The 176,483-nt window shown below is 36.3% G+C and carries 164 protein-coding genes, 2 tRNA genes, 1 riboswitch and 1 other annotated feature (1 of these 168 only partly in view); of the genes, 153 read left to right on the forward strand and 13 right to left on the reverse strand.

The genetic code is table 11. The features are described from left to right. Positions 1 to 85, reverse strand: the beginning of a protein-coding gene (locus WMO42_RS08890; RefSeq protein WP_055176826.1) for an MATE family efflux transporter. Its footprint begins 1,283 nt before the window's first position; 85 of the gene's 1,368 nt are visible here — the first part of the coding sequence; it begins with the start codon at positions 83 to 85; the stop codon falls past the left edge of the window. 267 nt (positions 86 to 352) lie between these two features. Between WMO42_RS08890 and WMO42_RS08895 the strand changes: the two genes are divergently transcribed. Then, positions 353 to 1,315 carry a D-2-hydroxyacid dehydrogenase gene (locus tag WMO42_RS08895; protein ID WP_055176829.1) on the forward strand — a complete coding sequence of 321 codons (963 nt, stop codon included), beginning with the start codon at positions 353 to 355 and terminating at the stop codon, positions 1,313 to 1,315. A gap of 43 nt (positions 1,316 to 1,358) precedes the next feature. Further along, complete coding sequence (locus WMO42_RS08900; protein ID WP_055176832.1) at positions 1,359 to 2,027, forward strand: DUF4867 family protein; 669 nt, start codon at positions 1,359 to 1,361, stop codon at positions 2,025 to 2,027. On the opposite strand, the gene WMO42_RS08905 is transcribed toward WMO42_RS08900, so the two are convergent. The 3 genes from WMO42_RS08905 to WMO42_RS08915 form a co-directional block, all read right to left on the reverse strand. Continuing rightward, complete coding sequence (locus WMO42_RS08905; RefSeq protein ID WP_055176835.1) at positions 2,024 to 2,296, reverse strand: hypothetical protein; 273 nt, start codon at positions 2,294 to 2,296, stop codon at positions 2,024 to 2,026. The two genes, WMO42_RS08900 and WMO42_RS08905, sit on opposite strands and share 4 nt — an antisense overlap. A gap of 101 nt (positions 2,297 to 2,397) precedes the next feature. Then, positions 2,398 to 3,030: a DUF4230 domain-containing protein gene (locus WMO42_RS08910; RefSeq protein ID WP_055176839.1), complete on the reverse strand. Its 633-nt coding sequence runs from the start codon at positions 3,028 to 3,030 to the stop codon at positions 2,398 to 2,400. A gap of 278 nt (positions 3,031 to 3,308) precedes the next feature. Beyond that, the gene (locus WMO42_RS08915) at positions 3,309 to 4,535 is read right to left on the reverse strand and encodes a 6-phosphofructokinase (protein WP_090140972.1); all 1,227 of its coding nucleotides are present in this window, start codon (positions 4,533 to 4,535) and stop codon (positions 3,309 to 3,311) included. A gap of 532 nt (positions 4,536 to 5,067) precedes the next feature. On the opposite strand from WMO42_RS08915, the gene WMO42_RS08920 reads away from it, so the two are divergent. From WMO42_RS08920 to WMO42_RS08985, 14 genes are all read left to right on the forward strand, one after another. Next, positions 5,068 to 5,628, forward strand: a complete 561-nt coding sequence (locus tag WMO42_RS08920; protein ID WP_022502347.1) for a flavin reductase family protein — start codon at positions 5,068 to 5,070, stop codon at positions 5,626 to 5,628. 234 nt (positions 5,629 to 5,862) lie between these two features. Continuing rightward, positions 5,863 to 7,392: a peptidoglycan DD-metalloendopeptidase family protein gene (locus tag WMO42_RS08925; RefSeq protein ID WP_349192075.1), complete on the forward strand. Its 1,530-nt coding sequence runs from the start codon at positions 5,863 to 5,865 to the stop codon at positions 7,390 to 7,392. Between the two features lie 261 nt (positions 7,393 to 7,653). After that, on the forward strand, positions 7,654 to 8,946 hold the full coding sequence (locus WMO42_RS08930) for a UDP-N-acetylglucosamine 1-carboxyvinyltransferase (protein ID WP_022502349.1): 1,293 nt from the start codon (positions 7,654 to 7,656) through the stop codon (positions 8,944 to 8,946). Positions 8,947 to 9,173: 227 nt separating this feature from the next. Beyond that, positions 9,174 to 10,682, forward strand: coding sequence for a HAMP domain-containing sensor histidine kinase (locus WMO42_RS08935; protein ID WP_055176845.1), 1,509 nt, complete (start codon positions 9,174 to 9,176; stop codon positions 10,680 to 10,682). A gap of 29 nt (positions 10,683 to 10,711) precedes the next feature. Then, positions 10,712 to 11,401, forward strand: coding sequence for a response regulator transcription factor (locus WMO42_RS08940; protein WP_022502351.1), 690 nt, complete (start codon positions 10,712 to 10,714; stop codon positions 11,399 to 11,401). Positions 11,402 to 11,507: 106 nt separating this feature from the next. Then, entirely contained in the window at positions 11,508 to 11,897 is a 390-nt protein-coding gene (locus WMO42_RS08945; protein ID WP_022502352.1) for a hypothetical protein, read from the forward strand. Positions 11,898 to 11,917: 20 nt separating this feature from the next. Further along, complete coding sequence (locus tag WMO42_RS08950) at positions 11,918 to 12,577, forward strand: RNA pseudouridine synthase (protein ID WP_055176849.1); 660 nt, start codon at positions 11,918 to 11,920, stop codon at positions 12,575 to 12,577. A 134-nt stretch (positions 12,578 to 12,711) separates the two neighbouring features. Continuing rightward, positions 12,712 to 13,812 (forward strand): AI-2E family transporter, encoded by a 1,101-nt coding sequence (locus tag WMO42_RS08955; protein ID WP_349172207.1) that lies wholly within the window; start codon positions 12,712 to 12,714, stop codon positions 13,810 to 13,812. A 198-nt stretch (positions 13,813 to 14,010) separates the two neighbouring features. Next, complete coding sequence (gene proS, locus WMO42_RS08960; protein WP_022502355.1) at positions 14,011 to 15,450, forward strand: proline--tRNA ligase; 1,440 nt, start codon at positions 14,011 to 14,013, stop codon at positions 15,448 to 15,450. A gap of 532 nt (positions 15,451 to 15,982) precedes the next feature. Beyond that, complete coding sequence (gene ppdK, locus WMO42_RS08965; RefSeq protein ID WP_349192079.1) at positions 15,983 to 18,868, forward strand: pyruvate, phosphate dikinase; 2,886 nt, start codon at positions 15,983 to 15,985, stop codon at positions 18,866 to 18,868. 267 nt (positions 18,869 to 19,135) lie between these two features. Then, positions 19,136 to 19,699 (forward strand): TetR/AcrR family transcriptional regulator C-terminal domain-containing protein, encoded by a 564-nt coding sequence (locus WMO42_RS08970; RefSeq protein WP_349192081.1) that lies wholly within the window; start codon positions 19,136 to 19,138, stop codon positions 19,697 to 19,699. Positions 19,700 to 19,853: 154 nt separating this feature from the next. After that, positions 19,854 to 20,402 carry a DUF308 domain-containing protein gene (locus tag WMO42_RS08975; RefSeq protein ID WP_022502358.1) on the forward strand — a complete coding sequence of 183 codons (549 nt, stop codon included), beginning with the start codon at positions 19,854 to 19,856 and terminating at the stop codon, positions 20,400 to 20,402. 114 nt (positions 20,403 to 20,516) lie between these two features. Continuing rightward, positions 20,517 to 21,914, forward strand: a complete 1,398-nt coding sequence (locus WMO42_RS08980; protein ID WP_349192083.1) for a radical SAM protein — start codon at positions 20,517 to 20,519, stop codon at positions 21,912 to 21,914. Positions 21,915 to 21,948: 34 nt separating this feature from the next. Further along, a complete protein-coding gene (locus WMO42_RS08985) occupies positions 21,949 to 23,937 on the forward strand; it encodes an oleate hydratase (protein ID WP_349172205.1) in 1,989 nt (662 codons plus the stop codon). Between the two features lie 219 nt (positions 23,938 to 24,156). On the opposite strand, the gene WMO42_RS08990 is transcribed toward WMO42_RS08985, so the two are convergent. After that, a complete protein-coding gene (locus WMO42_RS08990) occupies positions 24,157 to 25,413 on the reverse strand; it encodes a CCA tRNA nucleotidyltransferase (protein ID WP_349192084.1) in 1,257 nt (418 codons plus the stop codon). Between the two features lie 208 nt (positions 25,414 to 25,621). Between WMO42_RS08990 and WMO42_RS08995 the strand changes: the two genes are divergently transcribed. The 27 genes from WMO42_RS08995 (at position 25,622) to WMO42_RS09125 (ending at position 58,213) form a co-directional block, all read left to right on the forward strand. After that, complete coding sequence (locus tag WMO42_RS08995) at positions 25,622 to 26,671, forward strand: spore coat protein I (protein ID WP_022502362.1); 1,050 nt, start codon at positions 25,622 to 25,624, stop codon at positions 26,669 to 26,671. Positions 26,672 to 26,719: 48 nt separating this feature from the next. Further along, positions 26,720 to 28,162, forward strand: a complete 1,443-nt coding sequence (locus tag WMO42_RS09000) for a PEGA domain-containing protein (RefSeq protein WP_116444226.1) — start codon at positions 26,720 to 26,722, stop codon at positions 28,160 to 28,162. Positions 28,163 to 28,213: 51 nt separating this feature from the next. After that, positions 28,214 to 29,404, forward strand: coding sequence for a DegT/DnrJ/EryC1/StrS aminotransferase family protein (locus WMO42_RS09005; protein ID WP_055177312.1), 1,191 nt, complete (start codon positions 28,214 to 28,216; stop codon positions 29,402 to 29,404). Positions 29,405 to 29,437: 33 nt separating this feature from the next. Further along, complete coding sequence (locus tag WMO42_RS09010; RefSeq protein WP_022502365.1) at positions 29,438 to 30,160, forward strand: sugar transferase; 723 nt, start codon at positions 29,438 to 29,440, stop codon at positions 30,158 to 30,160. Positions 30,161 to 30,163: 3 nt separating this feature from the next. Further along, a complete protein-coding gene (locus tag WMO42_RS09015; RefSeq protein WP_349192086.1) occupies positions 30,164 to 31,240 on the forward strand; it encodes a glycosyltransferase family 2 protein in 1,077 nt (358 codons plus the stop codon). Positions 31,241 to 31,242: 2 nt separating this feature from the next. Beyond that, positions 31,243 to 33,126 carry a nucleoside-diphosphate sugar epimerase/dehydratase gene (locus tag WMO42_RS09020; RefSeq protein ID WP_022502367.1) on the forward strand — a complete coding sequence of 628 codons (1,884 nt, stop codon included), beginning with the start codon at positions 31,243 to 31,245 and terminating at the stop codon, positions 33,124 to 33,126. Between the two features lie 22 nt (positions 33,127 to 33,148). Beyond that, a complete protein-coding gene (locus WMO42_RS09025) occupies positions 33,149 to 34,237 on the forward strand; it encodes a glycosyltransferase family 1 protein (RefSeq protein WP_022502368.1) in 1,089 nt (362 codons plus the stop codon). A gap of 11 nt (positions 34,238 to 34,248) precedes the next feature. Continuing rightward, positions 34,249 to 35,334, forward strand: coding sequence for a glycosyltransferase family 1 protein (locus tag WMO42_RS09030; RefSeq protein WP_022502369.1), 1,086 nt, complete (start codon positions 34,249 to 34,251; stop codon positions 35,332 to 35,334). A 95-nt stretch (positions 35,335 to 35,429) separates the two neighbouring features. Next, positions 35,430 to 36,368: a dTDP-4-dehydrorhamnose reductase gene (gene rfbD, locus WMO42_RS09035; RefSeq protein ID WP_055176861.1), complete on the forward strand. Its 939-nt coding sequence runs from the start codon at positions 35,430 to 35,432 to the stop codon at positions 36,366 to 36,368. A gap of 91 nt (positions 36,369 to 36,459) precedes the next feature. Continuing rightward, entirely contained in the window at positions 36,460 to 37,653 is a 1,194-nt protein-coding gene (locus WMO42_RS09040) for a hypothetical protein (RefSeq protein ID WP_022502371.1), read from the forward strand. 15 nt (positions 37,654 to 37,668) lie between these two features. Next, on the forward strand, positions 37,669 to 38,565 hold the full coding sequence (locus WMO42_RS09045; RefSeq protein WP_022502372.1) for a hypothetical protein: 897 nt from the start codon (positions 37,669 to 37,671) through the stop codon (positions 38,563 to 38,565). Positions 38,566 to 38,658: 93 nt separating this feature from the next. Beyond that, positions 38,659 to 38,740: transfer RNA gene (locus WMO42_RS09050), tRNA-Tyr, on the forward strand. Positions 38,741 to 38,823: 83 nt separating this feature from the next. Then, a tRNA-Leu gene (locus WMO42_RS09055) sits at positions 38,824 to 38,910 on the forward strand. Between the two features lie 194 nt (positions 38,911 to 39,104). Beyond that, positions 39,105 to 39,845, forward strand: coding sequence for a glycosyltransferase family 2 protein (locus WMO42_RS09060; protein ID WP_349192089.1), 741 nt, complete (start codon positions 39,105 to 39,107; stop codon positions 39,843 to 39,845). 77 nt (positions 39,846 to 39,922) lie between these two features. Next, complete coding sequence (locus WMO42_RS09065; RefSeq protein WP_349153796.1) at positions 39,923 to 40,069, forward strand: hypothetical protein; 147 nt, start codon at positions 39,923 to 39,925, stop codon at positions 40,067 to 40,069. A 111-nt stretch (positions 40,070 to 40,180) separates the two neighbouring features. Further along, the gene (locus WMO42_RS09070) at positions 40,181 to 40,657 is read left to right on the forward strand and encodes a TspO/MBR family protein (RefSeq protein WP_349192091.1); all 477 of its coding nucleotides are present in this window, start codon (positions 40,181 to 40,183) and stop codon (positions 40,655 to 40,657) included. A gap of 256 nt (positions 40,658 to 40,913) precedes the next feature. Further along, positions 40,914 to 42,032, forward strand: a complete 1,119-nt coding sequence (locus tag WMO42_RS09075; RefSeq protein ID WP_022502375.1) for a hypothetical protein — start codon at positions 40,914 to 40,916, stop codon at positions 42,030 to 42,032. A gap of 44 nt (positions 42,033 to 42,076) precedes the next feature. After that, positions 42,077 to 43,648 carry an MBOAT family O-acyltransferase gene (locus WMO42_RS09080; RefSeq protein ID WP_055176871.1) on the forward strand — a complete coding sequence of 524 codons (1,572 nt, stop codon included), beginning with the start codon at positions 42,077 to 42,079 and terminating at the stop codon, positions 43,646 to 43,648. A 226-nt stretch (positions 43,649 to 43,874) separates the two neighbouring features. After that, entirely contained in the window at positions 43,875 to 45,560 is a 1,686-nt protein-coding gene (locus tag WMO42_RS09085; protein ID WP_349192092.1) for a hypothetical protein, read from the forward strand. A gap of 39 nt (positions 45,561 to 45,599) precedes the next feature. Then, positions 45,600 to 47,972 carry a type I phosphomannose isomerase catalytic subunit gene (locus tag WMO42_RS09090; protein ID WP_349192093.1) on the forward strand — a complete coding sequence of 791 codons (2,373 nt, stop codon included), beginning with the start codon at positions 45,600 to 45,602 and terminating at the stop codon, positions 47,970 to 47,972. A gap of 23 nt (positions 47,973 to 47,995) precedes the next feature. Further along, positions 47,996 to 50,902 (forward strand): YfhO family protein, encoded by a 2,907-nt coding sequence (locus WMO42_RS09095; protein ID WP_349192095.1) that lies wholly within the window; start codon positions 47,996 to 47,998, stop codon positions 50,900 to 50,902. 21 nt (positions 50,903 to 50,923) lie between these two features. Next, positions 50,924 to 52,225, forward strand: coding sequence for a hypothetical protein (locus WMO42_RS09100; RefSeq protein ID WP_055176880.1), 1,302 nt, complete (start codon positions 50,924 to 50,926; stop codon positions 52,223 to 52,225). Between the two features lie 108 nt (positions 52,226 to 52,333). Continuing rightward, positions 52,334 to 53,074, forward strand: coding sequence for a polyprenol monophosphomannose synthase (locus WMO42_RS09105; RefSeq protein ID WP_022502381.1), 741 nt, complete (start codon positions 52,334 to 52,336; stop codon positions 53,072 to 53,074). A gap of 25 nt (positions 53,075 to 53,099) precedes the next feature. Then, the gene (gene glmM, locus WMO42_RS09110) at positions 53,100 to 54,455 is read left to right on the forward strand and encodes a phosphoglucosamine mutase (RefSeq protein ID WP_022502382.1); all 1,356 of its coding nucleotides are present in this window, start codon (positions 53,100 to 53,102) and stop codon (positions 54,453 to 54,455) included. Positions 54,456 to 54,508: 53 nt separating this feature from the next. Then, positions 54,509 to 54,985 carry a protease complex subunit PrcB family protein gene (locus tag WMO42_RS09115; protein WP_349192097.1) on the forward strand — a complete coding sequence of 159 codons (477 nt, stop codon included), beginning with the start codon at positions 54,509 to 54,511 and terminating at the stop codon, positions 54,983 to 54,985. 151 nt (positions 54,986 to 55,136) lie between these two features. Continuing rightward, complete coding sequence (locus tag WMO42_RS09120) at positions 55,137 to 56,726, forward strand: DUF3794 domain-containing protein (protein ID WP_055176890.1); 1,590 nt, start codon at positions 55,137 to 55,139, stop codon at positions 56,724 to 56,726. A gap of 86 nt (positions 56,727 to 56,812) precedes the next feature. Continuing rightward, positions 56,813 to 58,213, forward strand: a complete 1,401-nt coding sequence (locus WMO42_RS09125; protein ID WP_349192099.1) for a LuxR family transcriptional regulator — start codon at positions 56,813 to 56,815, stop codon at positions 58,211 to 58,213. A 115-nt stretch (positions 58,214 to 58,328) separates the two neighbouring features. On the opposite strand, the gene WMO42_RS09130 is transcribed toward WMO42_RS09125, so the two are convergent. Beyond that, complete coding sequence (locus WMO42_RS09130) at positions 58,329 to 58,937, reverse strand: hypothetical protein (RefSeq protein WP_055176896.1); 609 nt, start codon at positions 58,935 to 58,937, stop codon at positions 58,329 to 58,331. A gap of 124 nt (positions 58,938 to 59,061) precedes the next feature. Further along, a complete protein-coding gene (locus WMO42_RS09135; RefSeq protein ID WP_055176898.1) occupies positions 59,062 to 59,889 on the reverse strand; it encodes a helix-turn-helix domain-containing protein in 828 nt (275 codons plus the stop codon). Positions 59,890 to 60,070: 181 nt separating this feature from the next. Here WMO42_RS09135 and WMO42_RS09140 point away from each other — a divergent pair, with 181 nt between their 5' ends. From WMO42_RS09140 to eno, 9 genes are all read left to right on the forward strand, one after another. Next, positions 60,071 to 61,540 carry an MATE family efflux transporter gene (locus WMO42_RS09140; protein WP_082421656.1) on the forward strand — a complete coding sequence of 490 codons (1,470 nt, stop codon included), beginning with the start codon at positions 60,071 to 60,073 and terminating at the stop codon, positions 61,538 to 61,540. A gap of 234 nt (positions 61,541 to 61,774) precedes the next feature. After that, positions 61,775 to 62,638, forward strand: coding sequence for a 4-(cytidine 5'-diphospho)-2-C-methyl-D-erythritol kinase (gene ispE / locus WMO42_RS09145; protein ID WP_022502389.1), 864 nt, complete (start codon positions 61,775 to 61,777; stop codon positions 62,636 to 62,638). A gap of 23 nt (positions 62,639 to 62,661) precedes the next feature. Beyond that, complete coding sequence (locus WMO42_RS09150; RefSeq protein ID WP_022502390.1) at positions 62,662 to 63,330, forward strand: GntR family transcriptional regulator; 669 nt, start codon at positions 62,662 to 62,664, stop codon at positions 63,328 to 63,330. Between the two features lie 593 nt (positions 63,331 to 63,923). Next, the gene (spoIIR, locus tag WMO42_RS09155) at positions 63,924 to 64,562 is read left to right on the forward strand and encodes a stage II sporulation protein R (RefSeq protein ID WP_022502391.1); all 639 of its coding nucleotides are present in this window, start codon (positions 63,924 to 63,926) and stop codon (positions 64,560 to 64,562) included. 208 nt (positions 64,563 to 64,770) lie between these two features. After that, a complete protein-coding gene (locus tag WMO42_RS09160) occupies positions 64,771 to 65,220 on the forward strand; it encodes a DUF1934 domain-containing protein (protein ID WP_022502392.1) in 450 nt (149 codons plus the stop codon). A 439-nt stretch (positions 65,221 to 65,659) separates the two neighbouring features. Next, positions 65,660 to 67,417, forward strand: coding sequence for a threonine--tRNA ligase (gene thrS, locus WMO42_RS09165; protein ID WP_022502393.1), 1,758 nt, complete (start codon positions 65,660 to 65,662; stop codon positions 67,415 to 67,417). A 306-nt stretch (positions 67,418 to 67,723) separates the two neighbouring features. Continuing rightward, on the forward strand, positions 67,724 to 68,179 hold the full coding sequence (locus tag WMO42_RS09170) for a low molecular weight protein-tyrosine-phosphatase (RefSeq protein ID WP_349192102.1): 456 nt from the start codon (positions 67,724 to 67,726) through the stop codon (positions 68,177 to 68,179). A gap of 63 nt (positions 68,180 to 68,242) precedes the next feature. Next, on the forward strand, positions 68,243 to 68,497 hold the full coding sequence (gene spoIIID / locus WMO42_RS09175; RefSeq protein WP_022502395.1) for a sporulation transcriptional regulator SpoIIID: 255 nt from the start codon (positions 68,243 to 68,245) through the stop codon (positions 68,495 to 68,497). A 374-nt stretch (positions 68,498 to 68,871) separates the two neighbouring features. Beyond that, the gene (eno, locus tag WMO42_RS09180) at positions 68,872 to 70,194 is read left to right on the forward strand and encodes a phosphopyruvate hydratase (protein WP_349192171.1); all 1,323 of its coding nucleotides are present in this window, start codon (positions 68,872 to 68,874) and stop codon (positions 70,192 to 70,194) included. A 405-nt stretch (positions 70,195 to 70,599) separates the two neighbouring features. Here the strand turns inward: eno and WMO42_RS09185 are convergent, their stop codons facing one another. Beyond that, the gene (locus WMO42_RS09185) at positions 70,600 to 71,742 is read right to left on the reverse strand and encodes an HD-GYP domain-containing protein (protein WP_349192103.1); all 1,143 of its coding nucleotides are present in this window, start codon (positions 71,740 to 71,742) and stop codon (positions 70,600 to 70,602) included. A 157-nt stretch (positions 71,743 to 71,899) separates the two neighbouring features. After that, positions 71,900 to 71,998, forward strand: a riboswitch (SAM riboswitch). A 142-nt stretch (positions 71,999 to 72,140) separates the two neighbouring features. On the opposite strand from WMO42_RS09185, the gene metK reads away from it, so the two are divergent. The 23 genes from metK (at position 72,141) to WMO42_RS09300 (ending at position 95,748) form a co-directional block, all read left to right on the forward strand. Beyond that, positions 72,141 to 73,322, forward strand: a complete 1,182-nt coding sequence (metK, locus tag WMO42_RS09190) for a methionine adenosyltransferase (protein ID WP_055306895.1) — start codon at positions 72,141 to 72,143, stop codon at positions 73,320 to 73,322. A gap of 511 nt (positions 73,323 to 73,833) precedes the next feature. Next, the gene (locus WMO42_RS09195; RefSeq protein ID WP_022502399.1) at positions 73,834 to 74,826 is read left to right on the forward strand and encodes a rod shape-determining protein; all 993 of its coding nucleotides are present in this window, start codon (positions 73,834 to 73,836) and stop codon (positions 74,824 to 74,826) included. A 21-nt stretch (positions 74,827 to 74,847) separates the two neighbouring features. After that, on the forward strand, positions 74,848 to 75,621 hold the full coding sequence (flgF, locus tag WMO42_RS09200; RefSeq protein ID WP_022502400.1) for a flagellar basal-body rod protein FlgF: 774 nt from the start codon (positions 74,848 to 74,850) through the stop codon (positions 75,619 to 75,621). A 20-nt stretch (positions 75,622 to 75,641) separates the two neighbouring features. Continuing rightward, positions 75,642 to 76,457 (forward strand): flagellar hook-basal body protein, encoded by an 816-nt coding sequence (locus WMO42_RS09205; RefSeq protein ID WP_022502401.1) that lies wholly within the window; start codon positions 75,642 to 75,644, stop codon positions 76,455 to 76,457. A gap of 43 nt (positions 76,458 to 76,500) precedes the next feature. Beyond that, complete coding sequence (locus WMO42_RS09210) at positions 76,501 to 76,908, forward strand: hypothetical protein (RefSeq protein ID WP_055176931.1); 408 nt, start codon at positions 76,501 to 76,503, stop codon at positions 76,906 to 76,908. An 83-nt stretch (positions 76,909 to 76,991) separates the two neighbouring features. Then, positions 76,992 to 79,256, forward strand: coding sequence for an ATP-dependent RecD-like DNA helicase (locus WMO42_RS09215; RefSeq protein ID WP_349192106.1), 2,265 nt, complete (start codon positions 76,992 to 76,994; stop codon positions 79,254 to 79,256). A 34-nt stretch (positions 79,257 to 79,290) separates the two neighbouring features. Then, positions 79,291 to 79,995, forward strand: coding sequence for a ComF family protein (locus tag WMO42_RS09220; RefSeq protein WP_349172195.1), 705 nt, complete (start codon positions 79,291 to 79,293; stop codon positions 79,993 to 79,995). Positions 79,996 to 80,023: 28 nt separating this feature from the next. Beyond that, the gene (locus WMO42_RS09225) at positions 80,024 to 80,446 is read left to right on the forward strand and encodes a hypothetical protein (protein WP_022502405.1); all 423 of its coding nucleotides are present in this window, start codon (positions 80,024 to 80,026) and stop codon (positions 80,444 to 80,446) included. Positions 80,447 to 80,559: 113 nt separating this feature from the next. Continuing rightward, positions 80,560 to 80,910, forward strand: coding sequence for a flagellar biosynthesis anti-sigma factor FlgM (gene flgM / locus WMO42_RS09230; protein WP_318295684.1), 351 nt, complete (start codon positions 80,560 to 80,562; stop codon positions 80,908 to 80,910). 12 nt (positions 80,911 to 80,922) lie between these two features. Continuing rightward, positions 80,923 to 81,435 (forward strand): flagellar protein FlgN, encoded by a 513-nt coding sequence (locus WMO42_RS09235; protein WP_349153786.1) that lies wholly within the window; start codon positions 80,923 to 80,925, stop codon positions 81,433 to 81,435. Between the two features lie 164 nt (positions 81,436 to 81,599). Continuing rightward, entirely contained in the window at positions 81,600 to 83,534 is a 1,935-nt protein-coding gene (gene flgK, locus WMO42_RS09240; RefSeq protein WP_349192108.1) for a flagellar hook-associated protein FlgK, read from the forward strand. A gap of 95 nt (positions 83,535 to 83,629) precedes the next feature. Further along, positions 83,630 to 85,204: a flagellar hook-associated protein FlgK gene (gene flgK / locus WMO42_RS09245; protein ID WP_055176955.1), complete on the forward strand. Its 1,575-nt coding sequence runs from the start codon at positions 83,630 to 83,632 to the stop codon at positions 85,202 to 85,204. Positions 85,205 to 85,245: 41 nt separating this feature from the next. Further along, a complete protein-coding gene (locus WMO42_RS09250; RefSeq protein ID WP_055306889.1) occupies positions 85,246 to 86,856 on the forward strand; it encodes a flagellin in 1,611 nt (536 codons plus the stop codon). A gap of 38 nt (positions 86,857 to 86,894) precedes the next feature. Further along, on the forward strand, positions 86,895 to 87,353 hold the full coding sequence (locus WMO42_RS09255) for a flagellar assembly protein FliW (RefSeq protein ID WP_055306888.1): 459 nt from the start codon (positions 86,895 to 86,897) through the stop codon (positions 87,351 to 87,353). Between the two features lies 1 nt (position 87,354). Then, the gene (csrA, locus tag WMO42_RS09260) at positions 87,355 to 87,579 is read left to right on the forward strand and encodes a carbon storage regulator CsrA (protein WP_022502412.1); all 225 of its coding nucleotides are present in this window, start codon (positions 87,355 to 87,357) and stop codon (positions 87,577 to 87,579) included. A 226-nt stretch (positions 87,580 to 87,805) separates the two neighbouring features. Beyond that, positions 87,806 to 88,243 (forward strand): flagellar protein FlaG, encoded by a 438-nt coding sequence (locus tag WMO42_RS09265; protein ID WP_055176960.1) that lies wholly within the window; start codon positions 87,806 to 87,808, stop codon positions 88,241 to 88,243. Between the two features lie 11 nt (positions 88,244 to 88,254). Continuing rightward, positions 88,255 to 90,399 (forward strand): flagellar filament capping protein FliD, encoded by a 2,145-nt coding sequence (fliD, locus tag WMO42_RS09270; protein ID WP_116444214.1) that lies wholly within the window; start codon positions 88,255 to 88,257, stop codon positions 90,397 to 90,399. Positions 90,400 to 90,486: 87 nt separating this feature from the next. After that, positions 90,487 to 90,864 (forward strand): flagellar export chaperone FliS, encoded by a 378-nt coding sequence (fliS, locus tag WMO42_RS09275; protein WP_055306886.1) that lies wholly within the window; start codon positions 90,487 to 90,489, stop codon positions 90,862 to 90,864. Positions 90,865 to 90,933: 69 nt separating this feature from the next. After that, positions 90,934 to 91,410 (forward strand): flagellar export chaperone FlgN, encoded by a 477-nt coding sequence (gene flgN, locus WMO42_RS09280; protein ID WP_116444213.1) that lies wholly within the window; start codon positions 90,934 to 90,936, stop codon positions 91,408 to 91,410. 206 nt (positions 91,411 to 91,616) lie between these two features. Beyond that, a complete protein-coding gene (locus tag WMO42_RS09285) occupies positions 91,617 to 92,429 on the forward strand; it encodes a flagellin (protein ID WP_349192112.1) in 813 nt (270 codons plus the stop codon). A gap of 215 nt (positions 92,430 to 92,644) precedes the next feature. Continuing rightward, positions 92,645 to 93,457: a flagellin gene (locus WMO42_RS09290; protein WP_349192113.1), complete on the forward strand. Its 813-nt coding sequence runs from the start codon at positions 92,645 to 92,647 to the stop codon at positions 93,455 to 93,457. 71 nt (positions 93,458 to 93,528) lie between these two features. Beyond that, entirely contained in the window at positions 93,529 to 94,674 is a 1,146-nt protein-coding gene (locus WMO42_RS09295) for a DUF3880 domain-containing protein (RefSeq protein WP_349192115.1), read from the forward strand. 15 nt (positions 94,675 to 94,689) lie between these two features. Next, positions 94,690 to 95,748, forward strand: a complete 1,059-nt coding sequence (locus WMO42_RS09300; protein ID WP_349192116.1) for a glycosyltransferase — start codon at positions 94,690 to 94,692, stop codon at positions 95,746 to 95,748. Here WMO42_RS09300 and WMO42_RS09305 read toward each other — a convergent pair. Further along, on the reverse strand, positions 95,745 to 96,716 hold the full coding sequence (locus WMO42_RS09305) for a glycosyltransferase family 2 protein (RefSeq protein WP_349192117.1): 972 nt from the start codon (positions 96,714 to 96,716) through the stop codon (positions 95,745 to 95,747). The two genes, WMO42_RS09300 and WMO42_RS09305, sit on opposite strands and share 4 nt — an antisense overlap. A 250-nt stretch (positions 96,717 to 96,966) precedes the next feature. Here WMO42_RS09305 and WMO42_RS09310 point away from each other — a divergent pair, with 250 nt between their 5' ends. The 21 genes from WMO42_RS09310 to WMO42_RS09410 all read left to right on the forward strand — a co-directional run bounded on the left by WMO42_RS09310 (position 96,967) and on the right by WMO42_RS09410 (position 120,349). Further along, positions 96,967 to 97,980 (forward strand): glycosyltransferase family 2 protein, encoded by a 1,014-nt coding sequence (locus WMO42_RS09310; RefSeq protein ID WP_055176981.1) that lies wholly within the window; start codon positions 96,967 to 96,969, stop codon positions 97,978 to 97,980. Between the two features lie 12 nt (positions 97,981 to 97,992). Continuing rightward, positions 97,993 to 98,898, forward strand: coding sequence for a LicD family protein (locus tag WMO42_RS09315; RefSeq protein WP_349192119.1), 906 nt, complete (start codon positions 97,993 to 97,995; stop codon positions 98,896 to 98,898). Between the two features lie 79 nt (positions 98,899 to 98,977). Beyond that, positions 98,978 to 100,330, forward strand: coding sequence for a Gfo/Idh/MocA family oxidoreductase (locus tag WMO42_RS09320; protein ID WP_349192121.1), 1,353 nt, complete (start codon positions 98,978 to 98,980; stop codon positions 100,328 to 100,330). Between the two features lie 45 nt (positions 100,331 to 100,375). Next, a complete protein-coding gene (locus WMO42_RS09325; RefSeq protein WP_349192122.1) occupies positions 100,376 to 101,119 on the forward strand; it encodes a class I SAM-dependent methyltransferase in 744 nt (247 codons plus the stop codon). Positions 101,120 to 101,132: 13 nt separating this feature from the next. After that, on the forward strand, positions 101,133 to 101,978 hold the full coding sequence (locus tag WMO42_RS09330; protein ID WP_349192124.1) for a LicD family protein: 846 nt from the start codon (positions 101,133 to 101,135) through the stop codon (positions 101,976 to 101,978). Further along, the gene (locus tag WMO42_RS09335) at positions 101,972 to 103,039 is read left to right on the forward strand and encodes an aminotransferase class V-fold PLP-dependent enzyme (protein WP_349192125.1); all 1,068 of its coding nucleotides are present in this window, start codon (positions 101,972 to 101,974) and stop codon (positions 103,037 to 103,039) included. The genes WMO42_RS09330 and WMO42_RS09335 overlap by 7 nt, the downstream gene beginning before the upstream one ends. A gap of 42 nt (positions 103,040 to 103,081) precedes the next feature. After that, positions 103,082 to 103,996: a LicD family protein gene (locus WMO42_RS09340; RefSeq protein WP_349153773.1), complete on the forward strand. Its 915-nt coding sequence runs from the start codon at positions 103,082 to 103,084 to the stop codon at positions 103,994 to 103,996. Between the two features lie 48 nt (positions 103,997 to 104,044). Continuing rightward, entirely contained in the window at positions 104,045 to 105,559 is a 1,515-nt protein-coding gene (locus WMO42_RS09345; RefSeq protein WP_349153772.1) for a hypothetical protein, read from the forward strand. 21 nt (positions 105,560 to 105,580) lie between these two features. Continuing rightward, positions 105,581 to 106,459, forward strand: a complete 879-nt coding sequence (locus WMO42_RS09350; protein ID WP_349153771.1) for a LicD family protein — start codon at positions 105,581 to 105,583, stop codon at positions 106,457 to 106,459. Positions 106,460 to 106,473: 14 nt separating this feature from the next. Then, the gene (locus tag WMO42_RS09355; protein WP_349192127.1) at positions 106,474 to 107,706 is read left to right on the forward strand and encodes a 6-hydroxymethylpterin diphosphokinase MptE-like protein; all 1,233 of its coding nucleotides are present in this window, start codon (positions 106,474 to 106,476) and stop codon (positions 107,704 to 107,706) included. A 17-nt stretch (positions 107,707 to 107,723) separates the two neighbouring features. Continuing rightward, positions 107,724 to 108,392 carry an acylneuraminate cytidylyltransferase family protein gene (locus WMO42_RS09360; RefSeq protein WP_349153769.1) on the forward strand — a complete coding sequence of 223 codons (669 nt, stop codon included), beginning with the start codon at positions 107,724 to 107,726 and terminating at the stop codon, positions 108,390 to 108,392. A gap of 5 nt (positions 108,393 to 108,397) precedes the next feature. Continuing rightward, a complete protein-coding gene (locus WMO42_RS09365) occupies positions 108,398 to 110,005 on the forward strand; it encodes an aldolase catalytic domain-containing protein (RefSeq protein ID WP_349192129.1) in 1,608 nt (535 codons plus the stop codon). 17 nt (positions 110,006 to 110,022) lie between these two features. Continuing rightward, positions 110,023 to 110,853 (forward strand): TylF/MycF/NovP-related O-methyltransferase, encoded by an 831-nt coding sequence (locus WMO42_RS09370; protein ID WP_349192130.1) that lies wholly within the window; start codon positions 110,023 to 110,025, stop codon positions 110,851 to 110,853. A gap of 29 nt (positions 110,854 to 110,882) precedes the next feature. Next, on the forward strand, positions 110,883 to 111,356 hold the full coding sequence (locus tag WMO42_RS09375; protein ID WP_349192131.1) for an HAD-IIIA family hydrolase: 474 nt from the start codon (positions 110,883 to 110,885) through the stop codon (positions 111,354 to 111,356). Next, a complete protein-coding gene (locus WMO42_RS09380) occupies positions 111,332 to 112,255 on the forward strand; it encodes a class I SAM-dependent methyltransferase (protein WP_349192132.1) in 924 nt (307 codons plus the stop codon). The genes WMO42_RS09375 and WMO42_RS09380 overlap by 25 nt, the downstream gene beginning before the upstream one ends. 29 nt (positions 112,256 to 112,284) lie before the next feature. Further along, on the forward strand, positions 112,285 to 113,319 hold the full coding sequence (locus WMO42_RS09385; RefSeq protein WP_349192135.1) for a DUF1796 family putative cysteine peptidase: 1,035 nt from the start codon (positions 112,285 to 112,287) through the stop codon (positions 113,317 to 113,319). 176 nt (positions 113,320 to 113,495) lie between these two features. Then, on the forward strand, positions 113,496 to 113,843 hold the full coding sequence (locus WMO42_RS09390; RefSeq protein ID WP_349192137.1) for a hypothetical protein: 348 nt from the start codon (positions 113,496 to 113,498) through the stop codon (positions 113,841 to 113,843). A gap of 224 nt (positions 113,844 to 114,067) precedes the next feature. Next, positions 114,068 to 115,150 carry a hypothetical protein gene (locus tag WMO42_RS09395; protein ID WP_349192139.1) on the forward strand — a complete coding sequence of 361 codons (1,083 nt, stop codon included), beginning with the start codon at positions 114,068 to 114,070 and terminating at the stop codon, positions 115,148 to 115,150. A gap of 33 nt (positions 115,151 to 115,183) precedes the next feature. After that, entirely contained in the window at positions 115,184 to 117,508 is a 2,325-nt protein-coding gene (locus WMO42_RS09400) for a hypothetical protein (RefSeq protein ID WP_349192141.1), read from the forward strand. A 95-nt stretch (positions 117,509 to 117,603) separates the two neighbouring features. After that, the gene (locus WMO42_RS09405) at positions 117,604 to 118,716 is read left to right on the forward strand and encodes a glycosyltransferase (RefSeq protein ID WP_349192143.1); all 1,113 of its coding nucleotides are present in this window, start codon (positions 117,604 to 117,606) and stop codon (positions 118,714 to 118,716) included. A gap of 34 nt (positions 118,717 to 118,750) precedes the next feature. Beyond that, the gene (locus WMO42_RS09410; protein ID WP_349192144.1) at positions 118,751 to 120,349 is read left to right on the forward strand and encodes an AAA family ATPase; all 1,599 of its coding nucleotides are present in this window, start codon (positions 118,751 to 118,753) and stop codon (positions 120,347 to 120,349) included. Positions 120,350 to 120,362: 13 nt separating this feature from the next. On the opposite strand, the gene WMO42_RS09415 is transcribed toward WMO42_RS09410, so the two are convergent. Further along, on the reverse strand, positions 120,363 to 121,541 hold the full coding sequence (locus tag WMO42_RS09415; RefSeq protein WP_349192145.1) for a glycosyltransferase: 1,179 nt from the start codon (positions 121,539 to 121,541) through the stop codon (positions 120,363 to 120,365). A gap of 157 nt (positions 121,542 to 121,698) precedes the next feature. On the opposite strand from WMO42_RS09415, the gene WMO42_RS09420 reads away from it, so the two are divergent. Continuing rightward, positions 121,699 to 123,579 (forward strand): glycosyltransferase, encoded by a 1,881-nt coding sequence (locus WMO42_RS09420; protein ID WP_349192146.1) that lies wholly within the window; start codon positions 121,699 to 121,701, stop codon positions 123,577 to 123,579. Between the two features lie 15 nt (positions 123,580 to 123,594). On the opposite strand, the gene WMO42_RS09425 is transcribed toward WMO42_RS09420, so the two are convergent. Then, entirely contained in the window at positions 123,595 to 124,761 is a 1,167-nt protein-coding gene (locus WMO42_RS09425) for a DUF3880 domain-containing protein (RefSeq protein WP_349192147.1), read from the reverse strand. Positions 124,762 to 125,162: 401 nt separating this feature from the next. On the opposite strand from WMO42_RS09425, the gene WMO42_RS09430 reads away from it, so the two are divergent. The 3 genes from WMO42_RS09430 (at position 125,163) to WMO42_RS09440 (ending at position 128,228) form a co-directional block, all read left to right on the forward strand. Then, positions 125,163 to 126,302, forward strand: coding sequence for a glycosyltransferase (locus WMO42_RS09430; RefSeq protein WP_349192149.1), 1,140 nt, complete (start codon positions 125,163 to 125,165; stop codon positions 126,300 to 126,302). A 102-nt stretch (positions 126,303 to 126,404) separates the two neighbouring features. Next, entirely contained in the window at positions 126,405 to 127,799 is a 1,395-nt protein-coding gene (locus WMO42_RS09435) for an AMP-binding protein (RefSeq protein ID WP_349192150.1), read from the forward strand. Between the two features lie 75 nt (positions 127,800 to 127,874). Further along, a complete protein-coding gene (locus WMO42_RS09440; RefSeq protein ID WP_349192152.1) occupies positions 127,875 to 128,228 on the forward strand; it encodes a hypothetical protein in 354 nt (117 codons plus the stop codon). Between the two features lie 248 nt (positions 128,229 to 128,476). On the opposite strand, the gene WMO42_RS09445 is transcribed toward WMO42_RS09440, so the two are convergent. Continuing rightward, a complete protein-coding gene (locus WMO42_RS09445) occupies positions 128,477 to 129,757 on the reverse strand; it encodes a hypothetical protein (protein WP_349192153.1) in 1,281 nt (426 codons plus the stop codon). A gap of 416 nt (positions 129,758 to 130,173) precedes the next feature. On the opposite strand from WMO42_RS09445, the gene rpmG reads away from it, so the two are divergent. The 16 genes from rpmG to WMO42_RS09525 all read left to right on the forward strand — a co-directional run bounded on the left by rpmG (position 130,174) and on the right by WMO42_RS09525 (position 150,604). Continuing rightward, entirely contained in the window at positions 130,174 to 130,323 is a 150-nt protein-coding gene (gene rpmG / locus WMO42_RS09450) for a 50S ribosomal protein L33 (protein WP_012738549.1), read from the forward strand. A gap of 22 nt (positions 130,324 to 130,345) precedes the next feature. Continuing rightward, positions 130,346 to 130,549, forward strand: a complete 204-nt coding sequence (gene secE, locus WMO42_RS09455) for a preprotein translocase subunit SecE (RefSeq protein ID WP_022205588.1) — start codon at positions 130,346 to 130,348, stop codon at positions 130,547 to 130,549. A gap of 15 nt (positions 130,550 to 130,564) precedes the next feature. Next, on the forward strand, positions 130,565 to 131,098 hold the full coding sequence (gene nusG, locus WMO42_RS09460; protein WP_022501279.1) for a transcription termination/antitermination protein NusG: 534 nt from the start codon (positions 130,565 to 130,567) through the stop codon (positions 131,096 to 131,098). Between the two features lie 71 nt (positions 131,099 to 131,169). Beyond that, positions 131,170 to 131,595, forward strand: a complete 426-nt coding sequence (rplK, locus tag WMO42_RS09465; RefSeq protein ID WP_022501278.1) for a 50S ribosomal protein L11 — start codon at positions 131,170 to 131,172, stop codon at positions 131,593 to 131,595. A 182-nt stretch (positions 131,596 to 131,777) separates the two neighbouring features. Continuing rightward, entirely contained in the window at positions 131,778 to 132,473 is a 696-nt protein-coding gene (gene rplA, locus WMO42_RS09470) for a 50S ribosomal protein L1 (protein WP_022501277.1), read from the forward strand. A 231-nt stretch (positions 132,474 to 132,704) separates the two neighbouring features. Continuing rightward, positions 132,705 to 132,853: a sequence feature (ribosomal protein L10 leader region), on the forward strand. A gap of 112 nt (positions 132,854 to 132,965) precedes the next feature. Continuing rightward, complete coding sequence (gene rplJ / locus WMO42_RS09475; RefSeq protein ID WP_022501276.1) at positions 132,966 to 133,460, forward strand: 50S ribosomal protein L10; 495 nt, start codon at positions 132,966 to 132,968, stop codon at positions 133,458 to 133,460. 90 nt (positions 133,461 to 133,550) lie between these two features. Then, positions 133,551 to 133,925, forward strand: coding sequence for a 50S ribosomal protein L7/L12 (gene rplL, locus WMO42_RS09480; RefSeq protein WP_090140417.1), 375 nt, complete (start codon positions 133,551 to 133,553; stop codon positions 133,923 to 133,925). 291 nt (positions 133,926 to 134,216) lie between these two features. Then, positions 134,217 to 138,197 carry a DNA-directed RNA polymerase subunit beta gene (locus WMO42_RS09485; protein WP_349192154.1) on the forward strand — a complete coding sequence of 1,327 codons (3,981 nt, stop codon included), beginning with the start codon at positions 134,217 to 134,219 and terminating at the stop codon, positions 138,195 to 138,197. Positions 138,198 to 138,214: 17 nt separating this feature from the next. Next, a complete protein-coding gene (gene rpoC, locus WMO42_RS09490) occupies positions 138,215 to 141,919 on the forward strand; it encodes a DNA-directed RNA polymerase subunit beta' (protein WP_090140421.1) in 3,705 nt (1,234 codons plus the stop codon). Positions 141,920 to 142,224: 305 nt separating this feature from the next. After that, positions 142,225 to 142,644 (forward strand): 30S ribosomal protein S12, encoded by a 420-nt coding sequence (gene rpsL / locus WMO42_RS09495; RefSeq protein WP_022501573.1) that lies wholly within the window; start codon positions 142,225 to 142,227, stop codon positions 142,642 to 142,644. 280 nt (positions 142,645 to 142,924) lie between these two features. After that, a complete protein-coding gene (gene rpsG / locus WMO42_RS09500) occupies positions 142,925 to 143,395 on the forward strand; it encodes a 30S ribosomal protein S7 (protein WP_055177101.1) in 471 nt (156 codons plus the stop codon). A gap of 24 nt (positions 143,396 to 143,419) precedes the next feature. After that, complete coding sequence (gene fusA, locus WMO42_RS09505; RefSeq protein ID WP_055177104.1) at positions 143,420 to 145,582, forward strand: elongation factor G; 2,163 nt, start codon at positions 143,420 to 143,422, stop codon at positions 145,580 to 145,582. Between the two features lie 310 nt (positions 145,583 to 145,892). Next, complete coding sequence (gene tuf / locus WMO42_RS09510; RefSeq protein ID WP_055177107.1) at positions 145,893 to 147,086, forward strand: elongation factor Tu; 1,194 nt, start codon at positions 145,893 to 145,895, stop codon at positions 147,084 to 147,086. A 646-nt stretch (positions 147,087 to 147,732) separates the two neighbouring features. After that, positions 147,733 to 148,212 (forward strand): heme-binding protein, encoded by a 480-nt coding sequence (locus WMO42_RS09515; RefSeq protein ID WP_022501269.1) that lies wholly within the window; start codon positions 147,733 to 147,735, stop codon positions 148,210 to 148,212. Between the two features lie 41 nt (positions 148,213 to 148,253). Continuing rightward, entirely contained in the window at positions 148,254 to 149,375 is a 1,122-nt protein-coding gene (locus tag WMO42_RS09520; RefSeq protein ID WP_349192156.1) for a Gfo/Idh/MocA family oxidoreductase, read from the forward strand. A gap of 68 nt (positions 149,376 to 149,443) precedes the next feature. Beyond that, complete coding sequence (locus tag WMO42_RS09525) at positions 149,444 to 150,604, forward strand: Gfo/Idh/MocA family oxidoreductase (protein ID WP_349172168.1); 1,161 nt, start codon at positions 149,444 to 149,446, stop codon at positions 150,602 to 150,604. A gap of 79 nt (positions 150,605 to 150,683) precedes the next feature. Here the strand turns inward: WMO42_RS09525 and WMO42_RS09530 are convergent, their stop codons facing one another. Continuing rightward, complete coding sequence (locus WMO42_RS09530; RefSeq protein ID WP_055177116.1) at positions 150,684 to 151,583, reverse strand: class I SAM-dependent methyltransferase; 900 nt, start codon at positions 151,581 to 151,583, stop codon at positions 150,684 to 150,686. A gap of 328 nt (positions 151,584 to 151,911) precedes the next feature. On the opposite strand from WMO42_RS09530, the gene WMO42_RS09535 reads away from it, so the two are divergent. The 37 genes from WMO42_RS09535 (at position 151,912) to WMO42_RS09715 (ending at position 176,230) form a co-directional block, all read left to right on the forward strand. Continuing rightward, a complete protein-coding gene (locus WMO42_RS09535) occupies positions 151,912 to 154,101 on the forward strand; it encodes a SulP family inorganic anion transporter (protein WP_349192159.1) in 2,190 nt (729 codons plus the stop codon). Between the two features lie 39 nt (positions 154,102 to 154,140). Next, positions 154,141 to 156,057: an ABC-F family ATP-binding cassette domain-containing protein gene (locus WMO42_RS09540; RefSeq protein ID WP_349192161.1), complete on the forward strand. Its 1,917-nt coding sequence runs from the start codon at positions 154,141 to 154,143 to the stop codon at positions 156,055 to 156,057. Between the two features lie 444 nt (positions 156,058 to 156,501). Continuing rightward, entirely contained in the window at positions 156,502 to 156,816 is a 315-nt protein-coding gene (gene rpsJ / locus WMO42_RS09545) for a 30S ribosomal protein S10 (protein ID WP_022203557.1), read from the forward strand. Between the two features lie 282 nt (positions 156,817 to 157,098). Then, positions 157,099 to 157,734 (forward strand): 50S ribosomal protein L3, encoded by a 636-nt coding sequence (gene rplC / locus WMO42_RS09550; protein ID WP_055177126.1) that lies wholly within the window; start codon positions 157,099 to 157,101, stop codon positions 157,732 to 157,734. Between the two features lie 28 nt (positions 157,735 to 157,762). Then, positions 157,763 to 158,383, forward strand: a complete 621-nt coding sequence (rplD, locus tag WMO42_RS09555; protein ID WP_055306849.1) for a 50S ribosomal protein L4 — start codon at positions 157,763 to 157,765, stop codon at positions 158,381 to 158,383. Then, complete coding sequence (rplW, locus tag WMO42_RS09560) at positions 158,383 to 158,682, forward strand: 50S ribosomal protein L23 (RefSeq protein WP_055177131.1); 300 nt, start codon at positions 158,383 to 158,385, stop codon at positions 158,680 to 158,682. The genes rplD and rplW overlap by 1 nt, the downstream gene beginning before the upstream one ends. A gap of 62 nt (positions 158,683 to 158,744) precedes the next feature. After that, positions 158,745 to 159,587, forward strand: a complete 843-nt coding sequence (gene rplB / locus WMO42_RS09565; protein ID WP_055177134.1) for a 50S ribosomal protein L2 — start codon at positions 158,745 to 158,747, stop codon at positions 159,585 to 159,587. 63 nt (positions 159,588 to 159,650) lie between these two features. Continuing rightward, positions 159,651 to 159,926 (forward strand): 30S ribosomal protein S19, encoded by a 276-nt coding sequence (rpsS, locus tag WMO42_RS09570; protein ID WP_055177138.1) that lies wholly within the window; start codon positions 159,651 to 159,653, stop codon positions 159,924 to 159,926. Between the two features lie 29 nt (positions 159,927 to 159,955). Next, positions 159,956 to 160,342, forward strand: a complete 387-nt coding sequence (gene rplV / locus WMO42_RS09575; protein ID WP_055177141.1) for a 50S ribosomal protein L22 — start codon at positions 159,956 to 159,958, stop codon at positions 160,340 to 160,342. A 32-nt stretch (positions 160,343 to 160,374) separates the two neighbouring features. Beyond that, positions 160,375 to 161,034, forward strand: a complete 660-nt coding sequence (gene rpsC / locus WMO42_RS09580; protein ID WP_055177144.1) for a 30S ribosomal protein S3 — start codon at positions 160,375 to 160,377, stop codon at positions 161,032 to 161,034. Beyond that, positions 161,034 to 161,471 (forward strand): 50S ribosomal protein L16, encoded by a 438-nt coding sequence (rplP, locus tag WMO42_RS09585; protein ID WP_055177147.1) that lies wholly within the window; start codon positions 161,034 to 161,036, stop codon positions 161,469 to 161,471. Before rpsC ends, rplP begins: the two co-directional genes overlap by 1 nt. Further along, a complete protein-coding gene (gene rpmC / locus WMO42_RS09590) occupies positions 161,461 to 161,661 on the forward strand; it encodes a 50S ribosomal protein L29 (RefSeq protein ID WP_012738580.1) in 201 nt (66 codons plus the stop codon). Before rplP ends, rpmC begins: the two co-directional genes overlap by 11 nt. A 47-nt stretch (positions 161,662 to 161,708) precedes the next feature. After that, on the forward strand, positions 161,709 to 161,966 hold the full coding sequence (gene rpsQ, locus WMO42_RS09595; RefSeq protein WP_022501133.1) for a 30S ribosomal protein S17: 258 nt from the start codon (positions 161,709 to 161,711) through the stop codon (positions 161,964 to 161,966). Positions 161,967 to 162,014: 48 nt separating this feature from the next. Then, positions 162,015 to 162,383 carry a 50S ribosomal protein L14 gene (gene rplN / locus WMO42_RS09600; protein WP_022501132.1) on the forward strand — a complete coding sequence of 123 codons (369 nt, stop codon included), beginning with the start codon at positions 162,015 to 162,017 and terminating at the stop codon, positions 162,381 to 162,383. Between the two features lie 11 nt (positions 162,384 to 162,394). Then, positions 162,395 to 162,709, forward strand: coding sequence for a 50S ribosomal protein L24 (rplX, locus tag WMO42_RS09605; RefSeq protein WP_022204434.1), 315 nt, complete (start codon positions 162,395 to 162,397; stop codon positions 162,707 to 162,709). A 21-nt stretch (positions 162,710 to 162,730) separates the two neighbouring features. After that, on the forward strand, positions 162,731 to 163,270 hold the full coding sequence (rplE, locus tag WMO42_RS09610) for a 50S ribosomal protein L5 (protein WP_022204433.1): 540 nt from the start codon (positions 162,731 to 162,733) through the stop codon (positions 163,268 to 163,270). Between the two features lie 19 nt (positions 163,271 to 163,289). Further along, positions 163,290 to 163,475, forward strand: a complete 186-nt coding sequence (locus tag WMO42_RS09615) for a type Z 30S ribosomal protein S14 (protein ID WP_012738585.1) — start codon at positions 163,290 to 163,292, stop codon at positions 163,473 to 163,475. Positions 163,476 to 163,648: 173 nt separating this feature from the next. Next, positions 163,649 to 164,044 (forward strand): 30S ribosomal protein S8, encoded by a 396-nt coding sequence (gene rpsH / locus WMO42_RS09620; protein WP_022204432.1) that lies wholly within the window; start codon positions 163,649 to 163,651, stop codon positions 164,042 to 164,044. A gap of 82 nt (positions 164,045 to 164,126) precedes the next feature. Further along, the gene (gene rplF, locus WMO42_RS09625) at positions 164,127 to 164,669 is read left to right on the forward strand and encodes a 50S ribosomal protein L6 (protein ID WP_022501131.1); all 543 of its coding nucleotides are present in this window, start codon (positions 164,127 to 164,129) and stop codon (positions 164,667 to 164,669) included. Between the two features lie 19 nt (positions 164,670 to 164,688). Beyond that, positions 164,689 to 165,057, forward strand: coding sequence for a 50S ribosomal protein L18 (gene rplR / locus WMO42_RS09630; RefSeq protein WP_022204430.1), 369 nt, complete (start codon positions 164,689 to 164,691; stop codon positions 165,055 to 165,057). A 22-nt stretch (positions 165,058 to 165,079) separates the two neighbouring features. Beyond that, positions 165,080 to 165,589 (forward strand): 30S ribosomal protein S5, encoded by a 510-nt coding sequence (gene rpsE / locus WMO42_RS09635; protein ID WP_022501130.1) that lies wholly within the window; start codon positions 165,080 to 165,082, stop codon positions 165,587 to 165,589. A 48-nt stretch (positions 165,590 to 165,637) separates the two neighbouring features. Further along, positions 165,638 to 165,823 carry a 50S ribosomal protein L30 gene (rpmD, locus tag WMO42_RS09640; protein ID WP_022204428.1) on the forward strand — a complete coding sequence of 62 codons (186 nt, stop codon included), beginning with the start codon at positions 165,638 to 165,640 and terminating at the stop codon, positions 165,821 to 165,823. A gap of 28 nt (positions 165,824 to 165,851) precedes the next feature. After that, the gene (gene rplO / locus WMO42_RS09645; RefSeq protein ID WP_022501129.1) at positions 165,852 to 166,292 is read left to right on the forward strand and encodes a 50S ribosomal protein L15; all 441 of its coding nucleotides are present in this window, start codon (positions 165,852 to 165,854) and stop codon (positions 166,290 to 166,292) included. A 1-nt stretch (position 166,293) separates the two neighbouring features. Next, positions 166,294 to 167,613, forward strand: coding sequence for a preprotein translocase subunit SecY (secY, locus tag WMO42_RS09650; protein WP_022501128.1), 1,320 nt, complete (start codon positions 166,294 to 166,296; stop codon positions 167,611 to 167,613). A 78-nt stretch (positions 167,614 to 167,691) separates the two neighbouring features. Beyond that, positions 167,692 to 168,336 (forward strand): adenylate kinase, encoded by a 645-nt coding sequence (locus tag WMO42_RS09655; protein ID WP_022501127.1) that lies wholly within the window; start codon positions 167,692 to 167,694, stop codon positions 168,334 to 168,336. 7 nt (positions 168,337 to 168,343) lie between these two features. Beyond that, positions 168,344 to 169,099: a type I methionyl aminopeptidase gene (gene map, locus WMO42_RS09660; protein ID WP_055177153.1), complete on the forward strand. Its 756-nt coding sequence runs from the start codon at positions 168,344 to 168,346 to the stop codon at positions 169,097 to 169,099. Positions 169,100 to 169,119: 20 nt separating this feature from the next. Then, positions 169,120 to 169,383, forward strand: a complete 264-nt coding sequence (locus WMO42_RS09665) for a KOW domain-containing RNA-binding protein (protein WP_022501125.1) — start codon at positions 169,120 to 169,122, stop codon at positions 169,381 to 169,383. 33 nt (positions 169,384 to 169,416) lie between these two features. Further along, complete coding sequence (gene infA, locus WMO42_RS09670; RefSeq protein ID WP_012738595.1) at positions 169,417 to 169,635, forward strand: translation initiation factor IF-1; 219 nt, start codon at positions 169,417 to 169,419, stop codon at positions 169,633 to 169,635. Between the two features lie 136 nt (positions 169,636 to 169,771). After that, positions 169,772 to 169,885, forward strand: a complete 114-nt coding sequence (gene rpmJ, locus WMO42_RS09675) for a 50S ribosomal protein L36 (RefSeq protein WP_082421663.1) — start codon at positions 169,772 to 169,774, stop codon at positions 169,883 to 169,885. Between the two features lie 306 nt (positions 169,886 to 170,191). Continuing rightward, a complete protein-coding gene (rpsM, locus tag WMO42_RS09680) occupies positions 170,192 to 170,566 on the forward strand; it encodes a 30S ribosomal protein S13 (RefSeq protein ID WP_022204422.1) in 375 nt (124 codons plus the stop codon). Positions 170,567 to 170,605: 39 nt separating this feature from the next. Beyond that, positions 170,606 to 171,001 carry a 30S ribosomal protein S11 gene (gene rpsK, locus WMO42_RS09685; protein ID WP_022432687.1) on the forward strand — a complete coding sequence of 132 codons (396 nt, stop codon included), beginning with the start codon at positions 170,606 to 170,608 and terminating at the stop codon, positions 170,999 to 171,001. A 20-nt stretch (positions 171,002 to 171,021) separates the two neighbouring features. Beyond that, positions 171,022 to 171,615, forward strand: coding sequence for a 30S ribosomal protein S4 (gene rpsD, locus WMO42_RS09690; protein ID WP_022501124.1), 594 nt, complete (start codon positions 171,022 to 171,024; stop codon positions 171,613 to 171,615). Between the two features lie 150 nt (positions 171,616 to 171,765). Beyond that, on the forward strand, positions 171,766 to 172,734 hold the full coding sequence (locus WMO42_RS09695; protein ID WP_022501123.1) for a DNA-directed RNA polymerase subunit alpha: 969 nt from the start codon (positions 171,766 to 171,768) through the stop codon (positions 172,732 to 172,734). Positions 172,735 to 172,827: 93 nt separating this feature from the next. Then, on the forward strand, positions 172,828 to 173,364 hold the full coding sequence (locus tag WMO42_RS09700) for a L17 family ribosomal protein (protein ID WP_022501122.1): 537 nt from the start codon (positions 172,828 to 172,830) through the stop codon (positions 173,362 to 173,364). Positions 173,365 to 173,628: 264 nt separating this feature from the next. After that, on the forward strand, positions 173,629 to 174,483 hold the full coding sequence (locus WMO42_RS09705; RefSeq protein ID WP_349192169.1) for an energy-coupling factor transporter ATPase: 855 nt from the start codon (positions 173,629 to 173,631) through the stop codon (positions 174,481 to 174,483). Between the two features lie 50 nt (positions 174,484 to 174,533). Continuing rightward, complete coding sequence (locus tag WMO42_RS09710) at positions 174,534 to 175,394, forward strand: energy-coupling factor transporter ATPase (RefSeq protein WP_116444198.1); 861 nt, start codon at positions 174,534 to 174,536, stop codon at positions 175,392 to 175,394. A 32-nt stretch (positions 175,395 to 175,426) separates the two neighbouring features. After that, on the forward strand, positions 175,427 to 176,230 hold the full coding sequence (locus WMO42_RS09715) for an energy-coupling factor transporter transmembrane component T (RefSeq protein WP_055177156.1): 804 nt from the start codon (positions 175,427 to 175,429) through the stop codon (positions 176,228 to 176,230). Positions 176,231 to 176,483: the final 253 nt, after the last annotated feature.

Raw genomic sequence — 176,483 nt, forward strand, 5'->3', positions numbered from 1 at the left:
TTAAAATCTGTGCCACAAGCATAGGTATAGCCGCATTTAAAATATTATTGGTTATAGTTCCATTTTCAAAATCAATACGTTTCATATATTTCACTTTCTCCATTTGTGATTAAAAAGTTATTAATAAAGATTATATATTTAATATTACATATATAAAATGTTATTCCTTAAAACGATTGCAAGTATATCACTTTGATATTGTAAACACAAATTAAAACTTATGTAAAATTAAACGATAACATTTACAATTGAATTATAAATTACAGAGAAGTATAATTGAAATGTCAGAAAATGAAGCCGTGAAAAGTTATGTTTTATAGGCATACAAAGGCAGAATGGAGGTATTATTATTATGAAAATTCTTATGCTTGATTCGTCTACATACGGAGAAGATGTTAATGTAGACAAGTTCTATGGTCTTGGTGAGGTTAAGAGCTACCAGACAAGTACAAGGCAGGAGGCACTTGAAAGAACTGCCGGGTTTAATCCGGACGTTGTTATTATCAATAAGATTGTTGCAGACAAGGAATTTATAGATTGTGCACCAGCTTTAAAGATGATAGCAGAAACAGCAACGGGTTATAATAATATTGATATTAATTATGCTAAGGAAAAGAATATAAGAGTAGCTAATGTTGCGGGATATTCAACAGACTCAGTTGTACAGCATACATTTGCATTGGGACTGTATCTTATAGAGAAGATGAATTATTATGACAACTATGTTAAATCAGGTGAGTATGCAGAATGTCCGATTTTTTCACATTTTTCCAATGTATTCCACGAACTTTCAGGAAAGACATGGGGCATAGTTGGTCTTGGAACTATAGGAAAAGGTGTTGCAAAGATAGCCTCAGATTTCGGATGTAAGGTTATATATTATTCAGCAAGTGGAAAGACACAGGATGTGCCTTATGAGAGAGAAGAGTTTGACGAATTCTTGAAAAAATCAGACATAATATCTATTCATGCACCACTTAATGATAAGACCAATAATCTTTTTAATAAAGAAGCATTTGATAAGATGAAGACAAGTACAGTGCTTTTAAATCTTGGACGAGGTCCTATCGTTAATGATGCAGATTTAACAGAGGCGCTTGAACAGGGAAAGATTGCTGCGGCAGGACTTGATGTACTTGGAAAAGAGCCTATAGAAAAGGATAACCCGCTTCTTAGGATTAAGGATAGTACAAAGCTTGTGATTACACCACATGTAGCGTGGGGCACAGTAGAAGCAAGAACAAGACTTATGGACGAAGTATATGAGAATATTGCAGCTTTCACTAAGGGTGAAGCAAGAAATGCGGTAGTGTAAGTGTAGAAGAAATGGCAGTATAATAAGCGGAATGGAGAAGAGTATGCAGATTTTATCAGTTAATGATGATGAATTTAAGAAATATGGACGTGTAGTTGATAATGTGGATTTTACAGAGCTTATACAGGAATTAAAAAGAACTCCAATACCATCAGGTGTTGTATATGAACCAGCAGTAAAGGAGCTTGAAGCACTTCCTATAAGGCTTGACATTTCCTCAGTTGTATATGGTGAAATGCCAATTCAGATAGGTTACTGTAATGGACATAATTCAAAGCTTAATGCACTTGAGTATCACAGGGATTCAGAGATTAATATTGCGGCTACGGATATGATTCTTATGCTGGGACTGCTGACAGATGTTAACGATGATTATACATATGACACAGCTAATGTAAAAGCTTTCAGGGTTCCAGCAGGAACGGCTGTTGAAGTGTATTCTACAACACTTCATTATGCGCCTTGCGGCATAGATGGTAAGGGATTTCAGGTTGCAGTCGTGCTTCCAAAGGGAACTAACTATCCATTAAAGTCAAAGCATATAAGAATAGATAATAAAACAGCCAGCACCTCAAATGAGAATACTGGCAGTAGTAATATCAATGAAGATGCACTTCTTGCGGCTACTAATAAGTGGCTTATAGGCCACGCCGAAGGCGGTCTTGATGATAGTGCATATATTGGACTTAAGGGTGAGAATATTGAGATTTAATCTTCTTCAATAACCTGAACTTCCATATAAGCAAAGTCAATTGAATCAATAAAATTATCTTTAGTAAATCTTACTTTAGAGTGGCGCTGGAAGTCTGCTATATTAGAGTCAAGCCATATAGGCTCGCTCAGATCGAATGTATAGCAGGCTTCTTTTATGCCATCAAATATCTTTTTGGTTCTGTTAATATCTATATCAGAATTAGCATAGACCATATCTTTCATAAGATGATTGGACTCATCGAAAAGTTTACACCATAATCGAAACATATATTTTCTCCGTTCTTACATTAATATAGGCTGGTAATCTGTGGCTGTATTATATGTCTGTGTCGCAGCTGAATTTTAGCTGCGAGTCGTAACTTGTTGTATTACTCACTAGCACGCTCTGAGAATATTATGTTATATTCATTTGAAGGGTATACCTGACTAATAAATGAAGTAAGAATAGTCTTAGCGTTATCAAGTGCCCTGTCGTACAAGCCGCTGTTTATTGCGTCTGATAAAGCATTTTCTCTTAGCTGGATTAAAGAGTCGTTATGCTCAGTAAGTGTTATAGGAGAGAAAATGTTGTTCTCCTCGTGTAGTACTTTGAAGGAGTCAAGGTCAATGTCAGCCGATAAAGTCTTAACTTCAGGAATGTCTACATATATGTTATGGCTTGTATCGTCAGTGTCGCCGAGCTGCCATTTGACATCGCTGAAATTAATTCCAGCCTTGATAGTTGTATTATATGTATATATGTATTTGGATTGTGTCAAAGGTATGCTTACATTAAACAGCTTAAGGTCTTTGGTTTCAACCCTTACAGTAGTGGTTGTTACTGACTGGGTTGCAAGCTCACCGATATTTTCAAAGCCGATTTCTGTAATCTTTTCATCAGAAACGTAATTGCTTTTAGCTTCTTTTCTTGTGTATACAAGCACAGCACATAATAATATGATGATTATTACAGCGATTATAAATTTAATATCGAGTACCTTTTGTAACTTATTGCGGGACATAGTAATCCTCCATAGTAGTAGTTTTATAATAGCGTTGTTGCATATATATTAATCATATTAATGCGATTTTATCATAATGTAATAAACAGGTCAAAAATATTTTTGTCTTATAGGTTAATAAAGTGCTGGAATTTTAAAAATGGAATTCTGTTATGTGCAATTTGATATATAATAAAGAAACCTGATGCTTACGCACCAGGCTTCTAATATGTGATACATATAATAAAGATTAGCAGAAGACCGGCATATAAAAGAGGGAAGCCAGTCTGTTTGGACTACTAGTCCATATTAACATTAAGATGTCTAGGAAGACCATCAACCATAATTGGTGAAAGTTCAGCCTGAATTAATGGTCTGATATAGTGAATAAGGTCTTCTGTGACAAAATCATCTTCAGTAATCCACTCAAGTGGAACTTTCTTCTCGATGTTGGCAATCTGGTGTACATCGTGTGTTTCTGTAATGCACATATATGGATCATCAGAAACTCTCTTAAGTACAACAACTTTACCAGTCTCGCCTTCAAATGCAGCCTTAACAGCAGCACCACCAACGTTGAATGCTTCTGTGATATCTGTACGAGATGTCATATGAGCTGCACAACGCTGTAATGTTGATAATTCAATAGCTCTTGTCTTGATACCAAGTTCAGAACCGACTTTGTTAGCAAGGAACTTAGCAGAACCAGCTAACTGCTTGTGACCGAAAGCATCAACGAATTCAACGTGGTCAGAAAGTTCAAATACATATCTTCCGTCCATAACTTTAATACCTTCAGAAACGGCGATTACCATTGAACGTCCCTTAGAAGCGATTTCTTTAACTCTTTCAAGGAAGTGGTCAATATCAAATACCTTTTCTGGAAGATAAATGAGGTCTACGCCTTCACAATCCTCGCCTCTTGCAAGAGCAGAAGCGGCTGTAAGCCAACCAGCATTACGTCCCATAATCTCAACGATAGTTACTGTTGGATAGTCATATACAAGACCATCGCGGATAATCTCTTTCATAGTAGCGGCTATGAATTTAGCAGCACTACCAAATCCAGGAGTGTGGTCAGTAACTGCAAGGTCATTATCGATTGTCTTAGGAACACCCATAAACTTGATATCACTGCCTACAAGAAGAGCGTAGTCAGAAAGCTTCTTGATAGTGTCCATTGAATCGTTACCACCTATGTAGAAGAAGTATGAAATGTTGAGTTCTTTAAGTATTTCAAAAATCTTCTCGTAAGTATCTCTGTCATCAGATATTTCTGGGAGCTTATAACGACATAAACCTAAATAAGAAGAAGGTGTTCTCTTTAAAAGGTCGATATCGATATCAGTCTTAATCTTCTCTGAGAGATCTACATACTGCTTGTCAAGCAGACCCTTGATGCCGTGAAGCATACCATATACTTTGTTAGCTCCTCTATCTTTTGCTGTCTTGAATACACCTGCAAGACTTGAATTGATTACGGAAGTTGGTCCACCAGACTGTCCTACGATAACATTACCTAACATAAATGTCCTCCGAAAATTATTATAATAATAAAGATGTAAACAGACCTAAATTCCCTCTAGACTTAAATCTGTCATAAATATTTTATTAAATTAATATTAACATAATTAAAGCAATCATACAACTTAAAAAAGATAATTAATTTAATAAATTCTTCCCACCAAAACAGGAAACTTTCAAAATATTTATAATATGATATAATGAGCGCAAAAGAAAAGGAAGCGGCTGCGAAGCAGACATTTACTTTTCTTGCGCCATTAACGAACGAACAGCCATGCGAAGCAGGGCGGGATAGCGCGTAGCGCGGGTTCGTGAGTGTACGGGTTAAGAAAGAGTAAATTATGATATAATATGACTACTTCGTAGTCACTTAGAAGTTTCTTTGAAACTTCGGATGCGTTGAAGAACAACGCAGGGCGAACGCCCGACAGTCAAGGGAAGCGAAGCTTTCCAAGACGCACCCGGCGAGGCAAATTGGCAAAAAGAAAAAAGCAAAAGGAAGAAAACCAGAAGAAACGAAAGGACAATTGAAAGATGAGCAAACAGACATGGAAACCCGGCAATATGTTATACCCAGTACCAGCAGTAATGGTTAGCTGTCGAAGAGAGGGTGAGAAGCCTAACATAATTACTGTTGCGTGGGCAGGAACAATATGTTCTGACCCTGCTATGGTGTCAATATCAGTGAGAAAGGAAAGATACAGCCATGATATTATAAAAGATTCAGGCGAATTTGTGGTCAATCTCACAACAAGAAAGTTATGCTATGCAACTGATTACTGCGGTGTTAAATCTGGAAGAAATACGGATAAATTCGCAGATATGCACCTTACACCACAGCAATCGGTTAAGATAGCTGCACCGGCAATAAAGGAAAGCCCTGTTAATATTGAATGTAAGGTTAAGGATATTATAGAACTTGGAAGCCACGATATGTTTATAGCGGAAGTTGTAGCTGTAAATGTAGATGAGAAGCTTCTTGACAGCAAGGGTGCATTAAGGCTTCAGGATGCTGACCTTATAGCATATTCACACGGACAGTATTACACACTGGGAGATAATATAGGCAAGTTTGGATACTCAGTTAAGAAGTAAAGGGTTTATTGCGTAGCACGGAACAATTTGTAGGTATCAAAGTCTGGGGCTTTTGACCCCGGCATCATAATAATGAACAGTTCATTATTATTTCACTATTTATAAGAAGTGTAAGACTTTACAAATAAGCATATGCGTGGTAGTATAAAATTTGTTACGAAAATGTTACAGAAATATTACGTCATTATATTATACGAATAATGACATTAAATATACTATTTGTTGGAGGAATGTATGACACGCATAACGAGATATGGTAGGGAGATGAGAACTACCTTTATCGCGACAATGTTTATTGCATGCCTTGTAATAGTGATAGGTATTCCATTTGTATCAAAGCAGATGTTTGATAATGAGGTGGGATATTACAGTATTTCTATTCAGGGTAATTATATTGGCGCTGCTAATACAGAAGACGAAGTCAATGTTGCACTGGCTGATGCAAGATTACAGCTCTGCAAAGAATTTGCAGATTATATATATATGGACTGCGATGTTAAGATAACAAAGCAGAGAAGAGCGATAGCGAAACGTATGACTACCAAGCAGTTACAGAATGCAATATACAGTTCATTATTTGACTGTATCGTTGATGTTGAAACACAGCTTGCTTATACTGTAAGGGTTGATGATAATATGGTAACTCTTGCTACTAAAGAAGAAGTTGAGGAGTTATTCAGAAAGATTATACAGCCATACAATGTAGCTGATGAGTTTGAACCTGTCATAAAGGCTGGAACATCGATTGATGAACAGTACACAATTGCTATCAATAAGAATGAGGAAGAGTCAGTTCAGGATACACAGATAGTTGCTTCATTCTTTGAAGATAATAATTCGGAAAATGGAACTAACAAGAAATCGCCTGACCAGCTTATGGGAATTGATTTTGCGGAAAATGTATCTGTTAACGCAGTAAGCGGGGATAAGGCAGATGTAGTGTCTGTACAGGAAGCTTATGACATTTTAACAAGAGAGAATAAATCCCAGGTATCTTATATAATAAAGGAAGGCGATACTCTTGAACAGATTGCCAAAGATTATCAGATGACTTTGGATGATCTGCTTAAGCTTAATGACATAGCTTCACAAAATGTGGTTGTTGTACCAGGCGATGAGCTTGTGGTAACAGTACCGGATACGCAGATAACAGTGCTTACAACCAAGCAGCTCTCGTATGATGAGGACTACAAGGCGGAAGTGAGTTATATTGACGATAATAATAATTCAAGAGGGACTAATACAATTCTTGATGAGGGAACGTCAGGAAAAAGAACGGTGGTTGCTAATGTCACATATGCTAATGGCAGGGAAGTGGCAAGAGATATTGTAAAAGAGAATATAACAGAGGAGTCAAAGCCTGGGAAGATTGCAGTGGGAACCCTTACACAGACTGATTATATTAAGCCGGTGGCAGGAACTTTTGTTTCGGGTTATGGAACTGGAGAAGATACAGTTAATTACGGCGTTGACTGGACGTGTAGTGAAGGCATAACAGTTGTTGCAGCAAGAGCTGGTAAAGTTACAAGAGCAGGCTGGTATGGTGGATATGGTTACTGTGTTGATATACAGCATGAAGATGGAAGCCTGACAAGGTATGCTAATAACAGCAGATTTACTGTCAGTGTTGGAGAGCAGGTAAGTCAGGGCCAGCAGATAGCGTTAAGTGGAAGCACAGGCGATGTGACAAGTCCACGTCTGCATTTTGAAATATGGATTGATGGCACAAGGGTTAATCCTCTTAATTATGTTAATAAGAACTAGAATAAAACGTACAAAGGGTGTGGATATTTTCCATACCCTTTTTAAATCATAATAAAATGCGGATAAGACAGATTGACATAATGATATGGTGTGATATAATCATAAGGATATTGAAATATTTGAACATATACCTTAATATATTTAAGGATAACGATAGAGTAATACCATAATTGTAACGGTATAGAATATGAGATTATGGTTAAGATATTTAGAGATTAGTAACTTTTTATGAATTAGTAAGTAGTGACAGAGGTGCGAATTATGGAACAGTATGTTGTCAAGGGAGGAGTGCCACTTCGTGGAGAGGTGTCCATAGGTGGAGCAAAGAATGCCGCACTTGGTATTCTGGCAGCAGCAATTATGACGGATGAGACCGTAACAATAGAGAATGTGCCTAATGTAAGAGACACAAGAGTGCTATTACAGGCAATAGAGGGCATAGGTGCAAAGGTTAAATATATATATAACAACACAGTTCAGATTAACGGGGGTTCAATAAGCGATCTTAATGTTGAATACGAATATATCAGAAAGATAAGAGCTTCTTATTATTTACTTGGGGCACTTCTTGGAAAGTATAAGGAGTCCAATGTGGCACTTCCGGGTGGCTGTAATATAGGAAGCAGACCAATAGACCAGCATTTAAAGGGCTTTAAGGCTCTTGGAGCAAAGGTAAATATTGACCACGGAGTTGTAAGTGCGAAGGCAGAAAATCTGGTTGGAGGTCATATTTATTTTGATGTTGTAACAGTTGGAGCAACAATTAATCTTATGATGGCATCATGTATGGCTGAGGGAGAGACAATTCTGGAGAATGCGGCAAAAGAGCCACATATTGTAGATGTAGCGAACTTTCTTAATGCTATGGGTGCTAATATTAAAGGTGCAGGAACAGATGTTATAAGAATTAAGGGCGTGAACAGGCTTCACGGCTGCACATATTCAATAATACCTGACCAGATTGAAGCTGGTACATTTATGATGGCAGCAGCAGCCACAAGAGGAGATATTGTTATTAAAGATGTAATTCCAAAGCATCTTGAGTCAATAACGGCAAAGCTTCTTGAGATGGGCTGTAAGCTTGTTGAGGGCGATGACTGGATAAGAGTTATAGCTGAGGGTGAAGTGGGAAGCACTAATGTAAAGACACTTCCGTATCCTGGTTTTCCTACAGATATGCAGCCTCAGATAGCAGTAGCACTTGCACTTGCCAAGGGTTCCAGTATGGTTACAGAAAGTATATTTGAGAACAGATTCAAGTATGTTGATGAACTTAACAGAATGGGTGCTAAGATAAAGGTTGAAGGTAATACAGCATATATAGAAGGTGTGGAGAAGTTCACATCGGCTCAGTTATCTGCACCTGATTTAAGAGCCGGAGCGGCTCTTGTTATTGCTGCACTTGCGGCTGACGGAATTTCACAGATAGATGATATTGAATATATTCAGAGAGGTTATGAGGATTTTGAAGGTAAGCTCTCAGCACTTGGTGCAATTATTGCTAAAGTGGATTCAGAAAGAGAACTTCAGAAGTTCAAATTAAAGATTGGCTGATAATAATGGACTGCGGATATTTTTATGATATCTGTAGTTCATTTTATTTTTATATTTTTAATACTTTGTTATAATAATAGTGTGCTAATTTGTGGTATTATTATAAAGTGATTAATATATTTATATAATGATGTCCGATTTATAATAATAATGTTAAGATGTTATAACATTTGGATATTTAATATATAATATTTAGAGAGAATACATATTTATAGCAAGAGGAATATATGAAATTAAGAGATAAGTTAAAGATTTCATTCTGCGTAATGATAATACTTCCGGTTATTATGCTGTGTGTGTTTGTCGTAGGAATTTTCAAAATGCAGTCAGACAGCATATGCAAGACATATAATGTTGAAGGTGATACGGTGTTATTATATTTTTATTCGCCTATGACGTTGTTTGGAAGCATAACCGATGATGTGTATGAGCAGGTAAGAGAACAGGCAGAGACCGAACCAGAGAAGTTTAATAACAGAATATATCTAGAGGAGCTTAATGATACATTAAAAGAAAAGTTATCAAAGCTTGTTGTAAGAAAGAATAATAATGTTATATACAATTCGACAGGGTTAAGTTCAACAGAGCTTATTAATATACTTCCAGAGTATGAGATAGATGGAAGTAATATTGTAGATGTTGCAACATATAAAGGTGGAAGCTATCACAGCCTTATAAAGCAGGTTGATTTTACAGATGATTTCGGGAATACATATAGTGTATCAATACTAACTTCTGTTAAACAGAGTGTTCCACAGATAAGACATATGATTGTTGAGCTTATAGTAGTTATAATACTTATTCTTGCAATTACGAGCCTTATTCTTAATCTGTGGATATATAGTTCGATTATTAAGCCGGTTAATAAGCTTAAGCTTGCGACAGATAATATTAAAGAAGGTAATTTTGATTTTGAGATGCCCAAAGTACCTGATAATGAGATTGGAGATGTGTGCAAGGACTTTGAGGAAATGCGTCTTATATTAAAGAAGTCGTCAGAGGACAAGCTCCAGTCGGATAAAGAAGAGAAGGAACTTATAAGAAACATTTCCCACGACCTAAAGACACCTCTTACAGCAATCAAAGGATATGTAGAGGGCTTAAGGGATGGAATTGCAGATACACCTGAGAAGCAGGCAAAGTATGTTAAGACAATTGCTAATAAGGTTAATGATATGGATAAGCTAATAGATGAGCTTACTATATATTCAAGGCTTGATGCTAACAGGGTATTGTATACATTTGTTAAATTTGATGTGTCAGAATATTTTGATGACTGCTGTGATGAGATAGGAACAGAGCTTGATGCGGCAGGCATAGAGCTTAATTACAGAAATCATATTAAAGAGCCGGTCATAATTGCCGCTGACCCAGAGCAGTTAAAGAGAGTTATCAATAATATTATCAGCAACTCAGTTAAGTATATGGCTGAGGGGCGCAAGGGAAAGATAGATATAGATTTGTATGATGAGAGTGATTATGTACACATCATCATTGCAGATAATGGCAAGGGAATAGCTGGAAAAGATGTTTCGCATATATTTGAAAGGTTCTATAGAACTGATGAGTCGCGTAACTCGAAACAAGGAGGAAGCGGCATAGGTCTTGCGATTGTAAAGAAGATTGTCGAGGACCACAAAGGAAAGATATGGGCAGAGAGTGTTGAAGGAGAAGGCACTACAATGCATTTGAATTTACTCAAATATAATGTGCAGAACCCACAGCCTAAAGAATAACAGATTATAGAAAGATGAGGAATGAGATTATGAGCAAAGTATTAATAGTAGAAGACGAGGAAGCAATTGCAGATATTGAAAAGGATTATCTTGAATTAAGTGGATTTGAAGTAACAATATGCAAAGATGGTACAAGCGGACTTGCAGAAGCACTTGACGGAGAATATGACATCTGCATACTTGATGTTATGCTTCCGGGAATTGACGGATTTGAGATATGCAAGAAGGTAAGAGAGACTAAGAATATACCTATTATAATGGTATCAGCCAAGAAAGAAGATATTGATAAGATAAGAGGTCTTGGTGTAGGTGCTGATGATTATATGACTAAGCCATTTAGTCCAAGTGAACTTGTGGCAAGAGTTAAGGCTCACCTTTCAAGATATGAAAGACTTATTAACAGCTCGCAGCCAGAGAATGATATAATTGAAATACGTGGTATCAAGATTGATAAGACTGCAAGAAGAGTATTTGTTAATGGTGAGGAGAAGATATTTACAACAAAGGAATTCGATCTTCTTACATTCCTTGCTGAGCATCCTAATCATGTATATACTAAAGAAGAATTATTTAAGGAAATATGGGATATGGATTCTATCGGTGATATAGCTACAGTTACAGTTCATATTAAGAAGATAAGAGAAAAGATTGAGCTTGATACAAGCAAGCCACAGTATATTGAAACAATATGGGGTGTTGGCTACAGATTTAAGTTATAATCAGTTAATGGGAGCCGTCAGGATGGATAACTCCCTGCGTTATGTAAGGAGTATTAACCATAAATTATCACATAAGTATATCATAATATAGAAAGAAGTGTTGAATATGATTATTGAGAAAGATTATTTTGATGCTGAGGAAGTTGATATTGCTAATGCAATGAATGATAAGTCAAGAGCACCTATAAGAAAGATACGTCTTGCAACAACTGATAGTAATAAGTATTATGCAAAGGCAATTCTTGTTGGAGATCAGGAAAATATTCTGTCGGGTGAAATAGTATTCAGACCGGATTCACAGGTTTCCAAGGAAGGTCTTGCTTTCAGTAAAGTCATTATAAAGGAAACAGCTGACGTTGAGGAATATTTTAAAAATCTTATCAGATTTGAAGGCTATAGAATTATAAGTGAGAAAGCTGACAGTGAGAATTTCAGGGCTGGATATGATGAATTATGTATGCAGGCTAATAAACTGTTATTTATGAAAAGTGAATAAACGGAAAGAGAATAGTTAAGATGTTAAATGTCATATATGAGGATAAAGATAAAATAATAGTTAATAAACCGGCAGGGCAGCTTTCGCAGAGTGCCAGAGGCTTTGATATGGATCTGGTAAGCGAAGTGCTTACATATAGAAAGAATAAGGGTGAGGAAGCCTATGCGGCAATTATTAACAGGCTTGACAGACCAGTATCAGGTCTTGTGCTTATAGCAAAGAACAAGAAAGAAGCGGCAAGGCTTTCAGCACTTATGCAAAGGGAATCTTTATGCAAGCAGTATCTGGTACTTGTATGTGGCAGACCTCATAGTGATACAGGCACATTTACAGATTATCTTTTAAAAAATGGCAAAGATAACACATCAAAGGTGGTATCAAAGGAACAGGCAGGAGCAAAAAAGGCTGTGCTTGAGTATAGCCTTATTGACTATGACGAGGAAAGAAATGTTTCACGCCTTTTGATTAATCTTATAACAGGACGACATCATCAGATACGTGTCCAGTTATCATCAAGGAATCTGCCCGTTGTTGGCGATGGCAAATATGGTGGAAACCCAGCGGTTAAGAAAGCAGAGGAGTACCATATTAAAAGGGGCTGTATAGCATTATGTGCTAAGAGCCTTACAGTTGATGGAAAGGTGTATGAAATTGAGCCTGAATTTTCAGGAGGAAAATAGAAAGACTAAAAACAGAGATTGGACAGCTCAGGAAAACAAGCAATCAATATAGAATTTTTTCAAGTATAATTTGTCGGTAATGTGGAATTATTTCATATATAGATGATGAATTATTACGGAGGAGATTGTATATTTTGCGTGATGAAAAGAGTGGTAAGACCAGAATAAAATTTCTTTTTGGAATAGCTGTTATAGTGGCGGCTGTATATATAAGCTTTAAGTATCTGATTGTGTATGTATGGCCATTTGTTATAGGTGTGTTTATAGCAGTTATACTTGAGAAGAAGGTAATATATCTGTCAGATAAGCTATACATAGGACTAGATAAGCTTTTAGTATGGAACAAAAGAATAACAATTAAGAAAAAGAAGTGTCAGGGGATTGCTGCAACGATTATTGTATCATTGATATTTGTTGTACTGCTGGCACTTTTTAGTTTTATAATTTTTAAGGGTGTAGATGAGTTCAGCAGGCTGTTAAGAAACCTTGATTATAACCTGATTGCGGTAAAGCAGCTCACAGCCAGAATGTGTTTTGATGCAGATGCATTTCTGGGACTGGAAGGAGGCTGTTGTCTTGAGTCACTTATTGCGTGTGGACATAAACTTATGAGCATAATGCCTGAGAAGATAATATTGATATCTGCTCCAGTTGTAAAAAATATTGTTATTATTGTGGGTGGAATTGTTGTATGCTTCATAGCAGTTATATATCTTGTGTCTGATTTGCAGAAGTTCAGGGATAATATAAGACAAGTAGTATTCTATGAAGAAATCCGTATGATATGGAAAGAAGTAAGAAGGCTTATAAATATTTATTTCAAAGTGCAGCTAAGAATTATGCTGATTAACTCTGGGTTATGTATGCTGGCATTTGCGATACTTAAGAATCCATACGCTATTGTGCTGGGAATTATTATAGGGATAATTGATGCACTTCCTGTATTCGGAACGGGTACTGTGCTTATTCCATGGATATTAATAAGCTTTCTTATAAGAAATTACAGATATGCGGTAATTTTGTTAATGGCATATATAATCACGTATTTTGTGCGTGAGATTATGGAGTCCAAGAGTATGGGCGACAGACTGGGAATATCACCATTTACAATGCTTGTGATAATATTCACTGGACTGCTTGTATATGGTGTGGCAGGTTTTATAACAGGACCGGTAAGTTATGTCATAATTAAGGCATTGGTTATAAGACTTAGGTGTGAAATGGGGATAGAGTAGGCATATAAAATATTTAAATAACGGATATCTGTGTTCTACTTGAAAATCCCTGCTGAAAATGTTAGACTATTACAGATTATGTGAGCTTTAATATGTGGATAACCTGTGGCATCTTTTATTGTGGGTTATCTGCTTAGATTACAGGCTTGCGGCACATTTAACAGGACGCGCAGACAGCGCAGGAAATGAGGTATATTTATGGCAGAGGATAAGAAGTTAGTAGAAGCGATTACTTCCATGGATGTAGACTTTGCACAGTGGTACACAGATGTATGTAAGAAGGCAGAGCTTATGTCATATTCAAGCGTTAAAGGATGTATGATATTTAAGCCGGCTGGATATGCAATCTGGGAGAATATAAAGAATGAAATGGATAGAAGATTCAAGGAAACAGGCGTAGAGAATGTATATCTTCCTATGTTTATTCCAGAAAGTCTTCTTGAGAAAGAAAAGGATCATGTAGAAGGATTTGCACCAGAGGTAGCCTGGGTTACTTATGGAGGACTTAATCCACTTCAGGAGAGAATGTGTGTAAGACCAACATCTGAGACACTTTTCTGTGATTTCTACAAGGATGAGATACAGTCTTACAGAGATTTACCAAAGGTATATAACCAGTGGTGTTCAGTTGTAAGATGGGAAAAAGAGACAAGACCATTCCTTCGTTCAAGAGAATTCTTATGGCAGGAAGGACATACAGCACACGCAACAGCAGAAGATGCAGAAGCGCGTACACAGCAGATGCTTAATCTTTATGCTGACTTCTGTGAGGAAGTTCTTGCTATCCCGGTTATCAAGGGCCGCAAGACAGATAAAGAGAAGTTCGCTGGTGCAGAAGCTACTTATACTATCGAAGCACTTATGCACGATGGAAAGGCTTTACAGTCAGGAACAAGCCATAACTTTGGTGATGGATTTGCTAAGGCATTTGGTATACAGTATACAGATAAAGATAACAAGCTTAAGTATGTTCATCAGACATCATGGGGAACAACAACAAGACTTATCGGTGCTGTTATTATGACACACGGAGATAATTCAGGACTTGTGCTTCCACCTAAGGTTGCACCAGTTCAGGTTGATATTATTCCTATTATGCAGAAGAAGGAAGGTGTGCTTGATAAGGCATACGAAGTAAGAGATGCTATCAAGGCAGCAGGTCTTAGAGTTAAGGTTGATGATTCTGATAAGAATCCAGGCTGGAAGTTCTCAGAGCAGGAAATGCGTGGTATTCCAGTAAGAGTTGAGATGGGACCAAGAGATATTGAAGCTAATCAGGCTATCGTTGTACGCCGTGATACAAGAGAGAAGATTACAGTTGCAATTGATGAACTTGCAGTTAAGCTTCCGGAAATTCTTGACACTATCCAGAAAGATATGCTTGAGAGAGCAAGAGCGCATAGAGATGCACATACATATGTAGCAGTTAACTATGATGAGTTCAAGGAAACAGCAGCTAATAAGCCAGGCTTTATCAAGGCTATGTGGTGCGGTGAGCAGGCTTGTGAAGATAAGATTAAAGAAGAGACAACTTGTACATCAAGATGTATGCCATTTGCACAGGAGCAGTTAAGCGATGTGTGCGTATGCTGTGGCAAGCCAGCTAAGAAGATGGTTTATTGGGGTAAGGCATACTAATTAAATGCAGCAATTCTGACATATCAGTGAACTGCATAGTAATGGGAGCAATCCGAGGGCATAAGTCAAGGGCAGAGTACCTTTTGCCTCTGACATTAATATATAAGATTATATAGAATACTGATAAGAATGGCAGACAATCCGTAAATACGGCTGGTTACCAGACTTGTCAGTATTTTTTACATTTATTTTATAAATATTAACACTGGATTTACGATTGCATACAAGCAGATTTTATAAACTCCCCATATATTATATATAGTCTTTAATTAAGCTGTTATCTGCAAAATACGTAGGGCAGACAGATTGATAAAGACCAGGCTGAAAATGCAGAACACATAATTACCAGAAGCTTTAACGGGCAGGAATATAATTCCATAAATTGAATACAATATAAATACAGCATAAAATTAAAACAATATATGAATTGCTTAGAACTCGTTGATGTATTAATAAAAGTATGTTATACTTTTAACAATAAATTAACGGACGTAATAACTAAATACGTTATAGGAATAATGGAGGGAAGCTTATGGCGAAATGGGTTTACAGATTTTCAGAAGGCAACGCTTCAATGCGGCCATTACTTGGTGGAAAAGGAGCTAATCTTGCAGAGATGACAGGGCTTGGTATGCCAATTCCACAAGGTTTCACAGTTACAACAGAGGCCTGCACTGAATATTACAGACACGGAAAGCAGATTACAGATGAGATACAAGCTCAGATATTTGAAGCTATTGGCTGGCTTGAGGAGTATAACGGAAAGAAGTTCGGGGATACACAGGATCCTCTCTTAGTTTCTGTAAGATCAGGTGCAAGGGCATCTATGCCGGGTATGATGGATACAATACTTAATCTTGGACTTAATGATGTGGCAGTTGAGGGCTTTGCGGTTAAGACAGGTAACCCAAGATTTGCGTATGATTCATATAGAAGATTCATACAGATGTTCTCAGATGTTGTTATGGAAGTTCCTAAGTCATATTTTGAGAAGATTATAGATGAAGTTAAGGCTGATAAGGGTGTTGTATATGATACAGAGCTTACAGCAGATGATTTAAAAGAACTTATTGTAAGATTTAAGGCTGTATACAAGGAAGCTATGAAGGGTGAAGAGTTCCCACAGGATCCTAAGGTTCAGCTTATGGAAGCAGTTAAGGCAGTATTTCGTTCATGGGACAACCCTAGGGCAATTGTATACAGAAGAATGAATGATATTCCGGGCGACTGGGGAACAGCGGTTAATGTACAGACTATGGTATTTGGTAATAAGGGTGATACATCAGGAACTGGTGTAGCATTTACAAGAAATCCATCTACAGGTGCTAAGGGAATATACGGAGAATATCTTATCAATGCACAGGGCGAGGACGTCGTTGCTGGTGTCAGAACACCTCAGCCAATAACACAGCTTGAGAAAGACCTTCCAGAGTGTTATTCACAGTTTATGGAACTTGCAATGAAGCTTGAGAACCACTACAAAGATATGCAGGATATGGAATTTACTATAGAAGAAGGCAAATTGTATTTCTTGCAGACACGTAACGGCAAGAGAACTGCACAGGCGGCTATCCAGATTGCGTGTGATCTTGTAGATGAGGGAATGATAACACCTAAAGAAGCAGTAATGAGAATAGAAGCTAAGTCTTTAGACCAGTTATTACACCCAATGTTTGATACTGATGCACTTAAGGCAGGGGAAGTTATTGGAGAAGCACTTCCAGCATCTCCTGGAGCTGCCGCAGGTAAAGTAGTATTTACAGCCGAAGAAGCCAAGGAACTTGGAAAAGGCGGCAAGGGAGAAAGAGTTATCCTTGTAAGACTTGAGACATCTCCAGAGGATATAGAAGGTATGCACGCTTCACAGGGCATACTTACAGTAAGGGGAGGTATGACATCACACGCTGCTGTAGTTGCAAGAGGTATGGGTACTTGTTGTGTTTCAGGCTGTGGAGCAATATCTATAGACGAGGAAGCTAAGCAGTTTACACTTGGTGGATATACATTTACAGAGGGGGATTATATATCACTTGATGGTTCAACAGGTAAGATATACAAAGGCGATATTAAGACAGTGGAAGCTACTGTAAGCGGTAATTTTGGAAGAATTATGGCTTGGGCTGATGAATATAGAAAGCTTGGTGTAAGAACTAACGCAGATACACCAGCAGATACTAAGAATGCTGTAAGGCTTGGTGCTGAGGGAATAGGACTTTGCCGTACAGAGCATATGTTCTTTGGTGAAGACAGAATTCCTAAGTTCAGAAGAATGATTCTTTCTGATACAGTGGAGAAGAGAGTAGAGGCATTAAAGCCGATTGGTGAGTTCCAGAAGGCAGATTTCAAGGCTATGTATGAAGCACTTGAAGGCAGGCCAATGACTGTAAGATACCTTGATCCACCTCTTCACGAATTCGTGCCAACAGAGGAAGAAGATATTAAGGCACTTGCAGATGATATGGGACTTACAGTAGAAGAAGTTAAAGCAAAATGTGAGGCACTTCACGAGTTCAATCCAATGATGGGACATAGAGGCTGCCGTCTTGCAGTAACATATCCAGAGATTGCAAGAATGCAGACAAGAGCTGTAATGGAAGCTGCGATTGAAGTTTCAGAAGAAAAAGGCTATGAGATTACACCAGAGATAATGATACCTCTTGTGGGCGAGAAGAAAGAATTAAAGTTCGTTAAAGATGTTGTAATAGAAGAAGCGGAAGCTGTTAAGAAAGAAAAGAATTCTGATATCAGGTATAAGATTGGTACAATGATAGAGATTCCAAGAGCAGCACTTCTTGCTAATGAGATTGCAGAAGAAGCAGAGTTCTTCTCATTTGGTACTAATGATCTTACACAGATGACTTTTGGATTTTCAAGAGATGATGCAGGAAAGTTCCTTGACTCATATTATAAGAGCAAGATATATGAGTCAGATCCATTTGCAAGATTAGACCAGAATGGTGTAGGACAGCTTGTTAAAATGGCAGTTGCCAACGGAAGAAAGACAAGACCAGCACTTAAGTGCGGAATATGCGGAGAGCACGGTGGAGATCCATCAAGCATAGAATTCTGTCATAAGGCAGGACTTGATTATGTAAGCTGTTCACCATTCAGAGTACCTATTGCAAGACTTGCAGCAGCACAGGCAGCAATCGCCAGCGAATTGCAGAATGACAGTGAAGGTGACACTAATGCCGCGGCTAAGGAAGGCATAGATACAGATGAGCTTAAGGAGAAAGCTAAGAAAGCTGCTAACGAAGCCGCCAAGGTAGGCAGGGAAGTAGCTAAAGAGGCTGTCAAGGTGGGTAAGGAAGCCGCCAAGGCCGGTAAAGAGGTAGCATTTGCAGGGGTGGCTGGACTTAAAGCAGGAATAGCAGAAGCGAAGAAGGCTTATAAAGAGAATAAGAATAAAGATAACTAGGTCGGATTATTTACACAGGTATTGGTGTGATTGTGTTATCATAATAGTAAAAGAGCTAATCATTAATATGCAGGCATAGCTTTGTGGCATATAATGGTTAGCTCTTTACATTTTAAAAGATATGGCTGAATTTATATTTGAAATAATAATATGGTATAAAAATTAAATTAAAGTTGGATTTTTAAGGTAGGCGAAAAGCCAAACCTGTGTTATATTATAGAACATATAAGCTGAATATATATTTAGAATGTGAGGATAGATATTACTATGGCTAAATTTACAAAAAGAGCTATAATGTTAAGCCTTTTAAAATTACTAAAGCAGAAATCAGTTGATAAAGTTACGGTTAAAGATATATGTGATGAGTGTGAAATTAACAGAAACACATTTTATTATTATTTTAAGGATATATACGATGTTCTCAATAACATATTTATGGAAGAGATTGAGAAGAATTTAAGAGAAGCTGGAAGTAATGGTTCATTTTATGAGGAGTACAGCAGGGCTGCGGAGATACTTGTGGAGTATAAGGACGTTGTGATACACGTCTATAATTCCAGGAACCGCGATATTATTACCAATTATCTTGAAAAGATGACCGCTGAGGTAGTAAGAAGTTATATTGCGGCTAAGAGTGAGTGTGAGAATATCTCAGAAAAGGATCTGGAATTTATGTCATATTTTTATGGCTATGCGATAATCGGAAGTACATATAAATGGATAGAAAGTGGTATGCAGGCTGATTTTGAGCATTTTATAGCAAGAATTTCTGAGTCAATAGATGCAACACTTCCAGTTATGATTTCAAAAGCTAAAGCAAATAGTAACTAACATTTATAAAAATTTCATTTTCAGACAGATTGAGGGAAGTGTACTAATTTAGGTACACTTCCCTCAATCTGTCTGTATTAATTGATATGAAAATGAGTTATCCTAACTTTAAGTTAAAGAATTCACAAAGATATTTAAGAAAGGAGGCAGCATTATGAATGGCATAAAGAACTTTAAGAATATGTACAGTATTCTTACAATATGTCTTATTCTTGTTGGGGCTGTACTTCTTATAGCACCGGGAATTGCGTTAGATGTTGTGTGTATAATATTCGGGATATATATGATAATATACGGCGCAGTCAAGATTATGGGATATTTTGCAAAAGATGCTTACCAGCTTGCATTCCAGTTCGATCTGGCACTTGGTATAGTTATTGCAATTGTGGGAATTGTATTTGTGTGCAGGACAGCAAGAGTGGTGCAGTTGTTATCAACATGTATAGGAATTGTAATGCTTGTAGATGCGACATTTAAAATACAGACCTCTATAGATTCCAAAAGATTTGGAATAAGCCGCTGGTGGCTGATGCTTATACTGGCAGTTATTGTAGCTGCGATTGGCATATTGCTTATATTAATGCCGGGTGAGACAACAAGGCTTATGGTAAGGCTTATAGGGCTTAATCTGTGTATGGATGGAATTCTTAATCTTGTTATCGTGATAGATACGGTTAAGACAGACAAAGCATTAAGGCAGTGATTATATAGATAATTAACGCAGTAGTTAACAATTGGAATATTAATAAATAATTAATACAGATCATAAGAGTTTATACAATAAAGAAGAAATTAAAAGCGACAGGAGTTGAAAAAAATGGGAACAATTACACATAAAGCAGGAAGAGTAGCCGTAGGAAAAGCAGCAGATGTTGTTATTAAAAATCTTGATAAAGATAGAGAAAAAGAGATATTAAAGCTTGTCGATTTTATGGAAAAATATATGGATGGTGAGAAGCTTGATGTTGATTTTGACAGCGTGAGAAAGAAAATCAAAGATAAGGACAGTGCACTTAATAAGTATATTAATAAGGCATTAGATGAGATAGACCCTAATGTATTAAAGACTATGGTGCTTAATCTTGGATTTGAGGCATTCTTAAATGGAACTAAGACAATAAGAAAGATGAGAGAAAAGTATAACTGTAATGTTCCTTGGCTCATTCTTATGGATCCTACAAGTGCCTGCAACCTTCATTGTACAGGCTGCTGGGCGGCAGAATATGGCAACAGGCTTAATCTTACATTTGACGAAATGGACAGTGTTGTAACACAGGGCAAGGAGTTAGGAATATATCTTTATATGTTTACAGGCGGTGAACCACTTGTAAGAAAGAGCGACATAATAAAGTTATGTGAGAAGCATAATGACTGTGCATTTCTTTCATTTACTAATGGAACACTTGTTGATGAAGCATTTTGTCAGGAGATGAAAAGAGTTGGTAATCTTTATCTTGCAATAAGTCTTGAGGGATTTGAAGCGGTCAATGACTTAAGACGTGGCGATGGTGTATATGGCAAGGTTATGAATGCAATGGATCTTTTAAAGAAAAATGGTCTTGTATTCGGTACTTCAATATGCTACACATCTAAGAATACAGAAACAGTAACAAGTGATGAATTCATACAGCTTATGGTAGATAAGGGCTGCCGTTATGCAATGTATTTCCATTATATGCCAGTTGGAAATGATGCTTCAGTTGAATTGCTTCCAACACCAGAGCAGAGAATATATATGAAAGACCGCATAAGACAGATAAGAAGTCTTACAACAGGACAGGGCTTATTTACATTTGATTTCCAGAATGATGGTGAGTTCGTTGGTGGCTGTATAGCAGGCGGAAGAAACTATTTCCACATTAATGCAAATGGTGATGCAGAGCCTTGTGTATTTATTCATTATTCAGGTGCGAATATAAGAACTAATACATTACTTGAGATACTTAACCAGCCATTATTTATGGCATATAGAAAGAACCAGCCATTTAATAAGAACCATTTAAGACCTTGTCCTATGCTTGAAAATCCTGAGATTTTACAGAAAATGGTCAAGGAAACAGGTGCTAAATCAACAGATTTACAGTCGCCAGAGACAGCAGAGCATCTTTGCAGCAAATGTGTTCCATATGCCAATGCGTGGAAGCCATATGCTGATAAGATATGGAGTGAAACTCCTGTAAAGAAGAGTAGCTATGAGAATTATGGACATTGTTGATTGCAGGTCAGCAGATATGTGAAAGGAGAAGCTTATGAGTAAGAAGTCAATCGGAAGCAGGACATTAAAGGCGGGAGCAGCACTCCTTGCAGTAGGAGCAGGAGTTGCGGCTATTAATGCAAAGAATAAGAACGGTACAGAGAAGAAAGAGATAAAAGAAATACAGAAGAAAGAATACGAGCAGTACAGAAATACTGAGCGTGGTAAATATGATAAGAACAGCAAGGGTATATATTACTCAAATGGTAATTATGAAGCATTTGCAAGACCAGAAAAGCCAGAGGGCGTTGATGCTAAGTCAGCATATATTGTAGGTAGCGGACTTGCCTCACTTGCAGCAGCTTGTTTCCTTGTAAGAGATGGACAGATGAAGGGAAGCCATATTCACATTCTTGAAGCTATGGATATAGCTGGTGGTGCGTGCGATGGCATTAATGATCCAACAAGAGGGTATGTAATGCGTGGCGGTAGAGAGATGGAGAATCATTTTGAGTGCCTTTGGGATTTGTTCAGAAGTATTCCATCATTAGAGAAGCCGGGTGCATCAGTGCTTGATGAGTATTATTGGCTTAATAAGCACGACCCTAACTATTCACTTTGCAGGGCAACAGTTAATCAGGGTGAAGATGCACATACAGATGGCAAATTCAATTTAAGCCAGAAGGGCTGTATGGAGATAATGAAATTGTTCTTCACTAAAGATGAAGATTTGTATGACAAGAAGATTGAGGATTTCTTTGATGAAGAAGTGTTTGACTCGGATTTCTGGCTCTACTGGAGAACAATGTTTGCATTTGAGAACTGGCACAGTGCGTTAGAGATGAAGCTTTATATCCAGAGATTTATTCATCATATAGGCGGACTTCCAGATTTCTCAGCACTCAAATTCACTAAGTATAACCAGTATGAATCACTTATCCTGCCTATGCAGAAGTATCTTGAGGCAGCAGGTGTTAAGTTCCAGTTCAATACAAGGGTGGAAAATGTTATATTTGAGTTCAAGGATGGCAAGAAGATTGCCAGGACAATAGAGTGCAATGTCAAGGGTAAGGAAGAAACAATTGAGCTTACAGAGAATGACCTTGTGTTTGTAACTAACGGAAGCTGTACAGAGAGTACAATCTATGGTGACCATACTCACGCACCTGTAGGAGATGCAGAGGTAAGAACAAGCGGCTGCTGGAGTCTTTGGAAGAATATTGCAAAGCAGGATCCATCATTTGGACACCCAGAAAAGTTCTGTGGCAATGTATCTAAGTCTAACTGGGAGTCAGCTACAGTTACAACAAGTGATGAAAAGATTATCGATCATATTAAGAAGATATGTAAAAGAGATCCTAGAACAGGAAATGTTGTTACAGGCGGTATCGTAAGCTGTAAGGATTCAAGCTGGCTTCTTAGCTGGACAATTAACAGACAGGGACAGTTCAAGGAACAGAAGAAAGATGAAGTATGCGTATGGGTATACAGCTTGTTTACAGATGTAGCTGGCGATTATGTCAAGAAGCCTATGAAAGAGTGTACTGGTGAAGAGATTACAGCAGAGTGGTTATACCATATTGGAATACCAGTAGATGAAATAGATGAACTTGCTAAGAACCACTGCAATACAACACCTACGATGATGCCTTATATCACAGCATTCTTTATGCCAAGAAGAAAAGGTGACAGACCAGACGTTATACCAGATGGCTGTGTGAACTTTGCATTCCTTGGACAGTTTGCTGAGACACCAAGAGATACTATATTCACAACAGAATATTCAGTAAGAACAGCTATGGAGGCTGTATACGGACTTCTTGGCGTAGACAGGGGCGTTCCAGAAGTATGGGGAAGCGTATATGATGTAAGAGATCTCTTAGATGCTTCTGTTAAGCTTATGGACGGCAAGTCACCTCTTGAAATAGAACTTCCTGGCGTGCTTGATAACATTAAGAAACCACTCCTTAGAAGGATAAAGGGAACTGTAATTGAAAAGGTTCTTAAAGACCATAATGTTATTAAGGATTATATGAAGTATTAATATAAGCGATAATTGTCTGATAAATACGATGTTTTATGATAACATAGTGTTTAAAAATGCAGCATTTTAAAATAGTGCAGGAAACTGTTGTGCTATATACAGAATATCAAAAATATTTGTCATATAAAAAGCTCAGCCTCAAGCTGATGGATAATTCCAGCAGCTAGGGCTGAGCCTTTTTATGTATTAGGAAAGCACCTGTGATTGGTGCACATATGACTACTTTAAATTATCAAGAAGTGCAATTAAAGTAGCCTTATCATTAAGCTTAGGGTTCTCAATTACAATATCAAGCAGTGTATTAAGTGTATTGCCGATTTCTGCACCCTTAAGACCATATTCGATAAGGTCAACTCCTGTTATATCAAGGTCTTTTATTGTAAAGCAGTCACCTCTTTCAAGTATATCATCTGCCATACGCTGTAATTTATTCAGATGGTTATACTTGGCAGGGTTACTTATAAATGTAATCTCTTCACTTGCTTTAATAGAAGCACGCTGTAATCTTATTACTAACATAAAAATGTCACGTCCACACTGATGAAGTGCTTCCCTTACAGCAGGTTCAGTTTCATCAATGTGAAGCGGGGTGTATGTTAATATCTTTACAACAGTATCAATAGTCTTGTTATCCATTCTAAGATTTCTTAAAGCTGTTCTTGCCTCATCAGGTGAGCATACAAAAAGAATTGCGGCTAATCTAAGTGGAAGCTCATTATCAGTATATTTGCAGGTAAGAAGCAGCTTCTTGGCATATCTGCCGGTAAGATTATCTGCTATTACAGGCAGAATATTATTAAAAAGACCTGTTGTTGCATAAAGACTGCAATAATCAGGGTTATCTGATAAAAGCGTCTTCTTAAGTTCTACGCATACACGTTCCATACTGACTTTATCTATATTGCGGTTAAGCTTTTCAATAGCCTTAAATGTATCAGCTTCAATGGTAAAGCCAAGCTGTGCAGAAAATCTTATGGCTCTCATCATTCTTAAAGCATCTTCTGTAAAACGCTCAATTGGGTTGCCAACGCATTTTATTATGCGGTTATTAATATCGTCTATTCCGCCATATTCATCGACAAGCCCAGTTACATTATTGTAAGCCATAGCATTTATTGTAAAATCACGTCTGCATAAATCGTCTGTCAGCCTGTCGGAGAATTCAACAGAAGATGGGTGTCTGCCGTCTTTGTACTCGCCGTCAATTCTGTAGGTTGTAACCTCATATCCAACATTGTGCAACATAACTGTTACTGTGCCGTGTTCAATTCCGGTATCAATTGTCTTGTTGAAATATTCTTTGATATCGGAAGGGAGTGCAGAGGTTGTTATATCCCAGTCATTAGGAGTGAGTCCCATAATAGAATCGCGGACACAGCCACCTACAGCATAAGCCTGATGGCCGTGGCTTTTAATTGTGTTGATTATAAAGTCAACGTCATTAGGCATATCAATTTTAAAATTACTATAATCCATACTTAATTACCAATCTTTAAATTATTATTTTGATTTTATTTTTAAGTCTTTAAATCTGTTATTTGGCTATATAAAATTTGCAATAGTTCGCATTATTACTGCTCATAATTTTAACAAAAAAAACTATGTTTGTCACTGAATGGCAAAGCATTTTTTATTGAACACATGCATATGATAAGTAGGCCTAGTTGGATTGGAGGGTATATTCGTGAATGAGAAATCAGAAAAGGTGTTAGAACAATATAATATCAGCATTAACCGTATGATAAGAGGCAGGGGCGGTATTATTATTGCAACTGGACAGGGGTATAAGCTTTTTACCCAGTGTGAGAAGCCTGACAAGTATTATGAGAGGGAGAATAATATTACACAGATATTAAAATCAGCGGGATTTGGCAATACAGATACATATGTAAGAAATAATGAGGGACAGCTTGTGTCGCAGGATGAGGACGGCAGAAGATATATTTTAAAAGACTGGTTTGATGCGAAGGAAAGTGATGTAAAGGATATGGGGGATATGTGCAGAGCGGTGAGTATGATGGCGTATCTTCATATGGCGTTAAGGGAGGCTGGAAGCGAGCTTAAGATTAATCCATGTGGTGAGACAGAGTACAAGGAGTATGCACAGGCAGAGCTTAAGGCATGCCAGAACAGGAAGGAAACAGCACTAAGAAAGACATATGTGAAGCACACAAGGGAATTAAAGAAAGCATACAATTATCTTAAGCAGAAAAAAGGCAGACAGACATTTGAGCAGCTGGCATTTAAGCATATCGGTGACTATTATGAGGAGGCGTGCAATGCAAGCGAGAGGCTTATGGACGAAAGATTTGATGAGAGGCTTCTAGATGCGGCGGTTAATGGAGAGATTTCGCATGGAAGCTATACTTACCATAATGTGCTTATCGGTGGAAAGGATACTTATGTTGTTAATTTTGACAGATATAAGAATGAGTGCCAGATTAGTGATTTGTACCAGTTCATAAGAAAAGTTATGGAGAAGTATAACTGGGAAAATAGTGTGTTCTACAGGCTTCTTGATGAATATGACAGAATATGTCCTCTGGATGATAATGAGCTTGAACTTCTTATGACACTTTTGTCATATCCGGAGAAATTCTGGAAGATAATTAACCAGTATATTAATAGTAATAAATCGTGGATTCCAGATAAAAATGTAGATAAACTAAGGAAGGTTATTGAGCAGAATGAAAGAAGAAGAGAATTAATTGATAAAATATGCTGTGTGTGGTAAAATTCCCATAGGTATAGCCAATAAACGATTATAATCAGGATACAGGGAATGAAACATACATTTATATATAATAAAGCTAATAGAACAAAGAACGAAAGTGGTATTACAAGAAGCAGGACACATCTGTTTAACATAATTAAGCCATATTCGGTTGTAAAGAGAATGGCAGTTATTATAATGACTGCCATTATGATAATATGCCAGACAGGTTGTGGAACATCGGGAAGTAACGGAGCGATTGTACCGGGCAGTTCAATTACACCAGCGAAGAAAAAGGGCAATGTAACAGACATAGCCAAGAACAGTGACAATGCAACACTAGTGGGGATAGTATCGTCAATAGATACCACGCTTAAGAATATACATTTTATTGATGTTGAAACTGGAACGGAATATTCAGTAATGTATACAGGTGGTACTGATATACAGGATGCTTATGGAAAGCTTAAGGCGGCGACATTGATACAGCCCGGAGAGATATATGATGTATACTGCAACAAATATGGCAAGGCAACTAAGATATATGGTTCAAAGAATGCGTGGAGCAGGACATCAGTTACGGATATAGAGCTTGATGAAAGCTCTAAGAGTGTGGTGATTGGACAGACTACGCTTAATTATAGGGATTATACGGTAGTAACCTCTGGAGGTAATCTTATAAGCATTGCACAGATTGTAAAGGAAGATGAACTTACGTTAAGAGGAATTGATGATAAGCTGTACTCAATATCGGTTGATAATGGACACGGATATCTGGAACTGACAGGAATAGATGCATTTGTAGGTGGTTATGTGACATTAGGAAGCAGTCTTTTGTATGGTGTTACACAGGATATGATGCTTACTGTCGGAGTTGGTACTTATGATGTTGAGCTTCAGAGTGCTGATATGACAGCAACCAAGAAAGTAACTATTAAGAAAGATGCGACTTCAACGCTTGATTTCTCAGAATATAAGCAGCTTTCAGCTAAAAAGGGTGCAATCAACTTCTCAGTTACACCAGAGAATGCAATTATGGCAATAGATGGAAGTGAAGTTGATTACTCAAAGCCTGTGTCATTAACATATGGTTCTCATACACTTACATTACAGGCTAACCATTATGAAACTTATACAGAGACATTTACGGTTAATTCAGATTACAAGACTAAGGTTATTGATATGACAAGTACAAGCTCGTCAACAACAGCAAAGACGACATCAGCGAGCCTTACTAATGGTTATAGTGTTAATATAACAGCACCATCAGGAGCGGCTTTGTATGTAGATAGTGTATACATAGGTGTTGTTCCCTGCTCATTTAGCAAATCAAGTGGCAACAAGACTATAACATTGTCACAATCTGGGTATAATACAGTAAGCTATACTATATCAATACCTAATACAGCAGGTGATATGACATATGCGTTTCCGGATATGACAAAGACAAGTGAGACTGCGACTGTACAGACGCCAACGGTAACAACGCCTACAGCCACATCTTCTAATTAGATTATGCAGAATGTATAGAAAAGAGGCAGAAGAATAATAATGACAAAAAAGATGAATATACCATTTTCACCACCAGATATATCAGAAAAGGAAATTGAAGCAGTAAGCGAAGCATTAAGGTCGGGCTGGATTACAACAGGTCCAAGAACCAAGGAATTAGAAAGACAGATGGCAGAGTTTACTGGCACTAAGAGAGGTGCGTGTCTTAATTCAGCTACAGCGTGTATGGAGACGGCTCTTAGATTATTCGGAATTGGAGCGGGAGATGAGGTAATAGTTCCGGCATACACATATACAGCATCAGCAAGTGTTGTATGCCACGTTGGTGCAACTTTAAAGCTTATTGATGTGCAGGAGGGAACTTATCATCTTGATTATGATGAGCTTGAAGCAGCCATAACAGAGAAGACCAAGGCAGTTATTCCAGTGGATATAGCTGGTGTAATGGTCGATTATGATAAGATAAGGGCAATACTTGAGAGCAAGAAGGCTTTATTTAAGCCGGCTAATGCTTATCAGGAGGCACTTGGAAGAGTTCTTATACTTGCTGATTCGGCACACGGATATGGTGCGTCAAGAAATGGACATAAGAGCGGACAATGTGCGGACTTTACATCATTTTCTTTCCATGCTGTTAAGAACTTTACAACAGGTGAAGGTGGAGGCCTTGTATGGAGAGAACTTGACGGAATAGACGATGAAGAAATATACAAAAAGATTATGCTTATGAGCCTTCACGGACAGTCAAAGGATGCACTTGCAAAGACTAAGCTTGGTGCGTGGGAATATGACATTATTGCACCACTTTATAAGTGTAATATGACAGATATAACAGCCGCCATAGGTCTTGCTCAGATGACAAGATATGAGGGGATGCTTGCAAGAAGAAAGCAGATGATTAATATGTATACAGAGGGTATTAAGGCAGATGATGTTGAGTGCCTGTGCCATTATACAGATGAATATTCATCAAGTGGACATCTGTTTCTTACAAGACTCCTTGGAAGAGATGTAGAAGACAGAAACCAGTTTATAATAAGAATGGCAGAAGCAGGAATTGCAACGAATGTACATTTCAAGCCGCTTCCTATGCACACAGCATATAAGCAGCTTGGCTTTGATATAAAAGATTTCCCAAAATCTTTTGAAATGTATCACAATGAAGTCACACTTCCACTTCATACTAATCTTACAGATGAACAGATAGAATATGTTATAGAGAATTTTAACAGCCTTAAATAACAGGTTTAACAGACTGGCAGAAAAGAGGTTGGTATGCAGCTTAGAAAATGGAATGAGCTTCCAAAGTTTATGAGAACAAGGGAAGTAAGAAAATATTACAATATAGTTAATAAACGTAGAGCTTCTTTAATGGTGAAGAGATTATTTGATATCGTAGTTGCATCAATAATGCTTGCTGTGCTTGCATTGCCGATGTTAATAATTGCAATACTTATAAAATGTGATTCAAGAGGACCTGTATTTTTCAGACAGGAAAGAGTTACACAGTATGGAAGAATATTTAAGATATACAAGTTCAGGACAATGGTTGTTAATGCTAATGAGCTTGGTGCTTCTGTGACTGTGGATAATGACAGAAGAATAACAAGAATGGGAAAGCTTTTAAGAAAGATAAGAGCTGATGAATTCCCACAGTTATTTAACATTCTTGCAGGAGATATGACACTTGTCGGCACAAGACCGGAAGTGCCTGAGTATGTAAAGCAGTATTCTAAAGAAATGTATGCAACACTGCTTTTGCCGGCTGGGCTTACATCAAGAACAAGCATAGCTTATAAAGATGAAGATAAAATATTAGGCAATGCCGCCAATCCGGATAAAGCGTATGTTGAGGAAGTACTTCCTGCGAAGATGAAGTATAATCTTGAGGCATTAAGAAAGTTTGGTTTTGCAGAGGATTGCAGGGTGCTTTGGGATACATTTGAATCTGTTGTTGGAAGCGAGAGGCTTTCAGTGACAAAGAGTAGAAGGAGATAATAAATGTCTGATATGCTTATTACTATGTGTGTTATTGCATATAACGAGGAACAGAATATTAATGGAATATTAGAATGTATTAAAAATCAGGATTATGACCATAACAATATGGAGGTTGTGCTTGTAGACGGAGCATCAACTGATAATACAAGAGCACTTATGTGTGAATTTGCACTTGATAATAAAGATGAATTCAGAAGGGTTGTAGTGCTTGACAATCCTAAAAAGACACTTCCATCAGGCTGGAACGTTGCATTGAGGGAATATAAGGGTGATGCGATAATAAAGGTAGATGCACACGCTGTAATTCCAGAGGATTTTGTCAGTAAGAATGTGAGGGTGTTTGAAACAGGCGAATATATATGTGGTGGACAAAGACCTAACATAATAGACAAGCCAACTCCATTTAAGGAGACACTTCTTCTTGCAGAGAGCAGTATGTTTGGTTCAAGCATTGCTTCATACAGGAATAATCCTGGAAAGACTTATGTTAAATCGTTATTTCACGCAGCATATAGAAGAGAAGTATTTGAAAAGGTTGGTTTCTTTAATGAGGAACTTGTGCGTACAGAAGATAATGAAATTCATTATAGAATGAGAAAAGCTGGATATAAGCTGTGCTTTGACCCTGATATAATATCATACCAGTATACAAGAAGCAGTCTTAAGGCAATGCTTAAGCAGAAGTATGCTAACGGCTACTGGATAGGAAAGACAAGCAAGGTATGTCCTAAGTGCCTTAGCATATATCATTTTGTGCCATTTGCATTTGTCAGTGCAATAATAGCTTCAGGTTCGGTTATTGGAGCGACAGGACTTGCAGAGTGCATTAAGAAAAGGCACAACCATACACTTGGAAAAGGTATTTCGGCATTAAGAAAAGTAACAGTAGTGCTTACAACTGTTATGTGGGTGCTCTATGCTTTAATGGCATCTGGTATGGCGGCAGTATCTGCATTTAAAGCTGAAGATAAAAGAAATATAACTAATGCCTGTCTTCCTGTATTATTCCTGCTTCTTCATTTAAGTTATGGAATAGGCACAATAGCAGGACTTATGGATAAATCAAAAAGAGGTTAATTATGGAAGAGACAAGGAAAGATAAGCTACAGTTAATAGTCAGACGCTTTTTTCTTATAATAACAGATATAATTCTTGTTAACGGCTGTGTATTTATATCGCTGGTAATGAGGTTTAACGTTGATCTGGCGGCGATAGAGTCACAATATATACAGAATTTTAAGAGTACCTGCGTACCATTTACACTTATAACACTGCTTATATTCTGGTGTTTCAGAATGTATCACAGTTTGTGGCAGTATGCGAGTATAGCCGAGCTTTATAAGATAGTTGAGGCTTGTATTGTATCGGAGGTGGCACACGTCTGTCTTACAACAGTTATGGGAACACCGCTTCCTAGAGCCTGTTATTTTATGTCAGTAGTATTTCTTATAGTTGCAATGTGTGCGAGCCGTTTTATGTACAGGCTTATAAGAACACTTTTACAGGAATACAGACATACATCAGAGCAGATTAAGATTATGATAATTGGTGCCGGTGAGGCTACCAATGTTCTTATGAGAGAGATTGCTAATTCAAGATACCTTGATAATTCCAAGGTTGTATGTATTATTGATGATGACCCTAAAAAGGTTGGAAAGTATATACGAGGCGTTAAGATTGTTGGAACAAGGGAGCGTATTAAGGAATATGCAAGATACTATGAGATAGATGAGATAATATTTGCTATTCCATCAGCATCGCAGGAAACTAAAAGACAGATACTTAATATCTGTAAAGAAACTAACTGTAATTTAAAGATTATACCTGGCGTGTATCAGATGATGGACGGCGAGATTAATGTTCAGGATATCAGAAATGTTGATGTGGACGATTTACTTGGAAGGGATCCTATCAATGTTGATGTGGAGTCAATTCTTGGATATGTATCGGGCAAGACTGTTCTTGTAACAGGCGGCGGTGGTTCAATTGGTTCTGAGCTTTGCAGGCAGTTAGTCAAGCATAACCCTAAGTGCCTTATTATATTTGATATATATGAGAACAGTGCCTATGATATACAGCAGGAATTAAAGATGAATTGTCCTTATGCCAATGTGGTGACGCTTATTGGTTCAATAAGAAATAACACAAGACTTGAGTGGATATTCTCACATTACAGACCGGATATTGTATATCACGCAGCGGCACATAAGCACGTTCCGCTTATGGAGGGAAGCCCTAATGAGGCAGTTAAGAATAATGTAGCCGGTACCTGGAATCTTGCAAGAATGGCAGACAAATATAATACCAAGAGATTTGTAATGATAAGTACAGATAAAGCCGTTAATCCGACTAATATAATGGGTGCGACAAAACGTATATGTGAGATGATAATTCAGTATTATAATGGAGTATCTAATACAGAATTCGTAGCCGTAAGATTTGGTAATGTACTTGGAAGCAATGGCTCTGTAATTCCTCTTTTTAAGAAGCAGATTGCAGCAGGGGGTCCGGTTACAGTTACACACCCTGATATAATAAGATATTTTATGACAATACCGGAGGCCGTGTCGCTTGTTATTCAGGCGGGTGCATACGCCAAGGGTGGTGAGATATTTATTCTTGATATGGGTGAGCCGGTAAAGATAGATGACCTTGCAAAGAATCTTATAAGACTATCAGGTTACACACTTGGTGTGGATATGGAGATTAAATATACTGGTTTAAGACCTGGTGAGAAGTTATATGAAGAACTTCTTATGGCAGAGGAAGGGCTTCAGGATACACAGAATAAGCTTATTCATATAGGCAAGCCTATTGAATTTGATAAAGACAATTTTGAGGACAAGCTAGAAGTCCTTAAGGAAACAGCTTACAAAGAAGATGCGATGGCAGTAAGACGGCTTGTAAAGGAATTCGTTCCAACTTATAAGCCTGACCATGTATCGGATAATGATATACAATAAGAAACTGCAAAAAGAGGTTACTATGAAATATATTATTGATGGAAGCTTTTTGTATGGACATATTAAAGGTGTCCAGAGGTACGCAAGACAAATAACAAAAGAACTTGATAAATATATGGCGGATAAGCCTTACGAGGTTGAGATAGCTGTGCCCGAGATTGATTCAGAAGGTACATCTGCGGAGATTAACAGCTATAAGACACACTATAATAACATTAAGATTGTTATATTGGCTGGAAAATCTGGAAGAATGTGGGAACAGTTCACGTTTCAGAGATATGTGGACAAGCAGAAGGCTAAGCCTGTATATTTATGTAATGAAGTATCACTGTTTATGAAAAATGGAATAGTTACGGTACACGACATAGCATTTAAGACACATAAGGAGTTCTTTAGAGAGCCGGGTGACTGGCATGAGATATTGTTCAGAAAGCTTATGTATCTTAAAGCCTTTAAGAGTGCTGATGCGATAATAACGGTCAGTGGGTTTTCCAGAAAAGAAATCATTGATAATTATAATACCCATGGTAAGGAAATAGTAGTTGCAGGCAATGGCTGGCAGCACTTTGATGTGAACAGCATAGACGAGAGTATATTTGACAAGTATGCTTCAAGAATAAAAAGACATAAATATTATCTGTATATGGCTTCATTAGCACCTAATAAGAATCTTAACTGGATTCTTAATAATGCGAAGCTTCACCCAGAAAGTACATATGTAATAGCAGGTGAAAGTCTTGGGGACAGGTCTGGAATAGAAAAGCTTGGCAATGTAGTGGCGATTGGTTATGCCAGGGATTCAGAGGCGAGAGCACTTATGAAATACTGCAAAGCATTTTTATTCCCATCAACCTATGAGGGCTTTGGAATACCACCTATGGAGGCACTCTGTATGGGAGCTGAGATTGTTCTTGGTGATATTCCGGTGCTGCACGAGATTTACAAAAATGCGGCTACATATGTCAACTGTCATAAGCCTGATGTGAATATAGATGAGCTGTTAGAAAAGAATAAGGTGAGTGACGAGGCAGTGCAGAATGTACTTTCAAATCATTCGTGGGACAGGTCAGCCCATATAATTGCAGGAATTATGGACAAATATGCAGAATAAGGATTAAAAAGATGAAGATAGCGGTTGATGCAAGAACGCTTGGCAGCAGACCAAGCGGAGTGGGAATGTATCTTAATGACTTTCTTAAGCAGCTTATGAAATATGAGGATTTGGAATTCGTTCTTATATCAGATGTTGCAGAGAGTGAATATATTAAGTCATTTATTAAAAATGGAATAAAAGTATATACAAAGGGAAAACAGGTGTATAAGAGTGCCGGAGTTTATGCTTATTTTGCATATGTGAAAAAGCAGCTTGATATTATTAAGCCTGATATATTCTGGGAAGTTAATACGATAATTCCGATTAACCTCGGCGGTAGCTTTAAGACTATGATTACAATACACGATATGTTTCCAATAGAATATGTTGAATATTTCGGACAAGTATATAGTATGTATTTTAAGTACAATCTTAAAAAGACACTTAAGAATACAGATATGATTCTATATAATTCAGAACAGACCAAAAGTACAACGGAAGAATTTTTCCCGGAAGCTAAGAGCATAGCGAATGTTAATGCTTATATAATATCTAATCCTGTTAAGAAACAATGGGATAATAAAGATGATGATTATTTTCTTTATGTTGGCAATATGGAGAAAAGAAAGGGCGTTGACCTTCTTATAAAAGGCTATTTGCAATATAAGAACCGGGGCGGAAAGAAGAAACTTATTCTTGGTGGAAAAATGCAGGAAGAAGAGATTAACCAGATTGTAAGGTCGGCAATGATGTTAGATGAAGATATAACTTATCTTGATTATGTGACCCACGATAAAAAGCACGAGCTGTATGCCTCAATGTCAGCTTTTGTGTTTCCGTCGAAGGCCGAGGGGTTTGGTATGCCGATTATTGAGGTTATGCGTTTTAAAAAGCCAATTATAGCAAGTAATCTTCCTATATTTGATGAGATTACAGACGGCAATATTAATACATTTAATATAAGATGTAATGAATATGAGCAGATAAACAATCTTGCAGATGAATTATTGTCATATAATACAGAGGTTGATACAGAAGCATATGCAAATGTAGTTAAAAGATATGCACCTGATAGACTTGGGAAAGTTGTGTATGATTTCATTACAAGTGATTAAATTATTTATATTGTATATAAATAATATTTGTAATAGTATTAATGCGCTGGATTATAATTAAATTGAAAGATAATAGAAGACATTAAGGAGAAAGTATGAAAGTATTAGTAACAGGAGTGTCAGGTCAGTTAGGTCATGACGTTATGAATGAACTCGATAAAAGAGGGTACACAGGAATAGGAAGTGATATAGCTGATAATTACAGTGGTATTCAGGATAATAGTGCTGTTACAACAATGGAATATGTCAAGATGGACATAACAGATGAGGCTGTTGTAGATGAGGTTATAAGCAGTGTATCACCAGATGTTATTATACACTGTGCGGCGTGGACGGCAGTAGATATGGCAGAAGATGATGACAAGGTTGAGAAGGTAAGAGCTGTCAATGCCAAAGGGACAGCTAATATTGCAAAGGCGGCTAAGAAGCTTGATTGTAAAATGGTATATATAAGCACAGATTATGTGTTTAATGGGCAGGGTGAGAAGCCTTGGGAGCCGGACTGCAAGGAATACAAGCCGCTTAATGTATATGGACAGACTAAGCTTGAGGGTGAGCTTGCGGTTGCTGATACACTTTCTAAATATTTTATAGTAAGAATAGCATGGGTATTCGGTGCTAATGGCAATAATTTTATAAAGACAATGATTAAGGTTGGAAAGAACCACGAGACTGTAAGAGTTGTTAATGACCAGATAGGAACACCAACATATACACTTGATCTGGCAGTATTATTAGTTGATATGATAGCTACAGAGAAATATGGATATTATCATGCAACTAATGAGGGTGGCTATATTTCGTGGTATGATTTTGCGTGTGAAATATACAGACAGGCCGGAATGGATATTAAGGTTATTCCGGTATCCACAGAAGAATATGGCCTTTCAAAGGCGGCAAGGCCATTTAATTCAAGATTAGATAAATCAAAGCTTAAAGAGGCAGGATTTACACCGCTTCCAACCTGGCAGAATGCTGTGGAAAGGTATATTAAATATTTAAAAGAACAGGAACAGGCTACAGGTAACGAATAGAAATGATTATAATGTCAGGGTCAGAACCCAACAACTTTAATGTTTCGTTATTGTGTATCCGTATTTACTAATTAAGAAGAAAGGTAAACGTATGAAGGAGAAGGCGGTTGGATTATGGAACAGGATTGCTACTAAAGAGAATAAGCAGATTGCGAAAAATGTTCTTTTGATTTTGCTTGTATCAAGACTATTTTATATATTTATTGGCTGTGTTACCAATTCAGCATTTGGCAATAATATTACATTTGCTAAGATGTTTCTTGGTGGCGATGCAGATTGGTATATTAAGATTGCTGAAAAAGGATATAGTCTTTCTGGAAGCATAAAGCCGGGAGATGGACAGGCTAACTGGGCATTCTTTCCTTTATTTCCAGTATCAATAAGATTGTTTAAATACATATTTTTCTTCCTTAATTATGCACAGGCAGGAATATTTCTCAGCTTAATATATGTGTATATAATGGGGATATTTCTTGTTAAGACAGTAAGGCTTTATAAGCCTGACAGATTAGGATATTTTGCAGTGGTTCTTGTCTATATGGGACCATACTCATTCTATCTTCATTGTGTATATTCAGAAACATTATTTATGATGCTTATTGCAGTGTTCTTTTACTATCTAAAAAAAGAAAAGGGCAATATTAATAATTACTGGATTTCAGCAGCTGCGGCTATGCTTGCAAGCTGTACAAGAATAGTTGGTGTTATACTTGTATTCCCGCTCGTATTGCAGATGTACCTTGATTTATATGAGGGCAGGATAACATTTGGAAAGCTTGGCAGTTTTATAGTACATATGTTTAAAAATCCAGTTAAGATATTGCAGGTATTCTTATGTCCGGCAGGCATATTTGTTAATATGATGCATCTGTATTATGTGACAGGAGATGCGTGGGCGTTCAGAAATGTGCAGGCAGCATGGAGAGAAGATGGTGCTGGCTGGATAGGTAATATGATATGGGATTTCTTTAATAATATATATGCAGAAAGATACTGGATTCCGCTGGTTATGATACTGGCAATAATCGTGTATGTATATATGCTTAAATGTAGATATTATTCAGAAGTTCTATTTGCTGTCATAACACTTATAATTCCTTTTACGGGCGGAGTTATGTCAATGTGCAGATTTATAGCTGGAAGTTATGTTGTATACATTGGTTTATATGATTATTTTGCAGATAAGAAAGACTTAAAGTGGCTGGCGGTATTTCTTGCAGTAGTTATGGAAGCATTTCTTATATGGTTATGGTTTACAGCAGGTGTCAACGCATTTACGGCGTAGAAAAGGAGAGTTGGGATGAATAATAAGAAAAAATGTATTAATATAATTGCATATATTATTGTTGTGATTCTTGCAGTGTTCTATCTTGCAACGCTTGTGCTTGGCAGTAAGCTTGATGTATCAGATGAATATAAGCTTTACTATGTAGATGGTGAATTGTCTAAGTGGCCGGGTGAAAATGGTCTTGACTATTACTTTGGTAATACAGAGATATATGATATATCAAAGCTTGAAGAATATAAAAAGTTATTAGAAGAACAGAAGCTTTATGGCGATATTATAACAGATGATGAAGAAGAGGCTGATGAGGTTAATGAGGATAGTGTGGAGTCTAACAGAGATTCTGCCATTGATAAATATTTCCAAAAAATGTTAGCAGCAGAGAATAATTATGTATCAGAAGATGCTGATGATAATTCTACAGCTGATAAAGATGAGGATAAGACAATAGCCTCTGCATTGAACATTCCTTACAGATACACAAAGGGTTTCTATTCACTTCATACAGGGATATATACTAATAAAGGTAATGAGGCAGCACTTTATTACAGATTTGTAACAAGAGTTGAGAAAGACATTGTGCTTGAAGTGTATGGTGCAAGCTATAATACAGATACTAAAGTATATGCTAATGATGAATATATTGGAACTATAACTGCATATAATGAAACAGAGGGAGCGGTTAAGTACCATAAGAATGAATATGGTGACAGGGAAAGAGAAGATAAGGTGAATGATAACCTTAATACTTTAAAGATACCAGCAGATATTGTAGGAAATGATGGTATTGTAAAGATATCTTTCGTGCCAGAAGAAACTGTTAATATATATGATTACACATCAGCTATTAGCAATGATAATTTTAAGAAGTATAAGGGATTTCGTATTACTTCGGTTAATATGTTTTATTAATTAATAAATATTGTAAAAAACACTTGCCAAGATAAGATATATATGATAAAATGCAAAAAGTTTCCTGAGTTAGCAGACTGACTTAGGAATTATGGGTGGATTCCCGAGTGGCCAAAGGGGACAGACTGTAAATCTGCTGGCACTGCCTTCGAAGGTTCGAATCCTTCTCCGCCCATTCTACATAATACTGGCTTGCAGGCAGTAAAGTGCAACTTAGGCTGCACCAAGTTTGGATTATGTATTAAGATATACCAAAGAGCCGGTGTGGCGGAACTGGCAGACGCACAGGACTTAAAATCCTGCGGGACTTATACTCCCATACGGGTTCGATTCCCGTTGCCGGCATAGGACTTCCTACAAATGAGTAGGAAGTCTTTTTTGTGTAATAGGAATTCTTTATTACACAAAAGGCACTATGTGCCGATGATGCACACCCACACTAATCTGTAGTTAGACGCAGATGACCGTGCATGGTGTTGGAATGTGCTTTGCACATTTTTGTATTAATAATCAATTTGTTGTTTAGAAATGAGGGTGCAATGGTAGAATTAGATGGAATGTTATCCATAGTAATGCCAGCATACAATGAGGAAAAATTAATATATCAAAGCATAATGAAGACACTTGATATAGTATCAGGCTTTGTCAGGGAAATTGAACTTATAGCTGTTAATGACGGAAGTAAGGATAATACCAAGGCGGAGATATTAAGAGCGGTAAGAAAAGACAAAAGAGTAAGGCTTGTCACTTCTGATAAGAACAGAGGTAAAGGTAATGCCATAATATCGGGCGTGTCGCAGGCTGAAGGAAAGTATATTGCATTTGTTGATGCAGATCTGGAACTTAATCCGGCACAGCTTGAGGGTTATCTTAAGAAAATGCTTGATGATAACGCAGATGTTGTTATCGGGTGTAAATTTCATAAGGGGTCAAAGCTTAAATATCCATTTAAAAGAAAAGTAATAAGTATGTGTTACTATATAATGCTTATAATATTATTTCATCTTAATGTAAAGGATACTCAGACAGGACTTAAGGTGTTTAAGGCAGAAGCTATTAAACCGGTAGGACACCTTATAAGAACGTCAGGCTTTGCATATGATATAGAGCTGCTTGTGGCGGTGCATAGAAGGGGCTTTAAAATAGCAGAAATGCCAGTTGAGGTTGTCTTTGTAAGAGATAAGGGTGCTAACAGAATTGGAATGAAAGATTGCGTAAGGGCATTTGTGGATACATGGGCAATATTTGGAAGAGTGTATTTTAAGCATTATTATGATTAATAGTCAGTATAATATTACAATAAATAAATTCAGGCATTTATGTGTGAATTGGTGGACTTAAGAAAAGAGGAATACAGTTGAATAAGTTTAAAGAATTATTAGAAAAAGCAGGAGATTTGCAATTTATAAAAAAAGCAAAAGATTACATTGCACTTCATAAGATAGCGGCAGTAACAACGGCAACAACTGCTGCGGCAGGAGAGAATATAAAGAGTGGTCTGTAATGGTCAGACAGTGAAATTACAATTAAATAAACTATAAGTATGCTTTAGTGATTTCTGCATAAAATAATTCTGACAGATAAAATGTTACATTTTTTGGTGAATGGAGGAATTATGACAGGAAATATTAAAGTGAATTGGAAAAGGCTGATTTTAGCGATGATGATAAGTATAGGAGCAGGAGTAATATCGTGGCTTCTTACAGGTAATTCAATGGAAATCTACAGAGATTTGAATAAACCTGTACTATCACCTCCTGGTCAGCTTTTTCCTATTGTATGGACAATTCTTTTTATACTTATGGGACTGGCATCTTATATTGTATGTGAGACAAGGGATGATGACAGAACAGAAGCACTGATATTATATGGAGTACAGCTTGTAATCAATATAGGCTGGTCAGTTATATTCTTCAACTTTGGTGCTTTCTGGCTGGCGTTTGTATGGCTTATGATATTGTGGATTTTAATAATATTTACAATATGGAGATTTTTTAATGTTAATACAGTGGCAGCGTGGCTTATGGTTCCATATCTTTTATGGGTAACCTTTGCAGCATATCTTAATATTGCGGTTGCGATTATGAATTAATCAGATGCTTTTGGTATTAGGTGTTAATTAATGTAGTCATTGCGTAATTTTAATGTAATAATTTCGCAATAAATTCAAAAATAGTTAACATATTGTTAACAATTTAAAGCTGTATAAGTGGTATAATTACAAAAATCTGCACAGTAGTAAGCATTAATGGAAAGAATTACCGGATTGTAAGAGTAGTGCAGATAATAGATGAAATATACAAAAAGTACAGTTTTACTGTATTTATTCGTTGGAAATGAGGAACGGAATGAAAAAGGCATGGCCACACATAAAATGTGTATTATTTATCGTTGTTCTGGCAGTGGTTATACTTGTGTGCGATTATCTGTTTGCTGAGAGCGGATATATACGTTTTGTGTTAAATGATGTGAACAGTTCAAATGAGAGCTACGACACAATAGTGCTTGGAGCTTCACATACAAGATGTAGTATAGATACAGAATATCTTGATAAATATATGAATGTTAATTCGTTTAATATGGGAATACCAGGAGAGACGGTTGATGATTTCTATTATGTATTGAAATCAGTTGTCGATTCAGGTAATAATGTTAAACAGGTAATTGTGGATGTAGACTATTACTATTGGATGAATGGGCAGTCCCAGAATCATTTTTCCAAGTCATTTATATACCAGCAGATGAAAGATACTTGGGTTAAGGCAGAATATCTGTGGAATAACAGGGCTGAACTTGATATAAGAAATGTATTTTCAAGAAGGCTGACCTGGAAATGCACGATAAAGAAGGCAAAGACTAATATTGCACTTAAAAAGACAAAAGAATATAAGAATTATGATATGTCAGCAGGACTTGATACAGATGGATATTTTGCAACCGCAGGTGGTCCATATCTTGGAAAAGGATTCTGCTACAGATATAGAATCAATGAAGTGCCAGGTAATCCATCATATGTTAATACAATGAAAGGAAATGCTGCTAAAAGCCTTGATAAAACAGTTATATCACAGTTTGAGCGTTTTCTTGATTATTGTAATGATAATGATATAAAGGTTGTATGTGTGTCAACACCTATAACACCAGATGCATTTAAGGAAGCACAGGTGGACAGGGCGTCCGAAAAGCTTAAAGAATTATTTGATAGCTACAATATTAAATATTATGATTTTAATAAGACGCTTATGTCTGTGCTTCCAAGAGATGATTCGGGTTATGTGGATACAGAAGGACATATGTATGGAGAACTTGCTGTTAAATATTCAGATGTATTAGCAAAAGTACTTGCAGATGATGCAGAGGGAAATGTTAATGAGGAAGAATATTTCTACAAGTCATATGAAGATATGTATGAGACAATGAAAGACGATTATGAGGCGGCTACAGGACTTGAGTGGAAGTCTTATTAACTGCCATATATATTATATGAAAATACATAGGAATGGAGAAAGATATGTCATTTACGACTTTTGAGTTCTTTCTGTTTATAGCAGCGGCAGTTATTATATATTATGTGATACCTAAAAAGCTGCAATGGATATGGCTTCTTATAATAAGTTATGTATATTATGCTTCTTATGATATCTCGACAGTGTGGATGTTATTACTGACAACATATGTTACATACAGGGGCGGAATTCTTCTGGACAGATTGAATGAGCAGAAACCGCAGGACGGAATAAGCAGGGAAGAAAAGAAAGATTTCAAGAAAAATATTGTCCGTAAAAAGAAAAAAATAGTACTAGCTATGGTACTTATAGCGTTTGGAATGCTTGGGATTATGAAGTATACCAATTTTATGCTTGGAAATATAGATGCAGTTTTAAGACTTTTTGGAAGTGGAAAGCAGATAGGAGTTCTTAATCTGACACTGCCGCTTGGCATATCGTTTTATACATTCCAGTCAATAAGTTATGTTGTTGATGTATACAGAGGCAAGCATAAGGCTCAGGGCAATTTCTTTAAGCACGCATTATTTGTTTCATTTTTTCCGCAGCTTTTACAAGGACCGATTGGAAGATATGAAAGACTTGGAAGCCAGTTGTATGAAGGACACAGCTACAATTTAAAAGAATTGCAGTTCGGTGTCCAGAGAATACTATGGGGCTTTTTTAAGAAAATGGTACTTGCTGACAGGGTAAATGCGGCAGTCCTTCTCATATTCCATAATTACTGGAATTATGGCGGATGGTACAATGTGTTAGGAGTGCTTCTTTATAGCATACAGCTTTATGCAGATTTCTCCGGTGGAATTGATATTGTCATAGGAATTGCACAGATGTTTGGAATTACAATGGATGAGAATTTCAGACAGCCATATTTCTCACGCTCAATAAGTGAGTTCTGGAGAAGATGGCACATAACGCTTGGTACATGGATGAAGGACTACATATTCTATCCATTTTCTTTATCTAAGAGTATGGCTAAATTCGGCAAGTGGAGCAAGAAGAAATTTGGTAACAATGTTGGAAAGCTTCTTCCTGTAGGACTTGCTGACATTTTGGTGTTCTTTGTTGTAGGTGTATGGCATGGAGCAGCGTGGAAGTACATAATGTATGGTATATATAATGGCGTAATTGTTGCAGGAAGTGGAATGTTAGCACCTGTATATGCAAAGATACAGGAAAAGCTTCATATCAATCCTAAGAAATGGTGGTATCAGGGCTTCTGCATTATAAGGACATTTATTCTTGTCAATATAGGCTTTTATTTTGATATGGCAAATGATTTAAGAGCTGCTAATGCTATGTTGGTACAGACAGTTACAAAGGCACATATATCACAGCTTTCAATGGCGGCTGTTAAAGCTGTAGGGCTTACAAGTCAGGATTTGCTAATTGTTATAGCAGGCTGTATTATTATATTTGTTGTCAGTCTGTTAAAAGAAAAGGGGATTAACATAAGAGAAACAATAGCATCATATAATATTGTAATAAGATGGATTATATATATAGGATTTATAATGTTTATACTTATATATGGAAGTACAAGCACAACATCAGATTTTATATATGCTAATTTTTAATAATTACAGTAAATGAGTGGCGAAAATCAGGTTATAGCCGCTTATTTGCTGTTTTTTTGTTGTAGTGACAATTATTGTGGGAGGTGGTATAATAATATATGAATGCCTAAGTGGAGCATTTTCACATTTATTCTGTTCATAACGGAGTAGATAGTGAAGGCACACATAAAGTGTTCTTATTTTAAGGTTTGGTACGTTAGTAAGAATATTATATCAGGAGATGAATATGAGTAATAAAGATGACGGGCTTTCACAGTTAGTACAGGATGTGATTGACGGAAAAGCTGAGAAAAAGGAACTATGCAATAAGATTTACAAAGAGGTATACGCTTTAGCATACCCTGTATATCAGAACGAAGAAAAGAGTATGACCCAGGCAAAGAAGGCACTTATTGAGATATGTAAGAGAATAGGTGATTTTAACCTTGAAAGAAATATTCATAAGCAGGTTGCAACAATTGCATCTGCGTTCTTCTTTACAAGTGTGGTAAGTGAGAATGCAGAAGAATTAAGGAATAATGCACCAACAGGAGAATATGAATATACTCATATTAAGGATGATGAAGAATTCGTTACATATATGAAGCAGAAGGCAATAGCCTTCAGAAGCCCTAAGTCATTTGACCAGCAGGAGGAGAGCTTTAGAAATTTATCAGAGATAGAAATGTCGCTTACAGAATTATACGCTTATGAGATGCTTTCTGTTGATGCGATTGAGAGCGTAACCGATGTTGACAGTTCTTATATAAGCGGCTGGTTAGCAGGCATAAGAAGTTATGTATTAGGTTATGAAACAGCTGGTAATGCCGATAATAATGATATGGCAGCAGTCGCTGATAATGATTACAATTCATTAGATGAAAGTGATTATTCTGATGAAGAGTATGATGACAGTGATTATGGTTATGATGAGAATAATAATAATGATGATTATAGAGAAAGAGAAGCTGTAAGTTCTGTATACAGAAAAACAGGAAAAAGATTAAAGGAAAATGCTGTTACAATATTCATTAAAAGACTTTTTCCAGCACTCACACTTCCGGCAAGAATGATGGTTTCATGGATTGCAGGTGGTGTAATAGTTATTATTCTTATTATTATTCTTGTTGTATCAGTTAAGGCTGGCAAGAGCAATAAGAAGAGTGCTTCTTATGAATACCAGAATATGCAGTATACAACAGAACAGGCTGCAACGAAGAATAATAAGAAGAATGAGGCGGCAACAGCTTCAACTGAGGCAGGCACAGAAGAACAGACTACACAGAAGCAGACTGAGAATGTAACACAAAGTACTACTGGCAGCAGTTCTAATAATACAACCAATAGGACAACAGCTAATACATCTGATGATGATAGCATCACAGGAAATACTAGTTCAGATAATAGTGGAAGCACAGACAATGATACCAATGGAAGTGGTGACACAGGAAGTACAGATAACGGAGCAAGCGGAAGCGGCACTACAGGCGGAAGCACAGATAACGGAACAAGTGGAAGTGGTGACACAGGAAGTACGGATAACGGAACAAGCGGAAGCGGTACTACAGGCGGAAGCACAGATAACGGAACAAGTGGAAGCGGTACTACAGGCGGAAGCACAGACAGCGGAACAAGCGGAAGCGGCACTACAGGCGGAAGCACAGACAGCGGAGCAAGCGGAAGCGGTACTACAGGCGGAAGCACAGACAGCGGAGCAAGTGGAAGCGGCACTACAGGCGGAAGCACAGACAGCGGAGCAAGCGGAAGCGGCACTACAGGCGGAAGCACAGACAGCGGAGCAAGCGGAAGCACTACTACAGGTGGAAGCACAGATAACGGAGCAAGTGGAAGCAGCACAGGAAGCGGCAGTTCAAGCAGTTCAGGTTCATCAGACACAGTTAAATCAGCAGCTTCTGGTGTATCAGCTAATTAAAATGATGGGCAAAAATAACAATTATGGAGGAACATTTGCATGAAGTGTGTAATTCTTGCAGGTGGAAGTGGCGATAGTTTATGGCCATTGTCCAGAAAAAATTATCCTAAACAGTTTATGAAATTTAAGGAAGGCCGTTCACTTTTACAGGAAACGGTTGTTAGAAATCTGCCTTATTGTGATGAATTTATTATAGTAACTAATGAGGCATATAAGAATATTGTAAACGGACAGATGAAGGCGTTCCAGAGCCTGAAATACAGAGTTATTCTTGAGGGCACAGCTAAGGGCACAGCAGCGGCAATTATGCTTGGAACAATGTTTGCCAATCCAACTGAATTTGTATTAGTTGTTAATTCAGACAATTTTATTGATGGTGATGGATACAAGGATGCCATCATAGGAGCTAAAGAGATAGCAAAGAAAGGCGTAATTGCGGCAGTTGGAGTTAAGCCTGAATATCAGGCGAAGAATCTTGGATATATCAAGAGAGATGGCAATGATGTAATTAAGATATTATCAAATGTTGATTTTGATGATGCAACATCTGAGATTGCAGACTGCTATTCATATGAGGAGGGGTATCTATGGAATAGTGGAATACTTGTGTTCAGGGCAGGTGATATGGTTAATATCACAAGAAAGAAATGTCCTGAATTGTATACAGCCTGCCGTACAGCTAAGAGAAAAGTTCCAGCTATAAGAAGGGCTATACGTTTCTCAGAAAATGTAATGAAGGACATAGTTACAGGAAGCATAGAAACACTTGTTCTTGAACACTGTGACAATCTCAAAGTAGTAGAGGCTGACATTTTATGGAAAGATATCGATAATGTATGTGATATTGAAATGCACCATAGTGATGATAAGCCTGACAATATAATTAAGAATGACTGTAGTAATATATCAGTAATTAACAACGCGCAAAGACAGCTTGTAGTTGCTAATGACTTAAGAGATATGGTAGTTGTCAATACAGAAGATGCTGTATACATTTCATCAAAGAAATCTGCTGATAATATTAAAGAGATTATTAAAGACAATCTTGACCAATATGAAACATACTTTGATTATAATCGTATCTCCTATAGGGAATGGGGTATACACGAGCTTCTTAATTATTCTAATGGTTATAAGGTTAAGAAGGTTACAGTATTTCCAGGAATGATGATGAATCTTCACCAGCATGAATTAAGGGCAGAATACTGGTCAGTTGTTGAAGGTACAGCTACTATTACAATAGGTACAGAAACTAAAGATTACCATAAGTATGAGAGTATATTCGTGCCAATCGGTGTTAAGCATAAGGTTGCTAACAAGACAGACTCTAATGTTGTCATTATAGAGGTTGGAATTGGTGATTCAATCCTTGATAATGATATGGTTAAGATATATGGACAGGATTCATCAGATAATGGCGGCAATTATGTAAGAAAAGATAATTGTCCGATTGTCAAGCTTGACCCGGCATTTAAGGATAACCTCTGGGGCGGTACTAAGATAAGAGATGTATATGGCAAGAAATGTGATTATGATGTCATAGGAGAAAGCTGGGAGCTTTCTGCACACCCAGACGGACAGAGCCGTATTGCAGAAGGATATTATAAGGGTATGCTCTTTAATGATTATCTTTCAATAATTGGCAAGGAAGCATTAGGCTGGAAATGTCAGGCACAGGACAGATTCCCAGTACTTATAAAGTTTATTGATGCCAAGCAGGCATTATCAATACAGATACATCCGGATGATGAGTATGCACTGGAGAACGAGAATGAATATGGAAAGAACGAAATGTGGTATGTGCTTGATGCAGAACCTGGTGCATATCTGTATTGCGGACTTTCAAGAGCTTCTTCTAAAGAAGAGATAGAAGAACGTATAAAGAACAATACAATAACAGAAATTCTTAACAAGATAGAGGTTAAAAAGGGTGATGTTGTTATGGTAAAGGCTGGCACCATCCACGCGATAGGTGCAGGTATATTTATATGTGAAATACAGCAGAATTCTAACTGCACATACCGTATGTATGATTATGACAGACGTGACAAATTCGGTAATCCGCGTGAGCTTCACATTGCCAAGTCATTAGATGTCGTTAATCCGGTTAAGTATGAGAAGGATAACAAATGTAATGTTATGCTTGCACATAATGAGCATTATATGTCAAAGCGACTTGTACAGTGCAAGTATTTTGAAGTTATCAAGTATGAAATAGAAGATGAAGCTAAGATACCAGTTGATGAAGCTTCATTCCTGTCAGTAATTGTAATTGACGGTGAAGGAACAATTATGACAGATGACAATGACAAGGAACTTAAGTTTAAGGCTGGAGAAAGCTTCTTTATTAATGCAGGCAAGAGAAATGTTGTCGTAAATGGCAGATCAACCTGTATAATTACACATGTATAATCAGATGGGAACGGAGGATTTGAATGAATAACAGTTCTGATAAAAAGGGAAGAAAGATAGCTTCATATCTTATTCCTGGAATTATAACACTACTTGTTATGATATTTGTTCTTATTGTAAAGGGAATATGGCCTTTTGGAAGTAACAGAATAGATTTATTTGATAATATGCAGCAGGTTGCTCCACTGTATGCACATTTGTGGGATGCTATGCATGGTGATGCAAGTGTGTGGTTTGACTGGTATACAGGACTTGGAACTAATGTGAGTATGAGTATATCAGCGTTCTCAATGTTCAGTCCATTTAACCTGCTTTTATATCTATGTCCAAGAGATTATATATTGGAATTCATATCAATTCTTACACTTGTTAAGATGTTTGTTATGTCAGTTACAATGTATGCATTTCTTAATAGAAGATATAAGAAATTAACATATAAGACTAAAGTTATATTTGCACTTGCATACACATTTTGTGGCTATGTGCTTTTATATGCTTCATGTTTTACACCTTGGATGGATATAGTTGCTTTATTTCCACTTCTTATGATGTCTTTAGATGTTATGGAAAAGACAGGAAAGAAGTTTTTCTATATTCTTATGCTGGCATTGTTATTTGTTATTAACTATTATATCAGTGCAATGTCAGTTGTATACATACTCCTTGCCGGTGGAATGTATATTATATTCAGATGTGATAAAGAAGAGAGAAGAAAATGTGCGTGGAACTTAGGGATAGGTACATTTACGGGAATTGGACTTTCAGCCTTTGTGCTTCTTCCGGTATTCTCGCAGCTTTCACAGTCACAGAGAACCGGTAACTCATTAAGCCTTGTACAGCAGTATATGTCATGGATTTCTAATCCGACATTCAGAAGCTTCAGTCTTGGCGAATTTGAAAGAATAATGATGTTCTATGGTATGGGAATATTCCTTGTGCTTATATTTACAGGCATACATAGAAGCAGAAAGTTACCGCGGTATAAGATGGATATAGATTTAAGAAAGCGTAACTGGTATGCAGTATCACTCTTTGCAATAATGGTTATTCAGGCAGTTGCAGAGGGTACTAACATTATGTGGCATTTTGGTTCATATAATGGATATACATTAAGAAATGGATTTATTATAGCATTTACATTCATATGTCTTGCAGCAATGTATGCAGATACTATAGTTGCAGATAGCAAAGAAGATAAAAAGAAGAATATAATATTAAGTGCAGTGTGTGTGGTAGTATGCGTTGCATTTGCACTTGGATATAAGTATATTCCGGTTAATTCCTACGAGAGGGCATTTGTATTTTTTATAGCAGTATTCGCAATTATGCTTGTTGCGCATATAATTAATGTAATAGTTAGAAAAGACGGATATGGAATTAACAGTATTATAAGATTAATGGCTGTTGAGATAATTATAGGTGCCATCGCTATGACAGGTCCACCTAAGTTCTATACTTATACGCCATATCAGTATGGAGATTATGTACAGCTTGCAGTGGAAGCGGCTAATAATCTTGAAATAGCCTCATCACCGGTAGACAGAATAACTAATCCGGATTTAAGCTTTAATGCCAACTACCCTCTTGTTATGAAGAGAGGTGCAATGTCAAGCTTTACGGCAGCTCTTCAGAAGGACAGCCAGAAGCAGACAGTAAGATGGGGACATTCAAAGTATTTCCTCTGGATGCTTGATTCAGGTAATACGGTATTCAGCGATGCTCTTATACACATTACGGAGGCTGTTAATGTCAACAGATTAGACAGTTCATTGTATACACTTAAGAAGGTTGGAACTGATGGCTGTCAGTATAAGCTTTATACAGCTAATTACCAGCTGCCATTTGCAATGGTTACAGACTCATCTGTAAAAAATGTAGATTTTAACAAAGATTTTACTAAGAATGAAGCAACAATGTCTGTAGAGTCAGAAGATTATAATGATAATAACTGCTCAAAGGACTGGATATATATGCACAATATTATGTATAGTGCATTAAGCCATGATTCAAGTGGTATTGTTACGGAATATGGTACTCTTACAGATACTAAAGAGATTACTGTAAATAATAATCATGTTGCAGAAGATAATATAGCTTCTGATAATCTGGAAGATTACAGAACAACGCAGAATAAGCATATCATACAGACTTATAAGGATTCTGTAACAGGAACAAAGGCTGTATATATGAGTGTAACTGACCGTAATATAGGCGACTCGGATGCCAATGTATCTAATCTTTTCAGAAGTGTAAAGATAACTGTTAATGGTAAAGAGATTGCAATACCGACAATAGGGAATGTAAAAAATAAGTATTACACAACGGATTATAATAACGGACTTATATATCTTGGAACATTTTATGATGAAGATATTGAGGTTCAGGTAGAATATACAAGACCATATGATTCAGCAGGTAATGCAATCACGGATAAGTCGATTGTCACAATCGCAGGAATTGACCTTAATAAAATGCAGTCACTGTGCGATAAATACGCTGATAAGCAGAGTGATGTAACATATACTAATAACTCAGTTACTATAAAGGTTGACGGAAGCGGTAATGATAATTATGCAATAATTCCAATCATTAAGAGTGATAACTGGACAGTTACAGTTAATGGAGTAAAGTGTGATACAGACGAGATTGCTGGAATATTTACAGGAGTTAATATTAATGACGGAAGTAATGAGATTGTATTTACATTTAAACCATCAGGAAGAAACGCAGGAATAATTATATCTTTGATTATTCTTATTGTTATGATAGTTCTTATGGTTATTGACCATAAGAGAGGGATAAATGTTCCTCAGTGGTTAGGAATGTGTGCAAGTGGTGTATATCTTGCAATAATTGCAGTGCTTGCAGTTGTTATGTTTGCAATTCCACTTGTTGCCAGCGTGATTGCGAATATACAGTATATATTGTAATAACAGATATTGGGGTTGTGAATGTTTAAAGCAGTAGCAGGATACTATAAAGATAATGAACAGTTAAGGCTTTTGGTGAAGATAATAGCAGTATGGCTTATTTCAAGGGCAGTTATGCTTCTAATGGTTCCGGTGATGAATCTTATTGCTGATGAGCCGCACCAATGGCTGTATTATATGAATCCGTGGGATGCAGAGTGGTATAAAGGGATTGTGGAGAATGGTTACCAGCCTCCTAAGTCATCAGGTATGGCAAGCTGGGCTTTTTTCCCGCTATACCCTCTTGTGTGTATGGCAGTAAGACTTGTCACAATGGGAAGTATAGATACATATGCCGTTGGAATGACAGTTTCCAACATATGTATAATTATAGCAGTGTATTATGCGGTTAAGTATGCAGATATAGAGCTTGATATGAAGAAATATAATAAAAAGACAGTTGAGGATATTATTATATTTCTTATGCTTGCAGGACCATTTGCCGTGTACTATGGTGCTATGTATACAGAAGCACTATTCATATTGTGTGTTATACTCTGCTTCTATAACTCTGCCAGACATAATTATATGGCGGCAGGAATAGCGGCGGCGATGGCAAGTGCAACACGAATTGTTGGCTGTATGCTTGTGTTTGTGCTTATAACATATATGTTTATGGAGACCTGTGCAGAGTGCAGGGCTAAGCATAATTCAGAAATGAAAGATAATAAAGAAGCTGGTATAATAGATAAGTGTATGCTTACAGAAGAAGCTGGTATTCTGATAGCTGGAAATATAAGCTTAGCCAGTGTTATAAGAACTTTTATTAAAAATGTCATAAAAGAACCAAAGAAGCTTGTGGCTATTATGATAAGCCCTCTTGGCATATTCATATATATGAATTATCTGAGATACTTTTGTGGTGATTCGTGGGCATTTTACCACGTCCAGAGAGCGTGGAGGACACAGAAAATGTTTCCGGTAATCGGAGTGTTGTTTAAGTCGTGTACAGGGCAGCTCTCAGCGGCATCAGGAGTTAAGACACTCAATGGAATAATACTTGGCTGGCTCTGCGTTATAACACTTATGCTTTATGCAGCGATGATAAGAAAGAAGCATTATGCACTTGGAATATTTGGAATAATAGTACTTCTTATTCCGCTTACATCAAGCGTTATGAGTACGTTGAGATTTATAATGGGTTCATTTGTAATATATATAGGAGTGGCAGAGATAATCGCAGGCTGTAACAGGTATGTACGGTATGGAATAATTACGTTGTTGTCTATAGTTGAGATTGTTGTAATATCGGCATGGTACTTCTGGGATGGTCTGCTTATGTGAAAAGACTTGCTATCTTTATATATTGGTATTATAATTAACACGCTTTTTAAATTACAATTATATATACTGGAGTTAATCTGGTATAAGAATATTAAAAGGAGAAAATATATGTTATCAGTAGTTGTGCCTACATTTAATGAGGGAAAGAATATTAGAAATCTGGTGACACAGATAGATGATGCACTTAAGGGAATTGATTATGAAATATTATTCGTAGATGATAGTAAAGATAATACACCTGATGTAATCAGGGAAGTAGCTAAGGATTTTCCACAGATAAGACTTGAACACAGAACAGGTGAAACAGGTCTTGCAACAGCAGTTCTTAAGGGATTTGAACTTGCCAAGGGTGAGTATATGGCTTGTATGGATGCTGATTTACAGCACCCACCAATTGTACTTAAATATATGTATAAGGCTATGGAAAGCGGTGCTGATTTCTGTATACCAAGCCGTCTTATACCTGGTGGAGATGACGGTGGACTTAACTGGTACAGAAAGTTCGTATCTGGCACAGCAAGAAAGATAGGACAGTGGATGCTTCCTTGTCTTAGAAAGATATCTGACCCAACAAGTGGTCTTTTTATGTTCAGACGTGAAGTGATTGAAGGAGCAGACCTTCAGCCAATTGGATGGAAGATTATGGTCGAAGTTCTTGCAATGGGTTCATATAAGAAGGTAGTTGAAATTCCATATAAGTTCCAGCAGAGAACAGAGGGCGAATCTAAGCTTTCAGGTAAGGTTACAATGGAATATTTAAAGCAGCTTAAGGATCTTAGAAAGAGATACAACAAGGCTAATAAATATGAAGTGGAAATCTGGTCAACAGAAAAGATGATGGCAGAATAAGCTTTTGTAACTGGAAGGAGTAATAATGGGTAAGTATTTTGGTACAGATGGATTTCGTGGTGAAGCTAATGTAAACCTTACGGTTGATCACGCATTTAAAGTAGGAAGATTTCTTGGCTGGTATTATGGCAGGGATAAAGAGGATGGCAAGGCTAAGATTGTAATAGGCAAGGATACAAGAAGAAGCAGCTATATGTTTGAGTATTCATTAGTTGCAGGTCTTACAGCCTCAGGAGCTGATGTTTATCTTTTGCACGTTACAACAACACCAAGCGTATCTTATATAGCAAGAACAGAAGATTTTGACTGCGGAATTATGATATCTGCAAGCCACAATCCATTTTATGATAACGGAATAAAACTCATCAACAGCAAGGGTGAGAAGATGAGAGAAGATGTCATAAGTGAGATTGAGAAGTATCTTGATGGCGAACCGGAGAACATACCTTATGCCACTAAAGAAAATATAGGCTGTACAGTAGACCATACTGCTGGACGTAACAGGTATATGGGTTATCTTATGAGCCTTGCAATATATTCATTTAAGGGTATGAGAATAGGTCTTGATGCGGCTAACGGAAGTGCCTGGACACTTGCAAAAGCAGTATTTGACGCACTTGGGGCTAAGACTTATGTGATTAATGCCAGTCCAGATGGTACTAATATTAATACTAACTGTGGTTCTACACATATAGAAGGCTTACAGGATCTTGTTAAGAGGGAACATCTTGATGCAGGCTTTGCATTTGACGGCGATGCCGACAGATGTCTTTGTGTAGATGAGAATGGCAATGTTATAACAGGAGACCATATATTATATATTTATGGATGTTATATGAAAGAAAGAGGAAAGCTTATAGACAATACAGTTGTTACAACAGTAATGTCTAACTTCGGACTTTATAAAGCATTTGATGCGGCTGGAATAGATTATGCGAAGACTAAGGTTGGCGATAAGTATGTATATGAATGTATGGTTAATAACGGATATCGTCTTGGCGGTGAGCAGTCAGGACACATCATATTCAGCAAATATGCAACTACAGGTGATGGCATAATAACAGCACTTAAGATGATGGAGGTTATGATAGCCAAGAAGATGACGCTTTCACAGCTTGCAGCTTCACTTCAGATATATCCACAGGTGCTTAAGAATATCCGTGTATATGACAAGACAGCAGCACAGGACGATACAGATGTTAAGGCGGCAGTTGACAAGGTAGCAGAAAGTCTTGGCAATGATGGACGAATTCTTGTAAGAGAAAGCGGAACAGAGCCGGTTGTAAGAGTTATGGTTGAGGCTGGCACTCACGAAGAATGTGAGAAATATGTTGATGATGTAATAGCAGTAATCAAAGAAAAAGGTTATGCGGTAGAATAAATTAACGACCCTGTTAATAAGATGATAACAAGTCTTATTAACAGGGATTTTTTATGGGAAGTTATCAGCAGTTTAAGTATAAGAAGCATTTTATTAGGAAAAATGTCTTTATGAGAAAGCATATGTTTCTTAACATCACAGCTGTAGTGGCACTTATGCTTGCAATAAGCTTTTGTATGGCGTGTTCAGGTGGTCAGGCAGATAATCACGAGAAGATTGACTATACAGTTGTTGAGAACGAAGATTTACCAACAGAATTAAAGAAGCTTATAGACAATAAGAAGCAGTCCACCTTAAGACTGACTTATACAACAAAGGACTATACCTATATTGTTGCAGGATATGGAACTAAGGAGACGTCTGGATACAGCATAAGAGTAGATGATGTATATGTGAGTGGTAATGCGGTATATGCAGATTTTAAGCTTATAGGACCAGCAGAGGGAGAGCAGGTAAATGAAGTAAGCACAACTCCATATATTGTGTTGAAATATGAAAAACGTGACGAGTCAGTAGTGTTCAAGATGTAGATTATAATATGCAGATGAAATATTATAGATTAAACGATATATAAACACTTTGCAGTCAGATTATTAATAAAAGAGAATAACAGCAGATTAAGTAATATGCTTAGGAAAGAGTGCATATATTGAATAAGAAATGTATATTGGGAGGTCTGTTGTGAATCTTAAACACGAAAATATTCACGAATATGTTATAAAATGTACTAATACAACCCAGATTACTCTTGATGATGATTTTAATGTTATGGATAGCAAACCGGATATTGATTTAATTGTCAAAGAATGGGGAATGGCAGTAGTTAACGGTGTGAGGGTTAATCAGGATAAAGCCCAGATTGACGGAACACTTGTATTTGCGATTATGTATACAGGAAGCAGTGAGAACGATAAAAGATTTATACCGGTAAGAATGGATGGTTCACTTAATTTTCTTGAAAATGTCAATCTGTCGTGTGATGCTACAGGGCTTGATGTAAATTGCAAGGCACAGCTTGAGGATCTGACAATTAAATCCATTAATTCAAGAAAGATAAGTGTAAAGGCAATTGTGGCTTTGACGGTAACATGTGAGGAGATTAAGAATATTTCCATATCAACAGGAATTGAGGACGGTGACTGTAACGCAGAACTTTTGTTAAAGGATTTTGAATATGTGCAGGCTGACGTTAATATGAAAGATAACTTAAGAATTAAGGAAACTGTGTCAGTTCCTAATGGAAAGGCAGATATAGGAAGTCTTGTATGGGACGATGTAGATGTAAGAAATGTCAACACAAGAATGACAGAGGATGGACTAAGTGTAAGCGGTGAGCTGAATGTATTTATTATGTATATTGCTGATGATGAGGCAGGACAGGTGCAATGGTATGAAACAAGCACACCATTTACTGGAATAATAGATGTGAGCGGAGCAAATCCTGATGGAATATCGTATGTTGGTTACAATGTAATAAGTAAAAATGTAGAGGTAAGACCGGATTATGACGGCAATAACAGGGATGTTGCTGTTGAGCTGGTACTTGATATGGATATTAAATCTTATGAGGAGTGCAGTCGCAATGCTATGTGGGATATGTATATTCCGGGCTTTGATGTTGATATTAAGCAGGAAACACAGCAGTTAAAGAAGCTTATTATAAGAAACAATAATAAATGCAGGGTTTCAGGTAATGTCAAGGTAGAAGATTACATTAATCTTATGCAGATAGTCAATGCAACGGCTAATGTACAGATTGACAGTTACGAATGTATTCCTGAGGGAATAGAGATAATGGGTGCTGTGATAGTTAATATATTCTACATAACTTCTGATGATAATTCTCCAATGGGAAGCATTAATTCAGTAATTCCATTCACAACGGTAGTTGAATTAAAGGAATATAATAAGAATCTGATAGAATATACGATAAGACCGTCAATAGAACAGCTTCAGGCATCAATGAACAGCAGTGCACAGATTGAGGTTAAAGCAGTAATCGCATTGGATACGATTTGCTTTGAGCCATTTAATATTAATGTCATTGACGAGTGTGAGTGCAATAAGAGAGAAAATGTTGATTATTCGGCACTCCCTTCAATGGTGGGTTATATATCTGACGGTAAATGCACAGTATGGGATATAGCCAAGAAATATGACACAACAGGGGATTTGATGAGGGAGGAAAACAGCACTATACAAAGACTTGTTGATTCGGATATAATTCCAGCAGGAACAAAGCTTTTACTTGTGAGAAAAGCAATGGTATAATATGACTACTTCGTAGTCACTTAGAAGTTTCTTCGAAACTTCGGATGTATTCATAAGGATTGCGTGAATTAGAAATGGAGATTAATATGAAGAATAAAGTACCAATGATTAACATTATCATTATTGCATTATTTAATTATGTATTCCTTGGTACAGAATATATGTATGATAATATGATGTTATATGTTATAAATTCAAATGGAGTAGTAAATGCACAGAATTATATTCTGGGTGTAAGTGTCGCCGGATTTCTTATGTATCCGTTGTTAAAGCGTGTATACAGAAAGAATAATAATATGCTGTTACTGCACATATTTAAAGTATGTGCAGTAATAACTGGCATAATATGTATAGCAGTTATGGGTACACACAGCTCTTATGTCTCAATATTCATAAGCGGTTGTGTATTCTTTGCTATAATGGGAATTGTAGGAAGTGCCGTGCACTATTCACTTGCAGTTAATATAAGCAACTATTCTATGCCGGTATCCTATGCGATAGGAATTGCATATGCACTTGGAGTGCTTATACAATTTATTGCTAATAATATCGTTAATAATAACTTAGCTGAAAGTATAATGCTGTGCGTGGGGCTTATAGTGCTTGTGTATTACGGCTTTGGAACTGACAGCATGGCTGCTAATAGTGCCAGAGCAGCTGATGGAAGAGCTTCGTATATTGTCTATAAGAATGAGAAAACGGCAGGGATAACGCTTATTATTATAGTTGCACTTATGACTTGTATATTTTCAACACTTGATAATGCCGTAACACTTGTACACGCGGAAGGAAGTGTTGATATTGGACAAACACCAAGAGTTATCCTTGCTGTAAGCGGTCTTGTTGCAGGATATGTGTTTGGAATTAATAAAGGAGCGTTTATTAATATTATTATGTACTGTGTCACACTTCTTTCAGTTATGTGTGTGGCAGTAATAGAACTTGGTGGTCCGTTTATGATAGGACTTGTTGCATTTTATATGTCGGCTGGATTTTTCGTTGTATACTTTACAACAATGTTTATTCAGTTCTCATACAATACAGATATTCCAGAATTATGGGCTGGAATGGGCAGGGCAGTCAATAATGCAGGAGCAGTTATAACAAGCTTTACATCAGTACTGCTTTTATCAAGTGCAAACACAATGATAATAAGCGTTGTCGCACTTGTTTTATTTGCATTAATAAGCGTTGCTATTTATGCTTATTCTACACAGCTTGTAATTAGTGTTAAAGAGCCGGTTAGTACTGAACCTGCTGTAAATTATAAATTAGAAAGATTTGTTCAGGCATATTCACTTACAGAGCGGGAAAAAGAGGTTCTTCAGGTATTAACAGAGTCGGACGGAAATGTATCCGAACTTGCCAGCACGCTGTGTATGTCAAGGTCTGCATTGTACAGGCACATTTCAGCTATCAATGAAAAGACCGATACAAGTTCAAGAATAGGACTTATACAGTTCTACTATTCGTGGAGTGAGAATTAGATTATCAATTAAAGAAAATAAAAAGGCAGGAATATGAGAAACTTTAAGTTATTGCTTAAGAGGTTCTTACTTTCCTGCCTTTGTTATTATAATATTATTCTGTGTTGGTTATGATTTATTCTGTGTCAGTTGATGTCTTCTTGGAAGCAAAATAATCATCGAACTTGTCCATAACAGCACTGTATGTATTCTTGCTTATGTCTGGAAGTTCTTTGCCCCATGATTTGGTTGCAAGCTTAAAGCCTTTTTCTACAGCGGCTTTCATCTTTTGCATCTTTTCTTCATCATCACCAGCAAGAGCCATTGCAAAATCAAAGATTCTTGATGATGTCTGTTTAACTCCCCAATATCCGTCCTCTGAAATATCTTCTTTAGCCTTGGCAATTGTATCAGCATCTGCTGTGAAGTTGCCGCTGGCAAGTACTTTCCACATATCATCAGCAGTTCCGATTGTAATTCCCTGCTTTTCAAACATCTTGCTTACGAGTGACTGTAACTGCTGCATACGATTGTCAGAGTCAGCTTTTAACTGTGCTACTAAAGAAGGATTGGTTGATTTTGATGTAGCAGATGAAACAGTCTGGCCTTTAGAAGATTCATAAGTGGCAGCAGTATCTGAATAATTATTAGCAGAAGCTGTTCCTGATGTCTTGTTGTCTTTATTAGTCTGGCTGGCTGTTGAAGCATAGCCTGTGTAATAAGAATTAACTCCGTTTAATTCCATATTATTCCTCCGTTTCTGTGCATACGCACAATTTGTAATAATTAATAGTTAAATGCTTATAAAAGCAATCTGATAAAACCATCCGTGGCTTTATATATATAATCGGCTGTTTGTAAGGCTTTATTTACATATGTTCTTTATTTTTTCTGTATTTATTAGGTGAAATACCCTTGGTACGCCTGAAAGCATCGCCGAAATAATTACTGTCATTAAAACCACACTCAAATGCAATATCAGTTATTGATTTGTTAGTGTTAAGAAGAAGTTCGCAGGCGTGTTGTATGCGGACATTTATTATATATTCTTTAAAACCAAAGCCGGTAACGCTCTTGAATTTCTTTGAAAGATACGAACGGCTGAGATTGAATTTTTTCGCCACATCTTCAAGTATAAGCCTTTCGCTGTAATGGTTGTAAATGTAAGTTGCAACCTCCTGCATAATTCTGTTATTAACGTCAATCTCTTTTATTACATTTTCTTCATAATTCTTACAACGGGTTATAAAAAGCATAAGCTCGGCGAGTGCAACGCTTACAAAGCCGGGAGATAAAGGATCCTGTCCTTCATTTTCAAAGAGGAGCTTTTCAAGAAGGCTTTCTATATAATCTCTTCGTTTTTCTGGTATTGAGATAACACCTGCCTGCATAACATCAGACACGATATCCGTGCCGACAACATTGTTGAGCCATTCTGTGACGGTTGGCTTAAAGCTTATTACAATTCGCTCGTGCATACCTTTTCCTGTATAATCAGTCTTGTGGATTGTTCCGGCAGGGACGATTACAATATCTCCGTGGTGGAATTTGTATATATTGTGGCTGATAAATGCCGTACATTCACCGCGGGCAAGATAAAAAAGTTCGTGAAAAGGGTGTGAGTGAACCTTTTTAGCTTTAAATGCCGAGCGTTTAATTTTTTTGATTTCAAAATTCTTCTGCATATCCTGTATCATATTAAGCCTCCAGTGTAAAAAAAGTATTTATAAAAATACTTATGTAAGAAATTAGGATACATTTTCTGTAAAGTTAATTAAATAATAGTATTTATAAGTGGAAATCACTGTTTTTTATGCTAATATATTATATAAAAAAGAGAAAAAATGCAATAGATTATTGGGAAAGAAGGGATTAAATATGGCACGACCAATAAGTGCTGGCAAGAGAGATATGATTCTTAACGGGAATCTTATCAGGGCAATTCTTACATTGGCAATACCAGTTATGATTAACAGCTTTATACAGTCAATGTATAATCTTACAGATACGTTCTGGCTTGGAAAGATAGGAACAGCTAATCAGGCAGCTATAACGCTTGTGTCACCATTCCAGAATATTCTTATTAACTTTGGAGCAGGCATAACGACAGCGGGTGCTATTCTTATATCGCAGTACCTTGGTGCGAAAGAAGACAAACAGGCGAACTCTATGGCTAATCATATATGTATAACATCGCTTGGATTTTCGGTTGTATGTGCATTTATATGCTGGCTTGTGTCACCAGGACTTGTAAAATGGCTTGGTGCTGAGGGTGAAATATATAGATATGGACTTACATATATAAGAATTGTAGTGTTAGACCTTCCATTTCTTTTTATGATTAATCTGTTTACTTCGGTCAAGCAGGCACAGGGCGACACAGTAAGACCTCTGCTTCTTAATATACTTGGGGTATCTATCAATCTGATACTTGACCCATTATTCCTTGTTATATTCAACTGGGGAATAGGTGGTGCGGCACTTGCTACACTGCTTGCTAAGATACCGAGTGCGATTATTGGAGTTCTTGTACTTAGGGGAAATAACCAGCTTGTCAGAATTAACTTTAAGAACTTCAAATTTGATAAAAATAAAGTGCTTGCTATATTAAAAATTGGTCTGCCAACTGCAATAGGTGGAAGTACAATGCAGTTCGGATTTCTTCTTATGACTAAAAATGTTAATGCCTATGGTCCGACAGCTACAACAGCTTATGGTATCGGTAATAAGATTAACAGTATTATTACAATGCCGGCAAGTGGAATAGGCTCTGCAATATCTACAATAGTCGGTCAGAATATGGGTGCAGGCAATATTAAAAGAACTGATAAGTCATACCATATTGCACTGAGAATAGGAGCTGTATTCTTATTCATATGTGGAATGATACTTTCAAGAAGATTCATAGCAGAACCAATGGTAAGATTTTTCACATCAGATGAACAGGTAGTGCCTCTTGCGACACAGTTCCTGTCAATTATGGCAATATGCTGCTGGACGAATGCATTTTATAATGTAACGCAGGGGTTATTTCAGGGCTGTGGACATACCATGATAACAATGGCAGTTGATGCGACAAGAATATGGATATTCAGGTTCCTGACATTGTGGGTATGTGCTAATGTGCTTGGAATGGGCGTTGAGAGTGTGTGGTATGCGGTAGTTGTAAGTAATGCCACATCAGCATTGATACTCTACATACTCTATTGGACAGGAATATGGAAGAAATCAACTATTAAAATAGAAAAGACACAGGATGAAGGCAATAATTCAGACGAAAAGGTAAAGTCTCTTAATGAGGCTGATTCAGATATAAAAGTTTCTTCAAATATACAGACAGTTAATTAATCAGATTACAAGTAAATATTGTGCTCCCTATAAATGTTCCCGAAGCCAGCCGGATTGTTCTGGTTTCGGGAATTTTTTGTTAATAAAAATGGCATCATAGTTATATATAATTCATTCTGCAGGATATATTTTCTGGTGATTAGTAATAATCATATGAAATTGAAAGTATGTACTTGATTTTGTACAATCTGTTTTATATAATAGATGTATGTATACAATATTGGAGATATGAATATGGACTCAATTAGATTAAAGGCACGTGCCAAGATTAATCTTGGACTTGATGTGTTAGGAAAGAGAGATAATGGATATCACGATGTAAGAATGGTTATGCAGACAGTAGGTATATATGACCGTCTTATAATTAATAAGATACCAGAAGACGATATAAGGATTGATATTAATCTTAAGTTTCTTCCGGTTAATGAGAATAATCTCATATATAAAGCATACAAGCTTATGAAAGATGAGTATGGCTTTTCGGGGGGAATAGAGGTAGACCTTAATAAGTTCATACCGATAGCAGCAGGTATGGCTGGAGGAAGTACAGATGCAGCTTCTGCTATGTTTGCTATCAATAAGCTGTTCAATCTTGGACTTTCTAACAGGGAGCTTATGGAGCAGGGAGTTAAGATTGGAGCTGATGTTCCATACTGTATTATGAGAGGAACTGCACTTGCAGAAGGGATAGGAGAGAAGCTTACAAGACTTGCACCTATGCCATTTTGTCATATGGTTGTAGCAAAGCCACCTATTAATGTATCGACTAAGATGGTGTATGACAGTCTGGATTCAGGTGCAATCACAAAGCATCCTGATATAGATGGAATTATAGAGGCAATTAATGAGGGCAGTGTAATAAAGATTGCCGAGCGTATGGGCAATGTGTTAGAAGATGTGACTATTCCGTTGTATCCGGTTATAGATAAGATAAAGAAGGATATGATAAGTCAGGGTGCATACAATGCTATGATGAGTGGAAGTGGTCCTACAGTATTTGGAATATTTCCTGATGAGCAGACAGCACTTAATTGTAAAGAATATTTAAAGCGTCAGGGAGATGCAAGACAGGTATATATAACAGAGACATTTAATTAAATTACTACACGGAGGATTAGACAATGAAAGGCGAATTAAAAATGGATGTGAACGAATACCTTCCATTAAGAGATGTTGTATTCAATACATTAAGACAGGCTATTCTTACAGGAGAGATGGAACCTGGCGAAAGACTTATGGAGATACAGCTTGCTAACAAGCTTGGAGTAAGCCGTACACCTATACGAGAAGCAATCAGAAAGTTAGAGCTTGAAGGCCTTGTTATTATGATTCCAAGAAAAGGTGCTGAGGTTGCACATATAACTGTAAAGGATATGAGAGATGTCCTTGAGGTGCGTTCGGCGTTAGAAGAACTTGCTGCAACACTTGCCTGCAAGAATGTAACACCTGAACATATAGAGGAGTTAAAGACGGCTAACAGGGTATTTGAAGCCGCTATTGTATCTAAAGATGTAGTTGCTATAGTTAATGCAGATGTGGCATTCCACAATATTATATATTCAATGACAGACAACCAGAGACTTATCCAGCTTGTCAACAGTCTTAGTGAGCAGATGTACAGATATCGTCTTGAATATGTTAAAGATGCAAGAACACATTCTATACTTATAAGTGAGCATAACGATATAATCAGGCAGCTTGCCGATAAGGATGTCGAAAAAGCCAAGGTTATAGTAAGACAGCATATTACTAATCAGGAAAGGGGAATTATAAGACTTCTTAACATATAATTAAATAAAATTGTGATTTATTGAAAACTGAAAGCTGTATTCACCATACTATGAAAATGATAGGGGTGGGTATAGCTTTTTATTTTTTGGGGATAATTTCCATATAAATTATCTGGTACATCTTAAAGGTTGTGGCGGGGATGTTAAAAAGCAGCAAAAGCAACGGCGACCCGCTTTCGTTTAAGTGTCGCACGCAGCGGTGAAAGCCTTTAGGTGAGTGGATAATTTAATGGAAAGTTATTTCTGGTGGTGGCAGGTTGTCGGAAGTGTGGATTGCAGGACAGCTGTTAGGTGGAGGTGGGAAGCGACGATTGTAGAATAGTCGCTACCCAGTTGTGAGAACTTACTATATTGCAAGCTGGGTACTGTTGAAACCGTCGGCACTTAGCGGCTGTTCCTTAGCCGCTTACGTGTCCGCTACGGTTTCAAGTAGCGGGGGCGTGCCCAGCGGTAATATAGTAAGTCCTCACAACGTCCGTATGTAACAACGTCCGTCCGTCACACTAACACTATCCGTCCGTCACACTTTCCGTGCATAAGCATCTCCGCTTCCCACCACCATCCAGAAACTACCAGCAAACAAGGGGGTATATATGTTAAAATTAAATGAAAAAAGTGCAAAATCAACTTATATTATACTGGCATTAAGCATTATTATGCTTGTAATTGTAGGAATACGATTGTATAGTGATACTTATGCAGCATTTATGCAAAAAGATATAGCTTCGCAGATTATAAGATTTCATATAAGGGCGAATGACGACTCTGAGGAGGCACAGAATAATAAAATGCTTGTTAAGGCAGCGGTGCTTGATTATATAAGTCCGAAGCTTTCACAATCCGTATCATTAGAGGAGTCAAGACAGATTTTAAGTGATGAGAGTGATAATATAAAGAATGTTGCTGTTGATAAGCTTAGGAGCCTTGGAAGTAAGGAAGATGTAAGCGTTTATTTTGAAAATTGCTATTTTCCGATGAAAAGCTACGGGGATATGACATTTCCGCCAGGGGAATATGAGGCATTTAGAATAGATATAGGAGAGGCTTCAGGCAGGAACTGGTGGTGCGTATTATATCCACCATTATGTTTTGTGGATGCAGTATATGGTGTTGTGCCGGATGAGTCAAAGGATGAGCTTAAAAATGTACTGACAGAAGATGAGTACAGGGTAGTGTCTGGAGAAAAGGTACAGTACAGATTCAAGTATCTTAAATTTTTAAATAAGAAATAAGCTGTAAATGTAAAATAACCTATAAATAATGTAAAATTAATTATAAACATAAAATAATTGTAAGTATCAGAAGATTATGGATATAAGGCGATTGTTGACATTCAGTAATTATAAGCATAAAAAGATTGTAAGTATCAGGAAATTACTGATATAGGGTGATTATATTTATCAATAATCAGAGAATAAGAAAGGGAGTACACACGAGAATATGAATGATAAGGTATATGTTAAGATAAGAGGACTGTCGGCACAAGAGGCGGGCGATGCTTATAAAGAGGCAGAAGATATTGAGATAATAAGCGTTGGAAGATACACTAGGAGGGCAGGCAAGGAATATATACGCTATGAAGAAGTGTATGATGGAGAAAGTGCAAAATCTGACACGCTTATTAAAATATCAGAGGACAGAGTTGAGATAAGTAAAAAAGGTGCAATAACAACAATTATGGAGTTCATACAGGATAAAAAGACTGTAAGCTGTTATAACACACCTTATGGAGGCCTTGCGATGTCTATATATACAAGCATGCTGGATATAGAAAGGGATGAAGATAAGATTAATATAGCACTCGAATACACCATGGATGTTAATGGGCAGCAGATGAGTGAATGTAAGGTAAGAATTGAAATATGTAATCAGGGAAAGCTTGAATTGTAGAGATACATTTATAAAATTATATTTAAAGAGCTGTATTTTATAGATTATATTTTGTAAATTGTATTTTAATTCAGGTATTGCCTTAAATAAAGTGTCGTGGTACAATGACAGACAGATTGAATAAATAAAAGCAATGACGGAAAAAGTAGTATATGCGGAGCATACAGAGAGAGCTGTAGTGGTGAAATCAGCTTATGTGACTATTATATGAAGACCATTCCTGAGCTGTGCGTAGAAGAGATTATAATATATAATCTTGAAGCGTTACCGTGTGGCATACGTTACAGGCTGTAAGAGTGAAATAATAAGGTGGAACCGTGCAAATGCACCCTTAGGTATATGGCAGAGTGTACCTTGTGGGTGCTTTTTATATGTCAGGTAAAAAGCACATTTAACAGGTAACTAAGTCCGGACTAATACGCAAAGGAGATTAATAATAATGGTTAATTTTAAAGAAGACGAACAGTTAAGCACATTAAACCATTCTTGTGCACATTTAATGGCACAGGCAATTAAGCATCTTTATCCACAAGCTAAATTCTGGGTTGGACCAGTTGTAGCAGAAGGTTTTTACTATGATGTGGATCTTGGAGATGATGTTATCAGAGATGAAGATATTCCTAAGATTGAAAAGGAAATGAAGAAGGTAGCTAAGTCAGGAAAGAAGATTATCCGCAAGGAAATCTCTAAAGAAGAAGCTATGGAAATGTTCAAGGATGATGAATATAAGTTAGACCTTATCTCTAACCTTGAAGATGGAACAATAACTTGCTACGAGCAGGGAGATTTTACAGATCTTTGTCGTGGACCACACGTTGATAATGTTAAGTTATGCCGTAATTTTAAGTTGCTCAGACATTCAGGCGCTTACTGGAAGGGCGACAGCAACAATAAGGTTCTCCAGAGAATATATGGTGTATGTTTCCCAACACCAGAAGAACTTGAAGCACACCTTCAGGAACTTGAAGAAGCTAAGGAAAGAGATCACAGAAAGATAGGTAAGGATATGGAACTCTTTATGGTTGATGACCTTATCGGACGTGGTCTTCCAATGTTCTTACCAAAGGGCTATATAATATGGCAGGAACTTGAGAACTATATTAAAGATAAAGAAAGAAAGCTTGGATATCAGCACGTTATGACACCTTGTGTTGGTACAGTTAATCTTTATAAGACATCAGGACACTGGGATCATTATAAGGAAAATATGTTCCCGGCAATGGAAGTTGATGATGAAGCATTTGTATTAAGACCAATGAACTGCCCTCATCATATGATGATATATGCTAACAGACTTCACTCATATAAGGATCTTCCTATAAGAATTGGTGAGATAGCACATGATTTCAGATATGAGTCAAGTGGAACATTAAAGGGTATTGAAAGAGGAAGACATTTCTGCCAGAATGATGCCCACCTTTTTGTAACACCAGAGCAGATTAAAGATGAAATATCTAAGGTAGTTGACCTTATATTCTCAACATACAAGGATTTTGGAATTACAGATTATCGTTGTGTTCTTTCACTTAGAGATCCAGAAAATAAGACTAAGTACCACGATGATGATGAAATGTGGAATAAGGCTGAAAATGCTTTAAGAGATGTTATGAACAGTCTTGGTATTGAATATACAGAAGAAATCGGTGAAGCTGCATTCTACGGTCCTAAGCTTGATGTTAATGTTAAGCCGGCTGTTGGTAATGAAATCACATTATCTACATGCCAGTTAGACTTCTGTCTTCCAGCTAAGTTCAACCTTTCATATGTTGACAAGGATGGCGAGAAGAAGACACCAGTTGTACTTCACAGAGCTATACTTGGTTCTCTTGACAGATTTATGGCATATATACTTGAAGAAACAAAGGGTAACCTTCCAACATGGTTAGCACCAGTTCAGGTAAGAGTAATGCCAGTTAAGACAGATAATGATGAGATTATGAATTATGCACACGAAATCGTTGATGCTCTTGAAGCTAAAAATGTAAGAGTAGAACTTGATGACAGAGCAGAAAAGCTTGGTTATCGTATGCGTGAGGGACAGATCCAGAAAGTTCCATATCTTCTTGTTATTGGATTTAACGAGCAGGAGAACAAGACAGTATCATACAGACTTCACGGACAGCAGGATACAACAACACTTGGACTTGATGAGTTCGTAGAAAAGATTGATACAGAGATAAAGAATAAGGCAAGATAATGACAGAAATGCATAATGTGCATGCTAAGAGATTTACTAATGTGTAGATATTGGCTGTAGCTATAATACTTGGATCTTAGAAACATATAATAAATAATAGGTGAAAACCAGCAGTGGCTTTCGCTGGCATTGAAGGTTGGCTTATGAAGAGCTTGTTTTAGTGCTGGGGAGGTGCTGCTGGTTTTCTTATTTAATAGATATATAATATGTTGGTTATAGACTTTTGGTATTGTGCTTTATATAATTGTATTAAAATATTGATGTAACTTATATATTTGTACATAAGGATGGAGGAGAAACAAAACTATGATAAAAGTGCTCTTTATCTGCCACGGCAACATCTGCCGCAGCACTATGGCAGAAAGCATTATGACATATTTAGTTAAACAGGCAGGAGTTGAAGATCAATTTTACATCAACTCGGCGGCAACAAGCTGTGAAGAAATAGGCAATCCGCCACATAGCGGAACCGTGGCGAAGCTTAAAGCGGAGGGAATACCTGTAATTCCTCATAGAGCAGTGCAGATGACACTTAATGATTATGAGGAGTATGATTACCTGATTGGCATGGATACAGAGAATATCCGCAATATGCAGAGACTATCTGGTGGAGATCCTGACGAAAAGGTATACAAGCTTATGACATTTGCAGGTTCAGGTTCGGATGTGGCAGACCCTTGGTATACAGGAGATTTTGAGGCGACATATAAAGATGTAAGAAAAGGCTGTGAAGGATTGCTAAAAGTTCTTATGAATCTTTAATTAAATAGTATATTTTCCCCACCCCTGCATAAACTGTACAAACAGATATGCAGGGGTTTTTATTTGAAAACTTATATTGAAGAAAGGGTTATAGATATAGCTGATTATATAATCGACAATAATGCAACAGTGCGCAAGGCGGCTAAGCAGTTTGGGGTGAGCAAAAGCACAGCACATAAAGATGTTACGACAAGACTTTTGGAGATAGACCCACAGCTTGCAGCGAAGGTCAGGAAAATACTGGATATTAATAAGCAGGAACGCCACATAAGGGGTGGACTTGCAACCAAAGAAAAATATTCACATATGACAAGATAAAATAATTTTTATATTTTACATTTTATATTTCGCACTTTATATTGTATATTTTGCACTTTGTATTTTACAATTTGCACTTTGTACGTTATACATAAAAAGAAAATTGAATAAATCAGACATAACTACCAATAATATAACTGGAATTATAAATGTGACAGACACACATTTTATTAGTAAATATTAGTTGTTGTATTAATGGAGGTTGTAGAATGAATTATGATTCGTCTGACTTTGCAGGTGGTGTACCAATGAATGAGCCGGATGCAGTAAGGTGCTGTGCACCAGCGGCAAGTGCTTATAGTGATGGAATTCCGGCAGGATATCTTGATAATCCGTGTATTCCAGCAGGAAGCCATAACAGGTCACATAAGGTTATGGAACATAGAAAGCTTGAGATAAGAAAGGTTATAGGCAGGGAAATTCTTGACTCAAGGGGCAATCCGACAGTTGAGGCACAGGTTATGCTAAAAGATGGAACAGTTGGAATGGGAAAGTCACCAAGCGGTGCGTCAACAGGTGCGTTTGAGGCGGTAGAACTCAGGGATATGAATCTTAAACGATATGGTGGTAAAGGTACGCTTAAAGCAGTTAATCACATAAATGTCGAGCTTAATAACAGCGTTCTTGCGATGGATTCGTCAGAAACATATTCAGTTGATAAAGCGATGATTGACGAAGACAAAACGCACGATAAGGCACGGTTTGGAGCTAATTCGATACTTGCAGTTTCAATTGCGGCAGCAAGAGCTGCAGCACAGTCGCTGCATATGCCGCTGTATCGTTTCCTTGGAGGAGTGGCTGGTACTACATTGCCGGTTCCACTTATGAATATAATTAATGGTGGAAGACATGCTGTTGGAAGCGATTTTCAGGAGTATATGATAGTTCCAGCAGGAGCACCTTGTTTCAGGGAAGCTTTAAGGATGGGAACAGAAGTGTTTCATTCATTAAGGGACATACTTTCACAGAGGGGATATGTTACAACTGTTGGTGACGAGGGCGGATTTGCACCTGCCATAACAAAGGCAGATGAAGTGTTTGCTGTGTTGCAGGAAGCAGTTATGGCAGCAGGATATGAACCGGGTAAGGATGTGTATTTTGCTATGGATGCTGCGGCATCAGAACTTTACAATACAGAGAGCGGATTATATGAATTTGCAAGAGAATACGCAGCTCTTGGAAACTCAGCCGATGGCGGAATAAAAAGGAGTACTGAAGAATTAATTAATTATTATGAAATGCTGGTTAATAAATTTCCAATTATTTCAATTGAAGACCCTCTTAATGAGGAAGATTGGAGTGGCTGGAAAAGCATTACAGAAAGACTTGGGGAAAAAGTACAGATTGTGGGAGATGATTTATTCGTAACTAATACAGTAAGATTAAAGAAAGGAATTGAGATGGGTTGTGCGAATTCAATTCTTATAAAGCCTAACCAGATTGGAACATTATCAGAGACATTAGAGGCAGTAAAAATGGCACATAGATACGGGTACACAGCAATTGCCAGCCATCGCTCAGGTGAAACAGATGATACAACAATAGCAGATCTGGCAGTTGCTCTTAATATGGGTCAGATAAAGACAGGTGCACCATCAAGAGCCGAGCGTATCGCCAAATACAACCGACTCCTACAAATAGAAGACGAACTAGGCGAGTCCGCCACATACGCCGGCATAGAAGCTTTTGGAAAATAGTCAAACAAGACATAAAGAGATTAAATAAAAAACTGTATGCAATATTAGCATATTGTATACAGAAAATCCAAAGTCTGGTTATTATGCAGACTGTAAAAAATGTCCGATATATTCAATTAACAGATGGTAAATAAAGAATAAAAACAGCATCAAGAACTGCTATATTACAAGCTGGGTGCTTTTGCAGCCGTCGGCACTTAGCGGCTGTATTTTAACCGTTTATGTGTCAGCTATGGCTGCAAGCAGTGCGAACGTGCCCGACGGAAATATAGCAGTCCTTGCTGCGTCTGTTGTCAATCCACAAATTAGCAAAACTGTAATTGAGTTATTTCTCAATCCTTTAATTGGTTAAATCTGTAATTCGGCAATATCTTCATACTTAGATGAGACATTTTCGGAACGCTTCTATAACAGTGCCGTAATATTCAAATCCTTCTTCTTAGAAAGATCAATATATTCCCCATCAACCTGCACAACTGGCTTGTGAAGTGCACTGTCATTAATAAGTATGACCTTTCCTACACGTCCGTCAGACAGACGTACATCAGTGTGAATGTAAGATGAAGCTACATTTTTAAGGAAAGGTATTGCAAATACAGGGTCAAACTTGGTAAATGCGTCTTCATACATAAGGCGTACTACCTCAAATGGACATATAGGAGCTCTGTATATACGGCTTGAAGTCATTGCATCATATACATCAGCTATTGCAATAATCTTGGCTGTTTCAGGTATTTTATCGCTCTTGAGTCCGAAAGGATAACCAGTTCCGTCACATTTTTCGTGATGGAGAAGAATAGCTTCCTTAACAGACATAGGCATAAACTTGTTCTTAACCTGCTCGTAACCTAAGTTGACATGCTTTTTCATGATTTCGTATTCGTTATCAGTAAGATTTCCGGGCTTGTTAAGAATCTTCTCAGGTATAAGGAGCTTACCAATATCGTGCATAAGTCCAGCGAGTGTAAGCACCTTAATCTTCTCCTGATTGTAGCCCATCCATTTGCCAATGACAGAAGCGATTAAAGCGACATTCATAGAGTGGACATATGTAAGGTCATCAACGTCACGCATAGCGTGAAGCATATCAAATAACTGTAATGAGTTGTTAGACTCAGCAACGATGTCAATAGTATTTTTGACTAAAGATTTTGTGTCAACTTCATCATCAGATGAGATTAACTTCTTTAAGTCATCTTTGAAAGTGTCAATATGTTCATTGTAATGTTCTTCAAATGTCTTGAATTCTTCTGAATTACGGACAGTTTCGTAGTATTTGGTGTTCTCATCATCAGCGGCTTTGGCAGCTTCTTTAGCTTCGTCTACAGCAGAAATGCTGCTTATAGTACGATTATCTATGGCAGAATCAGCCGCAGTCTTATCATATACAGATATTTCAAGAATATGATGTCCTGAAATTCTTGAAATGAGGTCAAGATTAAGGACAGTTCCTTTTGTCAAAAGGACAGAACCATCATTAAGTATTACGTCACGGGAAAGTTCCATTCCTTCTTCTGCATCAAATATAAATATTGTAAGTTCGTTCATTAGTTAAATCCTCTTATATGGCTTGAATATTAGTAATCATAATACGATTAAATGATAAAAATATTATAAATTTAATATATAAAAAAGTCAATTAGACTTGACGTATTAGCATCAATTGTGTAGTATCTATATGCAGTTAATTAAATAATGATTATATCCCTTATTTAGAGCGGTGGAGATACATAGGATCTATGAAGCCCGGCAACCCCTTTTTAGGAAGGTGCCAACCTGAGCGAGAGAATTCGAACAATGAGAGGATTTCGAGATAAACAATCGGGGTCCCTTAGGGGGCTCCGGTTTTTGCTATTACATTTAAAAAGTCGGAAACACCAAGGATGATAAGTGATATTAATCACAGTGACTAAAGGATTAGATATTAAGAAGGAGAAAGACAAAGAATGGAAAAAAGATTATTTACATCAGAATCAGTAACTGAAGGACATCCTGACAAAATCTGCGACCAGATTTCAGATGCAGTGCTTGATGCACTTTATGCACAGGATCCATATTCAAGAGTAGCCTGCGAGACACTTACTAACACAGGTTTCGTTATGGTTATGGGTGAGATTACAACTAAGGCAAATGTTGATATTCCTCAGATTGTACGTGATACAGTTGTAGAGATTGGTTATGATAGTTCAGAAAAAGGCTTTGATGGTAATACTTGTGCTGTTATGGTTGCACTTGATAAGCAGTCAGCAGATATAGCTATGGGTGTTGATAAGGCACTTGAAGCTAAGGAAGGTGTAGATAAGGAAGATGATGACCTTGGTGCTGGAGATCAGGGTATGATGTTTGGTTATGCTACTAACGAGACAGAAGAATATATGCCATACTCAGCAGCACTTGCACAGAAGCTTTCCAAGCAGCTTACAAAGGTTCGCAAGGACGGTACATTAAGCTACTTAAGACCAGATGGAAAGACACAGGTAACTGTTGAATATGATGAGAACAACAAGCCAATCCGTCTCGATGCAATTGTTGTTTCGTCACAGCATGCACCGGATGTAACACAGGAACAGATTCACGAAGATATCAAGAAGTATGTTATCGATGCAATCGTTGACCAGGCTATGGTAGATGCAGATACTAAGATATTCATCAATCCAACAGGACGTTTCGTTATAGGTGGTCCAAATGGGGATTCAGGCCTTACAGGTAGAAAGATTATCGTAGATACTTACGGTGGAGCTGCAAGACATGGTGGTGGAGCTTTCTCGGGTAAGGACTGCACTAAGGTTGACCGTTCGGCAGCATACGCAGCCCGTTATGTAGCTAAGAACTTAGTTGCAGCAGGTATCGCCGACAGATGTGAAATCCAGCTTTCATATGCTATAGGTGTTGCACATCCAACATCTATATGTGTTGATACATTTGGCACAGGTAAGTTAAGCGATGAGAAGATTGTAGAAATCATAAGAGAGAACTTCGATTTAAGACCAAACGGAATTATCAAGATGCTTGACTTAAGAAGACCTATCTACAAGCAGACAGCAAGCTATGGCCACTTTGGACGTACAGATCTTAACCTTCCTTGGGAGCAGTTAGATAAGGTTGATGCACTTAAGAAGTATCTTTAATAAAGATATAATTGGATGGATTAAATTAGTTAAATTATAGGAATTAATATAATTATAATGGATATATGGCGGATACATTTTAGAATTAATAAAATGTATCCGCCATATTTTGATTTTTTGTAAGAATGCAAATGTAAATTTTCTGCTATGTAGGTTTTGTCAATAATGTGAGTTTTTCATTATTTCGGTGTTATATCAAGAATATCGAACACAAATCTAATGCTATTTTATGCTTTTAAAAAATTTTTTCTTTTTTTAGCGTTTAGGACTTTTAAAATTCTGTATTTATGTATATAATGTTGATTAGCTATGAAAAATGTTTTTGATAGCAGGTATATTAACAAGATATAATTGTTGGAAAAGTTAAAGTGTGATGCTGGTATATAGTATTTTATACTTAATATAGTATAGCATTTTACAATGTATAGTACTTATAGTATTTAATGTATAGTGCTTTAACAGAATTATGTAATAGATTGGATAATTATAGAAGATTAGGGAGGAGAACAGTATGTTATCTACTGATATTGGTATTGATTTAGGTACTGCAAGTATTCTTGTATATATAAAAGGAAAGGGTGTTGTGTTAAAAGAGCCATCAGTTGTTGCCTTTGACAGAGATACTAATAAGATTAAAGCTATCGGAGAGGAAGCAAGACTTATGCTTGGTAGAACACCTGGTAATATTGTCGCTGTACGACCTCTTCGTCAGGGCGTTATTTCTGATTACACAGTAACAGAAAAGATGCTTAAATATTTCATTCAGAAAGCAATTGGTAGAAGAATGTTAAAGAAGCCTAGAATAAGCGTATGTGTTCCATCAGGAGTTACAGAAGTTGAGAAGAAGGCGGTTGAGGATGCAACTCTTCAGGCAGGAGCAAGAGAAGTTGCAATTATCGAAGAGCCAATTGCGGCAGCTATTGGAGCAGGTATTGATATTTCAAGACCTTGCGGTAATATGATAGTTGATATCGGTGGTGGTACTACAGATATCGCTGTTATTTCACTTGGAGGTACTGTTGTTAGTACATCTATAAAGATTGCAGGTGATGATTTCGATGAAGCACTTGTTAGATATATGAGAAAGAAGCACAACCTTCTTATCGGTGAAAGAACAGCCGAAGATATTAAGATAAAGATAGGATCAGCGTATCCAAGACCAGAAGTAGTTACAATGAATGTAAGAGGACGTAATCTTGTTACAGGTCTTCCAAAGACAGTTGAAGTTACATCTGAAGAGACAGAAGAAGCATTAAGAGAAGCTACTTCACAGATTGTTGAAGCTGTACACAGCGTATTAGAAAAGACACCTCCAGAACTTGCATCTGATATTGCAGACAGAGGTATTGTTCTTACAGGAGGCGGAAGTCTTCTTTCAGGTCTTGAAGATCTTATAGAGTCTAAGACAGGAATTAACACAATGACAGCAGAAGACCCTATGACAGCAGTTGCTATAGGAACTGGTAAGTTTATTGAATTCCTTTCAGGATACAGAGAAGAATAGATTTAAGAAAAGGGGTCAGGTATGGTAAGAGGTTTATATACTGCTTATACTGGATTGGTGAATCAGCAGAAGAGACTGGACATTGTATCTAATAATCTGGCAAATTCTACAACAACAGGTTACAAGAAAGAGGGCATGACTACCCAGAGCTTTGATTCAGTATATGGGATTAAGGTTAAAGATGAGACAGTTGGTTATATGAATCAGAATATAGGCAAGATGAGTCTTGGAGTAAAGATAGGAGAAACTTACAGAAGCTGGGATCAGGGTTCTTTAAAGAATACTGAAAGTTCTTATGATTTTGCACTTGCAGGCGATGGCTTTTTCTCTATATCATTCACTAACAAAGCAGGTGAGACATCAACACTTTATACCAGGGATGGATCGTTCCAGATGAACAGCGAAGGCTATCTGGTTACCAAGGATGGTGATTATGTGCTTGGAGAGAGTGGAGATCCAATCGTTCTTCCAACAGACATATCCAAGCTTACAGTTGATTCTACAGGAAGAATATATGCAGACGGACAGTATGTAGATACATTTGGAATTGTAGATTTTGAAGATTATAATTACATAGAAGCATATGGAGAAAATCTTTACAGAGCTGTAGACGGTGCAACATTTAAAGATTCAACAGCAAGTGTTAATCAGGGGTATCTTGAAACATCTAATATTAATGTTGTATCAGAAATGGTCGATATGATTAACATAGCAAGAGAATTTGAAAGTAATCAGAAAATTGTTAATTCGATTGATGAAATGCTTGGCAAGATGGTAAGTATTTCCGAATTGTAATCACATAGGAGGATAAGATTATGATGAGATCATTATGGACTGCTGCATCAGGAATGATGGCACAGCAGACAAGTGTAGATACAATATCTAATAATCTGGCTAATGTTAATACGGTCGGTTATAAGTCAGAATCAACAGAATTTAAATCATTATTATATCAGAATCTCCAGTCGAGAACAACATCTGCGAATGGAGAATATAAGCCGGTAGCTGCACAGGTAGGACTTGGTGCAAGAGTTGCGTCAGTTACATCACATTTTACACAGGGTGCTATGAATGCAAGTGACAGCTCAACTGATTTTGCGATTAGTGGTGACGGATTATTTGCTGTACAGAATGAAGAAGGTGAGACAGTATATACACGTAATGGTAATTTCTACTTCTCAACAGCAACAGAAGGAATGATGTTATGTACAGCAGATGGTTATCCTGTACTTAGCACAGATGGACAGCCAATCGTATTATCATCAGATTACAATGCGGCTAATATTAAGGTATCATCAGAGGGTGACCTTATGTATCCAGGTGAAGATGGTAATCTTGCTAATATAGGTGTTAAGATAGGACTTTTCCAGTTCGCTAATCCATCAGGTCTTGATAAGCTTGGTGGTAACTATCTTGCAGAGACTGAAGCATCAGGAGTTCCAATGAATGAGGAGACTGACGGAGTTGCTAAGAAGAGTCAGTTAAAGCAGAATTATCTTGAAGCGTCAAATGTACAGGTGGCAACAGAGATGGTTAACCTTATTACAGCACAGAGAGCATATGAGTTATGTTCTAAGGCAATCACAACATCAGATACAATGATGGAACAGGCTAACTCATTAAAGAGATAAATAAAATAGATATGATTTGCAGTAATGACAAGGGAGAATAGGTATGGATTATTCAACATCAATAAGTACAAGTTATGCAGATACATATGATAAAACTTCATCACAGCTTAGTGATAAGCTTACAAGTACAGATTTCTCACAGGCATCAGACGATGAACTTATGAGCGTGTGCAAGGACTTTGAAAGCTACTTTGTTGAGCAGATGTTAAAGTCAATGCAGAAAATGGCTAAGATAGATGCAGATGATGACGACGACTCATCTTTATTCAGCAGTATGGCATCTATTTCAGGCAGTTCGGATTCGGCTATGAGTACAATGGGAAGTTACTTTGGCGATGAGATGATAAAGAACTACGCAGAAGTATTTACAGAGTCTAATAATGGGAAAGGACTTGGAATAGCCCAGACATTATATGAACAGATGAAGCGTAATTATTCTTCGGATTTATAGATTGCAGTGTGTTTTAAGTGGACGGTTTTATTAAACACAATGTGGTTTTAATATTAATATATTATTAAAGAGAGGGAAGCAGATTGGATTACGAGTCTGTTAAATACGTTGAAGGATTTATAGATAATATAATTTATCGTAATGAAGACAATGGATATACAGTATTTGAGATAATATATCAGGGTGAAGATGTCACCTGTGTTGGTACGTTAAGTTATATCAACACAGGTGAATTTATTACTGCGAATGGCGAATTTGTCAAACACGCAGTATATTATATGCAGTTTAAGATTTCTTCTTATGAATTCAAGGCGCCGGCGGACAAGGAGTCAGTGAGGCGTTATCTAAGTTCTGGTGCAGTTAAAGGAATAGGCAGCAAGATGGCTGAACGTATAGTAGATACATTTGGCGATGATACATTCCGCATTATGGAAGATGAACCAGAACGTCTTGCAGAGATTAAAGGAATAAGCATAGCTAAAGCAATGGACATTGCTAACCAGCTTGCGGATAAGCACGATATGCGTCGTGCGATGATGTTTCTGCAGAATTATGGAATCCAGATGAATTTAGCCAATAAAATATTTAAAAGATATGGCAATGATATTTACACAATCATAGAACAAAATCCGTACAGGCTGGCTGATGATATTGAGGGCGTAGGCTTTAAGACGGCTGATGAGATTGCTTCCAGAGTTGGAATTAAGGTTGATTCGGAGTTCAGAATAAGAAGTGGAATGTTCTACTGTCTTAATCAGGCGGCATTGCAGGGACACGTGTATCTTCCTTATGAAGAATTAAAGAGGCAGGTGTCATCACTTCTGCTTATTGACATTGGTGATTATGATAAGTTTCTTATGGATCTTGCTATAGATAAGAAGATTGTTGTAAGAACAGAGGGGGAATCTAAAAATGTGTATTCTGCGATGTATTTCTATATGGAACAGAATGTTGCAAGGGCATTGGCAGGACTTGATATAAAATGCGATGAAAATATCAACGAGGTCAATAACAGAATAGCAGGGATTGAACGATCAGAGGGCATTGTGCTTGATGACATACAAAAAGAAGCTGTTGTAAAAGCTGCACTTAACGGACTTGTTATAATAACAGGTGGACCGGGAACCGGTAAGACAACAACAATTAATACGATAATTAAATATTTTGAGATGGAAGGTCTTGAGATAAGGCTTGCGGCACCGACGGGAAGAGCTGCCAAGAGAATGACAGAAACGTGTGGTTTTGAGGCACAGACAATTCACAGACTTCTTGAAATAGTTGGAAGCACTATGGTTGATAAAGAAGACAAGAAAAATCAGACATCAAGCCTTGGAATGAGCTTTGACAGAAATGAAGACAACCCGTTGGAAGCAGATGTAATAATTGTAGATGAGATGTCAATGGTTGATATTAATATTATGAATTCGCTTCTTAAAGCAGTAGCAGTTGGAACAAGACTTATACTTGTAGGTGATGTTGACCAGCTTCCAAGTGTTGGACCAGGAAATGTTCTTAAAGACATAATAGCATCTGAGTGCTTTCCTGTTGTTAAGCTTGAAAAGATATTCAGGCAGGCGGCTGAGAGCGAGATTATAACTAATGCCCATAAGATTAATAAAGGCGATAAGGTGACACTTAATAAATACAGTAAGGATTTCCTGTTTATACATAGAAATGGACCAGATGCAATAATTGCGGCTATGAAGACTGTTATAAGTGAGAAGCTTCCAAAGTATGTTAATGCAGATGTGAGTGAACTTCAGATTTTGACACCATCAAGAAAATCATCTGTTGGAGTTGACAGGCTTAACACTGTAATGCAGGAATATCTTAATCCGCCGGACAGTGGCAAAATGGAGAAGAAAGTTGGCGATACAATATTCCGTGAGGGCGATAAGGTTATGCAGATTAAGAATGACTATCAGCTCGAATGGGAGAAAAAGAACCGCTATGGCATTGCGGTAGAGCAAGGCAGTGGAGTGTTTAATGGTGATACTGGAATTATTGATGATATCAACAATTATAATCAGAGTGTTACTGTCAAATTTGAAGATGGAAGATATGTTGATTATGAGTTTGCACAGCTTGACGAGCTTGAACTTGCATATGCGATAACTGTACATAAGGCACAGGGAAGTGAATATCCTGCGGTTATAATACCGATGTATCAGGGGCCAAGGATGCTTATGAACAGAAACATACTTTATACGGCTGTTACAAGGGCAAGAAAGTGTGTATGTATGATAGGTGATGAACGAATTTTTAACCAGATGGCAGAAAATGTATCTGAAACAAGAAGATATTCGTCTTTAGATGAGAGGATAAAGGAAATAAAAAATATTGAATAAATACGACATAATATATAAAAGGATAGCAGCGGGTGTGAAAGATATATTGTTTCCGCCGGCGTGTCCGATATGTTCAAATCCCAGGCCTGTTATTGATAACAGGAAGATGAATATATGTCCGTGGTGTCTTAAATATATAACATATATTAAAGAACCTGCATGCCTTAAATGCGGCAAAGCATTAGAGGACGATAACAGGGAATATTGTAAGGACTGCACGGATAAACAGCATTTGTTTAATCAGGCAGTGAGTGTGTATGAGTATTCAGAGGGGATAAAACAATCTATCTATAATTTTAAATATCATAATAAGCGTGAATATGCAGAGGTATACGCAGATGAAATATCAGGCAGGTACGGTGATGTAATAAATATGTGGCAGCCTGATGTGATTATGCCGGTTCCAATTCATGTATCCAAATTAAAGTCACGAGGCTATAATCAGGCAGGACTTATAGCGGAAAGCCTTAGTAAGAAGCTTAATATAGAATACAATGAACATAGTCTGATTAGAACAAGGGCCACAAGCCCGATGAAAGATCTTAATGATATCCAGAGAACTAAAAATCTTGAAAAGGCTTTTAAAATAGCTGGTAATGTTATAATATATAATAAAGTATTAATAGTAGATGACATATATACAACGGGAACAACTATTGATGCGTGTGCAGAATGTCTTAAGAGGGCAGGAGTAAAAGAAGTATATGCTGTTACACTCTGCGTTGGCAGAGGATTTTGACTACAGGTAACAAGAACGGAGGAATATTATGGAAGTAAGAAATTGCAGAGGCTGTGGCAAATTATATAATTATATAGGAGGTCCATATCGTAATCTTTGCCCTAATTGCATAGAGAAGATTGAAGAAAAGTATCTTGAAGTTAAGGAATACATACAGGATCACCATAATGCAACAATGACAGAGGTTGCAGAGGAATGTGACGTAAGCACAAGACAGATTGAACAGTGGATAAGAGACGAGAGGCTTGTAATAGCTGATGATTCTCCGATTGGAATTACATGTGAGAGATGTGGAGCATCGATAAAAAGTGGACGTTTCTGTGAAAGATGTAAGAATAAAATGGCAAATAATCTTGGCTCAATGTATGGTGAGTCTAATGCCGCTGTTGAACATATGGAAAAGAGATTATCGTCAGCTGATGCCAAGATGAGATTTCTTGATAAGAACTAATTGTATTTGTATCTAAATTAATTATAAAATGGGGTTAAGAGATAACAGATTATTACCGATAACTTAATCATAAAGCAGAGAACTGAGCTGTAATAAGGCAGTTAAGGGCTGGAATGTTTGTTACAGACACCTTTGATAATGGTTCTTACAAGACTTTGAAGATAGAAAGTGAGGCGGTAAGTATGCGTATAGATGCTTATAATGCTGTAAGTCAGATATATAAGACAAGTTCTTATTCTAAGAATAATAAGGCTGTTACTAATAAGAAAGAGAATGACAAGTATGAGATTTCAGATACAGCTAAGCTGTATCAGGTAGCGAAGTCAGCAGTGGCTTCTACATCAGATGTCAGAATGGATATGGTTAATGATGTTAAGGCACGTATTCAGGCCGGAACATATAATATAAGTTCTGAAGATGTTGCAGATAAGATACTTGACAGAATTTCAACATTAACATTTTAGTGAGGTTAAAGCATGGCAAGTTTAATAGATCTATTAATCGATGATTTGAATAATGAGGATACAGGATATAATAAGCTTCTGGACTTGTCCAATGATAAGACTTCCGCAATTGTTAAGGGAGATGTTGATGAATTACAAAAGATATTCCTACAGGAACAGAAGTTAATAGAAGAACTTGAAACCGTTGAACAGAAAAGACAGGAAGATGTGAAAGAGATATGCTCGATATTAAGGCTTCCATATGAGCAGATAAGAGTAGAACATATAGTACAGATACTTGAGAAGAAGCCTAAAGAGCACGATGCACTAGAAGAAGTATATCTCAGACTTAAAAGAACTTTGAACCAGCTTACAACAGTTAATGATAATAATAAGCTGCTTCTCAAGGAATCAATGGATATGATACAGTTTGAGCTTGATCTTGCCAGGAATTCAGTTATGGATCCACAGACTTCCAATTATGGAAGAACAGCTTATGAGGAACAGGGGATTACTGGAGCGACAGGATTTGATGCAAAACAATAAATATAATCCGGACTAATAATCAGAAGAAACGGATTGACTCTGATTATTACACAATATAGATTAAGTAATATTATTCGGAATTAAGGGTCACATTTTCAAAGGAATGAATTGGGATTTTTCTTTGAGAATGTGATTTTTTTCTGGGTTTAGGATATGGAGGAATTATGGCTAACGGAATGGCATCGCTTATGGTAGGAGCGTCAGGACTTAAAACATCACAGACAGCACTTAATACAACGGCACACAATCTGTCAAATGTTAATACAACAGGATACACAAGACAGCAGATTACATTTGCAGACAGTACGTATGTTAATGTGTTCGGAACAGGAAACAGCACAGGCAAGTGTGGACTTGGTGTTGATGTTGATGCTATAAGCAGAATAAGAAATGATTTTATAGATAAGTCATACAGAACAGAGAATGCAAGACTTGGATATTATGAAAGCCAGTATAAGGCAGTAGAAGAAGTAGAAGATTTATTTGGAGAAATGCAGGGCGTTACATACCAGACACAGATAACGAATCTGTATAACGCAATTAATGAACTTACTAAGAATCCAACAAGTACAATTGCAAGATCTTCACTTATCCAGAATGCAACAGCATTTATAGACAGGTCTGAAGCAATATATGCTGGGCTTAAGGATTATCAGGTAACTCTTAACACAGATATTAATAATATGGTAAATAAGATTAACAATCTTGGACAAAAGATATATGACCTTAATAAAGAGATAGCCAAGGTTGAATCTGGAAGTGGTGAACGTGCTAATGATTTAAGAGATACAAGAGATAATGCGTTAGATGAATTAAGTGGTTATATTGATTTTGATTATTATGAGAATGAACATGGTGAGGTGATTGTAACTGCTGAGAATGTACCATTTGTTACATCGGCACAGGTTGCTGAGATGGGAACAAGACAGGTTGATAATAGTGCACTGTTAATCCCAATCTGGCCAGGTTATGACAGGGATGTATTTAATCTTTCTAATATTAATAATATGAAGGATACAGACAAGGGAGAACTCAAAGGTCTTTTAGTAGCAAGAGGTTCTATAGAAGTTAATTATACAGATGTACCTGTTATGCCGGAGAAGGAAGATTACGATCTTACAACAGCAGACGGACTTCAGGCTTATAATGATGCAATGGATGCATATAACGAGAAGCAGGAATATTACAACAAATATATTGAACCATCAGCAATACTTAGTGCGATAGCTGGATTTGATAAGCTTGTTAATGGAATAGTTACTTCCCTTAATGATATTCTTTGTCCAGAAAAGACAATAGAAACAACAAAAGAGCTTACAGATAATGACGGTAATGTATTACAGGCTGATGAGTACATATATAATGCTTCGGTTAATGCAACACTTTATGACAGATATGGTAAGGAAGTTAAAGGTGTTGCCAATGGTGATGGAACTTACAGTTATTCATCAGGTGAGAAGCTTTATGTTGACCAGGCAGGAACAACAGCTGAGACTATTGATAATATGAAGTATTCTGTACTTGATACAGACAAGGCTGGTTTCGGTATGGATAAGGATATGACTATGGGTGTTGAACTGTTCAAGAGAGAGGGGACAGAAAGATATATCCAGATAACAGCGGCAGACGGAACTAAGACTTATGTCCGCAATAATCTTAATACAGCAGATTATGAGACGGACTATACACTTGGTAAGCTTTTAGTTAATCCTGAAGCATCACAGCATGTTGACAGAATTCCATTATCAACAATACAGGGCAAGGAAGATTTTTCTAAAGCTAATGAACTTATTGATGCATTCAGCAAAAAGTTCGCATCGCTTAATCCTGATTCATATGCCAAGGCAGACTTTAATTCATTCTATAATGATTATATAGGTGAGTTTGCTACAGTTGGTAAGGTACTTTCAAGATTTGTTAATAACCAGACATCAATGGTTGATGGTTATGATAACCAGAGATTACAGACATCAGGTGTATCTTCAGATGAAGAACTTGAGAAGATGATAAAATATCAGCACGCATATAATGCGGCATCAAGATATATTAATGTTGTAAGTGAGATGATAGAACATCTTGTTACATCACTTGGTTCTTGATTATATTAATTACAGATTATATTGAATTATAATTGATGTTTAATACAACAATGTAAATAATGCACTGGTATAAAGGTGCAGAATGGAGAGTTAATATGGCATCTACATTTTTTGGATTATCAATCTCATACAAAGGACTTCAGGCGGCACAGACATCTATTACAACAACAGCACACAACCTTTCTAATATTAATACTGATGGATATACTAAGCAGAGCGTGCTTTTACAGGCATCAGATGCTTTAAGAACATATTCAACATACGGAACAATTGGTTCAGGTGTTAATGTTGTAGAGATTAAACAGACAAGAGATTCTTATTATGATGAGAAATATCGTAACAACTGTGCTAACTATGGACAGTACGAAGCTAAGAATAATTATATGACACAGGTTGAGGATTATCTTAATGAATTTCTTCTTTCAGGTTTCTCAAAGGAATACGGCAATTTCTTTGATGCAGTTAACCAGCTTACAATTACACCAGCTGACACTTCTGCAAAGAACCAGCTTATTAATAATGCCAAGAGTATGACAGATTACTTTAATACATTAGCTAATAACTTAAGAAATGTACAGGCAGATGCCAATAACGAAGTAAAGGATACTGTTGAGCATATTAATACACTTGCACAGAACATAACAGCACTTAATAAGCAGATTAACCAGATTGAGGCGTGCTATGGTGATGCTAATGATCTTCGTGACCAGAGAAATGCATTAGTTGATGAGCTTTCAAAGGCAGTTAATATAACAGTAAGCGAGACAGAAATTCAGAATGGTCTTACATCATTCCAGATAACAATTAATGGACAGTCACTTGTTAATGATTACAGTTACAGGACATTAGAGGTTGTGGCAAGAGGTGAAGTAAGAAATACAAGCGATGCAGATGGACTTTATGATATAAAGTGGAATGACGGATCTGATTTTAATATATACAGTGACTCACTTGGAGGACAGTTAAAAGCACTTATAGATATAAGAGATGGCTGTAATGGAGAGATTGAGTCTTATGCTAAGAATGATGATGGAACATACAAGACAGATATTGATGGTAATATCGTAACAGAGACTAATGCACAGGCAGGCGAGAATATTAATTATAAGGGTGTTCCATATTATCAGGTACAGCTTAATACGTTTATACAGACATTTGCACAGGCAGTTAACAGCATATTTGAAAGTGGCTATGTATCAGATGCGGATACAACTGATGCTAAGAATAAAGGTATACCACTTTTTGTTGTTCAGGATGGTTCTGGAGTTCTTACAGCAACAACAGTATCTGTTAATTCGGCTCTTTTAGAGGATGCTGATAAGCTTGCGACAAAGTCAAATGTAGGGGACGGCGAATCACAGTGCGATCTGATTGAACAGATTAATGCACTTCAGAAGAAAAAGATATTTGATGGTGGTACAGGTGCTTACTTCCTTGAAAGTATTGTCAGTGATGTATCAATTGATTCAAGTAAGGCTAAGACATTTCTTTCTAACTATAATAATATGAAGACAACAATTCAGAACCAGAGATTATCGGTTATGGGTGTTGATACTGATGAAGAAGCTATGGATCTTATGAAGTTCCAGCAGGCTTACAATCTTAACTCTAAGATGATGTCGGTTATGAACGAGATATACGACAAGCTTATTAACCAGACGGGCTTATAATTAGTTCACATAGCATATCTGTAAATGAATGGAGGAATAGTATGAGAATAACTAATCAGATGATGATAAACAGCTCTATAGCTAATATACAGACTAATAAAAGTCAGATTAATACAATGGATACACAGTTATCTACACAGAAGAAGATTAACAAGCCTTCTGATGACCCAATTATTGCAATCAGAGCATTAAGACTTCGTTCAAGTCTTGATCAGGTTACACAGTATATTAATAAGAATATACCAGATGCTTCATCATGGCTTTCGGTAACACACGATGCTCTTGACCAGAGTTACAATATAGTATCACAGCTTTACAGCTATTGTAATCAGGGTGCAACAGATTCTTATTCTCCTTCGGAACGTAATACAATTGTTGAGACACTTAATAAGCTAAAGGATTCATTCTATACACAGGGAGATGTAGATTATGCTGGAAGATATGTATTCACAGGTTATGCAACAGACAAGCCTCTGACATATCAGTCAGATGCAGATGCTAAGGATGTGGACTATACAATAACACAGAACTTTACAAGAGATGCACTTAGCAGTAAGACTGTATATACTAATGCCTATTCTAATGATGATATTATGAATCTGTCAGTTAAAAAAGATGCTAATGGCAAGATTATTACACCAAATGTGCAGACAGTACACAGATTACAGCTTGCTTATTCAGAGGTTGATGCTAATGGAACATTTAAGATTACAGACAGTCAGGGCAATACGGCTTCAATAACTAAGAACACAGACGGAACAATATCAGTAACAGATGCAGATGGTAATGCAGTTACAGGTGTTACAACTAATACAGATGCCAATGGTAATATAACAGGCGTTACAGGTAACTTCTTTAGTGATGGAAGTGGCAATGCAGTTACAGTATCATTTACATCAGATACTAATTATATACCAGGTGATGATGAGATAGTTATTAATTCACAGGTTGGTGAAGTTCTTCTTGGAGAAAATGTATATAAGGACGTATATACAAGCAATTCATTCTCAGTGCAGTATGATAAATCTAATTTTAAAAAGGGTGATGTTAATCCAACAATGTATTTTGACTGTGTTGATAATGTTACAGGCGTTACTTATGTTAAGAAGGATGAAGATATAGAGTATAATATTAATTTTACACAGAAGTTAAAGGTTAATACTCAGGCAGATGAAGCGTTTAATATATATTTTGGAAGAAATATAGATGACCTCACATCAGCAGTACAGAATGTTCTTGATATAGAGAGCCAGATGTCAAAGGTTGAAAGTATGATGAAAGAGGAAAGATATTCATCAGATGCAGACCAGAAGAGTTTAAGTGATATTCTTGAAGGACTTACTAAGCAGCAGGAATTAGCAAAAAGCCAGATGACTAAAGCTTTTGAGAGTGGTATCGGGCAGATGCAGGGATATCAGGAACAGATTTCTAATGCCAAGGCTGATGTGGGTAACAGAATTACAAGACTTGACCTTACTAAGTCAAGACTCACAGAACAGAAGACTAATTTTACAAGTCTTAAGTCTGAGAATGAAGATATTGACCTTGAGGAGGTTGTTATATCTTATACTTCTGCCCAGCTTGTATATAATGCGGCACTGTCAGCAGCAAGCAAGGTAGTACAGCAGACATTACTTGATTTTATTGGATAGAAAATGATAATCAAAGCGTTTTAATGGAGGGTATTAAGGTGAAGGTAGATACTAGATGGTTTGGAACGATTGATATTGATGATGAGAAGATTATAACATTTGACCTTGGGGTTATTGGCTTTGAGGACTGTAAAAAGTTTACACTTATATACGATGTGGATAAGGGAGACGAGGCATCAATAATGTGGTTACAGTCATTAGATGAGCCAGAACTTGCTCTTCCAATGTTAAAGCCGGAGCTTATTAAAGAAGACTATGATCCGATAGTTGAAGATGAGATGTTAAAGGCTCTTGGAAGTGATATTAAAGAAGCTGATCTTATAGTGTTTTGTGTACTTACTGTTCCGGCAGATATTACTAAGATGACAATTAATTTCAAAGCTCCAATCATTGTCAATGCTGATACATTAAAGGGTGTACAGCTTATAGCCGACAACAATGATTATGAAGTCAGATATCCTATTTATTCAATTCTTGAAGAAAGGAAAGGTGAGTAGAATGCTGGCATTATCAAGGAAAAAAGATGAAGCTATAATAATTAACGATGACGTAGAAGTCACAGTTATCGAGATTAAAGGAGATCAGGTTAAGCTTGGAATAACAGCACCTAAGTCTGTTCCAATCTACAGAAAAGAAGTATATGTACAGATAAAGGATGCTAATAAGGAAGCTACACAACAGGCAATTGATGTTAAGGCACTTAACCAACTCTTTAAGAAATGATAGTTACATTTGTTATAACAATTGTAATGATTTATAATGAATATAATTAATATATAATATTATATTATGGCATTAGAATGCCGATATAGGGTTTAGAAACTGAGTAAAGTGCAATAAATACGGGAAAAGGATTTCTTTACTGCACTAGGATATATATTGCAGAATTGTAATATTGGTTAATATCGGTTTGAGAACATTTTTTATAACCACACGGAGGTGAAGGATAATGGGAATTGATAAAATGAGCATAGCTGCCAATTACCATAATCAGGCAGTTCAGGCAACACAGATTAATAAGGTTAATGTTCAGACTTCTTCTGATACAGCAGCAAAGGAGATGACAGCAGATAGTAAAGTCAGTACAGCATCGACAGTGCAGATAACCAATACACAGAAGAGTGGTACTGACAATGGCGAATCTAATCTTGCACAGCAGAATGAGAAGAAAGAAGCAAGTATCAAGGAACTCAAAGATATACAGAAAGTAATTAATAGAAATACAATAGCAGAATTTGGTTATAATGAGCCAACTAACCGTATTACTATTAAGATTAAAGATAAGGACACTGATGAAGTCATCAAGGAGATACCATCAGAGAAGGCTCTTGAAATGCTTGCAAAAGCCTGGGAGCTTGCTGGTATCCTTGTTGATGAGAAGAGATAGGAGGTAATATTATGCCAATAAGATTATCAGGTATGGTTTCAGGTATGGATACAGAGTCGCTTGTAACAGCACTTGTATCAGGATATCAGTTAAAGAAAGACAATCTTGTAAAGGCTCAGACTAAGCTTTCCTGGAAACAGGAAAAGTGGAAGACTATGAATACAAGCATATATAGCTTTTATAGTGGAAAGCTTTCAGCAGCGAGGTTTGGTAAAGCATACAGCCTTAAGAAGTCAACTGTATCTAATTCAAGTGTAGCTACAGTTACAGCAAGTTCAAGTGCGGTAGCTGGAGACCAGACATTAAAGGTTAAAGAACTTGCATCATCGGGTTATCTTACAGGTGGTGAAGTTACTAATAAATCAGACAGCACATCAAAGATAACAGGTTCAAGCAAGTTATCAGCTATAACAAATAAGACGTCTGGACAGGGAAGTGTTACACTTTCTGTTGATGGTAAGTCAACTAATATAGAACTTACAGATGATATGACAGTTAATCAGTTCTTAGTAAAGCTTAAGGATGCTGGTGTACAGGCAAGCTTTGATGAGGCGAACCAGAGATTCTTTATAAGTTCCAAGACTTCTGGTAAAGATGGCGATTTTTCATTAGTAGCTAATGATACAGCTGGTAGAGACTCTTTGTATGAATTGGGACTTTATACAGATGATAAGACATCTACAGCAGAGTATACAAAATGGGCTGGCTATTATAATGCTGCGGATGGTACATATACATCAGCACTTGATGATATTATTAATAGTGCTTATGAGAGTAATAAGATAAGCTTTGATACAGTAGCACAGGAAAAGCTTGCAGCATATAGTAAAGCTTCTGCTACAGTTGATAGTTTTAATACTAAATATATGTCAGATACAGGTGTCACAGCTGAAGATAATGCTAAGGCACAGCTTACATCAAAACAGGCACAGCTTGATGCACTTATTTTAAAAGGCAAAGGCGGAGATAATGATAGTGATTTTGATGAAAGTAAACTTACAGACGAAGAAAAAGAACAATATAAAACCCTTACAAGTTCTGTAGAAACACTTAAATCAGACATAGCTAACTACGATACAGCTAAGAAATCAATGGAAGACCTTAAAAATTATGTTAATATTGAGGTGAAAGATGGCAAGACAACTGTATCAGCTCTAAAAGAGACAGATTCAGCTGCTGGAGTTGCCAATATAGCTGCTGAGACTGCTGACAGGAATACTAAGATTAAGGCAGACCTTACAACACAGTATCAGAACAAAGCAAAGAATAGCTATGATATGATTAACGCAGCACATAAGTTTTCTAAGGGCGCATCAAGAAAAGTAGGACAGGATTCAGAAATTGAGCTTAATGGTGCTACATTTACAAGTAATAGCAATAACTATTCGATTAATGGCATTACAATACAGGTAACCGCTAAGACTAAGGATGATGAGCAGGTTACAATAACTACAGATACAGATGTAGATGCAATCTATAAGTCTATTAAAGATATGTTTACAGATTATAATAAGCTGATTAAGTCAATGGATGAAGCTTATAATGCAGACAGCTCTAAGGGATATGAACCACTTACAGATGATGAAAAGTCCGCAATGACAGATGATGAAGTTGAAAAGTGGGAGACTAAGATTAAGGACTCACTGCTTAGAAAGGATGATACTTTAAGCAGTATTATCAATACTATGAAGAATGATATGGCTTCATCATTTACAATTAACGGAAAGTCGTATGCTTTATCAAGCTTTGGTATAGCAACACAGGGATATTTCTCATCAGGTGAGAATGAAAAAGGTGTATATCATATTGATGGTGATTCAGATGACTCTGTTTCATCGGGTAATGATGATAAGTTAAGGGCGGCAATAGCAAGTGATCCGGAGACTGTAGTTTCGTTCTTCTCACAGCTTGCTACAAAGCTTTATACAGATTTAGGTAATAAGATGGCTACATCTTCAGTGAGCAGTGCTTATACAGTATATAATGACAAGCAGATGACTAAGCAATATTCAGAATATACAACTAAGATAAGTGATGCAGAGACTAAGATTACAACTTGGGAAGATTACTATTATAGTAAATTCTCAGCTATGGAATCAGCTTTATCAAAGCTTAACTCGCAGACATCATCAATGTCTGGTTTATTTGGAAATTGATAATTGGGTATTGATTTAATTCTATATTAAGGATAATATGGTAATAGGAATATAAGGTGTTTATGACATCAGGAGAGAGGACAAGTTATGATATATAATCAGAATATGGCACAGCAGTATAACCGCAATAAGATATTAACAGCGACACCGGCTGAGCTTACGTTATTATTATATGAAGGTGCAATTAAGTTTTGTAATATTGCTCAGGTTGCAATAGAAAAGAATGATACAGAAAAGGCACATACTAATATAGTAAAGGCAGAGATGATTATAGAAGAGCTTCAGTCAACACTTAATCGTAAATACCCGGTAGCAGAGGATTTTGATAATGTGTACAAGTATATCTACAGCCTTTTAGTTGATGCTAATATGAAGAAAGATACACAAGTTCTTGATCAGGCATTAGTTGAATTAAGAGGAATGAGAGATACTTGGAAAGAAGTTATGGCAAAAGCCGGTAATTAATAATATAAAGATATAGTCAAATAGTGATTTAACTATACCTTTATGATATCAAGATGGTGGTAATAGTATATGATTACAGAGAATTATCTTCAGATAATGATAGACAGTCTTCTTAAGAAGATAGAGATACTTAAGAAAGTATCTGAGCTGAATGAGCAACAGAGTGCTTTACTTGATGATGAAGAATTTGATGGAGATAAGCTTCAGAGTAATATGGAGAGTAAAGCTGCATATATAGATGAGCTTAATTCACTTGATGAGGGCTTTCAAGCTGTATTTGACAGAGTAAAAGAAGATGTAGAAGAGTATAAGGCTGATTATAAGGAATTAGTAATTAGATTACAGGAGCTTATAAGAGAAGCTACATCCTTAAGTGCGACTATACAGGCACAGGAATCAAGAAACAAAGTCAGAGTTGATATTAAGTTCAGGCAGTTAAAGGATAATGCTAAGACAGCCAAGCGAAGTGTAAGTATGGCTAATAAGTATTATCAGAATATGAGCAGGGTAAGTTCTGAACCGCAGTTTATGGATCAGAAGAAATAATACATATATTTACCAATATTTTAATGCAGCTAGGTAATAAGTATATTTCGGTATTTTGACATTTGCATTAAAAAATATTAAAATAAGTTTATATTAGGGCTAAAGTTAATGAACAATAGTCCGATATAATATATAACAGGAGTGATCCTGAACAATTTAATTATGGGTGGCAGGGACGCCACCAAGAATTCAAGGAGGAAACTATTATGGTAGTACAACACAATCTTACAGCAATGAACGCTAACAGACAGTTAAGCGGAGTTCAGAATGCACAGCAGAAGTCAACAGAGAAGTTATCATCTGGTTACAGAATTAACAGAGCTGGTGATGATGCTGCAGGTCTTTCAATTTCAGAGAAGATGAGAAGCCAGATCAGAGGTCTTAATAAGGCTGTTTCTAATGCTCAGGATGGTATCTCATTAGTACAGGTAGCTGAAGGTGCTCTTAACGAGACACATTCAATTCTTCAGAGAATGAACGAATTAGCAACACAGGCAGCTAACGATACTAATACATCAACAGATAGAAATGCTCTTCAGAAGGAAATGGATCAGCTTACATCAGAAATCGATAGAATTCGTTCTACAACTCAGTTCAACTCAATGAACTTACTTGATGGTTCTTTCACAGGAAAGGAATTACAGGTAGGTGCATTATCAGGACAGAAGATTTCTATCTCAATTGGTAATATGAATTCTTCTAAGCTTAAGATTAGCGGACTTAAGGTTAGCTCATTCTCATCAGCAGGAAAGGCAATGACAGCTATTCAGAAGGCTATTAATTCAGTTTCTACTGAGAGATCTAAGCTTGGTGCTCTTCAGAACAGACTTGAGCACACAATCAACAACCTTAACACAACAAGTGAGAATACATCAGCAGCTGAATCACGTATCCGTGATGTAGATATGGCTACAGAGATGGTTGAATACAGCAAGAATAATATTCTTGCTCAGGCTGGTCAGTCTATGCTTGCACAGGCTAATCAGGCTAACCAGGGTGTTCTTTCACTCTTAGGCTAATTAGGTAGTTGAAGTTATAATACTATCATAAAGGCTGTGACTTTAACAAGTATTTGTTATTGTCACAGCCTTTTTTAAAATTTTTAAATTAAGGGGTTAAGTCTATATTAAAATATCCGATATATATTGTAGTTAAGTTTTGGAAGACTTATATACATTTTATTAATTACAATATATATTTAAGGATAAGTAAGACATTCAGGGAGGAATTATTAATGGTAGTACAGCATAATCTTACAGCGATGAACGCTAACAGACAGTTAAGTGGAGTAACAAGTGCACAGGCTAAGTCAACAGAGAAGTTATCATCAGGTTATAGAATTAACAGAGCCGCAGATGATGCAGCAGGTCTTTCTATTTCAGAGAAGTTAAGAAGCCAGATCAGAGGTCTTGACAAGGCTGCTTCTAACTCACAGGATGGTATTTCATTAGTACAGGTAGCTGAAGGCGCTCTTAACGAGACACATTCAATCTTACAGAGAATGAATGAATTAGCAACACAGGCAGCTAACGATACTAATACATCAACAGATAGAGCTTCTATTCAGAAGGAGATGGATCAGCTTACATCAGAGATTGATAGAATCCGTTCAACAACTCAGTTCAATTCAATGAACTTACTTGATGGTACATTCAAAAATATGAAGCTGCAGGTAGGTGCATTATCAGGACAGAGCATTGTAATTTCTATTGATAATATGAATGCATCTTCACTTAAGATTAGCGGACTTAAGGTTAGCTCATTCTCATCAGCAGGAAAAGCAATGACGGCCATTCAGAAGGCTATTAATTCAGTATCTGTTCAGAGATCTAAGCTCGGTGCTATTCAGAACAGACTTGAGCATACAATTAACAACCTTAACACAACAAGTGAGAATACATCAGCAGCTGAATCACGTATCCGTGACGTGGATATGGCTACAGAGATGGTTGAATACAGCAAGAATAATATTCTTGCACAGGCTGGACAGTCTATGCTTGCACAGGCTAATCAGGCTACACAGGGTGTTCTTTCACTTCTTCAGTAATATTAAAACAATATATATTAATACAAGGACTGTCATTATATCTGGCAGTCCTTTTTTATAATGAGGTTTCGATGAAGGTATTATATTGCAGCTGGTATGAGAATTCCAAGAAGGATATGGTTAAAGCACTTGATATATTAGCAGATGAAGTGTTTGTTATAGAGCATAGCGTTAAGGAGTATATTGGGGATAACAAAGAAGTTGAATATGAAGTTATAGATATATTATCTAATGGAATAGATGTTGTTATATCGTTTGATTTTCTTCCTATGTTATCAGATATATGCAGTAATTATGGAATAACGTATATTTCGTGGATATATGACTGGCCCAATTACACGTTATTTTCTAAAGCAATATATAATAAATGTAATAAAGTATATTTATTTGAGAGAGATGGAATTAAATTATTATCAAAATATGGCATAGGTAATATGCAGTATGCAAGTCTTGCAGTTGACACAGTCAGACTTGACAGGCAGTTAGGCAGGGATATTGATAATACAAGCTATGAGTATGATATAAGCTTTGTGGGAAATATGGATCCTGACCTGAAAAATGTATTGATGAACAAAGATGTGCCTTCGTATTATGAGGGCTACATTAATGGACTTGTCAATGCACAACAAAAAATATATGGATACAATATAATCAATGATATTGTGGATGGCGAATTTGTGGATAAATATTTATATGCAGCGTGTGCTGATATGGATAATATTGCTGTGCCACACGAACACGTGTTGGCTTCCCAGATTAATAAATATGTGACAGGAGTTGAGAGGGTCAATTTATTAAGAAAGATAGCTGATAAATATACGGTGGACATATTTACGGGAAGCAGTGATTTAGATATTGCTAATGCTGATATTCATAGTGGTGTAGATTATTATAGTGAAATGCCTGCAATATTCAGAAAGTCCAGAATTAATTTGAATATAACCCTTCGCTCAATTACTACAGGTATTCCGCTCAGGGTATATGATATATTAGGAGCAGGAGGATTTTGTCTTACTAATTATCAGGAGGACATTGCACAGTTATTCAAAGATGGTGAAGAATTGGTTATGTTCACTGACGAGAATGATATGCTTAATAAGATAGATTATTATATGTGTCACGAAAAAGAAAGAATGGAAATAGCTGTTAATGGACACAGAGCTGTTAAAAAGTTTGATTACATTTATGTATTGAAGCATATATTATGTATTGATTAGCATTGGAGGGATAATTTGGATATATCAGTATGTGTAATTACTAAGAATGAAGCGGACAAGCTGGAAAAGTGTCTGCTTTCATTGAAAAAATATAATTTAGAGATAGTTGTAGTTGATACAGGTTCAACAGATAATACATCTGCAATTATTGATAAATATGCAGATGTCAGTGGCAGCTATAAGTGGTGTGATGATTTCTCAAAGGCGAGAAATTATTCAATCAGCCTTGCAGGTAATGATTGGATTCTTGTACTTGACAGCGATGAATGGATAGAAACGATGAATGTAGATGAAGTATCTACTATCATAAATAATCAATCAGATAATTGTACGGGAAAGATAGAACTGATTAATAATATTAATTATGATAATGAATTGACCAGGGGGGTAGAGAGAATAACACGCCTGTTTAACAGAAAGCAGTGTCGTTATGAGGGAAGAATCCACGAGCAGGTTGTAAGTATTGATAAAAATGTAGTTACAGCTGTAGATGTTCCGATAACAGTTGGGCATTCAGGATATATGGGAAGCGTTGATAATAAGAAGAAAAAGGCAGAGCGTAACATAAGGCTGTTAGAGCTTGAATTAAAAGAAAATGGTCCGGATGCATATATATATTACCAGTTGGGTAAGAGCTATTATATGCAGGGAGATTATAAAAATGCATCTGGGAATTTTGAAAAGGGCTTATCCTTTGATTTAGATCCAAAGCTTGAGTATGTTCAGGATATGGTTGAAACATATGGATATTCACTGCTTAATGAGAAGAGAATCCCTGAAATGATGTTTCTTCAGAATATATATAGTGAATTTGCGGTAAGTGCAGATTATGTATTTTTAATGGGACTTGCATATATGAACAATGGATTGTTTGATAAGGCGATAGAGGAATTTAATAAGGCTAAGTTATATAAATTATGTAAGATTGATGGTTGTAACAGTTATAAAGCTGATTATAATATTGGCGTTATATATGAGTGTCTTGGCGATACAGCAAAGGCGGTATTAAGTTATAAGAAATGTCAAAGTTATGAACCGGCATTAAAAGGATTAAAAAGGCTTGGCTGTAATTAGCCAAGCTGTGAAATAATCTTATCAATATCAGATAATAAATGTAAATCCTGTTTATCAATTTTATTATTAATGAATTTATTGGATTGTACAGGAAGTTTAATATATTTATTAATATAAGTCCTAATATCGGTAATTCTGTTCTTTAGTATGTATGCAGGAACTGAATTGCTGGAATTAAGACAACAGTTAAGGGCTAAGGAACATAGATTATATATTCCGTATTCAACAGCATATTGAATATCTGTATAATCAGGCAGAACAGATAACTGGCTGTAAGCTGCTTCAATAGCACTGATGACGTTATTGTAATAGTTGTTGTAGTCAATGTGCTTAGAGATTGAAGATGCACTATTCTTATAGCAATAAAGGATTTCTTTAACATTGCCTATGCTGGAAGCTGTAGCGAATAAATACATAAGTGTTTCAAAATCTTCAAGTATGCAGTGTTCCCTGAATTGAAGTCCTATGCGGTCAAGAAAAGATTTCTTAATAAGCTTTGACCAGAAATATCCACCACTTGCGATTAATTCACTTCTTTTATAGCCATTGAGTTCGCCGGTTAATTCATCAGAAGCGTGGACAATGGCTGAATCTTTTGCTTCGTTATAATATCCACAATCAACAATATCATAATTGCCTGAGATTGCTTTAGCATACATTTTCTCAAACATATCAGGAACTGCGATATCATCACTATCCATAAAACCAATATAATCGCCGGAAGCATACGATAAACCGATATTTCTTGCACCGCCCGCACCGTGGTTCTCATCAAGATTAATTAAAAGAACTTTGTCAGAAAATTGTGCTTCGCAGTCAGCAAGTATTTTCAGTGAATTGTCAGTTGAGTAATCATTTACAAGAATTAACTCAATATCCGTAAGGGTCTGGGTGACAAGACTGCTTAAGCTGTCAATAAGAGTCATTTCAGAATTGTAAACTGGCATAATAACTGATACTTTTGGCATATTAAACTTTATCCTCCCTGATATATGTGATAAAATTATTATAACATATACTTATTGATAAATGGAGATGAGTGTGGAAATAAATTTCCATATGGGGCTTTGTGTCTGCACATATATGTAAAAATAGTTAAGAATAAAATGTGCGTAGAAATTAAGAGTGGTATGAGCATAATTAGCGACAAGATGGAAGGTGCCTTGCTGGGTGTAAGGAATATTAACCATAAATATATTGTAGTAGAAATGAGGAAATATGAAAAAAGTAAGCGTGATTATTCCGTGCTATAATGCCGTAAAGTGGCTGCCTAAGTGCTTTATGTCACTTGTAGGACAGAGCATTGGAATCGATAATCTGGAATTGATATTTGTTAATGATGCCTCCACGGACGATGGACAGACGTGGAATATGCTTAATGAGATAGAAAAGGCATATCCGGAATCTATAATAATAATAGACCTTCCTCATAATAGAAGACAGGGCGGTGCAAGAAATGAAGGGTTAAAGTATGCTTCCGGTGAATATATAGCATTTGTTGATGCAGATGACTGGGTGGAAGCGGAATTATTTGAAAAGACATATTCCAGGGCGAAAGAGAAAGATGCTGATATAGTACAGTTTAATTATAATTATTATTTTGAAAATGTTGGCATTATTCCTAATAAGAATGAAGTGACTGATGAGTATTTTGAAATAAAGTCATCAGACGATAGAAAAAAGATGCTTGTTATGGAAAAATTCACATATGGATGCTGGAATAAGCTGTATAAAAGGTCAATGGTTATTGATGCCAATACAGCATTTGCAGAAAATGTTATATACGAAGAACCATTATTTGTGTATCCATTACTCTTTTATGCTAATAAATTGGTGAAAATGGCCGATAAATTATATATATATAGACAGAACAATAACGGAACTATGCGTAATGATATGAAGGAGAAAGAAACTTTATTTCAGCATAGCCAGGTTCAGTTAATGGTCTGGGAGTTTATGAAGAATACTTCATATTTTAAAGAATATTATGAGGAGATTAAGCTGTATTTTCTTCATACATATTTATATGAAATTCTTGATTTTGCAAAGCAGAGAGAAATAACAATAGATTATGAGCGATATGTTCCACTTGCTAAGAAAGCATTAAGCGAGGTTAAAGATATAACGAAGTCGCCATATAGTGCAATACTTGTTAAACAGATGGCATTATATAAGCTGATTGAGAGTGGACTTACTAGACAGCAGTATATTGGATATATTGATAAGATTTAAGAGGTAGCAAGGATGCTGGAGTTGGACGATAATTATTTCAAGGAAGAAGAAAGATGTGGGTTTAAGATTTCATCTATGATGAAGCGTGTATGGGCGGTTGAGATGGATGTACTCACAGAAATAGATCGAATTTGTAAAGAATATGGGCTTACATATTACGCAGCTTTTGGAACAATGCTTGGTGCGGTAAGACATAAGGGCTTTGTTCCATGGGATGATGATATTGATATATATATGTTAAGACCTGATTATCAGGTTTTAATGAAGGTGTTGTCAGATGAGCTGCCACAAGGCTATTATAATAGTAGTTCATATTCAGATTCTACGCATATGCAGCCGTTGACATCAGTTATGAATACTAAGTATATAATTACTGATGTGTCTGAAAGAAAAAAGTTCTATGGATGCCCATATATATGTGGTGTCGATATCTTTCCATTAGATTATATTCCAAATGATGAAGAAGAATTAAGTGTTTTCAGAAATCTGTATACAATTATATATTCTACTGCAAGAGAGTATTATCAATATACGAAAGAGGAATTAGAAGAGTATTTAAAGCGTATTGAAGAAATGTGTAATACCAAGATAGACAGAGAGGGAAATATACCTAATCAGCTATGGTTGTTATTAGATAAAGTTGCAGGAATATTTGGTGAGGATGAATGTGAGTATCTTACTTATCTTCCAACTAATATATGTTATGATGCTGAGCTTAAGTATAAAAAAGGATGGTTTAAAAGTGCAAAGAGATTTCCATTTGAGTATATATCAGTTCCTTTGCCTAATGGTTATGATGAGCTTCTTAAAGTGACCTATAGTGATTATATGAAATATGATAAACAGAGAGGCAGGGCACATGATTATCCATTTTATAAGAAACAGGAAGAATTTTTAATGGAAAATAACTTGCTATAGATGTTATGGATACACATTAATCTTTAGAATAATCGAATGTTTATGGATTGATTAGTGTACGGTAATCATGGAGGATAAAATGAAAAAGGTAATTACATATGGAACTTATGATTTATTTCATGAGGGACATTACAAATTGCTGAAAAGAGCAAAGGAATTGGGCGATTATCTTATAGTCGGAGTAACAACAGAGCATTTTGATGAGGCGAGAGGAAAGCTTAATGTTGTTGACCCAATTATGAAACGTATAGAGAATGTTAAGAATACTGGTCTTGCTGATATGATTATAGTTGAGGATCATGAAGGACAGAAGATAGAAGATATACAGAAATATAATGTAGATATATTTACTGTGGGTTCTGACTGGATTGGAACATTTGATTATCTTAATGCCTTCTGTAAAGTGGTATATCTGGAGAGAACACCTAATATATCGTCGACAATGCTTAGGAGCAGTTCGTTTAATATAACAAAAGTAGGACTTGTTGGAACTGGCCGTATAGCTGAAAGATTCGTTGCAGAAGCAAGATATGCCAGTGGACTTATTGTAACAAGTGCCTATAATCCGGATATAGAAAGTGTTAATCAGTTTAAGAAGAATTGTTCGGAATATGAAATAGATATATATACAGATAAATATGATGAATTTCTTGAAAAAGTAGATGCTGTATACATAGCTTCTACGCATGAGACACATTATAAATATGCAAAAGTAGCTTTAAAGCAGGGAAAGCACGTTCTTTGTGAGAAGCCGCTGGCGTTTACTAAGAAAGAAAGTATTGAATTATATAATTTGGCTAAAAATCAAGGTGTTGTTTTAATGGAAGCTATTAAAGCAGCATATTGTCCAGGATTTCAGCAGCTTCTTAATGTTGTACAGAGTGGAAAGATAGGAGAAATAAAAGATGTTGAGGCCTGCTTTTCAAGAATAGCAACAGTTGAGTCAAGAGAGCGAAAAGATCCTAAATATGGTGGCGCATTTCTTGAGTATGGTGGTAATGCGTTAATGCCTATTATTAAAATATTAGGTCAGAATTATCAGTCCGTTACATTTGACAGCCTGGATAATGAATTAGGAACAGATGATTATACAAAAGTTCAGATCCGCTATAAAGATGCAATGGCAACGGCAAAGGTAGGAATGGCAGTTAAATCTGAGGGCCAGTTGATAGTCGCGGGAACTAAAGGTTATGTGATTGCACAATCACCTTGGTGGCTTACTGAAAAGTTTGATGTAAGATATGAGGATGAATCAATAATCGAACATTATGAACCTAAATTTATAGGAGATGGGCTTCGCTATGAGATTAGTGAGTTTATTGCCAAGATCCACCAGTTAGGAGAAAATGCTTATAAACTGACAGCGGGAGAATCCATAGCGATAACTGATATCACAGAAAAATTCATTAGATGGAGAAAAATTATTTATTAAATAATAAATTACAATTAAATGTTATATATGAAAGCGTGATGAGAGATGAACAATAGAATTTATAATGACAAAGTAGATGTAAATAATGACAATATAAGAGAGTTTTACAATAAAAGAGCACAGAAGTTTATCAAAGGTGAAAAAAATCAATACACATCTGTATTACTTGGAGATAATAATCCTGAATATGCAAAAAAATGGGATGAATTTGAAAAGAACTATGTTGGAAAATATCTTAATCTTGGAACTGATAAAAAATTCTTAGATATTGGCTGTGGAATAGGAAGATGGGCAGAAAATGTAATAGATAAATGCGGTCAGTATGTTGGAACAGATTTTTCAATCGAAATGGTAAAAGCGGCAAGAGAAAGATTTAAGGAACATTCCAATGCACAGTTTATTAATTCTTCTTTTCAGGATATATTTAATAATGAATTAATAGCTAAAAATAAGTTTGATACAATTATCATTACTGGAGTTTCTATGTATATAAATGACTCGGATTTAAGAAATTGTTATAGCAGCTTAAAGAATATTTTAAATGATGGGGCAGTTGTTTATATAGAAGAGAGTGTTGGTGTAAAGGAAAGATTAACTTTAAATCATATATGGTCAGATAGTTTGGATGATAATTACGATGCGATATATAGGACGAGAGAAGAATATTTAGATTTAATGAACGGCTTAACAGATGATCTTCATATAGTAGAAGAAGGCTATTTTGAACAGTTAGATAAAAAGGAATTATCTGAAACAAGTCATTGGTATATTATCTTAAATAATAAATAAAAAGAGGAATACTATGATGTCAGATAAGTATGTTTTGAATGAAGAAGAGACAAGAAAAATGCATAATGTTCAGTTAGAAATGATGATTGAATTGGATAAAATATGCAGGAAACGTAATATTAAATATATTTTAGAGGGTGGCAGCTTATTAGGGGCTGTGAGACATAAAGGATTTATACCGTGGGATAATGATATGGATGTTCGTATGTTAAGACCTGATTATGAGAGGTTTTGTGAAATAGCTAATAAAGAACTTTCACAGGGAATATTTTTTCAGAATTATAATACGGATAAAGGATATCCCTGGTTATATGGCAAATTAAGAAAGCAGGGAACTAAAGCTGTAAGATTAGGACAGGATAGACTGAAAATGGAAAGTGGAATATGGTTAGATATATTTCCTTGTGATGGTGTTCCTGATAATAATGCAGAAAAGAAAATACATAATAAAGTAGCAAAATTATGCAGAAAGACATTATATGCAAGAACAGCCAGATATATAACCAATAAATGGTATGCAAAACTAGGCTGGAATATAGTATGCATTATTCCTAGAAAATTAGTATACAAAGTCAGTGAATATATGTCGAGAAAATATACCGTTTATAATTGTAAAAAAGTTGGAATTATAGGGTGGCACGGCATAGAAGATATTAATGGTTTTGAACTAAGATATTTTAATGAATTAACAGAACTGGAATTTGAAGGACACAAGTTCTATTGCCCTAAGGATTGGGATAATTATCTGAGATATGCATATGGAGATGATTATATGGTTATTCCACCAGTGGAAAATAGGCAGGTTGATTTGGATTTTCAAGAGTTTGATTTAGGTAAAGAAGGCGAAAAGATATGTTGAATTTTACAGTAGGTCCTGTGCAGGAGAGTAAAGAAGTACTAGAAGTTGGGGCACAGCCAACACCATATTTTAGAAATCAAAGTTTTTCAAAGATTATGCTAGAAAATGAAGCTATGATGAAAGAACTTACATTTTCAGATGAAGAGTCCAGAGTTGTATTTCTGACTGCTTCTGGTACAGGAGCTATGGAAGCAGCAGTTATGAATTCATTTACTTCTGATGACAAAGTACTTGTTGTTAATGGCGGAAGCTTTGGTAAAAGATTCGTGCAGATATGTCAGATACATCAGATACCATATACAGAAATAACTGTTCCAATGGAAGAACCACTTACCAAAGAAATGCTTGAGCCATATGATGGCAGAGATTATACAGGCTTCCTAATAAATATGCATGAGACATCAATTGGTAAATTATACGATATAAATATGGTGTCTGAATTCTGTAAAAAGAATAATTTATTTTTAGTGGTAGATGCAGTAAGTGCATTTTTAGCAGAGCCCCTTAATTTAAGTGAATTAGGAATAGATATTATGCTTACTGGTTCGCAGAAGGCACTTGCAGTCCCACCAGGAGTATCAGTTCTTGTTATGAATAAGAGAGCTGTTGACAGGGCATATAATTTAGATGTCAGAAGTATGTATTTTAATTTGGCAGATGCTTTAAAGAATGGAGAAAGAGGACAGACACCATTTACTCCGGCTGTCGGAATTTTATTACAAATTCATAGACGCCTTGAAGAACTCTGCAAAGCAGGAGCAATAGCAGAGAATAAAAGAATAGCAGATCTGGCAGCAGATTTTAGAAAGAAAGTAAAAGATTTACCATTTAGAATATTTAGTCCATCACCATCGAATGCAGTTACGGCAATGATTATGGAAAATGGAAAATCAGCGTATGCTTTATTTGAGTTATTAGAAAGTGATTATGGAATGTGGATATGTCCAAATGGTGGAGATCTGAAAGACAAGATATTCAGGGTAGGACATCTTGGTGCATTAACATTTGAAGATAATGATAGATTAGTAGAAGCTATGAAACAGGCATTAGAAAGATTGTAGATAATGTATAATGGATGTTTTTAGCAAAGGAAGGAAGTTATAATGATAGATTTTCCTGAAGATTATTTTAAAACAGAGATAAGAGATGGCTTTGAAGTTTCATCAATGATGAAAAGAGCCTGGGCAGGACAGATGGAAGTGTTACAGACTATAAGAGAAATATGCGAAAGACATAATATAACCTGGTTTGCGGATTATGGTACATTACTTGGTGCGGTAAGACATAAAGGTTTTATACCTTGGGATGACGATATGGATATCGGAATGACAAGAGATAACCTTAATGAATTCATAAAATATGCAAAGGATGAACTTCCAGATGAATACAAATTATTATGTATGGATTTAGAACCAGAATATGATTCAATTATTGTAAGAGTTGTTAATTCTACAGCTGTATCAATGAATAAAGAAAGATTGGATAAATTTCATGGGTGTCCATATGTATTGGGGATTGATATATTCCCAATGGATTATTTGTCGAGGAATGAAGAAGAGAGAATATTACATATACAGGTTATAGGAATAATTCTTGGAGCTGTAGATGCAATGTCATCAGAAGATGCTGATCCGGTAGAAGTAGAAGATTTCCTTAAAAATGTTGAAAATATAACTGGAGTAAATATTGATAGAACAAAACCTGTAAAAAGAGAACTAATGGCATTAACAGAAAAATTATTCTGCATATATACAAGAGATGAAGCAGATGAGGTTACAGGTTTATGGAGAATTGTTTATGAGGAAGGCTTTCATTTTCCTAAAGAGTGGTTTGATGATTTAATAGAAGTGCCATTTGAAACAATCACAGTACCGATACCTAGGGAGTATGATAAAGTGTTGAGCTTAAAGGTTGGGAAAAACTATATGACTCCAATAATACAGGAGACACATGAATATCCTTTTTATAAGGAACAGGAGACTATATTAGAACAGCAATTAGGTTATAAACCAGAATAATTGTAACAATTAAGCAGAAGTTTTAATGGTAAATATTGGAGATTAACTATGATAAAGGCTGATTTGGATAGTTATAACGAATTATTAAAAAAAGTTATTAAGCTATGTGAAAATTTGCAGAATATAAAAGATGTTAATTTAATAGTGCAGATTTTAACAACTTGTCAGGAAACAGTTATAGCAGTTGGTGAAGGCTTGGAAAAAATCGAATTAGAAAAAGATAAAAAGGCTATTGAGAAATTAAGCGTAGTATCTAATCTTGAACAATTCTGCGAATTGGCATATGAATATACACAAAGTCTTGATATACATATATTAAGCCAGATGACGGATGTTATATCAGCTGTATTAAAAGACATAAATAGCATACCAAGAACATATAGGGTGGCTTTTTTACCATATAAAGCCTCTATGTGGGATAGTCTTGAAAGCATATGGAGAGAATTTGCAGCTGATAAGGATTGCGAAACATCTGTTGTAGCAATACCATATTATGAAGCTGACAGGATAACTAATAAATGGGAATATTGTTATGATGGAGAATTGTTTGAAGCTGATATTCCAATAGTTGATTTTAATGATTATGATTTGAAATTAAAAAAACCTGATTTGGTATTTGTGCATAATCCTTTTGATAAGTTTAATACAGTTACAACAGTTAATCCAATCTACTATTCGGAAGAGTTGAAAAAATATTGTGGTAAATTAGTATATGTACCCTATTACGTTAATCCAGGGTTTATATCAGCTGGTTACAATAAACTTCCATTGTTGTATCGTTCAGATTATATAATTGTTCAATCTAATATGGCAAAAGAAACGTGTAAAGAATTTCCGTATTATGATAATGTGCTGGCATTAGGTTCACCTAAATTTGATAAGATTATAGAATTAGATAAACAAAATGTGTCAGCACCAGAAGAATGGAATGTTAATCTTAAGGATAAAAAATGTCTGTTATTAAATACAACAATAGAGGATTTTCTAGAGAGTGACAATTATATAATAGATAAATTGTATAGTGTGTTTAAAGTAGCTTTGTCAAGGAATGATATTGTTATTGTATGGAGACCGCATCCTTTATTATATGCAACAATAAAGGCACTTCGCCCTGAATACGCAGATAAGTATAAAGCATTAGTTGATTATTATATTAATAATAATGTCGGAGTATATGATAAAACAGCAGATATTTCAAGAGCAGTAGCTGTTTCAGATGCCTATATCGGTTCCTATTATAGTTCCGTTATAGCACTTTATGAGGTTATAAATAAGCCGGTATTTAAAATAAATAATAAACTTAAATACGAAGACAGTATGTTGAAGACCAGAAATAAAGTTAAACCAGAAGAAGTATTTATGAAATTAAATAATCGTGATTTTTACGGCTGCTATGAGTCAGAAAAATATATATTAGAAGATTTTATAGATGATTTGGTACTTAACAGACTTGATGTAATAAAGAAAAAGCAAATGGAAGAAGAAGCTGGATTAGCGGCAAATCTAGATGGTTCCTGTGGCAGAAAGGTGTATGAATATCTTACTAATGTCATTAGACAATAATATATTTTATTAAGGAGAAATATGTGCAGCATAAATAGTGATTTCTTAAAAGAAGAGTATAGAAATGGATATTTAATAACTGATAAGATGAAAAAAGTGTGGGCTGTTGAATTAGATCTGCTTTCAGAATTGGATAGAGTTTGTAAAAAATATAATATAAAGTATTATGCTGCTTTTGGAACATTATTGGGGGCTATAAGAGATAAGGGATTTATACCTTGGGATGATGATATAGATGTATGGCTTTTAAGAGATGAGTATGAGAGGTTAAAACAAGTAGCCCCAAAGGAATTCACAGGAAAGTATTACTATCAGGATTGGTATAATTCGTGTGGAAGGACATGGATATTTTCCAAGCTTAGAAATAGTGAAACGACAGCAATAGAATATCCAGATAAAGGGCCAGAGTTTAATCAGGGAATATTTATAGATATATTTCCAATAGATGAATGGGATGATGAGGTTCATACTAATAAAGCGTTTAAAATCGTACAAAGAGAGTTGTTTAATTGCATTAATAATCCAACGCAGGTATTAAGAGGAATACTCAATGGAGAACAGTATGCTATTGATATAGATACAACAGTTGAATTATGTAACGATTATATAAAGGCACAGCAGTTATTTGAACAGTTAACGCTTCAGAACTACGGAACATCAGATATTGTTGGATATTATTATGATCAGATGAGAATGAATAATAAAAAATATCCTAAAAGTTGTTTTGATGAAACGTTATATGTGCCATTTGAGAATACAGTTATACCAGTTCCAGCAGGATATGACATTATATTAAGAAAATATTATGGTAATTATATGGTGCCAGTGCATGAAAAAAATAATCACGAAGATAGGATTATTTTTGATACGGACAGGTGCTATAAAGAGTATGTAATGTAGGAGGAAAAGCAAAAATGGAAGTGAACAATAAAATTTTTGATAAAATATATTTATATGGAGCGGGTGAAAATGGATTAACTGCAATACATTTTCTTGGTAGAGACAGAATAAAAGCATTTATTGATTCGGATCCATCTAAAATAGGTAAAAAGTTGGGTGGCGTAGATATAATATCATTTGATGATTATATGTGTAAAGATAAAGGGGCATATATATACATAACAGCATACTCTGCAAGCAAATCAATAGAAAAATTTTTAAATAAAAATCATATTGAAAGTTATGGCATTGCACCATGGTTTGAGGCATTTTATTGTAATATTGAGGAGATTATAAAAGACAATGAGTTGGCTAAATATGATAAAATTGTAATCTCAGATGAAGATCTTATATTAAATCTATTAAAGGAAAAACTTAATGATTTAAAAATAAATTGTGTGGATAATTTAAGTGATGCATCAGGAAAATATTGTGTGATAATTCTAGAAAAGAAGATAGGAAAGGCAGAGAAAAATGTAGATACTATAAACTTACAGGAAAGTTACAATAATAAAATAAAACAAGAATTATCGGTTAAATTGAAAAAATATAAGGATATACACAAAGGGAAAAGATGTTTTATCATAGGAAATGGCCCGAGTCTGCAAATGAGTGATTTGGAAATTTTATATAAAAATAAAGAAATTTGTTTTGGCGTTAACAGAATTTTCTTGGGATTTAAAGATACAGAATGGAGACCGGATTATTATGTCGCATTAGATTATTTATTAATAGATAATATGCAGGAAGAGTTAAAGCAAATCTATGATATTGATAAGTTTATTAGATTTAATCCTCATTATAAAGTATCTGATATGATGCCTAATACGAATGAGTTTATAGCAATTGTGCAGGAAGATGAACAATTTGATTTTTCTACAGATATATCAGAAGGAATATGTACTGGCGAAACAGTTGTATATGCTGCTATTCAGATAGCGGCATATATGGGATTTTCAGATATATATTTATTAGGAGTTGATATGTCTATGAAAGCATTAGGTTTGAATGCTCAGGATGAAGGAGCTCATTTTTATAAATCTCCAGATGTAAATGAAAATTTTGGACAGGGTAATGTAGACACTGCAATAGAAGCATTAGCTTTTAGTGAACGATATTTGAAAAAATATAATGTACATTTATATAATGCAACAAGAAATGCAATATGGGATGATGTAACAAAAGTTGATTTTGATAAATTATTTTAAAATTCAGGAGAAATAATATGAAAAAAATAGTATCTTTTATACCAATTAAGTTAAATAATCAAAGGTTACCAGGAAAAAATTTAATGAATCTTGATGGTAAACCATTATGTAATTATATATTTGATACAATAACAGAAGTAGATGCAATCCAAGAAAAATATGTATATTGTAGTGATGATAAAATATGTCAATACATAAAGCCGTTTGAAGAAAAAGGATTGAAGTTTTTAAAAAGAGATCCTTATTTAGATGGATTTCAGGTTAAAGGACTTGAAATAATTGAAAAATTTGTTAATGATGTTGATGCTGATATTTATGTGCTAACACATGTTACACAACCATTTACAAAGTCTTCATCAATAGAAAATGCACTAAATAAGGTGTTATATGAGGGATATGATTCAGCATTTAGTTGTGTTGAAATTCAAGATTATTGTTGGTATCAGGGAAAACCTCTTAATTATAATATGAAAGATATAGTAACAACCCAGAACTTAGAACCAGTGTATATGGAAACAGGAGCATTTTTCATATTCAAAAAGGAAGTTTTTACAGAATTACATCAAAGAATTGGTAGAAAGCCTTATATGCAGGTAATATCACAAACTGAAGCAGTAGATATAGATACACAAGAGGATTTTGAGTTTGCAGAGGTTGTAGCAAAATACTATAAATTGGGGAGATGATACATATGAGTAATATAATGATATTAGATTGTACATTAAGAGATGGAGGACGGATTATAGACTGTAAATATAAAGACAGTGACATATCAAATGTATGCCGTGATTTGACATATTCAGGAATAGATATTATAGAAATGGGTTTTTTAAGAGATGATAAAATTGTAAATTATAATGGGAATTCCACTTTTTTTACAGATGTAAATCAAATAAATAAATATATTCCAGATAATAATAAAACATTATATGTGGCATTTATAGATTATGATATGTATGATTTTAGTAAACTTCGTATATGTGATGGCAATAAAGTAAAAGGAATAAGAGTTGGATTTACAAAAAAACAATTTAAATCAGATAAAGAAGGAATTGTTAAAGCATTAAAGAGTGTTAAAGAAAAAGGATATAAATTATTTATACAAGGTGTAAATTCACTAGGTTATACGGATAAAGAGCTGTTAGATGTTATAGAAATGGTTAATGATGTAATGCCATACAGTTTTGGAATAGTGGATACATATGGTGGAATGTATTTGGATGATATAACACATATATATGGTATGGTGGAACATAATTTAAATTCTAACATATGTATAGATATTCATTCACATAATAATTTTCAATCATCATTTGCTTTTGCTCAGGAAATTATTAGGATTTGTGATTCCAAAAGAAATATTATATTGGATTCAACCTTAAATGGGATGGGTAAATGTGCTGGGAATTTAAATACAGAGTTAATTGTTGATTATTTAAATAGAAAAAAAGCATCGAATTACGATTTGGATAGAATATTAGATACAATAGATAGTTATCTTTCACCTATAAAGGAAAAATATAACTGGGGATATTCTATACCTGCATTTATGGCTGGAATTTACAAATCACATCCTAATAATATTATATATTTGACACAAAAATATAGATTAAACAGTAAAGATATAAAATATATTATATCAGCAATTGATGATGAAAAAAGACAAAGATATGATTATGATAACATTCAGAGAATTTATAATGATTATTTTTCAACAGTAATTAATGACGATATATCAATTTTAAATCTAAGAAATAAATTAGTAGATAAGAAAATATTAGTGTTAGCACCGGGAAAAAGCATTATAGATTATGAAAAGGATATAAAGAAATTATTAACAGAAGATGTTATTGTAGTAAGTGTTAATTTTATACCGGATAATATAAGCTGCGATTATCATTTTTATGCAAATGCTATACATTGGGATAAAATATCCAATAATATTGAACATAAGAAGTGTATTTTATCATCAAATATTAAGGGAAATATAGAAAATGTAATAAGGGTTAACTATGCTTCTTTAATATGTGAAGATAGTAAGTTATCAGATAATAGTACAATGATGTTATTGAATTTGCTAGAAAAATGTGGTGTTAAAAAAATAATGATAGCTGGATTCGATGGATTAAAACCTAATGAAGATAATTATGTTAATTCTGATTTTATTAATTCAGAACACGGAATGCAATTTGAAGAAAGTAATAGAATTATTAGGAAAATGTTTGAGAATTATTTAGAAAGGACAAGTAAAAATTTAGAAGTTGTTTTAGTTACACCAAGTATATACTACGAGTTTTAAATGAAAGGTAATATGATATGAACGTAATTTGTTTTGGAGCGGCTGGAGGAGGAAAGAGATTATTTGATGTTATATCAAGTAATCATAATATAATAGCATTTACAGATAATGATTCTAACAAATGGGGAGATAAGTTGAATAATGTACCTATTTTATCTGTAAAAGAAGCGTTAAGTATAGATTATGATAAGATTATTTTAACTTCAGCCCCAGGTAAAGATTCTATAATTAAACAATTATTAAGTTATGGTATAAAAAGTACTCAAATAGATACATCATATATAGATGGACCATTAGAAGCTAGAATTGTGTTTTTGGAAAAACTAGCCGAATTGCATAAATATATTTCAGAAGATGTACAAGTTGCAGAGGCAGGTGTATTTGCAGGAGATTTTGCAAAATGGATAAATAATTATTACTATAACAGAAAATTATATTTATTTGATACTTTTCAAGGGTTTAATGAAAAAGATTTGCAATATGAAAAAGGAATGTCAGATGCTAAAATAGGTGATTATGCAAATACATCAGAGTATGAAGTGTTAAAAAAAATGAAATATAAGGAAAATGTTATTATTAAAAAAGGCTATTTTCCTGATACAGCTAAAGATGTAAGAGGACAATTTTGCTTCGTTAATTTGGATTTAGATCTGTATGAGCCGACTTATAATGGTTTGAAATTGTTCTCCAATAAAATGGTTGAAAATGGAGTAATTCTTGTACATAATTATTTTGCAACTAATTTTAAGGGACCTAGAGAAGCTGTTGATAAATTTATATCAGAAAATAAAAAATATAAAGCATTTCCGATTGGAGATGGTGTTAGTATTATGATAAGTGGGTTTTAAAAATAGTAATAAATTTATGGAGAGTATGTGTGAAAGATATTAAAATTTTAATAATGGATGTTGATGGAACTTTAACAGATGGTTCTATATATATGGGTGAACATAAAGAAATTTTGAAAAAATTTGATGTAAAGGATGGGTATGGTATAAAAAACATACTTCCAGAAAATGACATTATACCTGTAATCATTACAGGAAGAAATTCTGCTATATTGCAAAATAGGTGTAAAGAATTGGGAATAAAAGATGTCATACAGGGCTGTTCTGATAAAAAGAATGAACTGGAAAAAATTATTAAAAAATATAATGTGTCGTATTCTGAAGTTGCATGCATAGGAGATGATTTAAATGATTATGAAATGATGATGACTGCTGGAGTTAGAGGCTGTCCGTCAGATGCAGTCAAAGGTATAAAGGACATAGCCAACTATATAACAAAGAAACAGGGTGGATACGGAGCTGTTAGAGAATTTATAGAATGGCTGGTAGAAAAGGAGAATTAATAATGATATGTAAATTATGTAATAGCAAAAATGTAAATATTATATATAATGGTAAAATAAGGGATGGACACGTTGGAAATTATACAGCTTCAGATGTCCAAATGTTTAAATGTTGCGATTGCAATACAATTTGGCATGAGGATGTGATAGACCATTCAAATTATTATGAAACAGAAAAATATAGAAGTAGCCTAGAAGGAACGACAGACATAAAAGATTTTTATAAACTGCATGATAGAGAAAATGAAGATAAATTTAGATATATTGGTATGGAAAATTTAAGAAATAAAAAAATTGCAGATATAGGTTGTGGCGGTGGAGCCTTTTTAGACTTTTTATATTCAGTAGCAGATGAGATAATTGCAATTGAGCCTTCACAGATATATAGAAGAGAATTAGATAAAAAAGGATATAAAACATATGCTTATGCAGCTGATGCTATAAAAGAGTATGGAAATAAAGTTGATGTTGTTACATCGTTTGATGTAATAGAGCATGTTGAAAATCCAATGCAATTTGTAAAAGAAGCATATGATTTATTAGCAGAAAATGGAGTTGCTTATATAGGTACACCAACAGATGCTGAGGTTATGAGGCAACTTTTAGGAGAAACATATGAGTCATTTTTATTTAGTACACAACATCCTTGGATTTTATGTGAGAAGAGTTTTGAATATATATTGAATTGTTTGAACATTGATGATATAGAATATGATGTTAAGTATTATCAAAGATATGGTTTAAGCAACTTACTATATTGGTTAAAAAATAAAAAACCTGGAGGAAATTATAAGTTTGATTTTGTTTCAAATGAAATAGATTTAGCATGGAAAAGCGATTTAGAGAGACAAAATAAGTCAGATTATATTGTGTTACGTATTAAAAAAATTAAAAAATAATTAAAGACATTACATAGCAAGGAGAAAGTATGTGCTTAGATAGTCAGGATAAATATATAAATTGTATTTCGCTAGGATGGTATTGTGGTACGGCAAGTTCCTGCTCCAGGTTAGGTTTGAGAAGTTTTTCAGGACCTTTTGACTGGATATTATCTGATTTTGAATATGTAATAACAATGATTGATAAAGAATTTGATGGTTTCCTTTTGCCAGAAAATTTGAGAATCGATGAAGATAATGCTAAATGTTTTTATGACATAAAAAATAAATTCTATTTTCCGCATGATATATCAAATGATTTAAATAAAGATTTATCAAGTATACAGTTAAAATATAAGAAAAGAATTAGTAATTTTATAGAACAGTCAAAAAAACCGACCTGTTATTTTAGAATTGTAAAAAATATGCAAGAGATAGATTATATAGAACAGAATAGTCAATATATTGACTCGGTAATAAAGAAATATAATAAAAAAAATAAAATAATATATAATTTATTGGATAATTTGGAATTTTCAAATGATTTTAAAGGTGAGTATTATAAGTTATACATAAATGATTTTTGGAAAGATTCTATATGTTTGAGAGCTACTTTTTCAAAATCAAAAGAATTAATAAAGTTCTGTAACAATATATTACCATCTGATATAAGAGTTAGAAATTTGCAATGGGATAAAGTGCATTTGTCGGATATTACAAAATCTGATGAAGTTATGATTATGGTGGATGATAAGAGTAAAGATTTGCTTCAATGGTTAAAAAATAGATTTAAAGGGTCTTTCTATATATGGGGTTCTGGAAAATATGGAACGATATTATTGAAATTTTTAAGGGAAAATGGTTTTTCTATAAAAGGAATAATTGATAATAATAGCAATAAATGGAATGAAAAAATTGATGGTATAAAAATTATTCCATTTAATAATATATGTGAAAATGAAAGTATTTTAATTGCAATTGCAGACTCAGGAGCTGTTAATGAGATTAAAAATCAAGTATTAAAAGACAATACTTTTGACATATGTACACTTGTAGATATATATAATGGATTATTATTGTTATAGCTGGTTTTTGATGTATTTGTAGGTATATGGGTTAGAGCGTTTATTAAATATATATAGATAATAGATTATGTGAAATAATTGTATTTATATTATGATAATATAATAATAAGATAGATAAGAATAAAGATAGTATAAATATATTTTAGTAACGCTTATACCTAGTGAGAAAAGAATATATGAGAAAAAGAAAAGATGAAAATATTATCGTAAGTCAATGGCAGTCTTGCGTAGAAATGCTAAACGCAGTAAATCAAAGAAGAGATAATATGAATGATAGATTTTGTGCCATTAATACGGCTGTTATAGCTGCAATCTCATTTGTGTGGGATATAAGGACAATAGCATTAATTGCAGTAGGATTAATAATATGTATCATATGGATAAAGCTAATATTAAATTTTAGAGAGATAAAGCGTGAAAGGTATAAGGTTATTAAATCTCTAGAAAAAAATTTACCTGCAAATGTATTTTCTGAAGAATGGAATTGTTTAAGAAATAATAGAAGATATCAAAGAAGGTACTAATATAGAAGTGAAGTTACCATTATGTTTTATGATTTTATATTTGGTGCTTATATATGTAATTATTATTTTACATTTTGATATATTATAATACTTGTACAATTAAATAAAAAAGCCTATAATAATATCAACAAAAGTGGTTCGTGAATTAGTAAGAGAAAGGGTGATATTACAGAAAAATAGAGGATAACAAGAGGCAAAAGAGTAGATAGGCAGGAGATAATAATATGAATTATGAAGATGATTTAATGATGTACGGGGTATTGAGTAATAATGACATCGAGGAAGCTATGAGTAAAGGTGCTATATTTATTGCACCATTTGACGAAAGTCAGTTGCAACCATCAGGCTATAATCTTACGCCTACATATTTTATATATTCTACTAAAAAGAAGAAATTACTACCTATTATCAGGCAAAAGAATAAGGTATTTGTAATGATTGATAAAAATGATACAGTTCTTATAAGAACGCGTGAGTCAATAGCTGTATCATCGAATATAACAGGTGAATTTAATTCTAAATTAAGAAACACTGCGATTGGCTTTGGACATATATCAACAACGTTGGATCCAGGCTGGGAAGGGCAGTTATTAATTCCATATAATAATCCCACTGACAAGAAGATTGAATTTGTAATAGAAGAAAAAGCGTGTGGCAGGATCATTTATAATTCTTTTGTAACATTAACATTTTACCATATGAATTCTGTAGCCACTAAATCATCGGATAATAAATCCGGCAGGTGGGATATATTAGATGAAACTGTGTATAGGAATAATTCTATATTGAAAAGGAAAAAAGTAGAGATACTAGAGGATTTAGCTGACCAGCTTAAAGAGAGAGATAATTGTGGATTAGAGAGCTGCATATTAAAAAATCTTAATGAAGCTGAAAGAGAACAGTATGATAATTTAGAAGATAATCCGAGTATAAGTGAAGAAGAATATTGTGAAGCAAGACAAAAGCTGTTAGCCAAATATATGAGAGCACATATACGTAAAATTCGTAATATGTATCAACAGGAAATGGAAAAAAGCATAGATGTTGTAAATAAATATATAGATACGAAACAGAAATTTTTGCCACTAAGATATAGATTTTGCAGATTTATTGTTAGCAATTTAAAAGCAATTGTGGGAATTGTTGTATTGCTGATTATCTTAATTATATGGCATATATTGGGTAACAGGGAAAATGTAGATTCCAAAAAAGTGACCGATTATGCACTTGGTGCATTAGCGGCATATATCTTATTCCCATTCTTTGTAAAGGCTATTGAAAAATGGTTCTTGGATAAAATTAGATAAATGTAATAAATAATAAGTAAGGGGGATGATTTAATGAATAATGATGAAGAGGTAACAGAGAGCCTTTCGGATAAATTAAAATTCCAGACTATTAGAAAAGTATTTAGTGAGAGAGCTGAATTTATAATAATAGGCTTAACAGGTCCTATTGGTGGGGTAATTGGAGAGATGACAAATGTATTAGCACAAGATTATGAACTGCTTGAACCGTATATGTCATCAGAATGGTCAGAATTAAGTAGTGAGGTTTCAAAAGAACTGGAATATGAACATATATGTAATTATGCTAAGCATAACTGGAAAAAGTTTGATGTAATAAAAGCAAGAGATGTAATAATTACATATATTTTGGAGAATTCTAACAGTTATAATTATTTTATAGAAGATTTAGAGAAGATAGCACGTTATAATCATAATAAGACACATGAACATTTTTTGGAAAGCCAAATTGATGAGAATGCAATTATCAGACTTTTAAAAGCTAAGAAAAACCAATTAGAGAAAGAAAAAGGCTTTGATGAGGAAGATTATCAAAAGGGAGAGAGCTATTATAAAGAAAGCGTAAAAAGAGAAATAGAACAATTTATGAGCCCAAGTACAGATGGAAAGTCAATGCTTGATAGGATAAAAGAATATAATGATGAATTGTGTGAATTTATTGGCTCATTGAAAGAAAAGAAAGTGCCAAAAGGTTCTGGCGGAAGCAAAAGCGAAGATATGTCACTTTATGTTTATACAAAATATATATTACCTTGTGTAGGTGAATATATTAAAAATGTGTTAGATGATGAATATATTAAATTATTTCAAAAATATGGAAATGAAATTCGATTTTTTGGAACACTCGATAGGAGTAAATGGAAAGAAGCATTTAGAAAAGCACAGAATGGTGAGAAATTTGATTATTTTTATAGTTTAGTCAAAAGAATTAATACATTTATAAAAATAAGAAGAGCTCCAATATTTAATGAAAAATCTGTTCCTGTAAGAATAGTTATTGATTCATTAAAGAACCCTTATGAATTCAGCTTTTTAAAGGATAGATACTCAGCATACTATACTTTTGGAATGTTGGATAATGATAAGGAAAAATTTGGAGATAACAGATATAGAAAGAGTAATTATTTAAAATTATATGAACAGCCAGAGCAGATAAAGAATGGCTTTAAGAAATTCGTGGATATATTACTGGATGCTTTGGATATAGATGGTATGGGGCTTAAAACTGATAATAAAGTCGTGGAGTATATAAGAAGTCTAAGAAGTGCCTCAGATTATATAAATTATATATATAAAAAATTAGATATATATATAGAAGGAAGAGATACTGGCTGGAAAAAGGAAACATTATGTCCTGATTTAGATGAAATAAAATATATAAGCATTTTTGAAAGAGAAGGCATATTGGAGCAGGAATTTGAATTTTATATAAGCATATTAGAAGATCCGATAAGAGTGTATTGTTTATTATCAAATTTATATCCAATATATTTACAGGATAGCCAGAATTCTATTCAAAATGCAGATGTTTTATTTAGTCAGAAAAATATGGAAATACAGCTTAAAGAGTATTTAACATATAATATTGTTAAATATATAAGTCTTATTATGCACCCAGGATTAGTTTCACCGACAGATGTGGAAAGGTGTATGCAGATAGCGTTTGATGAAAAGATCAATTCTGGCTGTATTTCAAGACAGGTTGGTGCAGTTGTAACTGATGAACATTATAACATATTATCGGTTGGCTGGAATGATGTGCACGCTAATAGTAAGATTCCTTGTATTTATAGAAGCATAGAAGATCTTCAGAAACAGACACAAATAATAAAAAAGAATCCAGCGGTAAAGTGTCCAACATATAGTGAATTTGAATTAGATTATGAGGGTAATTTTAATAAAAATATTAATAAATACAATATGGGAGATATGAAAGAACATATAATGTGCGGAGTTCCTTCCTGTTATTGTTTTAAAACTGTATATAATACAATTGAACATAAAAATAATCCTTCTCATTCAAGGGCAATACACGCAGAAGCAAAGGCATTTTTAGATTGTGATAAGACAAAGGCAAAGGGTGGATATTTATTTACAACATCAAGTTCCTGTGAGAATTGTACTATGATAGCTAATGATTATGGTATAAAGAAAATATATTATATTGAGCGGTATCCGGGTATAGCTATGAATCACGTGAATGCTATAGGTGATGAAAAAGATAGAGCAGAATTTGTACCATTTTCAGGTGCAATAGGCGAAGCGTACACTAAATTGTACAAGCCAGTTATTCCACTCAAGGATGAATTAGAATTAAGAGGAATGCAGTTGCTATATAATGAGAATAATTTAGGTTAAATTATTACACTATTGATTATTAGAAAGGATTACCTATGCGTTTCGTACTATTTTACTCTACTGTAGAATCTTTCAACTATTTTACGGATAGAATTGTGGAAGAATTAATAAAAAGAAATCACGAGTGTTTTATATTAGATTTAACTAACAGCACGCAGGATGAGAGTCATTCCTTTAAGGCATTTACGGAGTTCCTTTCGGTAAGAGCAGATGCGGCTATAGGATTTGATGGAATAGGCTTAAAAGACGATATGTTTATAGAGCTGTGGGATTCTATGGATACGGTAGCTCTTAATATTTTGATGGATCACCCATTGAGATTTCATCCGACTATGCAGACGCATCCAAGAAATTATGTGCAGTTCTGCTGTGATGATAATCACGTTGATTATGTTAAGAAATATTTTGGTGATACTGTAGGCAGAGTAGAATTTATGCCACATGCGGGTACTTATAATGGAAAGTTAAATCTTGAAGGTTATGATAAACGTCCATATGATGTGTTATTTTCTGGGACATATTACAGACCACAGAGCTATCTGGAACAGATTGATAATACATTTAAAGATAATGAACTGCTCAGAGTATTTTATCACAATCTTGCTGAGTATATGATTGACAATAATAGTATAACAACGGAGCAGGCAGTGCTTGATGTTATTGATATGATGGAGCTCTCATTAGCGCAGGAGCAGGTTAAGCAGTTGTTTAGATTTTCTGAACCTATAGACTGGATGGCGAGAATGTATTACAGGGAGAAGATTATTTCAATAATAGCCGAAGCAGGAATTGATATATGGCTGTTAGGAAGAGGCTGGGAAAATCACCCTTCTGCTAATTTAAGCAATGTGCATATTATTAATGACCGTGTTCCATTTGCCAGGACACTTCCAGTTATGGCAGAGGCGAAGATTAATCTTAATGTTATGCCGTGGTTTAAGGCGGGTACTCACGATAGAATATTTAATATCCTGCTGTCAGGTTCTTTACCATTGACGGATTCAAGTAAGTGGCTTAAAGAGCATTTTCAGGATAAGAAAGATATTGTTTATTATAAACTTGATGCGTGTGAAGAAATACCTCAGTTAATAAAGCATTATCTGGATAATTCTGATGAAGCGAAAGCGATAATTCAGAATGGCTTCGATATTGTGGCAGACAATTATGTGTGGGGTAATATTGTGGAACAGCTGATAAGAAATGTGTGAACTATATTCTGTGTTGGAGAGGAGGACATAGATAATGGGAATATATTTGAATCCCCCAAGTGATGAATTTTACAATGCAGTTAAAAAGTCTAAAATATATGTTGATAAAACAGGATTGTTAAAATTCACTAATTCTGTTTTATGTGGTGAGCATAAGAATATATGTGTAAGTCGTCCTCGCCGTTTTGGAAAGTCTATGGCTGCCAATATGCTTGCGGCATATTATAGCAGAGGCTGTGAATCAAAGGAGCTGTTTGATGAACTTAAAATAGCAGAAGAACAGGATTACAGAGAACATCTTAATAAATACAATGTAATTCACATTAATATGATTGATTTCCTTAGCAGGGCAGCCTCGGTGGATGATCTGATAGATTATCTGCAAAGAAGATTATTGTGGGATATTAAGAAGGAATATTTAGATGTAGACTGCTTTGACTGGAATGATCTTGTTGATGTTTTAGAAACTGTATATAGTGAAAAGAAACTGCCATTTGTTATAATCATAGATGAATGGGATTGTATATTCAGAAAATATCCGGATAATGTCGAGGAACAGAAGAAATATCTGGACTTTTTAAGATTTTTTATAAAAGGTAAATCGTATGTTGCATTAGCATATATGACAGGTATTCTTCCTATTAAGAAATATGGGGAACATTCTGCTTTGAATATGTTTGATGAGTATTCAATGACTAATCAGAGGGAACTTGCAGAGTTTACTGGATTTACTGAAGAAGAGGTTAAAGAATTATGTGTCCAGTATGATATGCCATATGAAAAAATGAAACAATGGTATGATGGATACGAACTTAAAGGTGTGCAGATATATAACCCAAGGTCGGTTGTTATGTCGCTTCTTGGGCGTGATTTCGACAGTTATTGGACTAAGACAGAGACTTATGAAGCACTGAAGAAGTATATACAGCTTGATATGTATAATCTTAAGTCGCTTGTAACAAGGCTTATAGCAGGAGAGAGTGTTCCGGTTAATCCTGATAAATTTCAAAATGATATGACCACGCTGGAGAGTTCTGATGATGTGTTAACATTACTTGTACATCTTGGATATCTGACTTATGACTTTGATAATAAGAAGGTGGCAATACCTAATCAGGAGGTGCAGAAGGAATTTATCAATTGTATTGAAGATGGAGGCTGGGAGCCTGTTATGGATGCGATTAGAAGCTCGGACGAGTTACTATCTGCTACGTTACAGGGTGATGAGGAGAAGGTTTCATCAATGATAGAACAGGCACATCAGGAAAATACATCAATTTTAAAATATAATGATGAAAATGCACTTGCCTGTGTTATATCACTTGCATATTATTCTGCTAAAAAGGATTATTCAATCTATCGTGAACTTGCAGGTGGCAAGGGATATGCAGATATGGTTTTTGTCCCAAGGAATAATGTTAATAAACCAGCAATAGTAGTAGAGCTGAAATGGAATAAATCTGTCAGTGCAGCTATAGAGCAGATTAAGGAAAAACAGTATGTACAGAGCCTAAAGGGGTATTCGGGAGAAGTTGTGCTTGTTGGAATTAATTATGCTGTCGGTAAAGAGGATAATGGAGAGTTTAAGAAGCATAAGTGTGGAATTGAGAGGATAAGAAAGCTGGAGGCATAGCCTCCAGCTATTATTATTTAAGCCCAAACGCAATCTCCAGCATCTGAGTAAGCCTGATATCATAAGTATGGTACTTTTTAACCTTTTCAAAACCATTGTGAGCAATTTCCTGCCGGTCTTTATCGTGTGAAAGGTAGTATTCACATTTTCCCATTAAGTCATCAAGACTTGTATATGCTTCCAGATCTTCACCTATATTAAAATGTTCTGGCAGTTCTGCCTGATAGTTAGTTATAAGAAAACCTTCACAGCCAAGTACGTCAAATATGCGAAGAGACAGACCACTTCGTATTGATTTGGCTGTTAAGTTAAGGTTGATTTTGCTTTGGTGGAATATAATAGGCATTTCTGTGTTTGTCTTAGCAAAACCACGATTATGAATTAGTGGCATTGAGTATGTATCACTGCCTGTATACAAGTCTACGTTGAAATGTTCAGATAAAGCTTTCAGGTAACGAAGCCGCTCCTGTTCAGCCACCTTTACACTTATAATGTGCTGTGCAATTACAGCTTTTGTATCAACCTTCATACTGTCAGGAAAGTTGATAAGCTCAGGTCTGACTTTGCAAAATGCTTCTATTAGTTCAGGGGTTACACATTCCTCGATGAAGTTATATCCATATACAAGTAGCTGCGCTTCAATAAGTCCGTCTACATAGCCACGCATTTTTTCAGGAAGAGTAATCTTGTTATACAGACATTTTTCGGAATATAAAGAGCCGATAAATGATATATCTGATGAAAATCTGGCTCTGTCAGCAGCACTTGCCATAGTTGCAGTAGCGTAATTGTCACGCACGTTAGTGGCAAGCGGAATATGAAATATTCCGTCAGGGTTGATGTGGTGGAAATCGTTGTACAACTGTCTGTCGAATAAGAATACCTTATTGCAGGGATTAGCTAATGAAGTTGAGAATAATTCAAGTACAGGGCTGTCCACGATAAGGCACAGATACGGAATACCCCATATATTACATACATCAGATACTGAAGGAAAAAAGTTAATTGAGAATATAAAAGAATAAGTGTCCTGCTTTAAAAGCTCGTTAAGGCCCTTAATGCAGTCTGATGGAAGAAGCTGTTTGTTGTATACTTCTCTTGTATCTTCTGTTATATTGAAACCAAGGTGTTTAAAGGAAGCGATAATGTCGGGTTCGCATATACTTCCATATCTATAAAAAAGTATGTTCATAATTCTCCTTTGCATATATACTATATAAGTAATTGAGAATTATATTTTATCATAAACAAAGACGTGTTGCCAGTAAGAAAGCGTAAAGCAGCTGGCGAAGTTATATACATAAATATAAGAATTCTTATAGGAAAGATAAGAAAGTGAGATGGATAATATGGAAAACAGCAGTTATCACAAGGATATAATTAAAGGGTTTGATTTTAATAGAGAGGATTTTAAAAGTCCGGCTAAAAGAAATCTTATGATTGGGGCGGAAGAGGCAGATTATGTGATACTGGCTGATGAAAATGTAACAAGTGAGGAAGAGATAAGACAGATAATCACGGAAAATGATTTCCTGCTGGATTATGGTATGGCTATATTTGGAGAAAATGTGCCTGACGGAGAAATAGATTTTAATAACATAATTGATTATTTTAAAATGAATGTATATGGTGTGCTCATTAAGAAAAGCATACTCGTGTATACAGGCTGTTATAATGAAGAATTAACGGCTGGCATAGATTATGAGCTTGCGGTAAGAGTGGCATATTATGCAGAAAAGTATAATTACAATGGAATATATGGCGTGCTGTGTTCAAGCGAAGAGAACTTATTTTCACAGGAAGCAGGCTCATCAGACATACAGGAAGCAGATAATGCAGCGGGTTCATCAGACGTACAGGAAGCAGATAATGCAGCGGGTTCATCAGACGTACAGGAAGCGTATAATGTGACAGGCATATCAGATGAACAGACAGCTGCCCAATTCCTTACATATGCTTATGTTTTAAAGCTTTATATGAAAGAATTGACACACAAAGGACTGCTTGAAAATGCAATATATGCAATGAAGGCATATGCTGACAGTAAAGGGTGTGCATATTTATACAACGGACAGTTATTGGAAATTCTTAATAATGATGAGCTGTTTGCAAAGATTAAGATTAATACAGCACCATTTTATGTAATTATGGGTGATAATACTTGCCACGGAGTATTAAGAAGATTTGCAGGTGATATAACCAAGTCTCTTATCAAAAAAGGGCAGGCAGTAATAACATCTGATGGAAGTTATGGAATGACTGTAAATCTATCTGATATTGAGGATAATTCATTAAAGGGTTTTATAGGTTTTCAGTCTATTGTGTTATTTAAAGACTATTTTAGAAAGATGAAATGTCCTAAGTACATTTTCTGGTTTGATAATCCAATGTATTTTGGAAATTTGTTTGAAGGAATAGATGATAAATATTATCTTTTGTGCCAGGATAGATATTATGCTGAATTTATAGAGAAGCATTTTGGCGCGGTCAATGCTTTGCAGCTTCCACCAGCAGGAGAAGATGCTGGCTGGGAGGCTAATAAGGACAGACCATTTGATATAGTGTTTATCGGGGCGTGTAATTATGTAGATGAGAGTGTTATTAAAGATGAGTTTCAAAAAGAATATTATGAGTATATGAAAGCACATCCTAATATAACATTTGAACAGGGGCTTAAAGAGCTTCTTGTATACAAAGATTTTAATATTGATGAGCAAAAGTTTCTTTCACTGCTTGATTCTTTGCAGGATGTATGCCGCAATATAGTTAATTACTATAGGACGAAGGTGCTTGAGACACTTTTGGCAGCAGGTATTAAGATTGATGTATTTGGAGATACCTGGGACAGATATTCGGGACTTGGCAAAGATAATCTCATAAAGCATGATGCTGTAAATGTAGATGAGTCCCTTGAAATATGGGGCAGATCTAAGATAGGACTTAATGTGATGACCTGGCATAAGGCAGGAATGACGGAAAGAATAGCTAATATATGCCTGTCTGGTGCGGTATGCTTAAGTGAGAGAACAGAATATCTGGATAGAGAATTTAACAATTATGAGGATATTGTTACGTTTAATCTTGAACATCTTGAAAAGCTGCCAGATGTAGTAAGAGAATTACTTGCAAATGACAGCTTAAGAGAGAGTATAGCACAGAACGCATATATAAAAGCCTCTAAAGAACATATTTGGGATAATAGGGCAGAGAGTATCTTAAGAGGCTTATAAATTACAATTATGATATTAAATCAACCCAGCAATTTTGAATATATCATTTAACCTGACCTTATAATTGTGGAATTCTTTAACTTTATTGTAACCATTTAGCGCGATAGCCTTACGTTCATCTTCGTGCTTTATGTAGTAATCACATTTTCTGATAAGGTCATCAATTGATTCGTAATATACAAAGTCCTTATCAGGTGTGAAGTATTCAAGGAAATCTGCCTGATAATTAGTGAGTAGAAATCCACCGGCACCCATAATATCCATACAGCGGAGCGGAATACCTGATTTAATGCTTCTCAGAGTGATATTCAGGTTGATTTTGCTGCATTTGAATACATAAGGCATATTGTCGTAGAAATCAATAGGTCCTTTGTTAATCACATCAGGAAGCTCTGGAGTTGGGTTGTGTGTATAAAGTTTGGTTGTAAAATGGTCAGATACAGCCTTTAATATCTCAAAGCGTTCATTCTGTGTGACCTTTCTTGCAAGAAAATAATTCGCATATACATAAGAAGGAGTTTCAATGCCATCTTTATTAGGTGTGTAAGGTGTTATTTCCTGTATGGCTTTAATTATGTCAGGAGTAAGTGCATCTTCAAGGAAATTAGCACCATATATATGCTGTTGTGCATTTATTACAGCATCGAGGTAGCCCTTAACATATGGAGATATATTCTCTAGTCTTTCATAGAAATTGCCTTTTTCGTTGTACATAGAGCCGACAAATGATACATCACTGTCAAATACCTGATGAACCCTGGTGTTCATTGGCATACGGTCAAGACGTGCAGTGTTGACAGCAAGAGGCATATAATATACTGTATTTATTCCCCCATTCTTAAGCTGTAGATATTGTTCACTGTCGAATAAGAATATGTAATTGCAGGGGTTGGTTATAGTGTATGAATACAGTGTAAGAAGCGGGCTGTCGTATATCCATGATATGTATGGAATGTTGTGGCGGTTGCAGTTAGTAGATACGGCGGCACTGTAATTAAAGCTGAATACGGCATCGTAGTGCTGTCCTGTAATCTGTTCTTCAAAAAGCTTATCAAACTCTTCGCTTGCTCTTTCCAGAAAAAGTGGTGTTGATACAACTGTTAATTCATGCCCCATCTCAGTAAGGGCTTCTTTAATATCTTCAACACCAAAGTGGTGGTTCTCAAATTCAAGAATTCTCATAGTATTCCTCGTATTATTTTTATTTTATCTCTGATATTATATCATAAATTTTGTGCAGTTTTTCAGCGAATATAAAGTTTCGTAAGGAACTTTTAAGATGAGCACATTAGTGCTCATTATATCATATGCCCTGCGTTGCTTTTCCACGCATCCGAAGTTTCGAAGAAACTTCTAAGTGACTACGAAGTAGTCATATTATATCATAAATTTTGCGCAGCTATTCAGCGCATATAAAGTTCCGTAAGGAACTTTTAAGATGAGCACTTTAGTGCTCATTATAACAGCATATATCAGTTGGAATGGTTTTGAATATTTCGGACATAAGTCTGTTATTGATTGCTAATAAGCAGTGTAATATATTATAATTCAGGTAATTATTATATCGGCAGAGGAGATGTGTTGTGAAAGTACTATTTTTTCAATGGGATGCATTTATGCAGAAGGGCATAGAGGCAGCATTAAAGGAACTTAATATAGAATATGATACATTTTATTACACGATGAAAGACTGGGATAATGACAGTGAACTTGAGAGTAGTCTTGACAGATATATAGCGGTGTCCAAGAATGTATACGACTGTGTGTTTTCAGTTAATTTCTCGCCGGTTATCTCGGACTTGTGTAATAGATTAAAGCTTCCTTATATTTCGTGGGTGTATGACTGCCCTATCAATATAAGAAGGACAGAGGTATTAAAGAATAAGTGTAATACAATTTATTTCTTTGACAGAATACAGGCACAGCATTATATGGAAAATGGAGTAGCAGGGGCGAAGCATTTGCCGCTGGCGGCTGATGTAGATACATTTCGGCCGGCTTTAGCTAAAGATGATAATTATGCGTGTGATGTTGCATTTGTTGGAAAATTGTATAAATCGGACTATTCTTATATAAGTAATTATCAGGATGTATACACGAAAGGTTATCTTGAAGGTATTGTTGAAACACAGCAAAAGCTGTATGGAGGATATATTATAGATGACTGCATTAATGATAATATAATGAAGCATATTAATGAGAATTTTGCCAATGTATCCAATGGCAGTTATTCGGTTATTAAGCCGGAGGTTACATATGCACTGGCAACAGAGGTCACAAGCAGGGAGAGGTTTATGGCACTTGCACTTTTGCAGAACAGGTGTAATGTTAATCTATATTCTACAGATGTGGATGAAAGATTAAATAATGTCAATAATAGGGGATATATTGATTATTATTCCCAGATGCCCAAAGCATTTTATAATGCAAAGATTAACCTTAATATATCGCTTAAGATAATACAGTCAGGAATTCCACTGCGTGTGCTTGACGTACTTGCCTGCAAGGGATTTCTTATAACTAACTACCAGGCAGAGATAATGGAATATTTTACGCCGGGAAAGGATCTTGTTGTATATGAGGATATTAAAGACCTTATAGCGAAAGTACAGTATTATCTTGATAATGAAGATGAAAGATTATGGATTGCGGATAATGGCTATAAAAAGGTTAAAGAGAATTTTAAGGTGAAAGACAGAATTGATAGTATATTAAGAAATTAGATATACATTTTTGCATATGTGCATTGTTTGTGCTTGCGGCTTATGTCACCTAAAGAGTATAATATCAATGTGACACCAATATTATGCGATTGGAGAAATTATATGGATAAGATTAATTCATTTTATAAGATGTTAAAATACAATGCTGAGAAGTATCCGGATAAAGAGGCGATTATATATGACACGATGACGGTTACTTATCAGAAGCTTTTTGAGGACTCATATAAGAAAGCACTTCATCTTATGAGGTTTGAGGGCAGCAGGATTGCAATATATGGACCAGCTTCATACAGATGGATAGTTAATATGTTTGGAACAATCCTTGCTGGTAAGGACGTTGTGCTTGTTGATTTTTTCCTTCCCCAGAATACAAGAAATGATATATTAAAGAAGGTGGGTGTTGATTACATTTTATCATCTACTAACCAGTATATACTTGCAGACAATGAGGCAATTATAATAACTGATGCGGAGAAGGATGAGGTAAATGGCCTTATATATAATGAAGAAAATGTAAAAGAGGGCAATATTCTTATGCTTACAGCCGTTCCACAGGAGTGTGACAAGGCGGTTGTGCTTACAGTTTCCAATATACTTAATACAGTAAGTGCAGTTAATGAATGTTGTATGTGTGCACCAGAGGATAAGGTGCTTGCACAGATTGCACTTCATCATATATTTGGATATATATACAGTCTTATATGGCCAATCCATAATGGTGCGTGTGTATGTATTGGAAGAGGCTTAAGACATATAGATGCAGATACTTATTATTACAATCCTACAATCCTGCCTGGAACACCATCTATGATTGAATATCTGAAGAGAATAAAAGCACTTAATGAAAATCTTAAGACTATAATTATAGGAGGTGCAAGCTGTCCGTTCAGATTATTTGAGGCGTTAAAGGACAGGGATTTGAAGGTATACAATGTATTTGGAATGACAGAGGTGTCAGGATGTATTGGAATTAATGATACTATGGATGGCACTTACAAGATATTTGCTAGTTCTAAGGTTGCAATTGAACCTGATGGTGAGATTGTGGTAAGTGGTGACTGCGTTATGAAAGGCTACGATAAAGATGATGCATATACTAAGCGTGTCATCAGGGACGGAGTATATCATACAGGTGATATAGGAAGAATTAATGATAAAGGGCGTCTTGTACTTTTAAAACGTAACCCTGAGATTATTCTTCTTCCAACAGGAGAGAAGATAAGCAGGACGGTTACAATAAGGCAGATTAGTGCACTGGATGGAGTTGCAGAAAGCTATGTTACTTTATATGATGACAAGCTTACAGCAGTTATTGTGCCAATAGATAAAGATGTAAGAGAAGAAAGATTTGTGAGGCTTATTAATAAATATAACGAAAAGAAGGGTTACCGTTGGGAAATCCAGAAGACAATCATAAGCAAAGCACCACTTCCAAGAATGGATAATGGAGATATTGACCAGAATTCAATAGAAACACTTATTGCTAATGAAAAGTAAGGTGTTAAGTAAATGCGGTGAGTGCCGATATATTTATTAGACTAATTAAGGATGAGAGGTAATGTCATGGAGGATATGAAGAAAGAACAGATAGAAGTATTAAATGAAGCAAAAGGATATTGCACAAATGTACTTCACTGTATAGATACAGTTGTTCCAGAACTTAAAGGCGATAAGAAGGATGATACAGATGAGTATCTTAGAATGACTGTTGACGGAGTTAATGTAGCTCTTGAGATGTATAATGCAACAAGAGATTTAACAGCAGGTGCACAGCCGGCAGTAGATGAGGCTGATGGTAATAAGGCTGTTAAAGAGTTATCAGCAGCATTAAAGTCAGGTGATGATTCAGCTAAGGCTGATGCTCTTGTAAAGGTAAGAGTATTCATCGCACAGTTTAAGGACTGTGCTGAGGCTGTCTGCAAGTAATAGAATATATTGATGGATTATGTATTGATAGATTAACCCAGTTCAATACGCCCTGATATATAATATATGTAATTTAATAAAAGATAAAACCCCTGTTATAGAAGAAAACAGCAGATAATGAATTGTTGTTTTCTTCTATAACAGGGGTTATTTATATGTTCTTCCAGATATGGTTTCTATCAACACATTTTGTCCTATAACAATTTTTGTCAAACACGGTTGCTGTAAACACATCTTGTCTTATAAGTCTAAATATATCCGTTAAACATCATTCCGGTATAAGCCGAAAGGTTATAAGGATCAGGGAATGACCTTAATGGATTCTTGTATGCAATAATCTTATTGTTGACATAGTCCATAGGGTTGAGTGCAATATCCTCAGCCTTTTCTTTAATGGAATTCTTAAACGAATTAAGGCTTTCATAAATGTGGCTTAAGGCGTCTTTGTTATCAGCGTTAATAATAACTTCCTTGTCAGCACTTATAGTTCCGTCTTTATTAAGCGAAAGTCCGCTGTCTGCAAGCTGCTTCTTGTATGAGCGTGCAATTGATGCGATTTCATTCTGGAGCTTTTCTGTTCCCTGAAAATGATTATTATTCTCATCATTAGTAACAGAGATAAGGTTGTTGTAACCAGCTACAAGTTCGTTAAGACTTTCCACAATAGAGTCTGCATCTGCCTTGAGGCTTATTGTTACAGGTTCTTCTGTTACCTTTGATAATTTGACATCATATGCTTTGTTGATTGTTATTGAATTGCTCATAGATGAGCGTTCATCACCATCAACATCAAATATGGCGTTGGCTGGATATTGTGTAACCCTGTCAAGTCCAAGAGTATCAATGAGCGGCTGGTTGCTAGCATCATCTGACTTTATGGAGAATATAACAGGAGTTGTTCCGTTAATGCCGGTTGCTTCTGATTCAATATTAATAGCTGTATTGCCTAGATTATCTTCCTTGATATTAGCTGTAAGTCCAATGTTGGAGCGGTTGATAAGTCTTGCAATCTTGTTCTGTATATTATTAGTTGTCTCGGAGTTGTCCACTTTAAACTGGAACTCATATATAACATCATTGATTGATAAATCAAAAGAATATTCGCCAGGTTTTATATGCTTTGAACGTGGCTGTAGGTAGTTACCTGTATTAAGCTGTGAACAGGCTAACTGTTTAACATTTATATCAAAGCTTTCATCATCTGATGCTGCACCAAAGTCGGTAATGTAACTGGCATTGACGGCAGAAGCATTGCTTGATACAGCAGACTTCTTAAATGTCATTGTACCATCAGCACCGTCAGATAAATCCTCAGTAATATTCTCTAACGCTCTTGCATGTTCTTTTAAATCAATGGCGTATTTCTGGGCAGCAGTTGATAAGTCTAATTTGTACACAGGAGTCTGGCTGTTAATCTTAACAACCTTGCTATATGTGTTCTTAAGCTGAGTTCTTGTATGTGAGTCATACTTGGAATTAGATTTGTTCCCGTACTGGGATAAATAATAGCTGTATACACTACTAATCATAACAGTCACCTCCCTGTCTGTATGTATAATTGGTATAATGTGTATCGTCACAAAATATTTAATATATTACTATAATTACATATAAAACACATAAATATATAACTTTAACTGTCATCAGTTGCAGATACAGTAACTCCATTTGCTATATCCATAAACTTTATTATATTTTATAAGGAATGGCTTGATTTTGCAATATACATATAGTAGAATGTTTAAGGTTTTTTGAAAATATTTATATAAATAATGTATAAATTATAAAAATCTGGTTGACGAAATATCAAAAAATATGTTATATTAGGCTGGCTATGGAAGCGGTCTTTTTTTTATGCCCGAAACTTACCCAACAGTTCAGGTATTAAAGAAAAACCAATTGGTGTTAATAACACCTGCAAAATAAATAATTGGAGGTGGAAGTTGTGCGAGTAAAGATAACATTGGCATGTACTGAGTGTAAACAGCGCAATTACAACATGACTAAGGAAAAGAAAGCTCATCCGGACAGAATGGAAACAAAGAAATATTGCAAGTTCTGTAAGTCACACACATTACACAAGGAAACAAAGTAATTGGTATCAGTGAGGTATTAAGATGAGTGAAGCTGTTAAGACAAAAAAACAGAAAAAGAGCTGGTTCAAGGGCTTAAAGGCAGAGTTCTCTAAGATTATTTGGCCAGACCAGAAGTCACTTACAAAGGAAACCATCGCTGTATTGGTTGTATCCGTATTATTAGGTGTAATTATTTCAGTTGTGGACTTGATTGTTCGCTTTGGAATTGAATTCATTGTAAAGTAAGGAAAAGGTGATCAGATGGACGAAGCAAAATGGTATGTTGCCCATACTTATTCAGGATATGAGAATAAGGTTAAGGCTAATATCGAGAAAACTGTTGAAAACAGAAATCTTCAGGACCAGATTTTTGAAGTTCTTGTTCCGCTTGAAACAGTAGTGGAAGTTAAGGACGGCAAGAAGAAGACGGTTCAGAGGAAGACGTTTCCTGGATATGTCTTTGTAAAGATGGTGATGAATGACGACAGCTGGTATGTTGTCAGAAACACCAGGGGCGTAACAGGGTTTGTTGGTCCTGGATCTAAACCAGTACCATTATCTCCAGCTGAGATAAGATCATTCGGAATCAGCTCTGATGATGAAGAAGCTAAGCCAGTAGTTGAGTTTGCTGGTAAGGTAGGTGATCAAATCAAGATTCTTTCAGGTGCCTGGGAGGATACAGTAGGAGAAATTGTCAGCATTAATGAAGGCAAGCAGTGTGTTACAATTAATGTTGAGATGTTCGGTCGTGAAACACCGGTCGAGATTGATTTCACAGACGTGAAATTACTGTAAGATTTAGGTCTTACAAGAAGTGGGAGGCTTTAAAGCCGCCATAAACCACATTATATTTAGGAGGTGCCACAATGGCAAAGAAAGTAACAGGTTATATTAAATTACAGATTCCTGCCGGCAAGGCTACACCAGCTCCACCAGTTGGTCCAGCACTTGGTCAGCATGGTGTTAACATTGTAGAATTTACAAAGCAGTTTAATGCAAAGACAGCAGATCAGGGCGACTTAATTATCCCTGTAGTAATCACAGTTTATGCTGATAGAAGTTTCAGCTTCATCACAAAGACTCCACCTGCTGCAGTTCTTCTTAAGAAGGCTTGCAATATTAAGTCAGGTTCAGGCGTGCCTAACAAGAATAAGGTTGCTACAATTAAGAGAGCAGAAGTTCAGAAGATTGCTGAACTTAAGATGCCAGACTTAAATGCAGCTACAATCGAAGCAGCTACTTCAATGATTGAAGGTACTGCTAAGAGTATGGGTATTGTTGTAGAAGACTAATTCTATAACGAGGCTTTGAATAAAGATTGCTAAAGGTCTTTAAAGACATTTAGACAAGATTTTATTTTATAATTTGTTGATTTTCATAGAAGAACATGTGGCTGAGAATTAATCTCGGGATTGTTCAATATGTGGGAGGAAAGATGAAATCCTTCCGATAATACCACTAGGAGGTTTATATAATGAAAAGAGGAAAGAAATACGTTGAGGCAGCCAAGAATATTGACCGCCAGACATTATATGAAGCAACTGAAGCTGTTTCTTTAGTTAAGAAGAGTGCAGTTGCAAAGTTCGACGAGACAATTGAAGCTCATATCAGAACAGGTTGTGATGGACGTCACGCTGAGCAGCAGATCAGAGGAGCTGTTGTTCTTCCACACGGAACAGGTAAGACTGTAAAGGTATTAGTATTTGCTAAGGGTGCTAAGGCTGAAGAAGCTGAAGCAGCAGGAGCAGATTTCGTTGGTGGCGAGGAATTAATTCCTAAGATCCAGAATGATAACTGGTTTGATTTTGATGTAGTAGTTGCTACACCTGATATGATGGGCGTTGTTGGTCGTTTAGGACGTGTACTCGGACCTAAGGGCTTAATGCCAAACCCTAAGGCTGGTACAGTTACAATGGATGTAACAAAAGCTGTTAATGATATCAAGGCTGGTAAGATCGAATACAGACTTGATAAGACAAATATCATTCATGTGCCAATTGGTAAGGCTTCATTCACAGAGGAGCAGTTATCAGACAACTTCCAGGCTATTATGGATGCAATCGTTAAGGCTAAACCAACTTCACTTAAGGGACAGTATTTAAAGAGTGTTGTTCTTACAGCTACTATGGGTCCTGGTGTAAAGGTTAGCACAGCTAAGTACGTTGGTTAATTATAATTAATTAATCATATGTAAGCTGATGAATGGATTAGCTTATTGCAGGATTTGGGTTATACAACGCAATATTACGAAGAATTAATATATTCTTTGTGAATAACGGTTGACAACCAATATATTATGATAGTATACTATCAATGTTTGTGTTACTATCTGGTTGATTTGGATATAGATTTATAATCTGTATCAGATTGATGTGATGGTTTCATAATATAATTAAAGTGAAAGTGATTTCACATTTTGCCTAAGACAGCAGGTCCCGAAAGGGTTAAAGGTAATACGCCTACCGAGGACAGACTTAATGCGTAAAGCATTGATTATCAGTTTATTCAGTCCTTCTGTCTTATAGATAGAAGGACTTTTTTGTTAGAGCAATGAAGCATAATACTTAAAGTGTTATGGTTGTTGTTGAATGAGCCTGATACATGTACGTCTGGGCAGAATATTATCTGGCGACAGATATAATCTAACAGGAGGTAAATATTCATGGCAAAAGTAGAACTTAAGCAGCCTATCGTAGACGAAATCAAAGCAAGCTTAGAAGGCGCTCAGGGCGTTGTGGTAGTTGACTACCGTGGCTTAACTGTTGAGCAGGATACACAGCTTCGTAAGCAGTTAAGAGAAGCTGGTGTTGTTTACAAGGTTTATAAGAATACTTTAGTAAAGAGAGCAATTGCAGGTACAGAGTTCGAGCCAATGGCAGAAGTTCTTGAAGGACCTAACGCTATTGCAATCTGCAAGGAAGATGCTACAGCTCCAGCAAGAGTTTTAGCTAACTTTGCTAAGACAGCAGATGCACTTGAACTTAAGTGTGGTGTTGTTGAAGGTACTTACTATGATGCTACTGGAATCGCAGCTATTGCTAACATTCCTTCAAGAGATGAACTTCTTGCTAAGTTCCTTGGAAGCATCCAGTCACCTATTACAAACTTTGCTCGTGTTATTAAGCAGATTGCTGAGAAGAACGAAGAGGTTGCATAATTACGCGGCATAATCAGTATGATTATTGACGGACAGGTGTGACTATGTCAGCCTGCCACGAAACTTAATTAAAAGACTATTAAAAAGGAGATTATAATAATGACTACTCAGGAAATTATCGAAGTTATTAAAGGTTTATCAGTATTAGAATTAAATGATTTAGTTAAAGCATGTGAAGAAGAATTTGGTGTTTCTGCAGCAGCAGGTGTTGTTGTAGCAGCAGGTGCAGCAGCAGGCGCAGCAGCTGAAGAAAAGACAGAATTTGACGTAGAACTTACAGAAGCTGGTGCTAACAAGGTTAAGGTTATCAAGGTTGTTCGTGAAATCACAGGTCTTGGATTAAAGGAAGCTAAGGAAGTTGTTGATGGCGCTCCTAAGGTTGTTAAGGAAGGTGCTTCTAAGGAAGAAGCTGAAGAAATCCAGAAGAAGCTTGAAGCTGAAGGTGCTAAGGTTACTCTTAAGTAATTCAGATTGTCAGTTTGATACTTGCTTGACATATATATGCCGTATGGCATAGCATATATGAACAGAATTTTTAATATATTGCGGTATGCTGAATAATCGCTTGATTTTTTAAAGCATATTTGGTATATTATATAAAATATGAAAAAGTTCCAGTTGTTGTATTGACAGCTGGAACTTTTTTTGTTACTATGAATAATGCACTATTATGGTATGGTGTGCATAGTATTTGCACGCATATCGATAATGTAATAAATTAATGTAAAGTAAAGAAAACTAAGGGGTGAAACGTCAATGGAGAAAAACAGAATACGTCCAGTAAAGTCAGGCAAATCGATGCGTATGAGTTACTCAAGACAGAAAGAAGTTCTTGAGATGCCTAACCTTATTGAAGTACAAAAAGATTCTTACCAGTGGTTTTTAAATGAAGGCTTAAAGGAAGTCTTTAGCGACATCTCTCCAATTGCAGATTATAACGGAAGGCTCAGTCTTGAATTCGTTGATTTTGCATTATGTGAGGAAGAGAGAAAGTACTCTATAGAAGAGTGCAAGGAAAGGGATGCTACATATGCAGCTCCACTTAAGGTACGTGTAAGACTTCATAATAAAGAGAGCGAAGATATAAGCGAACATGAAATCTTTATGGGTGACCTTCCTTTAATGACTAAGACCGGTACATTTGTGATTAATGGTGCAGAACGAGTTATTGTCAGCCAGCTGGTACGTTCACCTGGTATTTATTATGATATACAGAAGGATAAGTATGGAAAGATATTCCTCTACAGTTCAACAGTAATTCCTAACAGAGGTGCGTGGTTAGAGTATGAAACAGATGCTAACGATGTATTCTATGTTAAGGTTGATCGTAATAAGAAAGTACCTATTACAGTTCTTATAAGAGCACTTGGTTTTGGTACTAACGCAGAGATTCTTGACATATTTGGTGAAGAGCCTAAGCTTCTTGCAACAATGGAGAAGGATACATCTACTAACTATCAGGAAGGTGTACTTGAACTTTATAAGAAGTTAAGACCAGGAGAACCATTATCAGTTGAGAGTGCAGAAGCACTTATTTCTGGTATGTTCTTTGATCCTAGAAGATATGACCTTGCAAGAGTAGGCCGTTATAAATTTAATAAGAAGCTTTCATTCAGAAACAGAATTGCAGGACACATTCTTGCAGAAGACGTTGTAGATGGCAATGGTGAAATTCTTGCTAATGCTGGTGATAAGCTTACAAGAGAAACAGCTGAGAAGATTCAGAATGCAGCTGTTTCAGCGGTATTTATTGCTGCTGAATTAAAGGGTGCAGAAGGTGCGGTTACTAAGAGAACAGTTAAGGTTCTTTCTAATCTTGCTGTAGATATCACTAAGTGGGTAGATATCACAACAGAAGAAGCTAAGGAATTAGGAATTAACGAAGCTGTTTATTATCCGGTTCTTGCACAGATTTTAGCTGATAATGAGTCACTTGATGATATTAAGGACGCTATTGCTAAGAATACAGCAGATCTTATGCCAAAGCATATTACAGTAGAAGACATTATTGCTTCTATTAATTATAATATGCATCTTGAGTATGGCATTGGATACAAGGATGATATCGATCACCTTGGTAACAGAAGAATAAGAGCTGTTGGTGAATTATTACAGAACCAGTTCAGAATTGGTATTTCAAGAATGGAAAGAGTTGTTCGTGAAAGAATGTCAACTCAGGACTTAAGCGGTATTTCACCACAGTCATTAATTAATATCAAGCCTGTAACAGCAGCTATCAAGGAATTCTTTGGTAGTTCACAGCTTTCTCAGTTTATGGATCAGAATAACCCATTATCTGAGATTACACATAAGAGACGTCTTTCAGCACTTGGTCCTGGTGGTCTTTCGAGAGATCGTGCAGGTTTCGAGGTTCGAGATGTACATTATACACACTATGGTAGAATGTGTCCTATCGAAACACCTGAAGGTCCTAATATCGGTCTTATTAACTCACTTGCTTCATATGCAAGAATTAATGAGTACGGATTTGTCGAAGCACCTTATCGTATAATCGATAAGACAGACCCTAAGAATCCTAGAGTTACAGATGAAGTACATTACTTCACAGCAGATGAGGAAGATGATTTCCATGTAGCACAGGCTAATGCAGAGATAGATGAGAATGGATACTTCGTTAAGAATACAGTATCAGGACGTTACAGAGAAGAAACATCAGAATTCGATAAGAGTATGATTGATCTTATGGACGTATCTCCTAAGATGGTGTTCTCAGTGGCTACATCTATGATACCTTTCCTTCAGAATGATGACTGTACACGTGCCCTTATGGGTTCTAACATGCAGCGTCAGGCGGTGCCTCTTCTTATGACAGAAGCACCAGTAATCGGTACAGGTATAGAGAATAAGACAGCGTGTGACTCAGGTGTATGTGTAGTTGCAGAAGAAGATGGTGTTGTACTTTCATCAGAATCTAACAGAATTCTTGTAAAAGAGACAAGTGGAAAGGTTCACGAGTACAAGCTTACAAAGTTCTCAAGAAGTAACCAGAGTAACTGCTATAACCAGAGACCTATTGTATTTAAGGGAGATGAGGTTAAGGCAGGAGATGTTATCGCAGATGGTCCTTCAACATCTAATGGTGAGATTGCCCTTGGTAAGAACCCTCTTATCGGTTTTATGACTTGGGAAGGTTACAACTACGAGGATGCTGTACTTCTTAGTGAGAGATTAGTAAGAGATGATGTTTATACATCAATTCATATAGAAGAATATGATACAGAAGCAAGAGATACTAAGTTAGGACCAGAAGAAATCACAAGAGATTTACCTTCTACAGGTTCAGATGCAGTTAAGGATCTTGATGAAGATGGTATCATCCGTATCGGTGCTGAGGTAAGAGCCGGTGATATCCTTGTTGGTAAGGTTACTCCAAAGGGTGAGACAGAGCTTACAGCAGAAGAAAGACTTCTTAGAGCTATCTTTGGTGAGAAGGCAAGAGAAGTAAGAGATACATCACTTAAAGTTCCACACGGTGCTTATGGTATCGTTGTAGGCGTTAAGGTATTTACAAGAGAAAATGGAGATGAATTAGCTCCAGGTGTTAACAAGAATGTCCGTATCTATATCGCACAGAAGAGAAAGATTTCTGTAGGTGATAAGATGGCTGGTCGTCATGGTAACAAGGGTGTCGTTTCAAGAGTTCTTCCAGTAGAAGATATGCCATTCCTTCCTAATGGCCGTCCACTTGATATTGTACTTAATCCTCTTGGTGTGCCTTCGCGTATGAATATTGGACAGGTGCTTGAAATTCACTTAAGCCTTGCTGCCAAAGTATTAGGTTTTAACGTAGCGACACCTATCTTTGATGGAGCTAACGAGAATGATATTATGGATACACTTGATATGGCCAATGCTTATGCTAATCATCCATTTGATGATGAAGAGCTTGCACGCGAAAAGGCAGATGCAGAAGCTAATGGTGAAGAATATCCTGCTGATATGACAACATTTACTGCTGAATACAAGGAACTTTTAAGAGATGACGTATTCCAGTTCCTTTCAGATAACAGAGCTCACAGAGCTGAATGGAAGGGTGTTCCAATCGGAAGAGATGGTAAAGTAAGACTTCGCGATGGTAGAACAGGTGAATACTTCGATAGTCCGGTTACTATCGGTTTCATGCACTACTTAAAGCTCCATCACCTTGTTGATGATAAGATCCATGCTCGTTCAACTGGTCCTTACTCACTTGTAACTCAGCAGCCACTTGGTGGTAAAGCCCAGTTTGGTGGACAGAGATTCGGAGAAATGGAAGTATGGGCTCTTGAAGCTTATGGTGCATCTTATACACTTCAGGAAATCCTTACTGTTAAATCTGATGATGTTGTTGGTCGAGTTAAGACATATGAAGCTATTATTAAGGGTGAGAACATTCCTGAACCAGGAATTCCTGAATCATTCAAGGTTCTCCTTAAGGAACTTCAGTCACTTGCTCTTGATGTAAGGGTTCTTGATCAGGACAATAACGAAGTTAAGCTTCTTGAAAGTTCAGAATATGAAGTTACAGATTTCAAGAAGGTTCTTGATGATGGTGGTTATAAGAGAAGTAGCCGTGATGAAGAAAATGAATTAAAGAACGCAGGTTATCACGCAGAAAAGCAGGGTGATGACGGTGAGGCAACCATAGAAGAACTCGGATCAGAAGATGACGATTTCGATTATGACAGCTTAGATGATGACTATGATGATTACGGTGACGGAAATATAGAAGAATAATAGAAGGGAGCACTATAATGGCAGAAGAGATTAAGTCAAATAAATCAATGAAATTTGATAAAATTCAGATAAAGCTTGCTTCTCCTGAGAGTATTTTAGAGTGGTCTCACGGCGAGGTAACTAAGCCTGAGACTATCAATTACAGAACTTTAAAGCCAGAAAGAGATGGTCTGTTCTGTGAAAGAATATTCGGACCTAGCAAAGACTGGGAGTGTCATTGCGGTAAGTATAAGAAGATTAAAGATAAAGGCATCGTATGTGATAAGTGTGGTGTTGAGGTTACTAAGGCAAGTGTACGTAGAGATCGTATGGGTCATATCCACCTTGCTGCTCCAGTTTCACATATCTGGTATTTCAAGGGAATACCTAGCCGTATGGACCTTATCCTTGATATAGGTCCTAAGAATCTTGAGAAGGTACTTTACTTCGCTTCTTATATCGTAATTGATCCAGGCGAAACAGATATACCATTCAAGAAGATTCTTACAGAAACTGAGTACAGAGATCTTTATGATCAGTATGGTAATACATTCAGAGTTGGAATGGGTGCTGAGGCTATTTTAGAGCTTCTTCACAACGTCAACCTTGAAGAAGAAGTAGCTAAGCTCAAGGAAGAGCTTGCTACTACTACTTCACAGAAGGCTGCAAGACTTATTAAGAGAATTGAAGTTATGGATGCGTTCATTGCTGCTGGTACTAAGCCAGAATGGATGATTCTTACAGAAATTCCAGTTATCCCTCCAGATTTAAGACCTATGGTTCAGTTAGAGGGTGGACGTTTTGCAACATCTGACCTTAATGATCTTTATAGAAGAATTATCAACAGAAATAACCGTCTTGCAAGACTTATTGATCTTGGAGCACCAGAAATCATTGTTCGTAACGAGAAGAGAATGCTTCAGGAAGCTGTTGATGCACTTATAGATAATGGACGTAGAAATGGCCGTCCTGTAACAGGACCTGGTAACAGAGCTCTCAAGTCTTTATCAGACTTATTAAAGGGTAAGCAGGGACGTTTCAGACAGAACCTTCTTGGTAAGCGAGTTGACTACTCAGGACGTTCAGTTATCGTTGTTGGACCAGAACTTAAGATTTATCAGTGTGGTCTTCCTAAGGAAATGGCTATTGAGTTATTCAAGCCATTTGTTATGAGAGAATTAGTAAGGCGTGGTCTTGCTGAGAACATAAAGAAAGCCAAGAAGAGCGTAGAGCATCTTGAGACAGAAGTATGGGATGTACTTGAAGATGTTATCAAAGAGCATCCAGTTATGCTTAACCGTGCTCCTACACTTCACAGACTTGGTATTCAGGCATTTGAGCCAATCCTTGTAGAAGGTAAGGCTATTAAGCTTCATCCACTTGTTTGTACAGCTTTCAATGCCGATTTCGATGGTGACCAGATGGCGGTACATCTTCCATTGTCTGTAGAAGCTCAGGCAGAGTGTAGATTTATGCTTCTTTCACCTAACAACTTACTTAAGCCATCTGATGGTGGTCCTGTTGCTGTTCCTTCACAGGATATGGTACTTGGTATCTACTACCTTACACAGGAAAGACCTGGTGTTAAGGGTGAAGGTAAGATATTCAAGAGTGTTAATGAAGCACTTCTTGCTTATGAGAATGGAATTATAACACTTCATTCTAAGATTAAAGTTAAGATGACTAAGACTAATGCAGCTGGAGAAGAGATTTCAGGTGTTGTAGAGTCTACACTTGGTAGATTTATTTTCAATGAAATACTTCCTCAGGATTTAGGATATGTAGATAGAAGCAAGGAAGAGAATTTACTTCTTCCAGAAGTTGATTTCCATGTAGGAAAGAAACAGTTAAAGGATATTTTACAGCACGTTATCAATACACATGGTACAACAAGAACTGCTGAAGTTCTTGATGATATTAAGGCTATGGGTTACAAGTATTCTACTAGAGCGGCTATGACAGTTTCTATTTCGGAGATGACAGTGCCACCAGTTAAGAAGCAGCTTATAGCTGATGCTGAAAAGAAGGTTGAACAGATTAACATTAACTACAACAGAGGTCGTTCAACTGATGAAGAAAGATATAAGAATGTTATCAGAGTATGGCAGGAAACAGATAAGACATTGCTTGATGCACTTCTTTCTGGTCTTGATAAGTATAATAACATCTTTATGATGGCTGACTCAGGTGCCCGTGGTTCTAACCAGCAGATTAAGCAGCTTGCAGGTATGCGTGGTCTTATGGCAGATACTTCAGGTCATACAATCGAACTTCCAATCAAGTCTAACTTCCGTGAAGGTCTTGATGTACTGGAATACTTCATTTCAGCCCATGGTGCTCGTAAGGGTCTTTCAGATACAGCCCTTAGAACAGCCGATTCAGGTTACCTTACAAGACGTCTTGTAGATGTTTCTCAGGATCTTATTATAAGAGAGACTGATTGCAGCGTTGGTAAGATAATACCTGGTATGTATGTTTATTCATTTGTTAACGATAGAGCTACTAATTCAAGTGATGCCAAGGAAGATATTCTTGAGCCATTACAGGAACGTATTACTGGAAGATATCTTGCAGAAGATATCAAAGACCCGGCTACAGGAGAGATTATCGTTGCAGCTAACCACCTTGTAACTCCTAAGAGAGCTGCAGCTATCATTAAGACTGGTGTAACACAGGTTAAGATAAGAACTATTCTTACTTGCCGTTCACATATCGGTGTATGTGCTAAGTGTTATGGTTCTAACCTTGCAACAGGTCAGGCAGTTCAGATTGGTGAAGCAGTTGGTATTATCGCTGCCCAGTCTATCGGTGAGCCTGGTACACAGCTTACTATGAGAACTTTCCATACTGGTGGTGTTGCCGGTGATAACATTACTCAGGGTCTTCCTAGAGTAGAGGAACTTTTCGAGGCAAGAAAGCCAAAGAGCCTTGCAGTCCTTGCAGAATTCGGTGGTGTTGTTAGCTTCTCTAAGACAGAGAAGAAGACAGATATTGTAATTACTGATGATGAGGGTAACTCAAAAGCTTATCCTGTATCAAGAGATACAAGGGTTAAGGTTCAGGAAGGACAGGTTGTTGTTAAGGGTGAAGAAATCACAGAAGGTTCAGAGAATCCACATGATATCGTTAGAATCCTTGGTGTAAGAGCTGTTCAGGATTATATGCTTCGTGAAGTTCAGAAGGTTTATCGTATTCAGGGTGTTGATATTAATGATAAGCATATTGAACTTATTGTTAGACAGATGCTTAAGAAGATAGTTATTGAATCTGCTGGTGATTCAGATTTCTTACCTGGTTCACAGGTTGATACTCTTGAATTCACAGAGGTTAACGAAAAGCTTGAAGAAGAAGGTAAGAGAAAAGCAACTGGTACACCAATTATTCTTGGTATTACTAAGGCATCACTTGCTACTAATTCATTCCTTTCAGCTGCTTCATTCCAGGAGACAACAAAGGTTCTTACTGATGCAGCTATTAATGGTAAGGTTGACCCACTTATCGGTCTTAAAGAAAATGTTATCATTGGTAAGCTTATACCTGCTGGTACAGGTATGAAGAGATACCAGAATGTTGAACTTGACACAGCAGCAGCTTATGATGAGATTGAAGAGTCAGATGATGAAGTGTTAAGCTTTACTGAGGATTCAGATGAAACACTTGATTTTACAGAAAATGTAGATACATTAGATGCTGATGTCGAAGTTAGCGATGATGCTGATGTAACAGAAGATACAGAAGCGTAAGATAATAAATATAGAAGCCGTTATCCTTAGGAAAGCGGCTTCTTTTTTGTTTTATAAAATATCAATAACAAGGACAGCATAGTAATGTGATATTTTAGTAATATTTCTAATAATAAATTTTTGAAAAACTCTTGACGAATTTATTCTAAAAATATATACTAAATAAGCGTGCGAATAAGCAAGTTCTTATTTATGTACGCTGATTATATAAATGAGCAGTTTAATATGACAGGCTCACGCATTTTTCTTAGTGATTATACTAAGTGCAACCATTCATTATTCTAATTCCGGGAGGTGAAAAAGGAATGCCAACATTTAACCAGTTAGTAAGACAGGGAAGAAAGTCAACAGTTAAGAAGTCTACAGCACCAGCTCTTCAGAAGGGATATAACTCACTTCAGAAGAAGGCTACAGACGTATCTGCACCACAGAAGAGAGGTGTTTGTACAGCTGTTAAGACTGCAACACCTAAGAAGCCTAACTCAGCTCTTAGAAAGATCGCCAGAGTACGTCTTTCTAATGGAATCGAAGTTACTTCATATATTCCAGGTGAGGGCCACAATCTTCAGGAACATAGCGTTGTTCTTATCAGAGGTGGTAGAGTTAAGGATTTACCAGGTACAAGATATCATATCATCAGAGGTACACTTGATACAGCAGGTGTAGCAAAGAGAAGACAGGCACGTTCTAAGTACGGTGCTAAGAGACCTAAGGATGCTAAATAATTCATAAAGAATTAAGCATCATAAGTCTGTGATTGATTTACATGGTAAGTCAGAATATTTGCAGATTATTGCATACAATAATTTACGAACAATTAAATTAATTAGTGCCGGAGTTAGATTAATCCGAAGGTTGCAGGTTTAAGATATACGGCGCGAACACAATTTAATTTGTGAGTACCGATGAATTAATGAAACGTCGTGATGTGTCAGGCTGATGAAGCTGTAAGGCGTTCATTAGTGCTAACAATGACGACAATACAATGTTAAGGAGGGAAGAACCGTGCCACGTAAAGGACATACTCAGAAGAGAGATGTATTAGCAGATCCTATTTACAATAACAAGGTGGTTACTAAGCTTATCAACAACATTATGCTTGATGGTAAGAGAGGAGTAGCACAGAAGATTGTATACGGAGCATTTGACAGAGTCGCAGCTAAGACTGAAAGACCTGCTTTAGAAGTATTCGAAGAGGCTATGAACAATATTATGCCAGTTCTCGAAGTAAAGGCTAGACGTATCGGTGGAGCAACATACCAGGTACCTATCGAAGTTAAGCCAGATAGAAGACAGGCTTTAGCTCTTCGTTGGATGACAACATTCTCAAGAGCAAGAGGCGAGAAGACTATGGAAGAAAGACTCGCTAATGAGATTCTTGATGCAGCTAATAACACAGGTGCATCTGTAAAGAGAAAAGAAGATATGCACAAGATGGCAGAAGCAAACAAGGCTTTTGCTCATTACAGATTCTAATAATAATTATAGGAGGTTTTATCCATGGCTGGAAGAGAATATCCATTGGAGAGAACCAGAAATATCGGAATTATGGCTCATATTGATGCTGGTAAGACAACATTAACAGAGCGTATCCTTTATTATACTGGTGTTAACCACAAGATTGGTGATACTCATGAAGGTACTGCTACTATGGACTGGATGGCCCAGGAGCAGGAAAGAGGTATCACAATCACTTCAGCTGCTACAACATGTCACTGGACACCTGAAAAAGAAGGTAAGCCAGATAAGACACAGCCAGAGTACCGTATTAATATTATTGATACTCCTGGTCACGTTGATTTCACAGTTGAAGTTGAGCGTTCACTTAGAGTACTTGATGGTGCTGTAGGTGTATTCGATGCACAGAACGGTGTTGAACCACAGTCAGAGAACGTATGGCGTCAGGCTGATAAGTACAACGTACCACGTATGGCATTTATGAACAAGATGGATAAGATGGGTGCAGATTTCTTCGGATCATGCAACCAGCTTATTACTAAGCTTGGAAAGAACCCTGTACTTGTACAGATTCCTATCGGTAAGGAAGACGAGTTCAAGGGTATCATCGACTTATTTGAAATGAAGGCTTATATCTTCAATGGCGATAAGGGTGATGATATTGAAGTTGGTGAAATTCCAGCTGATTTAAAGGATCAGGCAGAAGAATACCACGATAAGCTTATCGAGCAGTGTGCTGAACTTGATGAAGACCTTATGGAGAAGTTCTTTAATGATGAAGAGCTTACAGTTCCAGAATTAAAGGCAGCTTTAAGAAAGGGTACTATCGAAGGTACAGCTATTCCTTGTCTTTGCGGTACAGCTTACAAGAACAAGGGTGTTCAGAAGCTTCTTGATGCAGTTATCGAATATATGCCAGCTCCTACAGATATCCCAGATATCACAGGTGTTGATGAAGACGGTAATGAAGTGACTAGAAAGTCATCTGATGATGAACCTTTCTCAGCTCTTGCATTCAAGATTATGACAGATCCATTCGTTGGTAAGTTAGCATTCTTCAGAGTTTACTCAGGTACATTAAACGGTGGTTCATATGTACTTAATGCTAATAAGAACAAGAAGGAAAGAGTTGGACGTATTCTTCAGATGCACGCCAACCAGAGAAAAGAAATAGATAAGGTTTACTCAGGAGATATCGCTGCTGCAGTAGGTCTTAAGATAACAGTTACAGGTGATACAATCTGTGATGAGCAGCATCCAGTTATCTTAGAGTCTATGGAATTCCCAGAGCCAGTTATTGAACTTGCTATTGAGCCAAAGACTAAGAATGACCAGGGTAAGATGGGTGAAGCTTTAGCAAAGCTTGCTGAAGAAGATCCTACATTCCGTGCTCATACAGATCAGGAAACAGGTCAGACAATCATCGCTGGTATGGGTGAGCTTCACCTTGATATCATCGTTGACAGACTTCTTCGTGAATTCAAGGTAGAAGCTAATGTAGGTGCACCTCAGGTTGCTTACAGAGAATGCTTTACAAAGCCAGTTGATATCGATAGCAAATATGCTAAGCAGTCAGGTGGACGTGGTCAGTATGGTCACTGTAAAGTACGTTTCTCACCACTTGAAGCTAACGTTGATAAGTTCGATGTTGAGACAAAGAATACAGTATTAATTAATGAACCTCCAGTTCTCTTCTGTGAGTCTTCAGTAGTTGGTGGTGCTATTCCTAAGGAATACATTCCTTCAGTTGCTGATGGTATCAGAGAAGCTGCTAACTCAGGTATCTTAGCTGGATTCCCAGTTCTCGGACTTAGAGCAGATATCTATGATGGATCTTACCATGAAGTCGATTCATCAGAAATGGCATTCCACATTGCTGGTTCTATGGCATTTAAGGATGCTATGGCTAAGGCAGCTCCAGCACTTCTTGAGCCTATTATGAAGGTTGAAGTTACAATGCCAGAAGAATATATGGGTGATGTTATCGGTGATATCAACTCACGTAGAGGACGTATTGAAGGTATGGAAGACATCAGTGGTGGTAAGATGGTTAAGGCTTTCGTTCCACTTTCAGAGATGTTCGGATATGCTACAGACCTTCGTTCTAAGACACAGGGTCGTGGTAACTACTCTATGTTCTTCGATAAGTATGAGCAGGCTCCAAAGTCTGTTCAGGACAAGGTTATCGCTTCAAGAGCTAAATAATTAGTTATTAAGTGATAGATGATAGTTAGAAGTGTCTGGCTGATGTCAGATGACTTAATAATTATCTTGATTATATAATGTACTGCGGAATACGGGTTACTGTATTTCGCAGTGGTATATATCAGGCAGATTTGTGTATATAATAAATATGTAAATTTGCCGTATAATTCAGATAAAAGTATTGGTTTACTATGCTTTTACTCAAAATATAGTTGAAATATTCTTTAAAAGATAATATAATAGATTTCAGCTATGAGAAGTCTGCTTGCAGACAAATATTCTATTTAATTAATTAGGAGGATTTTAAACAATGGCAAAGGCTAAATTTGAAAGAACAAAACCACATTGCAACATTGGTACAATTGGACACGTAGATCACGGTAAGACAACTCTTACAGCTGCTATCACAAAGACTCTTCATGAGAGACTTGGTACAGGTGAAGCTGTTGCATTTGAAAATATTGATAAGGCTCCAGAAGAAAGAGAAAGAGGTATCACAATCTCTACAGCTCACGTTGAGTACGAAACAGAGAAGAGACACTATGCACACGTTGACTGCCCAGGCCATGCTGATTATGTAAAGAACATGATTACTGGTGCTGCTCAGATGGATGCTGCTATCCTCGTTGTTGCTGCTACTGATGGTGTTATGGCTCAGACAAGAGAGCATATCCTTCTTGCTCGTCAGGTTGGCGTTCCTTACGTAGTAGTATTCATGAACAAGTGTGATATGGTTGATGATCCAGAACTTCTTGAATTAGTTGATATGGAAATCAGAGAACTTCTTAACGAATATGATTTCCCAGGCGATGATACACCAATCATCCAGGGTTCAGCTCTTAAGGCTCTTGAAGATCCAAACAGCGAATGGGGTGATAAGATTCTTGAACTTATGCACACAATCGATGAGTATGTTCCAGATCCACAGAGAGATACAGATAAGCCATTCCTTATGCCTATCGAAGATATCTTCTCTATCACAGGTCGTGGTACAGTTGCTACTGGTAGAGTAGAAAGAGGTGTTCTTAAGGTTAACGAGGAAGTTGAAATCGTTGGTATCCACGAAGACATCCGTAAGGTTGTTGTAACTGGTATCGAAATGTTCAGAAAGCTCCTTGATGAAGCAGAACCAGGTGATAACATTGGTGCTCTTCTTAGAGGTGTTCAGAGAGATGAGATCCAGAGAGGACAGGTTCTTTGTAAGCCAGGTTCAATCACACCACACCACAAGTTTACAGCTCAGGTTTACGTATTAACAAAGGACGAAGGTGGACGTCATACTCCATTCTTCAACAACTACAGACCACAGTTCTACTTCAGAACAACTGATGTTACTGGTGTTTGCGAACTTCCAGCTGGTACAGAAATGTGCATGCCTGGTGATAACGTAGAAATGACAGTTGAACTTATCCATAACGTAGCTATGGAGCAGGGTCTTCGTTTCGCTATCCGTGAGGGTGGTAGAACAGTTGGTTCTGGTGCTGTTGCTACAATCATTGAATAATTGTTATTTATTATAGTAATTTTAAGGGTTTCCGAGATTTTTCGGAAGCCCTTTTTTCGTTCTGAAATAAGTGGAAAAGTAGCAAAATAAGTTTAATAGCGGTGACTAAACGATGTCATAAAACAAATAATCTTTAAACAAAATTGAAACAAATAATATTCTATTTTGTAAATACTATGTCTTCTTCGGCATATATCCTAATAAGCGATGATTGCTCTATAAATTTAATTTTGTCATTTTTGATACAAGAAAGGATTGCTGTTACAGCATCAGACTCATTTATAAAATCTACAGTTTATCAATATTAGGTCTTATTTATAATATGGTTGGTTGTTAATAGAGTATTTCAACAGGAAATCACACAGGTGCTATTGTCAATTTACGAGGAACAAGTTAGAAAAAATTTATCATAATAAATAAGTGAAAGTAAAATTATTAAATATTTTTTTAATGTTTATAAGACTATATAAATGATATGATGTGAGTGTCAAAAGTAAATTTTGTCACTCACCATTGTATCAGGATTGCTACATTGCTATGCAATTCACACATACGTCATAATATAACAGACAAAAAAGAAGCAACTGTAAAACGAGTTGGTAGATAAAATACAAAATAGAATAATAGATTAAAGGGGTAAAAAGGTATGACTGCTAAAGAACTTATGAAACAATGTGAAGCTGAAGAGAAAGAATTGAAATTCAGAGAGTTTTCATCAGAAACAGCACTTGCAATTGGGATGGCACTTATAGAAGAAGCGAAAAAACGTGACAATAAAATATGTATAGATATTGCAATAGCCGGAAGAAGATTGTTTCATTATTCCAGTGATGGTAATGCTGTAAGTAATGATATTATGATTGAGCGTAAGAAAAAGACGGCGATGCATACTGGACATAGTTCATTATGGGCACACTATATGCTTGAGGATTGCGGTATGAATATTAAAGAAAAATGGGCTTTAGAACCATCAGAGTATGCACAGGTAGGGGGCGCGTTTCCAATAAGACTTGAGAATTGCCAGACAGTAATAGGTACAATAACATGCTCTGGTTTTAATCATGAACAGGATCATAGTATTATTATAGATGTTTGTAGAAAACTGAAAAGAGAAAATGTTTTGTAAATTAATTGATATTATTTATTTTCAGGAGGTATGAAGCTTATATGGGTAAGTATCATTTTATAATAATAGGCTCAGGCTGGCGTTCACTTTATTATGTCAGAATAGCAAAAGCAATGCCGGATATATTACGTCTTGATGCGATGTATTGCAGGACACAGGAAAAAGCAGATAAGATGGCAGAAGAATTCAGTATACACACTACAACCTCTATAGAAGAGTGTGTAGGTTATAAACCGGATTTTGCTGTTGTAGCAGTGAATAAAACAAGTATCTGTGATGTTTCAATAGAATGGATGGATAGAGGAATAACTGTTCTATCTGAGACACCAGCAGCATTGGATATGGATTCGCTTAAAAAGTTATACAGATATCATATGTCTGATGATAAAACAGATAAGAAACAGGTTGTTGCTGAACAATACAGGGAATATCCATATAATAAAGCACGGATTAATCTTGTTAATAGTGGTGTACTTGGCGATATCAGTTGTCTGAATATATCCATTGCACACGAATATCACGGTTTCAGTCTTATAAGAGCATATCTTGGTATAAAACCTGATGAAAACTACACGGTGTCAGGTAAAATATATGAATTTCCGACAACTCAGACACTTACGAGATATGACAAATTTACAGATGGCAGAATAGCTCCTAAAAAAAGATGTGTAGCAGTATTTGAGTTTGATAGCGGAAAGGTTGCATGGTATGATTTTGACTCTGAGCAGTATCGCTCACCTATCAGAAAGAATATGATAAAGGTGCAGGGGGTCAGAGGGGAACTTATTAACAATGAGCTGTATTATCTTGATGAAAATAATGAAGGACAGTATCAAAAGATTGTGACAGATGTGAATGCAACGCACACCAAAGATACTAATCCTAACTTGTCTATCGTTCGTGAAATAGAGAAAATAATGTGTGGTGAAAATGTATTGTATGAACCGGAATTAGGGATGCGTGGTTTGTCAGAAGATGAAACTGCAATAGCAGGTCTTATGATAGGAACAGCAAAGTATAGCAGAGGTGAGGCAGAATCACCATATAGCATGGAAGATGCATTTGCAGATGCGTATGCGTCAATATTGCTTGATGAAGCAGTAAGGACAAGTAATAAGGTAAGTAGCTGTATTGAAAAGATATGTATAGCTAAAAATAAATAAATATCTTAATAATATATTGTGAATTCAGAAAATATTTGTTAAACAAGCAGAAAGGAATATTACATATTATGTCAGATAAAATATTAAGAGCAGCTCTTATAGGTGTTGGAAATATGGGAAAAAAATATGTACAGATGATAGTATCAGGTGAGGTATCCAATATAAAACTAACAGCAGTAGTTATACGAAGAGATGAACTTATGGAATGGGGAGAGACTCTTGTAAATACTGATGGTGAATATGTGAAAATATTCAGAAGTGCAGATGATATGTTTAAAGCAGAAGATGTAGATACATTATTTGATGCAGTAATTATAGCAACTCCTCATAAAACGCATGCTAAGCTTGCGGTACAGGCATTTTCGCTAGGAAAGGATGTCTTGTGCGATAAGCCGGCAGCATCAGATATAGGAGAAGCACTTACTATGAATGAAGCAGCTAAAAAGAGTGGAAGAATATATGGTATGGTGTTTCATCAGAGATTATATCCTAAGTATATGAAGATTAAGAGTATGATTGATGCAGGTGAGCTGGGAGAACTAAGAAGGGTGAATCTTATTAATTCAAGATATTTAAGAACATCATATTATCATCATTCTGGCGCATGGAGAAGTAGTTTTACAGGTGAAGGCGGCGGCGCACTTATTAACCAGGGACAGCATATTCTTGATATGTTCCAGTATCTTTTTGGTATGCCGCAGAGAATGTTTGCACTTATACCATTTGGCAAATATAATGATTTTGCAGTAGATGATGAAGATACTATTATTATGGATTATGATAATGGCATGACGGCTTCATTTGTACTGACAACAGGAGAAGCGTGTCATGAAGAAAGACTGGAAATAATAGGAACAAAAGCAAAGCTGTTGCTTGAAGATAATACACTTACTATAACAAGACATCAGGATGTAGAAGAGTATATAAAAACGGAGATGGTTAATTCAAGGGAAAATATGCAATATGTGAAAGAAACAATTGAGTTTCCAAAGGCACCAGAGCCATATATAGAGCTGCTTGAAAGATTTGCCAGAGCTTCCTTAGAACATAATGATACATATCTTGTGGCGAAAGGAGATGAAGGAATCAATTCCCTGATGTTGTGTGCAGGAGCTTATTATTCAGCATGTAATGGTATCCAGGTTAAGCTTCCGGTTGGCGCGGAGGATTATAGCAGACTTATGGAAGAACTGATTATGAAGGAAAAGAGCATAAAGAATAATATATAAAAAATAATACAAGAAAAATAATATAATAAAATATAGTATAAAATGCTGCCACATAAAATGGCAGCATTTTAATTGGTAATTAATATTCAGAACCGCACCATCTTCCAGAAGCTCCACAAGGAAGCACAAGTCCGTTAGCGGATACAGGAAGTCCGACTTCATTAGAACTACAGTAGCCGTCAAAATCTTTAAGTTCTGTGCTTAACATATAAGTAAGAACTGCTGGCTGAAGTCCTGTTGTGTAGGAGTTGATAAGGAAGAATAATGGCTTGTCAGAAAGAAGCTTTGCACACAGCTTAACAAGTGGGTGTATAGCTTCTTCTATTTTCCATATCTCGCCCTTAGGACCTCTGCCATATGATGGAGGGTCCATAATAATAGCATCGTAGTGATTGCCACGTCTTATTTCTCTTTCAACAAATTTAACACAGTCATCGACTATCCAGCGGATAGGCTTGTCAATAAGTCCTGATGATGTGGCATTTTCTTTAGCCCACGCAATTATTCCCTTAGAGGCATCAACGTGTGTAACATGAGCACCAGCGGCTGCACAGGCAAGAGTAGCACCACCAGTGTAGGCAAACAAGTTAAGAACCTTTATCTGTCTGTCAGGTTCATTATCTTTAGCTTTCTTTATAATTTCAGAGAACCAGTCCCAGTTGGCTGCCTGCTCAGGGAATATTCCTGTGTGCTTAAAGCTGAATGGCTTTAAGTTAAATGTAAGAGGAACATCAACAGAAGGACTTTCGTATTTTATTGTCCAGCTTTGTGGCAGGTCGAAGAATTCCCATTCGCCGCCTCCCTTAGAGCTTCTGTGATAATGTCCATTCATATGTTTCCATCTGTTGTCGTTCTTAGGAGTGTCCCATATAACCTGTGGGTCTGGGCGGACAAGAATGTAATCGCCCCAGCGTTCAAGCTTTTCTCCACAGGATGTATCTATAACTTCATAATCTTTCCAATTATCTGCAACAAACATATTGTAATTAAGTCCTTTCTTGTTTAAGCATATATATTAAGTATATAACAGATTGTATGGTTGGGGCAATCAAAAAGTACAGCGATTAGGATATAATTAACGTATGGTAGTGTATAATAATCATTTAATACAGTGATTAGGATATAATTAATGTGCGGCGGTATGTAATATGTTAAATGTATAGTTGTGCATATATTGCGTAACTTGAAAAATATACCATTTTACTGTAACATATAACAGACAAAAAATATAAATTGTTATATGGTATTAGTGTTAAAAGTAACTATTGATAATTGCATAATATATATAAGGAAAGGAAAATGCACATTTGAAAAATATATCTTTTAAAACAGCAAAGAATGATATTATAGCAGGAATTATTGTGGCGTTAGTGTCAATACCAATATCTATGGGGTATGCCCAGATAGCAGGGCTTCCAGCGGCATATGGACTGTATGGTTCGCTTATACCAGTGCTTATATATGCTTTTACAACAACATCACCACAGTTCGTATTTGGTGTAGATGCAACGCCGGCGGTGCTTGTAGGTGGTACGTTATCGGCACTTGGCGTTACTTCAGGCTCTGAGGAAGCGATGAAGCTTGTGCCGGTCATTACATTTGTTGTTGCAATATGGCTCTTGATATTCAGTCTTATTAAAGCAGGACGAATAGTTAATTACATATCAACGCCGGTTATGGGAGGTTTTATAAGTGGAATTGGTATTACAATAATACTTATGCAGGTTCCAAAGCTGTTTGGTGGTTCAGCAGGTACAGGAGAACTTATTGAACTGGGTATCCACATATGGGGACAGCTTCAATATTTTAATGTGTTATCGGCAGTTCTTGGATTTGGAACAGTTGTAATTATACTTGTTGCAAAGAAATATATTCCGAGGTTTCCAATGTCGGTTGTGCTTATGGTGCTTGGTGCAATGGCAACAGCATTTATACACATTGACAGATTAGGGGTTAAGCTTCTGCCTCACGTTGATTCGGGATTTCCGAAGCTTATGGTACCCGATTTTACATTATTAAAGACAGATACATCAGATATAATTATACTTGGACTTACCTGTGCACTTGTTATTATGGCACAGACACTGCTTGCCACTAATAACTATGCCAACAGATATGGATATAAGGTTGATAATAACAGAGAGGTGCTTGCTTATTCTTTAGCCAATATAGCTTCTTCGGTATCAGGAAGCTGCCCTCTTAACGGAAGCGTATCAAGAACAGGTATAGCTGACCAGTTTGGCTGTAAATCACAGCTTATGTCAGTTACAGCTTCAATTACAATGCTTGTTGTCGTGCTTTTTGCGACACCTGTGCTTGAATATCTTCCTGTGCCTATTCTTACAGGAATTGTCGTTGCTGCACTTATCGGAATAGTTGAATATAAGCTTGCTGATAAACTTAGAAAAGTCAACAGGGCGGAGTTCTTTATATTTCTTGCGGCTATGTTTGGCGTATTATTATTTGGAACTATATATGGCGTTATTATAGGTGTTATTCTTTCATTTATAGCGGTAATAATAAGGGCAGTTGTTCCTCCAAGATCATTTCTAGGCTGTATACCAGGACACGAGGGCTTCTATAATCTTAACCGTAACAAGAACGCTTTGCAGATAGAACACACGTTATTATATAGATTTAGTGGTAATCTTTTCTTTGCAAATGTGTCTACATTTTTGCAGGATATAGAAAATGCCATAAATGATGATACAAAAATTATAATAGTTGATGCGAGCGGTATAGGAAGCATAGATATAACAGCAGCAGACAGGCTTGTATCATTTAATAAAATATTAAAGGGCAAAGGAATACACTTTTATATAACTGAGCACGTTGACCATGTAAATGACCAGTTAAGGCAGTTGGGTGCTGGCTGTCTTGTTGAGGAAGGTGTCACAAGAAGAACAATATCGCTTGCTTTAAGAGATGCCGGTGTTGACAGGCCTTATCCGCTTGTTGGCAGTCCTGAGCAGGTTGCTGTACACGAGGATTTTATTGAGGATAACGAAAGGCTTGCAGAGATAGAGTGGGCATTTGGCAAGGACGCCGCAGAATGGCTTGATAAATATGCTGTACAGGTTACAGATGACATTACAAGTAGTATTGATGGGGGGTCATCTGAGCTTGCAGAAAATGTTCTTGATAAGGCGGAAAGCAAGAATGCATGGGGTAGAATTGGCTTATTTGATGAAGATGAACTTCTTGAGAGAGTTGAAATGCACTTATCTGAGCTTGCACAGAACAGCAATGCAGAAGAGTTAGAGGAGCATATTGAACAGAGAAGATTAAGGCTTGAGGCTAAGATTGCGAAGTTAAATCCGGATGCGTTAAAGCATTTAAGGGAACATAGAAAAGAAGTGTTACAGAGATTTAAAGAGAACAATCCAGAAGCGTATGCTCATATGATACAGCATAGAAAGGAACATATAAGCAGGCTGGAGAAAGAAAAGCCGGAGCTTGCTGCTAAGATGAAGGAATTCTATAAGCTTGATGATTAAACTGTCATATATCATTATATATAAGGGAAGGTTTTAATTGTGAATATATTAAATGTTGAAAAAGTGAGCAAAGCATTTGGTGAGAAAGTGCTTCTTGACAATGTCACACTTGGGATTAATAAGGGTGACAAGATCGGAATTATAGGAGTTAATGGAACTGGAAAGTCTACACTGCTTAAAATAATTGCCGGCATTGAAGAACCTGATGAGGGTAATATTATAAAAGGAAGAAAAGTTACTGTTACATATCTTGCACAGTCACCAGATTATATTAAAGATGAAAATGTACTTTCATATGTGCTTCGTGGCAAAGATTCATCGAATGAGCCAAAGGCGAAGGAAATACTTAATAAGCTGGGCATAGATGTATATGATGCTCCTATGGACAAGCTATCTGGTGGACAGAAAAAGAGGGTTGCATTGGCGAAAGTGTTAGTTGAACCTACAGAGGTACTTATACTTGATGAGCCGACTAATCATCTGGATAATGATATGGTTGTGTGGCTTGAGCGGTATATCAAGGCATTTAAGGGTGAACTTCTTATGGTAACGCACGACAGGTATTTCCTTGACAATGTAACTAACAAGATAGTTGAGATAGACCACGCAGATCTTTACAGTTATGACTCTAATTATTCAGGATTCCTTGAATTAAAGACTGAAAGAGAACAGATGGAAAGAGCTACAGAGGCTAAAAGACAGAACACATTAAGAAGAGAACTTGAGTGGATAAGGAGAGGCTGTCAGGCACGTTCAACCAAGCAGCAGGCAAGAATAGATCGTTTTGAAGATATGAAAGAAGCTTCAAGACAGGCAAGAGCTAAGTTTGACAAAAGCCTTATGGATATGAGCTCTGTAAGCAGACGTCTTGGAAGAAAGACAATAGAACTTAACAATATAACTAAAGCTTATAATGGACACACATACATTAATGATTTTACATACATTTTCTTAAGGGATGACCGAATAGGCATAATTGGAAGCAATGGCTGTGGCAAGTCTACACTTATGAAGATAATAACAGGACAGATACAGCCTGACAGTGGAAGTGTTGAGATAGGCGATACAGTTCATATAGGCTATTTTATGCAGGAGAATGAGCATCTTGATGAGAATCAGACAGTGCTTGAGTTCGTAAGAAGCATAGGCGAGTATGTGCAGACGGTTGATGGAAAAGCAACAGCAAGCCAGATGTGTGAGAAGTTCCTGTTCCCGCCTAAGCAGCAGTGGACACCAATAAGAAAGCTGTCTGGAGGAGAAAAGAGAAGACTGTATCTTTTGAGTGTGCTTATGAGCGCACCTAATGTACTCATACTTGATGAGCCAACCAATGACCTGGATATTGAAACGCTTGAAGTATTAGAGGATTATCTTGATGGGTTTGCAGGGATTGTAATTACTGTTTCTCACGATAGATATTTTCTTGACAGGACGGTTGATAGAATATTTGCATTTGAGGCTGGAGGCCACCTTACACAGTATGAAGGAGGTTATTCAGACTATAAAGAAAAATGTGTTTCTTCTATATATAATGCGTCAGAAAATGGAGTTTCAAAAAGTAATTTATCATTAGGCAGTAATAGTGTAGTGGCAGGTGTAGATGTAACAGCAGGAGGCACGGCAGCAGGAAGAGTATCAGGTGGCGATACGGATAGTGTGCAGAAGGCTGTATCTGGCAGTAAGACACTTACAAGCAAGGAATATAATAAGTCAAGAAGCGAACGTCTTAAGTTTACTTATAAGGAACAGAAAGAGTACGAAACTATTGATGATGACATAGCGGCGTTGGAAAAAGATATAGAAAGAATAGATGCAGAGATGTCTAAGTGTGCAACTGATTACGGAAAGCTTAATGACTTATCAAAGGAGAAGGCTGAAAAAGAAAAACAGCTTGACGAAAAGATGGACAGATGGGTATATCTTAATGACCTTGCGGAAAGGATTGCAAACCAGTAAAAGGTGTGTGTAAATAAAGCAGAAATGTTTATAAATATTCATTAAATAAAGCATATTGTGGATAAATAACAACTAAAATGGATAATAATTAAACCAGAAAAATATTACATGATTGTACTAAAAAAAAAACAATAAAATAATGTTTTTCTGGTTGATTTTATAGTAGGGGTAGTGTATATTAATACTTGCTGTGACATTGATAGCGTAGAAGCGTGAGGTTGCTATCCGTGAGGGTAGGTTTTCCGTGGAGCGAATGTCAAGGCCGGTAAGTCCGGCGAAGAATCTGGCGACAAGTCACTGTACCTAATATCATCTGCAAGATCCAGAAATGACACGTTGGTTAATCGGGATATACCAATAGCGGTTTCTCGATACGCGTGGGAGTGTGTACAGTCACCGCTTGTCGTGCTTAAACAATAAAGTGCGAAGGAGGCGACTTTTTTTATGGCAAATCAGGTAATAAGAATTACACTGAAAGCTTATGATCATCAGTTAATCGATCAGTCAGCTAAGAAAATCATCGAAACTGCTAAGAAGACAGGAGCAAATGTGAGTGGTCCAGTACCTCTTCCAACAAAGAAGGAAGTAGTTACAATACTTAGAGCTGTTCACAAGTATAAGGATTCAAGAGAACAGTTTGAACAGAGAACTCATAAGAGACTCATCGATGTATTATCACCATCTCAGAAGACTGTAGATGCATTATCTAAATTAGAAATGCCAGCTGGTGTATTCATCAACCTTAAGGTAATGAACTAATCATTACACAATTTTTCATTATTATTTAAGAGCAATAATCCTAAGGGTTTAATATAGAAGTAACGATACACGAAAGTGTAGCACAGTGGTGCGGGTTCCACTTATATTAGCTGTTCTAGGATGACAGGATGCGCTTATGACGTATAAAATATTATTACAATATAATATAGAAACTTCCGGACTAAAGTCGGAAGAAAATCCGCTAGGATTTTGCTTCCAGATGATTACGCCGGAAACGGCATAATCATCTTGTCCGCTGTAGATTAAACAGGAGGAATATCAATGAAGAAGGCAATTTTAGCTACAAAAGTCGGAATGACTCAAATCTTCAATGAAGACGGTGTTTTAACACCTGTAACTGTTCTTCAGGCTGGTCCTTGTGTTGTAACACAAGTTAAGACAGTAGAGAACGACGGTTACGATGCAGTTCAGGTTGGTTTTGCTGACATTAGAGAAAAGTTAGTAAACAAGCCTGTTAAAGGACATTTTGATAAGGCAGAGGTTCCTTACAAGAGATTCTTAAGAGAATTCAAGTTTGAAAATGCTTCAGAATACTCAGTAAAGGATGAAATCAAAGCTGATATCTTCGCAGCAGGCGATAAGGTAGATGCAACTGCTATTTCAAAGGGTAAAGGTTTCCAGGGCGCAATCAAGAGATTAGGCCAGTCAAGAGGACCTATGGCTCATGGTTCTAAGTTCCACAGACATCAGGGTTCAAACGGATCAGCAACAACACCTGGTAGAGTATTCAAGGGAAAAGGAATGCCTGGACATATGGGTTCTAAGAGAATCACAATCCAGAATCTTGAAGTAGTAAGAGTTGATGTTGAAAACAACGTAATCTTAGTTAAGGGTGCTGTACCTGGACCTAAGAAATCATTAGTAACACTGAAAGAAACAGTAAAGGCTAGCAAGTAGTTTTTACTAAGGAAGGAGGACCACACAGATGGCAAACGTATCTGTTTACAATATTGAAGGCAAGGAAGTTGGCTCAATCGAATTAAACGATGCAGTATTTGGTGTTGAAGTTAATGAACATCTTGTACACATGGCAGTAGTTAACCAGCTTGCAAATAATCGTCAGGGAACACAGAGCGCTAAGACACGTTCAGAAGTTTCTGGTGGCGGAAGAAAACCTTGGAGACAGAAGGGAACTGGTCATGCAAGACAGGGTTCTACAAGAGCTCCACAGTGGACAGGCGGCGGTATCGTATTTGCACCAAAGCCAAGAGATTATTCATTCAAGATGAATAAGAAGGAAAAGAGAATCGCTCTTCTCTCTGCATTATCTTCAAAGGTTGCAGAAAGCAAGATCGTTGTACTTGATGAGTTCAAGTTAGATGAAATCAAGACAAAGAAGTTCGTAGAAGTTATGAACAACTTAAAGGTTGAAAACGCATTAGTAGTTCTTGAAGGAGAGAACAAGAACGTAGTTCTTTCAGGAAGAAACATTCCTTCAGTTAAGGTTACAGCTACTAACGAAATCAACACATATGACGTACTTAAGTACACAACATTAGTTGTTACTAAGGCCGCTGTAGAGAAATTAGAGGAGGTGTATGCATAATGGCAAACGTACAGTATTATGATGTAATCCTCAAACCAGTTATAACAGAAAAGTCTATGGCTGATATGGCAGACAAGAAGTATACATTCTTAGTTCATACAGATGCTAACAAGACTATGATTAAAGAAGCTGTTGAAAAGATGTTCGAAGGAACAAAGGTTGCCAGCGTTAACACAATGAACAGCGTTGGCAAGAAGAAGAGAAGAGGAAGAACAGTTGGTACAACTGCTAAGACTAAGAAGGCAATTGTTCAGTTAACAGCTGATAGCAAAGATATCGAAATCTTTGAAGGACTTTAAGATTTAGCAACATTTAATAGTGTAGAAAACAATATTACACAAGCTCGAAAGGAGAGAATATAATGGGAATTAGAACTTATAACCCATATACACCTTCCAGAAGAAACATGACTGGATCAGATTTCTCAGAAATCACAAAGACAACTCCTGAGAAATCATTACTCGCTAAGAAGAGTAAGACTGCTGGCCGTAACAACCAGGGTAAGATCACTGTTAGACATCATGGTGGTGGAAACAGACAGAAATATAGATTAATAGATTTCAAGAGAAATAAAGAAGGCGTTCCTGCAAAGGTTATCGGTATCGAGTACGATCCTAACAGAACAGCTAATATCGCACTTATCTGCTACGCAGATGGTGAGAAATCATATATCCTTGCTCCACAGGGATTAACAGATGGCATGACAGTACAGAATGGTGCTGGTGCTGAAGTAAGAGTTGGTAACTGCTTACCACTTACAGAGATTCCTGTAGGTACACAGGTACACAACATTGAGTTATATCCAGGTAAGGGTGGACAGCTTGTTCGTTCTGCTGGTAACTCAGCTCAGTTAATGGCTAAGGAAGGCAAGTATGCAACATTAAGACTTCCTTCTGGCGAAATGAGAATGGTACCAATTATCTGCCGCGCAACAATCGGTGTTGTAGGTAATGGAGATCACAACCTTATTAATCTTGGTAAGGCTGGACGTAAGAGACATATGGGTATCAGACCTACAGTTCGTGGTTCTGTTATGAACCCTAACGACCATCCACACGGTGGTGGTGAAGGTAGAGCACCAGTTGGTCGTCCAAGCCCAATGACACCTTGGGGTAAGCCTGCTATGGGTCTTAAGACTCGTAAGAAGAAAAAAGCTTCTAACAAGCTTATCGTAAGAAGAAGAGATGGAAAGGCTATTAAGTAATTAATAGTACATTTTAATTAACATTTAACTAAGATTTGATAGATTATAAGGAGGTTTCAACCTATGGCTCGTTCACTTAAAAAAGGACCATTCGCGGACGAAAGCTTACTTAAGAAGGTAGATGCATTAAACGCATCAAACGACAAGCAGGTTATTAAGACATGGTCACGTCGTTCAACAATTTTCCCTTCATTCGTAGGCCATACAATTGCAGTTCATGACGGAAGAAAGCATGTTCCTGTATATGTTACAGAGGATATGGTTGGTCATAAGCTCGGTGAGTTCGTTGCTACAAGAACTTACAGAGGACACGGCAAAGACGAAAAGAAGAGTAGATAATTTGTATTATTTGAAAGGAGGTTTAATCGATGGCTAAAGGACATAGATCCCAGATTAAACGTGAAAGAAACGCTGTTAAGGACACAAGACCAAGCGCAAAGTTATCTTACGCAAGAGTATCTGTTCAGAAGGCTTGTTTCGTATTAGATGCTATTAGAGGCAAGAGCCTTGAAGAAGCACTTGGTATCGTTATGTACAACCCAAGATATGCTTCATCACTTATAGAGAAGTTATTAAAGTCAGCTGCTGCTAATGCAGAGAACAATAACGGTATGGACCCAAGCAAGTTATATGTAGAAGAATGCTACGCTAACAAGGGACCAACAATGAAGAGAGTCCATCCAAGAGCACAGGGTAGAGCTTATAGAATCGAAAAGAGAATGAGCCATATCACTGTAATATTAAATGAAAGATAATTGCATTTCCTAAAGAATAGAAAGGAGATTTTATGGGACAGAAAGTTAATCCTCATGGTTTAAGAGTCGGCGTTATCAAAGACTGGGACTCTAAGTGGTATGCAGAAGAAACTTTTGCAGATAACCTTGTAGAAGATTATAACATTAGAAAATTCCTTAAGAATAAGTTATATGCTGCAGGAATTTCAAAGATTGAAACAGAAAGAGCTTCAGATAGATTAAAGATTATCATTCACACAGCTAAGCCAGGTGTTGTTATTGGTAAGGGTGGTGCTGAAATAGAAGCACTCAAGAAGCAGGTTGAAAAGCTTACAAGTGCTAAGAGACTTAGCATTGATATTAAAGAAGTTAAGAGACCAGATAAGGATGCTCAGTTAGTGGCTGAGAACATCGCACAGCAGTTAGAGAATCGTATCTCTTTCAGAAGAGCTATGAAGTCTTGCATGGGAAGAACAATGAAGCAGGGTGCTAAGGGTATTAAGACATCTTGTTCAGGTCGTCTCGGCGGTGCTGATATGGCTCGTACAGAGTTCTATAGCGAAGGTACAATTCCTCTTCAGACACTTCGTGCAGATATCGATTACGGATTTGCAGAAGCTAACACAACTTATGGTAAAGTTGGTGTTAAGGTATGGATCTATGAAGGTGAGGTACTTCCAACAAAGACTAACAAGGAAGGGAGCGATAAGTAATGTTACTACCTAAGAGAGTTAAACATCGTAGACAGTTCCGTGGTTCTATGGCAGGTAAGGCAACAAGAGGTAACAGAATCACTAATGGTGAATATGGTATCGTTGCAACAGAACCATGCTGGATCAAGTCAAACCAGATAGAAGCAGCCCGTGTAGCTATGACAAGATACATTAAGCGTGGCGGTAAAGTATTTATAAAGATTTTCCCAGATAAGCCGGTAACAGGTAAGCCTATCGGTGTTCGTATGGGTAAAGGTAAAGGTAACTTAGAGTGCTGGGTAGCAGTAGTTAAACCTGGACGTGTTATGTTCGAGATTTCAGGTGTACCTGAAGAAACAGCAAGAGAAGCATTACGTCTTGCAACTCATAAACTTCCTTGCAAGTGCAAGATCGTTTCACGTGCAGACTTAGAAGGCGGTGATAACAGTGAAAATTAATAAGTATGTAGAAGATTTAAAGGCAAAATCAGCTGCAGAATTGAATGAAGAATTAGTAGCTGCTAAGAAGGAACTTTTCAATTTAAGATTCCAGAACGCAACAAATCAGTTAGATAACACTAGCAGAATTAAAGAAGTTAGAAAGAACATTGCTAGAATTCAGACTGTAATTGCTCAGAAGAATGCTTAAATTACATTTATAAATGTGTAAGTATTTCCTAAGAAAGGAGAATAACTGTGGAAGAGAGAAATTTAAGAAAAACTCGTACAGGTAAAGTTATCAGCAATAAGATGGATAAGACAATCGTTGTTGCTGTAGAAGATAACGTTAAGCATCCACTTTACAACAAGATTGTAAAGAGAACATACAAGTTAAAGGCTCACGATGAGAACAACGAATGTTTAATCGGTGACGTTGTTAAGGTAATGGAAACTAGACCTTTATCTAAGGATAAGAGATGGAGATTAGTTGAAATTATCAGCAGAGCTAAATAATTTTAACAATTTAGAATTAGAATTGATATTACTGAAAGGGGTAGTATTATGGTACAACAGGAAACCAGACTTAAGGTTGCCGATAACACAGGTGCTAAAGAAATTCTTTGCATCAGAGTTATGGGTGGATCTACAAGAAGATATGCAAATATCGGTGATGTGATTGTCGCTACTGTTAAAGAAGCAACACCAGGCGGCGTTGTTAAAAAGGGCGATGTTGTTAAGGCCGTTGTTGTTCGTTCTGTAAAGGGCGCACGTCGTAAAGATGGCTCATACATTAAATTTGATGAAAATGCTGCTGTAATCATCAAGGATGATCAGACTCCTAAGGGAACTCGTATCTTTGGACCAGTAGCTAGAGAGTTAAGAGAAAAGAAGTTTATGAAGATCGTTTCTCTTGCTCCAGAAGTATTATAGGAGGTACCACAATGTCAGCTGTAAGAATTAAAAAAGGTGATACTGTTAAGGTAATCGCAGGTAAAGACAAGGGCAAGACAGGCAAGGTTATGTCTGTAAATGCTAAGAACCATACAGCATTAGTTGAGGGCGTTAACATGGTAACAAAGCATGCTAAGCCAAGTGCAGCTAATCAGCAGGGTGGAATTCTCCACCAGGAAGCACCAATCGATATCTCTAACATCGCTTATGTAGTTAAGGGTGATAAGACATCTAAGATTGGTTATGACTTCAAGGATGGTAAGAAAGTTCGTGTTGCTAAGGCAACTGGCGAAGTTATCGATTAATAAAGGAAGGAGGCAATAATTTTGAGTAGACTTAGAGATTTATACGAAAACGAAATCACTAAAAAAATGACAGATAAGTTCGGTTACAAGAACCCAATGATGGTTCCAAAGATCGACAAGATCGTAATAAATATGGGTGTTGGTGAAGCTAAAGAAAATTCAAAGCTTCTCGATGCAGCAGTTAAAGAACTCGAGACTATTTCAGGTCAGAAGGTAGTTCTTACAAGAGCTAAGAATTCAATTGCTAACTTCAAGTTAAGAGAAGGTCAGGCAATCGGATGCAAGGTTACACTTCGTGGTGAGAAGATGTACGAATTCCTTGACAGACTTGTTAATCTTGCATTACCAAGAGTTCGTGACTTCAGAGGCGTAAGCGCTGAATCATTTGATGGAAGAGGTAACTATGCTTTAGGTATCAAAGAGCAGATTATCTTCCCAGAAATCGAATACGATAAGATTGACAAAGTAAGAGGTATGGATGTTATTATTGCAACAACAGCTCATACAGATGAAGAGGCACGTGAATTACTTAGAATGTTCAACATGCCTTTCAAGAATTAATTATAGGAGGTAAATTTTAATGGCTAAGACTTCAATGAAGGTTAAGCAGCAGAGAGCACCTAAGTTCTCTACAAGAGCTTATACACGTTGTACAATATGTGGTCGTCCACATTCTGTTTTAAGAAAGTACGGAATCTGCAGAATTTGCTTCCGTGAATTAGCTTACAAGGGTCAGATCCCAGGAGTTAAGAAGGCATCTTGGTAAGATGAATTGATAATTACAATATGTAATTAATCAACAGTGGTTTGCCACTATTACCTTGATATATATGCATTAACATAGTTATACGGCGTACTGCCGTATGCTATATATGCATGAACAATTGACGTAGTCCCGGTAAGGGAAACCAGTGAATTATTTAAGGAGGAACATTTAAAATGACAGATCCAATTGCAGATATGCTTACAAGAATTCGTAATGCAAACACAGCAAAGCACGACACAGTTGATATCCCATCTTCAAAGATGAAGCTTTCTATAGCTAAGATTCTTTTAGATGAAGGTTATATCAAGTCTTATGAGCTTGTTGAGAATGGTAATTTCAACGACATCCGTGTTACATTAAAGTACGGTGCTGATAAGAATGAAAAGATTATCTCAGGTCTCCAGAGAATTTCTAAGCCAGGTCTTAGAGTTTATGCTAGCAAGGATGAACTTCCAAGAGTTCTCGGTGGTCTTGGTGTTGCAATTATCTCAACAAACAAAGGTGTTGTAACAGATAAGGAAGCTAGAAAGCTGGGCGTTGGTGGAGAAGTTCTCTGCTTCGTTTGGTAATTTATAATAGATACTCACTCACAAAGAAAACACGTTCCTATTTTTAAAGTGTTTTCTTAATCAAAATTAGGAGGTGCACGGCATGTCACGTATAGGAAGAATGCCTATCGCTGTCCCAGCAGGTGTTACTGTTGAGATCGCAGAAAATAACAAAGTGACTGTAAAGGGTCCTAAGGGTACACTTGAAAGAGTTTTACCTGCTGAGATGGACATTAAGATGGAAGGTTCAGAAATCGTTGTTTCTAGACCTAACGACTTAAAGAAGATGAAGTCATTACACGGATTAACAAGAACATTAATTCATAATATGGTAATCGGTGTTACAGAAGGATATGAGAAGAAGCTTGAAATCAACGGTGTTGGTTACAGAGCTCAGAAGCAGGGTAAGAAGCTTGTATTAGCTTTAGGTTACTCTCATCCAGTTGAAATGGAAGATCCAGAAGGAATCGAAACAACTGTTGATGGTACTAACGTTATCATCGTAAAAGGTATTAGTAAAGAAAAAGTTGGCCAGTACGCAGCTGAAATCAGAGCTAAGAGAGCTCCAGAGCCATATAAGGGCAAGGGTATCAAGTACTCTGATGAAGTTATTAGACGTAAGGTTGGTAAGACTGGTAAGAAATAATTAAAGGAGTGAATACAAAATGGTTAGTAAGAAGTCAAGAACAGTAGTTCGTGAAAATAAACATAGAAAATTACGTAATCGTTTCAGCGGTACAGCAGAAAGACCACGTTTAGCTGTATTTAGAAGCAATAATCATATGTACGCTCAGATTATTGACGACACAGTTGGTAAGACACTTGTTTCTGCTTCAACACTTGATAAGGACGTAAAGGCAGAACTTGAAAAGACTAATAACGTTGAAGCTGCTACAGTAGTTGGTACAGTAGTTGCTAAGAAGGCATTAGAAAAAGGTATTACAACTGTCGTTTATGATAGAGGCGGATTTGTATATGAAGGTAAAGTAAAGGCATTAGCAGAGGCAGCAAGAGAAGCTGGCCTTGAATTCTAAGCGGAAGGGAGAAACAAACAGTATGAAACGTACAATAATTGATGCTAGCAATTTAGAATTAAGAGATAATGTAGTATCAATCAAGCGTGTAACAAAGGTTGTAAAGGGCGGACGTAACATGCGTTTTGCAGCTTTAGTTGTTGTTGGTGACGGCAACGGACATGTTGGCGCTGGTGTTGGTAAGGCAGCTGAAGTTCCTGAAGCTATCCGTAAGGGAAAAGAAGATGCCATTAAGCATTTAGTAGAAGTTCCTATGGACGAGAATTCATCAGTTCCACATGACTTCATCGGAAAGTTCGGAGGAGCAACAGTTCTTCTTAAGAAGGCTCCAGAAGGTACTGGTATCATCGCAGGTGGTCCAGCTCGTTCAGTACTTGAGCTTGCAGGTATTAAGAATATCCGTACAAAGTCACTTGGTTCTAATAACAAGCAGAATGCTGTATTAGCAACAATAGAAGGTCTTAAGTCTATGAAGACTCCAGAAGAAGTTGCAAGACTTCGTGGAAAGTCTGTTAGCGAGATCCTTGGCTAATTAACAAATAAACATTGATATAGTCGTTATTGACAGATGGAGGTTAAAATGGCTGATAAGAAGTTAAGAATAACTTTAGTTAAGTCTCCAATCAGTGCTGTTCCAAAGCATAGAAGAACTGTTGAAGCTATGGGTCTTACAAAGATGCATAAGACAGTAGAACTTCCAGACAATGCTGCAACAAGAGGACAGATTCAGCAGATTGGTTATATGTTAAAGGTAGAAGAAATTTAATTAATAAATCGGATAAGGAGGTGCAAAGATGGATTTATCTAATTTAAGCCCAGCAGAGGGCTCAGTAATGAGTGATAATTTCAGAAGAGGTCGTGGACATGGCTCAGGTAACGGCAAGACTGCTGGTAAGGGTCATAAGGGACAGAAAGCTCGTTCAGGAGCACCAAGACCAGGTTTCGAAGGTGGCCAGATGCCATTATATAGAAGAATTCCTAAGAGAGGTTTCACTAACAGAAACCGTAAGGAATTTGTTGCTATTAACATCAGCACATTAGAAAGATTTGATAATGGTGCAGAAGTTACAGTTGATACATTAATTGAATCAGGTATCGTTAAGAATCCTAAGGATGGTATCAAGATTCTTGCTAACGGTGAACTCACAAAGAAACTCAACGTTAAGGCTAACGCTTTCAGTGCTTCTGCAAAGGAAAAGATCGAAGCTCTTGGTGGTTCTTGCGAGGTGATCTAATATGTTAAAGACACTTGTAGGCGCTTTTAAGAACAAAGACATAAGAAAAAAGATTTTATATACTCTTATGATTCTTGTTATTGTTAGAGTAGGAAGTTTGCTTCCTATTCCAGGAGTAGATACAGAGTATTTCAGTAGCTTACTTAGTGGAATTAATACTGGTGATTTGAGCTATCTTAGCGCATTTACAGGAGGTTCATTCGAAAGAATGTCCCTCTTTGCGTTAAGCATAACGCCATATATTACTTCATCTATTATTATGCAGCTTCTTGCTATTGCAATTCCTAAGTTAGAGGAAATGCAAAAAGAAGGTGAAGATGGTAGAAAGAAGATTGCAGCAATTACAAGATATGTAACAATTGCTCTTGCTCTTATAGAGAGTATAGCTATGGCTGTAGGTTTTGGTAGATCTGGACTTATCAAGGGATATCAGGGCTTTAGTACATTACATTATATTGTAAGCATAATCGTAGTTGTTGCAGCACTTACAGCAGGTTCTGCAATGCTTATGTGGCTTGGTGAAAGAATTACTGAAAATGGTGTTGGTAATGGTATATCAATTGTACTTTTAATTAACATTATTTCTGGTATGCCAAGTGATTTTGCTACATTGTATAGCACATTTGTTGCACCTAGAACTATTGCAAAGGGTGTATTAGCAGCTGCAATTATTATTGCAATTCTTGTTGTAATGGTAGTTTTAGTATGCTTCTTACAGGATGGAGAGAGAAGAATTCCTGTTCAGTATTCACAGAAGGTTAGTGGCAGAAAGACATTTGGCGGACAGTCAACTAATATACCTTTAAAGGTTAATACTGCAGGTGTAATGCCTGTTATTTTCGCATCATCACTTATGCAGTTCCCTGTAATTATTGCACAGTTATTTGGAAAGTCATACGAATGGACCAGATATTTAAGCTCTTCATACTGGTGCAGAATATCAGCACCTAAGTATTCTATCGGGTTAATATTGTATATTGTATTGCTTATAATATTTGCATACTTCTATACATCAATTACATTTAATCCAATTGAAGTAGCTGATAACTTAAAGAAAGCTGGTGGAGTTATCCCTGGTATAACACCTGGTAAGTCTACTAGTGATTATCTTAATAATATATTAAACTACATCGTATTCGTAGGTGCAGTTGGATTACTCATCATCGCATTAATACCTATTATGTGTACAGGGTTCTTTAATGCAAGCGTTTCATTTGGTGGAACATCAGTAATCATCATCGTTGGTGTTGTACTTGAAACATTAAAGCAGATTGAATCGCAGATGGTTAATCGTTATTATAAAGGATTCTTAAGCGAATAGCTTATAAGTATTAGATGACTTGCCTGACAGTAATGTTGGGCGAGTCCTTTGTATATAAAAAAGAAATGAGGTAAACATATGAAGATTATTATGTTAGGAGCTCCTGGAGCTGGTAAGGGAACACAGGCAAAGAAAATAGCTGAAAAATACTCAATTCCTCATATTTCAACAGGAGATATTTTCAGAGCAAATATCAAGAATAATACAGAACTTGGCAAGAAAGCTAAGACATATATGGACAAGGGTGAGCTTGTACCAGACGAATTAGTTGTAGACCTTATAATGGATAGATTTAAGGAAGCTGACTGTGCTAATGGATATGTATTAGATGGTTTCCCAAGAACAATACCTCAGGCAGAAGCACTTGATAAGGCACTTGCTGCTAATAATGAAACAGTAGACTACGCTATTAACGTAGAAGTTCCAGACGAAAATATTATCAATAGAATGTCAGGAAGAAGAGCTTGCGTTGGTTGTGGTGCAACATACCATATCGAGTTCAATCCTACTAAGGTTGAAGGCATATGTGATGCTTGTGGTGAAAAGCTTATATTAAGAGATGATGATAAGCCAGAAACAGTTAAGAACAGATTATCTGTATATCATGAGCAGACACAGCCATTGATTGATTACTATTCAAAGAAAGGTGTATTAGCTGAGGTTGATGGTACACAGTCAATGGAAAATGTATTTAATGCAATTGTTGATGTTTTAGGAAAGTAGGCTGAATATGTCTGTAACAGTTAAATCACAACGCGAAATCGAATTAATGAGAGAAGCTGGTAAGATACTTGGTACAGTCCTTAATGAACTTGAAAAGGAATGTAAACCGGGTGTTACAACTTATCATATTAATAAGATTGGTGAGGAAATGATAAAAAGCTACGGATGTATTCCTTCATTTAAGGGATATCAGGGGTATCCAGCCGCAATATGTGTATCAGTTAATGACGAGATAGTACACGGAATTCCATCAAAGAAGCGTGTACTAAAAGAAGGTGACATAGTAAGCCTTGATGCAGGAGTGATACACAAGGGTTATCATTCTGATGCCGCAAGAACTTACGGTATTGGAAAGATAAGCGATGAAGCGGCTAAATTGATAGAAGTGACAAGACAAAGTTTCTTCGAGGGTATTAAATATGCCAAAGAAGGATGCCACTTATATGAAATCTCCAATGCAATTGCACAATATAATGAGTCGTTTGGATATGGAGTTATCAGAGATCTTGTAGGTCACGGAATAGGAACAGAACTTCACGAAGAACCAGAGATACCTAATTTCAGACAGGACAGAAGAGGTATCAGGCTTTATGAGGGGATGACACTTGCGATTGAACCTATGGTATCAGCAGGCGATTATAAAGTCAGATGGTTAGATGATAACTGGACAGCATCAACATTTGACCATTCATTATCAGCACATTATGAGAATACTGTGCTTGTAACGAAAGCTGGACCAGAAATACTATCATTAGTAGAATAACTGATAATGGAGGGCAGGATTTGAATAATTATATAGGATATTTTGCTACATCATTAGCAGGACACGATAAGGGATTAACATATGTTATTACAGGTGTTGATAATGAATATGTATATGTAACTGATGGCAGGCTCAGGCAGGTTGATGAGCCTAAAAAGAAAAAGTTAAAACATATTCAGCTTATCAAAATATGTGACGATACAATAAAAGACAAGATAAGTCGTAATATTAAGCTGACCAATGAAGATATTAAACTTGCAATTAAGAAGTATAATAACCGGTAAAGCAAACAGAGATTTAATAATAAGGAGGCAAATATGTCAAAGGCAGATGTAATAGAAATCGAAGGAAAAGTTGTTGAGAAGTTACCTAATGCATTTTTTAAGGTTGAACTTGAGAATGGACATCAGATACTTGCAACTATCAGTGGAAAGTTAAGAATGAACTTTATCAGAATTCTTCCAGGCGATAAGGTAACAATAGAGCTTTCTCCATATGACCTTACTAAGGGAAGAATTATCTGGAGAGATAAGTAATTATTTCAAAAAACATCTAAAAATATATAATATTTTTGTGCAAATTTTTTTGTTTTAAATTGCAATTTTAACTTGCATTTAAAAATATGACTATGCTATAATAGTCAACGAACTTGTCTGAAAGGAGGCTTTTGCAGTGAAGGTTAGATCATCAGTTAAACCAATTTGTGAAAAATGCAAAGTCATTAAGAGAAAGGGTAGAATCATGATTATTTGTGAGAACCCTAAGCACAAGCAGAGACAGGGTTAATCCTTATGGAGAGAAGTAGCTGATACTTCTCATGTTTGTGCGTTATGATATCGATATCACTAGTTGATGTCATAACATTGATGTTTGTTCTATTAATCACTATGATAGACAGACAATGTAGTTTTGCGGCTGCAGCGATGAACCACCCGGCTAAGTTGTAAGGTGGACATTGCTATTTTATATAGTAGTTGTTATGGCAACGCACACATTTCAGACGGCAGGCAACTGACGGGCTGCGTATGTATAATCACTACACGGTAATTTATTAATAACATATATATTTGATTAACGGAGGTTAAAGAACACATGGCTCGTATTTCAGGTGTAGACTTACCAAGAGAAAAACGTATCGAAATCGGACTTACTTATGTTTATGGTATTGGACGAGTTAGAGCAACTAAGATTCTTGCAGAGGCTGGTGTTAATCCAGATACTCGTGTTAAGGATTTAACAGATGAAGAAGTTGCAAAGATCGCTAAAGTTATAGATGCAGATCCAGAGCATTTAGTAGAAGGTGACTTAAGAAGAGAAGTTGCCATGAACATCAAGAGATTAAAGGAAATCGGATGTTATAGAGGAATTCGTCATAGAAAGGGTCTTCCAGTTAGAGGTCAGAAGACTAAGACTAATGCAAGAACTTGCAAGGGACCTAAGAAGACAGTAGCTAATAAGAAGAAATAATAATTGTTAAATTGTTAAACTCACAGGAGGTTATTTATCATGGCTCAGAAAGTTACAAAAAAAGTGACAAAGAAGCGTGTTAAGAAGAACGTTGAAAGAGGACAGGCACATATTCAGTCATCTTTCAATAATACAATCGTTACTTTAACAGATGCAGAAGGTAATGCTTTATCTTGGGCATCAGCAGGTGGACTCGGATTCAGAGGATCTAAGAAGTCTACTCCATATGCAGCACAGATGGCAGCAGAGACAGCAACAAAGGCTGCTTTAGTTCACGGATTAAAGTCTGTAGACGTTATGGTTAAGGGACCAGGTTCAGGTAGAGAGGCAGCTATTCGTGCCCTTTCAGCTTGTGGTCTCGAAGTTACAAGTATTAAGGATGTTACACCAGTTCCACATAACGGTTGTCGTCCACCAAAGCGTAGAAGAGTTTAATTTAGGGAGGTAAGATTACAATGGCAGTTAATAGAACACCTGTGCTCAAGAGATGTAGATCTCTTGATTTAGATCCTTTATATTTAGGAATAGATAAGAAGTCTAGAAGAAAGGCTAAGAATGCTGGAAGAAAGATCAGCGAATACGGATTACAGCTTCGCGAAAAGCAGAAGGCTAAGTTCATCTATGGCGTATTAGAGAAGCCTTTCAGAAATTATTATAAGAAGGCTGAGAAGCAGAAGGGTATGACTGGTGAGAACCTTATGATTACTCTTGAACTCAGACTTGATAATGTTATCTTCAGATTAGGTTTTGCTAGAACAAGAAAAGAAGCAAGACAGATCGTAGACCACAAGCATGTACTTGTTAATGGCAAGTGTGTAAACATCCCTTCATACTTAGTTAAGGCTGGAGATGTTATTGAAATCAGAGAAAAGTCAAAGTCTTGTGCTAGATACAAGGAAGTACTTGAAGCTACTAACGGAAGATTAGTTCCAGAGTGGTTAGAGTCTGACAAGGAAGCACTTAAGGGTACTGTTAAGTCATTACCTACAAGAGAAGCTATTGACGTTCCTGTAAACGAGATGCTTATCGTCGAGTTATATTCTAAGTAATCCATTAATTAAATGTTTAGACGTTTCAGTTTGCAGGTTGCTTGTGGACAGATACGTTTATATAAGACAACAGAATGCTATATATGCGTTCTGTTGTCTTATGGATAGAAGGAATAAACTTATTAAAACCCATAAAAGGAGGGGCTATACATGGTTGATGCAGATTTTAATTTCAAGATGCCAAAGATTGAGATGACTGAGCAGTCAGAAGATGGAAAGTATGGTAGATTTGTCGTTGAACCGCTCGAAAGAGGTTATGGACTTACTCTTGGTAATTCTTTAAGAAGAATTATGCTTTCTTCATTAGTTGGTACAGCAGTAAGCAGTATCAAGATTGAGGGCGTTCTTCATGAATTCAGCTCAATTCCTGGTGTTAAGGAAGATGTTACTGAGATAGTGATGAACATCAAGCAGTTATCAATCAAGAACAATGGTAATTCCGTTGAGCCTAAGGAAGCTCATATTGAGTTCGTAGGCGAGGGTGTAGTTAGAGCATCTGATATTCAGGTAGACCCTGATATAGAGATTATTAACCCAGATCTTGTTATTGCACATCTTAATGGTGCAGACAGCAAGTTAATTATGGAACTTACAATCACTAACGGACGTGGTTATGTAAGTTCAGAAAGAAATAAAAAAGAAGACCAGCCAGTTGGCGTTATCGCTGTAGATTCAATCTACACACCAGTAGAGAGAGTTAATATGGCTGTTCAGAATACACGAGTAGGTCAGGATACAGATTTTGACAAGCTTACACTTGATATATTTACTAATGGAACAATAGCTCCAGATGAGGCATTAAGCCTTGCAGCTAAGGTTCTTAGTGAGCATCTTAAGGGCTTCATTAACCTTTCAGAGAATGCTGCTAACGCAGAGATTATGGTTGAACAGCAGGTTGATGAGTCAACTAAGGTTCTTTCAATGAGTATTGAAGACCTTGAATTATCAGTTCGTTCATCTAACTGTCTTAGAAGAGCAGGTATCAACACTGTTGAAGAACTCTGCAATAAGACACCAGATGATATGATTAAGGTTAGAAACCTTGGTAAGAAGTCTTTAGATGAGGTGCTTTTAAAGCTTAAGCAGTTAAATTTACATCTTAGATCTAGTGAAGACTAAAAATTAAAGCGTAATATTAGAGTTTGTAGAAAAAACATCTATACAGTAAGACCATATGCGCGTGTATAGACGTTACAAATGGAGGTTAAATCAATGGCAAAGTATAGAAAGCTTGGTAGAACATCAAGCCAGAGAAAGGCTTTATTAAGAAGCCAGGTAACAGCTTTAATCGAGAATGGTAAGATTGTTACAACAGAAGCAAGAGCTAAGGAAGTTCGTAAGCAGGCTGAAAAGCTTATTACACTTGCAGTTAAGGAAAAGGACAACTACGAAACAGTTACAGTATCTGCTAAGGTTGCAAAGAAGGATGCTGATGGCAAGAGAGTTAAGGAAGTTGTTGATGGCAAGAAGGTTACTGTATATGAAACAGTAGAGAAGGAAATCAAGAAGGATCTCCCTTCAAAGCTTCACGCTAGAAAGCAGATGGATAAGGTTCTTTACAAGGTAACAGAAGTTCCTGCTGATGCTGCTGGAAAGAAGAAGAATACTAAGACTGTTGACCTTACTAATAAGTTATTTGACGAAATCGCACCTAAGTATGCTGACCGTAAGGGTGGCTACACAAGAATCGTTAAGATTGGCTTAAGAAAAGGTGATGCAGCAATGGAAGTTCTTCTTGAATTAGTATAATTACATCATTGCGTATTATTAGCGGATATGGGGTAACTCATATCCGCTTTTTTAAGGTTGAATTACATATTAGAAAGTTTTGTATTTTTTCACGTTATTTCAATGAATTTAGTATATAAAATTGATTTTTATAAAGTTATATAGTAATATGCAATTATTTGAAAGAAAGAATAAAAATGTATCATTACAGGGAAATTAACTGTGAAGATATAATATCAGCAAGTATGTCCGGAAATGTCTGGAATACTGGAACAGGAGACTGTTATGGGAATAGTAGAAGCGAAGAATTTGACATTTGAATATATAAGACGAGATGAAGAGGGTAATGTTGAGGGGATAACTACAGCAGTTGATAATGTAAATATAGATATTAAAGCAGGAGATTTTGTTGCAGTGCTTGGACATAATGGTTCAGGCAAATCAACATTTGCCAAGCATCTTAATGCCCTTGTTATGCCGACAGAGGGAACAGTGTATGTCGATGGAATGGATACTAAAGACAGCGGCAATACACTTTCAATAAGACAGACAGCAGGAATGGTATTTCAGAATCCGGATAATCAGATAGTTGGTACACTTGTAGATGAAGAGGTAGGATTTGGACCAGAGAATATAGGAATTCCAACAGAAGAAATATGGGAAAGAGTAGAAAAAAGCCTTAAGGCGGTTGGAATGTATCAGTTTCGTAATGCTTCTCCTAATAAGCTTTCAGGTGGACAGAAACAACGTGTCGCAATAGCAGGCATAGTAGCTATGAAGCCTAAATGTATCGTGTTAGACGAGCCTACAGCAATGCTTGACCCTCTTGGAAGAAAAGAAGTATTAAATGTTCTTCATGAGCTTAACAGGAAAGAAAATGTTACTATAATACTTATAACGCATTATATGGAAGAAGTAATAGATGCAGATTATGTGTATGTAATGGATGGTGGAAAGCTTGTAATGGACGGAACTCCAAGGCAGATATTCACACAGGTTGAGATGTTAAAGAGTATGAGGCTCGATGTGCCACAAGTGACGGAACTTGCTTATGAATTAAAAAAGGCAGGTCTTCCTATTAAAGATGGCATAATAAGAAATGAAGAATTAGTGGAAGAATTAAAAAGACTGGATAAATAAAAATGATGTTACTGCCAGTGGGCAGAATGTACATTAGAATGGAGAGTGCAATGTCAATAATTGTTGATAAAATCAGTTATGTATACGAAGCAGGAACAGGCTTTGAAAGACGAGCTCTGGACAATGTGTCGTGTGCAATTAATGACGGAGAATTTGTAGGTCTTATAGGACATACGGGTTCTGGTAAGTCCACATTTATCCAGCACCTTAATGGGCTGCTTAAGGCGACAGAGGGACATATATATTTTAATGGACAAGATATATATGATGCTGGATTTAATATGAAAGAATTAAGGAGCAAGGTCGGACTGGTATTCCAGTATCCGGAACACCAGCTTTTTGAAACAGACATATTTAAAGATGTGTGCTTTGGACCTAAGAATTTAGGTTTATCAAGACAGGAATACGAGCTTAGAGCCTTTGAGAGCTTAAGACTTGTTGGGCTTGATGAGAACCTTTATTATCAGTCGCCATTTGATTTGTCAGGCGGACAGAAGAGGAGAGTTGCAATAGCCGGCGTGCTTGCTATGAAGCCGGAGGTTCTTATATTAGACGAACCAACAGCAGGACTTGACCCTAAGGGAAGGGATGACATTTTAGACTGCCTTAAATACTTAAGGGAAGAAACTGGAATTACTGTAATCCTGGTATCTCACAGTATGGAAGATGTAGCCAAATATGTTGACAGAATTATGGTTATGGATGATGGCGTATTAAAATATGATGATACACCACAAAATGTATTCAGACATTACAGACAGTTAGAGCAGATAGGACTTGCAGCACCACAGGTTACTTATATAATGAATGACCTTATAAGGGCTGGAATAAATGTAAATCCAGATGCAATAACAATTGCGGAAGCAAAAGAAAGTATTCTGTCACATTTTAAGCGTAATGCAAAGGCGTAGCGGTAATATTAACAGGCAGGAATGGAGATTGTATGATTAGAGATATAACAATTGGACAATATTATAAAGCTGATTCTGTCATTCACAGATTAGACCCAAGAGTTAAGCTTATGGGTACTCTTATCTTTATAATTTCGTTGTTTATGGGAATGAATATATGGATATATGCTGTTGTCACGGTAGCATTGGCGGTAGTTATTAAAATGTCCAGAATTCCTCTCAAATTTATGGTTAGAGGACTTAAATCAATAGTAATACTGATTATTATAAGTGCGGTGTTTAACCTGTTTCTGACACCGGGAGACGTGCTTATACAGATATGGAAGCTGACAATAACTTATCAGGGTCTTAAAATGGCTATATTTATGGTTGTAAGGCTTATATATCTTATTGTAGGCACATCATTGATGACACTTACTACAACGCCTAATAACTTAACAGACGGTCTTGAGAAGGGGCTTGGATTTCTTAAAGTTATCAAGGTACCAGTTCACGAGATAGCGATGATGATGTCGATAGCATTAAGATTCATACCAATACTTATAGAAGAAACTGATAAGATTATGAAAGCACAGATGGCAAGAGGTGCGGATTTTGAGAATGGAAGTCTTATAAAGAGAGCCAAAGCAATGGTTCCAATACTTGTTCCGTTATTTGTGTCAGCCTTCAGAAGAGCCAATGAGCTTGCAATGGCTATGGAAGCAAGATGTTATCACGGTTCAGAGGGTAGGACAAAGATGAAGCCTTTAAAATATGAAAAGAGAGACAGAATTGCCTATATCAGTATGGTTCTGTACCTTGGAGTTATTATCATTGTCAAGATTATAGCTGCATAGTAAGTCGCTAAAAGGGGCTGTAGCACGAAGCATTATTTATATAGTAGGAAGTCAGGAAATGTTGTATTAACCTGCGTATTATATAGATTATGTCTGAGGCGGCAGTCCCTTTTATGTTAAGAAGCGAGGAATTAGAGAGAAGTGTGCAGAAAGATTAATGACAAGTATGTAAAGAGATTAGAGAGAAGTGTGCAGAAAGATTAATGACAAGTATGTAAAGAGATTAGAGAGAAGTGTGCAGAAAGATTAATGA

The sequence above is a fragment of the Lachnospira sp. CLA-JM-H23 genome, assembly GCF_040096425.1.
GTDB classification, from domain to species: domain Bacteria; phylum Bacillota; class Clostridia; order Lachnospirales; family Lachnospiraceae; genus Lachnospira; species Lachnospira rogosae.

Coding starts and splice junctions, on each gene's coding strand:
- WMO42_RS08895 (WP_055176829.1), top strand. CDS start 353: ATGAAAATTCTTATGCTTGATTCGTCTACATACGGAGAAGATGTTAAT.
- WMO42_RS08900 (WP_055176832.1), top strand. CDS start 1,359: ATGCAGATTTTATCAGTTAATGATGATGAATTTAAGAAATATGGACGT.
- WMO42_RS08905 (WP_055176835.1), bottom strand. CDS start 2,296: ATGTTTCGATTATGGTGTAAACTTTTCGATGAGTCCAATCATCTTATG.
- WMO42_RS08910 (WP_055176839.1), bottom strand. CDS start 3,030: ATGTCCCGCAATAAGTTACAAAAGGTACTCGATATTAAATTTATAATC.
- WMO42_RS08915 (WP_090140972.1), bottom strand. CDS start 4,535: ATGTTAGGTAATGTTATCGTAGGACAGTCTGGTGGACCAACTTCCGTA.
- WMO42_RS08920 (WP_022502347.1), top strand. CDS start 5,068: ATGAGCAAACAGACATGGAAACCCGGCAATATGTTATACCCAGTACCA.
- WMO42_RS08925 (WP_349192075.1), top strand. CDS start 5,863: ATGACACGCATAACGAGATATGGTAGGGAGATGAGAACTACCTTTATC.
- WMO42_RS08930 (WP_022502349.1), top strand. CDS start 7,654: ATGGAACAGTATGTTGTCAAGGGAGGAGTGCCACTTCGTGGAGAGGTG.
- WMO42_RS08935 (WP_055176845.1), top strand. CDS start 9,174: ATGAAATTAAGAGATAAGTTAAAGATTTCATTCTGCGTAATGATAATA.
- WMO42_RS08940 (WP_022502351.1), top strand. CDS start 10,712: ATGAGCAAAGTATTAATAGTAGAAGACGAGGAAGCAATTGCAGATATT.
- WMO42_RS08945 (WP_022502352.1), top strand. CDS start 11,508: ATGATTATTGAGAAAGATTATTTTGATGCTGAGGAAGTTGATATTGCT.
- WMO42_RS08950 (WP_055176849.1), top strand. CDS start 11,918: ATGTTAAATGTCATATATGAGGATAAAGATAAAATAATAGTTAATAAA.
- proS (WP_022502355.1), top strand. CDS start 14,011: ATGGCAGAGGATAAGAAGTTAGTAGAAGCGATTACTTCCATGGATGTA.
- ppdK (WP_349192079.1), top strand. CDS start 15,983: ATGGCGAAATGGGTTTACAGATTTTCAGAAGGCAACGCTTCAATGCGG.
- WMO42_RS08970 (WP_349192081.1), top strand. CDS start 19,136: ATGGCTAAATTTACAAAAAGAGCTATAATGTTAAGCCTTTTAAAATTA.
- WMO42_RS08975 (WP_022502358.1), top strand. CDS start 19,854: ATGAATGGCATAAAGAACTTTAAGAATATGTACAGTATTCTTACAATA.
- WMO42_RS08980 (WP_349192083.1), top strand. CDS start 20,517: ATGGGAACAATTACACATAAAGCAGGAAGAGTAGCCGTAGGAAAAGCA.
- WMO42_RS08985 (WP_349172205.1), top strand. CDS start 21,949: ATGAGTAAGAAGTCAATCGGAAGCAGGACATTAAAGGCGGGAGCAGCA.
- WMO42_RS08990 (WP_349192084.1), bottom strand. CDS start 25,413: ATGGATTATAGTAATTTTAAAATTGATATGCCTAATGACGTTGACTTT.
- WMO42_RS09000 (WP_116444226.1), top strand. CDS start 26,720: ATGAAACATACATTTATATATAATAAAGCTAATAGAACAAAGAACGAA.
- WMO42_RS09005 (WP_055177312.1), top strand. CDS start 28,214: ATGAATATACCATTTTCACCACCAGATATATCAGAAAAGGAAATTGAA.
- WMO42_RS09010 (WP_022502365.1), top strand. CDS start 29,438: ATGCAGCTTAGAAAATGGAATGAGCTTCCAAAGTTTATGAGAACAAGG.
- WMO42_RS09015 (WP_349192086.1), top strand. CDS start 30,164: ATGTCTGATATGCTTATTACTATGTGTGTTATTGCATATAACGAGGAA.
- WMO42_RS09020 (WP_022502367.1), top strand. CDS start 31,243: ATGGAAGAGACAAGGAAAGATAAGCTACAGTTAATAGTCAGACGCTTT.
- WMO42_RS09025 (WP_022502368.1), top strand. CDS start 33,149: ATGAAATATATTATTGATGGAAGCTTTTTGTATGGACATATTAAAGGT.
- WMO42_RS09030 (WP_022502369.1), top strand. CDS start 34,249: ATGAAGATAGCGGTTGATGCAAGAACGCTTGGCAGCAGACCAAGCGGA.
- rfbD (WP_055176861.1), top strand. CDS start 35,430: ATGAAAGTATTAGTAACAGGAGTGTCAGGTCAGTTAGGTCATGACGTT.
- WMO42_RS09040 (WP_022502371.1), top strand. CDS start 36,460: ATGAAGGAGAAGGCGGTTGGATTATGGAACAGGATTGCTACTAAAGAG.
- WMO42_RS09045 (WP_022502372.1), top strand. CDS start 37,669: ATGAATAATAAGAAAAAATGTATTAATATAATTGCATATATTATTGTT.
- WMO42_RS09060 (WP_349192089.1), top strand. CDS start 39,105: ATGGTAGAATTAGATGGAATGTTATCCATAGTAATGCCAGCATACAAT.
- WMO42_RS09070 (WP_349192091.1), top strand. CDS start 40,181: ATGACAGGAAATATTAAAGTGAATTGGAAAAGGCTGATTTTAGCGATG.
- WMO42_RS09075 (WP_022502375.1), top strand. CDS start 40,914: ATGAAAAAGGCATGGCCACACATAAAATGTGTATTATTTATCGTTGTT.
- WMO42_RS09080 (WP_055176871.1), top strand. CDS start 42,077: ATGTCATTTACGACTTTTGAGTTCTTTCTGTTTATAGCAGCGGCAGTT.
- WMO42_RS09085 (WP_349192092.1), top strand. CDS start 43,875: ATGAGTAATAAAGATGACGGGCTTTCACAGTTAGTACAGGATGTGATT.
- WMO42_RS09090 (WP_349192093.1), top strand. CDS start 45,600: ATGAAGTGTGTAATTCTTGCAGGTGGAAGTGGCGATAGTTTATGGCCA.
- WMO42_RS09095 (WP_349192095.1), top strand. CDS start 47,996: ATGAATAACAGTTCTGATAAAAAGGGAAGAAAGATAGCTTCATATCTT.
- WMO42_RS09100 (WP_055176880.1), top strand. CDS start 50,924: ATGTTTAAAGCAGTAGCAGGATACTATAAAGATAATGAACAGTTAAGG.
- WMO42_RS09105 (WP_022502381.1), top strand. CDS start 52,334: ATGTTATCAGTAGTTGTGCCTACATTTAATGAGGGAAAGAATATTAGA.
- glmM (WP_022502382.1), top strand. CDS start 53,100: ATGGGTAAGTATTTTGGTACAGATGGATTTCGTGGTGAAGCTAATGTA.
- WMO42_RS09115 (WP_349192097.1), top strand. CDS start 54,509: ATGGGAAGTTATCAGCAGTTTAAGTATAAGAAGCATTTTATTAGGAAA.
- WMO42_RS09125 (WP_349192099.1), top strand. CDS start 56,813: ATGAAGAATAAAGTACCAATGATTAACATTATCATTATTGCATTATTT.
- WMO42_RS09130 (WP_055176896.1), bottom strand. CDS start 58,937: ATGGAATTAAACGGAGTTAATTCTTATTACACAGGCTATGCTTCAACA.
- WMO42_RS09135 (WP_055176898.1), bottom strand. CDS start 59,889: ATGATACAGGATATGCAGAAGAATTTTGAAATCAAAAAAATTAAACGC.
- WMO42_RS09140 (WP_082421656.1), top strand. CDS start 60,071: ATGGCACGACCAATAAGTGCTGGCAAGAGAGATATGATTCTTAACGGG.
- ispE (WP_022502389.1), top strand. CDS start 61,775: ATGGACTCAATTAGATTAAAGGCACGTGCCAAGATTAATCTTGGACTT.
- WMO42_RS09150 (WP_022502390.1), top strand. CDS start 62,662: ATGAAAGGCGAATTAAAAATGGATGTGAACGAATACCTTCCATTAAGA.
- spoIIR (WP_022502391.1), top strand. CDS start 63,924: ATGTTAAAATTAAATGAAAAAAGTGCAAAATCAACTTATATTATACTG.
- WMO42_RS09160 (WP_022502392.1), top strand. CDS start 64,771: ATGAATGATAAGGTATATGTTAAGATAAGAGGACTGTCGGCACAAGAG.
- thrS (WP_022502393.1), top strand. CDS start 65,660: ATGGTTAATTTTAAAGAAGACGAACAGTTAAGCACATTAAACCATTCT.
- WMO42_RS09170 (WP_349192102.1), top strand. CDS start 67,724: ATGATAAAAGTGCTCTTTATCTGCCACGGCAACATCTGCCGCAGCACT.
- eno (WP_349192171.1), top strand. CDS start 68,872: ATGGAACATAGAAAGCTTGAGATAAGAAAGGTTATAGGCAGGGAAATT.
- WMO42_RS09185 (WP_349192103.1), bottom strand. CDS start 71,742: ATGAACGAACTTACAATATTTATATTTGATGCAGAAGAAGGAATGGAA.
- metK (WP_055306895.1), top strand. CDS start 72,141: ATGGAAAAAAGATTATTTACATCAGAATCAGTAACTGAAGGACATCCT.
- WMO42_RS09195 (WP_022502399.1), top strand. CDS start 73,834: ATGTTATCTACTGATATTGGTATTGATTTAGGTACTGCAAGTATTCTT.
- flgF (WP_022502400.1), top strand. CDS start 74,848: ATGGTAAGAGGTTTATATACTGCTTATACTGGATTGGTGAATCAGCAG.
- WMO42_RS09205 (WP_022502401.1), top strand. CDS start 75,642: ATGATGAGATCATTATGGACTGCTGCATCAGGAATGATGGCACAGCAG.
- WMO42_RS09210 (WP_055176931.1), top strand. CDS start 76,501: ATGGATTATTCAACATCAATAAGTACAAGTTATGCAGATACATATGAT.
- WMO42_RS09225 (WP_022502405.1), top strand. CDS start 80,024: ATGGAAGTAAGAAATTGCAGAGGCTGTGGCAAATTATATAATTATATA.
- flgM (WP_318295684.1), top strand. CDS start 80,560: ATGTTTGTTACAGACACCTTTGATAATGGTTCTTACAAGACTTTGAAG.
- WMO42_RS09235 (WP_349153786.1), top strand. CDS start 80,923: ATGGCAAGTTTAATAGATCTATTAATCGATGATTTGAATAATGAGGAT.
- flgK (WP_349192108.1), top strand. CDS start 81,600: ATGGCTAACGGAATGGCATCGCTTATGGTAGGAGCGTCAGGACTTAAA.
- flgK (WP_055176955.1), top strand. CDS start 83,630: ATGGCATCTACATTTTTTGGATTATCAATCTCATACAAAGGACTTCAG.
- WMO42_RS09250 (WP_055306889.1), top strand. CDS start 85,246: ATGAGAATAACTAATCAGATGATGATAAACAGCTCTATAGCTAATATA.
- csrA (WP_022502412.1), top strand. CDS start 87,355: ATGCTGGCATTATCAAGGAAAAAAGATGAAGCTATAATAATTAACGAT.
- WMO42_RS09265 (WP_055176960.1), top strand. CDS start 87,806: ATGGGAATTGATAAAATGAGCATAGCTGCCAATTACCATAATCAGGCA.
- fliD (WP_116444214.1), top strand. CDS start 88,255: ATGCCAATAAGATTATCAGGTATGGTTTCAGGTATGGATACAGAGTCG.
- fliS (WP_055306886.1), top strand. CDS start 90,487: ATGATATATAATCAGAATATGGCACAGCAGTATAACCGCAATAAGATA.
- flgN (WP_116444213.1), top strand. CDS start 90,934: ATGATTACAGAGAATTATCTTCAGATAATGATAGACAGTCTTCTTAAG.
- WMO42_RS09285 (WP_349192112.1), top strand. CDS start 91,617: ATGGTAGTACAACACAATCTTACAGCAATGAACGCTAACAGACAGTTA.
- WMO42_RS09290 (WP_349192113.1), top strand. CDS start 92,645: ATGGTAGTACAGCATAATCTTACAGCGATGAACGCTAACAGACAGTTA.
- WMO42_RS09295 (WP_349192115.1), top strand. CDS start 93,529: ATGAAGGTATTATATTGCAGCTGGTATGAGAATTCCAAGAAGGATATG.
- WMO42_RS09305 (WP_349192117.1), bottom strand. CDS start 96,716: ATGCCAAAAGTATCAGTTATTATGCCAGTTTACAATTCTGAAATGACT.
- WMO42_RS09310 (WP_055176981.1), top strand. CDS start 96,967: ATGAAAAAAGTAAGCGTGATTATTCCGTGCTATAATGCCGTAAAGTGG.
- WMO42_RS09315 (WP_349192119.1), top strand. CDS start 97,993: ATGCTGGAGTTGGACGATAATTATTTCAAGGAAGAAGAAAGATGTGGG.
- WMO42_RS09320 (WP_349192121.1), top strand. CDS start 98,978: ATGAAAAAGGTAATTACATATGGAACTTATGATTTATTTCATGAGGGA.
- WMO42_RS09325 (WP_349192122.1), top strand. CDS start 100,376: ATGAACAATAGAATTTATAATGACAAAGTAGATGTAAATAATGACAAT.
- WMO42_RS09330 (WP_349192124.1), top strand. CDS start 101,133: ATGATGTCAGATAAGTATGTTTTGAATGAAGAAGAGACAAGAAAAATG.
- WMO42_RS09335 (WP_349192125.1), top strand. CDS start 101,972: ATGTTGAATTTTACAGTAGGTCCTGTGCAGGAGAGTAAAGAAGTACTA.
- WMO42_RS09340 (WP_349153773.1), top strand. CDS start 103,082: ATGATAGATTTTCCTGAAGATTATTTTAAAACAGAGATAAGAGATGGC.
- WMO42_RS09345 (WP_349153772.1), top strand. CDS start 104,045: ATGATAAAGGCTGATTTGGATAGTTATAACGAATTATTAAAAAAAGTT.
- WMO42_RS09350 (WP_349153771.1), top strand. CDS start 105,581: ATGTGCAGCATAAATAGTGATTTCTTAAAAGAAGAGTATAGAAATGGA.
- WMO42_RS09355 (WP_349192127.1), top strand. CDS start 106,474: ATGGAAGTGAACAATAAAATTTTTGATAAAATATATTTATATGGAGCG.
- WMO42_RS09360 (WP_349153769.1), top strand. CDS start 107,724: ATGAAAAAAATAGTATCTTTTATACCAATTAAGTTAAATAATCAAAGG.
- WMO42_RS09365 (WP_349192129.1), top strand. CDS start 108,398: ATGAGTAATATAATGATATTAGATTGTACATTAAGAGATGGAGGACGG.
- WMO42_RS09370 (WP_349192130.1), top strand. CDS start 110,023: ATGAACGTAATTTGTTTTGGAGCGGCTGGAGGAGGAAAGAGATTATTT.
- WMO42_RS09380 (WP_349192132.1), top strand. CDS start 111,332: ATGGCTGGTAGAAAAGGAGAATTAATAATGATATGTAAATTATGTAAT.
- WMO42_RS09385 (WP_349192135.1), top strand. CDS start 112,285: ATGTGCTTAGATAGTCAGGATAAATATATAAATTGTATTTCGCTAGGA.
- WMO42_RS09390 (WP_349192137.1), top strand. CDS start 113,496: ATGAGAAAAAGAAAAGATGAAAATATTATCGTAAGTCAATGGCAGTCT.
- WMO42_RS09395 (WP_349192139.1), top strand. CDS start 114,068: ATGAATTATGAAGATGATTTAATGATGTACGGGGTATTGAGTAATAAT.
- WMO42_RS09400 (WP_349192141.1), top strand. CDS start 115,184: ATGAATAATGATGAAGAGGTAACAGAGAGCCTTTCGGATAAATTAAAA.
- WMO42_RS09410 (WP_349192144.1), top strand. CDS start 118,751: ATGGGAATATATTTGAATCCCCCAAGTGATGAATTTTACAATGCAGTT.
- WMO42_RS09415 (WP_349192145.1), bottom strand. CDS start 121,541: ATGAACATACTTTTTTATAGATATGGAAGTATATGCGAACCCGACATT.
- WMO42_RS09420 (WP_349192146.1), top strand. CDS start 121,699: ATGGAAAACAGCAGTTATCACAAGGATATAATTAAAGGGTTTGATTTT.
- WMO42_RS09425 (WP_349192147.1), bottom strand. CDS start 124,761: ATGAGAATTCTTGAATTTGAGAACCACCACTTTGGTGTTGAAGATATT.
- WMO42_RS09435 (WP_349192150.1), top strand. CDS start 126,405: ATGGATAAGATTAATTCATTTTATAAGATGTTAAAATACAATGCTGAG.
- WMO42_RS09440 (WP_349192152.1), top strand. CDS start 127,875: ATGAAGAAAGAACAGATAGAAGTATTAAATGAAGCAAAAGGATATTGC.
- WMO42_RS09445 (WP_349192153.1), bottom strand. CDS start 129,757: ATGATTAGTAGTGTATACAGCTATTATTTATCCCAGTACGGGAACAAA.
- secE (WP_022205588.1), top strand. CDS start 130,346: ATGAGTGAAGCTGTTAAGACAAAAAAACAGAAAAAGAGCTGGTTCAAG.
- nusG (WP_022501279.1), top strand. CDS start 130,565: ATGGACGAAGCAAAATGGTATGTTGCCCATACTTATTCAGGATATGAG.
- rplK (WP_022501278.1), top strand. CDS start 131,170: ATGGCAAAGAAAGTAACAGGTTATATTAAATTACAGATTCCTGCCGGC.
- rplA (WP_022501277.1), top strand. CDS start 131,778: ATGAAAAGAGGAAAGAAATACGTTGAGGCAGCCAAGAATATTGACCGC.
- rplJ (WP_022501276.1), top strand. CDS start 132,966: ATGGCAAAAGTAGAACTTAAGCAGCCTATCGTAGACGAAATCAAAGCA.
- WMO42_RS09485 (WP_349192154.1), top strand. CDS start 134,217: ATGGAGAAAAACAGAATACGTCCAGTAAAGTCAGGCAAATCGATGCGT.
- rpoC (WP_090140421.1), top strand. CDS start 138,215: ATGGCAGAAGAGATTAAGTCAAATAAATCAATGAAATTTGATAAAATT.
- rpsL (WP_022501573.1), top strand. CDS start 142,225: ATGCCAACATTTAACCAGTTAGTAAGACAGGGAAGAAAGTCAACAGTT.
- fusA (WP_055177104.1), top strand. CDS start 143,420: ATGGCTGGAAGAGAATATCCATTGGAGAGAACCAGAAATATCGGAATT.
- tuf (WP_055177107.1), top strand. CDS start 145,893: ATGGCAAAGGCTAAATTTGAAAGAACAAAACCACATTGCAACATTGGT.
- WMO42_RS09515 (WP_022501269.1), top strand. CDS start 147,733: ATGACTGCTAAAGAACTTATGAAACAATGTGAAGCTGAAGAGAAAGAA.
- WMO42_RS09520 (WP_349192156.1), top strand. CDS start 148,254: ATGGGTAAGTATCATTTTATAATAATAGGCTCAGGCTGGCGTTCACTT.
- WMO42_RS09525 (WP_349172168.1), top strand. CDS start 149,444: ATGTCAGATAAAATATTAAGAGCAGCTCTTATAGGTGTTGGAAATATG.
- WMO42_RS09530 (WP_055177116.1), bottom strand. CDS start 151,583: ATGTTTGTTGCAGATAATTGGAAAGATTATGAAGTTATAGATACATCC.
- rpsJ (WP_022203557.1), top strand. CDS start 156,502: ATGGCAAATCAGGTAATAAGAATTACACTGAAAGCTTATGATCATCAG.
- rplC (WP_055177126.1), top strand. CDS start 157,099: ATGAAGAAGGCAATTTTAGCTACAAAAGTCGGAATGACTCAAATCTTC.
- rplD (WP_055306849.1), top strand. CDS start 157,763: ATGGCAAACGTATCTGTTTACAATATTGAAGGCAAGGAAGTTGGCTCA.
- rplW (WP_055177131.1), top strand. CDS start 158,383: ATGGCAAACGTACAGTATTATGATGTAATCCTCAAACCAGTTATAACA.
- rplB (WP_055177134.1), top strand. CDS start 158,745: ATGGGAATTAGAACTTATAACCCATATACACCTTCCAGAAGAAACATG.
- rpsS (WP_055177138.1), top strand. CDS start 159,651: ATGGCTCGTTCACTTAAAAAAGGACCATTCGCGGACGAAAGCTTACTT.
- rplV (WP_055177141.1), top strand. CDS start 159,956: ATGGCTAAAGGACATAGATCCCAGATTAAACGTGAAAGAAACGCTGTT.
- rpsC (WP_055177144.1), top strand. CDS start 160,375: ATGGGACAGAAAGTTAATCCTCATGGTTTAAGAGTCGGCGTTATCAAA.
- rplP (WP_055177147.1), top strand. CDS start 161,034: ATGTTACTACCTAAGAGAGTTAAACATCGTAGACAGTTCCGTGGTTCT.
- rplN (WP_022501132.1), top strand. CDS start 162,015: ATGGTACAACAGGAAACCAGACTTAAGGTTGCCGATAACACAGGTGCT.
- rplX (WP_022204434.1), top strand. CDS start 162,395: ATGTCAGCTGTAAGAATTAAAAAAGGTGATACTGTTAAGGTAATCGCA.
- WMO42_RS09615 (WP_012738585.1), top strand. CDS start 163,290: ATGGCTAAGACTTCAATGAAGGTTAAGCAGCAGAGAGCACCTAAGTTC.
- rpsH (WP_022204432.1), top strand. CDS start 163,649: ATGACAGATCCAATTGCAGATATGCTTACAAGAATTCGTAATGCAAAC.
- rplF (WP_022501131.1), top strand. CDS start 164,127: ATGTCACGTATAGGAAGAATGCCTATCGCTGTCCCAGCAGGTGTTACT.
- rplR (WP_022204430.1), top strand. CDS start 164,689: ATGGTTAGTAAGAAGTCAAGAACAGTAGTTCGTGAAAATAAACATAGA.
- rpsE (WP_022501130.1), top strand. CDS start 165,080: ATGAAACGTACAATAATTGATGCTAGCAATTTAGAATTAAGAGATAAT.
- rpmD (WP_022204428.1), top strand. CDS start 165,638: ATGGCTGATAAGAAGTTAAGAATAACTTTAGTTAAGTCTCCAATCAGT.
- rplO (WP_022501129.1), top strand. CDS start 165,852: ATGGATTTATCTAATTTAAGCCCAGCAGAGGGCTCAGTAATGAGTGAT.
- secY (WP_022501128.1), top strand. CDS start 166,294: ATGTTAAAGACACTTGTAGGCGCTTTTAAGAACAAAGACATAAGAAAA.
- WMO42_RS09655 (WP_022501127.1), top strand. CDS start 167,692: ATGAAGATTATTATGTTAGGAGCTCCTGGAGCTGGTAAGGGAACACAG.
- map (WP_055177153.1), top strand. CDS start 168,344: ATGTCTGTAACAGTTAAATCACAACGCGAAATCGAATTAATGAGAGAA.
- infA (WP_012738595.1), top strand. CDS start 169,417: ATGTCAAAGGCAGATGTAATAGAAATCGAAGGAAAAGTTGTTGAGAAG.
- rpsM (WP_022204422.1), top strand. CDS start 170,192: ATGGCTCGTATTTCAGGTGTAGACTTACCAAGAGAAAAACGTATCGAA.
- rpsK (WP_022432687.1), top strand. CDS start 170,606: ATGGCTCAGAAAGTTACAAAAAAAGTGACAAAGAAGCGTGTTAAGAAG.
- rpsD (WP_022501124.1), top strand. CDS start 171,022: ATGGCAGTTAATAGAACACCTGTGCTCAAGAGATGTAGATCTCTTGAT.
- WMO42_RS09695 (WP_022501123.1), top strand. CDS start 171,766: ATGGTTGATGCAGATTTTAATTTCAAGATGCCAAAGATTGAGATGACT.
- WMO42_RS09700 (WP_022501122.1), top strand. CDS start 172,828: ATGGCAAAGTATAGAAAGCTTGGTAGAACATCAAGCCAGAGAAAGGCT.
- WMO42_RS09705 (WP_349192169.1), top strand. CDS start 173,629: ATGGGAATAGTAGAAGCGAAGAATTTGACATTTGAATATATAAGACGA.
- WMO42_RS09710 (WP_116444198.1), top strand. CDS start 174,534: ATGTCAATAATTGTTGATAAAATCAGTTATGTATACGAAGCAGGAACA.
- WMO42_RS09715 (WP_055177156.1), top strand. CDS start 175,427: ATGATTAGAGATATAACAATTGGACAATATTATAAAGCTGATTCTGTC.